Here is a 223,816-nt window from a genome sequence, read left to right on the forward strand (position 1 = left end):
GTCGCTCCGATTCTTCTGGTGACACTGCGATTCATCCAAGGTCTCGCCTGCGGTGGCCAGTGGGGCGGAATCGTCCTTCTCCTCACCGAATCCGCGAGTCCCAAGAAGCGCGGATTCTCAGGCACTTTCGGTCAGATGGGTGTCTCGTTCGGTGTAGTGCTGGGCAACCTGGTCTTCCTCGTCGCGACCGCGACCATTTCCAATGATGCATTCCTGAGCTGGGGTTGGCGAGTTCCGTTCTTCGCCAGCGCGCTGCTCTTCCCTGTGGTTCTGTACATCCAGACGAAGGTCGAGGACACGCCGGAATTCCTCGAGTTGCAGGAAGACGCCAAGAAGAACCAAAAGGACGTCGTCGTTCAGGCTCCACTGGCGCAGGCGCTCAAGGATCACTGGCGCAAGATTCTGCTCGGTTGCGGACTTCTGGCCGCCACCAATGCACTGTTCTACATCAGCATCGCCGGCGTGCTCAGCTACGGCACAACCGAACTGGGGTTGAAGCGGAACTCACTGCTCATCATCTCGCTCCTGAGTGCGTTGCTGACAGTCGGTGTGGTGCTGTGGTCCGGGAAGATGTCCGACAAGATCGGTCGTCGTCCGATGATCCTGATCGGCGCCGCGGCGATCGTGGTCTGGGCATTCCCGTACTTCTGGTTGATCAACACCAAGTCCCTGCCGCTGTTCTTCATCGCGGTGACAGTCGGCAGCGTGTTCCAGTCGATGACCTACGGGCCGATCGCTGCGTACATGGGTGAGCTGTTCGCGCCCAACGTGCGTTACTCGGCAGCATCGTTGGCGTACCAGCTGGCGGCGATCACGGTCAGCGGTGGTACTCCGTTCATCATGACGGCACTCATCGCGAAGACCGGGACCACTACATGGGTTGCCGTGTTCGTAGCCCTCATGGGTCTGGTGACCTTCTTCAGTGCCTGGGTGCTGAAAGAGACCAACCCGAAGGAAGTTCGGGACGATCCGAACGCAATTCCGGGCGCGCACCTGTACGCCAAGTAACTCTTTCGGTTTCGAGCAGACGCCCGCTATCGGTCACCGGTAGCGGGCGTCTGACGTATAACTGGAGCATGGCTGCAGCACGCACAGGCTCCGAAGATGCTTCGTCGACAGTGTCACGGGAACTCCCCTCCACTCAGCGTGGTTTGCGTACGCGGCGAGCGTTGATCGATGCGGCCCGCACCGTTTTCGAACGGTCCGGCTATCTGGACTCGCGGCTGATCGACATCACTGTGGAGGCGCAGTGCTCGGCCGGTACCTTCTACACCTACTTCGCGAGCAAAGAAGAGATCTTCGCGGCAGTGATGGAGTTGGCACGCGAAGACATGATGCATCCGGGTATGCCGCACACTCCGAAAGGCGCGGATCCTGCTGAGGTCATCGCGGCGAGTAACCGCGCGTACCTCGAGGCGTACCGACGGAACGCGAAGCTGATGGGACTGCTCGAGCAGGTGGCAAGCATCGATCCGGAGTTCCGGGTTCTCCGCCTCGAGCGTGCTGACGCGTTTGTTCGACGCAACGCGCGCAGTATCGAGAAGCTGCAGAAAGCCGGACTGGCGGACGCGAATCTGGATCCGCTACTGACGTCTCGGGCACTCTCCGGGATGATCAGTCGACTTGCGTTCGGGTACTTCGTATCCCGCGGCGGCGAGGACGGCGCCGCCGGAGTGACCTTCGACGGTCTGCTCGATACCGTCAACCGGTTGTGGATCAACACTTTGCAATTCTCGCTACGCCAAAATTGATGTTGACGCCGGGTTCATGTTTGGTGTCTGATGGAGCAATGACACCCACGCGTACGGCAGTGCTCGTCGATTTCGGTGGAGTTCTCACCTCCAGTGTGCTGCGGGCCTTCGAAGATTTCGGGGCCTCGCTTGGGGGCGACCCACGACTTCCGTTGACCCTGCTCTCCCGCGACGACGTCTCGAAGAAACTGCTCTCCGATCACGAATCCGGAAAGATCGACCAGGAGGCCTTCGAAGCAGGATTCGGGGAACGGCTACGAGCGCACGGCGCCGTCGTGGACAGCGAAGGATTGGTCGACCGTATGCAGGCCGGGCTTGTCCGAGACGAAGAGATGGTGCGACTGATTGCGGACGTCCGAGCGGCGGGTCACCCTGTTGCGCTCGTGTCCAATGCTTTCGGGCGTGATTGCTACGCGGGTTTTGTGCTCGAGGACCTCGCCGACGAAGTGGTGATCTCCTCGGAAGTAGGGATTCGTAAGCCCTCTCGTCAGATCTACACCATCGCGTGCGAGCGGCTGGGTGTAGCGCCCGAAGGCGCCGTGATGATCGACGACCTGCAACAGAACCTCGACGGCGCGGCACGATTGGGGATCGCCGGCATTCTCCACACCGATGCGGAAAGCACTCGCAGTCAGTTGGAATCGACGTTCGGACTACTGCCCATGCAGTGAAACTGTAGGTTCTCGGTAACACTCGAATACTGCTGGAACACTTTTGGAGGAATGAATGATTGCTGTCATCGCGGATATCACCGTCAAAGACGGAAGCGGCGAACAGTTCGAAGCCGTAGTCGCCGAACTTGCCGAGAAGGTGCGCACGGAAGAGCCCGGAACGGTTCTGTATCAACTGATCCGCTCGAAGACGGATACGAATTCGTACAAGTTCATGGAGCTGTATCAAGACAGTGCTGCGATCAAGGCCCATGGATCGTCCGAGCATTTCCAGGCCGCGGGAAAGGCGATGGCGCCCTTCCTCGCAGGCGCCCCGCAGATCGAGTACTTCGACGCACTCTGAGCGTATGGACAGGGCACTCTGAGCGCATGGACAGGTGAACCCCGGCGAAATCTCGCCGGGGTTCACCTGTGTTTTCAGTTCTGCTTCTGGGCGAGGAGTTCGGTGCGGTCGATCGATCGCTTGAGGATCTTTCCCGTCGAACCCTTCGGGAGCGCGTCGATGAACTGGACCACCCGCGGAATCTTGTAGGCGGACAGACGTTCCCGAGCCCACGAGGTGACGTCATCTGCTTCGAGGTCGGAGCCTGGGCGCACGGCCACCACCGCCGCAACCTCCTCGCCGTAGTAGTCGTCGGGTATACCGATCACCGCGGCCTCGATGATGTCGGGGTGCTGGTAGAGCACCTCTTCGACCTCGCCTGGATAGACGTTGTATCCACCGCGGATGATGAGGTCCTTGACGCGGTCGACGATGCGAAGGTCACCGTCGGCGTCGGTCTCGCCGAGGTCTCCGGTGCGGAACCATCCGTCGTCGGACAGGACGGCGGCCGTGTCGGCCGGGCGCTTCCAGTAGCCCTTCATGACCGTCGGTCCTTTGATGAATACCTCGCCCACTGTGCCTGCCTGGCAGACATTTCCGTCGTGATCACGGACCTCGACCTCGGTGCGCGGTACGGCGCGGCCGGTGTATCCGATCTTTGCGACGCGGTCGATGCTGTTGAAAGTTCCGAATGCGCTCGTCTCGGTCAGGCCGTAGCCCTCGAGGATTGTGCAGTTGAACCGTGCTTCGAAGGCGCGAGCGACTTCACCGGGAAGTGATGCGCCACCGGAGATTGCGATCCGCAGTTGTTCGAAGTCGGAGCTGTCCACGTCGGCTGCGGCGTGCAGCATGGCATTCCACATGGTGGGGACGCCCGCCATGATGGTGAGCTTGTCCCGACGCACCAGATCGAGCATGGCGGCCGGGTCGAACCGGGCGAGCAGGGACAGTGATCCGCCGCCGGTGAAGGTTGCCATCATGACCGAACCCTGGCCGAAGATGTGAAAGAGCGGCAGTCCGGTACCGGTGCGGTCCGAGGGATTTCCGCGGCTGCTCTCGGCGCCGATCTCACCGGCAGACAACAGATTCCCGACTGTCAGCTGAGCGCCCTTCGGACGTCCGGTGGTACCGGAGGTGTAGAGAATCGCCGTGGTGTCCGCTGTGTCGCGGTCGACCACCGTTGCCGGTGGATGGTCGGCCTTCGCCGATTCTTCGGTGAGCGTCCACACCGGGACGCCGCGCGCACTCCCTGCATCCTGAACTGCGGGACCGAGCTGGTGCCAGGCGATCGCCAGCGAAATCTCGGCGTCGTCCAGTACGTACTCGACTTCGGGTTGCGCCGACATCGTGTTGATGGGCACCACGACACAACCTGCAGCCTGAATCCCCATGTACGCCACGATGAATTCAGGCACCGACGGCGCCGCGAGCAGAACCCGGTCGCCGATGCTCAACCCTTCGTCGCGAATGCGGCCGGCAAACGCCAGAGACGCGTCGTGGAGCTGTCGGTATGTCCAATGATTATCCGTGCCGCGAATTGCAATATTTTCCGGAGTGGCTTCCGCGTGACGGGTCACCGGGTCGAGAACGCTAACCATGGTTCTGCCTTTCGGGAGGAATCGACCGATTGTGTGTCCTGGGTCTCACCAGAGCGTACACTTGAATCCGGCGTCAACATCGAGTCTGCTGGGATTGTCCCGAAAATGATGTTGATCGGAAGGATGAGGAGCGCACCGTGCTCGACGACGAATCGCGAATTGCCGCCTTACCGGTGGCTCCGCCCGCGCTGCTCCGGGATCGACCGACCACCGAGCGGGGGACACGCACGCGTGCGGCATTGGTTGCTGCTGCCCGTAAGGTTTTCGAGCGCAGTGGCTATCTCGATGCACGTTTGATCGACATCGCAAAAGAAGCCGGTTGCGCGACGGGATCGTTCTACACGTACTTCGCGAACAAGGAAGAGGTGTTCGCCGCCGTCCTCGAGGTCGCGCGAGACGACATGATGCACCCGGGCATGGGACGCGTTGCGAGCGCGGACGATCCGTACGCCGTGCTCGAGGCAAGTAATCGAGCGTATCTGGCCGCGTATCAACGCAATGCGAAGTTGATGGGGCTCATGGAGCAGGTAGCTCACATCGACCCGGAGTTCCGGAAGTTCCGCAGCGAGCGTGCCAATGCGTTCATACGCCGTAATGCCCGCGGGATTGCAGATCTGCAGTCCCGCGGCATCGCGGACACGACGCTGGATCCGATGACGGCGTCGATTGCTCTGTCCGGCATGGTGAGTCGACTCGCCTACAGTCTGTTCACCCTTCGTGAGGGTGAGGTGGACGGGCGTTCACCGGAGTTCGATCAGATTGTCGCCACTGTGACCGATCTGTGGGCGAACGCTCTGAAGTTCCCCGACCGTCTCTGACGAGGTGGGCCGCCCCGGCTGCATCGATGTTCGAGCGGCCGGGCGTCCCAGTCTCGGTTCAGCTCTTTTCGGTTCAGCTCTTTTCGACGACGCGAGCGACGGATTCGGCGACCACGACGGGCTTGTCGGAACCCTCGCGCTCGACCACCTGGCTCATCTTCACTTGGATTCCGCCGGGCAACTGCTCCGCGGACACGACGGTTGCGCGCATGCGGACCCGGGATCCCACGGGAACGGGAGCGGGGAAGCGAACCTTGTCGTAGCCGTAATTGAGGCTGTGGGCGAAGCCGTCGAAGTGGATGAGTTGGTAGGAGAACTGGGGTCCCAGTGAGAGGCTGAAGAGTCCGTGCGCGATCGTGCTGCCGAGCGGGCTCGATGCGGCTCGTTCCGGGTCGACATGAATCCACTGATGATCGTTTGTGGCTTCGGCGAACGCGTTGATGCGCTCCTGGGTGATGTCGTACCACTCCGTCGGGCCAAGTTCCTGGCCGATGAGCTTCTCGAGCTCGGCGAAGGTGGACGGGCGGACGGGCAATTGGTTTTCAGTCATCGTTATCCCTTTACTCGCAGTTCAGGAGGACGGAACGGGCCGTTCGGGTGACCGTCGCGATTCGACGGTTGAAACTGACGCCGGATTCAACTATACATGAGGGGAGACGTGGATCACTGTCAGCGCGTAGGTATGACGCAAGCGAGAGGAATCGCTCATGAAGGTTGCCCAGAAGGTAGCAATTGTCACCGGTGGCGGCGGGGGAATCGGCGGTGCACTGGCCGAGCGACTGGCTGCCGAGGGTGCTCGCGTCGTAGTGGCTGACCTGGACGGGGCAGCAGCTTCGGCAGTAGCAGAGGCGATCAACGCGGAGCGTCCCGGAGCGGCCGTGTCTGCCGGTGGCGACGTCTCCGACGAGACGGTCATTGCGGGCCTGATCGCGCAGGCGGAAAAGGAATTCGGCCCGGTCGACCTCTACTTCGCCAATGCCGGCGTTACCGGTGGCATGGGCCTCGACATCAGTGAAGACGTCTGGGACACGACGATCGACGTCAACGTTCGCGCCCACATTCGCGCTGCCAGGCTCCTCGTCCCCGGCTGGACGGAGCGCGGGGAGGGCTACTTCATCAGCACGGCCTCTGCGGCCGGCTTGCTCAGTCAGGTCGGGTCCGCCGCGTACTCGGTGACCAAACATGCCGCGGTCGCGTTTGCCGAGTGGCTCTCGATCACCTACGGAGATCAGGGTGTTCGCGTCAGTTGCCTGTGCCCGATGGGCGTCAACACCAAGCTTCTCTACGAAGGTGAGAATTCCGGCGATCCGGTCGGCAAGGCCGCAACCGGAGCCGTGCTTGCGGCAGGCAATGTTCTCGAGCCTGCCGAATGCGCCGAAATCGTTCTTGCGGCAGTGGATGCCGAAGAGTTTCTCATCCTTCCGCACAAGAACGTGCTGGACATGTACCGGCAGAAGGGCGCCGACTACGACCGTTGGCTGCGCGGGATGCGCCGGTACCAGGCGTCGCTCCTCGCGGGAACACGATGACCGAGGAACTCGTCCTCTCCGAGCAGAGAGGAGCGGTGCTGGTTCTGACATTCAATCGGCCCCGCGTTCTCAACGCGTGGACCAACGAGCTCGAAGATCAGTACTACGACTTTCTGGCCGTGGCAGACGAAGATCCCAGTGTCCGAGCAATTGTTGTCACCGGCTCCGGCCGAGGATTCTGCTCGGGGGCTGACCTCGGCAATTTGAAGAACGTCGGCGAAGTCTCCGAAAGTGATCTTGTCCGGCCGCGAGACCGTCATTTCCCGACCACCATCCGCAAGCCGCTGATCGCCGCCGTCAACGGCGTCGCTGCCGGGCTCGGAATGGTCGAGGCTCTGTACTGCGACGTTCGTTTCGGTTCGAGCGCAACACGATTCACTACCGCGTTCGCGCGTCGAGGCCTGATTGCGGAGTACGGCATCTCCTGGATGTTGCCCCGCTTGGTCGGGCACAGTCGAGCAGTCGATCTTCTGCTTTCCAGCCGGATGGTGGACGCCGACGAGGCGTACCGCATCGGTCTGATCGACCACCTGGTCACCGGCGGTGACGTTCTGGATGCGGCGATTGCTTACGCCGAGGACATCGCGGCGAACTGCTCGCCGACGTCCCTCTCCGTCATCAAATCTCAGATGAGTGCCGACGCGCACTCGACCTTCACTGATTCCGCCAGGCATGCGGAATCGCTGATGCTGAACGCATTTCACGGCCCGGATGTCGTCGAGGGTGTCAACAGCCATCTCGAACATCGAGCCCCCAATTTTCCTTCCCTCTCTGTCAGGAGTTCACATGTCAGTGTTTGAGTTCTCGGATCGCACCAAGAAGTACCAGGCCGAACTGCTCGATTTCATGGACAAGCACGTTTACCCGGCCGAAGCGGTCTACGAAGAGCAGATGCGTGAGTCCGGTAACCCGCACTTTCAGCCGCCGATCATCGACGACTTGAAGAAGGAAGCCAAGGCCCGCGGGCTGTGGAACCTCTTCCATCCCCATCCCGAATGGGGCCCCGGCCTGACCAACCTGGAATACGCACCGCTCGCGGAGATCATGGGCCGCAGCCACCTGGCCTCCGAGGCCACCAACTGCGCCGCTCCGGACACGGGAAACATGGAGGTGCTCACGCTCTTCGGCACCGACGAGCACAAGGAGAAGTACCTCAAGCCGCTTCTCGAAGGCGAAATTCGTTCCGCTTTCGCGATGACCGAGCCCGAGGTTGCCAGCTCCGACGCCACCAACATCCAGCTCCGTATGGACCGTGACGGCGACGAGTACGTGCTGAACGGCCGTAAGTGGTTCGCTTCCAACGCCTTGCACCAGAACTGCAAGGTTCTGATCGTCATGGGTAAGACCGACTTCAATGCCGCCACCCACCGTCAGCAGTCGATGATGGTCGTGCCGATCGATGCTCCCGGCGTCACGATCCTGCGCAACCTGCCGGTTTTCGGCTACCAGGACCGCGAAGGACACGGCGAGATCACTTTCGAGGACGTGCGCGTCCCGGCCAAGGACATTCTCGCCGGTGAGGGTGAAGGATTCGCGATCAGCCAGGCCCGCCTCGGCCCCGGCCGCATCCACCACTGCATGCGTGCAATCGGAATGGCCGAGCGCGCACTGGAACTGATGTGCAAGCGCGCATCCACCCGCATCACCTTCGGGAAGCCCGTCAGTGACAACGCGAATATCCAGGACTGGATCGCCGAGGCTCGTATCGACATCGAGATGGTTCGACTCCTCACGCTCAAGGCCGCACACATGATGGACACGGTGGGCAACAAGGAAGCGCGCACCGAGATCGCAGCCATCAAGGTTGCGGCACCGAACATCGCGCTCAAGATCATCGACCGCGCCATCCAGGTTCACGGCGGTGGCGGCGTCACCGACGACTTCCCGCTCGCGATGGCTTACGCCCACATGCGCACCCTTCGCCTGGCCGACGGCCCGGACGAGGTGCACAAGCGCGCCATCGCCAAGCAGGAACTGCGCAAGTACCGCGAAGTCAAGGCGAACTGACATGGCAGGACTGGATCTCACAGGTAAGACGGCAATCGTCACAGGCGCATCGCGGGGCATCGGCCTCGCGACCGCGCAGGCGATTGCGGCGGCGGGCGGAAACGTCGTACTGACTTCGCGCTCACAGGAATCCGCAGATGCGGCTGCCGCGCAGGTGAACGGCAACGCGATCGGCGTCGGCGCTCACGCGACGGACGAGGATGCTGCACGCAAGTGCGTCGAGCAGACGATCGAGCGTTTCGGCAGTCTCGACATCTTGGTGAACAACGCGGGCACCAACCCGTCGTTCGGGCCGATCATCAACCAGGATCACTCGCGCTTCGCCAAGACTTTCGACGTCAACGTGTGGGCTCCAGTCCTGTGGACCGGCCTCGCAGCGCGGGCCTGGATGGGCGAGCACGGTGGTTCCGTGGTCAACACCGCTTCGATCGGCGGCATGGCGTTCGAGGCGGGAATCGGTACGTACAACGCGTCGAAGGCTGCTCTGATCCACATCACCAAGCAGTTGGCGCTCGAGTTGTCACCGAAGATTCGTGTCAATGCCGTTGCGCCGGGAGTGGTGAGAACCAAACTCGCCGAAGCTCTGTGGAAAGAACACGAAGAAGCGGTGTCCGCGTCGACTGCTCTCGGACGCATCGGTGAACCCGAGGACGTGGCCGCTGCCATTGCCTTCCTGGTTTCGGATGCAGCCCAGTGGATCACCGGTGAGATCATGACCATCGACGGTGGCCAGTTGTTGGGTGACGCACTCCCGTTCCGGCAGGGAGCGTCCGTCGGTGGCTAGCGTCGGAGTAGTGGGACTCGATACCGAAGCGGTCACCGGGTGGATCGCAGGCCTGGGGATCGACTTTTCCGGGCCGTTGTCCTTCGATCGAATCGGCTTGGGGCAGTCGAATCTCACGTACCTGGTTCGCGATCAGGACGGCAATCGCTGGGTGCTACGACGCCCACCGCTGGGGCATCTGCTGGCCTCGGCTCACGACGTGGCGCGTGAGGCTCGAATCCTGAGCGCTCTCGAATCCACCGACGTGCCTTCGCCGAGAGTATTCGGGTTGACCGAGGATCCTGCCGTCACCGAAGTTCCGCTGCTCCTCATGGAATTCGTGGACGGCGAAGTGGTGGACCGAATGCCTCTTGCGGAGGCGTTGTCGGATGATCGTCGCCGGGCAATCGGAATCTCGCTCGCTCAGACGCTGGCGAAGATACACGCCGTCGACCTCGAGCAGGCCGGTCTCGACGACCTGGCGAGCCACAAGCCCTACGCTGCACGGCAGTTGAAGCGTTGGGGAGGTCAATGGGAACAGTCGAAGACGCGGGAATGCCCTGATCTCGACGATCTCACCCGACGCCTGATTGCAGCCCAGCCGGATCACACTGAAACCACGTTGGTGCACGGCGACTTTCACCTACGCAATGTGATCACCTCAGCGAGCAACGGCGAAGTTGTCGCGGCCCTCGACTGGGAACTGTGCACACTCGGTGATCCGTTGGCGGACGTCGGAAGCTTGTTGGCGTACTGGCCGGCGGCTGGTGAGAATACCGGCGGCGATTTCCCGGCGTCGGCACTCCCGGGATTCCCCTCGCGAGAGGAGATCTCCCGGATCTATCTCGAGGCCACCGGACGGGATCCTGCTGCGCTGAAGTTCTGGCACACGTTGGGACTGTGGAAGATTGCCGTGATCGCCGAGGGCGTGATGCGTCGCGCCCGCGACGAACCGCAGAATGCCGCCGAGAGCGGAACTCCCACCGTGGAACGTATTGACGCCTTGGTCGCCAAAGCCAGGGAAATTGCAGATCAGGCCGGGATCTGACGAGATCGTCCGGTGTCCGTCGAATCACGAAAGTATGGAGGGCCAGTGAGCCAGGAACGTAGAACCGCAATTGTCACGGGTGCCGCACGCGGAATCGGTGCGGCAGTAGCGAAGCGACTGTCGGAAGACGGTTTTGCCGTCGCCGTGCTCGACCTCGACGAAGCGGCGTGTGCCGGAACCGTCGACGCGATCAAGGCCGCCGGCGGCCAGGCGCTGGCCGTCGGCGCTGACGTCTCCGACGAGGATTCGGTTGCTGCAGCAGTGGATCGTGTGGCCGCAGAACTGGGTGCACCCACCGTACTGATCAACAATGCCGGCATCACTCGCGACAACCTTCTGTTCAAGATGAGCGTTGCCGAGTGGGATTCGGTGATGAACGTCCACCTGCGCGGAGCGTTCCTCATGTCGCGTGCGGTGCAGAAGTACATGGTGGAAGCGAAGTTCGGCCGCATCGTGAACCTCTCGAGCACGTCGGCTCTCGGCAACCGCGGACAGGTCAACTACTCCGCAGCCAAGGCCGGCATGCAGGGATTCACCAAGACATTGGCCTTCGAGCTGGGCAAGTTCGGCGTCACCGCCAACGCCATTGCACCCGGATTCATCGAAACCGAGATGACCGCCGCAACGGCAGAGCGCATGGGCGTCGGCTTCGACGACTTCAAGACCGCTGCCGCTTCGCAGATCCCGGTCAACCGTGTCGGTCAGCCCGAGGACATCGCGCACACCGCGTCGTTCTTCGTCAGCGAAGGCGCGGGCTTCGTTTCCGGTCAGGTCGTCTACGTCGCCGGTGGACCGAAGGACTGACCGTCCGCTCACCGCTCGAACCGAAGGAATGGGCATGGCTTTCGACGAAGAGGCAGTATCGCGTGATCTCACCGAAAAGGTGAACACGCTTCTCGCGGAGAACGATCCGAACAGCGTGTCGGTATCGGATTTCCTCGGCGCACGATTCGACGCCGGACTGGCGTGGGTTCATTTCCCCGAAGGTCATGGGGGACTCGGTGTACCGCAGAGCTTTCAGCGTCAGGTGAACGCTCAGCTGGAGGCCGCCGGTGCACCGGGCCCGGCCACCGGCAAGAACGGGATCGGACTGGGCATGGCGGCACCGACCATCGCTGCCTTCGGCACCGAGGAGCAGAAGCAGAAGTTCCTGCGCCCGTTGTGGACTGCGGAGACGGTCTACTGCCAGCTGTTCAGTGAACCGGGCGCAGGTTCGGACCTCGCGGCCGTCGCTACCCGCGCCGTCCGCGACGGCGACGACTGGATAGTCAACGGGCAGAAGGTATGGACGTCGGGCGCGCAGAATGCGCAGCTGGCGATTCTCGTGGCCAGGACCGATCCGTCACGTTCCAAGCATGCGGGTCTGAGCTACTTCATCTGCGACATGACCGATCCGGGCGTCGATGTCCGGCCGCTGCGTCAGATCACCGGCGAGGCCGAATTCAACGAGGTATTCCTCACGGACGTCAGGATTCCGGACGCCAATCGCCTCGGAGCCGAAGGCCAGGGGTGGAAGGTTGCGACCACCACCCTGAACAACGAGCGTGTTGCCATCGGTTCGGGCGCACCGCGTGAGGGAGGCATGATCGGAAAGGTCGCTCAGGCCTGGCGTGACGAGCCCGAGCTGCGTAATCCGGCGATGCACGACGAGTTGATGCGGCTCTGGACCGAATCCGAAGTTGCGCGTCTGACCGGTGAGCGACTGCGCCAGCAGCTCGCCGCCGGCCAGCCCGGCCCCGAAGGCTCGGGAATGAAGCTCGCGTTTGCCGGTTTGGCTCAGCAGATTTCGGGTTTCGACCTCGAGCTGCACGGCGAAGCCGGTCTGCGCTACGACGACTGGACGCTGCGTCGACCGGATTCCGTCGACTTCACCGGGCGTGAACCCGGATACCGGTACCTGCGAGCCAAGGGCAATTCGATCGAGGGCGGAACGTCGGAGATCCTGCGCAACGTCATCGCAGAACGTGTACTCGGGTTGCCGCCCGAGCATCGCGTCGACAAGGACATCGCCTGGAAGGACCTACCCCGATGAGCGCCGATCTGTTGTACTCCGAGACCGAACAAGATCTGCGAGCCAGCGTCAGACGACTGCTGAGCGAGCGTGCCGGTGCCGACACCGTGGTCACGGCGTACGACGACGTGTCCGCCGACTTCACCGGGCTGTGGAAGTCGCTGGCGTCGGAACTCGGTTTGGCGGGACTGCTGGTACCCGAAGAACTGGGCGGGGCAGGTGCGTCGACGCGTGAGGCGGCGGTCGTGATGGAGGAGATCGGACGTGCGGTCGCTCCCGTTCCGTTCTTCACCAGCGCTGTGCTGGCGACCACGGCGTTGCTGAAGGCCGGCGAGACCGAGGTGCTCGGTCAATTGGCGGCGGGGGATTCGACGGCTGCTCTGATCGTCCCGTTGTCCACTGCACCAGGAACTTTCACACCCACTGTCAAGGCAACGGCGAGTGGACTCGTCGGCAGCGTCACGACGGTTGCCGGCGTCGCCGAGTCCGATGTTCTTGTTGTTCCGGTTGCCGGTGAGAGCGGTCTGGAGCTGCACACCGTTCGGATCGCCGACGCCACCGTCACGCCGGTTCTGTCCCTGGACATGACGCGCCGATTGGCGGACGTCGAGTTCTCGGGGTCGTCGTCGGTCCGTGTCGACAGCGGCAACGCGGCGCAAGCGGTTGAGGAAGCGTTGCTCTGCGGAAGCGCACTGCTGGCGTCCGAACAGTTCGCTGTAGCTCAGTGGTGCCTCGAAACGACTCTCGCGTATGTGAAGGAGCGCAAGCAGTTCGGCCGGGCGATCGGTTCGTACCAGGCGATCAAGCACCGCCTCGCCGATCTCTGGCTCGAAGTCAGCTCTTCGGGAGCGGCAGCACGATATGCGGCGGACACCTATGCACGCGGCGACGTCGATGCGGCGATCGCAGCGACGGTGGCCCAGGCATTCTGCAGCGGCGTCGCGGTTCATGCTGCGGAGGAGTGCGTCCAACTTCATGGTGGTATCGGAATGACGTGGGAGTATCCGGCGCACCTGTACCTCAAACGGGCGAAGAGCGATCAGCTGTCGCTGGGAACCGCGTATCAGCATCGGGGACGCCTCGCCGAGTTGGTCGACCTCCCGATCTCGTCCTGAAACTCACCCACTATCTGTCTGGAGAATTGCTGTGAAGGCTTGGCGCGTCAACGAACTCGGTCAACCCCGCGATGTGCTCGCGTTGGAGGAGACCGCGGATCCCACCCCGAATGCGACGGAGATGTTGGTCAAGGTGCTGGCGGCTCCGGCCAACTTCCCCGACGTCCTCATGTGCCGGGGTGAGTACCAGATCAAGCCGCCGCTGCCCTTCACACCCGGTGTCGAACTGTGTGGTGAAGTGGTCTCGGTCGGTGAATCGGTGACCAAATTCGCAGTGGGGGACCGGGTGATCGGTAATCCGAGTCTGCCGTCCGGCGGATTCGCCGAGTACTCGGTACTGGATCAGAACAACACGTTCCCGGCGCCGTCGGCTCTCGACGACGCGGAAGCATCCGCTCTGAGCATCGGCTATCAGACAGCGTGGTTCGCTCTGCATCGCCGCACCCAACTGCTCGAGGGTGAGACGTTGTTGGTCCACGCTGCTGCGGGTGGTGTCGGTAGTGCGGCAGTGCAACTCGGCAAGGCGGCAGGCGCCAAGGTGATCGGTGTCGTCGGCGGCCCGGACAAGGCCGAGTACGCGCGCAAGCTCGGCGCAGACCTCGTCGTAGACCGTCACAGTGAGGACTTCGTGGCAGCGGTCAAGGAGTTCACCGGCGGCAAGGGCGCCGACGTGGTCTTCGATCCGGTCGGCGGCGACGCATACGCGAAGTCCACCAAGTGCATCGCCTTCGAGGGACGGATCGTCATCATCGGCTTCGCCGGTGGCACGATCCCGCAGCCGGCACTCAATCACGCTCTCATCAAGAACTATTCGATCATCGGACTGCACTGGGGGCTGTACAAGGCCTACAACCAGCAGGCCATCGACGACTGCCACGTCGAGCTCACCAGGCTCGCCGATGCCGGCTTCGTCAAACCACTGATCAGTGAGCGGTTGTCGTTGACGGACGTTGCCGACGGTATCGGTCGCCTCGGCGACGGCACCACGGTCGGTCGCGTCGTGTTCCAGCCCTGATTCTTGCTGTGCGCCTTTATTAACCCCCGGCGGTTAATAAAGGCGCACAGCACTTCGTGTTCGACGAAAGGATTCCCCGATGAGGCAAGCTGTCATCGTTTCCACCGCCCGTACCCCGATCGGTAAGGCGTACCGCGGCGCGTTCAACAACACTCAGGCTCAAGAGCTTGCTGCACATGCCATTTCGAATGCAGTTCAGCGCGCGGGCCTCGAAGGCGGCGAGGTCGAGGACGTCATCCTCGGCGCCGCGCTGCAGCAGGGCTCTTCCGGCGGCAACGTCGCGCGGCAAGCGGTACTGCGGGCCGGGCTTCCGGACTCGGTTTCCGGAATGACGATCGACCGTCAGTGCTCGTCCGGTCTCATGGCCATCGCAACCGCAGCCAAGCAGATCGTGGACGACGGAATGCAGATCGCGGTCGGCGGCGGAGTCGAATCGATCTCGTTGGTCCAGAACGATCACATGAACAACTTCCGCGCGGCTGATCCGTGGCTGAAGGAAAACATGCCGTCGATCTACATGCCGATGCTGCACACGGCCGAGATCGTCGCCGAGCGCTACGGAGTCACCCGCGAGCAGCAGGACGAGTTCGCGCTCGTCTCCCAGCAGCGGACCGCAGCGGCCCAGGACGCAGGTCGGTTCGATCTCGAGATCGTCCCGCTGCCCTCGATCAAGCAAGTGCAGGACAAAGAGACGGGTGAGATCCGCAGCGAGTCCGTGACGCTGACCCGCGACGAAGGCAACCGCGCTTCCACCACGTTGGAAGGGCTGTCGAGTCTGCGACCGGTTCTGGCCGACGGGACTGTCAGTGCTCATTCGTCCATTACTGCGGGCAACTCGTCTCAGCTCTCCGACGGCGCTTCGGCATCGGTACTGATGGAGGCAGGCGAGGCGGAACGCCGCGGGTTGGCTCCTCTCGGTATCTACCGTGGCATGGCTGTCGCGGGTTGCGCTCCCGACGAGATGGGCATCGGACCGGTGTTCGCGATTCCGCGTCTGCTGGATCTTCACGGCCTGAAGGTCGACGACATCGATCTCTGGGAACTCAACGAGGCCTTCGCCTCTCAGGCCCTGTACTGCCGCGACAAGCTCGGGATCGATCCCGAGAAGTACAACGTCGACGGTGGCGGTATCTCTGTCGGCCATCCGTACGGAATGACGGGGGCTCGTCTGGTCGGCCATGCTCTTCTTGAAGGAAAACGGCGCGGAGCCAAGCTTGTGGTGGTGACCATGTGCATCGGCGGCGGTATGGGTGCTGCCGGGCTTTTCGAGGTCGCATGAGCTTGATCGAGGGACTGTTCGACGTCAGTGGCAAGACCGTTGTGGTCACCGGTGGATCACGCGGCATCGGATACATGATCGCTCGCGGGTTTGTCGAAGGCGGAGCGACGGTCGTCATTTCGGCCCGAAAAGCCGAAGCCTGTGACGAAGCCGCGCGAGAGCTTTCGGAGTTCGGCACCTGCATCTCGCATCCGGCCGATCTGTCCACGGACGAGGGGATCGAGAGCCTCGTTGCGAAGGTCGCCGAGATTTCGCCGACGCTCGACGTACTGGTCAACAACGCCGGTGCCACGTGGGGAGCTCCCGTCGACGATTTTCCGGCCGCCGGCTTCGACAAGATTTTCGACATCAATGTCAAGGCAATCTTCCTCTTGACGCAGAAGCTGTTGCCGCAGTTGCGTTCTGCCGCCACGGCGGAAGATCCCGCGCGCGTGATCAATATCGGATCGATCGACGGACTCGTGGTGTCGGGTTCGGAGAACTTCTCGTACGGAGCCAGTAAGGCTGCGGTGCACATGTTGACGCGCAAGCTCGCGGCAACGCTTGCGGGGGAACAGATCACGGTCAATGCCATTGCGCCGGGCCCGTTCCCGTCGAAGATGATGGCATTCCTCCTCGAGGACGAACAGAGTGCAAAGGCTGTGGCGGACTCGGTCCCGTTGGGCCGGGTCGGAACTCCCCAGGATGCCGCAGGTCTTGCCATCTTCCTGGCTTCACGTGCCGGGGCTTATCTGACCGGCGCGGTGATTCCACTCGACGGCGGTGCGAGCGGAGCGCGCTGACCTACTGACCGATCTCCTCTGTCCCAAAAGGCCTGAAAGTCTGAACTACTATGACTTTCAGGCCTTTTCGTCCCTTTGTCTGATTGGGTTGTCTGTGACTGCAGTTGCTAGATTGTCCGAGGTTCGGGGGGAACGACGACGACAACACCAACAATCCCGGCCTTGGGGGAGTCATGTTTCGCGCGGGGAGATCGTTGGGGGTGTTCGGGGTAGTTGCTGCTCTGGCAGCTGCTGCCGTCACGGTGGTGGCTTCGCCGGCGATGGCTGCGCCGGGATGCGTCGGAGTCAGTGGCGTCGGTAGTAGCGGTGGTCCGGCCAATGCGGCACCGTGGCTCAACGGCAACACCGGAGGGTTGCCAGGTCTGTCCGGTCGTACTGCCGCGATCGAAAAGGTCACCGGGACATACAGTCCAAACAAGACCGTTGATCGCTTCAATGTCCTGGGTACCGACCTGGGCATCATGTGGGACAACGGTGCGGGGCAGATTCTGACCGCTTTCGGCGATACCACCGGGCTCAGTCGTAACCCCGGCTGCGACGGTTTGGTGGGCGAGTGGCGAAGCAATGTACTCTTCCGCAGCTCGGATCGGGTACTGGCCGACGGTATGCGCATCGACAGTGCGCCGATGGACGGCACAGCTCAGGCGCGTGAGATCATTTCCGGTCTGAAGATTCCGGGTGTCGAGGCCTCCAGCATCCCCACGAGCGGCATCGCAGTGAACGGTGTGCAGTATCTGAGCTACATGTCGGTGCGCAACTGGGGCGAGGCCGGGCAGTGGAGTACAAACTACTCACAGATTGCTACCTCCTCGGACAACGGCGAGACGTGGACCACTCGTCCGGAAACTCTGCGCCCCAACATCGGTGGGGTTCTTCCCGCGGGTGTCGCCCCCGTCGCCGGTAGCGAGAACTTCCAGATGAGCTCGATGGTGAAGGACGGCGGGTTCGTCTACAACTACGGAACCCCCGCGGGACGATCCGGCGAGGTTCGACTTTCTCGCGTGCCCGAGGGGGCGATCCTCGATCTTTCCGCCTACGAGTACTGGAACGGAAACGGCTGGATCCTTGCCGATCCCGCTGCGGCCGTACCCGTCATGGACGGCCGCATCGGTGAGGTCTCCGTTCAGTACAACGAGTTCCTCGGCAAGTTCGTGGCGATGTACGCCGACGCGTTCAGTTCGATCGTGATGCGAACCGCTCCCAGTCCGGTCGGTCCGTGGACGGCACCGGAGACACTGGTCAATCTGGTCGAGGTTCCCGGTATCTACGCCGCATACATCCACCCGTGGTCCAGTGGTTCGGATCTGTACTTCCTTGCCACCACGTGGGCCGACTACAACGTCATGTTGATGCGTACGACGCTCGTTCGCTGATCCGGCTCACGCTTGCGTTTGCTGGAGGTACACGATCTCCTCGGTGATCGGCGCGTCGTCATCGGCGTCGGTCGGCGGTTCTTGTCGGCGGCGCCACCAGATGGTGAACAGGACGGCTCCGATCACCAAGGCAGCCAGAGCGATTACCGCCACCCAGAATTTCGGGCCGTAGTATCCGACAAGGACCATGCGCATGGCGTTGCGCGCCCACGTGAGTGGCATCAGAGCGTGCAGCCACTGCAGAACCGTCGGCATCTGTTCGATGGGGTATACCGCGCCGAAGGCGAAGATCTGAATCATCAAGGCGCCCAGAGCGATGAAGGTTCCGTTGACGGCACCGAACACAACGGTGAAGAGCCTGCCCGAGCTGACCGCGGCGGCACCCACCAGGATCATCACTGCGATCATCGCCAGAACACTAGGTGGTTCGACGTTTGCCACGGTCAGTGACACCACCGACAACACGAGCGCCGCGACCAAGGTGACCAGGGCGGGAATGCGGTAGCGGCGCAGCCCCTCACGTACCACGCTGGTGTGCGAGTTCAGTGAACGTCCGCGTCGTGGACGGACGACGAACCACGTGAGAATTCCGCACAGGAACAGTGCCACCGAGATCACGGCAGGGACGGCTCCCGGTCCGAAACCGGCTGCGGGATAGTTGTTCCGCGCGTCGACGGCAACCGGGGACGAGAGCAGATTGGCCGTGGTGGCGCGCTCGTCGTCCGAGAACTGCGGCACCTGGGCGGCACCGTCGGACAAACCGGTGGCGAGTTCCGCGCTACCCGCGTCGAGCTCGCCGACGCCGGCCGATAGCTGCCCGAGACCGTCACGGAGCGCAATACTTCCAGTGTCCAACTGCCCCAGCCCGGTGGAGAGTTCCTGTGCACCGGTAGCGAGTTGGCCTGCACCGTCGGACAGTTGGCCCAGGCCGGTGTTGAGTTCACCTGCACCGGCCGCGGCGGCAAGGAGCCCACCACGGTAGTCGCTGCTCGGATCAGTGAGCTGCCGCGAGATTTCCCGCGCGCCGTCGCGAAGCTGGCCGAGCTGACCGATCACGTCGTCGTCCGACGGTTGTGCGGTCAGGGAAGCCCGCAGTCCACCCAGGGCTTCGACGAGCCCGGCGGAGACCGGATCGGCCGAGTTTCGAAGCATCGACGTGAGGGCGTCGATCTGACCGACGACGGCGTCCGAGGACCCCGCGAGGTCGAGTACCGGGGTGGTGACCATGTCGACCACTTCGCTGATCTGACGGGCGCCTGCGCCGAGTTCGTCGGTGCCCCCGACCAACTGGTTGAGTCCGCTGCTCAGCTCGCCCGAGCCTGCAGCAGCTTCGTTCGCTCCAGCAGCCAGCTCGCCGGCTCCGGCGGCCAGCTCCTTGCCGCCTTGATTTGCTTCGCCCATGCCGGTGGCGAGTTCCTTGCTTCCGGCGTAGAGCTCGTTGGTTCCGGCAAGCGCTTCGGAGGATCCGTCGGACAGCTGTTGCGCTCCTGCTGCTGCTTCACCGAATCCTGTTCCGAGTTCACCCAACCCGACCAGCACCTGGTCGATGGACTGTTCGCCGATCGACTCGGAGACCGCCGAGCGCACCTGAGCGATGATGCTTTCACCGACCGGGCCGGCGACCAGACTGTTGTAATCGTTGTACAAGACGTCGAGTTCGGCCTTGCGGCCCGAACCCGATGCGGCACTGGCCACATCCGCGCTGAAAGTCTTCGGAATGACGACAGAGAAGTAATAGGTGCCGTCGTTGACGCCGTCGGCGGCTTCTTGTTCCGAGACGACCTTCCATGCAACGTCTCCGCTCTCGACGAGCGCGGCAACAACTTCATCGCCGGCTTGCAGACGTATTCCGTCGAGTTCTGTGCCGGCATCGGCGTTGACGATGGCGACGGGCAAGCGGTTGACCGTGTCGCCCGGATCCCACAGTGCCCACATGTAGAACGCCGCAATCGACAGCGGTGCGATGACGAGGACAGCGAGAACTGTCCGGATGATGTGCGTGCGTCGCGTCGTGGCCGCGTTGTCGACTACGGGTTGTGGCGCCATGTGGAGCTCTCTTCTCGTGGACCGAAGCAGGTGTGGCACGAAAGGAAGCCACCAAAACTGCTGGACATACGTCCAGCTCGGTCACGATACAAAGCTAACGGCCATCCTGTGACCGTTTTCGAAGAATTGGGCGTTATCGGCCGCCGTGCTCTGCCTCGATCTTTGCCCACTCCCACCCTCGGAAGTTGGCCAGACGAAGTTCCTCTGCTTCGTCGAAGGTGTACCACTCGGTGCTCGGCGCATCAGGGAGAGTGCCGCGCAAGTATTCGCCCAGGTAGTGAAGTGGGCCTTCCCAGCCGGTTCCGACGCCGTAGCAGCCGGTGTCCGGGTCGTTGCGGAAGACATCGGCTACGGAGGCGTGCTCCAACTCGAGCCAGGTGGCGTCGGGGCCGTCGGCAGTCAGCCGGATCTCGACCTGATCGCTGTATCCACGATCGCCGGGCGGTGTCCACTGCAGTCGCAGCAGGTGTGGGGCGTCGCAGGCCAGGATCTCGCCACTTGCCTGGCCTTCGAAGGCGTAAGAGCCGCCCACCTGGAAGTTTCCGCTCACCGGGAGGAAGAAGCGGTTGATGCGGTCAGGGGTCGTGATGGCGTCCCAGACGTCGTCGACCGACGCGTTGTAGCGGCGCTTGAGTACGGCAGTTCGAGCCGAACCTTCTGCGATGTCGCGGTTACCCATGCTCCGCTCCACCGCAGTGAGGCTGGTGTCCTGGTTCGCGATCTCGGTCATTGTGAGTCTCCTTCGTCGGAAGAATTCGATTGTGAAGATCTGCTCCGCTTCGAGCCGCGTCGTTTCCCGCGTGCGAGTTCTGTGGCCAATGCGTCGAGAGGGCCGCTCCAGAACTGCCGGAATCCGTCGAGCCATTGGTCCACTTCTTGCAATGGCGCGGGCTCGACGGCGTAGAGACGCCTGGTGCCTTCACTGCGGACGGTGGCGAATCCGTTTTCTCGGAGTACTCGCAGGTGTCCGGACGCGGTCGGTTGCGAGATTCCGAACTCCGCTGCCACGACTTCGGCGATCTGACCCGCCGAGCGCTCGCCGCCGGACAGGAGTTCCATGATTCGTCGCCGCACTGGGTCTCCGAGAACGTCGAATGCATGCACCCGTCATTTATATCGGCAATGACCAATATAGGCAAGCGCCGAAACTTGTACCCGGACTCGGTCAGTCCGAGAGCGCGAACTCGTCGGCGTCGAAAAGTTCGCCGATCAGCCCGCCGAGATGGCGTCGATGTTCGGCTGACAGCGTCGCTGCCGCCTCGGCATCGTGGTCTGCGCACAGCTTGATCAGCCTGTTGTGATGATCGACGGAGTCCTGGCTCCCGAGGAGGCTCGAGAACTTGCGGTAGTAGATGCGGTGAATTTGTGGGTGAACTTGGTGGATCAGCTTCTTCAACAGCGGATTCGCCGCAGCATCGATGATGACGCTGTGTAGGCGATCGTCAGCGGTCAGGGCTCGGCCTATGTCGTTTCGCTTGACGGCGGCAGCGAAGTCCTTGTTGGCCGAACGCATCGCCCCGATCATCTCGTCGGTGAGATTCGGTACTGCGGTGACGACGGCCAGTTGGTCGAGAGCTTCGATGACTGCGAGTGTTGCTTCGACGTCGCCGCGGTCGAGGGTTGTGATGCGTGTGTACGCACCGGGTTTCGCTTCCACGAGTCCGGTGTCGACAAGCCTGGCCAGTGCTTCGCGGACCGGAGTTCTGCTCAAGCCCAGATACTCGGCGAGCTCGCTGTCCTTGATCTTCGATCCCGGTGCCAGTTCACCGGTGACGATCGCTTCGCGAATGCGTTCGAGAGCGATGTCGCTCATTCGTGCTCGCTCAACCGGTTTACCGCCACGCAACATACTGGATATCGTACTCTGCAGCCTCCCTGCTGCAGGTCAGCCCGAAACGACCATCGAAGGGTGTCTCCGGGCATCCGCAACCCGCCGGAGCAGAGCGCGGGCGAGAATTGTTGCCGGATCGATGATCTGACAGGTTGTGGCGTCGGCGGGCAGTCCGAGCGGAATCTCGGTGCACCCGGCCACGACGACCTGCGCGCCCGATTCGACGAGAAGATCAGCGGCCCTGACGAGCTTGTCGGTGGTCTCGTCTCCGACGTTGCCGCTCTTGATTGCTCGGATCGCCGGCATCACCAGTTCGTCCTGGATCGCAGGTCCGGGCACCAGGACGTCGATCGAGTATTCCGACAGCCATTGTTGATACAACCCGGTGCGGACCGTCCCCGTGGTGGCCAATAGTCCGACGGATGTGACGGCGGGTGAGAGCGTCCGGATGTGCCGAGCGACTTCGTCGATCATGTGGACGACGGGAAGTCCCAGTTGGGACGAGATGGCGGGCAGGAAGGCGTGGGCGGTATTGCATGGGATGGCGAGCGTCGTCGCGCCCGACTCTCGGAGAACGCGCGCACCGCGGATCAGCCAGGGAGTGGGGTCAGGGCCGTTCTCGGTGAGTGCCAATGTCCGGTCGGGAACGGTGGGATCGGCCCAGATGACAACTTTGGGGTGCTCCTGATCCGTCGAACCTGGTGTCAGCGCAACGAGTTTGGAGTAAAAGTCGGCAGTAGCGGCGGGCCCCATGCCTCCGAGTATTCCGATGACGGGGTCGCTCGTGGCCATTCTCATGTGACAAGTACACCCTTCTGGAATCCAATATATTGGATTCTACGTCTTGGTGATCAGAGTGCGGGAAACGGCAAGTAGTTGTCAAGCGTGGCGCCGCCGCGACCGGCAGCAGAAAGGGCCATAGGCTTACAGGCATCGGGAGCGAAAGGACCGCGAGCATGCATTTTCTGGAGCTACGACACGCGCAGTGTGAACCCCCAGCGGCGTATTCGCCTGTCCTGGAGAGCTACGGAGACGTGCAGACTGTTCTTCTGGGCACCGACCCGCTTCCTGCCGATCGACGGTTCGATGCCGTGATCGTGATGGGCGGGCCGATGGGCGTCGGCGATCAGGGCGAGGTCGAGTGGTTGGCATCCGAGATCGAATACATTCGCGATCTGGTCGAGAGCGACGTCCCGGTGTGGGGAGTGTGTCTGGGTTCGCAGTTGCTCGCCGCGGCGCTGGGTGCTCGCGTCTACACGGGCGCTGTGCCTGAAGTCGGAGTTGAGGAGATCACCTTGACTGTCGAGGGCCGGCAAGATCCCGTGTGGGGAGATCTGCCCTCCACATTTCCTGCAATGCAATGGCATTCGGATACCTTCGACATTCCGAACGGCGCGGTGCGGCTCGCTGGTTCAGCCAAGTATCCGAATCAACTCTTCCGATACAAGCAGAGTTACGCCGTTCAGTTTCACCTCGAAGCGTCCTCCGCGGTGGCGCGCGAGTGGATGGAACTGGCCGAGTACCGCGATTCGCTGCATGCTTCGCTGGGAGCGGACGGTCCGCGCATCTTCATGCAGCAGTTGAGTGCAGCCGAGTCGCAGGGACTCGAGATTGCCGCAGCCGTGATGGAGAAATGGTTGAAATCCATCTCCACCGAATAAGCCCGTTTTGTCCTGATTGACCGATTTACCTGTTACCTTGTGTTCTCGTGGGTGGATGAACCGATCCGGTCGAGCAACACACCTCGTAGAGTCCGGATCTCCCCCGCGAAAGGGGAGCGATGCGCCGGATGCGGAAGATATCGACAGCAGCAGTGACGTGTGTACTCGCGTCGACCGCGGTCTTGGGGGCGACCCAGGCCAATGCATCCCCGTGGGATTGCAATGTCACCGGGAGCTTGGATCAATCAGGTGGGCCGACCAATCCGATTCCCTGGCTCAACGGCACGGATGGCAAACTGCCGGAATTGCAAGGCCGCACCTCGGCGGTCGAGTACATCACGGGCGCGCTGAGCCCCAACCAAACCGTCGAGCGGTTCAACGTTCTCGGCACGGATCTGGGCATCATGTGGGACAACGGCGCAGGTCAGGTCCTGACAGCTTTCGGTGACACCGTCGGTATCGGATCTGACCCTCTGTGCTCCGGGGTGGTCGGCGACTGGCGCAGCAACGTCCTGTTCCGTAGCTCGGACGGAAATCTGTCCGACGGCATGAACATCGACTCCTCACCGACCGACCGACCGAATCACTCGCGCGAGATCATCGGAAGTCTGAAAGTCACCGGCGTCGAAACCAGCAGCATTCCGACGACGGGTATCTCCGTGGGCGGCGTTCAGTACGTCAACTACATGTCGATACGTTCGTGGGGAGGGTCGGGCGAGTGGGTCACCAACTTCTCGCAGATCGCGTCCTCGCACGACAACGGTGAGACCTGGCAGATCGAACCGGCCTCGTCCCGGCCCAATCTGCCGTTGACAGGTAACGACAACTTCCAGATGGGGTCCTTCGTCAAAGACGGTGGTTACGTCTACAACTTCGGCACCCCCGCCGGACGCTTTGGCGAGGGGCGTCTCTCGCGAGTCAAGGAAGCCTCCATCGCGGACGTCGCGGCGTACGAATACTGGGACGGAAAGGCATGGGTCCCCAACAATCCTGCTGCCGCTGCAGTAGTTCTCGACGGGGATGTCAGCGAACTGTCGGTGCAGTACAACAACTATCTCGGAAAGTTCGTCGCGATGTACTCCAACGAGTGGGGAGCGCTGGTGCTGCGGACGGCCTCGGACCTGACCGGCCCGTGGAGCGCACCGGACGTCGTGATCGACACCGACGCGGTTCCGGGACTCTACGGCGCGTACATGCACCCCTGGTCGCAGGGGCAGGACCTCTACTTTCTCGCCACCACGTGGTCCGACTACAACGTGATGCTCATGAAGACCACGCTGCACCAGTGAACCGGATGGTTATCGTTGAACGGTGAGCACCACCGACAATGCGCTACTGATCACCGCCCTTCGAGACGTGTTGGTGGGACCACTTCCCGAAATCGGCCGACGATTTTCGACGTTGATCGCGGACATGGCGCCGCACACTTCCCTGGTGATCTTCACCCGTGAATGCACCGGTAGGCCGCGCAAGGTCGCTGGGGATCCAGCCGTCGTCGATCGTGTGACCATCGCCGAACTCGACCGTATCCGTACGGATCTCACTGTCGGACAGATATTTCGGGGAAAATGCGCTATCGCCGGCCGGGATCGTGAAGTGCTTGCGATGCTTGATCGAACCGATACGCTTCTCGTTTTGACACCGCACCCCGTACCGGTGAAGACAGCATCCCTCGAATTGATCCAGGCACTGTTCGCAGTGACTTCAACCGGAATTCAGCTCCAGGTCCGGAACGCGAGCCCGGCATATCTCGCCGAGTCGCGGGCAGCGTCGTCCGAGCGTGCACGCACCGTGGCAGAGATGACGGAGGTGCATGCGGCCACCCTCGAGACGATGCTGGCGACGCTGCGCTCGGCGGATCTCGATGACACACGTGCGCGAACCTCGGCCAGGGAGACTGCGGCCTCGGCTCTGATCGGCCTGCGTTCGGCCGTCGACGTGCACCGCGAGTTGGCCGAAGAGTCGACCACCACCGCTTTTGCGCGGATGCGTGGGGAATTGCGTTCGCTGCTCAAGCATCGGGAAATCGCGTTGGAGTTGGTGGAGCCACCCGTCGACGGGCGTGGGTTACCCGGTGAAGTGGCGCACGGCGCCCGCGCGGTCGTCCGCGGCGCGGTCTTGGCCTTGTCGGATCAGCAGACGCTCTCGCGAATCCGGGTGGCCTGGACCCTCGACGCGGCTTCGCTCTCGATCGACATCCGCGACGACGGTGGTGGTGAAGCCGACGTGATCGACGTGGAACGCCAATTACGTTCGAGGGTAGAGACTTTGGGTGGAACCGTCGAATCCGAGTCGACGCCCGGGTGGGGGAACCGGATCAGCGCAACCATCCCGCTCGACGCGCCCGTCGCCCTACCGAACCGCGACGTCCTGACGGAACTGGCTCCGCGGGAGTTCGAGGTACTCGAGCATCTGGTGGCCGGACGGCGCAACAAGGCAATCTCGGAGCGACTCGGCGTCAGTGAGAGCACAGTCAAGTTTCATGTTGCCGGGGTCCTGCGAAAATTGGGCGTCGAGAGTCGGGGTGCGGCGGCCGCCGCGGGCGCGGAGGCCGGCGTGAAGCCTGCACCCTAGTCCTTTCGGCCAGGTCGGTCAGTCAGTTCGACCAGGGTTGCGGGCACCTGCTTCGGGCTAACCTTTCAACGAGTGCACATATCGCAATGTGAAAACACGGCGCCATGTGACGACACGTCCTCAATCGCACGAAGCCAGGAGCAAAGCCATGCCACAGCAGGTACGCGGCGTCATCGCCCGATCCAAGGGTGCCCCCGTCGAAATCGTCCCCATCACGATTCCCGATCCCGGCGCCAACGAGGTAGTGGTCGCCATTGCAGCGTGCGGTGTGTGCCACACCGACCTGACCTACCGCGACGGCGGAATCAACGACGAGTACCCGTTCCTGCTCGGGCACGAGGCGTCGGGCATCGTCGAGAGCGTCGGCCCCGGTGTCACTCACGTCGAGGTGGGCGACTTCGTCGTGCTCAACTGGCGTGCAGTATGCGGGCAGTGTCGTGCGTGTAAGCGTGGCCGCCCGCAGTACTGCTTCGACACGTTCAACGCCGAGCAGAAGATGACGCTCGAAGACGGCACCGAACTGACGCCGGCACTCGGCATCGGCGCATTCGCAGACAAGACGCTGGTTCACGAAGGCCAGTGCACCAAGGTCGACGCCTCGGCCGATCCGGCTGTCGTCGGACTGCTCGGTTGCGGCGTCATGGCCGGCATGGGTGCCGCGATGAACACCGGCAACGTCGGACGCGGTGATTCGGTGGCTGTGATCGGGTGTGGCGGCGTCGGCGACGCAGCGATCATGGGTTCACGCCTGGCCGGTGCCAATACCATCATCGCCATCGACCGGGATCCACGAAAGCTGGAGTGGGCCACGGAACTTGGTGCCACGCACACGATCAATGCGACCGAGGTCGACGACGTCGTCGAAGCGGTCCAGGAGCTGACCGGAGGTTTCGGCGCCGACGTGGTTGTCGACGCAGTCGGCCGTCCCGAGACCTGGAAGCAGGCGTTCTACGCCCGCGACCTCGCGGGAACCGTAGTGCTGGTGGGAGTTCCGACGCCGGACATGAAGCTGGAAATGCCTCTGGTGGACTTCTTCTCGCGCGGCGGAGCCCTCAAGTCGTCGTGGTACGGCGACTGCCTGCCCGAGCGTGACTTCCCCGTTCTGGTCGACCTGTACCAGCAGGGGCGTCTGCCGCTCGAGAAGTTCGTCAGCGAGCGCATCAAGCTCGACGAGGTCGAGAAGGCCTTCGAGACGATGCACCGCGGCGAGGTCCTTCGTTCGGTGGTGGTCCTGTGACATTGCGTGTCGATCGCGTCGTCACCTCGGGCACGTTCAGCCTCGACGGCGGAACATGGGACGTCGACAACAACATCTGGCTGATCGGTGACGACAACGAAGTGGTGATCGTCGACGCAGCGCACACCGCGCAGCCGATCATCGACGCTGTCGGTGGACGCAAGGTGATCGGAATCGTCTGCACCCACGGTCACAACGATCACGTCACGGTTGCGCCGGAGCTGGCCGAGAAGCTCGACGCTCCGATCTACCTGAACCCGGCCGACGATGTCCTCTGGGAGATGACTCACCCCGGGGTGAAGCATCTGAGCTTGGAAGATGATCAGCGTATTGCTGTGGCGGGTACGGACATTCTGGCCATCCACACACCGGGCCATTCCCCGGGGTCGACCTGCCTCTACCTGCCCGAGGCGGGGGAACTGTTCAGCGGCGACACCTTGTTCTCCGGTGGACCCGGCGCAACGGGGCGGTCGTACTCCGACTTCCCGACCATCATCGGGTCCATTCGCGACAAGCTGTTCGCGCTCCCCGCCGAGACCAAGGTTCACACCGGTCACGGCGACGGCACGACGATCGGTACCGAGGCGCCGCATCTCGAAGAATGGATCCGCGCCGGATCCTGATGTGATCAGAAGCGAAGTGGGGACGCCGGTACCGGCGTCCCCACTTTTGTCACAACGCTGATGCCCAACCGGCGGTGTCGTTCTCACCCGGGATCGCCATCAGGCCGTGCCACAGTTCGAGGATCTCGAACCATTCTGTCTCGGATCGGCTGAGGGGACGGACGGATTCGTAGCCGGCGCGCAGGCTCTGCCGTACCGCGATCGGTGTCGGTCGCCAATCGGTGAACAGGGTGCCCAGATAGACGCTTGCCTTGGCCAGGTCGCTCACCCGGTGGTCGATCACCACGTCGTCGAAGTCGAGTACTCCGGTGGTCCGAGAGTTTCGAGTCAAGATGTTGGCTGCACGGAAGTCGTTGTGTACCAGTTGTGTTTGGTCATCGAGCTCGGACGCACGCGCCAGGAGGCCCACGAGCCTACGCGTTGCCTCAGGCGCGAACCCGCGGTCGAAATTCTCGAGCCAACCACCGATGCGCTCCTTCAACCCGGTGCTGCGCGACGAGAAAACCGATCCGTCGACATGGGTGGCGCCGAGCGTTCGGTGTATTTCTGCCAGACATGCTCCTGCCGAACGGACCGCCGCGCGGTCTTGCACGTCCAACCAATCTCCCGCCAACTCCGGCAGTACGGTGAATGACACTGCGCACGAAGGCCCTTCCAGTGTTTCCCGGTCCAGCAGTGTTTCCCGGTCCAATCCGTTCAGGGAAGTGATTGGCGACGGAACGGGCGCACCCTGCCCGGCGAGTGCGCTCAGCAGTCGCGTCGACGCCTCCAGGTTCGCGAAGCGCTCTGTGGCGCGCGACCACTTCACCACCAGCCCACCGCGGTCGCTCGCAACCCACACGATCGCGTTCTGGTCACTGATCGCCATTCGCGAGCATTCGAGGGCCGTCAATCCCCAAGTCTGCTCGAGTACCGCCGAGACCCAATGGGTGGCTGCGCGGAAGCTGTTGAATCCGAATCGCTGCTTCAATGCGGCTTCCGGCTCCACCGATTCCCAGAGCATGGACAACCCGAGTGGCAACATGCTGTTCGACTCTAGTGGGGAGAAGTTCGAATCGAGGTGCCGATCTCGGAAGCACTCGAAGACGCCTTGGCGACAGCTGCAGTTCAGCCGCCTTGACTCAGTTCGCTGAAGATCAGGTTGGTCTGGGTATTGGCGATGGCCGGATCGTTGAGGTGCGCGCTGACGAAATCGCGAAGCCGAGTGGGGGATTCACACGACACGTGTACCAGGAGATCACGGTCCCCACTCATCAGGAACACTCGCTGAACGGAATCCAATCCGCTCAGGTGCTCGGCAATTTCCGTCATCCGGCTCCTGGCGTGGGAGTGAATCAGAATCGACACCATCGCCGAGATCTCGAGGCCGAGTAGCTCGAGGTCTATGTCTGCGTGAAACCCCTTGATGACGCCCGATTCGCGTAGCGCACGCATCCGCGCCAGAGCGGTCGACGGCGCTATCCCGACCTTCTCGGCGAGTGCATTGTTGGGGATGCGTGCATCCCGGACGAGTTCGCGGAGAATCGCTGTATCGACGTCGTCGAGCCGAACATGATTCGGCCGAGCTGCGGCAGCTGCCCGTTCGATCGCATTTATCATCCGATTTCTCCCTGCCGTCGCGAAAATATTCAGCATCTATTGACCGCGCCCGTCGATGATCCTAGCTTTTGCCAAACACATCGAATTATCAAACGGTCGAGATCGACACAGTCGACTGTTGCGACGAAGGGGTCTGGATGCTTCCGAGGATCGGCCGACACGCGGGCGACGGACACACGGGCGACTGGAGGGCGCGGTTGATCGACATCAGCCCGCCGATCTCCGAATCGACGCCCGTGTGGCCAGGCGATACCGCCTTCACCCGCGCTGTCACGTCCGACCTCGGCGGCAGTGACGCCGTCACCATCAACCGAATCACCACCACTCCGCATATCGGTGCTCACGCCGATGCGCCGGCGCACACTCGCATCGACGGCGCGACCATTGGTTCCGTTCCCCTCGATCCCTATCTCGGCGAAGCACTGGTGGTCGACATGACGGGGGTCGACGGTGCCGCCTGCATCAGGCCCGTCGAAGAGACGGTGGAGCGACTCGGCGGACATCTGCCGCAGCGGCTGATTCTGAGGACGTACCCGAAGTACCCGCGCGAGTGGGACAACGACTTCGCCGGTGTATCTCCGGAGCTGACCCACTGGTTCGCCGACCGCGGTGGAGTTCTGATCGGAATCGACGGCGCCTCGTTCGATCCGATGGACAGCAAGACCATGGACGGGCACCACGCGGCAAGCGATCGTAGCGTCGCGATCCTCGAAGGACTTTGCCTCGACGACGTCGACGAAGGCTACTACGAGTTGATCGCACTGCCGCTGAAGTTCCTCGACCTCGATGCCAGCCCGGTACGGGCCGTGCTCCGGACTCTGCCTTCATCACCCTCAACGCCGACACATGCAGGAGAAGAATCGTCATGACATCGACAACCACACTTTCGTTGGAAGACTGCGTCAAGGCCGACGCAGTGGATCCCCTGAGGGAGTTCCGCCGCGAGTTCGCGATTCCGGAGGGCGTTCTCTACTTCGACGGAAACTCGCTCGGCGCGCATCCCATTGCCGCGCAGGAATGCGCCGCGAGAGTGATCGGCGACGAGTGGGGCAACGGCTTGGTTCGCAGTTGGAACGAGGCTGGATGGTTCGACCTCCCGGTCCGCCTCGGTGACAAACTTGCCCCGTTGCTGGGAGCAGGTGAAGGCGAAGTGGTAGTAACGGATTCGACGTCGATCAACCTGTTCAAGGCATTGGCCTCCGCGCTGTCCATCGCGGCTGCACAGGATCCCAGCCGGAAGGTGATCGTCTCCGAGCGAGACAATTTCCCCACTGACCTCTACATTGCGGAGGGCATCATCTCGCTGCTCGATCAGGGATACGAACTACGCCTGATCGACCAACCGGGCGACGTCACCGAAGCAGTAGGACCGGACACCGCCGTAGTGATGTTGTCGCACGTCAACTACCGCACCGGAAACCTGTATGCGATGACGGAAGTCACTGCAGCAGTGCAGGAACGTGGCGCCCTCATAATCTGGGATCTCGCACACTCGGCCGGCGCCGTCACTGTCGATCTGAGCGGAGCCGACGCCGACTTCGCGGTCGGGTGTACGTACAAGTACCTCAACGGTGGTCCGGGTTCGCCTGCATTCATCTGGGTCAACCGTCGCCATCAGAACACCGGAATCCAGCCGCTGTCCGGGTGGTGGGGGCACGCGCGACCGTTCGCGATGGAGTCGGCCTACGAACCCGGCGCAGGAATACGGCGCTTTCTGAGTGGTACTCAGCCCATCACGTCGTTGTCTCTCGTCGAATGTGGTCTTGACGTCGCGCTCAAAGCTGACATGGCCGACATCCGCAGCAAGTCGCTCGCGCTGGCCGATCTCTTCATCAGCCTCGTCGAGGAGCGTTGCGCTGCTTACGGTTTGGAGTTGATCACGCCGCGCGAGCACGAGCGTCGTGGCTCGCACGTGAGTTTTGTTCATCCCGAGGGCTATTCGATCATGAAGGCTCTCATCGCGCGGGGCGTCATCGGCGACTACCGCGAACCCGGAGTGCTGAGGTTCGGTATCACTCCGCTCTATCTCGGATACGCCGACGTGTGGAACGCCGTCGACGTGTTGCGAGACATCCTCGAGAACAAGTCCTGGGATCGCCCCGAATTCCGCGAGCGCGACGCAGTCACCTGATTCTTCTTCCAAGTTTCCGCGGACCGGGAGGTACCGCCTTTCGCAAGGAGCTTTCATGAGTGATTTCAAAAACATTCAGCAGCGAGAATCAGGTCTCAAACGCGAACTCGGCCCCAAGCAGATGAGCATGATCGCGCTCGGCGGTGCAATCGGCACCGGACTCTTCCTCGGCAGTAAGTTCGCCATCGGATTTGCCGGCCCGAGCGTCATCATCAGTTACGCGATCGGCGGGTTGATCGCCCTGCTGCTGATGGGTGCCCTCGCCGAAATGACCGTCGCACATGCGACATCAGGTTCGTTCGGTGCGTACGCAGAGTTCTACGTCGGACCGTTGATCGGCTTCCTCGTTCGCTATCTCTACTGGTCATGCATCGTCCTCGCGGTCGGTACCGAGGTCACCGCAATCGGTGAATACATGCAGTTCTGGTTCGCCGACGTACCGTCGTGGCTGTGGATCGTGTTGTTCTCCGGAGTGCTGATCGGCGTGAACATGTTCAACGTCAAGGCCTTCGGAACGATGGAGTACTGGTTCTCGACGATCAAGGTCTTCGCGATCGTGGCATTCATCGTGATGGCAGCGTACGTCGTGTTCGGTAGCGGGAACCCGGACTACGGATTTCACAATTACACGGCCGGTGGCGGATTCTTCCCGAATGGTTTGTCCGGCATGTGGTTTGCCGTGATCGTATCGATCTTCAGCTACTTGAGCATCGAGATGATCGCCATTGCAGCCGGTGAGGCGGAAAACCCCGCGGTGGCGGTGAAGAAGGCATTCCGTGTGACGATCGTCCGACTGTTCGTCTTCTACATCGCAACGCTTGCCTTGATTCTGGCAATCGCTCCGATGGACAAGATATTGAGCGGCGGAAGCCCTTTCGTCACGGTGATGCAGGTCGTGAAGATTCCGGGCGCAGACAGCGTGCTGAACTTCGTGGTGATCATCGCCGCGCTGTCCGCGATGAACAGTCAGCTGTACGTGTCTTCGCGAATGATGTTCTCGCTCTCCCGTGCTGGTGACGCGCCGGCCATTCTCGGCAAGGTCAGGGCCAACGGCTCACCGGTCAATGCCTTGCTGCTGTCGACGTCGGGTATCGCCGTCGCAACAATCGTCTACGTTCTCTTTCCCGAGCAGGCATTCACCTTGATGATCTCGCTGTCGATGTTCGGGGCAATGGCGACGTGGCTGCTGATCTTCGTGACGCACTGGTTCTTTCGCAAGCGGATGGCAAGCGAAGGACGAACCCTCTCGTTCACGATTCCGTTCTTCCCGGTGGGGACGATACTGGGTGGTGTCCTCATGGTCGCGATCCTCGTCACGACATTGTGGGTCGAGGATTTCAAGATGACCTTGGTGTTCGGGGTGCCGTTTGTTCTTGCCGTGATCGGCATCTACTACTTCACCCGATCACGTCGGGCGCAGAGTCGAGCGGTAACGGCTGAACAGGTTCAGGACGAGATCACCGGCACGGTGGTCAAGCGGTTTCCCTGACTTACATTGGCAATCACAGGGTTTCGTTGAAAAACTCCATAGTGCGGGTCCAGGCGAGGGCAGCAGAATCCGGGGCGTAGTGGCTGGCCGAAGTGTCGTTGTTGAACGCGTGGCCGGCGTCGGCATAGCGGTACACCCGGGCGAGATCGGACGCGGTTGCGCGCAATTGCTCGACGCTCTCCGGCGGGATACTCGGATCGAGGTCGCCGTAGTGACCGAGCCACGGGACCTGCAGTTGCGCTGCAAGTTCGGTGCCTGCGGCAATCCCATCCCATCGGGCTTCTGCAACGCCGCCACCGTAGTACGTGACAGCGGAATCGACGAGGGGTACGGCGGCACACCACAGGGATGCGGTGCCGCCCATGCAGAATCCGAGGGAGCCGACTTTGTCTGCTCCCTCGGATCGGCTGTAGTCGACGGCGGCACGTACGTCGTGGCCGATGCTTGTGCCGTCGAGTGCCATGAGCGCATCCTTCGCGGACGGGAAGTCGGTGAAGGAGGTCTGTGCGCCGCGGTGGTAGAGATGCGGGGCGACGGCAAGGTAGCCGGCATCGGCGAGGCGTTCGAGGATGCTCTCGATGTGTTGGTTCACGCCCCACGCTTCTTGGAGAACTACTACCGCATGTCTCGGTTCACTCGGCGAATCCGGTCGGCTGACGGTCAGCGGTACATCACGTGTGGTCGTCGTGAAAGTTCCCATGTCCCGACTGTATGCGAGCCCAGCCTGTAGGTGCACGGTCGAACTAGACTCGTCAAATGTTGAGTTCCGCCGTTCCGCCGATCAGCTTGGGCAGTTGGCCGACGCCCGTCGAACCTCTGGCGCGTTGCGCGCAGGCACTCGGATTGGGGCCGGAAGATCTGTGGATCAAACGTGACGACGTCACCGGCCTGGGCGGCGGCGGCAACAAGATCCGAAAGCTGCAGTACACCTGCGCTCAGGCTTTGGCCGTCGGCGCGACGACTCTGATCACTACCGGTGCACCGCAAAGCAATCACGCTCGCTTGACTGCGTCGGCAGCAGCCCGTTTGGGATTGCGTTGTGTGCTGGTGCTCGGTGGTGCCGAGCCGGAATCCGCGCAGGGAAATCTCGTTCTGGATGCACTCGCGGGCGCTGAGATCGTCTGGGCCGGTGGGGACACGGCATCCGCGCTCGACGCCGCGGTGCAGGCCGTCGCGGACTCGGGCGGTGTACCTTTTGTCATTCCCTTCGGTGGTACCAGCGCGGTGGCTGCGCAGGGATACGTGGACTGCGCACGCGAGATCGAACAGCAACTCGCCGGCGTCGATCGCGTCGTGGTTGCACTCGGATCGGGTGGAACGATGGCAGGCCTTGTCGCGCATCTGGGCGTCGACAGAGTTGTGGGCGTCGACGTCGGGGCTGTTGCCGACCCGGTGTCGACTGTCGCTGGGTTGTTGGACGAGATGCCTGGTCCGACCGCGCGAGCCGCAGATCTTCAGATCCTGCGAAACCAAGTTGGACAAGGATATTCGACGCTCACGGAAGCATCAGCCGGCGCGATCCGATGTTTGGCTCGTACTGAGGGCATCTTCCTCGACCCGACGTACACCGGCCGAGCCTTTGCGGGATTGATCCAACTCGTGAAGGACGAAGCCATCACGGCGGGATCAAAAACGGTCTTCCTGCACACCGGTGGGTTGCCTGGCCTGTTCGGACATCCCGAACTGTCGACGCTGCGGTGAGCGAGCAGATCGACTACCCGCTCAGCAGTCCGCTCGACGAACTGTCCGAGTGGCAACGCGTCGTTCGACCGCTGCGCGTCAGTGCCGACGGGTACTTGCGGTTGGCGACCAATCGGCTGGCCGTCGATTCCGACTACACCTGGGAGATGCACCGCCACAGCGATCACGAATTGCTGTGGGCGATCGACGGTGTTCTCGAGGTCCGTACTCCGGAGACTGTGTACACGGTGCCGAGCGGAGTCAGTCTGTGGATCCCGTCCTTTGTTCCCCACGAGGTGACAGCGCGCAGCGGCACAGAATTGTCGTGCACGTGGTTGGTGGCATCCGATGTGACCGGGTTGGATCGTGTGGTGGCCTTGTCCACCCCTCCGCTGCTCGAACAAGTACTCGATCACCTCACCCGAGACGACTTGACCGACGCGGCTCGTCGACGAGCCGAGGCGTTTGCCATCGACCTCGTCGAACCCGTTCCGCGACTGATTTTCGATGTGCCGCTGCCGACGACGCCGTGGCTTCGGCAGATCGCAGATCAGTTGGTTGCCAGCCCGGCCGACACCCGATCGGTCGAGGAGTGGGCCACCGACGCGAAGGTCAGTACGAGGACTCTCACACGACGGTTTCCGGCCGAAACCGGATTGACCTTCTCGGAATGGCGTATGCGACTGCGGGCTCATCATGCGATGCAACTTCTGGCACTCGGTCGAAGCATCTCGTTTGTGGCGCGGAAGACGGGTTTTCGTTCCGAAAGCGCGTTCGGTGCGGCTTTTCGTCGAACGATGGGCGTGACGCCGGGGGAGTTTGCAAGCCTGATCGATCATCCGCGCGCGCCAATGACCGATTGGCTACAGGACTAGTCCGAACAGCGACTCTAAGTGCCTCGATCGGACTTGTGCCGTGCCGCAGAATGAACTTAGGGTTGGCTAAACAATCACCCTGTAGGAGTTCTGCGTGCGCGCAATTCGATCATTTTCTTTCGGTTCCAGAGTCATCGCAGCGGCGGCGGTTGCCGTCGTAGGTGCGATGGTGGTGACCGGCTGTTCCTCGTCGTCGGCCGACTCCGAGCAGACGGACGTCCGGACCGTCGCGTCGGCGTACGGGGACATCGAGGTGCCGGTTTCACCTGAGCGCGTCGTCGCCGCGTCGTACGACACTCCTTGGCAGCTCATGTCTCTCGGAGTGAAACCGGCTGCTGTGCAGGACTACGGCAAGTGGATCAGTGAATTCACGCCGGAGCAGCAGGCCTTCGTCGACGGGCTCCCGACCATCGGGCCTTTCGGGGAAATGAACTTCGAAGCGATCGCTGCGGCGGATCCCGACATCATTGTCGGCGACGCCGACGAGGTGGACCAAGCGGCGTTCGACCGTCTGTCCGGCATTGCACCCACCGTCATCGTCAAGGGAGAGAGCCGAGGCGACTGGAAGAAGATCACCACCGAGCTTGCTGAGGCAATTGGCAAAACCGACGTGCTCGAGTCGACGCGGACTGCTTACGAAGAGAATCTCGAACGTGTCCGTGGCGAGTACGCCGACGTGATCGCGACCAACAAGTGGATTCACATTTCACTCGGAGACGCGCCCGGCGCTTTCTCGGTTCAGCAGCCCACCGGTGCGATCGGCAATTTGGTGGTCAACGAACTCGGATTGGCGTACGGGCCCGGTGTTCCGACCAATTACACCGATGCCGGATACGCGTCCTATCCGATGGAGCAGTTGGCCGACATCCTGAACGGCGTGACGGTCGTGCTGTATCCGCTGAACGCGGACGGGTCGACCAGTGCGGCGGTTCAGGCGGTCCTCGACGACAACCTCTTCACGAGGCTGCCGGCGGCGCAGGCCGGGCACGTCTTCGGATTGCAGTCGAGCGTCACAGACTTCGTGACCGCGAACGGTTGGCTGAACGAAGTGAAAACGAAGGTGTTTGCAACGCTCTGACGCTTGCTCACCTTTTCACTGCGTGCCCGCAACTGACCAGTTGAGGGCGCGCAGTCTTTTTGGTCGCCACTACGAGCGGAAATCCTGTCCTCTGCTTATGATTTCTGTCACTGCCGGTTACCGTTACTTCGACGAGGGCGACGCGGTTCGACCTTGCCCTGGCAGGGATCATCGATCCTCGGCGACGTGCGGAGGTGGTCGCCATCCCCGCAGATCCGTGGGGTATTTTGTCCGTATCTACTGTCGGGGTGAGCAGTGATGTGCGGGGGAGTTTTTGGTGAGTACAAGCGCTCGTGCCGTCTTTCGAGCAGGGCGCTCTGGATTTCGGGACCATACCCGTCCGGACATTAGTTCTGGTTTGCTGAGCGTGAACGGTGCGTGGGGCGAATCGTTCGAGGGGACGAAAGGCGAGATCGGCGAATGACAGCGACTTCCGACGCACGGCGTACCGAATCGAACGCTGTCCAGAACACCGACTCGCCGTCCGGCGAAAATCCGCGCTGGCGCGACCGCAAGAGGTACCTGTGGCCGCTCGGATTGCTGATTCCACTCAGCCCGTTCCTCTCCTGGATTCTCGTCGACAACCTTCGTCTCGGATTGTTCTGGGCGACCGGCGCGTGGCTACTGGTCATCGTCATCCCGATCATCGACATGCTGGCCGGTGAAGACGGCGAAAGTCCGCCGGACGATGCGATCCCACGACTGCAGAAGGACCGCTACTACCGCTGGTGCACTTACGCGTTCCTCCCCTTGCAATACGCCGGTCTGGTCTTCGCCTGCTGGTGCTGGATCAACGCTCCGATGGGAATCGCGGAGAAGATCGCGATGTCGTTCACGGTGGGCGTCGTCGCCGGCGTCGGTATCAACGCGGCCCACGAGCTCGGCCACAAGAGCGAGAAGATCGAACAGTGGCTCGCGAAAGTGGCGCTTGCGCAATCTCTCTACGGGCACTTCTACGTGGAACATAATTTCGGCCACCATGTGCGTGTAGCGACTCCGCAGGACCCGGCCAGCTCGCGGTTCGGTGAGAGCTTCTGGAGGTTCTTGCCACGAAGTGTGTTCGGCGGCCTGCGTTCTGCCTGGCGGATCGAGAGCGCTCGACTCCAGCGGAAAGGCAAACGAACCTGGAGCTTCGAGAACAATATTCTCAACGCTTGGGCGATGAGCGTTGTCCTTTTCGCGACGCTGATCGGTATCTTCGGTTGGGAGGTCGCGCCCTGGCTCCTGCTGCAGGCAGTTGCCGGATTCACCTTCCTCGAAGCCGCGAACTACCTCGAGCATTACGGCCTGCTGCGTGGCAAGCGTGCCGACGGCTCGTACGTTCGCTGCAGCCCCGCTGACAGTTGGAACAGCGATCACGTCGTGAGCAATCTGTTTCTCTACCAACTGCAGCGGCACAGCGATCACCACGCCAACCCGAAGCTGCGGTACCAAAGTCTGCGTAGCGCGGCCGAAGCGCCGCAACTTCCGGCCGGCTACGCAGTGATGATCGTGATCGCGTGGATTCCACCGCTGTGGCGCCGGGTGATGGATCAGAGATTGTTGGACTACTACGACGGCGACACAGAACGAATCAACGTCGGCTGATCCGCATCCCTCTCTGAACTGTTCGGAGTTGTCGTCTCAGCGACCGTCGTCCCACACGGTGTTGCCGCTTGCAGTCGTCGACGGGTAGTCCTGGACGGCGTCCCAATGCTCGACGATTTTGCCGTTCTCGTCGAATCGGAAGATGTCCATCGAGCCGCTGCCGGCCGTTCCCTCACCGGACGAAGCGAAGGTCTGAACAAAGACGAAGTCGCCCTCGGCTACCGTCCGTGGAAACTTGGTGGCCTTGTCTTCGGTAACGGGTTCGATCCCGGCCAGTGCGGTGACAAATGCGTCCTTGCCGTCAGCGAACGAGGGGTTGTGCTGCGTGTAGGTCGGACCGACCAGCTGGTCGGCAGCCTCGGCGGCTTTGCCTTCGTTGAAGGCGAGCTGCAGGAACGTCAACGCGTTGGCCGTGTTGCGCTCCAAGACTTCTGACGACTTGGACGGCGACGAGGTGGGTCCGTCGAACATCGTGTTCGGATTCGCGGACGTTTCCGGCACGTCTTGAATGGCATCCCAGTGTTCGACGATCTTGCCGTTGTCGACGCGGAAGATGTCGAATACCGCCTGGCCGCGGTCGCCGGGTGCAGACGTGGTGTGGGACTGGAGGGCAACCAGATCGCCCTCGGCGAAAACGCGAGTGATCTCGGCATGCAATCCGGGTGTGGCCTCGACGTAACCGCCTATGCCGCTGACAAATCCGGCTGCCCCATCGGCGGCGGTGGGGTTGTGCTGGATGTAGACGTCGCCAAGGTACCGGTCGGCGGCTTGCTGAACCTGACGGCCGTTGAACGCCAGTTCGTAGAAGTCCGTGACGACGGTCTTGTTGGATTCGAGTTGATCGCCCTGTTCGGCAACAACGCTCGTGGACGTCGTAGAACTGCTGGGCGTTGCGGATTCCGCGTCGTTGGAGCACGCGGTGAGCAGGAGTGCGGCGGCAGCGGGAACAGTCATCCAGGCTGCGCGCCTACGAAGGTTGCTCATATTCAGTGTGCGACGGTGAAACGCTGGCGACGGTGGGCCGGAGTCTCGATCTCGTCGACAAAAGCGTGTGCGTAGTCTTCGCCCGCGATGGCGGAGTTGCCCTCGGCGTCCGTCAGGAGAATGTCGCCACCCAACTGGAACGATCCCTTCGGGGCGACGCCGGCATGGGCACCGAACGCAGCGGCCGGGCTCACGTAGAACCAGTCGACATTGCTGTCGGTCGCGCGGAGCGCATCGAGGACGTCGGCGTGAGCGAGTGCCTCACCCTTGTATGCGTCCGGGAAGTCGGGGGTGTCGACGACGCGTGGCCCACCCTCGGAGACCAACAGGCTGCCGGCGCCACCGACTACGGCAATGCGAGCACCGTTGCGTGCGGCGGCATCTGCGAGGGGAGTGACGGCGTCGAGCAGGCGCTTGCCGTCGATCTCGCGAGCGGGGATGGCAACGACAACGACGTCGTTGTCTGCCGTGATCTGCTCCACGATCGTGTTGTCGTGAACAGAACCCTGCACGACATTCGTGTCGGTTCCGGACTGCGCGCTGCGAGCGACGACGGTTACCTCGTGGCCGCGTGAAGCGGCTTCTTTCGCGATTGCGCTTCCTGCAAAACCGTTTCCACCGAATACTGCGATCTTCGACATGGGGTGTGCCTTTCCTTGATGTCGTCGTTGTGCTTGTAGTAGTAAATTTATTCACCCCGAGGTGCATTGTCTCGGTCAGATGCGGGCATTCCTTGGTGAAAAACAGACATCATGATGACGATGGGCCGACTGCTTCGGGTCGGCGTTGCGAACCGTAGGGTTGGTACATGACTCTCACCGCCGACAACAATGCAGGTCCAGTGGCAATCGAGCGCTCGGACGTCGAAGCTGCGCGGACTCGTATCGCGGGACTGGCGCGGCGTACTCCGATCTTTCGCACTGCGCTACCGACGCCACAGGGTGAGGTACCGGTTCTGTTCAAGCTCGAGTACCTCCAGCACGGCGGTTCCTTCAAAGTGCGCGGCAGTCTCAATGCAGTGGAACGAGCGGTCGCCGACGGCACCATGCCCGATGCCGGCGTGGTGATCGCGTCTGGCGGCAACGCTGCAATCGGGGCCGCGTGGGCAGCGCGGCGACGAGGACTCACCTGCACAGTGGTGGTGCCGGAGACAGCGCCTGATGCCAAGGTGAAGGCTCTCGGAGAGTTGGGTGCAACCGTTCACAAGGTAGGCGACCGGTATGCACTCGCTGCTGCCGCTGCGGCGGACATCGCACGCACCAGCGGTGCGCTCGAACTGCACGCCTACGACCTGCCCGACATCGTCAGTGGGGCCGGCACCATCGCTCTCGAGATCGAAGACGACGCATCCGGACCGATCACGTATTGCGTTGCAGTCGGCGGCGGCGGATTGGTCTCTGGAATCGTCGCGGCGGCTCGTCCCGAAGATCACGTGGTAGCCGTCGAGCCGACCGGGGCTGCCACCTTGCGCACCTCGCTCGATGCGGGGCGTCCGGTGGATATCGAAGTAAACAGTATCGCCGGAGACTCGTTGGGGGCTACACGAATTGGTGCCATCGCCTGGGAGACACTGCATGAGAGTTCGGTAGACAGTGTTGTGGTCGAAGATGATTCGATCCGGCAAGCGCGGGCATTCCTGTGGCGGGAGTTCCGGATTCTGGTGGAGTTGGGAACCGCAGCAGCATTGGCTCCGGTTCTGAACGGAACGGTGTCGCCGCCGTCCGACGGTGAACTGTGCGTGGTTCTATGCGGAGCCAACACACATCCGACCGACCTGTAATTCAGCGTATTTGTTTGCCTGCGTGTGAGAAAGTCGCAGGTGGGTACCTCTCGCAGTATGAGTACCAGCAGCATTATCTGGATAATTGTTGCCGTGGTCGTGGTGATAGCGATCGTGGCCGCACTCCTGTGGGTGGCGCGAAACAGGCGTGACGAGCGTCGTCACATCGAGGCAGAACAGATCCGCGAAGACGTCGCAGACAAGTCACTGCAAGTAGGCGAGCGCGAGGCGCGGGCAGAAGAGACAGCAGCCAAAGCGCGCATGGTGCAGGCAGAGGCCGACGCCAAAGCGGCGGAAGCGTCTGCGCTGCAACATCATGCAGCGCAGCATCGGAAAGAGGCGACGAGTTCTCGCGAGGAACTGAACCAGCAACGAGATCATGCAGACACGATCGACCCCAAGGTTCCCAACCCCGAAGAACCGCGGTCGACGCCGGATCAGAACCCTCGAAACCCTTGATCTCGAAACACTTGATGCAGGCGTTCGAGGGAACTGTCTGCCCGTATATGGTTCGACGATCATGATGAATAAAGAATCGTCACCGCACGACCAGAAGAGCGTTGCGTCCACGGCGGCTGACGTCGCACAGAACAATGTCTTCGAGCGCTTTGCCCGTGCCGGATTCGTCGTCAGCGGTGTGGTTCATCTGCTGATCGGATATATCGCGATCCGCCTTGCTCTCGGTGGATCCGGGTCTGCGGACCAATCGGGTGCGATGGCCGAGTTGGCAGGAAAGCCGGGGGGTGTCTTCGCTCTGTGGGTCGGCGTCGTTGCCTTCCTTGCCATGGCGTTGTGGAGATTGGCCGAAGCTGCGTTGGGAAGCTCGTCGTCGCCGTCCTCTGACGACAAGAAGAAAGAGTTCTTCAACCGTGCAAAGGCTCTGGGCATTTCGCTCGTCTATTTCGGTTTTGCGTTCACTGCATTCGGATTCGCCCGCGGTAGCGGGAAGTCCAGCAGCGGTCAGAGTGCGGGGATCACGGCGCGTTTGATGGAGAACACGCTTGGAACTATCGCATTGGTGATCGGCGGGATCGCGATCATCGCCGTTGGTGTGTACCACGTGTACAAGGGCGCGAGCCAGAACTTCCTCGATGATCTGAAAGGCACACCCAGCAACTTCGTGCGCCGACTCGGAACCGTCGGGTACGTCGCCAAGGGCTTGGCCATCGCTGCAGTCGGCATTCTGGTTCTTCTTGCGGTCAACAGTTCCGAACCCGGCAAGTCCTCCGGACTCGACGGAGCGTTCAAGACGCTGGGCGCGCAGCCGTACGGAGTGGCGCTGCTGATCCTTGCCGGATTGGGCATCATCACCTACGGGCTCTACTGCTTCGTGATGGCGCGCTCGACGAAGATGTAGCGCCTGTAGGCAAGTGGGCCTATCCGAATGACCCGGTCTGGAAGCCGACGTCGCTGCCCGACGAACTTCCCGTCGAGCTACCGAATATGGGTCGTCTCGGAACCAGATCATGCATCAGGTTCACGGCTGCAGGGTCGATCATCGCCGCATTTCCACCGTTCGCCAGAATCGTGATCGACCAGCCGCTGTCGGGAACCAGCAGGGTGATGCAGTTGGATCCCGAGCTGTCTCCGTTTTTCTTGGCGAACCGTTGTGGGAAGTTCGGCGTCGGGGGTTGGAGCTGCCACGCCATTCCCATTCCGAATGCAGGATTCTCCGGAGCTTGCGTGTCGATCTGCTCGAGCATCGAGGTCAGGACTGGTTTGAGCGGGTTGTTTCCGTAGCCGAGAGTTGTTGCAGCCCAAATCGACATGTCCTCGGCGGTGCTGACCAGCCCACCCCCTCCTGCGATCGCACCCGTGTTGTTCCACAGAGGCGCTCGTGTGCCGTCGAGGTGGTACGGAACGGCAAGGTCGGTTGCTTTGGTCTCGATCACGGTACCCATCATCCCGAGCGGGTCGGTGATTTCGCGGGCGACTGCCGCCGCGAATGGTGGCTTCTCTTGTCCCGGAATGATTTTGTCGGCCATGAATGTGCCGAGCAGTCCGAACCCGAAGTCCGAGTACAGCCAGTGGCTACCGGGGGCGAACTCCAAGGCGCCGGCGTCTTGGAGTCCTTTCCAGAGCATATTTCTGGTGTACTTCGCCTTCTCGTCCGTGCACGATCGTGTGGGATCGGCACACCCCGCCGAAAGATTGGGCGGGTCGTCGCTCAGGCCGGAACGGTGGGTGACCAGTTGGCGAAGCGTGATCTCCTCGCCGCCGATGCCTTTCGGCAGCGGGTTGCCATCCGAATACTTGCTCGCCAGGTCGTCCAATCCGACTTCTCCCCGAGCGATCAGTTTCGCCAGTAGTGCAGCGGTGAAGGTCTTGGTCTCCGAGGCGATCTCGAATTGCGTTCGTGGAGTGACTCTCACGCCGTTTTCGACGTCGGCCTGGCCGTAGTGGTACGTAGTGGCGACACTCGCCTTGCGGTTCTTCTCATCCGGTTTGACGATGGCGAAGGCAAGGCCGGGGACTCCGCTGTTCAGCAGTGTCTCTGCGACGCGTTGCACCGCTTGGGCTTCAGCAGGATCGCCGACCCGCGAACCTGGATTGGGTGCCGTGGGGCCGGCGGCGCCGGCGGTCGAGGAGGTCGCGAGGGTTATGACCGCGGTTGCCGCCAGCCCTGCAACGCTGATGAACTGTCGTCGTGACGTCCGGGCGGACCCTCGATCCTGGTTATCCATTGTTTGCACATTACAACCAAAGTCGACTGGTTTGACTGTTTTGTCGGAATTGCCAAGGTGTGGTCCTTAGGCGATGGTTTCGCTAAATCACGCCGCCGTTGACGTAGATGACCTGGCCATTGACCCAACGAGCTGGGCCGGCGAGAAATGCGACAGCCTCCGCGATGTCCATCGGTGTGCCGAGGCGTTCCAGGGGAGCCAGCTTGGACAGGTTCTCCACTGTAGCTTCGTCTTTCCCGTCGAGGAACAGATCGGTGGCCGTGGGGCCTGGGGCTACGGCGTTGACCGTGATATCGCGTCCCCGTAGCTCTTTCGCGAGAACCAGAGTGATCGCGTCGACAGCACCTTTGGTGGCGGCGTACGCGGCATAAGTCGGAAATGCCAGCTTCTTCACGGAGGTGGAGAAATTGATGATCGCACCACCGCGCCGGACACGTCTGGCTGCCTGCTGGTCGACCACGAAGGTCCCTCGGACGTTGGTCCGATGCATCCGATCGAAATCGTCGAAGTTCAGTTCTGCGACGGTGGAGAGGATCATGATTCCGGCTGCATGGACGACGACGTCGATGCCCCCGAACTCCTCCTCGACCGTATCGAACAGGGCCGCGACTTCACCTTCGTCGGCGACGTCCGCATGCACCGCTATGGCGCGACCGCCCGCAGCGACGATGGCGTCAGCTGTTTCCTGGGCGCGTTGAATGTTTCCTGAATAGTGCACGGCGACAGCCATTCCGTCGGCGGCGAGCTTCTCGGCAGTCGCTCGCCCGATGCCGCCGGAAGCGCCAGTGACGATGGCGATGCGGGTGGTGGTGTCAGTCATGATGTAACTCCTGAACTGGTTTCGGTTGCATCGGACAGCTTGCGAAGCCACTCTCGTAGTAGGCCGACTTCGTTGGCGGAGAGAGAAGTTGAATCTGCGGCGGCCAGTTGGGCGTCGAGAGTAGATGCAACTCTGTTGAGTGAGGTTTCCGGGTGGGCGCCGGATTCGTCGATGATGGACGCGAAGATTCCGTCGCGAACTCGCTGTGACAGCGTCGGATCGGGGTACTGTTCCGGCCTGACGACGAGCATCAGAGCGACGCCCGCATTGGCGGACATCACCATCTGCGTAGCCACGTCGACCGATACGGTCAGAACACCTGCCGCAGCGCATCGTTGGAGAACGGATCGAAGTAGCGCCTGAGCCTGCAGGGCGGTGTCGGCGCTCTGGGCGGAAGGTGAGTGCATCAAGCGGTAGTGAGCGGGATGCGCGAGCGCGAAGGCGGTGTGCGCATCCCAGCCGGCCCGTAGATCGGCAACGGGGTCATCGGAAGGTGTCGCAGCGCGTTTACCTTCGAGGTATTCGAAGAAGCCCGCCTCGACGACGGCTGCGAGCAGACCGTCCTTGTCGCCGAACTGACGGTAGAGCGCGGGGGCGCCGACGCCGGCCATCTCGCACACGGCGCGGGTGGATATGTCGCCGTTGGGGGAGGTGTTGAGCAGCTCGGTTGCCGCGGCCAGAATCTTTGCTCTCGAGCTCATAAAAACAACGCTAACACAACTATGTAATCGTTGCTATCGCCGGTTTGGTCGTGCGAACGAACTACAGACACAGGCGCCAGAACTTGATCAGATGAGTGAGCCGGTCCGGCCACGGTTCTGTGTGGAGTGACGGCTAGAGCCGTTCTGTTCTCACACTCTGAACGAAGGAATCCTGGTGATCGACTCGGAAACTACTGTTGCGCAAAATAATTCGCATTTCGGTTATCTGGGGTGGATTCTGCGGGTCATCAGTGTCGTGGCGTGCGTTGCGGTTGCAACGGTCGTTGTCTCGCTGACGCTCGGGCCGCCATTCGCGCGGGCCTGGGCACAGTGGGTTGCTCGTCATCTAGGTGGGGACTTCGAGACGGGAGTCGTTGTCGGATTTGTGACTGGGCTTCTAGGCGCCGCTGTGACTTTGTTTGCAGCGCTGATGAGTTCGTTGGCGTGGCGGCGTCGCGGTGGCCCGGCATTGTCGCTTGGTGTCGGTGCCATTGCCATGCTTGCCGTTATTCCCGGCGCAGTGAATTTGAGTATCGCGGTCGGTGCAGCAGGATCCGGTGTGAGGGCGGCGGGGAGGATCCTCGACGTCGACGGGCCGGCGTTTCGTGGAGCCTGGATAGCCGGATCTGTGGCGGGGCTGTTGCTGTATATGGCCGCGGCGCTGCTGTTAGGGAGGAGCCTTCGTTCGACGTTCGGGCCTGTCAGGCAGGTGGCGGCACCGCTCCCTGGGGTGGTCGGCTACACCGCCGATGGCCGACCCGTTTTTGCACAAGTGGGCTTCACATCGGACGGGATTCCGGTACTCGCAGATCAACTTGAAGCGCGTTATCCAGCGCGACCAGCGGTCGGCACGAATGCCTTGGCCATCGTCGCACTTGTACTTGGAATCTTCGGTGGAGTTCTTGCTATTCCAGTGGGCCATGTGTCGTTGAACCAGATTCGCCGTTCCGGCGAAAGTGGGCGAGGATTGGCAGTGGCCGGACTCGTTCTCGGTTATCTGTCGCTGGTCGTCGTCGTAGGTGTCGTATTCGTGGCTGTGTCCGCGGCCTATCGATAATTTGGGTCGCGCGTCAGAGTTGGGTGGGCTGGAGTGGCTCGATGTCGGAGGTGCGAGGTCCGAACAGGCCCATAGCCCGGGTGCGAATGGACGGTAGTGCTTCGTGGATGCTCCCGCCGAGGCGGTGGAGAGAGTTGAACGAGCGTGATTCCCAAACCGGAAACTCTCCGTCGGTGTCGCGTGATGCTGTGTCCCACAGGAGGGCGTCACCGTTTTCGCTCCATCCGAAAACCTGCAGCGAGTCGGGGAGTGACCAATCGCCGTCGGGTTCGATCATCCAATCGAACTCGTCATCCTGTCCTTCTCTGTAGACCGAATGAAGATGGGCGGTGAGGTTGCGGGCGCGCCCTTGCCAGCCGTCGGCAAATCCGGGAAGGACGGGCGGATAGATGAGCCAGAGTCCGAAGGTCCGCGCCCAACCTGCGTGCCTGATGAATGCGCGATATGAATCGGGGAAGCCCTGCCGGTCGGGAAATCGATAGGAATCCATAAGGGCAAAATCGATATGCGCGAGCGTCGGTCGGCCGTCTACCGTCAGCGCGTTGGTTCCCTGTGCAAACACACCCTCAACGCTAGCAATAGGGGATACCGTGCCGCCCTTTCCGGCTATCGAAGCACGCCGGAATGGGTCACCGAGGCGTTTGCTCGGTGACCTCCGGGTTCAGAGTCGCGTGGTGGAGCGGCGGGGTTTCCGGTCGGGGTCGATGCCCGGTGGTGGGATGAACCATGGCAGGTGATCGGTGCCCATTCGGATTTCCCATTTGCCGGTGAATCCGGGTTTTCGGTGCATCAGGGTGTGGTGGGTTCGGCAGAGCAGGACCAGGTTGTCCATGACGGTTGGTCCTCCTTTGGCCCAGTGTTTGATGTGGTGTGCGTCGGTCCAGGCGGGGACGCAGTCGCAGCCGGGGAAGGCGCAGCCTTTGTCGCGGGCGATCAGGGCGGTGCGTTGTGCCGCGGTGACAAGCCTTTTCAGTGGGGTGACGTCGAGTGGGGCGCCGTTTTCGTCGAGGAGGACGGCGCCGAGCATGCAGTCGCAGGCGATCATGCGGGTGCGGCCGACGCTCAGTGGTCCCATCCAGGGCATGTGGCCGACATCGAGATCGTGAAAGTCGAGATCGTGAAAGTCGAGATCGAGCATGCCGGGATCGTCGTCCTCGGAGGGGACAGGTGTTGAGCCATCACTCGTTGTGGCGCATTCATGGTGGTAGGCCAGGTCTTTGGCGTTGATGTGCACGTTCAGGTGGGGGCGTTGGCCGCCGTCGATGCCGGTGGCAGCGTTGTCGAGGTAGCGCCGGATGAGTTCTGCCATGGCGTCTGCGTTGCGTGTGGCGGCGGGTCGTTTGTCGGGTGTGCCGTCCTCGGCGGGGGTGGGCATGGAGAGGTTGGAGAGGGCGGAGAGAAGCATTTCGCCGGTCACTCCGTCGAAATCGCCTCGGACGGCGATTCTTCCGTTGAGGGTGGGGGAGATGCGCAGTTCGTTGCGGTCGGTGTCTTCGCTTGGTGGTGGGTCGTCGGATTCGAACATGTGCTCGAGGACGCTGATGGCGTAGCGCAGTTTGACGGTGGTTGCTTCGGTTCCGGATGCTGCGGCGAGGAGTGTGTCGCGGCAGTACGGTAGTGCGGCGTCGGGCATTGCCTTGGGTGGGGATTCGCAGAACGCCACGATCAGTGCTGCGTGCTCGAAAGTGAGGTCACCGGCATCGAATTGGTCTTCGATCTCGGGAAACGACCGTAGCGCTTTTCCCAGGGCTGCGATTCTTCTGCCGGTGGAGATCTGCAGCATGGTGTGGTTCGCGAGCCATTGTCCGGTGCCGCGGTAGCAGAGTACTTGTTCGTCCGCGTTCAACGTCAGGGTGTCGACGGCGGCCACTCGAATGGCTTCCAGGCGAAGGATTTCCGCTGACGCGGTGATGGCGATCTCGCGGACGTCGCTGGGGTGAAGCCGCCACAATCGTCCGCGCACACCCACGGCGGAGCTGTTGACCACGTCGGTGACAGCATCTTCGGTGATGTTGATCGTCATGAGAACCCCCCGTTCTACCTTCCATCATACTCGAACATACTTTCGAGTCAAGGGCTTTTTCGGGAAGGTGAGGTGGGCCCGGCCGTCGTGATTCTGTTGTTCGAGAACAGGTTCCGTCATTACTCGACTCGTTGGAGGAAGGGGTGAGGCCAGGCGCCGAGTGCGAGAACGGCGAGGATCGTCTGGACTAGTCCGGTGGTGAAGAAGATGCCCTGCAGCGGCGACCAGGCGAGAACGATGGCGATCTCGACGAAGATCCAGATCATCATGGTCAGGCCGGCGGCCGCGTGCAGGCCCCACGTCAGACGGAACCTGTTGTGCTGAGCGAAGAGCGCGGCGGCCTGGATGCCTCCGACGACAACGCCGAGGAGGATTCCGGGCCAGAAATATGAAGGGAAGACGGTTCCCTCGATCCACTCAGGAGGCAGGCCCATCCCGCCGCCGATCGTCAGGCCCGCCATTCCTACGAGCGCAGAGAGCAGGTTTAGCCACGCGATGGCGGACAGACCGATCCGGAGACCCCGTGGAGGGAGCGATGTGGACGTCATGCCTGACAACGATAGAGAGGGTCAGTCGAGCCCGTCCATGTTCCTGCGCGTTGCCGCGCTGGCAGCGTCGGCATCACCCGCGACGATGGCTTCCACTAGATCTCGGTGGGCAGCGGCTTCGTCGTCGATCGATTCGGGGTCTCGCGCCGCGACGTCGGCGATCACGTGGAGGGCCGAGTTGCGGAGCGTTTCGATGAATGAATCGAACACCATCGACAACACGCTGTTGTGCGCAGCATTCACCACGGCGCGATGTAGTTCCATGTCAGCGTCGACAAATTCTGTTGGTGTCGAAGCATTTTCACGGGCTTCGAGTGCTGCCTGTAACAGATCGACGTCGGCGGAAGTCCGGCGCATGGCAGCCAGGCGGCCCGCTTCCACTTCCAGAAGTCTGCGTACTTCGTAGACTTCGCGGCGGTCCGAGCGTTTGAGTTCTCGCTCGAGTTCCGTGACCGGTGTCGAGGACATGACGTAGGTGCCGGACCCTTGATGCGAGTAGAGCTGGCCCGACGCAATCAGTGCGCGAACGGCCTCTCTGCCGGTCGAACGCCCGACTCCGAGGAGTGTGCTCAGATCCTGTTCGTTCGGGATTTTGGTCCCGACCGGCCACTCGCCGTCGCCGATGAGGCGCGCAAGTTCGTCCGCGGCTTTCTGTACCAGCGACTGCTGCTTGATCTGGCGCACTGCCATGTGACTGCTCCTGACTGACTCGGTGAACCGCAATGGAGCGGCTCACCGAGTAATACTTCATGTCCTCCGATGAATCTTCAGACTACGGGGCCGTCTTATGGTTTATCGAAGGGCGATGACGTCCAGTTCGCGCTCCGTCTCGTCTTCCGGGTCGAGGCGTCGATCGCGCAACGTGAATGCGATGACGGCGCCGACGAACAGCACTGCAGTTGTCGCCCCGATCGCCATGCGCGGTCCGAAGTGATCTGCCAGGTAGCCGAACAGCGGAGATGCGATGCCTCCCACGGACATCGCGAGTCCGAGCGTCACCCCACTTGCTGTGCCGGGGCGATTCGGTAGGTAGTCCTGCGCCAATGTCACCTGTGGCGCGAAGGGCAGGAACATAGCAAATCCGAGACAGACGATTCCCAATTCGGCAACTGCAACGTTCGGAGCGGCAGCGAGCAGCGCCAGTGAAGGTACCGCAAGCAGGTAGCCGAGTCGGATGGATGCGCGTCGACCACGACGGTCCGCGAGGACTCCTCCCAGTAGCGTTCCGGCCGCTCCTGCCAATGTGAAGGAGGACAACACGATTGCAGCGCTCGAGGACGATCCGTTCAGTGCGTTGAGCACGAACGGTGAGACCAACGACAGTGTGGTCACGTACGGAATTGACCAACAGACCGTTACCAGCACGAGTCGTGTGAACGAGCGCCAATCGTCTGACACGGGACCGTTCGCTGCCAGTTGCGCACTCAACGACTGGGCTGACTCGGCCGCACCCGTGTTGGCCGATCGCGACTGGGCGACCATCCACCAAATAGCCGCCACCACTGCAGGAACTGCGAGTAGATAGCCGCCGGACAAACCGAGTGAGCCAACCACGAGCGTGACAAACGGTGGCGCCAGCGAGGCGCCCAACGTACCGCCCACGGAGAACACGCTCATGGCTTTCTGTGAATGACCTCCAGCCGCGCGTGCCAAATTTGTGGCGGGAGGATGGTATGCGGCGATGCCGATGCCGGCCACGGCAATTGCCAGCCAAGTGACGATGTAGGTGGTGCTCATCGCTGCCACGACAATGCCTGCTGCGGCCGTCACAAAACCTGTGGGTACCAGCCAGTTTCGGCTCTTTCGATCGACCAGCATGCCGAATGCAGGTTGCACGACACTGGATAGTCCGGTCGCGGCGAGCGTGATTCCGGCGACCGCGGAATAGGAATATCCGCGTTCGAGCATCATGAACGGCAACAGCGCAGGCACAGCCCCCTGGTACAGATCGTTCACGACGTGTGTGCCGGTGAGAAATGCAACTTGCCCCTTCTTCATCTCCTTGGGCATCCCTTCGTTCAGGTCTTCAAGTCCTCAGGTCCTCTGAGGACTTGAAAGCTATCACGAACCCGCGGGCGCACGGTTGCGTTGGAGACCTGGATCTCATTCGAGACGACTGACTAACTCTCAGCAGTCGCGGCGTTGCGGGCGGCGAGTTGCGCGAAAGCGTGGGTAAGTTCTGCCGGGCCGACGACATCGATGTCGGTGTCGAATCGGTTGAAGGAGGCTGCCAGCGCCATCCAAGACCATGATCCGGCTTCGAGACTGCACTGCTCGGGGCCAAGATCTTCGACGATGCCTTCCCCGACAAAGGGAAGAACATAACTGGCTGGTCGATGGAGAACGACCTTGCCGTGGCACGGCCAATTGTTGATATGTTCCGATCCTTTGAAGCGCGCGGACACGTATTCGCTGACGTCGCCGCCGGGGATTTCCTTCGGCGTGAACCGGGGACCGTTCGGGGTGCGTGGGGTGATGCGATCGGCGCGGAAGATTCGCCAGTCGTCTCGCGCGAGATCCCACGCGACGAGGTACCAGCGACGCTTGGAGGTCACCAGATGATGCGGCTCCACTCGGCGCGGGGGTGTTATTTCGCTGTTGTCGGTTGAGTGGTCGTTCGAGTAATCGAAGCGGAACACCTCGCGACCGCGGACTGCAGCGGAAATCGCTACGAGCACCTCAGGGGACACGGAGTCTGCGTCGCCGGAACCGGCCGAAATCGTGGTGAAACTGAGCGCGTCGAGGCGATGGCGCAGACGCGACGGCATCACTTGCCGCACAGTGGTCAACGCTCGAACCGCATCCTCTTCGATACCGACGCCGGTCAGCGTCGCCGCCTGCAGCGCAACTGCCAGTGCGATGACCTGATCGTCGTCGAACAGCAGGGGTGGCAGCTCGCTGCCGGCGTCGAGTCGGTATCCGCCGTCCGGGCCCATGGTCGCCGCAATGCGGTAACCCATCTCCCTGAGCCGGTCGATATCGCGGCGGACCGTGCGATGGCTGATGTCGAGCCGCTCGGCGAGTAGAGCGCCCGGCCAGTCGCGTCTCGTCTGCAAGAGGGACAGCAGATTCAAGAGTCGAGTGGTGGTCGCCATGCGGTGAGACTACGACGAGTCTAGGACGAAAACAGTCCTATACGGCTGTGAGAGTCGACGTTGTCAGGGAAAACCCGAGCGACGTTCGTACCAGGAGCAGACATGAGCATCAAGACAACGACCCACCTCAACTTCCGCGGAGACGCCCGCGCGGCTCTGGAGTTCTACCAGTCCGTCTTCGGTGGCCAGGTCACGATCGCAACCTACGGCGACTTCGGGATGCCCAAGGAGGTGCCCGGCGCTGAGAACGTCGTGTTCGGCCAGGTGGAGACAGAGGACGGCTTCTGTGTGATGGCATACGACATCCCTGGACAGTCGGGCGGCTCGGCCGGCAACGCAGGCTCGACACACCGCGAGAACGGCACCACGATCACCGACCAACCGTTCTTCGTCTCGGTTCGCGGTGAAACCCTCGAAGAGGTGCAGAACTACTGGGCCGAACTCTCTGCTGGTGCATCGATCATCGAGGGTCTTGCCGCCGCGGCGTGGAGCCCCGGTTTCGGCATGCTCACCGATGCGTTCGGGGTGACGTGGATCCTCGACGTCGCTGCCGGCGAAAACCCGGCCTAGCTACTCCCCGTGCTGCGGCGCGCGTTCCGAGTCACCGCGTCGCAGCACCTTCGTCATTGCGGCATCGAGTCCTGTGTCGCCGAGGCAGTCACAGTGCCTTTGTCGTGAACAGCAGGTCCCCGTGGATTTCGTGAGGCTCCGCATGGTCGGTCGCCACGAATACGAGTTTTTCCAGCACACGGCGAGAAGCGCCGTTCCAGTCACGGACCGTGGCCCACAGACGTCGATAGCCTGATGCCTGCGCCCATTGGATTACCGCCCATGAGGCCTCAGTCGCATATCCCTGACACCATGCCCTACGGAGAAATTCGAATGCCAGTTCAGGCTCTCCGTCAGGTCCGTGCTCAGTCTCGATCAGGCCGCAGTAGCCGATGACGTCATGGGATCCTTTACGCTCCACCGCCAGTAGACCGGGTTGGTGTGAGCGACTGCGAATCTGGTCCTCGATGTCTCCGATGGAGGGTCGACCATCGGAATCGATCCGACGATGCGGTGGGACACGAGGATCGCGCTCACCCCAGAGCTCCCGCAAGACAACGGCATCGGGCACACGGAACGGTCGCAGAAGCAGTCGGTCGGTCTCTAGCGAATTCTCCCGTTCGGACTGTGAAAGGGCGTCCATGTCATGGACTCTATCGGTGCGGATCACCTGCGGGCCGCGACGTACCAAATCGCGATGATCAACAAGGTTGCGGCCGAGGAGTATGCGAGGAAACCTCCCATATCGAGCCAGTTGGCCTCCCCGAACGGGCCCGGCTGTATCGGTGACGTCTCGACTGCGCGACTGCCTCGCCGTGAAAGGTGGATCCACCACACCACAGAGTTGCCGAGGCCCCATGTCAGCAGTAGCCATCGGAGTGCCCTGTCGGCAGAGGGACGGTCATAGCTGCTTTGGCGCATGATCGAGTGTCCACCCTCCGGTAGGAAAACCACGCGTTTTCGGTTATTGCAGATTCGGCGGTCGACATCGTGGACCTCGACCGTCACGGACCGAGGTCCGACCCCGGACACGACGAAGCCGCCGGACACCTGCAGGTGTCCAGCGGCTCCAACGCGTCGGTGCCCGTCTTGCGCCTCTCGGCAAGTGGCCACTCGAAGTGGCAATTCTGGGGTGGTACCCGGGGCAAAGAACCGAACACCGACACCATCTCCAACGAACCTCCACACGGAGTTATTCCATGCTGACTTGTGCCGCGGTCAATCGTGGTCCTGCTCATCGCTCAGCTCCAGCAGAGCTAGCGACAACGGCTTCGATTCTCTGAGGTGCGCGTCGTAGCACCTCGGGGATTGCCTGGGTATGAGATTCCCTGGTCAGTAGGCGAAGCACGAGAACGGCTCAGGCCCTCATCTCGGTGTGAGATGGGGGCCTGAGGTGAGGATCTGAATCAGCCGGTGACACCGGTCAATTCGTTCGGGGCGTGATCGAGGGTGGTCTCGGTCAGGATGCTGCCGTCCTCGAGGTCGACTGCGATCAGCTTCTTCGACGCTGGGTCGGTGACGTAAGCGGTGTGATCTTCTACGAAGAGCGCGGGCCTGGGCTCTTGCCATTTGGTGGGCTCGGTCCATGCGTCTATGACGGCGATCTTCTTGGTGACGACGCCGGTGTTCGGGTCGATGACGTGGATGGCGCCGTCGGTGCCGAGCACCAGTGCCTCTCCGTGTGGTCCGCGGCCGAGTGAGCGGAAGGTGTAGCTGGTGCCGAGGTCGACGAGCTTGAGTTCGGACGTCGTCGTGTTGGTCAGCGAGACCCGTTGCGGACGTTCGAGTTCGGCGTCCTTGTCGGTCTTGTAATCACCCAGCACGATGTCCGACTCCTCCGAGCCTGCCTGATTTCCGATGCGACCGTATGCATCCGGACTCTGGACCTTGGTGATCGCTCCGTTCTTGTACACGAGCAACCCGTCTTGGCAGCCCAGCACGATGGCTTCGCCGGTAGCGACTGCTTCGCCGTGGACACCGGGGCACTGTTCGTTGCGCAGGATTTCCTTGCGGTCGGCATCGAGGACAGCTATGCCGTTGCGGGACTCCGAATTTCCGATGGTCGTCAACAGACTGCCGTCGGCAAGTGCGACCGCGACGCCGTGATGGGGTTCCGGGGTGGTGTACGTCTCGACGCGAGGCTGACGTTTTGCCAACTGAACCGGGTCGAAGATCTCGACCAGTCCCGAGCCGTCGTTGAAGAGGACCGTCTTTCCGGCATGGCGTACGACGTGTCCGGGCTCGTTGGCTGCGAACTCGACCTCGGACATCGCGGGATCGGCTGTGTAGTAATGAGAATGATCACCGTGAGCCGAAGACCACGTGCCGGTGTCGAGCACCTTGAATGCTTCGCCGGCAGAGATCATGACGTGGCGACCGTCGCCGGCCGGGTTGAGTCGGGTGAAGCCGTCGATCTCGGTCTCGCCGACCACGTCGAGGGAAGTTGCATCCAGCACCAGGACGCCGCCGTCGTACGACACGGCGAGACGTGGTGTTGCCGAGGCCTGTTCGGTTGGTGCGGCCGACGTCGTGGTCGTGGTTTCGGACTGGGCGGAGTCCTTGTTGTCGGACGAGCAACCCGTAACGAGGGCGAGTGAGAGGCCTACTGATGTGGCAAGGGTGAGGCGCCGCGACATGCGGGTGTTGAGGTGCATGGGTATAGATCTACTGCTTAATGTAAATGATTGTCAAAGTCGAGTATGCGAATATTCGCATGTCAGGTGTAGTCGGCTCGTTCGAGCATGCGCGAGGCGATGACCCCGAAGACGAGTCCCCAGAAAGCGGCTCCGATATTGAGTAGTTCGATGTCGGAGATCGTCACGAGGAACGCGATCAAAGCGCCGAAGGTGAATTTCCCGCCGAATGCGGTCACGAAGGCTCCCTGTAAGGCCTTGAGCATGGCCAGACCACCCAGAGTGACGATGAATGCCGTCGGAGTTCCCAACATCATCGCGACGAAAGTCGGGGCGAACAGTCCGAAGACGACGGCGAGTAAGCCGCAGAAGATTCCGGCGGTGTATTGGCGTGTCCGCTCTCCCGACGCCGTGAGCAATGCGTTCGTCGGCCCGGTAAGGCACGTCGAGACACAACCCACCGCCGCGTTCACGAGAGAGAACACACCGCAGGCAACCGTTGCCGCCCCGATCGGCGGTTGATGACCCGCTGCGCGGAGGACTGCGATTCCTTGGCCGTTCTGGACGACGACGACTGTGATCGCCAGCGGTACAACCAGTTCGATCATGGCCTGCCAAGACCAGGTTGGCGTGGTCAGTATCGGATGCGCCAGCCACTCGTGCGCGTCGCCGGCGGAGTTGAATCTTCCGGCCGCGAGTATCACGACCACGCCGACGATCAACGCGCCGAGAACGGGCGGAACGAATCTTCCCAGCTTGGTGAACACGCTCAGAGCGACAAAGGTGGCGATCATCGGCAGAGCGATCACCGCGTCGTGGGCGGGCGCTTCGACCAAATCCGTTCCGAAATGAAGGAAAACGCCTGCCACCATTGCCATTACGATGGGCAAGGGTAATGCGGCCATGATCGGTGTGACCCACCCTGTCAATCCCAACATCAAGATCAGGGCGCCGGTCGCGAAGAACGCTCCGAGCACTTGCTCCCACGGCAGATGCTCCAACGACGCTCCGACGACAACGGTTCCGGGAATCGTCCAGAGGAAGGCCAGCGGCTGCCGGTACAGCCAGGAAGCCGTGATGGTGAGAATGCCGTTGACGAAGAAGGCACCGAAAAGCCAAGAGGCCAATTGGGCTTGACTCAGTCCACCCGCCAACCCCGCAGCGAGAATGACCGCCACCGGCCCGGTGGCCGAGAAGACGATGCCGATGATTCCGTTGGCAATGGACGTTCCGCCGAAGTCGCGCAAGACCCGCTTCGGGCCGTAGAGCGGTTGCGGGAGTGGCTCGGTGACGACGCGAACGGGCGCGGTCGTCGAAGTGTCCGGCATGTTCTCAGTTCTCCTGATGCGGATCCGAAAGCCCTCGGTCGCGGAACAAAGCCGCGAGTTCGCTCCGTGATCGCAGTCCGAGTTTCGCGTACGCGCGCGTGAGGTGATATTGAATGGTCTTGACGGAGAGGAACAATTCGCCGGCAGCTTCCTTGTTGGACTTGCCCGCTGCGACAAGGTCGGCGACGGCTCGTTCTTGCGGGGTCAGGTCGGTGATTCCCTTCTCCGTCCGCGAGAGGTTCAACCCGCCCGCGCGGAGTTCGCGCTCGCAGCGCTCGACGTAAGTAGCGGCGCCCAACGAGTGATACAGCTCGCGGGCGGCGCGGAGGACGACGTCGGCCTCCGCGCGTTTCCCGGCCCGGCGGAGAGTTTGGCCGTAGGCAAAATTGATTCGGGCTCGGTCGTAGGGGAGCGGCAGCGTCTCGATGCCGAGTAGTGCAGCATCGAAACTTTCTCTTGCCGAGTCGAGTTCGCCCCGTGCGCCGTGGATCCGGCCGCGAACGTAGCCGAGACGTGCCGCAGCTGAGCGGTGCTCCCGACGTCGTGCGGTCTGCTCGTGTGGTTGCAGAAAGGCGTCGGCATCATCAGCTCGCCCGACCATGACCAATGCATTGGCGTAGAGATCGACCCACGGCCAGAAGCCCGGCTCGTCGAGCCATTGTTGCGCCTTGCTCGAGGTGAGCGGAGCCAGCGCCACCAGAACTTCGGCGTAGTCGGCGGCGGCCTCGGCAACCTGGGCCCTGGCGAGAAGTGCAGGAACATACATGATTTCGTAGGCGTGAATGCCGGCGTACGCACGTCGCACATGGTCACGGGCCAGTTCCCAGTTGCCGCGCAGAGCGTGAATCTGTGCTCCCGACCAGTGGACCAACGGCCGGATGATCTCGATCTCGAACCGATCCACCTCGGCACCGGCGCCCTCGACGGTCGAGAGCGCTTCGTCCCAGGCGCCGAGAGCGAATTGAGTGCGGGCGAGCCAGGCCTGTGCCCACAGTGAGATTCTTGCCGAACCACTGGAAAACTCTGTGGACACCGCACTTTCGAGGTCGCGTCTGGCGGACTCCGGGTGGTCCAACGCAAGCTCGAGCCATCCGCGTCCCATCTGGAAGCGCTGTGCTTGGGCTCCGGGGCGGACACGATCGGAGAGTTCGGCGTATGCCGCGAGCGCATTCTCGGTTCTTCCGGTAGCACCGAGCCCGAGACCCTTGATCGCTTCGGACTCCACTGCTGCGGGATCAGAAGGGCCCACCAATTCGACTGCACGGTCAACCCACTCGACGAGCGCCGTGCCATCGAGCCGAGCCAGAGAATGCAGGACCATTCGTTGGGCGATCATCGCAGCGATGCCTGGCTCACGATCCACGCTGCAGCTGTCCCACGCTCTGGTCAGAAGATCGGCGGCCTCGGTCGGTCGCCCTCTATGGATGGCGAGGTAGCCGAGGACGGCGTCGCGGAGAGGCCCGCGCGAAATACTCTCGATCTCCGGCACGAAGACCATGGCGCGGGGGATGTCACCCGATCCGGTCAGCGCGTCGACTCCGCGGAGCAGTCGGTCCTCGTGTTCGGTTCGGGCCGTGGTGAGACGGCTTGCCGTGACCATGGCGTCGGCGACTTCCGACCACGCGCCGTCGGATGCTCGTAGTGATGCGTACGCAACGAGTTCGGCGGCGAGGTCCTCGTCATGTGTGGTGCTGGCAGCGGCAAGGTGGAAAAGCCGTTCACCTTCTCCCCAAGCGATCTCGGCTGCGCGTGTGTGCAGCAGATGCAAGTGCGCGGGTCCCAACGCCCCGCGCACTGCGGCCGTGACCATCGTGCTGCTCAGTGACACCTCGGTGCTGCCGTGCTGCTCGTGGACAGAAAGGAGGCCGCTGGCGAAGGCGCTGTCCAAGGCGCCGACCACGTCGTCGATTTCGGCTAGCTGAGCAAGATGCGACAACGTCGTGCTGCGCCCGACAACTGCTGCGGCTTCGATCAACGTTCGTGCTCCCGCCGAACACGTAGCGAGGGCGGCGGCGATCGATACTGCACGATGGCGAGGGACGGGCAAAGTTCGGTGCCATTGGGTCCAATAGGTAGGTGGCAGCTCGTCGAGAAGCGAGACGATGTCGAGTGTGTTGCCCGCGGTGAAGTCCTGAAGGGCAAGCGCGACGCCGGAGCTGAGGTCGATTCCGCTTCGCATGCGCGCGATGTCGATGATGACGGGTGCGTCGATCGGGCTGATGTGCAAACGCGTCGACCAGTGCAGGTCGAGAATCTGCCTGACATCCTCGCGCAGGAACGGCGTTTCCTCGGCGACGAGGACGAACAGCAGTGGTGCCGTTCGGCCTCGATGGAGGGCGGAGGTGATTGCCTGAAGCGAGCTGACATCGCTGTGATGGGCATCGTCGACGACGATCAGGGTCAGTTGCTCCGCTGCGTCGACGATCTCGTGTGCAACGGCGACCGGGTCCGAGTTGGAAACCGGACGTTCGAGTAGTTGTTCGATTACTCCGAAGGCAGTGTTCGATTCCCACTCCAGCCCACGAGCGCGGCGGAGCGTATGAGCGGAAGAGATTTCGGCGAACCGGTCGACGAGAGTGGACTTACCGCTACCGGCATCGCCTTCGACCAGCACGAGAGTCGGCACTCCTGTCTCTGCCGCGGCCAAGGCTCGGCCGAGAACGGCGAGCTCGCGTTCTCGGCCGAGCAACAGGTCACGAAGTGTCACCCGACTACCGTAACGCCGGGCTCACCACGGGTTTCCTTTTCGGCACGGTCTCCATCGGATCGAAGTGCAGTGGCACCCAGATCAGGTGCTTGCTTCGGCACGAAGAAGGTGACGATGGCGCCCAGCACCGCGATGCCGGCGAAGACGTAGAACGCCGATTCGGAACTGATTCCGGCGCTGATCAAACTTCCGCCGATCAGTGGCCCGAATATCCCGCCCAGACGTCCGAATCCGGCGCACCACGCGACACCTGCGGCCCGAGCGGCCGTCGAATAGTAGTTGGACACGAATCCGTAGATCAGAACCTGAGTACCGATGGTTCCGACACCCGCGATGGCAACGGAGGCGAGGAGTACGGGAAGCGGGAACCCGAATGTGAACAGGAGCAGGGCGAGTGCGGCCAGGCCGAAGGTGGTTGCGACAACCCGCTGTGGACCGGTTACGTCTGCGATCTTGGAGGCGAGAAGTCCACCGATGATGGCACCGCCGTTGAGTACCAACAGGAACGAGAGCGAACCCTTCGCGTTGTATCCCGCGTTTTCCATGATCTTGGGCAGCCAGGTGTTCAGTCCGTAGGTCAGGAGGAGGCCGGCGAAGCTCATGAGGCCGAGAAGCGCGGTGCCCCAGACATATTGTCTGCTCGCCAACGCTCGGAAGCCGACCTTCTCGGCTACGGCGTCGTTGGGTCGATCTGTACCGACAGGCAATGGAATTCCGGTTTTCGAGGAAATGGCGCGAGCTTCCTCGACACGTCCGCGAGCAATCAGCCACGCGGGAGACTCGGGCAGTTTGAACCAGGCGAGTGGGAACAGGAACACCAATGGCAGGGCGCCGATGAGGAACAGTCCACGCCATCCGATGGAATCACGGAGAACGATCGCCAGGACGGAAGCCATGACGCCACCGGCCGGGACACCGCTGTAGACGATGGCGTTGAACAGATTGCGGCGTCCCGGCGGCGCGAACTCGGCAATCATGGCTCCGGCGGTGGCGACAAGCCCACCGACACCGATGCCGGTGAAGAACCGCAGCAGACCGAAGGTGGTGATGCTGGTGGCGAACGCTGCCAGTGCCATTCCGACCGAGAACCAGATGATGTTGACCAGCATCATCTTTCGGCGACCGAAGTGATCGCCGATCGCTCCACACGTCAGTGCGCCGACCATCACTCCGACGAGTGCATACGAACCCAACGCGCCGGCCTGAGATGCGGTCAAGGTGCCGATATGGCTGGGGTCGTCCATGAGTACGGGCAGGATCGTGCCGTACACGACCAGGTCGTATCCGTCGAACAGAATGGCAATGGCGGCGATGGTGACCACCCACAACACTGACGAGCGATGGCGGGCACTGGCCCAGGAACCACGTTCGATCGAGGACATGGCGAATCTCCGTTCGAGAGATCAGGAATCGGGGGAGGCTGGATTCAGCCGAGGTCGCCACCGGCGACGGGCAGAACCGTTCCGGTGACATACGAAGCCTCTTCGGAGGCAAGGAAAGTGATAGCAGCAGCCTGTTCGTCCAGGGTGCCGTAACGCTTGAGTAGCGACGAGTCGACGGTCTGGTCGACGATCTGCTGGTACCAGGCTTTCTCCTCGTCGGTCTCGGCACCCGGCCCGCGTGCCACGACGCGTGGTGGCGCCTCGGTTCCGCCGGGAGCGGTTGCCACGACGCGTATTCCGTACTGCGCGACTTCCATCGCCAGTGCAGCGGTGATCGCGCTGACCCCGCCCTTGGCCGCCGCGTAAGGAACACGGTTGACACCGCGGGTGGCGACCGAGGAGACGTTGACGATGGTGCCGCTCGCCTGCTCGATCAGATGGGGCAGTACGGCGCGACACGTCCAGAGCGTGGGGAACAGTGATCGTGTGACCTCGGCTTGTATCTGCTGCGGCGTGTAGTGCTCGTAGGGTTTGGCCCAGATGGTCCCACCGACGTTGTTGACCAGGACGTCGATGCGTCCGAAGCGCTCCAATGCGGAGTCTATTGCATTCTGGGCGCCTTCGAACGTCTCGAGATCCGCGGTCACTGAATGGGAACGCTCCAGCGGTGTCGCGATGTCGTGAACCAGTTCAGCTCGATCCACAAGCGCGACGGAACCACCTTCTGCGGAAACTCTTTCGGCAACGCTGCGCCCGATCCCCTGAGCCGCTCCGGTGACGACCACGACCCGGTCGTCGAACCGGCCGGCGAAGAATCTCGTGCTCACGACGCCACACTTTCCCGAGCGTCAGTGATGGCGCGGTGCATCGTCGACTTGGCGTGTTCGCTGTGCTGGACGATCAGATCACGGGCCGCGGCGCGATCATTCTGCTCGAATGCACTCACGATACGTGAGTGATCCTCCGCGACATGTTCGTCCACCCAATCGGCGGTGCGGAGCACTCGGTTCATCAGTTGTGTGACCTCGAGACGGTGGTATGCCTGCAGCAGCACTTCGTTTCCGGTGCAGCGGAAGAGGAAGTCGTGGAACAGGGCATTGGTTTCGGTGAATGCCGCTGCGTCCGTGAAGTGATCGCGGTCGATGGAAGCAGCCGAGTTCTCCGCCAGAATGCGGTACTCCGTCAACTGTGCCGGAGTGAGGCGGCCGATCGTGAGTTCCATTGCTCCGAGTTCGAGGGCCATCCGAGCGTCGAACTGTGCGTCCGACTCCGTGACCGGCAGATGTTCTTCACCGATCTCGTACGTGCCGGCAGCTGATTCTTCGGCCGAGGCTGCCGGTGAATCAGCCGGTGCTGCCGCATTGTTGAACTTTTCGAAGTAGAAGTTCGTGGGTGTGATCGATACGTCCTTGAAGTGCAGACGTACGGCTTCGACCATCGGCGGCGGGCCGCACAGGTAGACGTCTACGTTGCCGTCGTCGAGGTGATCGGGCTCGATCAAGCCCGTGACATAGCCCTTGTTCGGTGCTGTGCTGTCGGGATCGGATACGCAGTAGTCGAAGGTGAACTGGGGTAGAGACTTCGCGTAGTCGTGCAGTTTGTCGAGTTCGACGAGATCGGTGTCGGAGCTGACGCCGTAGACCAGATGGACGGGCCGAGTGGAGCTTTCGGTGCGCATCTTCTCCAGTATGGAGAGCAGCGGGGCCAAGCCGGTTCCACCGGCAAGCAGTAGGGCTCTCCGTTGACCTGACCGGAGGAAGAAGCTACCCATCGGTCCGGTCAATTCGAGAGTGTCGCCTACCTGCGCACGCTGACTGAGATACTCGGACATCAGACCACCCGGGGTGATCTTGACCAGGAACGACGCCGACGCGACCTCAGGGCCGGAGCTGAACGAGTACGACCGCGTCGCTTCGGTTCCGGGAACGAGGATGTTCACGTACTGACCGGGGAGGAAGACCAGATCTGCGCGGTTGTCGACTGCGACGGTGAAACCCACCGTGGAATCCGAATGGCGAATGATCTCGGTGATGGTGGACGTGTACGAACCGGCAGTGGTCTTGGCGACCGCCGACGTGGTGGGAATCTGCAGCACGAGATCAGATTCCGGCACCATCTGGCACGGAAGGCAGTATCCCTGCTCGGCCTCGTCGTCCGTCAGGGCCTCCTCGATGTAGTCGCCGGCGTCGAAAGTACCTGACTCACAGAGTGATTTGCAGGTGCCACATGCTCCGTCGCGGCAGTCGAGCGGAATGTTGATTCGTGCGCGGTACGACGCGTCCGCGACGGTCTCGTCGGTGTTGCATTCGACGAAGCGGGTTATGCCGTCTTCGAAACTCAGGGCTACTTGAAAGGTCGGCGCAGCTTGAATGCTCATGGGAAACAGCTCGATTCGAAGGGAAGTCGTGTCAGAAGTGGTAGATGTCGACCACGTGATGGATGTAGTCGTTCTTGAGGACTACCTTCTTCTTCATGATCAACGGCTGCTCGCCCGCGAAGTCGATCGTGTAGTGCGAGGTGCCGAAGTAGGTATCGACTGTGTTGTAGCGGAAGTACAGCGTGAACCAATTGAAGCGGACGTCGACGACGAAGCCGCGTTCTTCGATCACTTCCACGTTGGTGATGTTGTGACCGGTGCGGGGCTCGGGAAGGCTTGTCGCGCTGGAACGGTCAGTCCTGATTCGGAACACGCGGTCCTCGATACCGCCGCGATTCGGGTAGTAGATCAGGGAGATCTCTGCGGCCGGGTCCGTGGTCAGCTCGCCGTCGTCCGCCCATGCGGGCATCCAGTACTCGGAATCGGGGTGGTAGCACTCGATCCACTTCTCGAACTCGCGATCGTCCAGATAGCGAGCCTCACGGTAGAGAAACTGCTGCACTGTTTCGAGGGCGACGGCATTGGTGGTGGTGACAGTCATGATGATGGTCCTCAGATGGTCCGGTTGGAAGCGGCTTGCTCGGCATCTACGGCCGCAAGCATGGCGTCGCGCCAGTACCCGTGCTGAATGGGATACAAGCCTTCGTCCTCGGTCTTGGCTCCGCTCGAGAGCACACGATTCATGCCGAGATCCTTCGCGACGTCGTTCGGACCGGGAATCTGGTGTGTGACGCCACGGCTGAGGTCGTTCCACGGGGCGCCGGCTGCCTGGTAGGTCTTCTGGCAGGAACGGAACTCTTCGAGATCGTCCGGAGTGGCCATACCGCTGGCATTGAAGAAGTCCTCGTACTGACGGATGCGGTTGCTGCGCGCTTCGGCGCTCTCTCCCTTGGGCGCGATGCAGTAGATGGTGACTTCGGTCTGGTCCACGGAGATCGGACGGAAGTGCCGGATCTGGCTGCTGAACTGATCCATGAGGTAGACGTTCGGATACAGGCAGAGGTTCCTCGACGCACCGACCATGAATTCGGCCTTCTTGGAACCGAACTGAGCCTCCAGTTCTGCTTTGCGTTCGAACAGGGGTCGGTCCTCGGGATTGCCCCACCACATCCAGAGCAGGAGGTGGCCGTAGTCGTAGGAGAAGTATCCACCGCCCTGCTTCCCCCAGGTGCCGGCGTCCATGGCTTTGGTCTCGTTGGACGATTCACCGGCGGTGCGGCGAGCGGTGGTAGCGGCGTAGTTCCAGTGCGTCGAAGACACGTGGTAGCCGTCGGCACCGTTCTCGGTCTGCAACTTCCAGTTGCCGTCGTAGGTGTAGGTGGATGCACCGCGCAGAACTTCGAGTCCGTCAGGTGACTGATCGACGATCATGTCGATGACCTTCGTGGTGTCACCGAGGTGCTCTTCGAGTGGCAGCACGTCGGGGTTGAGGCTGCCGAAGAGGAAGCCGCGATAGTTCTCGAACCGCGCCACCCTGGTCAGGTCGTGTGAGCCGTCTTTGTTGAACTGCTCCGGATAGCCACCGGTGCGAGCGTCCTTGGCCTTGAGGAGTTTTCCGCTGTTGTTGAAGGTCCAGCCGTGGAACGGGCAGGTGAAGGTGGTTCGGTTGTCGGTCTTACGGCGACAGAGCATCGCACCGCGGTGGCTGCATGCGTTGATCAGCGCACCCAATTCGCCGTCCTTGTTGCGGGTGATCACAATGGGCTGACGGCCCATGTAGGTGGTGAAGTAGTCGCCGACGTTCGGGATCTGGCTCTCGTGCGCGAGGTAGATCCAATTGCCTTCGAAGATGTGCGTCATCTCGAGTTCGAACAGTTGCTCGTCCGTGAAGACGCTGCGCCGCACCTGGTAGCGGCCGGTCTCCGGGTCCTCGACGAGCGCGTCGTCGAGGGCGGCGCGGATGTTCGCGAACTGGTCGGTGCCGCGGGCAGCATCCAACATATCCGTCATGGGTGTCCTCCAGATAAGAGTGGGCGCCTACCGAGAAAGCCGAGGGCTGTCGGACCAAATCGGTGGGACCCGCTTTCCGGACGGGGCTGCGTCCGGTACTGAATTCACCTTGACATCGTGTGTCTCGGGTCACACTAGGCAATTGCCTAGTCCTGACCAAGGGTGCAGTGTTCGTCGAATTCTGCTGATGGGCCATGCCTGCTGAAGACGACGACCAGGGCGGACTCGACATCGCGAGTCCGCCCTACCTGCCGCGTGAGCTACCGGTTCTTGAAGAACGAGACGTCGTCGTTGCCGATGAGGTCAGGGACCGTCCAGCCGTCGAGGTCGTATTCACTCAAGCACTGCTCGGCCAGTCCCTTCATGGAACTTGCGTGTCCACGATTCTGGGCTGCGAACAGCAGTTCGGCTTTGACGTTCTCGTGATTGCCGGAGTAGTTGCGCTCGTAGAGTTCGTGTCGGCCGCCGAACTCGGTCCCGATCGAATCCCACAGCGCCTTCATGACTTTCACGCGGTCGACGGCGGTGATGCCGTCGGAACCGCGAACGTACTTGTCGAGGTACGGACGCACGTCCGGGCTCTTGAAGTCGAGTGAACTCGAAGGCAGGTAGATCAAGCCCGACGCGACGTCCTGTTCGATGATCTCCTTGATCCGCGGGTACCCCTGGATCATGAACATTCGATAGGTGAGGCCGTACTCGAGCTTCGGGATCACCGAATCGCCGACCCACTGTTCGGGATCGCGTGCCATCGATTCGGTCAACGACCAGAAGAGGTTTCGCCACCCGATCACCTCACCGACACGGGTCTGGACTCCGCGGAAGCCGCCGGCGCCGGTGGCTTCGAGTGCCTTCATCAACAGTCCGGCGATGAAGTCGAGCTTGACGGCCAGGCGAGTGCAGCCCTGAAAGGTGAAGCGCGGCAGGAAGCCCGATTGAGGGAAGAATGCGTTGATCCGGTCGACGTCGCCGTACATGAAGACGTTTTCCCACGGAACCAACACCTTGTCGAAGACGAAGATGGTGTCGTTCTCGTCCATGCGACTCGACAGCGGATAATCGAACGGACTGCCCATCACCGCGGCATGTTCGGTGTACGAGGTGCGGCAGATCAGCTTCACACCCGGCGCGTCCATCGGTACCGTGCAGATCAGGGCGAACTGCTTCTTCTTGATCGGCAGACCGTAGTGAGCGATGAAGTTGTAGTTCGTGATCGCCGATCCGGTGGCGACCACTTTGGCGCCGCTGACGATCAAACCTGCGTCGGTTTCCTTCTCCACCTTCATGAAGACGTCACCGACCTCGTCCGGTGGAAGTTGGCGATCCACCGGGGGATTGATGATCGCGTGGTTCCAGTACAGAACTTTCTCCTGCGATTCGCGGTACCAGCGTTCGGCGTTGTCCTGGAACGGTGCGTACAACTCCTTGTTGGCGTGGAGGGTGCCCAGGAAACTCGCCTTGTAGTCGGGGGAACGGCCCATCCAGCCGTAGGTCATACGAGCCCACGTCGCGATGGCGTCGCGTTCCTTGAGCAGATCGGCCGACGACGTCGGAGTGCGGAAGAACGGCATGGTGACACCGCCGTTGCCCGTGTCCGTCGGAACGGTCAAGGCGTCCACGTGCTCGCCCGTATGCAGAGCGTCGTACAGCCTTGCGGTCATGCGGATCGGATTCCGGAACGCGGGGTGCGTCGTGACGTCCTTGACGCGATCACCGTGAAGCCAGATCTCGCGGCCGTCCTGCAGGCTCGAGATGTACTCGTCACCGGTCATCGGTCGGGTGGCGAAGTTCTTCGTGCGGTTGGCTTCGCAATCGGCGGCCGGATTGACCTGTGGCGCTCCGGAATCTGCGGGATCGACGCCGGTGGGAGGAATTTCGGTGGTCGTCATGGCAAAGCCTTTCAGATCGTTTGGGGTGCGGGCTGAAGATGAATCGGGGTGAACGAAGTGGTGGCGTCGAACCAGCCGCTGTGGGGGTCGTCCTGACTTCCGTTCCAGACTGTGGTCGACGAGGTAGCGCCTAGATCGTGAAAAGTGCTTCGGTAGAACAGAAGCGGATCCTTGCCACTCGACTGAGCGTCGACGATCTCGCCGATGAAGATGATGTGGTCACCGCCGTCGTACTCCCTCCACGGGACGCACGAGATGGTTGCTGCGGCGCCGTCGAGCAGGGGAGCGGTCGGTCCGTCGATCCACCTCGGCTCGGTGCGCTGCGGTCGGCCGGCAAAATGCATGGCCGTGTCCACTTGGTCGGAGGCAAGGATGTTGACCGCAAACGGCGCGTTGCCGAGGTAGCCGCACGCCTTGGACTTGCGAGTCATCGTGATCTGGCACAGCCGTGGTTCCAGGGAAATGGCCGTGAATGCGGTGACCGTGGCTCCGTGTGGTTGACCGTCGGCATTGGTACAGGTGATGACGGTGACGCCGCTCGCGAATTGACCGAAGATTCCTCGAAGCTGATTTTGTTCCATGACCGGACCTCCTTGTCGGATGGCGGTTGAGTGAGAGTGCCGCGAAGTGCGGGAGGGAAGTAGTGGGCGACTCGCGCCGGGAGTGAAGACGAACGTACGGCGGGCGCAGGCTTCGGTCGATCCGTACAGCGCGGTGGCTATCCGGATTGCGCACCCGATCGCGGCCCGTACCCGTTTTCTCTTGGAAGTGACCGGGGACACAGTGTTCAATGATGTTCAGCGCCCTTGCTCGGCAATGTGGCTGGTCACGGGTTTGGAAGGTGAAGAAGGACGATGGTCGACTCCATGATCGGTACTGCTCCCCGCGACTGGGACGAGGCGTGTCATGCGGTTTCGGACGCCTATTTTCCGCACACGCTGACGCCGTTGTCTCGGCATGCGGCCAGTGGAGTCGGGGTGTGCACCACCGAGTTGGGACCGCTGAGGATCGCTCATATTCGGTGGGGAGCTGACGTCGCCGTCGAATCCGATCATCCCGGTGCCTATGGGGTGAACATCCCGCTCTCGGGCGAGCTCGAGTCGGTGTTCGCGGGCTCGCACGTGCTCTCGACGCAGGGTGTTGCGACGGTATGTCCACCCGACATCACGACGAGAATTACGCGGTGGAGTGCGGACTGCGAGATCGTCGGAGTCCGGATGGACCGTCAGTACCTCGACCGTGAGATGGAAAAGGTTCTCGGTCGACCCGGAATGCACTTGCCTGATCAGGTGGATCTTCGGGGCGACGACGGAGCCAGATGGCTGAAATTTGTTCGCTCACTGTCGGATCAGATACTCGGCCCGGTCGGCGTGCTGCACAACGAACTGGTGGCAGGTCAGCTCTCCGGCGCCGTGGTCACGGCATTCGTCCTTGCCGCAATGCCCGAAAGCGAGGACGCGGTGCGACACGCCAGGCCGCGCATCGTCAAGCGGGTGCTCGACGAGATGCACGACGACCCGGCCCGCGTGTGGACCGCAGCCGAGATGGCGGAGGTGGCGGGCGTCAGCGTACGGAGATTGCAGGAGGGATTTCGGCAGTATGTGGGCCGGAGTCCGTCGGAATGCCTGCTCGACATCCGTCTCGAGCGGGTCCATGCAGATCTGGTGGATGCCGACGACTCGACGACGGTCACCGATGTCGCTGTGAGATGGGGTTTCACGCACACCGGACGGTTCGCGTCGTCCTTTCGGCGTAAGTACGGATTGCTGCCTTCCGAGGTGTTGAGGCGCTAGCTTCGGTACCCCATGTCCGCGCTGAGTTGGTTCGCCTTTTCGACGAGGAAAGGCGCGACGTCGGCGCGGAAAGCTTCCGGGGATGTTCGTCCGGCCGAGGTCGAACACGCTGTCACTCCGACGACGCTTCCACCGGCGTCGCGGACGGGAGCAGCGAGGGAAATCAGGCCGTCTTCCAGTTCTTCCGATGTGAGCGCGTATCCCTGCTCGCGCACCACCCGGAGGGCGGTATGGAATGCGCCTTCGTCGGTGATCGTGGTGGGTGTGAGGGCGTCGAACGCGGAGTTCGCGATGACGTTGTCGACGATTTCGGTTGGCGCCCAAGCTAGCAGGGCTCGACCCATGGAGGTGGCATATGCAGGCACTCTGGTGCCGACGCTGACGTTGATGCTCATGATCCGCCGGACGGGTACACGCGCGGCGTAGACCACGTCGACACCGTCGAGCACCCCGAGCGACGCCGACTCGTGGGTGTGTTCTGCGATCTCCAACAGACGAGGGAGCGCCGCCTCCGTCAAGGCATGTGATGCCGAGAAGTGCTGCCCGATGCTCAGAACGCGTGGGGTGAGCGACCACCGACTGTTGTTGCCGGTGACGTATCCGAGCTTCTGCAGCGTGAGGAGGATGCGCCGGACCGCTGGGCGGGAGAGACCCGTTTCGGCGGCAAGATCGGCGAGCGACGGGTTGGGGTTCTTCTCGTCGAAGGCCGTCAGCACAGCAAATCCACGCTCGATGCTCTGGATGTAATCGCGATCGTTCTCGCTCACGGAATGGCCTTTCATCTGCGGGTATGCCCGATCGGCGCCTTCGAAGGTTGACAAACCTTGTGACTGGGCGCACAGTACAAGCGTACGCACAGCGTAACAGATGTACGCAGAGCGTACAACCCAAACTTGGGGAGCCGACGCAGCCCAGCAGTACGGCACCCACCCGGTAACAGCCACATACGGCCCCGAGGAGGACCACATGACCACTTCCGAGAGCCCCACCGCAGTAGGTTCGGGTACTGCCGCCACCGACAAGTTCCTCCAGGAACGAGTCAGCGCGGACACCCCGCCCGAACGCGTCTCGGCCATCGCCAAGGACGTGCTCGAGGCACTCGCAGGCGTCATCGACAAGCACGGCATCACCTACCCCGAGTACCGCGTCCTCAAGCAGTGGCTCATCGACATCGGCCAGTTCGGCGAGTGGCCCCTGTGGCTGGACGTCTTCCTCGAGCACAACGTCGAGGAGGTTGCGTACCGCGGCCAGCACGGCACCAAGGGAAGCATCGAGGGCCCGTACTACGTTGCCGATGCCAAGACGTTGCCTGCTAAGTGTGAACTTCCGATGCGTGACAACGAGGTTGGATCGAAGCTGGTCTTCGAGGGCCAGGTTCGCGATCTCGACGGCAAGGGGTTGGGCGGTGCAACCGTCGAACTCTGGCACGCGGACGACGAAGGCTACTACTCCCATTTCGCGCCGCACATCCCCGACGGCAACCTCCGCGGAACGATCGTCGCCGACGACGAGGGACGCTTCGAGATCACCACGATTCAGCCTGCGCCGTATCAGATCCCGACCGACGGCCCCACCGGCTGGTTCATCGAGAAGGCCGGCTGGCACCCGTGGCGTCCGGCTCACCTGCACCTCATGGTGAAGGCTCCCGGTAAGCGCACCATCACCACCCAGCTCTATTTCAAGGATGGAGAGTGGATCGAGAACGACGTGGCAACGGCGACGAAGCCCGAACTGATTCTCGATCCGAAGCCAGGTGCCGACGGAACCAACCGGGTCACATACGACTTCGTGCTCGATCCGGCCTGATCCACAACTGCTCTGAAGAAAGTGATTTGATGACAGACCTGTCGATCGTCTCCATCGAGACGACCATCCTCGACGTTCCGCTGGTTCGCCCCCACAAGTTCGCCACCACGTCGATGACGGCGCAGCCGTTGTTGCTGGTCGCGATTCGCACCTCCGACGGGGTGATCGGATACGGCGAAGGAGTCGTTCCGGGCGGGCCGTGGTGGGGTGGCGAATCGGTGGAGACGATGCAGGTCATCATCGAGAAGTACATCGCTCCCGTGGTGGTCGGCAGGCGCGTGGATCACATCACCGCGATCATGGCCGACATCGAAAAAGTTGTTGCCAATGCACGATTCGCGAAGGCCGCCGTCGACGTGGCGTTGCACGACGCCTGGGCGCGTAGCCTGGGAGTCCCCGTGCACACGCTCCTCGGCGGGGCTTTCCGCGAGAGTGTCGACGTCACGTGGGCGCTGGGTGCTTCGCCGGCGGACGAGATCATCGAGGAAGCTCACGAAAAGCTCGAATCCCGGCTCAATTTCAGCTTCAAACTCAAGATGGGAGCACTCGATCCAGCAGTCGACGTTGCGCGCATCGTCAACATCGCGCAGGCGCTGGACGGCCACGCCGGAGTCCGTGTCGACGTCAACGCACGGTGGGATCGCTTCACTGCCCTGCGGTACTTGCCGCAACTCGCCGAGGGTGGAGTCGAACTGATCGAACAACCCACTCCGGCAGACCAAATCGAGGTCCTCGCCGAACTCAGTAGGCTTCTACCGATTCCGATCATGGCCGACGAGAGTGTGCAGACCCCACACGACGCTCTGGAAATCGCCCGCCGGAGCGCCGTCGATGTCATCGCCCTCAAGACCACCAAATGTGGTGGCCTCCAGCGCAGCCGCGACATCGTCGCGATTGCCAAGGCCGCCGGTATCGCGTGCCACGGTGCGACGTCCATCGAAGGCCCGATCGGCACGGCCGCTTCGTTGCACTTCGCGTGCGCCGAGCCCGGAATCAACTTCGGAACAGAGCTTTTCGGCCCACTGCTCTTCAGTGAAGAGTTGCTTCAGGAACCCCTGAAGTATTCCGAGGGTCAGTTGCACCTCCCCGCCGGACCTGGCCTGGGAGTCGAACTGAACATGGACGCCGTCAAGACCTGGACCAGGAACTAGAGGATAGAAGAACATGGCACTCTTTCACGTTCGGATGGACGTCGATATTCCGCGCGACCTGGATCCGGAAGTACGCGCCGATACCGTCGCAACGGAGAAGGCGTACTCGCAAGACCTTCAGCGACAGGGAAAGTGGGTGCATCTGTGGCGAATTGTGGGACAGTTCAGCAACATCAGCATCTTCGATGTCGAGTCGGCTGACGAACTCCATGAGATTCTCTGGAAACTGCCCCTGTTCCCGTACATGACCATCGAGGTCATGCCGTTGACGCAGCACGGATCTTCGATCAAGTAGCCCGCCATGTCTGCCGTGTCTGCCACGCCTCCGAGCCTGCCGGAATCTGTGCAGCAGTGGCACTGCGAGATGTCGGAGACCTTCGGTGGCCTGTGCCCCGAGAGTTTCGTCGATGCCGCGCCTGTCGGTACGGTCAGCGGCGTAAGTCTCGGGGACGTAGGCGCTTTCGACATCTCCGGTTCACCGCAGATACTGCGGCGGAGCGCACGCGCAGCAAAGCGACACGGTAGTGATCTGCTCAAGATCTGCACGGTCCGAACCGGGAGCGCGATACTGCGCCAATCGGACCGCGAGTTGACGGCCCCGCCCGGCGCGATGATTCTCTACGACGTCGAGCATTCGTACGCGCTGCGTTTCGACGGTCACTGGTCGTGCACCGTCATGACCCTACCGCGCAGTGCGGTGAGTCTGACCGAGCGAGAACTGAATTGCGCGCTCGAGCGCACCCACGACGGTCGGCGTGGGTCCGGTGCATTGCTGGAAAATTTCATCTCGGGCGCTGTTGCATCCCAGGTCGACGGCAGCGCAGCCGGGCTTCTCGGAGATGCTGGAGTCAATCTCGCTTCGGCAGTTCTGATGCAAGGATCTGCGCCCGCGACACCCGGACGTGCGACGCGAGAGGAGATCTTGCGATATGCGCTTCGGAATCTCGACTCACCAGACCTCTCGGTCGCGTCGATCGCCGGTGCGTTGCACCTGTCGCCGCGAACCGTTCAGCGTCACTTCGGTGACGGGGATCTGACCCTCAGTGCGCTGATTCGCCGCGAACGGTTGATCCGCGTACGCCGCGATCTCACCGACGTCTCACTGCGGGATCATTCGATCTCCATCCTGGCCGCACGATGGTGTTTCCATGACGCACCAGCGTTTTCGCGTGCGTTCAAAGCGGAATTCGGTGCGGCGCCGTCGGAAGTACGTAACTCGCCTGATCCGAACGCGCGCGAACGTCACTGATCTGTCGCATCCGAACAACAAACGTGTCCGATCACGACAACTGGGAGCCCGAATACCGGGGCAGAGTGTGTTTCAGATCGCTTTTTCAGGCTCGCGAAGAGCTCAGGTCCACGAACAGCGAGGACCGCAGCGAAAGCTACGAATCGAGGAACGCATGACGAATCTGCTCGCTCATCAGCAATGGCACGGAAAGATTTTCGACGGCCAATGGATCGACGGAGGCGGTGACACCGTCGAGTCGCTCGAACCGGCTACCGGCGAGGTGCTCGGTGTGATCGGCACGGCGACTGCTGCGGATATCGATCGAGCGGCACACATCGCGTCGGCCGCGCAGCCGGCGTGGGCGGCGACGATCGGGCAGGCTCGCGCTTCGGTGATCCGTAAGGCAGCGCAGATTTTGGAAGCCGAGCGAGCCGAGGTGGAGCGCTGGTTGATCCGTGAAGGTGGTTCCGTACCAGGGAAAGCCGCATTCGAAGTTGATCTTGTCATCTCCGAACTGTGGGAAGCCTCGGCACTGCCGACACAGCCGTTCGGGCACCTTCTGCCCGCCAGCCAAGAGGGGCGCACGAGCATCGGTCGCCGGGTGCCCCTGGGTGTGGTCGGCGTGATCAGCCCGTGGAATTTCCCGCTTCTCCTCGCCATGCGCGCTGTCGCCCCCGCCTTGGCGCTCGGAAATGGCGTCGTTCTCAAGCCGGATGTTCAAACCGCGATCAGCGGGGGTGCGGTCATCGCGGAATTGTTCACGTCCGCAGGTCTTCCCGAAGGCCTCCTGCATGTGCTCGCCGGTGACGCGGCACCTGGTCAGGCATTGTGCGAGAGCCCGAGCATCGCGATGGTGTCCTTCACGGGTTCGACCGCCGTCGGCCGTCAGGTCGGGGCAACTGCCGGTCGCACGCTCAAGCGTGTCTCGCTGGAACTGGGTGGGAACAATGCGCTGATCGTCCTCGACGACGCAGACCTGGATGCCGCGAGCTCGGCGGGCGCGTGGGGTTCGTTCCTGCATCAGGGGCAGGTCTGCATGACCGCAGGCCGCCACATCGTGTTGGAATCGGTCGCCGATCAGTACCTGGACCTGCTGGCCAAGCGCGCAGCGGTCCTGCCGGTCGGGGATCCCAATACGGGCGACTTCGCTCTCGGACCGCTCATCAACGCGCGGCAGATTGCGAACGTCGATCGAATCGTCCAGGGCACCAAGGCGGCCGGCGCCGAAATCCGCGCCGGTGGAACATACGAAGGGCTCTTCTATCAGCCGACCGTCCTGGCCGGAGTCACCTCGGACATGCCCGCGTTCCGTGAAGAAATCTTCGGGCCCGTGGCGCCCGTCGTGATCGTCAAGGACGAAGACGAGGCAGTCAGGACGGCCAATGACAGCGAATACGGTCTGGTTGCTGCCATTCAAACACGATCGGTTGAACGCGGCGAGCGGATCGCGGACCGACTGCGTACCGGCATCGTGCACATCAACGATCAGACTTTGAACAACGATGCCTATGCACCATTCGGTGGCACGGGTGCCTCCGGAAACGGCGCGAGATTCGGAACTCAAAGCAGTTGGGACGAATTCACCACCTGGCAGTGGCGAACCAGCCGGCCAGCAGCGCAGACCTTCCCCTTCTGAAGCCGAAAGGCACTCCGATGCACACCATCTCGGCTCACGATCTTCCCATCGTGTTGCAGGACGGCGAATTCGAACTGCGGATGCGAGAAGAAGGCGACATGATCGTCAACTTCGTCAAAATCCCTGCTGGTGCAGACTTCGCCGAACCGTTCGCACAATTGGAAGGCGGGCGCTGTCAATGTCCGCACTACGGATACGTCTTGAAAGGAAGGATCTACACAGATTCCGAAGCAGGTCGGCAAACCTACGATGCCGGCGACGTGTTCTACTGGGCACCCGGTCACGTTCCCGGAGCGATCGACGACTCGGAGTATGTCGACTTTGCTCCCAAGGCCGAATTCCTCGAACTGATCGACGGAGTGCGTAAGGCGATGGGCGGCTGAGCTGTTCGGCCGCCGCCGAGGTCAGCGTATTCCGTCGCGACGTAGTGCGACGGACACTGCGGCAGAGCGAGTATCGACACCGAGTTTGGCGTAGATGTGCCCGAGGTGTGTTTTCACCGTCGCTTCGCTGATGAAGAGTGCTTTACCCAGCTCGCGGTTGGTCATCCCCTCGGCGAGCAGGCTGAGCAGTTCGGACTCACGGGCGGTGAGCGCTTCCTGCGGGCGCTGCATCTGCTGGACGAGACGAGAGGCCACAGTGGGAGAGAGAACGCTGCGCCCGGCTACCGCGCCGCGCACCGCGCCGAAGATCTCGTCAGGAGTCGAGTCCTTGAGTAGGTAACCGATGGCACCGGCGTCCACGGCCCGCACGACGTCGGCGTCGGTGTCATACGTCGTGAAAACCAGTACGGGAACATCGACACCGTCGCTTCGCAGGCGTTTGATCGCTTCTGCACCGTGCATGCCGGTGCCCATGTCCAGATCCATCATCACCAGATCCGGTGAGGCCGACGGTATCGCCGTGGCCGCCTCCTCGCCGGACGATGCTTCGCCTACTACTTCGACGTCCGGCTGAGTGTTCAGCAGCGCTCTCAGCCCGGCTCGCACGACCAGATGATCGTCGACGAGGAACACGCGAATGGTGGTGGTCACCGGATCCTCCGTTCGAGAGGGAACTGGGCCGCGACGACGGTGCCGTCTCCCGGTGCACTTTCCACGGTGAACGATCCGCCGAGTTGTGCGATGCGACTTCGCATCGCACGCAGGCCGTATCCACCGTACCGAGAATGGTCGGCGAGCTTTCCCGGATCGAAGCCGACGCCGTCGTCGAAGATGTCTACGGAGATGGAGCTGTCGAGATACGTGATCGTCACGCCCGCCGTTTCGGCGCGAGCGTGGCGGGCGATGTTGGAGGCCGCGCTCGAGACCACTCGCACGACGGCATGAGCTACGTCCGAGGGCAAGATGACAACTTCACCGACGGTGCGGATCCGAACGGCCGGGACGAACTGGCGGGCGGCGGCCACGACCAAGGCGTCGAAGTCGCCCGTACCGCCCTTGGTCGGCGCCAGATCGTGGACGAGGTCGCGACTCTGCATCAAGCTCGTTCGGATGTTCTCTGCTGCGGCATCGACATCGGCTCGAGACGGCGAACCCGTTGTATTCCACGTTTGTTCGGCTGCCTCGAGCCGAAGAAGGGCGCTCGCCAGTCCCTGGGTAACGGTGTCGTGGATTTCGCGCGCGAGGCGCTCTCGCTCAGCGGCAACGCCGGCAGCGCGTTCGGTATCTGCCAATGCAGATTGAGCTTCTGCTACCTGACGCAGAAGCCGAAGGCGTTCTCGGGCATCTCGTTCCATCTGCCCGTACGCGGCCGCGACCAGTGCCGCGGTGCACAGCGGCCCGAGAAGTGTCACCAATTCGGCACGACCGGTGACCCGGTAGAACGCGATACCGGCGAGGACGCCCAGGATCCCGACGAGGGGGTAGGCGATCTTGCTCGGATACAGACGAATGCAAAGGAAGAGAACGGGAAACGCACACCACGCGAAACTCGGGGCAAGCCAGACCAGCGCTGCCCATGCGCTCAGTACCGGCCACATCCACAGCCGTTGGCGAACCACATCTCGCGAGGACACCGTGGCCATGACGGCGTAGAGCAGGGCGAGGACCACGGCCAGGACGAGTACCACCCCGAACCGACCGCTGGTCCCGTGGACTGTGACGTACCGAACTCCCGATGTAGACAGCAGTACGAAGAACGACGCGTGGATCGCATACGCCAACGGGCCGCGTAGGCCGCGTTCGGCGTCGGCGTTCATGGCTCCGTTACTCATCCCTCGAATGTTACGGAGGGCGCCAGGCCGTCGTATCAACCATTCGGATGATATCCGGGTAGCTGTAGGGGGCACGGTTCGTCACCCGAGCGCCCGATGTGCGCACCCGCACCCGGACGCGACGCTGTAGTGGACGGTTTCGAATCATTCGACTGAAAGTGTGCCCGATATGAACCACCGCATTTACACACGACTTCCCCGTACGCTCGCTGTCGCCGTTCCGGTTGTCGCAATCCTTGCCAGCGCCGCGTGCTCGACCACCGAAACACCGGTGGCGAACGCATCGAGCACGACGTCGATTTCTGCTACGCAGCAGCCTGCTGCGACCGGCGATTCGGCGATTGTCACTCAGAATCGACTCAGTGCCGACGCAGCAGTGAAGGCTGCTGGTGCGGCCCTGGCGAAATGCCGCGCCGACGGTCTCGGCTTCGTCACCGTCTCCGTCGTAGACCGTGCGGGAAATGTCATCGCCATGGTGCGCGGCGACAACGCAGCCCAGCACACGGTGGAAGCCTCACGCGAGAAGGCATACACCTCTGCAGCTTTCGGAGCCGACACCAGTGACCTCTCGCAGCGTACCAAAGGCGAAGGATCAACCATCGCCGACCTTCCCGGCACTCTCTTCCTTGCCGGTGGAGTCACATTGAAGGCTGGAGCCGGGTCGATCGCCGGTATCGGTGTCGGTGGCGCTCCAGACGGAATGCAGGACCAAGCGTGTGCTGCCGCAGGTCGTGATGCGATCGCTTCGTCACTCGGCTGAGTGAGCGCATTCAGCGTGCTTCGTGAATTGTGCTTTTCGCCACCTGGATTCGCTCGGCACGACAGTTGTCCGATTGTTGCGATGACCTCGACTTTGTAACACCGGAGCCCCCGGAAAGGGACAAACACGTCGACAGTGGAACCGACGATGCACTTACCGAAGCGAGTTTCTTGATGCGCAGTTTCGGGGAAAGACACAACCTTGCAGAGAATCAGATTCACGTTGCCCGAACGCAATACACGGCGGGTGCGGGTGCTCGTAGCGGCGTTGTTGTCGATATTCCTGCTCGGCGGTATGTTCGGTCCGACCGCTGCGAGTGCTACTCCGGCGCGCTCGGCGCCATGGGGTGGGTACGACGAGTTGTGGGTCCCGTCTTCGATGGGAAACATCAAGGTTCAGGTGCAGTGGGCCGCGCGCGGTGGCAACGCCGCGTTGTACCTGCTCGACGGTCTTCGCGCGCAAAACGACAGAAATGCTTGGAGTTTCGAAACGAACGCACTCGATCAGTACCGCAATGACAACATCACGTTGGTGATGCCGGTCGGCGGTGAGTCGAGTTTCTACACGGATTGGTACGCGCCGTCCAATTTCAACGCTCAGCCGATAACGTACAGGTGGGAAACGTTCCTCACCCGCGAGCTTCCGGACTTCCTTGCAGGGTATGGCGTTTCACCAACCAACAATGCGATCATCGGGTTGTCGATGGGCGGCAGTGCCGCGTTGAACCTGGCGGGGCATCATCGGGATCAGTTCAAGTTCGCCGGCTCGCTGTCCGGCTACATCAATATCTCGGGTCCGGGTATGCGTGAAGCGATCCGCGTAGCCATGTTCGACGCCGGCCGGTACAACGTCGATTCGATGTGGGGCCCGCCGTGGTCATCCGGATGGCTTCGCAACGACCCATTCGTCAACGCGGAATCGCTTCGCGGACTGTCGATGTACATTTCGTCGTCCAACGGCATCCCGGGACCGTACGATCATCCCTCTGCGCCGATCGATTACTTCCACACGGCGACGGGTATGGGGCTCGAGGCGCTCTCGTGGGTGCACGCGCGTGCATTCGAAATTCGCCTGAAATCCTTGGGAATCCCAGCGACGTACAGCTTTCCGCCCGCCGGAATTCACTCGTGGCCGTATTGGTCTGCTGAATTGTGGATGGCCAGAGGACAAATCCTCGACACCATGAACGCCTGGTGAAGCTGTAGTGAGGATCTCTCCGGACTTGCTCTCGATCGAAAGTCCGGAGAGAACTCGCTCAGAAGGCGATGATTCCACGGAGGTTGCGACCGGCATGCATGTCGGCGAAACCGTCGTTGATCTGGTCGAGGGTGTACCGGTTGGTGATCAGTCCTTCGAGTTCGAGCTTGCCGCTGGTGTAGAGATCGATCATCCAGGGAATGTCGGCGGTGGGATTGGATGCACCGAACAGGGATCCCTGAATTCTCTTCTGGTACAGCGTGAGTTCCATCAGGCTCACGGGAATTCCGACGTCCGTCATCTTCCCGAGGCCGGTGACCACGCAGGTTCCTGCCTTGCGGATCGACGAGAATGCCTGCGCGACATGTTCTTCGGTGGTCACGCCGACGGTGACGATGGCCGAATCCGCGCCCTGGCCGTTGGTGAACGAGCGCGCTATGTCGGTGGCTTCCTCCATGGTGGCCACGGCGTGGGTGGCGCCCAACTTCAATGCACTGTCGCGCTTGAACGCAACCGGATCCACCGCGATCACGTGGGCGGCGCCGGCATGCGAGGCGCCCTGCACCGCGTTGATTCCGATTCCGCCGACGCCCATGACGATGACAGTCTGCCCGGGATACACCTGAGCGGAGTTGACCGCGGCGCCCCAACCGGTTCCGACCCCGCAGCCGAGCAGACACAAAGCGTCGAGTGGCAGGTGCTTGTCGACTTTCACAGCCGAGAGAGTGCTGACCGTGGTGTATTCACTGAAGGTGGACAGGCCGCAGGTTTGTGCGACGGGCTGACCGTCGAGAGACATTCTGTAACTCGAGGTTTCGCCGGGTCTGCTGCCAGTCATGATGGCGGCGCCGTTGTCGCAGAGGTTCTGGATTCCGCTTGCACACCAACGGCAACGGCCGCAGGCGGCGAGGAACGAGAACACGACATGATCGCCCTCGGACCATCCTTCCGTGTTCGGCCCGACCTCGACGACGATTCCGGCGCCTTCGTGTCCGCCGCAGATGGGGTAGCGGCCGACTCCGTGGTCGCCGCTGGCGATGTGATCGTCCGAGTGGCACAGGCCTGAGGCGACCATTTTGACAGTGAGTTCGCCGCTGCGGGGTGAATCGAGTTCGAGATCGACCACCTCGTATGTGCCTGGTGCTTGGCGAATGACGGCTCCACGAGTGCGCAAGGTATCTCCTGAGGTAAGAGTTGTTCTTCGGCTTCCTCAGTTGTCTACTCGAGAGTTCAGGACGGGCTCGAGGCCTATCTCACTGATCGGACGTTTCGTATCTTTCAGACTCGTCCGGGGTGCGTCCCAAGATGGCGAGTTGCAGTTCGGTGAGCAGTCGCGTATCCGGCTCGTCCAACGAAATGCCCATGATCTGTTCAGCGCGCCGAATGCGGTAGCGCAGCGTGTTCGGATGTACTTTCAGAGACGAGGCGGCCTTCTTCACATCCCCGAAAGCTGTCAGGTAGGCCGTGAGCGTGAACTGCATGTCAGAGGTGTTCTTGTCGTCGTAGGAGACGAGTCTGTCGATACGAGGGTCCCGCAATCGCTCGTGATCAGCAACGAGGTCGAGTATCTCGCCCAGCAACACCGCGGTGCGTGACGCCGCGAGTGTGGTGACCTTCGAGGTTTCGTGATCATCGGTGGTATCGAGCACGCGGTCCACTTCTCGACGCGCCTCGGGTACGCCGTGCAATCGCGCGATCGGGACCGCGACGGCGGCGCGCACGCTGATGCCCGCACGGGCCTCGACTACTCCCACGGTGTCGTAAGCCCAGTCGCTGATCGCGACCTCGTGTTCGGCCTGAGGAAACAGCACGTAGATCCGGTTGTCGATGATCGTTGTGACCGCGTCGCTGCGGAATGCGCTGGCGCGCAGGCGCAAGGCGTTGGTGATTCGATCGAGATTCGATCCGGGCGCGAGTGATGTCGCAAATCCGATGACCGCAGACGGTCCGTCGGTGTTGATGCCGAAGGAGCCGGCCAGCGAGTGCATGTCGACTCCGCCGGAGCGAACGCCGAACAGCCTTTGCAATTGGGCATTCTCGCGGCTGGAGGCGTCCAAGGTTCGCATGAGAATGCGTGCGGCGACTGCCGCTGCACCCCGCAATACCGCTTGGGCGTCGTCGGAAAGAGGTTCAGAGGCGCGCTGCACCCAGATGCTGCCGAGATTGTGTTGGTGTGCAACAGAACCCGTCGGCGCTGACAGATCCGGGCGGGTGATGCTCACAGCCAACCTGTGCGCGGCTCCGATGCTCGGCTCGGAGGGCAGACTGATGACCTCGTCCGATCGCCTGAGATGCTCGAACACGCCTCTGCGCTCTATCCATTCGGTGTATTCGATCGGCCACTCCCGGCCCAGTATGGAGAGCTGACGGAGTTCGTCTTCACCTTCGTGAGCAGCTGAATATGCGATGACATGGAGTGCCGTGTCGTCGATCGTCACGAGTCCGCCGGTCAATTCGGCGATCGTCTCCGAGAGCGCGAACAGATCCGAATCGCCACCGGCCACAGCTCCTGAGACGGCCCGCGAACGGTACATGCTCTGTGTCAGAAGTCGTTGTACGAGTGAATAGACGTGTCCGGAACTAGCCTGCGGATGTACCGCGGCCACTGCGATTCCGATGTTGCGTGCGGCGGTGAGAAGCGTCGTCGCCTCGCGCGCATTCTTGACGAGCAAGAGCTTCGGACGACGCCTCGCCGGCCTGCCTTCGAACTTTCGCAACCACTGCGTCAACGTCGATTCGGGAACCCCCACGGGGAGGTAGATGTCGGAGATCGCACCACGGCTGTCGGTGCCGTCGATATCGGAGGACTCGACGAGGGCGATCGAACGGATTTCGACATCGAGTCCGTCCGGGCTTTCCAGAAGCTCGATCACGGACTTGTCCGTGGAATGCATGAGGGCGCCGAGGGTGGTGCCGACACTCGGCCCGTTATTCCTCGGACCTGTCGCCGCTTGCGGGAGGGCTACAGAAAGTGGCTGCACATTTGCTCCTCGGCCAGTGGGTCATTACAGGCTAACCCCGACAGACGAAATGCAGAATAAGGAAATAGGGGACAAATTTATTCGTCAGGCATGGTGATGCCGAGTTCCTGCACCTTTTCGGCGACTGCCTCTGGAAAAACGTTCTTGAACAGATAAAGGTCTTGTCCGATCACCCAACCAGGTGCCAACGCCGTCGCATATCGCTCGAAGTATCCGAGTTGTTTACCGAAAAGAACCAATTCCTCGGGACTCGCAACGCCCCACTGCTTGCCCAACTGAATCAGTGCCATGATCAATTCACTGAGCTTGAGTTCACCCAGGTCACGGCCGAGAATCGGGGCCAGGGCCGTTGCGACCTGCATACCGAGCTGATCGTCGTCGACCTCGTAGTCGGTTGCATATCCCAAGGATCGAATTCCGCGGGCGACACGGGCGAAATCACCGTCGATGAGGGTGGCTCGGAACATGTCGGAAAGGATGGATCTCCAGGTCTCGGGAAGGACGCCGACGATGCCGAAGTCGAGCATCGCTATCCGGCCGTCGTCGAGGACCCACAAATTTCCCGCGTGGACATCTCCGTGGAACGGACCGTGAACGATGACTGATTCGAGCCAGACCTTCACTCCGCGCCGGATCAGCATGCGGGCTTCGTCGATGCCGTCCGGACCGGCGACGAACCGATCCAGTGGAACGCCGCGCATGCGTTCCATACAGATGACTCGGGGGCCGCAGTAGTCCCAGTACACCTCCGGTGTCGTGACTCCTTTGTTGTCACCGAATGCGCTGATGTTGTTCCGGAATGTGGTTTGCCGGTCGGCCTCGACCGCGCTGTTCAACTCCGTCATCGTTGCGTTGTGCAGATCGCGAATGATGGCGGTGGCATTGGCAATTCGAAGGAACTCGACAAACTTCTCGAGGATGTTCGCGCCCCAGTACGCCGCCCTCAGGTCGATCAGCATCCGCGCATAGATGTCCGGACGCTGGATCTTGATGACGGCCTCGCGGCCATCGTGCAGAACGCACGCGTGTACCTGCGCTACCGACGCGGCCGCGAGAGGTACGTCGTCGAATTTCGCGAACAGGTCGTCTACGGAGTATCCGAGGTCTTCGTGCACGACGCTTCTGGCCTGCTCGGCAGGAAATGACGGAACGTCGTCGAGGCAACGTAGGCATGCATTGGCGACGGGGGCGGGGAACAGGCCTGACGACGACGCGACCAGTTGCCCGAGCTTGACGAAGGTGGGACCCAGCGCGATGAAGCCGTCGACCATTCCGTCGGAGGCGGCGTCAGCCCACGTGCGTCCACGCTTGCGGAAAGGCCACACGATCAGTGCCAGCATGATCGACGTCGACAACACGACGGCGATGATCGCGGAACGCCACAACTGGGCGAGGCCGAAGCGTTCGAGGTCCGGCATGTGGACTTCGAGGGCAGTGGCGGGCACTCCTGACGAGTACGGCCCGACAGGTCGCGTTGGATCCAGCACAGCTCTCCCTCGTTCAACGAGCGCATCCAGCATTTTGCCGTGAGATCACTTACGCGACCCCTTCCGTTAGTCAGTATGCCAAGTCACACATAACTGCCGGAACCGCCTACGCGTTCAGCCTACGATCGGTGAATGCGTGAGCACCTGATCCCGATCGGCGAGGTTGCAAAATCGTTCGGAATTGCGGCGTCGACCTTGCGTTATTACGAGGACGAAGGACTGCTGTCCGCGCGGTCGCGAACTGGCGGTAAACGCTGGTACGGGCAGCGTGAGCTGCGCCGGCTGGCATTGATCCGGATGTACACCGAGACGGGAATGTCCTTGGAACAGGTGCGGTCCTTCATCGAAACCGACACCACGTCCGACCAGTTCTCGACGGTTCTCGCAGATCAAGTGTCGACACTCGAGGCACAGATCGCCGCTGCTACGCGAGCGAAGCTGATCCTCGAGCATCACCTGACGTGTCGGCAAGAGCGTCCGATGCAGTGCCCGTGGTTGCTCGAGCAGCTCGACATTCGTGTCGAAGCGGCGCTTGACTTCAAGTTCACTTGAACCTTCATAGTTAGGGCGCACTTACCGCCTTATCCGGAGGTTGACCATGTCGGCACGACGATGGCTGCCGCTCATCGCCGCATGCATCGGAACTTTCCTGTTACTGACGTACGCCACGATCACAACGATCGCGGTGCCGGCCATCGCAGTCGGTTTGGACGGCAGTACGGGCGCGATGTCATGGGTCGTCGACGCCTACACGCTGGCTCTTGCCGCGCTTCTTGTGGGCATGGGCGCACTCGGCGATGCGTGGGGACGCAAACGCCTCTACATCTGCGGACTGGTCGTGTTCCTGGTTGCAACGGCCGTGTGCGCGATTGCTCCGGACGTCACGGTTCTGGTCGTTGCTCGCGGCGCGCAAGGAATTGCCGGTGCGGCGATGTTCGCGACACTCCTGCCTCTGCTCGGCGACGCATATTCGGGCCGCGATCGGCACGTGGCATTTGCCGCGTGGGGTGCCGTCGCTGGATTGGCGGCGGGAATCGGCAATGTTGCAGGAGGGCTGCTGACGCAGTTCTTCGACTGGCGTGCGGTCTTCTATTCCGGAATCCCCGTGGCCGCAGTGGCGCTCGCAATGGCTGTGTTCTGTTTCGCCGACAGTGAGCGCGGCGACGACAACATCGACTGGGCCGGAATCGTTTTGTTCACCCTCGCTGCCGTTGCCGCGGTTCTCGGCGTGACGTGGGGCGGCGACATCGGGTGGGCTTCGTCGTCGACAGCTCTTGCCTTCCTGATCGCAATCGGTGCGCTGACGGCGTTTGTGTTCTGGCAGCGTCGAGGCAGCAGTCCGATGCTCGATCCGGCATTGTTCCGATCCCTGAAATTCGACGGCGTCCTCGTCGCTGCTTTCGGGTACTACCTCGCGGCCTACGGCCCGCTCGTAGTCCTTTCACTGTGGCTGCAGAACGGGCTGGAACTGTCGGCATCGGCGGCCGCACTCGTGCTCTCGATTCAACCGCTCGCTTTTGTCTTCGTATCGGCCTTGTGTGGATCACGGCTTCAGCGCGTCGACCTTCGACTGTCGCTCGGATTCGGGACGATCCTTTGCGGAATCGGTTGCGTGGCCATGCTGTACGTTCTCGCCGAGCCGGTCTGGCCCGCACTGATCGCCGGGCTGATTCTGACCGGTGTCGGTTCGGCGATGGTGTCGCCGGTGCTGCCGGGTGCCGCGATGTCGGACGCCCCGGCAGAGCGCGCCGGGACGGCTTCGGCAACAGCCAACTCGTCGCGTCAATTCGGGCTTGCCGTCGGAATTGCGTTGTGCGGCTCGCTCTTCGTCGGTCCGGACGAGTTCGCCTTGCTGTGGCCGTTGGTCTTCTGTGCCGGCGTCGGAATGCTCACGGGTTTGGTGTCGATCCTTCTCTTTTCTCGTTCGTCAACTCCTGAAACAGTTCAACCAATCGCCGAAAGGGCACACACATGACCACGCTGTTCACTCCACGACCGCACCGGCGTATCGAGATGGACTGGAATCGCCGCAGGTTCCTCGGCGCTGCAGCAGGATTGGCTGCTGCGCTGGCAGCGGCCGGTTGCTCGCGTTCGGACGCAGACGCCGGGGGCGAAGGCGACGCAGGCTGGTCCTTCACCGATGATCGCGACAATCTGATCGAATTGGATTCACCACCAAGGACATTTGTCACCTACACCGGTATCGCGGGTGCTCTGTGGGATTACGGACTGGTGCCTGTCGGAGTTTTCGGGGCACTGACACGATCGCCGGGATCAACGGACACCAGCATCTCCGGCAATTTGGATTTCGCGAAGACCGACATGGTCGGGCAGCTCTGGGGACAAGTGGAACTCGAGAAGATCGCTTCGCTGGAGCCGGACGTCGTCATAGTCCCTCAGCTGCGTGGTTCGGCACTACTCGACGAGGCGAACTTGGATGCGGTGAAAGGCTTGTCGACAGTACTGTTCGTGGAAACGGCAGCAGGAACCATCGACCGAACCGTGCAAGAGATCGTGGAACTCGCCGTGGAACTCGGGGCGGACCAGGATATGGAGGCTCAGCGAAAAGACTACGACGCTGCGCGTGCACGGATCTCCGAAGTTGCTTCTTCGCTGAATAATTCACAGGTTTTGTTCGCGTCCGCAGATCCGGACACGATTCGTGTCAGTCGTTCGGGATTCCCGATCCTTGCAGATCTGGCGGGATTGGGCCTTGCCGTCGTCGATCCGGCCGCGGGATCGTCGGTCTACGTCGAGAAACTGGCTTGGGAGATGGCGGACCACTATCCGGCCGACATGATCTTCCTCGACGATCGCCCGTCCAGTTTGCAACTGGATACGCTCGGAACCAATCCTGCGTGGTCCAACTTGCCCGCGGTGAAGGCGGGGAAGATCGGGACCTGGAATCCGGAACCCGTGCTCAGTTATGCCGGGATCGCCCGTACGTACAACGATCTGGCTGACCAGCTGCTGGCATTCTCACATTCCTGACCGCCGCGTCGTCTACGACGTATGGACCTCTTCACCGCTCTGTCTGCTCGTGTTGAATCCCTCGATTGGCCTGCGCTGATCGAGGGAATCGACTCCAGTGGGTGTGCCCAGACGACGCCGATACTCGACGAGTCGGAATGTCGCGAAATTGCTTCCTGGTACTCGGAGGTCGACCGGTTCCGGAGCACCGTCGACATGGCTCGATACCGTTTCGGCCAAGGGGAGTACCGGTACTTCGGTGATCCCGTACCGGAGCCGATCACGGCTATGCGATCCGCCTTCTACCGACACCTCCTGCCCGTGGCGCGGGAGTGGGCGTTCAAGCTGGGCGAGGGTGCACCGTGGCCGGATTCTTTCGAAGAATGGATCGATCAGTGTCACGACGCCGGTCAGAATCGCCCTACCCCGATCCTTCTGTCCTACGGACCTGGTGACTGGAATGCATTGCATCGGGACTTGTACGGAGAGTTGGTGTTTCCCTTGCAAGTCGTGATCGGGCTCGACAGACCTCGCATCGACCACGTCGGCGGCGAGTTCTTGCTCGTGGAACAGCGGCCGCGCGCCCAGTCGAAAGGGACGGTGACAGTTCTCGGGCAAGGTCACGCTTTGATCTTCACCACGCGGGATCGACCGGTGCAGAGTTCTCGTGGGTGGTCGAGAGCCCCTGTGCGACATGGTGTCAGCGTGGTGCACTCGGGTACGCGTAGAACATTGGGATTGGTGCTTCACGATGCCGAGTAAGACGTACATTCTCCGCGACGCTCGCAACAAACCCTACGAGAGTTCGACGCCCGGTGTGCTTGGCGGGCACCGGAAAACGAAGATCTACGGGCGACTCGACTGTCGAGGGGCCGCGCAGGCAATCGCGCGTGGCGGGTATGTCGCCAGTCGGGTGTTCTTCGCGGACGAGCCGACCGCGATTGCGGCCGGCTATCGCCCCTGTGCCGTCTGCATGCCAGAAGGTTACGCAGCCTGGAAGGCAGTTGCTACGCGCCGAAGCGGTCGCGGTACTCCTTCGGAATGAGCGGCTTGTCGCCGCGGACCTTCAGCTGCTGGACAGCCCAGGTATTGCCGTCCGGGTCGGCGAATCCGAAGAAGGTGCCCCCGTCACGCTCGTCGAAGACGGTGACCTCACTGGCATCGACGCCGCGGTCGATGAGCTCCTGGCGAGCCGCTGCAGCGTCGGCCACGACCAACTGCAATCCCTTCAACGAACCAGGGGCCATCTCGGTTTGCGACGGCAGGTTGCCGATGACGATCGAGCAGCCCGAACCACGCGGAGTGAGCTGGGCGACCGTCATGTGTTCGTTGACGGTGTGGTGGTCGAGATCGAAACCGACCTTGTCACGGTAGAACTCGATGGAACGGTCGAGGTCACTGACGGGAACGATGACTACTTCGAGGGTCCAGTCCATGAAACTGCCTTTCGCTGAGGAGGTTCGGGCAAACAGGTGGTCAGAGTTGCGCGACGATCTTGTCCAGGCGCTCGTAACCTTCGGTGACGCCGAGCTCCATATTGCTCTCGATCATTCCGTCTCGCGCTTCGAGGCTCGGATATACGGAATGGCCGGAGAGGCGGGTGCGTCCGTTGCCCAGATCCTCGAACGTGATCGATTCGATGCTGACGACGTCGGGAAATCCCTCGTATTCGAAGGTCTGGATGGCAAAGTCGTTCTCGCGAACGACGTGAAATACACCGTTGAACCGGAACTTTTCGCCCTCGGGGTTGCGATGGACGTACTTGTATCGACCGCCGCTCACGAACTCGTATTCGTCGATCTCCATCTCGTATCCGTTGGGGCCGAGCCACTGCTTGACCAGATCGGGATTCGAATGAGCTGCGAAGACGGCACTGACGGGTGCGTCGAATTCGCGGGTGATGTCGATGTACGGCACGCCCTCAGGAGCCGTGATGGTGACGGGATTGGTGGTAGCCATGGCTAAGTCTCCTTCTGTGTGGTGCTGAGTAGGTGATCGAGCTTGCGGAACTGTTGTTCGTGGATCAGTCGATAGCGGTCGATCCAGGCGGTCAAAGCCTCGAGAGTTGCGGCGTTGAGGTGTACCGGCCGCCTCTGGGCTTCGCGGCTGCGAGTGACCAAACCCGCGGCTTCGAGTACCTGAATATGTTTGGAGATGGCCTGTTTCGTGATCTCGAATGGCTCGGCCAACTCGTTGACCGTTTGGGGGCCGGTGCTCAGGCGGGCGATGATCCGCCGTCGTACCGGGTCGGCAAGTGCCATGAACGCTTTGTCGAGACGCTCGTCTGCCCCTGGATCCACGATCACTTGTCAACCATCTCCTTTATCAACCAACCTGTTGATTACGGTACGAGCCCATGCCGAGGGTGTCAATGCTTCGAAACCGATTAGCGTGGAAACCATGAACGCTCTGATTCCTCGGCCACGATTGGAAGTGGCGCCGGGGGCGATCCTCGTTCCGGATTGGCTCAGCGTCGAACAGCAACGCTTCTTGGTGGCCGAGTGCCGACGGTGGGCGACCGCACCCGTACCGATGCGCTCCGCTGTTGTCCCTGGTGGGCACAAGATGTCGGTGCAAACAGTCTGTCTCGGTTGGCATTGGCAGCCGTACAAGTACACGCGCACCGCCGACGACGTGAACGGTGCGCCTGTCGCAGCGGTGCCTGACTGGCTCGTCGACCTCGGCCGGGCCGCAGTTGCCGCTGCCTATGATGATCCGACTGCGGGGGAGCGGTACACGCCGGACACCGCGCTGATCAATTTCTACGACGAGGGCGCTCGGATGGGCATGCACCAGGACAAGGACGAGCGCTGCGACGCTCCCGTCGTCTCACTGAGTGTCGGGCAGAGTTGTGTCTTTCGATTCGGGAATTCCGAGAACCGGAACAAGCCGTACACCGATGTCGAACTCCATTCGGGTGATCTCTTCGTCTTCGGTGGAGAGTCTCGGTTCGCATATCACGGAGTGCCGAAAGTTATTGCGGGAAGTGCAAGTCCCGACATAGGTCTGCCGTCCGGACGGTTGAACATCACGCTGCGCGATACCGGAATGTCGTGACTGTCTCACCCCTGCTGTGCCACTGGTGCAGCAGGGTCGAAGTCTGCGCTCGAAGGTCCGTCCCCGACCATCTCGATCAACTCGGTCGACGGTGGAGTTGGCAGCGTGCGCCAGCGCTCTCGTTCGAGGTTGTGGGGTTGTGTCTCGTTCATGCCCTCATTATCGACTTCCGGCTCCGATCCACCAGTCGGGGATGGGCCGGGTGCAATTCGGTAGGCCGTTGAGCGCCCCGCTCTCTCGTCGACATCCTCGGACCTCAGCACGTCGACGACAGTTCGGGTCGCGGCACGGGTCTGGGGAGGTTGGTGGGTGGATTCGAGGCGACCGTGGTTCGCTTATCCCAGTGTCTTGTTGCGGCCGGCGAGGGAGCCGAAGACGAGTTGCACGGCCAGCAGCACCAGCAACGCGATCAGCGGAGTCGTCCAGGAATCGACGGCGTCGTGCAGTGCACCGAAAACGAGGGGACCGGTGGCGGCCAGAAGGTATCCGACGGACTGTGCCATACCCGAGAGTGCCGCTGCTTGACCGTGATTGACAGTGCGTATTGCGAAGAAGGACAAGGCAATGACAATCGATCCGCCGATGCCGATGCCGAGGAATGCATTCCACAGCAGGGCCCAGGAGGGGAGGAGGAGTTGGCCGAGAACTGCCACTGCGGCGACCGACACCAGCCCGAGGACGGCTCCTCTCTGATCCTTGGGCAGTTTGTGCAGGAGCACTGCTGTGAGGAGGCTGCCGACGATCGAGAATATTTGCATGATGCCTTGATGCAGTCCGGCTGTAGCCGCGGTAGTGCCGTGTGATTCTTCAATGGTGGGCCACCATGTCAGAACGGTGTAGAAGAAGAGAGATTGGACGCCCATGAATATTGTGATCTGCCACCCGAGTGCTGAGCGCCAGGGGGAGCGATGGCCGCCTGGATGGGGATCCAAAGCCGCAGCGTGATCGTGTTTCGGAAGCGTGCGTCGGCGAAGTTGGGGAAGGAACACCCCAAATCCTATGAGAGCCATAGCAGCCCAGATTCCGAATGCGATCCGCCAACCGTGATCGGTGAGACCGGCGATCGGCACGGCAAGTCCGGATGCGGTTGCGGCGACGGCTGCAGAGACCGCCGAGAAGATGCCGGTCAAACGGCCGGCTTCGGTCGGGAAGTCTCGTTTGAGGAGCGCCGGCAGTAGAACGTTCATTGTTGCGATGGTCATGCCGAGCGATACGGTACCGATCCACAGCGCAGGCATCCACGGAACAGAGCGGATCACGATCGCTAAGGCGAGCATGCCGAGTGCTGCTGCGAGTGTCCGTTCCATTCCCCACCGAGCTGCGATGACCGGGGCAACGGGGGAGAACACTGCGAAGCACAGCAGTGGAAGGCTGATCAGCGCTGATGCTGTTGTCGACGAGATATCGAGATCGGTGCGTACCTCACCGAGTAGCGGGCCGACGACTGTGATTGAGGCTCGAAGATTGGCTGCGATGAGAAGAATGCCAGCGATAACGAGTCCTCGGCGCATTATCGGTATCGCGCTCGGGGCAGACGCCACGTTTTCGGTGTCGGAGATGACGTTAGCCATGGGTGTGCCCTTCTGAGATTGTCTGTGCGCTGAACCTCTTGTGTGTCAGCTACTTCGGCATGTTTTGCAGAAAGAGGGATCGGCTGTGGTCCATCAGTCGGACCACTGCGGCGGCTGCGCCGTCCGGATCGCGGTCACGGATGGCCGCAAGCAGCTGCCGGTGTGGGTCGTCGTCGGTCCAAGGTCCGATGAACAGCTGTCGAGTCTCCTTGTCGGACTTACCTTGTGGGATGCTCATGGTGTCAGAGCGATCGAGACTGCGGTAGATGTCCGTGATCAGTTGGTTCCCGCTCGCTGCGAACATCTCCAGGTGGAAGTCGAGGTCGTACTCGACGGATTTGGCGACGTCGGGCTCAGCGTCTCGGCCATCCAAAGCCCGAGTCATTCGGTCGATGTCTTCGGGCAGGGCTCGTTCGGCAGCGAGTCGGGCGGCGTAGAGCTCCAAAGCTTCACGGGCTTCGAAGATTTCGAGCACGTTCTCCGCCGCTGCACGTCTTTGAAGTGCAATTTCGAGTTCTGAGCTCGCGCAGACGTAGGTTCCGTCTCCCGGGCGTGCTTCGAGGAGGCCGGCATGGACGAGGCCACGAATGGCCTCCCGGACTGTATTGCGGCTCGCGCCGGTCATTTCGACAAGTTGATGCTCGCCGGGGATCTTCTCCCCTAATTCCCAGTTGCCAGAAGTGATCTGGGACCGCAGTTGTTCCGCGATCTGCACTGAAAGTGGGATGTTGCGTGCGGTGGGTGCGATACGGGAATCCGGCATGAGTCAAATGTAGGACATTTGGCGATTTGTGGATAGGTTTACCTTTGTGATCTAGGGCACTCGGGTTCGGATCGGCCTGGGCGGGTACCGCCCTTCTGCATGTCTGCGTGCACGTGAGTGCTCCTGCCGACCGCGCACGGGGCAGTTGACTCGACTCGGAGGGCAACTGCGATCGATTCCTCGCGGAACCTCATACCTAGCAGGCCCTCACGTGCGGGTCATTGCTGCGATTCCAGCGTCCACGCGGGCTGGTCGGTCACTTCCGGGCCGTCGTGCAGCACCCAAACACACGGCTCGGAGATGTAGGTGGCAGCATCGGTGAACCAGTATGTTTCGTCGGGTGCCCAGCCCGCGATGACGCTCGCCGTGTCGGTATCGACCTCGATCGCGGTTCCTGCTGCCGCGAGGTATCCCGTCACGGTAAGGTGCACTCCCTCAAATCTTTCCGCGACTTGCACCCAGTCGGGGATGACCCACCTGCCTGATCGGCCGGTAGTCCGGTACCAAACCTGCCGCGTTTCTGCGGTGACCTCGAGCGGGAACCGTCTGCACAGCTCCGACCAGGCTTGCGCGCTGTCGATCTCGTAGATGCGTGCGCCAGTCGGTGGCCGCAATGCTCGCACGACGACCCGTTCCCATCCCATGCTGTCTTCGACGAACCACAAGCCCGCCGGAGTCCCGTCGAACAGCGCCCTCGTCGAACCCTTAGTGGGTGGATTCGACCACCAATAACCTGACCAGTTCGCCGCGGGATCCACCGGGCGGTCACGTTCAGCTCTCGCTTCAGATTCCAGGGTGCTCGTGCGCCACTCGCTGAGGAGTTGTTGCGCAGCAGGCACTTCGTCTGTGTCCGGAGATTCCTCACCTCTGCTCATAATCGACCATTGGTCGGATGAGGCGAGCGAGGTTGACCACCACCGCGCGCATTCGGAGCCGGCGATGTGCTCGGCGACGCGTCGAAGCTCATCGCGCATAACTTCGGTGGCGACGAGGACGTCTTCTCCGTCGGGATCCTGCCAGTAACGCGCCGCATCGACCGCTTCTGCGAGGGCGGAGCGTAGATCGACGGCGGTGACGTCGGGGAGCGATATTTCCGTGAGGCTGCGCGCCACGTCCTCCGCGGTGACTATGGTCTGCCGGGCCTCTTCGGCGCCCGGGCCGAACAACACTCGGGAGGTTCCTTGTCCGACGTCGAGGTGATACGCCGCCCGGTGAGCGCTGATGCGGAACATGTCGTCGCCTGACTCGGGACGCAGGGCGAGTTCGGCGTCGATCGCATACGCGAGCAGCATCCGGCGCCCGCGCGGGCCCGACAGCAAAATATCCGCAGTGAGCATCTGTTCTCCCGTTTTCTGGTTCAGATGACGGTAGTCGAGGTCAGCGAGATGGAGAGCCTTCTCCCGTGATGTCAGAGCTCCTGGCCGTTTCGTCGCGCACGACATGATCGCCACACACTGCATTCGGTGGCGAAGGCGGACGGAAGGGAGCCCCAGGCTGCTGCCAGTTGCGTGAACGCCGCTTCTTCGGTGTGCGCGATCACTGCCGTCTTTGTGCAGCCGTGGTTTTCGTCGATCAGAGCTCTCTCTGTTCGCCTGTAGTGACTGCGAAATAGGTCCTATTGATTGCTGAGGCTGAACAATAGGGAGGGCTGAAAAGGTTGGGAGACAGGTATTTTGGCGAGAGTGATCCGTGTGCCATCAGTACAGTCTCGACCGGAACCAGTGATCGAGGCTGATCATGTCGATCTGGTGCATGTCGAGACTCAGCTGGGCAGCAGCTTTCACCGCGTCGGCGCGGGGGATAGAGTTCTGGGGCAGAGTCCAGTTGGTCTCCCGTGCATGTTGCTCGAGAAGGCCGATGACTGTCCGCGGGACAGGCTCGTTGACGTGAAGTGTTGAGCCGTAGCGAAATTGCTGTTCTATCGACAACTCGTAGATGGATCGGGCGAGTAGGTCTACGTCGACTACCGACAGGACAGCGCTACCGCCGTCGATGATCGAGTCGAGGCGAGAGACAATTCGCGTCAGTGTCGGAAGAAACCATCTGTCGCCGGGTCCGTACACGAGATGCGGCCGGACGACCAGGCCTCCGGCGTCGCGCACGAACTTCTCGGCGAGAGCGCGCGTGCGACTGGCAGGTGAGAAGGGGCTGAGAGGTGCGCCGTTGACCGGCAAGTCTCGAAACGGTCCCGGCCCGTACACGGCCGCGGTACTGACGTAGAGCAAGCGTTCGACGCCGACGTCGGCGGCCATCGACGCAACGTTCTGTACGCCGTGTTGGTTGACGTGAACGCACTGTTGTTCGTCGTCGCCCACGTACGACACGCAACAGATGACGGTCGACGCCTGACTCATTGCAAGTCGTAGAGAAGCACTTTCGTTGATGTCGCCGATCACGGTGGCGATTCCTTCACGGCCGAACTGTTTGGCTGCGGTGGCCGTGCGAACGAAACCGATTGCAGCGTTTCCGTCGCGGGAAACCAGCTGTTTCATCACTGCGGAGCCGATGAAACCAGTGGCCCCGAGTACCAGAGTCGTCACGGTGTGTCCGTGTCGAGAGCGTTGCTGCGAGCTCTTTCGACGTATCGTTGAGATTCATTCCGTCGGCAACGAGAGCTGGGTAGATCATGCAGGAGCGTGCTGTCCTGACGCGCCAGGCCGTCATTTTGGGTGCTGCGAAGAGCTTCGAGAAGTTCGGGTACTCCGCCAGTTTGGGCACGATCTTGCAGCACGGGGGTGTGTCGAAGGGGGCGATGTATTTTCATTTCGCGTCCAAGGAGGAGCTTGCGCACGCGGTCATCGCAGCGCAGCACGGTATGGCGATGGAGGGTACCCGGCGGGTTGCTGCGCACTCCGACATCGCGGTCGAAACCCTGGTGCTCGTTTCGCAGGAGATGGCTCGGCAGCTTGTGACCGAGCCCATCGCGCGAGGTGGCATGCGGTTGACGATGGAGATCGGCAGTATTCAAGGCCCCATCGAACAGCCGTACCTCGATTGGATCGAGGCTATCAAGCAGGTGGCAACCCAAGCGGCCGAAGCCGGCGATATCGTCCCGGGCACCGATATAGACGCGTTGGCTCGATTTGTGGTGGGGTCGTTCACCGGAGTGCAGATTCTCTCGGAAATGCTGACGGGCAGAACCGATCTGTACGAGCGGTTGAGTCAGATGTGGAACCTGGTGCTGCCAACGATCGTCCGCGAGGACAAGTTGGCGCACGTCATGCAACTGGCGGCGCTTGCACCGAGAGAGTGGGAAGCACCGAGCGCTTGACGTGGTAGACGCGACGAGAAGAACGTGTTCGTTCCCTCTCATGATTGGTCCGCAACTGTAATTTCGAGTTCCGCGGTGGTTTCCAGTTCTTGAGTGAACCGAACTCGGTGCACATGGCCCGACGCGTCAAGGGGGATCGTTGACACCTCGCACGGCGTTTCCCATTCAGTGAACCTCGGAAAGACCGCCGAGAGTGAGGCGATCTTTGTTGCTGGGTTGCCGATGTGAAATCGGAGCGCTTGTCGGGCGGCCTCGAAAAGTATCATTCCTGGGATGTGGTCGACGGGGTGGTCGAAAAGGGAGTGGTTGCGTGGATCGGGAGCGCAGAACATCGCGTGCCGAGCAGGATCAGTGCTGATGAGCACATCTCCATCGGTTAGGCGTCCGACTCGCTCCGATCCGACCACCGCGGCTCCGGAAGGAAGGATGCGCCGGCTCGGGCGGTGGTCTTCTCGTCCTTGCCGAATTCGACGGTATCCCTCGGGGCTGACTCCTCGCGCAACAGCGTTGCATCTGGCGACGTGCCGGTTGCCCTCGCTGAGGATCCCCGACACTTCGACCCCCGAAACCGCTCCGTCGCGATGAGTGAGGTTGTCCACTGTCATCGAGAAACTCAACGGCTCCGCGACTGATTGCACGTCGAGCGCGTCCAGCATCTCGAAGCTGAACGTTTCCATGAGGAACTTGTAGTGCAGTGGAATCTCGTATCGGGTGTGGCACAGAAGCACCACTGCCTGTCGAAATGCTTCTGCCACCCCGAGCGGATCGTGTTGCTCGCTCGATACGTCGAATATCCGGTGCGAGACCGGGAGTTGCACAGCAACCTGGTACGCCGAGTCCGATTCGATCCGGTAGTCCGTCAAGAAAACCTCGGCAACAGCATGTCTGTGGACAAGATGCCGCGGCACTGTGCGTGTGTATTCCATTGATTGAATGCACCTTTCGATGTTCACTCGTGTCTTCGGTGTCGTGTAGGACCTAATATTCGACGTCCGGGCGCGTCATCGAATCGTCAAAATTGACGATCTTTTCGAAGGTCGAGTTCGATCAGGGGCGGCACCCCATCTCGGCGAGTGTGTCTGGGGCACTTCCTGCTAGAAGCGTCCGATCCGAAGTTCCAGTGGGTGTCTGCGTGCGTCGTGACCAGAGCGGCGGAGCATCGCGCATGCCTCCAGCTGGGAATGCACCCCCAGTTTTTGCAGGATGCTTCGGATGTGGGCGCGAACCGTGGTCGGTGCGATGTGGGCGGTTCGAGCAATCGAGTCGACATTCGAGCCTCCGTAGAGAAGGCCCACGATCTCGAACTCGCGATCGGTGAGACTGCTGATTCGTGCGAATTCTTCGGTGCGCAACCGGATGCGTTGTACGAGCGAGGACTTGTCGTGTGCAGACCGAGCGGAGTTGGGGTTGATCGCGGCCTGCAGCTCATCGAGCAGGGATGTGAATGGCAGTTGAGAGTTGAGCACGGCGTGGGCGCCCGCTGCGAGCCCCCGAATCATGGAGTTGCCGCTACTGAGATCGCCGACCAGGACCGATCCCTCGAGCGCGGAGAGCTCCTTCACCTGCCAATCGACGCCCCCGAGTGGTAGGAGAACGAGCGCTCTACCGTGATCGCTGGTGTGATGCCTTAACAGGCTCATGTCTGCGGTTTGTGGCTCGGAATAAGCCCTGGCGCTGATTCCGGCAGCGATTGCATTGGCGAACCCTCGATCGCCTTGAGTGGTGTACACGGTGACTGTGCTGGAGAGTGTCATAGCGACTACATCTCCGGTGGAGGTCCACTCCGCCCGCTCTCTTCGCTGCGAAACCAAAACCGTTGCTTTCAGCGTGGTTTCGTCAGCAGGTTAGCTATCGCAGTGACCTTTCCGCTGATGCGCACGAAGGTTACGGCGATATCGCAGTTGCCCGTCCTCCCATGGAAACTCGCGCGTTCGACACCTGATCGTGGACCTTCGAATTATGCTAGGGCGCTGAATATTTGGGCGATGAGTATCCCGCGTAGACGAGCCATTAGGCGTTCCGTCGACGACGTGAACGACTCCCCAATGGCTCGAGGCATTCAGGCGTCTCGATCGAGTTTCCGCGAGGCCGGTGCGTCGCACCTCAATGTTCCGTACGCGGCCGGGTCGAGATATTGACTGTTACCGTCAGTTGCACATACCCTGTTCATTGGCGCTGACCTTAGGGAACCCGGCCTGAACCGGCCGATCGTTCTCGGTCACTGCCGACGCCAGAAGTAGCTTCGCGACGACCGACGAAACGAGTTTCCTCATGACACAGCATGTCGACGTACTGATCATCGGCGCTGGCTTGTCCGGAATCGGCGCGGCTTGCCACCTCATTCGTGAGCAGACCGGAAGCACTTACGCGATCCTCGAACGCCGCGAGAACATCGGTGGCACCTGGGACCTGTTCAAGTATCCCGGCATCCGTTCGGATTCCGACATGCTCACCTTCGGATTCGGTTTCCGTCCGTGGATCGGAACCAAAGTGCTCGCAGACGGCGCCAGTATCCGTGACTACGTCGAGGAAACCGCCAAGGAATACGGCGTCACCGACCACATCAACTTCGGCCGCAAGGTCGTGGCAATGGACTTCGATCGCGCGACTGCACAGTGGTCCGTGACCGTCCTGGTCGAGGCGACGGGGGAGACCGAGACGTGGACCGCGAACGTCCTCGTCGGCGCCTGTGGTTACTACAACTACGACAAGGGATACCGCCCCGCCTTCCCCGGTGAGGACGACTTCCGCGGTCAGATCGTGCACCCGCAGCACTGGCCGGAGGATCTCGATTACACCGGAAAGAAGGTAGTGGTCATCGGTTCCGGTGCCACCGCGATCACCCTGATCCCGTCGATGGCCCCCACCGCCGGTCACGTCACCATGCTGCAGCGCTCGCCCACGTGGATCCAGGCGCTGCCGTCCGAGGACCCTGTTGCCAAGGGTCTCAAGCTTGCGCGCGTTCCCGACCAGATCGCTTACAAGATCGGTCGAGCCCGCAATATCGCACTGCAACGCGCCAGCTTTCAGCTCTCACGCACCAATCCGAAGCTGGCGAAGAAGCTGTTCCTCACCCAGATCCGCTTGCAACTCGGCAAGAACGTGGACCTGCGTCACTTCACCCCCAACTACAACCCGTGGGATCAGCGCCTGTGCGTGGTTCCCAACGGGGACCTGTTCAAGGTGCTCAAGAGCGGCAAGGCCGACATCGTCACCGACCGTATCGCCACGTTCACCGAGAAGGGCATCGTGACCGAGTCGGGCCGCGAAATCGAGGCCGACGTCATCGTCACGGCGACCGGCTTGAACGTACAGATCCTGGGCGGGGCGACCATGAGCATCGACGGCGAGCCCGTCAAGCTCAACGAGACGGTCGCCTACAAGAGCGTGCTCTACTCCGACATTCCGAACTTCCTGATGATCCTCGGCTACACCAACGCATCCTGGACGCTCAAGGCCGACCTGGCCGCGTCCTATCTGTGTCGCGTACTCAAGATCATGCGTAAGCGCGACTACACGACTTTCGAGGTTCACGCCGAACCTGAGGACTTCGCGGAAGAATCTCTCATGGGCGGAGCCCTGACCTCGGGCTACATCCAGCGCGGCGACGGAGAAATGCCGCGTCAGGGTGCCCGCGGCGCGTGGAAAGTGGTCAACAATTACTACCGCGACCGCAAGCTGATGCACGACGCCGAGATCGAAGACGGTGTGCTGCAGTTCAGCAAGGTCGATATTGCTGTCGTGCCTGATAGCAAGGTCGCCAGCGCATAGTCGGCTCCACCGGGGGATGGACCGGTCGTACCAGTGGGGACGTCGGAGAATGTGCTGGAGATGTTGCGTCGACGTACCCGCGTCACGGGGTTTGCGATCGGTGAGTTCGCTTCCGTAATCGTCGGTTGTGCACCACCACGGGAAGAACATAGGTAGCGACCATGATCACGGCGAGCAGTCCGAGATAGAGATATGGCCAGGTCCATCCCGCTGCTCGTATGGCCAGCAACGATCCGCCCATGATCAAGGGCATCCCGGCCCCGGCGAGCAGGTCGACGTCACGGGGCGAGACGGGTGGGGTTCCGAGCAGAGGTACGCGGCTGCACGAGTTTTCTCTGATCGTGCGCATCACTGACATGCAGTAGAGGGCGGCGCCGGCGATCGCGATCGCCGCGCCAAGTGCAACTTCGACGACGCCGGTTCTCGCGGACATCAATGCGTAGGCAAACACACCCACCGTTCCCAAAGTGACCGGTGCCGACTTCCAGATCGGCGTCGACTTATGGGTGTCGGCGGGAACACTGACCGGGCGCATCGGTTCGAGAGGCTCCATCAGCTCAGCGTGCCATGCGCCGCTCGGGAAACAAACTGCCTGTGCCGTTTCTGGCAGACTCCGACTGCCTGGCCTGGATGTCGGGACCCCTCACTACGATTCTCATCGTGACCGATTACGACGATCTCGACATGTTCGGTGGCCTCGACGCCTCCTCCCTGCCGCTCCGCCAGCAGCAGATTCTGATGACCATCCGGGATCTCGTGGCTGCCAACGGGTGCACGCCGAGCACACGGCAGATCGGAGACGCGGTTGGTCTGCGCTCGACGTCGACGGTGTCCAAGCACCTCAAGAGTCTCGAAGAGAAGGGCTTCCTCCGTAGGGGAGCGGCCATGGCTCGGCAGTTGGACGTGCGGCCGTTCCTCGTAGGCGCGAAGGAACGGTCGTCGTCGAACACCGTGACGGTTCCGGTCGTCGGTGACATCGCGGCCGGCGCGCCGATCCTCGCGGAGGAGCACGCCGACGAGGTGCTTGCGCTTCCTCGCGAGCTCGTCGGCTCCGGCACGGTGTTCGGACTTCGGGTGCGTGGTGAGTCGATGGTCGACGCAGCGATCTGTGACGGTGACGTCGTCGTGGTGCGCCGCCAGGACGAAGCTCATTCCGGTGAGATCGTCGCCGCGATGATCGACGGCGAGGCCACGGTGAAGGTGCTCCGGCGTCGCGACGGTCACGTGTACCTCGAGCCTCGCAATCCCGCATACAGCGTCATCGACGGCGATCGCGCGGTCATCCTGGGCAAAGTTGTTTCCGTGATGCGCCGTATCTGAGAGGTGTCCGGTCTCAACGACGTTTGGCGCGGGGACCGCCGTATTCCTCATCGGTGACTTTGTCGCCCCATGTAGTTTCGGTGCCTCCGTCGCCGGGTCCTTCCCACAGTGCGAGGTGGCTCATGAAACGGTCGGGTGCCGCGCCGTGCCAGTGTTCCTCTCCCGCTGGGGTGTAGACGGTCTCACCCGGGTGGACTTCGACGATCTCGCCGCCGCGAGCTTGAACCAGCGCGGTACCGGAGACGATGTGGAGGGTCTGTCCGACTGCATGGGAGTGCCAGTCGGTTCGCGCGCACGGTGCAAAGCGAACCATGTTGGCGCGCATCCTCGACGGCTCCTGGCCGGCGTAGATGACGTCCCACCAGACGTCGCCGGTGAACCAGTCGCTGGGTGCTTTGCTGGTGGGCTGGGGCTTCAAGATTTCCATGAGGTCTCCTCGGAATCGAAAGGGGCGGTTCAGTTCTGCGTCAGCGGAACAAGTCGAATGGTGTTGGGTGCGGCGGCGCGGCCGGTGACGGAGCCGACGATCTGCGGGCCGTAGCGGTCGTACTTGGTGTGATAGGCGGAGTCGATCGACGAGTGGGCATCCGGTGCGGCGGACTCGAACGCCACGTCCCGCTCGATTCCTCCTGCTCGGATTCGGCCCGTTCCACTTGCCGTTGCTCGGACGAACCACGGGTTGTCGGTTCCGTAGGCCGAGCGAACGTACAGTTGGTTGTCGGTACGGACAACCCAAATCGTGACGTACGGCCTTGCGGTTCCGTCTCGGCGGTACGAGGAGACCTGCAACTCCTCGGCGTCGCCGATCTTGGTCAGTTCAGCCTCGGTCCACGAGTGCGACATCTCGGCTTCCTTTCTCCTGGTCGAATTGCTTTGCGGTACTTCGCGTTCTCGTAGCCGGGACGATCAGTGCGAGGACGATGACGAGACAAGCGGCGAGCAGGGCGGTGCCTGCGGTGAGAGCCGTTGATACGTGATCGGTGAGTGCCGTTGTAGCGTCGTCGGCAGAGGATCCGGCGCCCGCGGAGACTGCGACGAGGATGCCGAGTCCGAGAGCACTGCCCAGTTGATGTGCAGTGTTGACCAATCCTGATGCGGCACCGGCATCCTCGGCCTGTACCCCGGAGATGCCGGCAGAAGTCAGTGGGGCGAAAGCCAACCCCTGTCCGGCGCCGATCAAGATTATCGGAAGTGCTATCGCAGTGAGGTACGTGCTGCCGGGATGGACCAGACTGAGCCACGCCATCCCGGCTAGGGTGACGGCAATGCCAACCGACAGAATTGCGGAATTTCCGAATCGCGGTGTCAGTCGCGGAATAAGCATCGCCACAGCAAAATTGACGATCGTCATCGGGAAGAAGGCGATGCCTGCTTGGAACGCGCTGAAGCCCATGACGCCTTGGAGTAGCTGAGTCGTGAAGTAGAAGAATCCGATCATGGCACCCAGATAGAGCATTCGGGCGGCGTACGCCCCGGATCGCTCCCGGCTACGGAACAACCTCAGTGGCATGATCGGCTGCTCCGCTCTCGCTTCGTTGAGGAAGAGCAAGGTCAGTAGTATCGCCCCGGCCGCCAGTGTCGCAACGGTGATCGGTGAGGTCCACCCCGCTTCGGCCGAGTTGACGGTGCCGAAGACGAGCGCGGTCATCCCGAGTGTGGCGAGAACAGCGCCGGCCACATCGAAACGTCCGGAGTTGGGCTCGGTTTCCGGAATGAACCGGGGAGCGAGAGCGATCATCGCGATACCGATCGGAACGTTGATGAAAAAGCCTGCGCGCCAAGACACCCAGTCGGCAAGGGCGCCGCCGATCACGAGTCCGAGGCTGGCGCCTATTCCCGCAGCAGCGCCGTACCAGGCAACAGCGCGCGTTCGCTCCGGGCCGGGCGGGAAACTGGCGGTCAGCAGTGACAGCGACGCCGGGGCGACCACTGCTGCTCCGACGCCTTGGAGAGCGCGCGCTGCGATGAGCCACCAACCGTTCGGAGCGACCCCGACGAGAAACGACGCAATCGCGAAAATCGCGAGACCGGCCACGAATACGCGACGACGGCCGAAGATGTCCCCGAGACGAGCACCCAGCAGGAGAAGCCCGCCGAACACCAGGGTGTAGGCGTCCTGGACCCAGGACAGCCCGGTTGCCGAGTAACCCATGCTGCTTTGGATGCTGGGTAGCCCGGTGAAGATGATCGAATTGTCGAGCAGGATCATGAAATAGCTGATCAGAATGATCGCCAGGATCGCGGTGGGATTGATGCGACCGGCAACAGGACGGGTGGCAATGTGGGTCACGCGCATCTTCTTCGCAAGTGGTGGACTTTCGCAAGTGGTGGACTACGGGCGGACGAGGACCTTCAACGATTCACGGGAGTCCATGGCTCGGTAGCCTTCCGCTACGTCGTCGAGTCCGACGGTGTGGTCGAAGACCTTGCCCGGCTCGATCTTTCCATCGAGCACATCCGGCATCAGCTCTTCGATGTACGCGCGCACCGGGGCCGGTCCACCGGTGAGTGTGATGTTGGGTCCGAAGAGTGTCCCGAATCCGATTGGAGCTTCTTCGTATTGGGGTACTCCGACTCGGCTGATGACGCCGCCCGGTCGGACAACTCCGAGCGACTGCTCGTAGGCAGGCATGTGACCTACCGCTTCGAGGACGACATGAGTGCCGTCGCCTCCGGTCAGTTCGCGGACTTTCTCGATGCCCTCGTCTCCACGTTCGGCAACCACGTCGGTGGCTCCGAACTCGAGACCGAGATCCGTGCGGGTCTTGTGGCGCCCCATGAGGATGATGCGCTCGGCGCCGAGGCGTTTGGCGGAGAGCACTGCCATCAGCCCCACGGCTCCATCGCCGATGACCGTGACCGTCGTGCGTTGGTTGACGCCACCCTTGACCGCCGCGTGATAGCCGGTGCCGAAGACGTCGGAGAGTGTGAGCAGTGACGGTAGGAGTTCGGAATCCTCACCGACCGGCGCCTTGACCAGGGTGCCGTCTGCCAACGGCACTCGGATGGCCTCTGCCTGACCGCCTCCGATCCCGTTTCCGGCCCAGAATCCACCGTGTCGGCAAGACGTCTGCAAGCCTTCGCGGCAGAAGTCGCACGTCCCGTCGGACCAGGCGAAGGGGGCGATGACGAAGTCGCCCTTCTTCAACGTGGACACCTCGCGACCGGTCTCTTCCACCACTCCGACAAATTCGTGGCCCATCGGGGAGCCACCGGGCGTGGCCGGCATGTTGTGGTAAGGGTGCAGGTCAGAGCCGCAAACGCACGCCCTGACGACCCGCACGATCGCGTCCGTCGGCTGCTGCAGTGCCGGATCGGGCACGGTCTCGACTCGAACGTCTCCGGCGCCGTACATGATGGTTGCTCGCATGGTGTCCCCTCTTGCTTCTGGTGTCGCGTGCTTCGAAGTCGACGTTTCGGCGTGGACCGGTCGACTGCAATCAGTCAACGCCACGCCTCGCGGGCGCGGGAGTGTCTGTTGTTCCAGGTAACGGCAGTACCTCCCTCGGTCTTCTCCGCTCGAGTAACGTGAACTGCATGGACAACCGAGCCGAGATCCGCGAATTCCTCAGCTCCCGTCGTGCTCGCATCACACCCGAGCAGGCAGGGCTGCCGGCCTACGGCGGAAACCGTCGCGTCAAGGGGTTGCGCCGTGAGGAAGTCGCTCTGCTCGCCGGTGTGAGCATCGACTACTACGTGCGCATGGAACGCGGAAATCTGGCGGGAGCGTCGGACTCGGTGCTCGAAAGCCTTTCCCGAGCACTGCAACTCGACGAAGCCGAAACTGCCCACTTGTACGACCTCGCGAAGGCGGCCAGTGCAGGCGCACCGAGTAGAAAGCGGCCCGCCCCCAAGGGCGTGAGCCCGGCGATTCAGCAGATACTCGACGCCATCACCGACGCACCGGCGTGGGTACGTAATGCCAGGCACGACATGCTGGCGGCCAATCGTATGGCGCGCGCGTTGTATTCGCCGGTGTTGGCCGATCCACGTAGGCCGGCGAACAACGCCCGGTTCGTGTACCTGGACCCGGCATCGCAGGACTTCTTCGTGGATTGGGAGCGCGCGGCAGACGACATCGCCGCGATGCTCCGCTCGGAAGCGGGGCGCAATCCCCATGACAAGGCGCTGACCGAGCTCATCGGTGAACTTGCCACTCGCAGTGAGGTATTCCGCACCCGGTGGGCGAAACACAATGTGCGCTTTCATCGGACGGGATTCAAGAAGGTTCGTCACCCCGTCGTCGGAGACCTGGAGCTGAACTTCGAGGCGATGGAACTGCCGTCCAATCCCGGGCTGACACTGCTGGTCTACACCGCGGCGCCCGGGACGCCCACGGCTGACGCACTCAAACTCTTGGCGAGTTGGGCGGCAACCCAGGATCAGCTGGATCCGGCGAACGACAGCGAAGCGGCGCTCTGAATTCGATCGGCAGGTAGTCGTGCCGATTCAGCTTAGATGCGTTACTGCCCAAGCTACCTGGTCTCCACCTCGTCGTTTCGCCCGATACATCGCGTTGTCAGCATCGGCAAGAATCCGATCGATGGTTCCCGAAGCGTCCGGGATTGTCGAGGACAGCCACACGCTGGCTCCGACGCTCACGGAAATCGACTGCCGGCCGGCGGGCCGCGATATCGAATTGTGAATGTCCACCACGGTTTGTTCGATGCGACGTGGCTCCACGGGCATGAGAATCACGAACTCGTCGCCGCCAGTCCGCGCCACCAGCCCGACCTCTCCGACCACCGAGTTCAGGCGCCGGCCGACTGTCACCAGCATCCGATCGCCTTCCGCGTGACCCAGTTTGTCGTTGACGCTCTTGAACGAATCGACATCGATCACCACCGCAAGGACTACGTGTCCTTGGAGTTCGCCGACACCGAACAACTGTTGCCAGACATTGTGCAGCCCACGTCGATTCAGGGCAGCGGTGAGTGGATCACGCCAAGAGTGTCGTGCGTCGTCGGTCAAATACAGGACGAGGAAATGCACGGTCATCGAGGCTGAAGCGATAACACACCCGATGACGAATCCAGTGGACACCGACAGCGAAGAGTCGGTATCCGGATCGGTTACAGCTCGAATTGTCAGTAGCGCAACGACGAACAGCGCACCGGTGATCTGTGCGGTGACTATTCGAGGGCTGTGGAATACCGACGAATAGTTCGCGACGACCACGAACAGAACGGTGCCGGTCAATGCCAGGAAGCTCGAATGGATTCCGGCGAGAAGTATCAAGGACAAGCAGATATTGGTGAGCGAAACGAAACGAACGGATTGATGGTGACTCGGCCAAGACCGACCGAGTGACCAGCGAATCATGCAGTAGAGCGCGATCATGCATGCTGCGCCCGCCGCGAGCCGTTCAGGGAGCTCGGTTGCGCCACCCTTCACGAATTGAGCCAGTACGGCGAGTGCCACGAACACAGCACACCAAAAGGTGACGACCACCCTGGCTGTCCCCAACATCGATCGAGCAGCCAGGAACCTCGGGAACCATTCGCCGTCGTACGCAAGAGACCACCAGCGACTCAACAGTCCCGTTGTTTGACGAATGTTCTGCCCCAACCCCGCAGCGCCACTGACTCCCATGAAACCCCCTCCGAGATCTTGCGAAAATTCCCGGAAGATTCTTCGTCAAGATTTGATCCCCGAACAAGGTACCCGATAGTTGAACGATGGATTGCCGTCTCGTGGGGTGTGGGCTGCTCTAGGGTGTGATCGGTGTGGTCAGGATCTTTCTGAGTGCCGGAAGGTCCAGGGTTGCAGCAAGATCTGCAATAGTGACCCCCGACAGTGATGCGCGCCAGGCTTTTTCGGCGTCGGCCATGACCTTGGCGATTCCGCAGGCGGAACGGCACTGTTCCGGTGGGGCGGCGAGGATTCCTTGCTGTCGAATCTCCGTGCACCGGAACGCAGGTTCGGTGCCGTCAACGGCCTGTACGACGTCGAGAACGGTGATCTTCTCGGGAGCCCGGGTGAGAACGTACCCGCCGTCTCGGCCCTCGGTCGGATTGACCAGACCGGCGTGCGCGAGCGCTCGCAGATGCTTCGCCAGGTATGTCTTCGACACCCCGTGAAGTTCGGCGAGTCTGGCTGTGGGTACCGGCCCTTCGGACTGGCTCAGAACCACGCAGCAGTGGAGTGACCACTCCACGCCTCCGGAAAGCTTCATGATTGGACTCTATCGATGCCGCGGAAAGCGGTGCGGGCCGGACGTCGCTCGAGTTGTCGACGTCAGGCCTTCTCGGCAAGCCACGCGTCGTATGTTGTCGGCGCGATCCATGCATCTGCACCGGGTGTCGGGGTCAGTGCCGAGTTGTCGAGTTTCGCGCCGAAGTAGCCGGCTTCGGGATCGGAGATAACCGAACGCTTGTCGCCGGTGACGAGGAACAAGCGCCGGACCAGTTCGTCGATGCCCAGCGGTTCGGGTCCGGCAATCTCGACCGTGCCGTTTTGCGGCGCGCCGATCACTACCTCGGCGACGTGGGACACGACGTCTCTAGACGCGATGGGTTGCAGATGTCCCGGCGTTGCGTGGACGGCGCCGTCGGTGGTTCCCGCGTCGGCGATTCCGGCGACGAACTCGAAGAATTGGGTCGATCGGACGATCGTGTAGGGGGTCGGGCCCGCTTTGACCAGGTCTTCCTGGGCGACCTTGGCTCGCATGTACCCGGAATCGGGCAGTCGATCGGCACCCACGATGGACAGTATGACGTGGTGCCCGACGCCTGCCTTCTCTTCCGCGGCGAGGATGTGGCCGGTTCCGTCGCGGAAGAAGGCCAAGACGTCGTCGTCCGACCACGACGGGGAATTGGTCAGATCCACGACGACGTCGGCACCCTCGACTGCCTCGGCGATACCTGCGCCGGTGGTGATGTCGATCCCGTCGCCGCGACCGAGCGCCTTCACGTCGTGCCCGGCGTCAGCGAGCTTGGCGGCGACCTGGCTTCCGATGAGTCCGCTTCCGAAAATGACGATCTTCATGTTTTCTCCTTTACTTGGATAAGTCGTGTCCAAGTATACTCGGACACTACTTATCCAAGTCAAGGGTTGCCCGGTCAGTCGAAGAGTTCGGCGGCCAGTGCTTCGTAGGTCGCGATCGGATCACCTTCGGCGGGAAGTGCTTGGATCGCAACGTGATCGGCACCCGCCGCGACATGCTCCCGAAGTCGATCCGCGATGGACTTCGCGGTACCCCGCGCAACCAGGGCGTCGATGACGCGATCGTTCCCCTCGTTGGCCAACTCTTCGGGCGCAAAACCGAGGCGCTCGAGATTGCTCGTGTAGTTGCGCAGATACAGATACGGGTTGGCGACGGCGGGGCGACCGATTGCTCTGGCCTTCTCCGGATCGGTTTCCAGGACAACCTTGTGCTCGGGGGCCAGGATCTTCGAAGGGCCGAGGATTTCGCGAGCTTCGGCCGTGTGTTCGGGGGTGGTCAGGTACGGATGCGCGCCGGCGGCGCGAGCGGCGGACAGTTTCAACACCTTCGGCCCCAGTGCGGCGAGGACGCGCCGCGATTCCGGGACCTGGGCCGCGTCGAGTTCGTCGAGGTACGACACGAGTGAGGCGTACGGCTTGGTGTAGTCGCCGGTCGCCTCCGGATGTCCGACGCCTACGCCGAGCAGGAATCGCCCCGGGTGCGCGGCTTCGAGTCGGTGATAGGACTCCGCCACCTCAGCCGCAGGTGAGGACCAGATGTTGACGATTCCGGTTGCCACGGTGATGTGCTCGGTCGCGTCGAGAAGTTTCTCGGCGATCCGTAGATCGGCGCGTGGGGAGCCGCCGATCCAGATGGTGCCGAAACCGAGTTTCTCGATCGCAGTTCCCAGCTCGGGCGGCAAACCAGCCGCTCCTCGCCAGATTCCGTAGGTGCCCAGGTCAGGTGTTTTCGTAGTCTCCGTCACAGCGGGTGCAACTCGGCTGCTGCCGGGATCTATTCCTTCCGTCGTCATTTGCCCGGCGCGCGGTAGTCGGTCGGTCGCTTGACTGCCTCGTCGATCTGCTCCGGCGTGAGCAGTGTGATCGACTCCGAGCGTGCTGCACCTGCCGCAGCCGTGCGAATGCTCAATGCGGCTGCCGCGACGTCGTCCGGCAGGTTGCCGATCACGAACATGTCGTGACCGCCCAGTGCGAAGTGGCAGGATTCGACAGTGCCACCGATGCTTTCGACCATTCGCGTTATCGCGTCGCGCCGCGCAGTGCCTCCCTCCTGCTGCAGACCGGCGGCGCCGGAGGGTGAGTACGTCACTTGCCAGAGGTATTTCGGCATTTCCACTCCTAGCTCGGGATGGGTACTTCGATCGTGTACCCGTAGGGCGCTCGGTGGCAATGGGTAGGGGACAATCACGGCATGGTTGGAACTCCGGTGATCGTGACTATCGTGTCCGTGTGTGTAGGTTTTGTGATCTTCATTCTCGCTGCCAGTGGTGCACGCGGAAAGTGGGACCGTCGCCTCGTGATCGCGTTGTTCATCGGTGCGGTGGTGTGCCTGACCGTCGTACCGGTATCCGTCGCGCTCAGCGCCGGAGTTTGAAACACGGAGTGCCAAAACGCTCGAGTGCCGCTTAGTCTGAATCGATGGCAGATATTCGGGTAGGTATCTCCGGGTGGACGTATCCCGCGTGGCGCGGAGATTTCTATCCGAAAGGTCTTGCTCACCGCAAAGAATTGTCTTATGCCGCAGAGAGATTGACGTCGATCGAGATCAACGGCTCGTTCTACGCGCTGCAGAAGCCGGAAAGCTACACCAAATGGCGCAGCGAAACTCCCGAAGATTTCGTGTTCGCGATCAAGGGCGGCCGGTACATCACACACATGAAACGGCTGCTCGACGCCCGTGACGGACTCGCCAACTTCTTTGCCGCCGGAACGCTCGCCCTCGGCCCCAAGCTCGGGCCGATTCTGTGGCAACTACCTCCGACGCTGCAGTTCGAATCGCAGCGATTGGCCGACTTCTTCGACGGTCTTCCCCGTACCACTCAGGCTGCAGCCGATCTGGCAGCACAGCACGACGACAAACTCACCGAAGACCGAGTGTTCGCCCAGACCGAGAGGGACGTGCCGATTCGCTACGCGGTGGAAGCGCGGCACGCCAGCTTCGAGACCGACGAAGCCGTGGACCTGATGCGCGAGCACTCCATCGGTTTTGTCGTCGCAGACACAGCCGGCAGGTATCCCCGCATCACCACTCCTACTGCCGATTTTGTCTATGTGCGGATGCACGGGGACAAGGAACTGTATGCGAGTGGGTACACCGACGAAGCTCTGGACAAGTGGTCCAAGCGCTTTCGGGATTGGATGGACGAGGGCCTCGACGTGTACGTCTACTTCGACAACGACATGAAAGGCTTTGCGCCGCACAACGCAATGTCCTTGTTGGAGCGGCTGCGCTGACGGATCGCCTGGCCTGTCGGTGGGATGTGGAAGGCTTCCGCATGAACACGAGGACCGAGGAGATACCACGATGACGCCAGAACAGCGGACGCCAGAACAGAGCTGGCCGACGCATTGGCCGAAGGTCGCCCGTGACATCGCCGATGCCACGGCCGACGCACTCGCCGCGGTGCGAGCGGCAAATCGTGACGGACTACTCGTGGCTGTCGAGGAACTGCGCGGGCTCTCGTTCGAGCAGGTCAGCTCGGTTCACGCGGCGATCGTGCGCGAATTGCTCGAGGACACGCATCCGGACGGCTTGTCCAGCGAGGACGTGCAGGATGCGCTCACCGCCTGCGCCAAGTCCACGATCGTGTGGCTGCCGGATCTGGACGTGCAGGCGCTCGCTGCGGTCTACACCGGGGCGCTCGGGATTTCGGATCTGGAAGACGATTCGTTCCGCATCGGGCACGGCGCGTACCTGCGTTCGGCGGTTCTGGTCATCGGGAGTTTGTCGACCGGAGTGAAGAAAGCTCAGAGCGCGTACATTATTCGTGCAATCGACGAAATCGCACGTGCTCAGACCATCGAGATGCCCTGAGCGTCAGTTCGTAAATCGAATTAGGCTGAGGTCATGTCCAAGATCGCCAGCGCAGATCGTGTGTCGTTTGCCGAACTCCTCGAGTTCATCAGGCCGCGCCATCGGGCCACGTTCGTCACGGTGAAGAGATCCGGCGAGCTGCAGATCTCTCCGGTGACGTGCGGGGTCGACGACGAGGGTCGGATCGTCATCTCCACGTACCCGGAACGGGCCAAGGCCGCGAATGTCCGCCGCACCCCGGCGGTGTCTCTGTGTATCCACTCCGACGAGTGGAATGGCCCGTACGTCCAGGTGAACGGAACCGCGGAGTTGATCGACCTCCCGGACTCGGTGGAACCGTTGGTCGACTACTACCGATCCATCGCCGGTGATCATCCGGACTGGGACGAGTACCGCGAAGCCATGCGCAAGCAGGGTAAGAGCCTGATCCGCGTCACCGTCGACTCCTGGGGTCCGATCGCAACAGGCGGGTTTCCGCCCGGACGCTGACGCTATCGAGTAGGCGGCGAGAGTTCGACTACATGCGCGTCTTTGGCGGCCAGCGGCTCTTTGCAGTGCGCGCACACAACTTGGGCGTGCAGGATCTCACCGCAACGGTGTTCGACGACGGTTGGCGGTGGACCCGTCGTCGCAAAGGCGTCCCCCCATTCCATGAGCGCCATCAGAATGGGATAGAGCGCCTTCCCTGATTCGGTGGCGACGTATTCGTAGCGCGGTGGATGGTCTTCGTAGCGTCGCTTCGTGAGGACGTCGGCGTCGACAAGGGTGCGTAGACGCGCGGCGAGGATGTCGCGGCTCGCACCCGTGCCCGCGGCGATCTCGTCGAACCGTCGTTGCCCGAGGGCGATTTCTCTGAGCACCAACAGTGACCACTTCTCGCCGACGACCTCCAAGGCGTTGGCGATGGAGCAGTTGCGTCCTTTTGTCGCCGTCATCTCTGGGCCCCTGTTAGTTGGAAATGTTAGTTGGGAATTCCAACTTAGCACTTGACGGCATGTATTCGAGGGCGGAAGGTAGGTCGAGAAATCCAACGGAGCAGATGAGGGGTCGTCATGACGGAATTGAATCTCGAGGCAGCAAGCGGATTTGTCAGCGCTGCCGGATTGCAACTGGACGAGATGTCCGGCACGAAGGTTGTCGGGCACATCGATCTGTCCGAGGAGCATCACACGCCGTGGGGCGTAGTCCACGGCGGTGTCTACACGACCGCCGTCGAGTCCGCCGCGAGCATCGGGGCCAGCACTGCAGTGGCGGACCGTGGCGAATTTGCCGTCGGAGTGCACAACGGAACGGATTTCCTGCGGGCGCGTACGGGTGGGCGCGTGGACGTCGTGGCTGTGCCGATACAGCAGGGACGCGTTCAGCAGTTGTGGTCGGTGGTCATCACCGATCCGGAATCGGGGAAAGAGGTGGCGCGCGGTCAGGTGCGCTTGCAGAACGTGCCGCTGCCGAAGTAGGTCAGTCCCAGATCCCCGAGTCGATGTTGAGTGAGATGCGTTTGAGCAGTGCCGTCAGTTGGGCACGTTCGTCCTCGTCGAGTCCGGTGAGTACTTGACGGTCTCGCTCGACGCGTCGGGGAAACTCTGCCTCGACCAATGCGCGACCGGCATCGGTGAGTTGAAGCAGAACCACCCGCCCGTCGTGTTCGAAACGTTGACGCTCGACAAAGCCCAGCTTGGCCAGGCGGTCTGCGTGTTTTGTGGTGGCGGCGCCGCTGACCATCGTGACGGCGGTGACCTCGCTCGCCCGCAGGGGACGGTCACTGCGAGCGAGTGCGCTCATCACGTCGAATTCGGCTCGAGAGACCCCGCTGGACGCCAGCGCCCGGTCGAGCTGGTGAAGAGACTGCGCGTTGATGCGGGCGATCCGGCCCATCACTTCGACGGGAGCAGTGTCGAACTCGGGGTAGGCGCGCTTCCATTCGCGACGGACTTTGTCGATGAAGTCGTCTTCGGATCTGTTCGCCGCGCCCATGGCCCCATCTTAGCGACAGATTTCACATTACTTCACAAGTAATTTACTAGTGAAATAAATGTATGCTGGGTGGGTGCCTCGAACCGAAACCGCAGCCAGGACGCCCAGCCGTCTCACTCATTCGAGTGAGGCCATTGCACATACCGTCTCCGGGGCGACGTGGCGAGCGGCTTTTCGTATCGGATCCGCGGACGCGACCATCGCCCCGGCGATCAGAGTCGGACTCGCCACCGCCGTAGTCCTCGTGGTCGGCGGACTGCTCGGGCATCGGGAATTGGCCGGCTTCGCGGCCTTGGGTGCGCTGTGTGCCGCGTTCGGCAGGTACGAGCCGTATCCACGGTTGGCCGGCAAGCTGGCAATGGTGGGTGCTGCACTGGTGGTTTCGATTGCCTTCGGCGGCGCCATGGGTGTCGCGGGCGTTCCGATGTGGTTGCAGATCGGCATTCTCTCTTTGCTTGCGGGTGCGTCGTACTGCTTCATGTCGGGCTTCCGGATCACCGGACCAGGGCCCGTCATCCTCGTCTTCGCGGCGACCGGTGCAGCCGGATATGCCTCCAGCGTTGATGATTTGGCGCGGTTGGTCACTGCCGGTGCGCTCGGAGTTCTGGTCGGTTGGGCGGCCGCGATGCTCCCAGCGCTCGTACTGCCGATGGGACCTGCCCGCCTGGCAGTTGCCCGTGCAGTTTCTGCGGTGGGGCGTCTCGAACAGTCCGGCGCAGACGGAGTGGAACCGGCGCTCGGATCGATTGCCAACGCCCGCTTGGTTATTGCGTCGAGTGGCCGGATCAAGTCGACCGTCGATCACGGACGCGAACTGGTGGCGGTGCTCGACGAAGCAGAAGCGGCAGTTCAGGAGTGGCAGTTGCACGGCGACGCCACCCTGATTCGCAACATTGCTCGGCACGAGAAGGAGCTTCGGAAGCTCAAGCGTTCCAGCATGATCGAACACGATCTCGCACCGGCAAAGAACCTGGCCGCGCCCGAAGGCTATTTTCTCGAAGGATTGAATCGGCTGTATTCGCGCCCGGTGCGGATGAATGCTCTCCGCATCGTGGCAGCGTCGGCTCTGGCCGGTTGGCTCGCGGCGGGAGCCGGGTTGGAGCATCCGCTCTGGGCGTCGATGGGTGCCATCGCCGCGATGCAGGGGCTGAACTACAAGCAGACCGTCCAGCGTGGGATTCAGCGGTTGGTGGGAAATGTCGGTGGCGCCGTCGTCGCTGCTGCTCTCATCGCATTGACGCTCGGCTACTGGCAAGCGGTTGCCGTGGTCGTGATTCTGCAGACTGCTGCTGAGCTGCTCGTGATCAAGAACTATGCACTGACATCACTGGCCGTCACCCCGATGGCACTGCTCCTCATCGGTTTCAGTGCTCCGATCGGGACCGAAGCGGCAGTGGCTCGCGTCGCGGACACTCTCATCGGCGTGGTGATCGGAGTTGTCGTCGCCGCTGTGACGATCAGTCGATCGGATCGCCACCACGTCACCGTGTAACCGGTTCTGCCGTGTTTCCGGTTCTGCTGTGTTTCCAGTACTGCTGTGTTTCCGGTACTGCGTAGGCTCCTGCAGGTGGAGGACAGCACGCCGGTCGACGGCCGGAAACTGCGTTACCAGCATCGCCGTGCCGAATTGCTCGAGCAGGTAACCGCGTACGTCACGGCGAACGGCGTCGGTGAACTGTCCATGCGGCCATTGGCCAAGGATCTGGGGATCAGTCATGCGACACTCATCCATCATTTCGGTTCGAAGGAACAACTGCTCACTGAAGTAGTTGCCACCCTGCGAGACAGCTCTTCTCTCGACATCTCTTCCGGGACCGACATCGTCGAGATGTTGACGAGTTACTGGAATGGGCGCACATCAGCGGAATCGTTGCCGAACTTTCGCTTGATGTTCGAGATCTACGGACAGGCGTTGTTGCATCCGGAGCGGTATCGCGAGTTTCTCGACCATGTGGTGGGGGACTGGTTGGGTGGTTTGGCGGAAGCTGCGCTCGCACACGGATGTCCACCCGATCGCGCTGATCGCTACGCGACGATCGTGTTGGCGCAGATTCGCGGGTTGACGCTCGATCTGGTGACCACCGGTGACCGCGTCAGAATCGACGCGGCGTTCGCCGAATTCGCGGCCGCGATGGGCGCTCTGGCCAGCTCCTGGAAGGCGATCTGACGCTCCGAATGCCGTGACGCTTCAGGCGATCTGCTCGAACAGGGACACGATGATCCCTTCAGGCCCCCGGACGTAGGCCATGCGCACGCTGTTCTCGTACTCGCCGATCCCGCCGATGAGTCCGTAACCGTCCGCAGCCACCGCGTCGACCGCAACCTGGAGATCGCCCACCTCGAAAGACACGTTGCGTATCCCGATCTCGTTGGCCATCGGAGCAGGCGATCCGGGTACGTGCTCGGGCGTGACGAAGGACGAGAGCTCGAGCCGTGATCCTTCGCCCGGCGGGCGCAGCATGGCGATTTCGCACTTGGCTCCAGGGATACCGCAGACGGTTTCCACGAACTCACCCTCCACGGATCCGGTGCCCTCCACCTCGAGACCCAGACCGACGAAGAATGCCGTCGCTGATTCGAGGTCCGCGACGGTGATGCCGATGTGGTCGAAACGCTGTACGTGTGCCATGGACACATCCTCCTACTGTTTTTTCGTGCGGTTCGATGCTAGGTCGGAGTTGGGGCCGGAATCTCGACATATACCTTTCACGAAGCTGCAAGATTTTGCTTGACCGATCGGTTAAACAAAATCTACGATAACGTCCAACGAGGTCGCCCACCGCACGAACCGGAGTCGTCAGACGTGAAATTCCAGTCGAAGTCGTTTGCCCGCATATCCATCGCAGCCCTCTGTGCTGCAACGATCGGCTCCGCCGTTGCTGCGCCCATCGCGTCCGCGCAGGCACCGAGCGCGTCGCAAGCCACCGGCACTGTGGTGTCGAGTGAGCCGCTACCGAAAGATCTGTGGATTCCGGGTACCGCCGACGCCAAGCGATTCACGTACTGGACCATCGGTTCCAACGGCGGGCCTGCGCTGAGCAGTGGCGCGTACTACGTCCCGGCCGGTCCGGCACCGGAAGGTGGTTGGCCCGTCATTGCGTGGGCGCACGGCACCACGGGACTCGACGATTCCTGTGCCCCTTCGCTGGTCGGGCCTGGCCTGCCCGAGCGCGACTACCCCTACCTGGGGCGTTGGCTCTCCGAGGGCTACGCCGTAGTCGCCACCGACTACGTCGGTCTGGGTACACCAGGGCTGATGCCGTACCTCGACGGAAAGGTGGAGGCGCACAGCGTAGTCGACTCGGTCAAGGCGGCACGGGTCATCGACTCCTCGATCTCGAATCGTTGGGCAGTGGTCGGGCAGTCGCAGGGCGGCGGTGCGGCCATCACGACGGCCCGCTACGCAACCGAGTATGGAGGGGATTCGCTCGACTACCGCGGTGGCGTGGGTACCGGAGTGCCGGCCAACATCGAGTTGACCCTCCTGCCTGCCGGTCCGGGCTTCCCTCCCATCGCCCTCGGCGGCGGGTTGACGTCGTACGCGCTCTACATCCTCGCGGGCTTGCGGGAAGCGCACCCCGAGATCGACTTGAATTCCTACCTGAACGACTTGGGAAGGGAAAAGGTCGACTCGGCCGAAAAGCTCTGCGCCGCAGACCTGGACGAGGCATCCAAGGATCTGGTCCTCGGTGACATCTTCTCCCGCCCGCTCAGTCAGATCCCGAACTTCCAGGGTCTGCTGAACGATTACATGGGTGTACCGACCAGTGGATACGATCGCCCCATCTTCATCGGCCAGGGCTTGCTCGACGTGGATGTCCCTGCACCGTCTGCGCTTTCGCTGGTTGCAGCGTTGGTGGCCAACGGTGAACCGGTCACGTTCAAGACATACAACACCGACCACAGCGGCGCTTTGGTCGAATCACAGGCTGACACGATTCCGTTCGTCGCGAACCTGTTCCGTTAGACATATCGAGAATCCAACTCATCCGAGGGGCGCTGTCGCACAACTGCGACAGCGACCCTCGGTCATTTCTGTGACTCCTTGATTGCGTTCAGCCGCGCCTCGAGGCCGTCGAGGACACGGTCGAGTGTGTAGCGATAGTGTTCTGCCCGTGTTGCTTCCGCAGCATCCGGTGGACCGGCGAACTTCCCGATCAGTGTCTCCATCGATGAACGAGGATCTGAGGGTCCGTCGTTACTCAGTCGTTCCAGCATCGCGCTGTGATCGGGTGAAGGCTGTCCGCTGGGAATGCGCCTGGCGTCGTTCATGGCGATCAGTGTGATTGTCGAGGTGAAGGCGACGGTGTAAGCCTGAGCGGCTTCTTCCCCGAACCCGGCGTCGATCAGCGATGCCAATCCGGCCTCCATGAGTTCCCGGCTGCGCTGGGTGGCAACTCCGTTCATCAGCAGCCACTGTGCCGCGCCTGGACACTCGATCAAGGCCTCTCGCATCTGCAAGAGCAGATGCGTCAGCCATTGACGCCAATCTTCCTGTGCGGATGGCACGTTCACGGCCGACACCGCACTGTCGACCACCGCAGCCGAGAGTGCGTCCCGATCTCCGACGAGTCGATAGACGACGGAGAACGACGTATCGAGTTCGCCGAGCAGCTGCCGCAGCGACCAGCCCTCGACTCCGTGCTCGCGACTGAGCCCGAACGCCACGGTCACCACTGCGTCCGCAGTGATCCCGGTGTTGTAACTCCGGCGGCGCTCCGATGTCGCGGCGGACTTCTTGTCAGGTGATGGCGCAGTCATGGTCCGACCGAGCTTAGCGGCGTCGGATCGGTGTGCGTAGTCGACGCAAGCGATTGACGGATGAACTTAGGTGAGGTTTACTTGCCAAATCCGAGCAGTGCTCGGATTTATGCGAACCCCCCGATTTTTCGAAGCTGAAGGACACCATGAAGTTGAAAACGCGACCCGGTTACCTATCGAGGCTGGGTGCTTCGCTACTGGTCAGTGTCGTTGCCCTGACTGCGGCCGCCTGTAGCTCGAGTGAGGCGGGACCGACGACGGAACCTGCCGAGGGAACGCGTGTTGTGTCCCACGAATTCGGTGAGACGTCGGTTCCGGGCGACCTCGGGCGAATTGTTTCCCTCGACGAATACGCCGCACTCGGTCTCCTTGCCGTCGGCATCACCCCTGACGTGGTCTTCACGTCGTGGGGATCGGAGATCGGCCAGGACATCTTGGCGTCAGCGGGTACCGAGGTGGTCACGGTGCCGCCGCTCGGTGCACCCCCGATCGAGCAGGTACTCGCACAGGATCCCGGACTGGTCATCTTCACGTCGATGGGCGATCGGAGCTACTACGACTCCCTTGCGTCGACCGTCCCCACAGTGCCGGTCCCGGCCGTCACCACTCCGTGGCGTGAGAATCTTGCCTTCTTCGGACGCGCTTTTGATCGTCAGTCGGTTGCCGACAAGCTGACTGTCGCTTTGGAGGGCAAGATCGCTGACGTCTCTGCTCGGTCCGGTGGTGAAGCGAACACCGTGTCGGTGCTGATGAGCAGTTCTGGAATCCTTGCCACCACCACCGAGCAGGCGCCGCCGTCCTTGTTGTTGGCGGAGAGCGGCTTCGGGCGTCCGGAATCCCAGCGATCGAATGCCGCTGGAGGACTGCCGTATGCGCCCCTGTCCGACGAGGCGATCCCGGCGCAGGATGCTCGGATCGTGGCCGTGTTCGACGAGGGCGTGTACGAGTTCGGCAAGGTTGCCGGTGTTCCCGGGTTCTCGAGTCTTTCAGCGGTGCAGGAGAACCGAGTGGCCAAGGTCAACGGAGACATGTGGCTCGCCACTCATCCCTTCGCCACTTTCTGGATGATCGAGGACATGGATGCCATGGCTGCCGGCAATCTGACCGGCACCGGAACCGAAGCTGTTGCCGCGACGCGCTATCAGGAATTCACGGCGCTGACGGCATGAGTTCGAGTGCGTTGAGTCGGCGCCTGGCTCTGCGATGGGGAGCGGTGACGCTCGGCTCTGCGGCTGTGGGTTCTGCGGCTTTGGGTTCTGTGGCATTGAGTGCGTGCAGCCGTGGCTCGGCGAACGAATCCAGTTCTGAGATTTCACCGTTCGACGACGAAGTTCGTGCTGCCGAACAGGCGAGATTTCATAGCGGGCGCACAGTCGAACGGAATCTGACAGCTGCACCGGCTCGGGTGAGTCTGGGCGCCAGAGAGGTCGACACATGGTCGTACGGTGCGGAAGCAGTTGGCCCGGAGCTTCGAATCTCCAAGGGAGACCGGCTCAACGTTCTTTTGCAGAACGACCTTCCGACGGAGACCTCGGTGCACTGGCACGGCATTGCGATCCGCAACGACATGGACGGCGTCCCGCCGGTCACCCAGGAACGAATCCAACCAGGTGCCGAGTTCACCTACGACTTCGTGGCCCCGGATCACGGAACATATTGGTACCACTCCCATTCAGGATTGCAGGCCGATCGAGGGTTATTCGGTGCACTCGTGGTCGAGGACCCGAACGACCGGACCGGAGCCGACGAGGACGTCGTCATCGTGATCGACGACTGGCTCGACGGGCTGGGAACAACCCCGGATGCAGTGCTTCGCGCATTGTCACCGGACGTGCAGGGAGGACACCACGGGCACGGCGGAGCTCCACCGGAAGTCGATGATGCAGAGATTGATTCTGCCGCAGAACTTCTCGCCAGCGGTCACGGCAATTCCGAGGCGCTCGGTGGAATGGCAACGCACATCACGTATCCACTGCACCTGATCAACGGACGGCCTGTGGAAGATCCCTTCGTCGTCAGTGCGACGGCCGGAACTCGGCTTCGATTGCGGGTGATCAATGCCGGGGCGGAGACTCCGTACCGTTTCTCGGTCGCCGGGCACGAGATGACCGTTGTCAGTGCTGACGGGCAGGACGTTGCCTACACAGCCGGAGACGAGATTCTGATCGCACCCGCGCAGCGATACGACGTATTGGTGACGGTGCAGTCCGGCTCGTGGCCCATCGCCGCGAAGGTGGAAGGGAAGTCAGGTGGCGTCGCGTGCCTGCTTCGGACGCCGGATTCGGTAGCGGTCGTCGACCTGACTTCGCCTGCAGTGCTGTCAGGTTCCGGCGGTCGGCTCGTTCTGGAATCGGAGCTTCGCCCGTCAGGAGCGCTGGAGCAGAGGGCACCGGATCGTGCGTATTCGGTGGATCTCATTCAGGCCGGCGATCGATACCTCTGGGGAATGGCGGGCGCCGATGCCGGTCGGTTGAGAATGAAGCAGGGCGAGCGAATACGAATCGTCATGAACAACGACACCGACATGTGGCACCCGATGCACACCCATGGGCACACGTTCTCGGTTCCCTCCTACGGCGGGCTTCGCCGAGACACTGTGATCGTACTTCCGCGTACACAAATGGCGATCGACTTCGACGCCGACAATCCAGGACGGTGGATGTTTCACTGTCACAACGCGTACCACTTCGAGGCCGGGATGACTGCCGACCTCCACTACGTTCGATGAGGAGAGCAGAATGTCAGTTCGCACCGGATTGACCACATTGATCGCTGTTGCAGTGGTATTCACACTGACGTCGTGCGGCAACGATTCGACGGGATCTACCGAGCAAGCGCCGGTCGAGATCTCGGTGAAAAACCTTGCGTACACACCGAACTCCGTCACCGTGCACACAGGACAGACCGTCACGTGGATTTTCGAGGACCAGGGAATGCCGCACGATGTCGTGTTCGCCGAGTTGGGGATCAAGAGCGATCTCCAAGGAAGCGGAACCTACAGTCAGACCTTCGACAAAGCCGGAACGTTCACCTACACGTGCACACCACATCCGAACATGACCGGCACGATCATCGTCGAAGAGTGAGTGCGGCAATGAAAGTGAACGAGGCCGCAGCCCCGGAAGACTCGCCTGGACTCGTCGACCGCGACGCTTTGGGCAGGATGATCGCGCCGGTGAGAAATCAACTCCTCCTAGGGGCGGGTCTGTCGGCACTGTCGGTGCCGTTGCGATTCCTGCCCTACGTTGCGGTGGTCGAGATCGCGCGGGTGCTCCTGACCGACTCGTCGTTGAACCTGGTCTGGCTGTGGGCCGCAATCGGTGCAGCGGGCACAATTCTCGGTTTTGTCGTCTACAACGCAGCGCTGACCGTGTGCCACACCGCCGACGCGCATTTCAAATACTCGATCCGCTCGCGTATCGCTCGGCATCTGTCCCGAGTTCCTCTGGGGTGGTTTGCAAATGGTGGCACCGGTGAAGTGAAGCAGGCGATGACGGACGACGTGAAGCGGATGCATCTTCTCGTCGCTCACCTTCCCGCCGACGTGGTGCCCGCGATCTTGTCGCCGATAGTGGCCCTGATCTATCTGGTGGCGATGGACTGGAAGTTCAGCCTGGTCCTGGTCGGCTACATCGGAGTGTGTCTCGCTCTCGCCGCGCCGTCGATGCGCAGAGCCTATCGAACGAACGTCGACTCCTGGAATCTTGCAATGTCGACATTGACCTCTGCGACAGTAGAACTGGGCGACGGTATCGAGGTTGTCAAGACGTACGGGAGTGGGAGTCGCGCATTCGCGCGCTACTCGAGCGCTGTCGATTCGATGGTTGCGGTGTGCGTGCGATGGATGTCGGGGATGGGAAGGCCGGTGGTCGCGATGTCGATCCTCCTCTCACCGGCGGTACTCATCGTGGTCATCACGGCGACGGGAACTGCAATGTTGTCCGGGGGTTGGATTACCCCGGTAGCTCTTGTTGCCTTTCTGGTCGTCGGAATCGGTGTTCCGTCATCGGTTCTGCACATGGGAACGATGGCCAACCTCTACCGCGAAGGCCAACTGGGAGCGACTCACGTCGAGAGCATCCTCGGCGAACCAGAGCTGGCCGAACCTCAGGATGCAGTGCCTGCTCGCAGCACTTTGGTCGAATTCGACAGCGTCGGCTTCGAATACACCACTGGGCAGCGCGTCCTCGAGAACATCTCCTTCGAGATGCAACCGGGCACCGTGACCGCGATCGTTGGCCCCTCCGGCTCCGGAAAGACCACTTTGGCGCGTCTACTTCCGCGGTTCTGGGACGTCACGGACGGGTCTATTCGACTGGGCGGAAGCGATTTACGAGATCAGTCCAGTCGCGAAGTCTTGAGATCAATGGCCATCGTCTTCCAAGATGTTGTGCTCCTGCGGGACAGCGTGCGCGAGAATATTCGGCTCGGTCGACCGGATGCAACGGATCTGGAAGTGGAGACAGCGGCGAGGCGGGCGCAGATTCACGACGTGATCATGCGACTGCCGGACGGGTACGACACCGAGATCGGTGGTGGTTCGGGCGGTGAGCTGTCGGGTGGGGAGAAGCAACGCCTGACGATCGCCCGCGCCATCCTTCAGAACCCGCCGATCGTCATCCTGGACGAGGCGACTTCGCAGGCCGATCCCCACAGTGAATCGGCCGTTCAACGCGCACTGGGTGAGATCAGTGCGGACGGCGGCACCCTGATGGTGATCGCTCATCGACTGCACACCGTCCGATATGCAGATCAGATACTCGTTCTCGACGCCGGACGGATCGTGGAAAAGGGTACGCACGAACAGTTGTCGGCGCTCGGCGGAACCTACGCGCGGATGTGGGCGCTCCAGAACCCCCTCGTCGAAGACATATCTCCGCGAAAGGCGCTGCAATGATTCGAGACCTGGACGAAATCCTCGGGCGCGACAATGGGATGCGAGGTCAGATAGCAGGTTTCACGCTCGCCGGGATACTCGAGGGTATCGTCTTTGCACTGATGATTCCGATCCTGAAAGCGGTGGTTCGCGGCGATTACGACGCCGCAGTGCCGTGGGTTGTCACGGCTGCTCTCGTGGCGGTGGCCTGTGGCACCGTACGGTGGATCGCCGAGAATCGGGCGTACCGCATCGGAATCGATGGTTTTGCCGGTGGAATCATGCATCGCCTCGGTGAGCACTTGGTGCAGGTTCCGCTCGGGTGGTTCAGCAAGGCAAATCGTGGAGCGTTCACTCGCCTGGTCACCGAGGGCACGGCAATCTTGATGAGCATCCCGGGAATGATCATCGCGCAACTCGTCACCGTCACGGTGACTCCAGCGACAGTGGCGATCGCTGTCTTGTTTGTGGACTGGCGACTGTCTCTCGCGATGGTCGTCTTCGTTCCACTGGGGATTCGGGCTTACCGCAACGTGCAGCGGGCGGTTGTTCCCGAATACGAGGCGATCGGCAAGAGCGAATCCGAGTTGGCATCGCGCGTCGTCGAATATGCACAGGCGCAGCAAGTTCTACGTTCGGCCGGTAAGAGTGGCGAAGGCTGGACCCGGTTGGACGAAGCTCTTGTGTCCAACCGGGACGCACACCTGCAGGAAATCGGATCGGTCGACAAGTATCTGCTGCGCTTCATGATCGTCGTTCAGGTTGCCTTTCTCACCGTCCTGGTTCTGGCGGCACTGCTGGTCACCACCGGGTCCATCGACACAGCAAGCGTGATCGTTGTTCTCGTGTTGGCCGTGAGGTTCGTGGAGCCGATGCAAATGCTCGCAGGATTCGGTGAAGGTATCTCACTGGCCCGGGTGTCGCTCGGATCTGTCCGAGAGATGATCGATGTACCGGTGCTGGCGGAACCTGAGGTGCCGAAAGAGCCTACGTCGTATAATATTCGGTTCGATTCGGTCTCCTTCGGCTACGGCCCGGATCGCGTGATTCGGAACGTGAGTCTCGAATTCCCGGACTGCTCGGTCACTGCTCTGGTCGGTCCTTCCGGTTCCGGAAAGACAACTCTGGTTCGGCTGATCTCCAGATTCTGGGACGTAGACGAAGGTGCGGTATCCATCGGGGGAGCCGATGTTCGCGACATCGGAACGAGAGCATTGATGTCTCGGATATCGACTGTCTCACAGCAGGTTTACCTGTTCGACGGAACCATCCTGGAGAACGTTCGGTTGGCGAGACCGGATGCCACCGAGTCGGAGGTCCGTCAAGCAGTGGTGGATTCCAGGCTAGGCGAAGTGATCGACCGTTTGCCGAGCGGTGAGGAGACCAGGGTAGGTGAAGGCGGATCACTGCTGTCCGGCGGTGAACGTCAGCGGGTCTCGATTGCGCGGGCATTCCTCAAGGACACTCCGATAGTTCTACTCGATGAAGCGACTTCAGCCCTCGACGGAGAGAACGAAGTCGCCATCACCGAGGCAATTCACCGATTGGCCCGTGGTCGAACGGTGGTGATCATCGCTCATCGCCTGTCGACTATTGAGGGAGCAGATCGCATCGTCTACCTCGAAGACGGTGGGGTGGAGGAGGTCGGTTCCCACGAAGACCTGATCGCGCGAGGTGGAAAGTACTCGGATCTGTGGGCCGAGCGCAGTGGCGCGGAGGGATGGAGGATCGACCGAGCGCTCGAGCCATGAGCAAACCGTGTGGTTTGATCGACGAATGGACGAAGCTGCTGCAGATCCAGTGAAACCGCCGCGCAAGCGCCGGTGGCCTCGTTGGGTCGCAGGCATTGCGGTGCTCGGAGCAGTTGTCTACGCGGGCTCGATCGTGTGGATTTCCGTGGCGTCGGCCGGCCACACGTCGGACGCCGCCGATGCTCCCGATGCTCCGGTCGTGATCGTGCTGGGCGCGCAGATCAAGGACGGCAAGCCGATGGCTTTCCTGAAGGGGCGGCTGGACGCAGCAGTCGAACTGGTGGAAGCGGGAAAGGCTAAAGCGGTCCTGGTCTCCGGCGACGCGAACGGCGGCTCGGGTGACGAGATCGCCGCGATGACGAACTACCTGGTGGAGCAGGGAATAGATGAGCGTCGCATCGTGGGGGATCCGTACGGCCTCGACACCTATGACACCTGCTTCCGGGCCATACATACGTATGGGGTGACCAAGGCGTTGATCGTCACTCAGGGGTATCACGTGCCACGCGCCGTGGCATTGTGCCGAGACGTCGGCATCGACGCAGACGGGGTGAACAGCGATTGCGGGTGCGCAACTCCGACGCTGATCAAGAACGCCGCCCGGGAGTGGGTTCTTGCCAAGCCCAAGGCAGCGCTGGACATGCTGTGGAGCCGGGACGCAAAGGTGACGTCGCCGTCGGAGGACTCGGTCCAGGTGGCGCTGTCGATTCCCTGACGCGGTGTGAGTGAGCACAGTTCGTGTCGAGCGAACACACGCTCCGGGGAGTCGGAGCGTGTGTTCACTCGAGGTACAGGGTGCTAGCTCGACAGTCAGATCAGTGCTGCGGCGGCAAATGCTCCCAACGCGATCAATGCCGCGCCGGTAACGCTCTGCACGCGACGGTCCACGACGCACATGATCGAGAGGAATCCCGGCATCGAGCCACCGCGCTTGGTGTGCACGATTGCCGCGAGGCTGGGCATGCAGCGGCCAAGGGATACGACCGTGAACAGCGCCGCCCCGAGAGCCGGTGAACCCGAAGCCATGACGCCGAGTGCCAGGAGGTAGTACGCACTCGAGCGGATGAAGATCAGAAATCCCGGACCGATGATCGCGCCGAAGATCAGCGAGACCTTCCAGGGCGCCATCGTGCGGCGCAGATGGCGCGGAAGCTGTTGGCGCCGCATCGGAGTCGGCATGCTCACCGCACCCAACTCGTGCAGCCCGTATGCAACCGCGACGACGGCCCAGACGCCCAGCGCCCAGCCGATCGGCACGTACCCGGACATCGCCGCACCGAGAGCGCCGATCAATGCCCCGGTGACGGCTCCCGTCGTGACCGAACCCAGAGCGTGCCAGCCGAGTCGGCGGACGGGAGTCGAGGATCCCTTCCGATCGACTTGCTTCGGCGCGGCAACAACTCCGGCGACGGACATTCCGCAGGTCGACCAGTTCGCGGCCAGCGACGTAACCAGTCCGGCGCCGATAACAGCTGTGGTCAAAGCTGTTGTCGCAGATGGCGTGGCCACGAGTGCGAGGCCGGCACCCGCAGCGGCGCCCGCCGCGACGAGGCTGACACGGGTCGCGGTGCCGACCGAGCCTTGAAGGGTCGGCCGGATGTCAGGGACGTCGGTCTGCAGTGGGCCGTGTGAGAGAACAGTAGTCATCAGATCCTCCGAAGTGTTTGTGGTTCAGGAAAAGTGTCGAGCCGAAGTCGCAGCGAAAAGTGATGAGCCAGAGTTCACAGCACTGTGATGACTCCGATCATGTACGGGTGCACGGAGCACGAATATTCGTAGACTCCGACGCTCTCGAACGTGTGCCGGAACGTTCCGTCTCCGGTGATACCGCTGTCGAACAGGCCGGGTGATTCCACGAGATGCAGGAGTCCACCGTCGTCGAAGCGCCACTCGACGGTGCCGCCGTGTTCCACGGTGACGTCCATCGGGCTGAACTGAACATTGCTGATCTCGACCACCACATCGGGGACGGGATCTTCTGTGCCGCAAGCTGGAACACACGTCGCCGCGACAGCCAGGCCGAAGCCGACGATCCACCTCCTCACTATTGAACGATCACGGTGCCCACCATCATCGGGTGGGGCGTGCAGTGGTAGGTGAAGGTTCCGGCGTCGTCGAACGTGTACGAGAAGGTTCCCTCGGTGAGCAACTCGCTCTTCAGTTTCCCGTCGAGATCACCGTTGCCGACCACGTCGTGGGGGAGTCCGCTGTCGTCGAACTTCCATTCGACGGTCTGTCCCTTCTCGATGGTGACCGATGCCGGTGTGTACGCCATGTTCTTCACCTCGATCACGACTGCAGGTTCGTCCGACGACGCACCGGCATCACTACTGCAGGCGGTGAGGCTCAGGGCAGCGCACGCGGCCAGGAAAGCGGGAACGAGTTTCTTCATGAGGTGTTCTCTCCATTCTTCGACTTGTCAGCGGACGTAACGCAGATTTGCCGTCATGCCGGCCTCGAAGTGGTAGGCGTTGTGGCAGTGGAACATCCACTCGCCGGGATTGTCGGCGTCGAACTCGATGGCAAGCTCGGTGCCGGGTAGGACGTTGACGGTGTCGCGGCGAAGTCCGCCGTAATCCGGTACCGCAAACGTGTGGCCGTGGGTGTGCATCGGGTGCCACATCGTGGACGCGTTCTTCATCGTGATCCGGACCCGTTCGCCCTGTTTCATGACGAGCTTGCCTGCATCGGCCCCCGCCATTCCCCAGACGTACCGATCGCCGGCCTGGATCAACTCGATGCGGTAGTCGCGATCAGGCGATTTCGTCTCGAGCCGTGCGGATTCCGTGGGCCGGAGTTCGCTTTCGGTGACCAGTCGGCCGGCCAGTTCCGAGAGGTTTCCGCCCACATCCGGGTTCGCCAGCGCCAACGCGTCGGTGCTGCGTAGGACGGTCGACGCATAACCATCTCGGCCCTCGACCTTCGCCACCACCGGCCATGTTCCCGACTTCACCGTCACCAGCACGTCGTAGCGCTGCGCCATTCCGACGATGATGGTGTCGGCAGGAGTTGGTTCCACGTCGTAGCCATCGGTAGCGACAATTGTCATCTCGTGACCGGCCACAGCAAACCGGTACGGAGTTTCGGCGGCTGCGTTGATGATTCGCAGTCGCAGGGTCGAACCGGGCGCTGCAGTCACGACAGCAGGATCATTGGGTGGCCGCCCGTTGATCAAGTGCAGTGGATACGCGATGTGTTGAGTCATCCCGCCGAGTGGTTCGGAAGAACCGTGTCCGCCGCTCACCAACTGTTGCGCGACGGACATGTCGGCTTCCGAGTGTTCCGCCGGAGTTGTTGCCCCACCGCCGTGTCCGCCGTGCCCGCCCGAAATTGCCGGGTTCAGGGCCATCAGGACGGAATCCGGGGTGGTACCCAATCCGTCGAGCCAGTCGTCGAGCACCAGAACGGCATCGGCGTCGGCCCCGGTGATGTCGTTCGGATCCTCGACGATCATGGCGCCGAAGAGCCCCCGATCGGCTTGTAATCCGCTGTGCGAGTGGTACCAGTACGTTCCCGGATCCGTTGCGATGAAGTTGTACTCGAAACTCGAACCGGCGCCGATGGGGGCCTGCGTGGTGGGTGCCGCGCCGTCCATGTCGTTGCGGACTCGAATTCCGTGCCAGTGCAGTGTTGTTTCGGCGTCGAGGCCGTTCTGGACGCTGACGTTCACCCGGTCACCGGACTTCAGGCGAAGTTCCGGAGCCACCGCAGCGCCTCCGTACGTCCACGTGTTCACGAGGCGTCCGCCAAGATCTACCGTCGAGAATCCGGCGGCAAGGGCAAACGCAGCGGTGGTCCCGTTCCAGGCTCGCGCCGATTCTGCGGCGGCAACTTCGGGGTCGGTGGGCAGGATGTAGTCGAGATCGGTCGTCGGCGTCGGAGATGCTGCAGTGGAACTGCATCCGGCAATCGTCCCCATTGCGCCGAGCCCGAGTGCTCCGGCGCTGAGTGCTCCCAAACTCAGGAAGCGGCGCCGGCCCATCACCACACCGGATCCGGGACGACTCATCGGAGTACTTCTGGTGTGATCAACCCGCTGACATCCCCGACGTTGCCCGAGACATCGACGGAACTGACCTGCTCGCCGGTGCTCGCGTTGTAACCCACGATCTTCTGCGGAGCGGAGCCTTCGACCTCAGGTCCCGAACCGAGCACGTAGAACGTGGCGCCGTCGACGGAAAAGGTCATGCTCTTGATGTCTGTCAAGCCGAGGTCTGCAAGCGTCAAGCTCTTCACCGGGGCGAAGGTCGTTGCATCGGACAAGTCGATCTTGACCAGTGAGCCTCCCCGAGCAGAGTCCGGATGAATAGCCGTGTCCGTGTACGCGATTGCGAGCCGGGTTGCGTCGGCGTTGATGACGTTCTCCGAGAATCGACCGGAGTCCTGCCCGGCGTTTCCGATCGGCTTGACACCTTCCTGAGGCAGTCCGTTGGAGAAGTCGAAGACGTACACATCGCCGTTCTCACTGACCAGCAAGGCTTTTTGTGCTTCCGAGGCCCACGTGACCTTGCGGGTGGAGACAAAATCCTCGGGTAGGACCTTGCTTCGGGCGGTTTCCTTCGGAACTCCGTCGTCACCGATCGTGACGTGCAGCAGTTCCCGGGTGTCCTCGCAGACGCTGTACAGTTCGTGATCGACCATCCACGTGAACGGACCGCAGCCGACTATCTGGAGTGCACCGGTCGCTTCCTTCTTCTCGAGGTCGACCACCCTGATGCCGTACAAACCGTCGTCCCACGTGACGAAGAACTTACCGTCGGAGGTCACGGCGTTCGAGCCGGGACGGGAATGTACGCGTGCGACGTCCGGAAGCATGACCTCGGCTGGTTCCAGCAGGTTTCCGGAGTAAGTGCTGACCGTGAAATCTGCTGCGCCGCGGGAACCTCGGGGGCGCCACACCTCGGCAGCGAGTACCGCAGGATCCTCGGCGGAATCCCCGACGAATCCGTGAATGACCGGATCCCAGATACCCGGGCCGACGGTGATCCGGCTCTCGGCCACACCGGTTTTCGGATCGATGACGTTGACGCTGAGCTCGAGTTGGCCGAATCCACCTTCGACGCCCAGCAAGCGGTCAGCTGCGATCGGGGTGATCGAACCGACGTGCAACGGCTCGGGAATGGTGTCGCCGATTTCCTGGTCGTCGTGACCGAGGGAGATCCCCTCGCCCGGAGCAGTAAACGGAACTGTCGGATAGGTGACATCGCCTGCGCTGGAGGGTTCGTCGTTGTCGGACGAACTGCAACCGGCCAGCGCGAGTACGACGGTGAGTGGGATGACGGCAACGGCGGGGCGCGCCAGTTTTCGGGTTCGCGAACTGCTCATGATCCGGCACCGACCTTGGGGCGCTCGGCCGGTCGAGTCTGGCAGTCCTCACCGATGATGGGCGCCATCGTGCAGGTGTATGCCTGAGACTCGTCGGAGACACACCAGATGATTTCCTGGTCGTAGCTTCCGGAGACCGGGTTGTACATCACGGCCTGCATGTCCGGTTCGCCGCAGAATGCGTTGGAACACGAAGGTGCACCGCAGCAGTCGTAGTAAGCGATCAGATAGGTCTTGCCGGTATCAGGGTTGGTGCAGCATCCGACCCAGAACTCTGCGCCGGGCTTGCTGCCGGGGGCGCAGGTGGTGACACCGCCGCCGTTGCATGCGGCACAGGACGTTCCGTCCATGTTGCACCAGCGCCAGTACTCGCACTCGGCCGGATCTTTACCGTCGTAGACAGGGACAAGAGGTTCGGGGCCAGGTGCCGGCGCAGGAACCTCGGGCTCTTGGGCGAAGGCACTACGTGTCACAGGAAGTGTGCTGATCAGTGCCACTCCTGACACACCCATGGTCCACTTGCCGATCCGGCTGATCATGGACCGCCGCGAAACGCGTTCGGAGAGTTTGCGTCCGGTTCGACTGGTGAGAGAACCGCCCTGGCCCGCCATCCATTCGGCCTGGGCCTGAACTGTCGCCTCGTCGACGGGATATCGATTCTCCGTCATGTTGTGCTGCGGGAATTCATTGTCGTCCAACGATTTTCTCCTGATTCGTGAAGAGGATCGAACTGTGCAGGAAGATCAGGCCGCGCTGCCGGATTTCGCCTGGGCATGAAGGTGCTGGAGTGAGGGGGTGCCGGATTCGAGCGCATTGAGCAGGCTTTCCACCTGAGCCATGTGATTGCACAGGCCCTTTCCTCGGATCTTGCCGTGCTCGTCGAGAATCACGCCGTACGGAGTGGTGCCCACTTGGTACGCGATACCGACGTCTCGAGCGTCGATGTAACTGAGCTCGGAACCGATCCCGCTACCGGCCAGGAACTCGCGATGCTCTTCGGTTGTTCCGTCGGAGATGATGATCACGTCGAGATCCGATTCGGCTCGGGCCATTGCCCTTACGCCGGGAAGAAGGCTCTTGCACGTCGAGCAACTCGGTGCTGTGAACAGCAGGAGTTGAGGTTTGTCGCGGTGACCACCGACTCCGACGGTCCGTCCTTCCTGATCGATGAGACCGGCAAACGACGGGCCGGCCTGTTCGACCTTGGGGCCGGTATCCATCATCCGGGCACCGAGAGGTCCGAGACGTACTTGTACGCGGCCGATTTCACGAGCCAGAGCAAGAACCATCAAGAACAGTACGGCTACGGCGATCACCAGGATCACTGTCGCGACAAGGAGGAAAGTGGTCATCGTGGTAGTCCTGCCTTCGAGTTTTCAGTGGTGGGGATGTAAGTTCACGAGCCGTACCGGGACGCGGTTTCGGCGGTTCGGAGGCGGATGGAGGCGCTCGACAGATAGTCGTCGACTGGGCGTCGTCCGAGGTGGACCACCGAACGAATCTGTGCGAGAGCAACTCCAGCCAGGACGAGGAGGAATCCGAAGGTCGCCGCCACGACCTGGACGCCGATCTCAGCCTGTCCGGCGGTGACCGACAGTGCCACAGCGAGCACCGCGAGTGTTCCGGCGCGAACGGCGTGGAACCATCCGATACGCGGAATCTCGCCGACTCCGAATGCAAAACATCCGCAGTCCAGATCGCGTCGCCCACGCAGGAGGTTGATCGTGAGGCCCGTGAAGAACGACGCGAACATGACGGCAGCAACCAAGGCGGCGAGGCGATGGGCCACGCCGAGAACCAGGAGGATGCCAACGACGGTTTCCGCGACGGGAAGGATGCGAGCGATCGGTACTTCGAGTCGCACCGGCAACACTTTGTATCCGCGCACCGAACGAAGGACCCCGTCGTGGTCGTTCAGCTTGGGAATGCCGGCGAGCAGGAGAACAAATCCGATGATCGCCGAAGTGGTGGCGCTGACCAAGTGCATGCTTCCTCCGTTCTTCTCGGGTAGTGCCGGTGGTGTGTGGGACACATCCTGTACGGGCGATGCTGCGAACCCGCGTCGACCGCGCTACGCCTGGACGAGGTGCAACTGAGAGAGCAGTTGTCGTGTGAGAATCGGAGAACTCGCAGGTCAAGGTGCTCCCGGAGGGGCCGGATACCGTCGGCCGCCCTTGATCCGGCATGACGCTGGGTGGGAAACAGAGTCGGATTCTCACTTGAAAGTTCTGTGCGCGCCATCGTGGAAACTGCGCGGAAACATAAGCGGACTAACTTGACCGAATTCTGACAATTCGCTCGTAGGTTCGGGCCTGGACGCGACGGACGGTGACACATGGCCGTGAGTGCGGCACTGCGTGCGGCGATCACGCGAGCGCAGAATGCGGATCAACACAGTGAGCCCGTGTTCTCCCCGCTCCGTGGTCTCGGACGAGGACGTCTGACCCCGATCGACCTGTTGGGGCAATCACTTTCCACGATCGCTCCGGCAACGGGAATGGTGTTCATCGCCCTGTGGATGATCACCTACAGTCCCGGCTACGTCGGGTTGGCTGCGATTGCTGCGACAACTTCGGCGGTGTTTCTCGTTGCGTTCTGCATCACTCAGTTCACGCGGAGACTGGCAGCAGCAGGATCGTTGTACAGCTTCGTCTTCCAAGGCTCCGGTATCCGGGCGACACTGACGGCGGGTGCCGCACTGGTACTCGGGTATCTCGGAATCTCGGTTTCGGTTTTCTCGCAGGCAGTTCCGAGTCTGCTCGATACCATCGCCATTGTCGGCCCCGACGTGCGAGGGCCTGCCGCGACGGTGATCACGACGGTGGCGATTGCCCTGGCCGTCGCGTGGATTGCAGTGCGAGGCGTCCGGTTCGCCACCCGAGCGATCCTGGTCGTCGAAGCGTGCTCGTTGATTCTCATCGTCGTGGTCATGCTGGCGACGCACAGTGACACGACAACTGCTGTTGCCCTGCCGAATCCGTCGCTGAGTGCAGTTCCGTTTCTCGCGATGCTGACGGTGCTCAGCATGGCGGGCTTCGAAAGCTCGGCCTTCTTCGGCCCGGAAGCGAAACGACCACTCATCAGCGTCACACGCACGGTTCTCATTTCGCCGATCATCTGCGGGGTCCTCTTCGTTTTTGCGGCCTGGGCGGCGATGACCGGCCACGGCGCAACGATCGTCGGAGCGTACTTCGAAGGAACGGCATCCGGAGCCAGCGCGGAAGTGGTTCTGGCAGTCAAGATCGGAATGACGTGTTCCTGGTTCGCATCCACTCTCGGTTGTGCGCAGGCGGGTTCGCGGTTGTTGTACTCGATGGGGATCGAACGGGTACTGCCTGCGCCGCTCGCTCGCGTACACAGACGGTTCCGCACCCCGTACGTTGCGGTACTTGCGTTCGTCGCGGTAAGTGCGGCGGGCGTATTCATCTATTCGGATACGGTTCGCGACGATTCGGGATCCTTCGACGGCGTGGTGGAGACCGCGTTGGTCTGCGCTTACACGCTGGTGGCCTTTGCTTCGTGGAAGTTCTTGCGCCGAATCGGGGAACATACGTCGCTGACCCGGATATGCACCCTGTCCGTGAGTACCGCCGGTGCTGGTCTACTGGTCTACATCGTTCTCGACGGTGCGGTTCACGGGATGTGGGCACTGCCGATCGCTGCTCTTGCTGTTGCGGTGTCGGGGACAGTGTGGAGTGCATTGCTCCGTAGAGCCAGACCTGAAAGCCTTCTGATGGTTGGCGCTTTCGACAGCGTCGAGACGGCGGACCTGTTGCCCGGTGCTGGCACTCTGCTGATCGACGGTGACGGGCGAAGGCGACTCGTTCCGGATCGTGGGACCGCCGAGGGTGACTCGCCGGAGCATGGGCGGTGACCGCGGACCGTGCAACCGCTGGTCCACGATCAGGCAAACAGATCGGCGAAGAGACCCACTTCAGTGGACAACAACCGCGTGCGGTTCAGAAGGCGCTGGGGATGCTCGAGGCGGTGGCTCATCTGGGACCGGGAACAACCGCGAAGGAGATCGCCACTTTTGCAGGCGTTCCATCGGCCACGGCGTACCGGATGCTGAATCTGCTGGTGGCGGAGGGCTTTCTCGTGCGGGTGCCGGATCTGTCAGGGTTCGCGTTGGGACGTCGGACTGCCGAGCTCTCGCATGCGGCGTCGTCGAGTGGTCCGGCGCCGACGCTGCACGAGCGCGTCGAGGACATGCGGACACACACGAGGTTCGGATTGCACGTCGCGTCATTCGCCGGTGGGCGCTTGCGGTTCGTCGACAAGGATCCGGACCACGAGATCATTGGAATAGCGGCACTGGCCAAGAACCTTCACGCGAATGCGCTGGGGAAGGTTCTGTTGGCGCACGACGAGCGGTTGCTTTCGGGTTTAGAACTTCGCCGGGTCACGGAGTTCACCCTCGGTGATTTCGATGCGTTGTATGAGCAGTTGAGGTCTGTTCGCCTGCAGGGTTTTGCATTCGAGAACCAGGAATGCCGCCTGGGTCGATCCGCGGTGGCAGTACCGGTTCGAGATCACGCAGACCAGGTGGCAGGCGGGTTGTGTGTTCAGGGAGCGAGCGGGCGAGTGACGGACGAGGATCGAGAGTTGGTCGGTTTCCTACTCGATTGTGCGCGTCAGCTCACCGGATTGCTCTGACGTCACACGCGCAGGCTCAGGGGGAGCCCGGCGGTCATCAGGACCACGGACTCCGATTCACTGGCGATTCGGCTGTTCACCAGACCGAGTAGATCGCGGAACAGCCTCCCGGACTTCGTGTCCGGGACGACGCCGCTTCCCACTTCGTTCGTGACGGCGACAATCGGAACCGGACAGGCGGTCCAGGCGTCGGCCAACCGGTCGATATCTGCGTGGACGGCGCTGAGATCTTTTGTCGCCCACGCCTGGTGTCGATCCAGACGTGCGGTCAACCACGTGCCTAGGCAATCGAGCAGGACCGGTGTTGTTGCGGCTGCGAGAATCTCGGTCACTTCGGAGGTCTCTACCGTCGTCCACGTCGACGGCCTCCGCGCGCGATGCGACGCAATTCGTTCGATCCAGTCGGGATCGTCGTCCTGCGGATCCCCGGTGGCGATGTACGTGACGTTCCGGTAGCCGGCAAGCAGGCCCTCCGCGTAAGTGGACTTGCCCGAGCGGGCGCCACCGGTGACCAGAGTTCGATGGCTCTGTCCTACCCCGATCTCGAGCACAGTTCCATCCGGAACCGCTCGCGCCCCGGACGTTCGAAGTTCCTCCGCGAGTTCGTTTTCGACCGGGTTGTGGTGCCCGAGGTGTACGGCGACCACATCGGTTCGATCGGTGATCGCGTCGCAGTTGCGTAGTCGGCTCACCGTCTCCGCGAAACTCGGCAGATCATGGTGCCCGGTGCCGTGGTCAGTTTTGTAGCCGAAGGTCTCTTCGAGAAACACGGCGTCGAAACGCGCGTCGGCAAGTGCGTCGACAGTTGATTCGGGCAAAGGCCCGGTGTCGGTGGCCCAGAAGATTCGGGTTCCGGATGCGTCGGTGATGTCGTAGAGAAGGGTGGGTACTTCGTGCGCGGCCTCGAGTGCGCGAACACGATAGGTGCCCAACATGATCGACTGGTCGGTCTCGAGCGGTGTGAAGGTCACCGGATCGTCCGGGCCTACCCAGTCTCGGCAGAGATCGAGCGCGTCGGGTGGTCCGAGAACCTGTAGTGGTTCGGTGCGCGAGGCCCAGGACCGGAACAGCAATGCCATCGGGCCGAGGTGATCGGGATGAGAATGCGTCAACAGGATGTGTTCGACGTGTGCCAGCGTGCGACCGAATCGCGACGCGGCACGCGGTACTTCGGGTCCACAGTCCAACAGGATTCTGTTGTCCACCAGGGCGGCAGTGTGCCCGCGGATGGTTTCACTCGACAGGGCGGCCAGGCAGGAAGGGCAGGTACAGAACGGGTTCGGCCAACCGTCGGCAGCACCGGTGCCGAGCATCACCAATTCCATCAGCGGGTGCCTTCCTGCCGAATCGGAACAACTATGGGACCGCTGGGCCGGTCCAGGATTTCGACCCGAGCGCCGTACACGCGGCCGAGGAGGTCTGCCTCCAGCACCGCTGAGGGAGTGCCGTCGGCAACGACGCTGCCCTTGTCCAGCAGCACGATTCGTCGACCGTACTGACCCGCGAGAGTGAGGTCGTGCATCGCGGCGATGACCGTGATGTTGTCGGCTTCACGCAGTTCCTCCACCAAGTCGAGAACCTGCTGCTGGTGGCCGATGTCGAGGGCACTGGTGGGTTCGTCCAGGAGCAGTACCTGCGGTTCTTGAGCCAATGCCCGAGCCAGGACCACGCGCTGCAATTCGCCACCGGAAAGTTCGGTGGCTCGTCGATCTGCGAACTCGGTGAGGTCGAGCCTCTCGATCACCGAAGAGATCACCGAACGATCTGTGGCGGTTTCGGTTCCGAAGCGTCGTAGATACGGTGTACGGCCGAGCGCAACCAGTTCGGCAACCGTCGTGCCCTCGGGTACCACCGGGCGCTGAGGCATCAGCGCGACGACGGCGGACATGGCCTTGCGGCTCGAACTGCGTGGGTTGAGTCCCCCGACGGTGAGTTCACCGGTGGACGGAATCAATCCAGCGAGGGCATGCATCAAGGTCGTCTTGCCGGCGCCGTTCGGCCCGACCACGGCAACCCAATCGCCGGGTGTCACATCGAGATCGATGCCGTCGACGACGTCTTTGCCGCCGAGGTTGATTCGGAGGTCGCGGCATCGCACTGCGGTGTCGGTCATGCGGAAACTCGACTGCGGCGCAGAACCAGAAGGAAGAACGGAGCGCCGATCATCGCGGTCACAACTCCGATGGGGAGTTCGGCCGGTGCCATGACCGTGCGGGCGGCAACGTCGGTGAGGACGAGAAACGCCGCTCCGAGCATGAGTGACAGGGGGAGAAGCAGTCGATGAGACGGGCCGACGACCAGTCGAACCGCATGGGGAACAACGATTCCGACAAAGCCGATGAGTCCACTTGCACTCACGACCGCGGCCGTTCCCAGAGTTGCGGCGAGCACCAGCACCAGGCGTGATCTGGCCGGGTCGACGCCGAGGCTGGCGGCTTCGACGTCACCGACGGCCATCACGTCGAGTACGCGCCGGTGTACCAGGATGACGGCTGAGGCCAGCGCAACGTACGGCAGGACAACGAGAACTTCCGACCAACCGTCGGTGGACAGTCCGCCGAGTAGCCAGGAATAGACCTCGCGCAGTGAATCGTCGAACCGCTGCTGAACAAAAGTCTGCGCTGCATTCGTGAACGCTGCGACTGCGACACCGGCGAGGATGATGACTACCGCGTTCTGCGGCCCGCCAATGCTTCGGCCGAGCGAATAAGTTGCGAACACTGCCAGCACACCACCGACGAAGGCGGCCATGGGAATTCCGAACATGCCCAGCGCTCCACCCGAAACGATGGCGAGGGTTGCGCCCAGTCCGGCTCCGCTGGAAACTCCGAGGAGATACGGATCTGCCAAGGGATTTCGAAACACGCCCTGGTAGGCGGCGCCGGCTACGGCCAACATTGCTCCGACCAACGCGCCCAGGACTACTCGCGGAAGCCGGATCTGCCAGAGAATCGCCTGCTGTGTTGCGGTGAGGCCGGAATCTATATGGATGCCGGGTATTCCGTCCAGAAGTTCGAGAATGGTCCGATCAGGCGTCAAACCGGCCGGCCCCACCAGAACACCGATCAGCAAGGCGGCGCACAGAATCAGCGCGGCGCCGAGCAGAACGGCGGTCCGATGTTGGGAGATACCGGCTTTGATCATCGAGTGCTCAGGCCGCGGGAACTTGGGCAACGATGGCCGCGACGGCCTTCACCTGATCGGCGACACGAGGTCCCCAGCGGCTGGAGAGGTCTTCGTCGAGCACATGGATCTGGTTGCCGGTAACCGCTTTCATGCCGCTCCACCCGGGTCGAGCGGCGACGGATTCTGCTGTCACTCCACAGCATTGGGAGTCTGCGAGAAAGATGAGATCGGGATTGGCCTGTACCACGAATTCGGCGGACAACTGCGGATAGTCACCCTGCCCCGCGGCGTCGGCGATGCTCTTCATTCCGAACAGCGAGTAGATCTGCCCGACGAAGCTCGAACTCGTGACGGTGTAGAGCGAGGAGTCGAGTTCGTGGAAGTACGTCAGCGGCTGTTGGCGCGCAGGAACACTGGCGACAGCGGCGTCGATGTCCGAGCGCATGGTGTCGACAACTTCGGTGCCCTTGTCCTCGTGGCCGGTGGCCTTCGCGACGCGCTCGATTTGGGCGTAGACGTCGTCGATGCTCGTCGCTGCCGGTAGTAGGAGGGTCGGCACCTTCGCCTTTTGCAGTCCGGAGACAAGATCGTTCATGTCATCCGATGCGATCACCAGATCCGGTGCGTAGCCGAGGATGGCTTCGACGTTCGGTTGAAAGCCCGAGAGATCGGTGACCGGGATACCGGCCGGGTAGTCGGACTGATTGTCGACGGCCTTCACCTGATCGCCCGCGCCGACGGCCCACAGGGTCTCGGTGGCGCTGGGACTGAGTGACACGATCGACTGCGGACGTGACTCGATGGTGATGTCCGTGCCGGAATCCGTGGGACCGGAAACAACAGTCACCGGGAACGAGCCGTCCGAGGCGGCTGTGGTTGCGGGTGCATCGGACGTCGAGCTACTGCAGGCACCGGCAAGCAGTGCGGTGCTCACCGTCAGTGCTGCAAGTACAGATCTGAATCTACGTGTCGGCCGAGTACTCACAGCCACCCCTCCGCTAGTGGTGAAGGGTCGCGAGCAGCGCGGCCGCGAGGCGAAGCGCCACGAGCGGTCCTTCGTCCGAGAACCATCGTGTCGCCACGAGGCCGGTGACCTGACTCGTTCGCCTCGAGTAGTGACGGGCGAATTCACAGTTGCGTCGACAGTGCCGGGGTTTCACCGAACTTCACACGAGCAGCGTGGCACCCCGGTGAACCGGGGCATCTGCACTTTACAGGGGTCGTCTGGCTTGACCCGGGAGGTCAAGGCAGGGTAAATATCTATTCCACTAATGAACTAGTGAAAGGGTTCGGATGATCGACTTCCGTATCGACCGCCGATCCGGCATTCCCACTTACGTGCAATTGGTCCTTCAGGTGAAGCAGGCGCTCAGGCTCGGTGATCTCCAAGTCGGGGATCGGCTGCCCACAGCCAAGGACGTCGTGGGAGCGCTCGCGATCAACCCGAACACAGTCCTGAAGGCCTACAAGGAACTCGAGCGCGACGGGCTTGTTGCCCCGAGGCCCGGATTGGGCACGTTCGTCGTGAAGTCCCTGGCCAAGCCCGGTATGGCGGAAAGCTCTGCGCTGCGGCGCGAGTTGGCCCGCTGGGTGGCAGATGCCGTGGCTGCTGGACTCGAGCGCACGGACATCGAAGCACTGGTGAGTTTGGAACTCGAGAAGACGTTCATCGAAACAGATCCGTCCGGAAAGCAGGGGGAGACATCATGACTGAGCAAGAATCGGCGCTCACGATGCAGGACGTGGACAAGCGCTTCGGTAAGAAGAAGGTGCTCGACGCCTGCACCTTCGAGGTCGCAACAGGAAGCATCACTGCCCTGGTCGGGGTGAACGGAGCGGGCAAGTCCACACTGATGTCCTTGGCGGTCGGGTTGACGATGCCTGACCATGGTTCGATCTCCGTCCTGGGCAGCACGCCGGATCAGGACGGCATCTGTCCAGGCCTGTCGTACCTCGCTCAGCACAAGCCGCTGTATCCCAAATTCACTGTTGCAGAACTTCTTCGATTCGGCGCATATACCAACGACGAGTGGGATGCGAAGTACGCTCTGGATCTGGTGGAGCGCGCTGGAATTGCTCTAGATGCGAAGGCGAAAGCCCTGTCGCCAGGTCAACGAACCAGGGTTGCACTGGCTTTGGCACTCGGGCGCAGGCCGCAGTTGCTTCTACTCGACGAGCCTCTGGCAGATCTCGATCCGGTGGCACGGCGGTCTGTCGCGACCACTCTGCTCGAAGACGTTGCCGAGTACGGCACCACGGTTCTGTTGTCTTCACACATCGTCTCCGAATTGGCAGACGTATCGGATCGACTTCTTCTGCTGGGCGGCGGAAACGCGAGATTGTCCGGTCCGTTGGATGAATTGATCTCTGCCCATTACGTATTGATCGGGGACGGCGATCCTTCGGACGTGGTCGGCGCCGGTGCGGTCATTCATACCGACAAGGGGATGCGGTCGAATTCTCACGTGGTGGAGGGAATCCGTCCGAGCCCTCGGGCCGGCTGGGTGATCGACGACGCAACTCTCGACGACGTGGTGCTCGGGCACCTGAGCGCAGAAACGATGGTGGCGGCATGATCTGGGTTACGTGGCGGCACCACCGGACATCGCTCGTTGTGTCGCTTGGATTCATCGCAGCTTTGGCTATGGCAGCGATAGTCGGCGGGATCGGAACTCGAAGTAGCTTGGGTACAGAGGGCCGAGGAACGTACTTCGGGTGTGTCGGGGTCGGATGGGACTGCTGGGCGGATACCGCCGTTACCGGCGTGAACACGATCGCCGCCGCCTTACCGGTACTACTCGGGGCGCTGGTGGGCGCGACGGTATTCTCCCGCGACATCGATCAGCAAACACATGTTCTCGGTCTGACGCAGTCGGTGAGTCGAGCACGATGGTTCTGGATGCGAGTCGTTGTTGTCTTTCTTCCGCTCACTGCCGCAGCCGCGATCCTCGGTTTCATTCTCGAAGCCGCTCGGGTTGGATTCGAGAGTTGGAGTTATGTGGTCAACGTCGGACCCGTTCAGTCGTACGGAATGAGTTCGATGCTCTTCCCTCTGTTCAATTCCAGCGGAATCGTCTTGGGTGCATACACTTTCATGGCGTTGGTCGCCGGAGCTGCGGTATCACTGCTGGTGCGATCACCCATCGCCGCGGTGGCCGTCACCTTGGTCGCCGTCGCAGGTTTGATGGTGGGATTTCAGAATCTGGCACGGCCGCACTATGCCGAGCCGACTGTGCTGACGCAAGGTATCGACCACGACACCTTCTACGCAACTTACGTCATGGACTCCTCGATGGCGTGGGTGATACGGAGTGGATACACCGACGCCAACGGGAAGCCGGTCGAGATCGACTATCAGGCGTGCACTACCGATACAGCCGGCAATGAATACGATCAGCGATCCGACGAGAGTGACGTGGATTTCTATGTTCGCCAGAAAGCCTTCTTGGCCCAACTCGACGCCGAATATCGTGCGTGTGTGCTCGCGCAGGGAGTGGACCACTACGAAACCTGGTACCACTCGGTCGACCAGGTCAGACGATTCCAATTCACGGAAGCTGCACTCGTCCTGATCCTTTCGGGATTGCTCCTCCTGCCTGCGCTCTGGGGTCTACGACGCCTCAAGCCGTGACTCAGCGGGCGACCGGCGCGACCGTCAGCTGGTTGATGTTCGCGCCGGTCATCGAGCAACCCTTGGTGGGATAGGCAAGGAAGACCGAGTCGTAGCTGTTGGGCGGGTAAACCCTCAGTCCCGCAACGTCGGTCACGCCGCACTGATCTGCCGGGTAGTTCTCGACGTTCGTGGCGCGCACCAAAGACGTTGCGGCAGAGCCAGGGGCAAGGGAGACGAGTGAACCGGATCCGGAGCGGCCGGCTGCAGCACCCACTTCGCTTCCGGACGCTCCCGTGACATACGAGACGCCGGGGAAACCGTCGAGCGTGCACGTGCGGCCGCCCGTGTTGGTGAAGACCACCGGAAGCTCCACAGAACCGGCGGCGCCACTCGACTCGCCGAGGGTGACGTTCAGTTCCCCGATCGCGCAGCCTTCGGGATTGGGTGCCGTCGAGGTTGTGGTTTGGGTGTGATCGGTATGGGTCGTCGAAGGTGAAGCGGTGCCGGTCTGGGTCGTCGGCGCAGAGGCGGTCGTCGTTGAGGCGGGTGCCGGTGAACTCTCGGCCGTTCCCGTTTCATCCGAGCCGCAACCGCTGAGAAGGGCGAGAGCAGCAAGTGGAGCCGCCAACAAGCCGACGTTGCGCATGCGGTTCGAATTCATCGCTCTGTACTCCTCAGGCTGGTCGACAACTGTTTCCGAACATCCGTGTCCGGTATATCCGAGTTTGAAGCCGGATGTGCAGAAACGAATCAGGCTCGCCGGTGATCAGGACCTACTTCCCGGATGGATTGCCGTTGCGGATCTAGCATGAGAAATGACCTGTCCGGATCGCGACCACCGGGAGTAGCGCATGTTCACCTTCACCAGCGACGACGGAGTGGTCATTCATGTCCACGAATGGCCCACCGAGCAGGAACCTCGAGGGGTTGTTCAACTCGCGCACGGTATGGGTGAGCACGCAAAACGCTACGCACACGTTGCCGAAGCCCTGAATGCTCGCGGTTTCCACGTCTACGCGGCGGACCACCGCGGCCACGGTGAGAGCATGCACGCCGGCCCAGGCAACATCGGCGACGACGGCTGGAACCGCTTGGTTGCAGACATGGTGACCCTCACGGGCATCATCCGCGACAAACACCCCGGCCTGCCCGTCGTACTGCTCAGCCACAGCCTCGGTTCGTTCGCTTCGCAGCAGTACATCCTCGATCATTCGCACCTGATCGACGCCGTCGCACTGTCGGGGACCACCGCGGTCGATCAACTGATCGAGAGCCTCGTCAACGACGGCCCGGACGTCCTCGCCCAGTTCAATGCGGAATTCGAACCGGCCCGTACTCCGCACGACTGGCTCAGCCGTGACGAAGCGCAGGTGGATTTGTACATCAACGATCCGCTGTGCGGTTTCAGCCTGGACGACGCCGGCATGGGTGGACTTATCGCAGCGGGACCGAGGTTCGTCGACGTCGAGGGCGTGCGACAAGACCTTCCGATCCTGGTCTTCGTCGGCACCTCGGATCCTCTCAACGCCGCACTGAGCCGTACCGACGTCGCAGTCGAACGGTACAACTCGGCGGGGATCGAAGACGTCACCTACTACACCTATCCGGGTGCCAGACACGAGATCTTCAACGAGACCAACCGCGACGACGTCATCAACGATCTGACGACGTGGATGGACCGCGTACTCGAAGCATGACCGCCTCACCGGAAAGGGGAACACGATGTCCACAGTTCCGGCCGCACGACCCGATCCAGACCCGCGAGATGTCAAGCGCTGGAGACGATACCTCGCCGACGAACAAGCCGAGGCCGCCGTCTACCGAGACCTCGCGAGTAGGCGCAGCGGCGAGGAGCGCGAAATCCTTCTCGCACTGGCCGACGCGGAGGGGCGACACGAGGCGCACTGGCGAGCGCTACTCGGCGATCACGTCGGCAAACCACTTCGCGGCGATATCCGCACTCGGATACTGGGCTTTCTGGCCAGGCGCTTCGGCTCCGTCTTCGTGCTCGCTCTTGCGCAGCGCGCGGAGACGCGATCCCCGTATCCCAACGACGCCGACGCGACTGCATCGATGGGCGCGGACGAGAAGATCCACGAAGAAGTGGTGCGGGCCTTGGCCACTCGGGGTCGGAACAGACTTTCGGGGACGTTTCGTGCCGCCGTCTTCGGAGCCAACGACGGCCTCGTCAGCAATCTCGCTCTTGTACTCGGCATCAGCGGTAGCGGCGTCTCCAACCAGATCGTTCTGATCACCGGCATGGCCGGGCTTCTGGCCGGCGCCCTGTCGATGGGTGCCGGCGAGTACGTTTCAGTCCGCTCTCAGCGAGAGTTGTTGGAAGCGTCCAATCCTGGTCCCGCGGCCAGCGAAGCTGTCGGCCTGCTCGACGTCGACGCGAACGAATTGGCCCTGGTCTACCGGGCCCGCGGTATGTCCGCCGAGGAAGCGGACCAGCGCGCCGCCGAGGTCCTCGCGAACAGCACCTTCGGCGCCGCGGACGTTGTCGACGACCATGAAGCCGTCGGAACCGGGTTGGGCGCAGCGGCGGCAAGTTTCTGCTTCTTCGCCTCGGGCGCAATCATTCCGGTGCTGCCGTATCTGTTCGGCCTGGAAGGCATGACGGCTCTGATCGTCGCATCTGTTCTCGTGGGGATCGCGTTGCTGACGACGGGCGTTGTGGTCGGGTTGCTCTCGGGCGGGCCGCCATTCAAGCGGGCGCTACGCCAACTTGCGATCGGCTACGGCGCTGCCGGCGCGACGTATCTGCTCGGCATGTTGTTCGGGACTTCGCTCTGAGCGTCGGCTTACGCGCGTAGGGCGGGATCGCGGTGAGCCGGATCGATCCGAACCGGAATCTGGCACACCACGGCCTCGGTGTGTTTGCGCAGTGCATGAGCGATCTCATCGGTCCGTTGGCTCGGGAGGAACCGGTGCCATCTGGTCGCCGGGTCGATGGTGGCGACGACAACAAAGGTCTCTCGGTGGGGGAAGTGTGTGCGGATGTATCGGGCGAGGGTGTTCCCCACGGAATTCTCGGTGTCCTCGATGACGATCAAACGCGAATTCGGGTGTCGGGCTTGCCATCGGCGTGTGAAGTCCGTCGTCGATTCGTGGGCCAGGCAGACTCGAATTGCGATGGGCTGTGACGACATCGCCGTTGCCGCGGCCATCGCGCGGGTGGAGAGCGACGTAATTTCGGACACGGGTACTAGGACCGCTGGTTTGTATCCGATAGACAGAGAATCGTTCTCACCCTGAACGGTTAACCGAGTACCGATATGTGTGTACGCACCGCGGATGCGTTCCATGCCGAGGACGAGCGCAGGGAGCGCGAGAGCGATCAACCAGGCGCCCTCGGTGAACTTCATGGCGGTAGTCACCACTGCTGCGATCGAAGTTAACGCAGCCCCGAAACCGTTGAGCGCTAGGCGCCACTTCCAGCCCGGCGTCTGTTCGGCGAGCCAGTGGCGCACCATGCCGAACTGCGCGAGCGTGAATCCGATGAACACACCGATGGCGAACAGCGGCACCAAGGTGTTCATGTTCCCGCCGGATCCGATGAGCAGGAGAGCACCGACGCAACCGAGCGACAAGACGCCGTAAGTGAAGACGTCGCGCGTCGACTTCCGGCTGAAGCGATGCGGGAGCACGTTGTCGTCGGCGAGGATTCGCATCAGGTTCGGAAGTCCGCCGTACGAGGTATTCGCGGCCAACGCCAACAGAATCACGGTGGAGAATTGGACGACGTAGTAGCCCACACCATTTCCGAGGGCAGCGGAAGTGAGTTGCGACAGGACCGTTGTTCCAGGGACTGGGGCCAGTGAGAACTTCTCGATCAACACGGCAAGGCCGATCAACATGGTGCCCAACAGGATTCCCAGAGCTACTTCGGCACGCTGAGCGCTACGCACGCGAGGCTTCTTGAAACTGGGTACCGCGTTGGCGATGGCTTCGACACCGGTCAATGCGGCGCAACCACTCGAAAATGCCTTGAGCAGAAGGAGAATGCCGATCGTGTGTGCGTTGTCGACGACGAAGGGAGCCGTTGCGGCAGCAGGGTTTTCCCGAAGTAGTCCGGCACCGATCACCGTGAAGATGCTGACGACAAAAACCACGGTGGGCAACATGAATACCCGCGCGGAATCTGCGATGCCCCGCAGATTCAGTGCCGTGATGCCGCCGAGTATCGCCAGTGCGATCCAGACCGTGTAGGGAAGAAGCGCAGGGAAGGCGGAGGTCAGAGCCGCGACACCGGCTGCGATCGATACCGCGACGTTGAGGGTGTAGTCGACGATCAACGATGCGGCGGCGGTCAGGCTTGCGCGAGGACTCAGATGCTTCTTTGCGACGGCGTAGGCGCCACCGCCTTCGGGAAATGCGGCGATCACTTGGCGGTACGACGCCACCAGGACCACAAGCAGCACTGCGATGGCGATTGTCACCGGCACGGTGAAGCCGATCCCTGCGCCGCCGGCGAGGGCCAACACCAACACGATGGCTTCTGGCCCGTACGACACCGAGGCCATCGCGTCGAGCGAAAGCCCTGCCAGTCCGGTTGCGACGGAGAGCTTCTGATTCTCTGGCCCACGGGCCGGGCGGGTCGTCGACGATATGACTCCACGGTGTCCGAGTATCACTGCATGTCTCACCGAGTCAGTATCGTCATTTCCCGTAGCTCTGAGACTGATCTTGACGATGCTTTGACGCGATGGCCCGCAAATCTGTACGGGTTCACAACGGGGGTTCGAGTCGCGGGAAGCCTTGTGACAGCTGATCAATCCAGCGAGCGCGCTTGGCGAGAATATCGCGGTTCCGAGACTCCGATTGGGCGGCGACGTGCGAAAGTAGGTCGCGAAGTCGGCCCAGAACGAGTGGCGAGTTCGATGCCGAGGCTATGACGTCGTCCAGTCCGGTTCTGACGAAGCTCGTGAAGTCGGGCAGTGGAATCACCACACGCAGATCACCACGCTCGTCGACGGCCCGGATCGAATCTGCGCGTACGGAGGTCACCAGAGAGAGGAGGTCCTCGATCTCGTCGAGAGCCTGCACGGCCGTCGCAGGATCGTTGATAGCGGGTGAGAGCGCTCTGAGCGCGATGTCAGCCAACAACCGAATCGCGAGTAGGGGGTCCTGGGTGAAGGTCCGCTCACTCCCACTGACCAAGGCGTCAAGGATCGTGTTGGCGGGCATGGGTCCGCCGTAGACGTCGGCGAGCGGCAATCCGTCTCGCAGCGTGCTACCCGGCGACACTCGGAGGACCACCATGGATCGGCAGTTCCGAGCGTTCTGCAGCAGATCTTCGACGAGGATCTGCTGCAGAACGGCCGGCGGTCGATGCCACTCGATTGTCGTGATCACCGGAAGTGTTGGTAGAGGAGGCAACTCCAGATCGGTGGTGGGGTACACGGCGGCGAAGACTGCTCGGCCACGACTCGAGATCGTGGTCAGTACAGGAGCCAACTGGATGGCCGAGAATGCGCGCAGCTGGAGCAGCCTGATCAGCGTCAGCGTGGCCAAGAGCGCCAGCACTGCGAGACTTGGCACGACCACGGACACATCTGTTTCGTTGCTGATGGCGAGCGCCGCCGTGATGTCGAAAACCGACTGGCCTATCGCGAAGGCAAACGTCCGCCACACGATGGGGTCGTCGCGGAACAACAACAAGCGAGGGGTGAAGGTGGTCGCGGCCCATTGGACGACGAGGAACAGCAGCGAGAAGATCACTGCCACTACACCCAATAGCCCCAGTCCGAGGGCAACGAGCATCTCGCTGACCTGACGGGCGGGAATCATCGGGCCGCTCCGGACGTACGGCATCCCCAGTCCGGCAGCCAGTCCCACGACGACGCACAGGATCTGGGTCAGGCCGGCACGTACACGGCGCCGGGGGACGAGGAAGGCATGCCCGATCGGGGTGGGAGCGAAACGTCCGGGCTGATCCACACTTCAAGCCTCCACGCTGCGGCAATGGTGCGCCTTCACCCGAAACGGATGATGTCGACGTCGTCGTGATCCTGAAACGCTTGAAAGAGCCATGTGAGAGACAGAAGGCGAGACGTCATGACGGATCCGACAGACCAGAGCCGCGCCGTACTACCGATTCCGGATCGACAACATCTTGGTCTGGTGACGTACGACGCGAAGGATCCGGACACCGAGTTTCCGCCGATCACTCCGCTACTACCGCCGGCCGGCGCACCCAATGTTCTGGTGGTCCTGTTGGACGACGTGGGATATGGCGCGAGCAGTGCCTTCGGAGGACCAGCGGACACACCGACTGCTGAGCGATTGCAAAGTAATGGGCTCACGTACACGCGGTTTCACACGACGGCACTGTGTGCTCCGACCCGCGCCGCTCTTCTGAGCGGGCGCAACCATCATTCGGTCGGCATGGGATCGATCACCGAAACCGCTACCTCGGCTCCTGGTCTTTCCGGGCTGCGGCCGAATACCAAAGCCGCACTGCCGATGACGTTGAAACTCAACGGATACTCGACGGCGCAGTTCGGCAAGTGTCACGAGGTTCCGCCGTGGCAAACATCCCCGGTGGGACCGTTCACGTCGTGGCCGACGGGAGAAGGCGGATTCGAGCATTTCTACGGATTCATCGGCGGGGAGAACAACCAGTATTACCCGGCGCTGTACGAGGGCGTCGCGCCTGTCGAGCCGGACAAGACACCGGAGGAGGGTTACCACCTCACTGAGGACCTTGCCGATCACGCGATCGACTGGGTTCGGATGCAGAAGTCATTGGCTCCGGACAAGCCGTTCTTCGTCTACTTTGCACCCGGCGCTACCCATGCGCCGCACCATGTTCCGATGGAGTGGGCCGACAAGTACGAGGGCCGGTTCGCAGGAGGTTGGGACGCTCAACGCGAATCAATTCTCGAGCAGCAGAAACAGCGGGGGGTCGTTCCCGCGGATGCGGTCCTCACCCCGCGTCCCGAGGCCATCCCGGCGTGGGAGGACATGAGTGAGGAGATGAAGCCCGTCCTCGAACGCCAAATGGAAGTCTATGCAGGATTTCTCGAACACACCGATTTCCATGTCGGCCGGCTTGTCGATGCGATCGAAGAACTCGGAGCTCTCGACAACACCCTCGTGTACTACATCATCGGAGACAACGGAGCGTCCGCAGAGGGGACGATCAACGGCGCTTTCAACGAGATGGCCAACTTCAACGGACTCGCCGCCATCGAGACGCCCGAGTTCATGGCGGAAGTGAAAGACAAATTCGGTACCAAGGACGCATACAACCACTATTCCGTGGGGTGGGCGTGGGCAATGTGTACGCCGTATCAGTGGACGAAACAGGTTGCGTCACACTGGGGTGGCACCCGTAACGGGACGATCGTGCACTGGCCTGCAGGGATTCGGACCAGGGGGAGACGCGGTCGCAGTTCACCCACGTCATCGACGTTGCACCGACGATCCTCGAAGTCGCGAAACTACCGGAACCGACCTTTGTCAACGGCGTCCAGCAATCACCCATCGAGGGGACCAGCATGGTCTACACCTTCGACGACGCCGAAGTCGCCGAACGTCACGATCTGCAGTACTTCGAGATGGCCGGCAACCGTGGAATCTATTACAAGGGTTGGAGTGCGGTCACCAGGCACAGCACTCCGTGGCTTTTCGCGGAGGCACTCCCCGCTCTCGACGACGACGTGTGGGAGCTCTACGACGGGTCTCAGGATTGGACGCAGTCCAAAGATTTGGCGGCCGAGTTGCCGGAGAAACTCGCTGCACTGCAGCGCTTGTGGTTGATCGAAGCAGTCAAGTACAACGTGCTTCCGATCGACGACCGAAGATTCGAGAGGTTCAACCCTCACATCGCGGGGCGTCCGCAGTTGGTGTCCGGGAATCGACAGGTTCTGTTTCCCGGAATGAAACGGCTGAGCGAGCACAGCGTGCTGAGTATCAAGAACCGATCATTCAGTGTCACAGCAGCAGTCGACGTCGCGGATGGCATTACTGCCAACGGTGTGATGATCGCGCAGGGAGGCAGATTTGGTGGCTGGGCACTTTACGCGCGGGAAGGCCGCGCCAAATTCGTCTACAACCTATTGGGCATGACCGAGTTCGTCATCGGTTCCGACGTTGACATTCCGGCAGGATCACACCAGATCAGAGCTGAGTTCACCTACGACGGAGGTGGTCTCGCGAGAGGCGGTGGGGTCACGATCTATCACGACGGTCGCGAAGTGGGCTCAGGTCGCGTCGAGCAGACGCAACCGATGGTCTTCTCCGCGGACGAGACCACCGACATCGGGGATGACTACGGCATGCCTGTCAGTGTTGATTACAGTGGCGCAACCACATTCAACGCACGTATCGACGTCGTGCAGATCGATGTCGGTGACGACGACCATACCCACCTCATCGATCCGGAGGAGGTGGCGCGAGTGGCGGTGTCCAGACAGTGATTCCACAGGCAAGAGCAGCAGTCACAATCTCCTGAGGGAGGGTCGCAATGCCGACCGTCATCCGTACTGTTCACGATCTGGTCCGCCACGCGCGCGGGCCGACGCACCATCACCACCATCAATCCGTGCACGAGGCGCGGCGAATGCGTGCCCACCACATTCTGGTCACGCATTCGCTCGCCTGATTTCGGGGCTACAGGTCGCGCGCCAATGCTCGTCCGGCTGCGCGGCCCGAGAAGATGCAGCCGCCGAGGAAGGTCCCCTCGAGTGCGCTGTAACCGTGGACTCCGCCGCCGCCGAAGCCCGCGACTTCACCGGCTGCGTACAGGCCGTCGAAGACACTGCCGTCGGCCTTGATGACCTGCGAATCCAGGTTGGTTTCCAAGCCGCCGAGAGTCTTGCGTGTGAGCAGGTGCAACCGGACCGCGATCAGTGGGCCGTTCTTGGGGTCCAGGATCTTGTGCGGTGCAACGACGCGCACGATCTTGTCTGCCAACAGATTACGGGCACCGTGGATGGCGGTGACCTGGAAGTCCTTGCTGTACTTGTTGTCGACTTCGCGGTCGCGGGCGATCATCTCGCGTTCGATGTCCTCGTAGTCGAGGAGCGGTTCGTCGGTGAGGGCGTTCATGCCGTCGACCAGATCACGAAGGTTGTTGCGCACCACGAAGTCCGCGCCCTTCTGCTTGAACGCCTCGACCGGTCCCGGCGCGCCTTTCTTGATTCGTTCGAGGAGGAGCTTGAAGTCGCGGTTGGTGAAGTCAGGGTTCTGTTCCGATCCCGAGAGTGCGAACTCCTTCTCGATGATCTTCTGGTCGAGGATGAACCACGTGTACTCGTGGCCGCTGTCGAGGATGTACTTGAAAGTTCCCATCGTGTCGAAGCCGGGGAAGTTGGGGACCGGCAGACGCTTGCCGGTGGCGTCGAACCACATCGAGGACGGTCCGGGGATGATTCGGATTCCGTGGTTGGGCCAGATGGGATTCCAGTTCTGGATGCCTTCGGTGTAGTGCCACATGCGGTCGCGGTTCACGATGTTTCCGCCTGCGGATTCGGTGATTTCGAGCATGCGTCCGTCGACGTGTGCAGGTACTCCCGTCAGCATGTGCTTCGGCGCCTTGCCGAGTCGCTCGGGCCAGTTCTTCTTCACCAGTTCGTAGTTGCCGCCGATTCCACCGGAGGTGACCACGACGGCCTGTGCGGCGAACTCGAATTCGCCGATGGGGGTGCGCGAGCTCTTCACGCCGCGCAGATCACTGGAAGGTTCGAGGACGGTTCCGCGTACACCAGTGACCGCACCGTCGGTCACCACCAACTGATCCACCTGGTGGCGGTGCTTGAACGTGACCAGTCCGCGCTTCTGGGCAGCAATCACCTTGGTCAGAAAGACATCGACCACGCCGGGGCCGGTTCCCCAGGTGAGGTGGAAGCGCGGCACCGAATTGCCGTGTCCAAGAGCCATTCCGCGGCCGCGTTCGGCCCAGCCGACATTCGGCATCAGGCGAAGCCCCAGATCGTGCAGGTACTGACGCTTGTCGCCCGCTGCGAACTCGACGTACGCCTTGGCCCACTGACGCGGCCAGTGATCTTCGCGCTCACGGTCGAATCCGGCTGTGCCCATCCAGTCCTGCATTGCCAACTCGAGGGAGTCCTTAATGCCGAGTCGGCGTTGCTCGGGGCTGTTCACGAGGAAGAGTCCGCCGAGAGACCAAAATGCCTGCGCGCCGAGGTTGGCAGCGTTCTCCTGTTCCACGACAAGGACTTTGCGGCCCGCGCGCGTCAGTTCGTAGGTGGCGACCAGTCCCGCCAGCCCTGCCCCGACAACGATGACGTCAGCTTGTTCGCTCACGACAACTCCTCTTCCGATTGGTTGTTCTGGATTATTTCGCTGTAGGACAGCAGAATTCGAGTGAAGATATCGCGGCGCAGTGCAAAGGCGGCGTTGGTGTCGGTATCGACGAGGCACTGCACGCTGGTGCCGTCGTGCACTGCAACCAATGCCCGTCCCAACGCCGTCGGGTCGCCGACGATTGTTCGCCCGACATCGCTGAGTGCGGACTCCACAATGGGCAACAGGGTGCGAAGGATCGCGTCTTCACGGTCGGCAAGGGCTTTGCGAAGTGCCGGGTTACGGAGCGCGTGGGCTGTGAATTCCGCGTTGATCCGGTACCACTGCGGGTCGACCGGAACCACCGCCACGATCCGGGCGACAGCGGCATGGATGTCGACGATGTTACCGGCGGTGATCGACTCCGTCGCCAGCCGTAGATCGGCGAGCATTGATGCAGATCGCTGCTCCCACATCGCGAAGAACAATTCGTCGAGTGAATCGAAGTTGGAGTAGAACGCGCCTCGGGAGTATCCGGCGCGTTCGCAGATCTGCTCGACCGTGGCGTGCCCGAACCCGGATTCGGAGAAGACATCTGCAGCCGCGTCGAGCAGACGCTGCCGGGTCTGACCACGGCGTTTGGTGACACGCTTGGCCGGCGAGTTGTCCGTTCCAGTCGTCATCGGCGCCTCCGTCAGGGTGGGACCCCAAACGATACACCGATGTATCCGATGCGCAGGCGTATCTCGATCTGTTCTTTTTCGCAGGTATTTCTATGCATATCTAGTAAATGTGCAAGAGAGGTGAATATTCAGATGTGATCGCTATAGATGCAGATCACGCTTCCTGATCGCCGCAGTGGCGACGACGCTGATCGCCGAGGTGGCCACCAGATATCCACAGGCCAGCCACGGTGAACCGCCGGTGGCGCCGATCAGTGCAGTAAGGATCAGAGGTGTGACGCCGGAGGCGTAGATACCAGAGAACTGATAGACGACCGACAACCCGGTGTACCGGATTTCTGTGGGGTAGAGGCTCGCATACAGCGTTCCCTGGGCGCCGTAGAACAAGGCATGAATCACTCCGAAGACCACGACCATCGCGACTCCGAAGAGCAGGAGATTCTCGGTACCGAACAGTGCGAAGGCGGGGAAGATCGCGAGGCCGTACGCGGCGATGCCCACGATGTAGACCCGTTGCGGGCCGAACCGATCAGCGAGTGAACCGGAAAACGGCAGCAAGATCGCCATCACTACTGCGGCCACGGTGACCACAAGAAGTACCGGAACCTTTTCGAAATGCAGAGTCTTGGTTGCATACGTGATTGCAAAGACGCCCCAGGTGTTGAACGCGGCGCCCTCGCCCCAGCGAGACAGCATGCCCAGTACGGTGTTTCGCGCGACTCTTCCTTGAAAGACTTCCCTGAGCGGGGCGGATGAGCGCTGTTCGAGGTCGCGAACGGCCTGAAATGCCGGCGTCTCGTCGACCTTCAAACGGACCACCAACCCCACGATCACGAGTACCAAGCTCAGAACAAAGGCTATGCGCCAGCCGAAACGGAGAAACTGTTCGTCGTCGAAGACCGTTTGAAGTAGTGCGAACATTCCTGTGCCCAAAGCCAAGCCGAGAGCCAGTCCGATCTGCGGGATGCTGCCGAACAGCCCGCGCTTCTTCTCCGGACTGTGTTCGACCGCCAGAAGAACGGCTCCGGCCCACTCACCACCGAGAGCAAATCCCTGCAGGATACGAAGCAGCAGAAGCAGAATCGGTGCAACGACCCCGATTTGAGCTGCGGTCGGAAGGACACCCATGAGCGCCGTCGCGATACCCATGATGAACATCGTGAGGGCAAGCGTTTTCTTGCGCCCGATGCGATCGCCGATGTGACCGAACACCACTCCGCCGATGGGGCGAACGAGAAAGCCGACCGCGAAGGTCGCAAAAGAAAGCATGGTCCCGACAAAGGAACTCTGGTTGGGGAAGAACAGTTGGTTGAAGACGAGGCTCGCGGCCGTCGCGTAGAGGAAGAAGTCGTACCACTCGACCGTCGTGCCGAGCAGGCTCGCGGCGACGACGGTTCTCAGTCTGGATCGCCGCTCGTCGTCGGTCTCGTTCGAGAACGGTGAATTGTGCTCGACTTCGGCAAACGTGGTCATCGGAGCCCCCGGGTCGCGGTGCAAATTCACGAAGGTATCGCCGGAGCCGAAAGTGGGCACCCGTAGCGATCAGGGTGATTTCAACCCTGTTCTTCGAGGTGGACTGTGGTTGTAATGACAGAAGAGTTCTGCCTGTTCGTCGACGAAAGGAATCACCGTGTCACTGCGCTTCCACTGGTTCTTGCCTACTTACGGTGATTCCCGGAATCTGATGGCGGGTGGGCACGGCAGCTCGATGTCCGGTGATCGTCCGGCGACGCTGAAATACCTCAATCAGATCGGCGCGGCCGCCGAGACGAACGGCTTCGAAGCTGTCCTCACGCCGACCGGCGCGTGGTGCGAAGACGCATGGCTGACGACGGCGATGATGCTCGAGACCACCGAGACACTCAAGTTTCTGGTTGCTCTGCGCCCGGGATTGCTCAGCCCCACGCTTGCCGCTCAGATGGCCGCAACCTTCCAATGGCAGTCGGGCGGTCGTCTGCTGCTCAACGTCGTGACCGGCGGGGAGGACCACGAGCAGCGCACGTTCGGTGACTTCCTCGACAAGAACCAACGGTACGCACGATGCGGCGAGTTCCTAGACGTGATCCGCCAGTTGTGGTCCGGTAACGGTCCGGTTGATTTCTCCGGCGAGTACGTCAACGTGGAAAAGGCTATGCTGCAGCGTATTCCGGACCCGGTACCGCCCATCTTCTTCGGTGGATCGTCGCCGGCGGCCGGAACCGTCGCATCGCGTTACGCGGATACGTATCTCACCTGGGGTGAGACGCCGTCCGCTGTTGCCGCCAAGATCGCCTGGATTCGCGACCTCGCGGAAGTTCAAGGTCGTCACCTCGACTACGGAATCCGTCTGCATGTCATCAGCCGGGACACCTCGGAACAGGCATGGGCAGAAGCGGATCGGCTGCTCAGTGCGCTCGATCCGGCGACCGTCGAGCAGGCTCAGGCGAGTCTTGCGCGATCCGGCTCCGAAGGTCAGCGTCGGATGCTCGAATTGCACGGCGGCGGTTCGGCTTACAAGGAGGGCGTCGGAGCGAGGTCGCTGGAGATTGCGCCGAACCTGTGGACCGGCGTCGGATTGGTGCGAGGGGGTGCAGGCACCGCATTGGTCGGTTCGCACCAAGAAGTGGCTGATCGGATTGCCGAGTACGCGGCGATCGGTCTGGATCACTTCGTATTGTCGGGCTATCCCCATCTCGAAGAGGCGTATCAGTTCGGTGAGGGCGTGCGTCCGATCCTCGAAAAGCGTGGATTGGTAGCACCGCACGGTTCGGTCGGCGGACCGGTGCGAACGCCCTTCGTCTCCAGTGGGAACTGAGTCGAACAGCGAGCTCTTCGAGAAGGGGACGTTTGTCCCGATCTTTCGGGCACGGCCTCCCTCCGGGACTATTCACGCAATTCGGTCAGTAGATCCGTTCTAGGCTGCGCACTGTTGCCGAACTCAAGGCGCAGTACGAAAGGATCCTCGATGAAGCTGGGCACGAGTGGAGTACGTCGCGTCGTGGGAACCGTGGCAGTCGCCGCTGCAACCGCGGCAGGCGTCGCGATGGTCAATCCTGCAACTGCGTCGGCCGAGGTGGTCCCGCCGGTCGTCTCGTACAAGGTGACCGGAAACGATCTGGCACTGACGATCACGAACAACAACACGGGCATTGCCCCGTTGTGCCAGGCGTTTGTCGTCAACGCCGCGGATTCTGCTGCCGTGCTTGATGATCCGCTCAAGCTGCTCGATCCGAACCTTGTGGTGTACCCCAAGATCACCGACCCGTCCTCACTGTTCGCCGTCGGTAAGGGGCAGACGGTCACCAACACCGTGACCGATGTTCCGGACGGAACCTACGCCGTGCTCGGTGCGTGCTCCGATCTTCTCGATCTGGAGACGTTGGGTAAGCCTGTTCCTGGCGTGCCGAGCCTCGTTGTCATCGGTGGACCGTTCAGCGGCATCAATACCGGAAGCCTGAGCGACCTGTTCGGCAGCGGCAGCCTCGAAGGACTTTTCGGGTAGCTCACCGTCTGTCTCCCCAATTTTCCGACTGAGCGGTCTATTCTTCAGGCATCTGGTGATCTGACCGACTTGCCTGGAGGTTCGGAAATGCGAAGTCGTGGATTCAAACGCGTTCTCGGAAGCATTGTCGCGGCGTCGGCCGCCGTCGTGGGACTTGTTGTCATGACTCCGGCGACGGCGTCGGCAGCACCGGCGATTCTCCCGCCTCCGGTGTCGGTGAGCGCAGCGGACAATGCGATCACCTTCACCATCACCAATCCGAACCCGCGGTTCAGCTTCATCAACTGCACAGTGGCGATCCTCAACGCCAGGGATGTCCCCGACGTGATCCGCGATCCGGCAAAGCTGCTCCAGCCCGGCGTGTTGGTGTATCCGACCGTCAGCAACATCCTCGATCTGTTTGCCGTTTCGCCTGGGCAGACGATCACGCGGACCGTCGGGAATCTGCCGGCCGGGGTGTACGCCGTTGCGGGAGCGTGCGTTCGACTGCTCGATCCGACCAACCCCACTATCGCGATTCCGCAGGCCGTTGTGGTCGGCGGCTGGTTCGAGGGCGCCGGAACCGGAAGTCTCTCAGGTTCTTTGCAGGACCTGGGATACAACACGGTCCAGGACTTGATCGACGCGTGGAATCGGATCAGCTCGGGAAGCAGCGGCGGCAGTTTCCAGTTCGAGTACCAAGGTGGCTCGGATTTCGAGGTAGTGGGTCCTACGTCGTAGTCGGTCCGGCTCACTTGCGCGCGCGGTGGCGTCGCACCGCGTCGCGATTTGCACACGTGGGGGAGCAGTACCGCTGATTGCCGTTGCGTGAGGTGTCCGCGTAGATGTTGGTGCACTCGTCCAGGGTGCACCGACCTAATCTGTGCATTCCGCGGCCGACGAGGTGCAGCGCCGTGCCTACCGAGAAGAGTGCCTTGAGGACCTCGGCGAGCGACTGTTGGGGATCGCGGTAGTGCAGATGCCACCCGTCGTTGGCGTGGTTGGTCATTCGCGGATACGCCGACGCTTGCTCGAGCATGACGTTCACCAACTCGGCGCGGGCAGCCTCCTCCGTGACGTCGACGATTTTCGACCACTCGATCAGAAGGTCGAGGGTCTCGTCGAGGTCCTTCTCGGCGATGGGGAAATCGAGAATGATGCCTGCGTCGACGCAGCGTTCGACGAGTTCGGCCAAGGTCTCGGGATTTCGATTGGCCAGGTCGGCGGCCAGCGTCACCGCATATTCGCCGTAAGGGTTGAGATGCACAATGCCATTACATCATGCTCGTCGTATGAAGAAAACAGATTTCGCGCCGATAAGTTGCATCCACCGCTGGGAGATCGAATCTCGGCATCGGACCAGCGAGGGGACGGTCACCTACCTGCGCTGCCATTGCGGGTCGTGGCAGACCTTGCTCGCCGAATGGGTGTCGGGCGGTGCGAGCTCGGCCGTCGCTGCGCCGATCAAGGTCAGGTCCAGGTAATGGTCAGCTAATCGCTCCGTTTTGCCTCGGGTGACATGGAACGTGTTCTAGATTCAGGGTTGTATGCCTCGGTATCGCGGCGCAGACTCTGAAAGGGAAGACGATGCAGTTCAACCTCGCTGATGTATTCGAAACCGTCGCCAGCTCGGTGCCTGATCGCGTCGCCTTGACTTACGAGGGAGAGAACTTCTCCTACGCTGAGCTGGACGCGGAAGCCAACCGAACGGCCAACCTGCTCGCGCAAGCCGGCATCTCGCGCGGCGATCATGTAGCCCTGTTCCTGAAGAACAGCGTCGAACATGTCACGTCGATCCTCGGGTTGATCAAGATCCGTGCGGTCCCGATCAACGTGAACTACCGGTACACGCCCGCCGAGCTCGAGTACATCTTCACCAACTCCGACTCGGTCGCAGTGGTCGTGGAACTCCTCGAGCATCAGCGTGTCCTTGCTTCCCTTTTCGGTGCATGCCCGAAGGTGAAGACGGTGATCGTGATCGGCGAGGTCGAGGCCGAACTGGTCGCTGCCGCGAAAGCGCATGAAGTGTCGGTGGTTTCCTTCGACGACGCTCGCGAGATGTCACCGGTAGGGGAGTTCGATTCTCGTTCGGGCGACGACGTGTACCTGCTCTACACCGGCGGGACGACCGGATACCCGAAGGGTGTCATGTGGCGTCACGACGACTTCTTCCGTAAGCCGCTCTCCGGCGGAAATCCGTACGGCGAGGAAGCTCGACAGGACCTCGCCGAGATAGCCAGCGCTGCAAAGGAATTTCCGGAACTCTCGTTCCTCATTGCCGCCCCCCTCATGCACGGCGCAGCGTTGTATTCGCTGTTCACCTTCCTCACCCTCGGTGCCCGCGTGGTTCTACGACGAGAATTCGTTGCGGAGAAGGTCGTCGAAGCGATCGAGAAGGATTCGGTACAGGTGATCCTGATCGTCGGTGACGGCATGGGACTGCCGTTGGTCGACGAGATGGAACGACGCAAAGACGAGGTCGATTTCAGCAGTCTCTTCTCGATCACGTCAGGTGGTGCGATCTGGTCCACCAGCGTTCGAGACCGCATGCTGGCGGTGAAGCCGGACCTGCTGTTGCGGGACAACTTCGGAGCCTCGGAGTCCGGTAATGACGGCGCCTTCTCCATCGATGAGGCGGGAAATCTGCGAATGCCGCCCTCGCCGAACATGATCCTGGTCGACGAGCGGCTCGAAGAGATCCCCGCCGGCTCCGACGACGTGGGCTACATCGCGCGTATCGGAAACGTCCCGCTCGGGTACTACAAGGACGAAGAGAAGACCGCCCGCACGTTCCCGACCCGCGCTGACGGCACCCGTCTTTCGGTGCTCGGCGACATGGGCAAGGTTGAAGCGGACGGCACGATTGTCTTCCTAGGCCGCGGCTCACAGTGCATTAACACCGGCGGCGAGAAGGTTTTCGCCGAAGAGGTCGAGGCTGCCCTTCACGCGCATCCGGCGATCTCCGACGCGCTTGTCGTCCCCGCACCCGACGCGCGCATGGGGCAGCAGGTTGCCGCGGTGATCGCGACCTATCCCGAGTCCGACGAGCTGACTCTCGAAGCGGTTCAGGAACATTGCCGTAAGACGTTGGCCGGTTACAAGGTGCCGCGCACGATCGTGCTGGTCGATGAAGTCAAGAGGACCCCGGCCGGTAAGGCGGACTACCGCTGGGCGACGACACTGGCGTCGTCCTAGCAGTGTGGAGTGGGTGGCGACAACCTTTCACACGGATTTCACCACGACATAAGAGACATACCGGAAAGATGGCGCAGAGTAAGTCGTTCGCGCCTTGCGTCGTCACTCCACGAAAGGGTCTCAGCTCATGCTCATCATCGGAATACTCCTGTTCGGGATCGTCATCGGAGCGGGAGCCCAGCTGATTCTGGGGAAAACGACCGCACGAGTGGACTGGACCTTCGCGTTCATCGCGGGAATCGGTGGTTCGCTGGTTGGCGGATTGCTCGTGAGTTTGATTGCAGGCGACGGATTATCATTGCGCCCGAGCGGCATCCTCGGGTCCCTTGCCGGCGCTGTCATCATCACCGCGGGGTGGCAGTGGTACCGCGGGAGGAACGCAACTACAACTACGCGTCCGTCTGATCGCTGATTTCCACAGTTCCGTCAGGGGACGGAGAGCGTCGACATATGACCGAACTACTCGATGAAGTCCTCACCGCACATGGCGGAGTCGAACGTTGGCAGTCTGTTTCAGCGATCACGGCACGGGGACGTTTGGGCGGTCTGCTGCCTCAGCGCTTCCCCGGCAACAAGCTGGCGAAGTTCACGGTCGAGGTTGAAGTCGCCGAGCAACGCACTGTCCTCCAAGACTTTCCGCGTGTCGGCGAGTGCGCTGTGTTCGACAAGGGCGTCGTGCGGATCGAAACTCGTGACGGCGAAGAACTCGGGAGTCGAACCGACCCACGTCCAGAGTTTTTCGGGTTGAGTGGCGTCCGGCGCAACCTCCACTGGGACGCGCTCGACACCGCTTACTTTGCCGGCTACGCCTTTTGGAACTATCTGAACGCACCGCTACTGCTCGCCCGCGACGACATCACTGTCACCGAAGCCGAACCTTGGCAGGAATCCGGGCAGCAATGGCGACGACTACAAGCAACGTTCGCGCCGGCGATCGATACCCATTGCCGGCAGCAGACCTTCTATGTCGACAACGGTGGCCTCATCCGCCGTCACGACTTCGTCGCCGAACCGGTAGGCAGCTGGGCGAAAGCTGCTCTCTACTGCGACCAGCATCGCGAGTTCGACGGTCTCACCTTTCCCACTCGACGGCGCGTTCTCCCGCGGGGCCCAGGCAGTCGCGTTCTCTCGCGGCCGACCCTCCTGGCGCTCGACTTCGACGACATCGAGATCAAGCGATGAAAATCAGTTCTCGGTTACCTGTTGTCGAGTGTGAACAAACGGAACACGGTCCGCATGCACAGAACGACGCCGACGAAGCCCAGTACCGCACTCGCGAGTGCATAGCCCGACAGCTGAGGTGTGAGTTGTGGTCCGCCAGGTACGAACAGCAGGATCGCCGCGACGATCAGCGCGGTCACTCCCGCCGCCATACCCAGGGCGTTGTTCGCCGACCGTCGTAGCCATCGCCTGTCGTCGGGGTGTGCAACCGAGCGAGTGCGAAGTGTGAAGCTTCCCGACGCGATCGAGGTCGCGATCTGATCGAGCTGACCAGGCAGGCGCCGGACCACCGCGGTTGTGACCGCCGTCGTCGACAGGATTGCCTGCGCGGCTGCAGTCGGGCTGGCGACATGGGTCAACAGTCGGGGTACTTCGGCCCGAACAGCAGCGACGAGGTCGATCTGCGGATCCAGGAGCCGCAGGGCGCGCTCCAAGGACGCGAGCGAACGGAAAGCGGCGGCGACGTCTCCCGGCACTCCGATTCGGTGTTCGCGAAGCACAGTGAACATTCGCGCGAACGATGCCATGGAAACATTGGGTTGGACACTGAGCAGGGTGATCTCTCGGCCCACCTGGTGACGTAGTGCTCCGCGATCAACTTCGGGCGGCACGTCGAATGCCATCAGCATCGCGTCGACTGTCGCCACCGGATCACCTGCGAGGGCAGCGTTGAGGAGCACGGCGAACAAGATCCGTGTCTCGCCGTCCATAACCCCTACTGCGCCGAAGTCGAGGAGCCCGACCCGGCCGTCATCGAGGATCATGATGTTGCCGGGGTGCAGGTCCGCGTGAAACACGCCGTGGACAAAGATCCCGTCGAGCAACGACGCAAGAAGTTCGTTGGCGATGCTGCTGCGGGTGTCGCGGTCGAGGCCGGTGAGCGCCGACTCACCGTCGGAGAGCGGTGTGCCGTGAAGACGTTCCATCACGAGCACCCGTCCGCTACTGAGGTTGGGGTAGATGTGCGGAACGACGATATCCGGGCGGTTCGACATGGTGGAAGCAATCGCGCCGGTATTCGCTGCTTCGGTGCGGTAGTCGAGTTCCTCGAGCAGTGACGTGACGAGGCCCCCGGCGAGTCGGTGAACGCCGATATCGCGTGCCCAGGGAAAACGGGTCTCCGCGCGGGATGACACGCGAAGGAAGATATCGCAATCCACGCTCACTTGTGCGCTCGCCTCGGGGCGTTGAACCTTCACCACAACGTCGACGCCTTCAACGGTGCGCGCGGAATGTACCTGTGCGACAGAGGCGGCGGCGAACGGCTCCACATCGAACCATGCGAACACCGACTCTGGTGCGTCGCCGAGTTCCGATGCCAGTAGCTTCGCAATGCGGACTGGATCAGCCGGTCGTGCCGAACTTTGCAGAGACGAGAGAGTGCGAGCCAACTCGGGTGGTATGAGGTCGTCTCGCGTGCCGAGGATCTGTCCCAACTTGACGAAAGTGACACCGCACCGGTTGATTACTTCCACCAGCGCGTCCCCGAACTGAGGCGCTGATGGCCCAGCACGGAGAGCGGGCCCGCCTCCCGCTCGCACGACGATGCCCATGATCTGGACGTATCGCTTGGTTCGGCGCCACGATTTTCGGCTGCGCTGCAATGCTTCTGGCGGTCCGGGGATAGATCCTGTTGGAAGGACAACTTCGAGGAAAACCAATGCGGCCAGGCATGCTGCGAACACCCAGAGCGCGACAACTCCGAAGAATATGAGCGCTGTTCCTACGCTCACCAGAAGTTGATCGTCCTGGCTGGCAATTCCTGCAAGCGTTGCGACGTATCCCGACAGTGGAACCCCCACCGAGAGTGCTATCACCGCGACCGCAAGGGTTCGCGGCCATCCGACTCTCGTCCCCAGCGTTCGTCGCATCACGCCCGCCAGTGCTGCTGCAAGAAATGGCGTCGTGACGATCCAGACCATCAAGTCCATTGCGATAGCGTAGGGGTTCGCAATCTGCGATACATCCAGGAAAACCCCGAGCACACCCCGACTGCCGGGTAACAAGCCCGACAGTGCCCAAGCGTCGAACATGCTTGGGCACTTCGGTGTTCATTCGCTCCGATGTCGACTCGTCCTGATCGACCGTCCAAAACTGCGTTCACTGACCATCCGCGAGGCCGAACTGCGCATCATGCTCGTCAGCGATGTCCCGGCCACCTTTCGCGAGGAGCAGTACAGCCGAAGAACAGGCTGCGATGGACGCCGAGCAGAAGTGAGACCGAGTGGACTCCTTTAAAGAATGGGGCCGCCGGTGAACAGGTTGACGAGACTCACCGCGAAGAACTGGACGATCGCTATGGCGGTGGCAAACGGGTCGCCCGCATGCGTAGCTTGGTTGACCCATTCGTTGAATGCGTTGATCGAACCCATTGTGATTCCTCCTGAGTAGTGATGGCGTGACTGATTGAAACTGGTGGTGCGACACTCGACACGAGGGACGTCAGTACGGACCCAGCGCAGTTGGGCATATGAGGCCACGAAAGGTCAGTGACGAGCGCCGACAGTACGCTGCGGTTGCGGCCCTCTGTGTTTCGAATGTAGTTCCCCGACTTAGGAATACCGTGAAGGACGGGCGGATTCGGTTACGAGTGTCCCGCGACAGACGACATCGTCAATATTATGATGTCGGCAACAAGCGCGACGACGGCACCAATCGGATTCTGGACAATCCACGAAATTACTTCAGTCATGTTCTCGGTCCTTCCTTAGCGTAAGACGCGTGATCGAATACTCGACCAGCTATTGCAGTACCCGGCCCCGTTCGGCGAATTAAGCCTTTGCCGAAAATGATTGGCGCAAACAGATAGATCGCACATCGGGGCGTTGAATCAACTCGCCCAATCGTTGCACCTCTATGCTCGGGGTTCGATTCGTTACCAACATCTTTCGGAGAAGGGGTGATCAGTCCCATCAGCGATCGGTACCCCGCGTGCGAAACCCTTTTCCGTAAACACCTGCCCAGCAACGTCGTAACGTCAGAAGTGGCAGTTGGCGAGGCCGACCGTCTTCTCGAGATCGTGGCGAGTTTTGCTGGGCAGATGTGACACTACCTCGCGGTCTCGCCGGATCAGTCTTCCTTTCGGACATCGATGGCTGTTCTTCGTGTGGTTGTTACACAATCGACGGAATCGCTGTTGGGGGTGGCGATGCGCAGCTATTTCCTCTGCGAATCTTCAGGAATTGCCTGCGACACCCGTGGATACGGATCCTCGATCTCCACCGAGCGCAATTCCGTGTGCCGACAAACATCGCAGTGCTTCCGACCGGATCGATGCACCCAGAACCAATCGCCGTCACGCACAAAGGGCCAGACGGTTCTGGGAAAGACCCAAGCGCTCCTGCAGTTCCCGGCGATCTGTTGCGCCAGTTCGAGTTCACACTTGATCTAACTGGTCGACGCATAGTGGTGTACCGGTAGCCAAAAGAGTCTCGCCGGTCGGTTAGTGTTGACGGTGAGATACGACGCGGAGGTGGCTGTGAGAATCTGGAACTGGTTGATGCTCAAAATTTCAGCAATCGGTGGGTCGCCGAAGTTTCGGAAGATAGTCGACAGTCCGATTTGGGCGGGCGCCAATGACCGCAAGCTCTGACTGAGCGGGCGGCAGATTCTCCAATTTGCAATTGCCGACCTGCGACTGCGAGCACGCTCACGGCCTGCTGCGACAGGAACGCGACTGTCGACCTGAATTTATCCGCACTCGATATGGGAGGGCTTGTGGGAGTCTGGGGTCCGGGAAACTTTGACAGTGACACCGTCGCGGATGGGTTGGGGGCCCTGACCGGTCGAATCGTGGACGACATCACTGCCGAGTTCGAAGACGATTCGAGTCTGGAGCCGGATGAATGGGGCGGGGAGATGGTGCCGGCGTGGCTCGAGATCCTCACCGATATTGCCCAGACGAAACGAGTCGGTGTGACGTTTCCGTCCACGCGAGTGCTGATCGACTGGCGCGATCGATATCTGCGCGTGTGGGATGGCTACATTGACGAACTCGAACCGGACGAGGATCACAAGGTCGCTCGACGTGCAGTGCTCGTCCATACCTTCGAACAGGCTGTCTCCCTCGCAGCCGAGCGCGAACAGGCATAAACCTGGTGCGGCCGCGCTACTGACCATAGATCCGTCAGTTCCCCGGTGGAACGACGGTGAACGTGAACCCTCCGGAAGTCATTGCGTTGGCTTCTTCGAACATCGAACAGAGAGCTTCGGCGGCGTCGGTCGCCAATGCTCGGGCAGCGCTGGGGGTTCGACCTCGGGCAGTCACCGCGAGCCCAGGTACGTCCGCATCTGTGATCGTCAATCGGACTCGTGGTCGGAAGCACTGCCACCGAGTATCTGCGCGAGGAGATGGTCTTCGTCCACCACAGACCTCCCGCTACGACCAAAATGGCGGCGGCAACGGCCACCATTACCTGACCGCGGCGGTCGGAGAGGAATGTTCTCATCTGTCAGTTGTACCGCCTTGGCCGGCTGATTGACCGGCTTCATCACTACCTTGTCGGCGGCTGGTCCGCGAGATCACGTCCGCTTCGCGTCGTCATGATTGCGGACGAACTTCATGAGTCGGGGAATTACCCGATCAGGTATGTGTCCCAGGATTCCGTGGCCGGTTCCGGCATAAATCTCCACTTCGGCTTCAGGGACGAGATCAGCTAACCTCGCGGCCACCTGCTCGGGGCTGGAGACCACCGTCTCAGCGCCGGAGATTACGAGCATGGGGACCGAGATCGACTGCACTTCTGCATCTTTGAGCATTCGTGCCCACCCGACACCGGGCCGGTAGTTCAATGCCTCTGTAACCAAAGCGAACTCGCGATCGCCGATGACGTACCCGGGGGACAGCCAATCGTTGAGCTTGCGAATATTTTTGTCGGTGCGGCGCATACCGGCGCGGATCATCTTCAGCAGCACACGCCACGAGGGCTTGTCGAAGACTCCACCCGGTTCGATTAGGGTCACACTCGCCAGTCGTTCAGGGGCGTGAAGTGCTACGAGAACGGCGTGCCACGCACCATGCGAGTAGCCGACCAGGTGGACGCGATCGACCCCGAGTTCGTTCAATACCTCGCCCACCCAGGTGGCGAAGTCGGATTCCCCGGTCAATGGAGCGGTCTGCACACTGCGGCCTGCAGTACCGATCGTGTCCAGCGCATAAACGACTCGGTCTCGGCACAGGTCCTCGATGACGATGTGCCATTGCAGACAATTGGCGCCGACTGCGTGCAGCAGGACGATCGGCGTCTCCGTGCCGGTCCCCGACCTACGGACATGGGTGGTTCCGAACGATGTCGGCACGTCGAGTTGTGTCGACGGAACCGGCCAGGTGCCCTCCAGTTCTCGGTAGATGCTCTCGTACGCCTGCTTTGATGCCTCGTTCTTGAATCGTCCGATCTTCGGCATGAGCCTCCCTCTCGCTGCTTTCAATTTTGATGGTATGACCGTATCACTAATGCGGTACGTGCGTATCATTAACGGGTCAAAGTCATCCATATCGAAAGGGGAAGGACAGCCTCATGCCGCGACTGGTCGACCATGAAGTGAGGCAACGGGAGATCACCGATGCGGTGCGGCGAGTGATTGTCGACGGTGGGCTCGCGGCGGTGACATTTCAGTCCGTTGCTGCCGAGGCAGGGATTTCGGTGCGACTCGTGCAGTACTACTTCGGCACGAAGCGGGAATTCCTTCTCGCGACGCATCAAGCTGTGCGTCAGGATGCGGGTGCTCGCTTGATGCAGGAGTTGTCTGTTCTTGGCGCGGAAGCGACACCCCGCGAGGTTATTTCAGCGTTCCTTGTTGGCATGCTCCCGCTCGATCGACAACGTCGGGAGGAAGCGATTGTTCTCGGCGCCTTCCACGCTGCCGCACTGACCGGACAAGGAATCGCCGCCGAGGAAACCCTCACTGCGCCAAGAGAGTTGACAGCGCTCATTTCCGTCCAGCTTCAACGAGTGACCAATCGGGACGCGGTTGCGCCGTCAATGGATCCCGACCTCGACGCCGAGCTCATTCTGGCGGCTGTCGCCGGGCTCGCCCAGGGGATGCTTCCCGGCTACGGCACAGCAGAATTGGCGGTGCAGTTGGTTGAGCGTCTCCTCGATCGCATTCTCGGGCCGACGAGACCTCAGGCCACGAATCAACCCGAAGTCGGCCGCCGTTAGTATTCCGGGATGTCTCCTGTGAACCCAGCGCTCGCCGGCCGGGTGTTTCCCTCGTCTTCGTACCTTGTCGGGCGCGAGAAGATTCGCGAGTTCGCTCTGGCGGTGCGTTCGAGCAATCCCTTGCATCATGATGTCGGTGTCGCCAGGGAGGCCGGGTTCGTCGATGTCATCGCACCGACAACGTTCACAACCGTTGTCCAGCAACGAGCGATCATGGCACTGCTGCGCACGCCGGATACCGGGCTCGATCCGACTCGTGTGGTCCATACTTCCGAGAAGATCGAGCATCAGCGTCCGATAGTCGCCGGCGATGACCTGTCTACGACACTGACGATTACAGGGGTGACAGTGCGTGCAGGCAGTGCGATCCTGTCGACAGTTTCCGAGATCCACGACGTGACCGACGCTTTGGTAGCAACGGTCACCTCGACGCTGCTGGCGCGAGGAGAAGGCGCATGACCGTACCCGTCGTGCCGGTTTTCGAAAACCTCGTCCTCGGTGACATCGTCGCGAAGGTTGATCTGGTCCTCACTCGTGATGACCTAGTTCGCTACGCCGGTGCCTCCGGCGACATGAACCCGATCCATTTCAACGACGCAATCGCTACCGCGGCTGGGCTACCGGGAGTTCTGGCTCACGGAATGCTCACTGCCGGAATTGCTTTGAAGGCCATCGTCGACTGGGTTGGCGATCCGAGTGGTGTGTTCTCGTACGAAACTCGCTTTACTCGACCCGTCGTAGTCGATGCCGTCGATGGTGCTGATCTCTCCATCACTGCGAAGATCGCGCGGATCGACGCCACGATGCGGACAACGCGGATCGATGTCACAGTCACGCACAAGGGCCAGACGGTTCTGGGAAAGACCCAGGCGCACCTTCAGTTCCCGGGCGCCTGACAGGATTGCGGGCTGTCACTGGTCACATCGGGACCTACGCATCCGGGCGGGAGATCAACTGCATTGTGGCGCAGCACTACCGGAAAGACACCAACAGCTCGTCCGACGCTTGCATCGGTGCGTATCCGTCGGCGATGACGCGCCGACAGCCGTCGAGTTCGACGGTGAGTAATTGTTCCTCGTTCGTGGGACGGTCCACGTAGATCGTCGACGCCACCTCGGTGGCCACCGCGTCACAGTCGGGAGCGGGTGGAAGTCCGTCGAAGGTTTCCGTCGTAGACGATGTGCCTACGAATTCGGTGGAGGAGAATCGGCAGAAAACGCTGCCCGCCGACAGCGATGTCAGCGCCGTTGTACCTGTCGTGGCTGCTCGGTAGGTCGGCCTGCAATGCGACAGTTCGTAGATCTGATCGTCGGACAACGCTATTCGGTGTTCGGTACTGCCGACCGGTGTCAGTTCCTTGATGGCGGCCAGGCCACCGGGTTTCGGCAGTCCACACGAATCGGAGGGATACCCCGGCCGAGTTGCTCGGCCTCGATCGTCGACCAACCAGAATTGGTCCAGGACAGCCAGGCTGTAGTTGTCACCGCAGCCTTCGGGGAACCAAGTCTTGTGCGCGGACGAGCGGTTCAGCATTTCCACCGCCCGACTGAAATCGCCCTCCCAACGATGAGCAGAGAAGCTGACGGTTCGGTCGGCTGCCACGTTGTCGCTGACAAACGGGTCGCACGTGACTGCGGCGACGGGTACGAAATCGTCTGGAACCGTCGCCGTTGATGTCGTCTGGAGCGGGCCGATCGGATACGGGGTCGCGCACCCCAGCGTCTCGGCGTCGACTATTACGGCAACTGGTCGATCGGGGATGGTCACATGCCAAAGGCCGGCAACAGCGAGGATGACGATCACGACTGCGAACCAACGCCAGAGCATGAGCACACCGTATCGGTCCCGATGTGCGCCGAGGCTTAGTCCTCCGTTTACCGCCGAAGTCCTCGCATCCAAATTGAGTGGATCCACGTTGCGGCTCGCAGATATGGTCCACTGGTGACGCATCCGAATGGTCGAAACGACAGTCCGATCCTGGTGATTGGTGCCGGCGTCGTCGGCGCGTCGATCGCGTATCACCTGGCGCGCGTTGGTCTCCGAGTCACGGTGCTGGAGCACGGCTCGGTGGCCGGAGGGGTGACCGGCAACTCCTTTGCCTGGGTCGGCCTCTCGAAGAGCGCCGCAGAAACTTACTCAGATCCGTTCCGGCAAGGCGCCGCAGTCGAATTCGACCGCCTGGAGCGCGAACTCGTCGAGCCATTCGGTTTGCGCCGCAGAGGCGCGATCACCTGGGAAGAGACGGATGCGGAGACCCGAGCGTTCATAGATGCTCATCGAGCACTCGGCCATCCCGTCGACCTCATCGGTAAAGAGGAGATCCTTGCTCGTGAGCCGGGATTGCGGACGGCCCCCTCGGTCGCAGCGTACGCGCCTGATGACGGTGGCGTTGACCCGGTTGCGTTCGCTCGATCGCTCCTGCGAGGTGCCGAAGAGTACGGTGCCACAGTGTATTCCGATGTCAGTGTGCTCGGGGTGCTCGCGGAGGGCATGAGAGTGTGCGGAGTAATGACTGCCGACGGTCCCGTCTACGGATCGGCCACCGTGCTCGCTGCGGGTACCGCGATTCCTGGACTCGCGGCGTCGGCGGGAGTGGACGTCGAGGTCGACGCCTCCCCGTGTTGCCTCATCAGATTCTCGACGCCCCACCCATTGGTGAACGGAATACTCTCCTCTCCGGATTTCGAGATCCGGCAATTGGACGACACGACACTGATTGCGGCTGAAGATGTTCCGGTCGGGTTCTCCGGAGATGTTCGTGAGCTTGCGGGGCCGACGCTGAACGCGATCCGCAGTCAGCTCGAGGACGGTGACCAAGTGGAACTGATCGAGGCGGTAGTCGCTGACCGTCCCATCCCGCGTGGTGGCCGCCCGCTGCTGGGCTTCGCCGAAGGCGTGTCGGGGCTCTATCTGGCCGCGACGCATCCGGCGATCATTCTGGCCGGAGCAATTGGAGCCCACGTGGCCGGGGACTTCGCCCGAGCGGCAGAACTCTAGCTTGCCGCGAAGGTCTGAGTATCGGCATGATTCTGTGATGACAAAGTCCTTTGCGGCGAGTAGCCAAATGGTTGATTTTTGCTGACCGCCTCGCCAGGATTTAGAAAACCCAAAAGAGGGATGCCGTGACATCCTGATCGAAGTGGATTCGATCGCGCCGGGCGATCCGTCCGCGATGACGCTGGGGGGTAAGCAGGATCAGCAAACTCGGAACCACGGTCCTGCCCTCGGGGGACGTATCGAAGCCGCCCGTGGGGTTCGCACTTTCGCAGCGAATGCACTTACATACTGACGGGATCCCGCGAATACTTTCTAGTTGGCAAGGTCGGGCTGTATACGCTGTTTGGGTCGCGCAAATGATTGGAGGTGGAATCTGCGTGCTGCTTGCCGTCTAGCTTCCAAAGCTTCCGGTGTTAATGCTTCCTGTCCCATTTTTTCTAATTGTTATTGTCTTGGTCGAATAAGCGGTATCTGTGCCGTCCTCCAGAGATGTACACCCTACCGCAATCACAAATTTTCCTGGTAACGGAAATTCAATCTCCATGGTTGATTCATTCGAATTGGTGAAAATGAACTGAGGATCCGGTGTCGTCAACGCCTGATCGTTGAAGGATTCTGCCTTCTCGGAAGAATCTAAATCGGCCTCGCTGTACCTGGCGCCGTCCCATGCAACCATTGCGCAGGGAAGATTTTCTGGGATCTCTAAAATTCTTGCAGTCACGGTGGAGCCGGATTCTTTGATTTCAATGGTCGGCCCGGCAGCTCTGGCCGATGAGGCGAAGAAGATGCATATGTATGTAGCCAGTGCAACCGAAGCGAGCCCGACGCCCCGCCCCAAGTTTCTTCTAATAGACATCATGGTTTACCTCAATCTGGTTTGTGAGTGCGGGAATCAATCGAATCGATTGTCGATAGCTTGGCGCAAGATGGAACTGCCGGCGTAAGAAGTAAGGTGTAGATTTACCTGTCTGTATAGATCGACTCCTGCAACGACGGACCAGAAAGCGGAACAAGCTTTACTGAGTAATGCAGTGCACCACCAGGGAGGTTTGACGGTGTTCAAGTGAGGTGCGCAGACTATGTCTCCGTCAACGCAAACATTTACCGCGTTAATGTCGAGCGGTGCCAGGGGGACGAATTTGGTTCCACTCATCGGAGGAAATGTAAAGCCGATTCCTTTGGAGTTTGCTCTGGCATTTCCGACCGGTATCGTGCGGTCGTTGGAGTGCCGGTCACCGTTACCGATGAGAATATTGGCAGAGAAAAAGACAGGATGGTTCTTGTTTGGCTCTTGGAGGACTCGATTGATAACCATTGCTCCTTGGGAATATCCGATGAGAACTAGTTGCTTTCCTTTGCATCCGGGCCACGTTTCAAAAGTGTTAATTGATTTCCGGATATCGCTAACACCCTGGGCTAGTCCATCGAAATAGTAACTTTTCCCCGTTAGTGTGAGGGCCAACGATTGGACTTCTTGAGCAGGATACGTGACGGGTATTGCGGCAATGGAGGTGTTGCGCTTGGCTAACTTGTCGGTAAGATATTGATAGGCGGAATAGGCGACACTACCCAAGCCGCCGAACTGCCCATCCGACGGGTCTCCTGACCCTCTTGCTCCTATAAGTACATAGTCTGCCGAAGAACATGCTTGTTGAACCGTTAGCTGCACGGGTTTTGGTGTAACGGCACGTGCGGTCGGTGCTGTAATTAACGAACCGAAGAATATTGCGGTTAAAGTTAGTAAAACAGTTAATTGTCGCGAGTGGAATGAGTTTGCCTGCACGGTCCGCCTCAGTAGAAGCATTTCAGTTTCCCTTGGTCTATTTACATTTCCAACTGTCGGTCATGGTAGGACCATCTGGGGCAATCATCAACGGAATTCTGCAGATTCATCCGAACAGATGACACCTCTTCGCCACAAGCAGAAGGCGCCATGCGGGAATTCCGGATCACGCACCCTCGTTTCTGAGAAGTTCGTAGGGCTTCGAAGCGACCTATGGGGAGTGCTTCAGTTCCCGGCACCCGTATTTGAAACGTGTCCGTGCTTACTGGTTTGACGCGCAAGAATGAATGGCATCAGTTCTTGAGTGATTGCAGGAGTAAGTTTGCTGTTCTTAAGATCTGCCGCTGAAGGTACGCCACCGGTTTCGTCGTACGCGTACAGGGAAACAAGACTAGGAGCGCTGGCCCTCATGTAGCCCGGCCCTGGTTTGGTTCCGGTCGAGGGAGAGCTCGACGAGGTAGCGCCGATATTGCGGTTCCTAGTTCTCTCTAGGACACGCGCTAGAGAGCGGGATATTCGTCTACTCGGCTTGTACCGTCGATGGGCATGGACCCCGTGCGCAATCCGTATGCCCCCGGTGCCGGTCAACGCCCGCCGGAACTCGCCGGGCGCGACAAGCAGATCGACGCCTTCGACGTCGTTCTCGAGCGAATTGCGCGTGGCCGCCCGGAACGAAGTGTTGTCCTCACCGGATTGCGTGGCGTCGGCAAGACCGTCCTGCTCAATCAGTTGCGTTCGGCCGCGATCTCCCGAAGCTGGGGGACAGGCAAGATCGAGGCGCGCCCCGATCAGGATTTACGACGCCCACTCTCGTCGGCGCTGCACATGGCAGTCCGAGAGATCGCGGTCTCCCATCGCGATCCGGAGCGGGTCGAGCAGTTCCTCGGAGTCCTCAAATCGTTTGCCCTACGCGCCACTGCGGACAAGGGAATGCGCGAGCGCTGGCAGCCAGGTATCGACGCACCCGCGATCAAAGGTCGCGCGGACAGCGGCGACATCGAGATCGACCTCGTCGAGTTGCTGCTCGACGCGTCGTCGCTGGCCAGGGATGTCGGCGTCGGGATCGCCATCTTCATCGACGAGATGCAGGACCTCGGTGCCGCGGATGTCTCGGCGATCTGCGGGGCCTGCCACGAGTTGAGTCAGGACGCGGCACCGCTGATCGTCGTCGGTGCAGGGCTTCCGCATCTGCCTGCTGTGCTGTCGGCGTCGAAAAGCTACTCGGAGCGCCTGTTCAGCTACCACCGGATCGATCGCCTCGAGCGTGAAGCTGCAGATCAGGCACTGATCGCACCTGCCGAGCGTGAGGACGTCGAGTTCACCGAATCCGCGCTCGACGCTCTGTACGAAGCGGCTGACGGGTACCCGTACTTCGTTCAGGCCTACGGAAAAGCCACGTGGGATGTGGCGGCGTCGAGTCCTATCACGGCAGAAGACGTGCGCGTCGGCGCGCCGACGGCTGAGGAAGAACTCGCTGTCGGTTTCTTCGGATCGCGATACGAGCGAGCAACGCCCGCGGAGCGTGAGTACATGCGCGCCATGGCCGATCTCGCCGGTGACGACGGACCCGTCGCAACCGCGAAGATCGCCGTCGAGTTGGGGCGCAAACCGGCTTCCCTGTCGCCGGCACGCGATGGACTGATCAAGAAGGGACTGATCTATTCGGCAGAACGTGGATCCATCGGATTCACGGTCCCGCACTTCGGCCGATACCTGCGCGGACAAGCGGAGTGAACGCGCTCGAAACCGCGTGGGATCGGGTGGCGGCGCTCAGTCCCAATCCGCCGGCCTGGGTGGTTCAACTGGCCGCGTTGATCGCCGTGATCATCGTTCTCGAACCGCACCTGTGGCGGATCGCCCGCAACGTCGTCACCATCGCACACGAGGGCGCTCATCTGATCGTCGCAGTCCTGGTCGGTCGACGGTTGAAAGGTCTTCGCCTGCATTCGGATACGTCGGGTGTTGCTATTTCGTCGGGCAAACCGACCGGCTTCGGCGTCATTCTGATGACGTTCGCGGGTTACGTCGGTCCGTCGATTCTCGGACTCGGCGCGGCCGGGTTGTTGGGCGCGCAGCGCGCGGTCTCGGTGCTGTGGATCGGCGTATTCGTCATCGCGGTGATGATGGTCCTGATCCGAAACCTCTACGGAGTCTTCTCACTTGCCGTGGTGGGAGCCGTGTTGTTCGGGCTCGTCTGGTGGGGGACCCAGGAGCAGCAAGTGGCCGCAGCGTACTTCCTGACGCTCTTCCTCCTCTTTGCCGGACCACGCCCGGTCGTGGAACTTCAACGGCAGCGAATGCGACGAGGCGGGGCACCGGACTCGGACGCCGACCAATTGGCCAGGCTCTCACCGATACCCGCGATCGTCTGGGTCGGGTTGTTCCTGCTCGTGAACGTCGCGGTGCTCGTGCTCGGCGGATGGTGGATTCTGCGCCCGGTGGGTGGCTGACCGGATTGATCCGTTGTCCCGTCAGGACAACGGACCAACGATTGTTGATGCTCTGCGGACGTAGTCATCGCATGAAGGCGCTCATATCGTGGAAGTCGACGAGTGGTCGTGCCGGGACTTCCCGCGGCCACACCCGCAACGACGAAGACCGTCGACGATGACAAGGATTCGTTTTGGACGACAAGAACTTCCGCGGACGAACCGCGATCATGTCCGGGGGAAGCCGTGGCATCGGACTTGCCATCGCCCGTGCGATAGCGCGCCGCGGCGGAAATATCGTGTTGCTCGCCAAGACCGATACGCCGGATCCCAGGCTGCCCGGAACTATCCACACGGCTGTGGACGAGTTGAACGAGCTCGAGGGTCATGCCGTTCCGGTCGTCGGCGACGTGAGGAACGACGACGACATCGCGCGGGCCGTGGCTGCAGCGGTAGAGCACTTCGGTGGCATCGACATCGTGGTCAACAACGCGAGCGTCCTCGACATCTCGAAAACCGAAGATCTCGCGATGAAGCGATTCGATCTGATGCAGCAGGTCAATGTCCGTGGTACCTTCGCGCTCACCCGCGCGTGCCTTCCGTACCTTCGGGTTTCGGCCAATGCGCACGTGTTGACGCTGTCGCCGCCGCTCAACTTTTCGCCGCACTGGTTGGGTGCTCATCCGGGCTACATGTTGGCCAAATACGGAATGACATTGGCGGCCTTGGGTATCGCCGCAGAGTATTCAGGTGCACCGATTTCGAGTAATTGCCTGTGGCCGGAGACCATGATCGCCACGGCCGCTGTCGGAAACCTGCTCGGGGGAGACGACAGTATCGAGCACTCGCGTTCACCCGAGATCATGGCCGATGCGGCTGTCGAGATTCTCGGGCGTCCCGCCGGCACGGATACCGGTCGTACAGTGCTCGACGTCGAGATCTTGCGCGAGGCGGGGATCTCGGATTTCTCGCAGTACGGCGGTCAGTCACCGTTGGCGATCGACATCTTCGTCGACGCTCCAATTCCGTGATCTCGGGCGATCTACAGGTATCTAGCCAAATCGCTAGATACCTGTAGATCTTCCTCACGCCACTTCGTGCTCGCCGCCCGGGGCAACCTTCTGAAGTCCGCGATATGCGTCGCTGGCACTTTGGCGACCACCGATGACGGCCTCGACCTCCGCGGCAATCGGCATGTCGACGCCGTATTCACGGGCCAGATCCATGACAGTGGGGGCGGTCTTGACGCCCTCGGCGACCTGACCGAGCTTGGCGACCGCCTCCTCGACGGTCAATCCCTGCGCCAGAGCTTCGCCGACGCGACGGTTCCGAGAAGTCGGAGCCATGCAGGTGGCAATCAGATCGCCGACGCCCGTCAAGCCGGCAAAGGTGCGTGGGTTGGCGCCCATCGCTTCACCGAGTCGGGTCATCTCGGCGAGACCACGTGCGAGCACCATCGCACGAGTGTTGTCACCGACTCCCAGACCGTCGGCCATGCCCGAGGCGATGGCAACGATGTTCTTGAGGATGCCGCCGAGTTCGCAGCCGAGCACGTCGGTGTTGCGGTAGACGCGGAAGACCGACGACGCGAACAGGGGTTGCAGCGCGGCGGCGACGCGATCGTCCTGGGTGGCCACGACCGATGCCGCGGCCATGCCGTCGACGATCTCCTTGGCGATGTTGGGGCCCGCGAGCAATCCGACGGGATGGCCGGGCAGGCACTCGGCGATCACTTCGGTGGGACGCTGCCGGGTGCCGGGCTCGAGGCCCTTGGACAGTGACAACACCGGGACCCACGCCCGAACCTCGTTGGCGATCTCGGCGAGGGTGGAGCGAACGGCGTGCGATGGCACCCCGCACACGAGTACGTCCGCTTCTCGGGCGGCTTCGACCAGATCCGAGGTTGCCTTGAGCCCCTTGGGAAGTTTGCGCTCACCAAGGTATTTGGAGTTGGTCCGTTGCGAATTGATCTCGTCGGCTGCTTCGGAATTGCGTGCCCACAACAGGGTCGGGGTGTTGCGGGCAGCGAGGCCGGCCACCGTGGTTCCCCACGATCCGGCACCGAGGACGACGACGCGTACCGGGCGGGCCATCAGAGTGCGCTGTTCTGGGTAGCGAGTGCTGTCATGGCGCCAAGCGTTCCACTTGCGGCGCAGTTGCGGGCCAATTCCGCCGAGTCTGTGGCTCGACTTACAGATGAGGCGGCGGTTCGGGGCTTTCGCGCATTGTTTCGACCGCTTCTGCGGATTCCGCGACGATCGAGCGCATGGCGGCTTCCGCGGCGTCGGCGTCCCCGGCCTGAATAGCAGATGCGACCACTCCGTGCAGGTGAATCGCTTCGGGGTCGGCCTCGTGGGGCATCAACGAGTGGCGGGTGCGGCCTTCGAGTATCTCGACGACGATCTGCGACATCGCCCGCAGCATCGGGTTACCGGAGGCGGCGAGCAGGGTGCGGTGGAAGTCGGAGTCATGGCCGAGATAGGCGCCGGTATCGGCAGCGCGAGAGGTAGCTGACATGCCGATGACGGCTGCAGTGAGAGCGCCGCACTGCTCAGGTGTGGCGCGAGTTGCGGCGAGTCGCGCAGCCAGAGGTTCGATGCCGGAACGGAGTTCGCTGAGGATAGACAGCTGCTCGAACCGATCAGGACCGGCCAGTTGCCAGCGGATGACATTGGGGTCGAGCGAGTTCCAGTGTTCGGAGCCCAGGATGGTGATTCCGACGCGTCGACGAACCGAGGCAAGTCCGAGGGATTCGAGAACGCGGACAACTTCGCGGATGACGGTTCGCGACACGTCGTAGCGCGTTGCCACCTCGTCGGCGGAGATCGTGGTACCCGGAGCGAGCACACCACCGACTATGTCTTGGCCGAGCTGTTCCAGCATCGAGTCGTGTAACTGCTGAAACGGGACAGAAGGCATACGTAGATCGTCCCATGCGTATGGAGTAAGCCCGGTGGAAGCCGAATAAATACTACAAATTAGTGTCTGCTCTTGAAATTGTAGGTTAATTAAGGAACAGTGACCTCAATCACTCATCGGACTGGGAGTCCCTATGAACACCACAGCATTGCTGGCGGCCGAGGTCGTCCCCGCTGGTAGCGACGCACGATTGATCATCGCTGCAGTCGCCGGCGTCGCGGTTATCATCGCGCTGATCACCTGGCTCGACCTGCACCCCTTCCTCGCACTGTCCATCGGTGCGGTTGGTGTCGGTCTGGCGGCCGGCCTCGGATCGGCCGAGTCGGTCGCGGCGTTCGCCACCGGCTTCGGGTCGACCATGGGAAGCGTCGGAATCCTGATCGGTTTCGGCGCGATGTTCGGCAAACTCCTCGCCGATTCCGGCGGTGCCGACCGAGTGGTCGACACGCTGGTCGGCCGCTCCAGCACCAAGGCGCTTCCGTGGACCATGGCTCTGGTCGGCGCAGTGATCGGTCTGCCGATGTTCTTCGAAATCGGTCTCGTCCTGTTGATGCCGGTCATCATCCTCGTCGCGCGGCGTTCCGGCTTGTCCCTGATGCGCATCGCGATCCCCACCCTCGCCGGCCTCTCGGCCATGCACGGGTTGGTTCCCCCGCACCCCGGGCCGCTGGTTGCAGTCTCGGCTTTGAACGCAAACCTCGGCCTCACCCTCGCACTCGGTGTCCTCGTCGCGATCCCCACTGTTGTTCTCGCCGGACCGGTCTTCAGTAAGTACGCCGCACGGTGGGTCGACGTGAAGGTCCCGGATCTTTTTGTCACAGGCGAAGATCGAGGCGAGGAAGAGAAGAAGCAGCGTCCCTCGTTCGCGGCTACTCTCGCAGCGATCCTCCTCCCGGTTGTTCTCATGCTGGGCAAAGCATTTGCAGACGTGATCGCACCCGATTCCGAGGCACTCCCCAAGTCCGTCCTCGACTTCCTCGGAACACCCGTTGTGGCTTTGGGTCTCGCGGTTCTGGTCGGTATGGTGCTGCTGGGTCGCGGCGGCGGAATGGACCGCAAGGCCATCTCGAAGTCACTCGAGAGTTCCCTACCTCCCATCGCAGGCATCTTGTTGATCGTCGGCGCCGGTGGCGGTTTCAAACAGGTCCTGATCGACACCGGTATCGCCGGAGTGATCGCCGACGCGATCAAGGGCAGCAGCCTTCCCGTGCTGTTCCTGGCCTGGCTGGTGGCGGTATTGATCCGCGTCGCAACGGGTTCGGCGACGGTGGCAACGGTGACGGCGTCGGGCATCCTTGCTCCGGTTGCGGCCGATCTCTCGTCCGCACATGTCTCGCTGATGGTCTTGGCGATCGGCGCAGGCTCGCTCTTCCTCTCGCACGTCAACGACGCCGGATTCTGGTTGGTGAAGGAGTATCTGGGCGTCAGCGTGGTACAGAACCTCAAGACCTGGACCGTGATGGAATGCATCATCTCGGTATCGGGCCTGGCCGGAGTGCTCGTGTTGAGCGCATTCATCTAGGTAGGCGAGCACATGAACAGCGAAGCGGCACAGCAGAAGCAGTACCCCGTGCTCGTCCTGATGGGTGTCTCGGGTTCGGGAAAGTCGACGGTCGGCGGCATGCTCGCCGGAGCGATGGGCTGGGACCTTCAAGAAGGCGACGATCTGCACCCGCAGGCGAACATCGACAAGATGGCGACCGGGCATCCGCTGAACGACGAAGACCGCTGGCCCTGGCTCGACAAGATCGCCGTCTGGATCAAGAGCCATACCGACGCCGGTCAGCCGGGCATCGTTACGTGTTCGGCACTCAAGCGCAGCTACCGCGACGTGCTTCGCGGTGAGCACGTCGTGTTCGTGCACCTCGCCGGTTCGCGGGATCAGATCGGCCAGCGATTGACCGCTCGCCTCGATCACTACATGCCCGCCTCGCTGCTCGACTCCCAGATCTCGACACTCGAGGCCGTCGACCCGGACGAACAGGCCATCGTCGTCGACGTGGGCGGGAGTCCCGCCAAGATCGCGGAGGAGATCCTGCGACGGGTGGAGACATTCGAATACTGAGCAAGCCCGGCGTGTAGGCACCCGCGGTTCGGGTTACGGTGCTTGGGTGACTGCTGCTGCGCAGACGGACTGAACCGTGACCGACTTCGACTTCCACAGCGTCTGGACGCTTCCTGCCTCTGCTGACCGCGTCTACGAGGTTCTCGCGGATGCCGAACGGTATTCGCAGTGGTGGCCTCAGATACGCCGAGTCGGGACGATCGACGAGCATTCAGGCTCCATGTCCATCCGCAGCGCTGTCCCTCTGACGCTGCTGGTCTTCGGGGCACGCGAGGTGGAAGACTCAGTTGACCGCTTTCTGAAAGTGCGTCTCACCGGCGCAATGACCGGGTGGAGTAGCTGGGCGGTGCGCCCCGCTGGATCTGGTTGCACAGCCGAATTTCGGCAACAGGTAGCGGTGTCCGGAGCGCTTGGTCTGGCCGCGAAGGTCGCGAAGCCGCTGTTCGAGTGGAATCATGAAGCGATGATGCGTGGAGGGCACCGCGGACTGTGCGCATATCTCTCCCGGCCGTGATCGCGACCAGAACTTGCACACGCTCGAGCAATTGATCCATACCCGTCGTGTCATTTTGACGCAGCGTCAGTTATCGTTCACATCAGCAGCCGACAAGTATGTGTAACTCAAATGCACAAAACGGCTTGACCTGGGAGGACGCTATGCGGACGCGAGATTCGACGGTATGGCATTGGAACGTGAGTCCGCGAGCGCGGGTCATCTTCTGCCTGACCAGGACGTTCGTGAAGCCGATGTTCACCCTCTGGCCGACCACCGAACGTGGTATCCGCCAACTCGAGCGACTCGACGCGATGGCGGACAAACTGCCGAAGCCGAAGAACCTCGATATCGAGCCTTTCACGCTGGGTGGTGTGCCCAGCGAGAAGGTGCAGCATCCACGCAAAGCGCAGGGCGAGTTGGCCGGCGCCACGATCCTCTACTTCCATGGAGGGGGATTCGTCTTCTGCGGTCTGGCAACGCACCGGGCACTGTGCGGTTTGCTCTCTGCGAAGGCCGGAGTACCGGTGATCTCCGTGCGCTACCGCCAGCTGCCGGAAGGTTCCATCGGCACCTCGGTCAAGGACGCAATGGCCGCGTACACCGCGTTGCTCGAGACAGCCGAAGACCCGAACAAGATTGTGGTTGCCGGTGACTCGGCGGGCGGATACCTGGCCATGAAGGTCGCCGAAATTGCCGCACTGCGCGGAATCACGCGGCCCGCTGCCGTGGTGGGATATTCCCCTCTTCTCAACGTGAACCTCGAGGACCATGATCCCGATTTCATGAAACGTGATGCCTACCTACCGATGTCACAGGTGGAAAAGCTCAAGGACCGGTGGCTCGAGGGTCCGGACGAGATTCCCGGTGCGCAGTCGCCGATCAACGCCGACGCCAGTCTGATTCCGCCGTCGTTCCTGGTGTCCGCCGAATACGAACTGATGCGTCCCGACGTCGAGATCATGACCGAAAACTTGATCAAGGCAGGACAAGCCGTCGAAACGCACATCTGGAGTGGGCAGATCCATGCTTTCCCGGTGATCGGGAAAGCTCTTCGGGAGGGGAAGGCGATCGTCGATCTCACGATCAAGTTCCTCGAGCGAACGATGGCCTCGCAGAACCAGATCAGCGCCTGACGCTTTTCAGCCGATCGATGTGAGTGTTGCGTAGTCGTCGTTGTCGAGAACGCCGTCGACGACTGCGCGAACTTCCGAGGCGTGCAACGTGATCGAACCGCCGTGATTGTCGAGGAAGGCTGTGTCTGCGGCATCTCGGCCGGTCGAGATGCGCACAAGATTGCTGCGCGGCGCCAATTGCGTTGCATCGACCACGCGCCAGACGTGGTCGATATTGGCTTCGACTACGGCGTGAAAATCCATCGGATCGCAGCCCGGCGCGTAGACGGCCACCAGTCGAGCGGGAATCCCCACGGCGCGCAGCAGTGAGATGGTCAGGTGCGAGTAGTCGCGGCACACTCCGGCGCCGGCGAGCAAGGTGTCGACCGCACTGTCGGTGCCGCGACTGGTGCCGGGAACATAACTCAAATGTGTACTCACCCAGCGAGTGACTTCGAGGAGGAGTTCGGCCGGGGGAGTGGCGAGATCGAATTGCCCGGCGACAAAACCGAAGAACTTGTCGGCCTCGGCATACCGGCTGGGGCGCAGATATTTCGACACGTCGTAGTCGCTGACCGACGCCGGTTCTGCGCGGCCGATGACGGTTGCGTCGTAGCTGACGATCAGTTTGCCTGGGGCACAGTCGAGTAGGTGAATCCGGGTACCGTGTTCGGCGGTGATCTCGCGGGGTTCGAGCGGATTGCCGTCATGGACGAACGACATCGTTTCCAGCAGTTCGACACCCGGCGCGCGCGTCACCGCGATCTTGAACTCCAGGTTGGTCGCCTCGTCGATCTCGATGTCGAGCAGGGCGGCGACTGTACGTTTCATCGGGCCATCTTTACACCGAATACGGACACCCACCACCTGGGAGGATTGTGACGTGCGATCAGGCTTCGGGGTAGTCGACGTCGACGCCGCTGCTGAGGTCGCTGCACTCCACCAACTCGACCCCGTTCTTGCGTAGGTAGGTGTTGGCGCCGCCGTCCCCGGTGAGTGACTTTGCAAGCGTCGGCCAGTGGTCGCGTCCGATCAGGACGGGATGGCCGGGACGGCCGTGAAAGACAGCTCTTCGCAGTATGTTTCGTGATGGGGAGCTGTGACCCACGATCCGCGTCACGGTGTCGGCGTTGAGGTCCGGGACGTCGACCAGAGAGATCGCTGCCGCATCTGCGTCGTCGATTCGCATGGCGGCCTCGAGTCCGCAGCGCAGTGACGCGCTCATTCCGTGTTGCCAATCCGATATCACCACAATGACATCGGTGGTGGGCAGTAGTTCGAGGGCGTCCTCTGCCTGCGCGCCGAGGACCACGATGACCGGTGAGAGGCCTGCGGACTGCAGTGTCGTCACCCCGTGGTGGAGCCAAGACTGACCCTCGGCGTTTGTGACGAGCGCTTTGGGCTTGCCCATGCGGGATCCGACCCCGGCCGCCAGCAGGATCCCGCACGTAGACATGACTATGCTCCGGTGACCCGCGGACGCAGCCACTCGATCAGATCGTTCAGAACTTCTTCCTGCTCAGGCTCGTTGAAGATCTCGTGGTACAGGCCGTCGTACACCTTCAAGGTCACATCCGAAGAGCCGGCCAGATCTGCGACGAGCTTGCTGCCGGCCGGGTCCGTCAAACGGTCGTCCGAGCCGTGTTGAAGCAGTACGGGAATGGTGAGCGAGGGCAGGCGCGCCGGGAAGCCTTCCGCGGCGGTGATCATGCCGCGCGCGATGCCGGCGGGAACCTTGCCGTGGTGAACCAGCGGGTCGGCGTTGTACTTGTCGACGACCTTCTGATCACGCGATACGGCAGCAGCTTCCAGGTTCTCGACGGGCACGTCCGGGAGGTATTTGCCGACGATCTTGCCCAGCTGCATCACGATCTTCGGAGTGCCGGTTGCGATGATCACCGCAGGTCCGGACAGGGCGAGGGCTTTGAGATCGGCCTGATGGTCGAGGGCGTAGGAAAGGGCGATCGCGCCGCCCATGCTGTGCCCGAGCAGGAACTTGTCCTTGCCGGGATGTGCCGCCGTCACGATCGAGAACAACGTGTGGACGTCGTCGGTGAAGTCGGAGAATTCCTTGAGGTGAACGCGCTTGCCGCCAGAGCGTCCGTGCCCGCGATGGTCGGGTGCGTACACGATGAGCCCGAGTTCCCCGAGCCGCGCAGCAACATGGTCGTAGCGCCTCGCGTGTTCGCCGAGTCCGTGGCACAGGACGAGAACCCCGGTGGGTTCGCGGTCCGGTGTCCACACGTCGTAGACGATCTTGGTACCGGCGACTCCGGTGAACGACGACTCTTCGTGCTGCATTGTTGCGCCCTCTCTGCGACCGGTTCCGGTACGCGGATTCTCACATGCTATTCGCCCGGTGGGCAGAGCGCGGGTGTTCAGGGTGTGAGGTCGTCGAGGAGACTTCGACACTTGTTTGTTACGGCTGGTTACATTAACTTAGGGGCGTGACCGGACAAACCGTTGATCGTTCCGACCCTGTTCCCGCCACCCGCTCGCGCCGATTGTGGCGACCCGCGGTTCGGGCTTTGCTGGACGGCGCGCTACCGCTGATCGACAAGCGAATGGCGGAATCGGTACGCCCGTTCGATCGGCCCGAGATGCTGCGTCCGCACCTGGCTTCGCGGAAGTTTGCGTGGACGCACTACGGGATCTTCGTTCCCCGGCTGCCAGGGCCTTTCCGTTACCTCAACACCATGACGTTGATCGGTGCAACCGGGACGGTGGTGTTCGACAACGACTATCTCGCTGCACCCGACGCGCGAAACACCGCAACCGTGCTGAGTTCCACCGCAGCGCCGGGCCATCACTTCTACCGGGCGTACGACGCTGCCGATGAGTGTGCGTTCGAAGAAGATGGTTCGCGAATCGCCTTCGGTGACAACCTGATCATCGAGAACAGCTATCCGAACTTCCGTGTCACCGGGCGATACGACTCATTCGACGTCGATCTCGAGATCGTGGCAACGGACCAAGCGTCGTGGTTCGTGCGTAATCCCGTCTACGACCACGTCAGTCTGCTGGCACAGTGCTCCGGAACAATTGCGAGTCCGGATGGACCGGTGAGTATTTCGGCTCCGTGCACCGTCGAGTACGCGCGGTGCATGACACCGCAATCGTTGACTCGCCGCGCGCTTCCCGAGTCGTGGAAGCTCCCGGCCGACTTTTTCACCTACCAGATCGTTCAACTGGACGACCGGCATCAGTTGTTGCTCACCGATGTTCGAGCGTCAGGGGTTACGGCGTGCAAGCTCGCCTACATTCGGACTGTCGACGGTAGTGCGAAGGTCTTCGACGACGTCGAGTTCGACGTGCTCGAGTACGCCGACGCATTGCACGTCGACCCACAGGGTCGCGAGATGCGTGTGCCGCGCGTACAGCGTTGGCAGGTACGCGATCACGGCAGGACGGTCGTGGAGTTCGAGGCCGAGATCGAGTCGGAGTGGCGCTACGGTCACGGCAAGGGATACGTCGGCGCGTATACCTACCGGGGAAGCTTCGACGGTGCGTCGATCAACGGCACCGGTTACATCGAATGGGTGGACTGCGAAGTGTAAGGCCCCTAGGGTGTATCGGTGCCTTTCGTAGACCCCGCCGCGCTGACGATTCGTCCGCAGAAGATCCTTGTCGCGGGGACTTCCGGTGCCGGAAAGACGACTCTCGCCGGTCGAATCGGGCGGCTTCTCGAGATCGAACACACTGAGCTGGACTCGCTGTTCCACGGGCCCGGCTGGATTCCGCTCGACAGTTTCGAAACCGAAGTACGACGCTTTTCCAGCGAGCCGGCCTGGGTGACCGAGTGGCAGTACGGTGCGGTGCGTCGACTTCTGGCCGAGCGTGCGGACCTGATGCTGTGGTTGGATCTGCCTCGGCGGACGGTGATGCGCCAGGTGATCACACGAACCGTGCGTCGGCGATTGCAGCGAGAGGTGTTGTGGAATCGCAACATGGAGCCTCCACTGCACACCATTCTGTTCGATCCGGATCACGTGGTGCGCTGGGCCTGGCGAACCGACGGACGCAACGCCGAGCGAATGGCCACGGTTCTTGTCGATGTGCCGTCGTTGCCGATAGTTCGGCTGCGCAGTCGAGAAGAGATCGAGGCTGTGCTCGAAGTCCTCAGCCGTCTGCCCTCAGATCGTTTGAGCTAGGCGAAATCCCAGGTCGTCGATTGCAAACGTCGGATGGCTTCGCCTCCTTACGGTAGCGCCGCAACCGCGCTCGCTTTCGGCCCAACTGCCGCCGCGAAAGATCCGGTACGTGCCGTAGACCTCGGGGTCGTAGAGATCCCAGCACCATTCCCAGACATTGCCGATCATGTCGTACAGGCCCCAGTTGTTGGGTGCCTTCGTTCCGACGGGACGAGCCCTACCCTCTGAATTGTCGCTGTACCAAGCAATCTCGTCGATCTCGCCGTAGCGGTAGCCGGAGGTGCCGGCCTTGCATGCGTACTGCCACTCGGCCTCGGTGGCGAGCCGGTAGCCAGTTGCGCCCCGGTCCCACTGCGGAGAATCGGTGTCGACGTCTCGATATGCGGGTGTCAGACCGTCCGCGACCGAAAGTGCGTTGCAGGTTGCGATGGCGTCCTTCCATGAAAGGTTGACCGCTGGTTTGCTCGAATCGTCCGACGAATCTCCGTGAAGCAGCGCCCTGGTGGTGAGATGGCGTGCGAGGCGGAAGGATTCGACTTTCGAGGTCCACGCAGTACCTTTGCGGTCGTCCCGAAGGTGCACCTCGCCGGCAGGGATCTCGATCATCAACTCCGCTGCTCCGGTCATTCGTTCATCATCGCAGAGGTTGTCGCTCACCCGGGGAGACGCTCGAACGCTGCTTGTGGATCAAGGCCGGTGCGCATACGCCATGCGGTCAGCGCAAGCCCGAGGCAGACCACCTGTGCCGGATCGTCGAGGGAAACACCCATCAGCTTCTCGATACGCGTGAGCCGTGCATAAAGCGACTGACGCCGAATGCCGAGGAAATCCGCGGTTCTCGCCTTGCCGCCCCGATGTGCGAGGTACGCGTCGAGCGTTCGGACGAGATCGGCGGAATGTGCTGTGTCGTATGCGATCAGCGAACCGAGTTGCTCGGTTACGAACATGGACAGCGAAGCGGGTGTCGTTCCGGCGGCGAGCAGTCGTTGGACGCCGACGTCCCTCGCGAGGATCACTCCGGTCCGGGTGCCGAAGCGCCGCGCGATCTGGACGACTTCGCGAGCTTGCGCGACCGCAGCCCCGACGCCCGACAGGTCCGCGACCGGCGTCGCCACTCCGAGCGTGCGTACCGCGGAACCGCCCGGCCCGCGGCGTAGCAGCTCGTCGGCTTCGGTGAACGCAGTCCGCACTCGAGCGGGGGATGCGGACGCCCACCCGTGCGCGAGCACGATGACGTGATTGGCCGCAGTCCCGACGACACAGGAGCCGAGCACGGCCCGCACGGCGTCGCGTACTTGGTCAGCGAGCTCTCGAACCGGGGTTTGCCGATCGATGTCGACAGCGGCGACGAGGACGTGGTGCCCCTCCGACAACGGCGTCCACCCGGCCGCTGTCAGTCGCTCGGACAAGTCGCCGTGCGATGTGAGCACACCGCCCACCACGTCGGTGATCACCGATTGGGCGAGTGACTGTCTTGGGCCGAGATCGCCGTGACGGCCGAGTTCCAGAGCTACCGCGACGGCGGCGCAGTTTGCGACGGCGGTTCGGCGTGTGGTTGCCGGCCCGCACAGGACAAGTCGACCGAGTGAGTTCGTCGGGCCGCGTACGTCGTGGATAGTGCGTTCGGTCTCGGATCGCTCTGCGCCGGTTGTGCTGCGCTCGACGGTTCTGCCATCCGCGTCGAGCAGATCGACGCCGCACCCCGCGAGTCGTGACACCTTGTCGAGCAGCGCAGTCATGCCCTGGCCTGCAACCACGAGACTCAGAAGTTCTTGCCAGACAGGCTCGCCCGCTTGCGCCGAACCGAGAGTGCGGCGGAGCATGAGGTCGTGAAAGTCTTCGACCATCCGCTCGAAGGGCACTACTGCGTGCAGGGCCAAGAACGCGAGTCCCCGTCGGCGCGAAGCTTCGACGAGTTCGGGAGGGGCCGTGAGGAACGAGCGCCCGACTTCCATCGCGAGTGCGACGCATCCCGCGTCCGCCAATTGGTCGATGTAGGCGGTGAGCTGCTCGGGAGATCGCCCGTGCAGACCGAGGCCCGTGGTCAGAAGGACCTCACCTCCGGACAGCAGCCCACCCATTTCGTACACCTCGGACGAATGGACCCAGCGGACCACCGCGGTATCGACGTCGCCCGCGAGCACCTCGATTGCAGCGGCCTTGAACGAGGGCATCGCAAGAACTTGTCGCAGAGTCGGGAGCATTTCTATATCGTCCGCCGAGGGGGCACTTCGTCATAGAGCTAGTTCTGCCGAACTGACAGGTTGTCCCTTGTCGGGCTGTTACCACCGTGGTCGGATTGTGACACGAGCCACAATCGACGATTTTGGTCAGACTCCAGGAGCGCACATGAATCATCCGGCACACACCGATGAGTATTTTCTCGGACTTGCGATCGAACAGGCGAAGATCGGTTGGGAGGAGGGCGGCGTGCCGATCGGCGCGGCGCTGATTCACCGGGGCGAGGTTCTCGCAGTCGGACGTAACCGTCGGGTCCAGATGAACAGCGCCATCCGTCATGGCGAGACCGACTGCATCGAGCGCGCCGGACGACTGCCGGCCTCGGTGTATCGCGAGTGTGTCCTCTACACGACTTTGTCGCCGTGCTTCATGTGCGCCGGAACGGCTCGCCTGTACGAGATCCCTCGAATCGTGGTCGGCGAAAATCGTTCCTTCGAGGCATCGGAGGAATGGTTGCGCAGCAGCGGAATTCAGGTCGACGTCGTCGACGACGCGGAGTGTGTGGCACTGATGGACCGCATGCTGGCCGAGCGCCCGAGCCTGTGGCTCGAAGACATCGGCGAAGTTGTATGAGCAGCGCCGTCGAACCTGCCACGGTCGCAGGCGATTCGGAGAGCCCAGGCCACCCGGTCGATCCAGACTATCCCGTCACTCCGGTTCCGCTTCATGCACGAAAGCCGTTCTTCTCGCTCGCAGTCGTGTTGTTGGGGTTCACCATCTTCACGCCGACGATGTTGGCCGGAGCAGCGCTCGGTACCGCGTTCTCGTTCTGGAAACTGATGGTGGTGATCGCCGCCGGATCCGCCATCTTGGGGGTCTACGTCGCCATGATGGGGTTCGTCGGAGCCCGAACCGGGCTGACAACAGTTGTGATGGCGCGCTACAGTTTCGGCACTCGCGGGGCCAAGCTCGCTTCGATCCTGCTGGGCGGTACCCAGATCGGCTGGTACGGAGTCATCATCGGCACGATCGGCGATCTCACCGCGCAGGCATTGGGCTGGGATTCCTATCTCGCGCGGGCGTCGGTGATGATCGCGGCGAGCATCTTGATGTGCATCACCGCCTGCTACGGCTACCGCGGAATGTATTGGGTCTCGCTCGTCTCGACGCCCTTGATCCTGGCGTTGGCCTGCTGGGTCGTATTCCGGTCCCTCGAGGAAGTCGGTGGGTTCTCCGGCCTGGTCTCGGTTCAACCGCAGACGACCATGACGATCGCGCTCGCAATCACCACTGTGGTCGGCACGTTTGTATCGGCGGGAACGCAAGCGCCCAACTGGACCAGGTTTGCCCGTTCCGGATCACAAGCGGTGTGGGCCTGCGTTATCGGGTTCCTCCTCGGAAACGGATTGATGATCCTGTTCGGTGCCATCGGAGCTATCACGTTCCACGAAGGTGATTTCGTGCTGATTCTCTACAACCTCGGGCTTGTCGGCTGGGGCCTGGTCTTGCTGTTCGGGAACCTCTGGAAGAGCAACGCCGACACCGCATACGCCTTCGGGGTGGCCGGCGCCGAATTGTTCAGAAAGCCCCGCAAGACCCCGTTCGTCATCGGTGGGTGTGTGATCGGCACGGCGCTCGCTCTGACCGGTGTGCACAACCATCTTGTCGACTATCTGAGCCTGCTCGGAACGTTCATCCCGCCATTGGGCGGTGTGATCATCGCGGACTTCCTGTGCCGCTGGCGGCGCGGCATTCCCGAGGGTTACACCCCGCAGCCGGTCCACTGGCGAAACCTCGCCGTCTATGCCGTCGCAGCGTTCCTCGCTTGGCTTTCCGGTGAGTTCGAGGTGGGAATCCCGCCGCTGATCGGAATCGTGGCAGCAATTGCTCTGACGATGTTCCTGCACAGGGTGTTTGGCAACAGCTCGGCAGATCGGGAGGTCTCGACCTCCACCGTCTGAATCGTGCGTCAGGCACCAGCGAGCCCCCGGTGGTTTCGACCCCGCCGGGGGCTCGCGTAAATGATGGAAAGGGCAGTCGATTCCGTTTCAACCGTCAGCGCAGAACAGGCAGGTACGGTGCCTCGATTCCCTGCTCTTCGAACGCAGTCAGCGCCGAGCGTGCAAATGCGCGCTGGACTGCCCATTGGCGCCCAGGCTTGACCTGCGCCGTCACTCGAATGGTAATTGCCTCGGCAGTAACCGAATTGACTCCCAGCATCTCCGGCTTGTCGATCATGTCCGCCCTGATCGGTTCGGACTCTGCCGCCTCGAGGACAGCTCGCGTCGCCACCTCGCACGCTTTGTGCACGTTCGCATTGTGGGCGATGGGGAGATCGAGAACTGCAGTGGCGTAACCCTGACTCATGTTGCCCACTCGCAGGATTTCGCCATTGCGGCAGTACCACAAGGTGCCGTTGGCATCTCGAATCGTGGTGACACGCAGGCCCACTGTTTCGACGGTGCCGACCGCGTCGCCGAGATCGACGACGTCGCCGACACCGTACTGATCTTCCAGCAACATGAAGATGCCGGAGAGGAAGTCACGCACCAGGTTTTGTGCACCGAAACCGATGGCAAGACCGATGACGCCGGCGGATGCGATGAACGGCGCGACGTTGATCCCGAGGATGCCGAGGATCTGCAGCACACACCAGACGAGGATGACGATGGACACCGTCGATTTGAGTACCGAACCGATGGTCCGGGCTCGCTGCGATCGGCGCTCGTTCACCTTGGCGTTCGGAGACTTGCGAGGCTTCGACATTCGATCGATCCCGCGGTGCAGTGCGAAGCGCAGAACGACTGCGAGCGCCACGTAGATCGCGATCTCGACGGGTCGGTGAATCAACCAGTCTCGGTTGGTATCGGTCAGTTCCCATGCTTGTATTTCGGAAATCATCTCCATGCAGTCTACGGATTCGGGCCGATCCGGGCATCGGTGCAGGGCAGACGGTCCAAAGCCAAACAGGCAGCTAGGCTTACGTCATGGCTGCGTTCACTGGCATACCCGTTGCTGCACTCGATTTCTACGAAGACCTGGAAGCCGACAACAGCAAGACCTGGTGGGCAGCGCACAAGGAGACGTACGACGAAGTGGTTCGTCGTCCGATGGCGTCGTTGACCGCAGCGTTGGAGGACGAATTCGGCACGGCCAAGCTCTTTCGGCCATATCGAGACGTTCGATTCTCGAAGGACAAGATTCCGTACAAGACACATCAGGGCGCGTTCGTCGGTCTCGCCGAGAGCTGTGGCTACTACGTGCAGATCGACGCGGCAGGGTTGATGGTGGCCGGCGGTTTCTACGCCAGCAGTTCGGAGACTATCGCGCGTTATCGTGCGGCCGTCGACGACGACGTTCGAGGCCCGGAGCTCGAGAAGATCCTGGCCTCCGTCGAGAAGGCCGGATTCACGATCGGCGGCGACAAGCTCAAGACGGCGCCTCGCGGATACACGGTCGATCACCCGCGGATCGAATTGCTGCGTCACAAGTCGCTGACCGCTGGGCGTACTTACCCGAGCCCGCCGTGGTTGGACAGCGCCAGGACGTTGAAGGAAGTTCGCGCGGCGTGGCGCGCACTGACACCTTTGGTCGAGTGGTCGGGGCAGGTGCTCGGACCGAACTGACCGTCCGACAAAAAGTGTGACGCAGCCGTAGGAGAGTTCACCTCGAGTTCATCGAAACTCGAGACGCCTGGGGCTACCGTGGTGTGTGTAACTCAAAGTTTCGGCACCGCTTCGAGTCGCAGCGCCGCAGTTCGAAGCCATTTTCTCTCGATCGACATCGTGAACAACCCGTGTCAGTGGAGACCATCATGGCTATGTTTCTTGCTCTCGTCCTGATCATCTCGGTTCTCGGAATCGTCGGCACCTACCTCGCGTTCAGCGCGGTCTACTTCGTCGAGATGCGCAAGCTCGACAAGTAGGGCGGCTCGATTTGGCCTGATTCGACTATTTCTGGGCCGATCGCGACGACCCTCCCTGCGTACGCTGTTAGGGCATCCTTATCCGCTCGCAACAGTGGATGATTCATTTCTTTTGGAGGTTCGACACGCATGCCCGCTCAATCCACGCTCTTGCTTCCCGAGGGCTACTCCGACAACCGCCTCGTTTCGGACCTCACACGTCGGCAGTTCGGCTTCGGTGCCGGGATCGCCGGGCTGGGCGCGTTCCTGGCGGCCTGCGGTGACAGCGGGAGCAGTTCGGGTGAAACCGAAATGCGTTCTGTGACGACACCTCTCGGAACGTACGACATTCCTGTCAATCCGAAGAGGGTTGTCGCGATCGACTCGCGGCTCGATCTGGAACCTGCTGTAGCTCTGGAACTTCCGCTCGTCGGCTACACGTACGCCCAGGCGACACCGTGGGTGCCTATCGATTCGTCGGTACCGTTCCTGTCGGAGATCCCCAACCGCGAGCAGATCTTGGCGCTCGAGCCCGACCTGATCGTGTGCCTGAACTACGAGAGCGAGTGGTGGCCGGTGGCCGAGATGTCCACCATCGCACCGGTTCTGACGACAGAGTTCACCGACGACTGGCGCACAAACCTCTCGCGGTTGTCGGGCTGGCTCGGTCGAACGGCCACACTCGATCGATTGACGCTCGACTACGACAATCTGATTTCCGACATCCGCAGTCGTCATGCCGAGAAGATTGCGTCCAAGACCGTCGCCAGTGTCTCGTTCATGCCGGACACGAACACGCTGTACGTCACGAGCATCCGTACCTCCGAGAAGGGCGACAAGCCCAGCGACATGACGCTCGGCGACATCGGTGGCAAAACCGCCACCTCGGAGGGGCTCGATCCCGAGGGCGGCGTCAGCCTCGAAGGCCTCGACGTGCTGGCCGGCGTCGACGGCTTCATGATCACCGAGAACGAGGACAGTGCGGCGTACCAGGCATTGGTGGCGAGCAAGCTGTGGCAGCGACTCCCGGCAGTGCGGGCGGGCAACGTCACCAGTCTGGGTGGCTCTACGTTCTACGGTTCGATCTACACGATTTCGTACGTGGCACAGGGTTGGGATGCCCTGTACAACAAGATCAGCTGAAGCCTCTGCCGACCGGACCGATGAGTTTAGGTAACGCGGGCGGTCTAATCAGGTAGGCATTGACCAGACCTGAGGAGATCGACGTGCAAACAGAGCAATCCCCAGCGGTAGTGCAATCCCGCGACGGTACGACCATCGCATACGAACGCTCCGGTGCCGGACCAGCAGTGGTCCTGGTCGCCGGAGCGTTCTGCGACCGCGGTTGGTTCGATTCCCTGGCTGCAGAGTTGGCGGCGGACTTCACGGTGTACTCGTACGACAGGCGCGGACGCGGGGACAGCGGTGACAGTCGCGCGTTCTCGATCGACGCCGAGGTGGAGGACTTGCGGGCGGTCGTCGCTGCCACCGGTGAAACACCGCTCGTTTACGGATTGTCGTCGGGTGCCGCGCTGGCTTTGGAGGCCGCTGCGCAGGCCGTTCCGATGCGTAAGCTCGCCGTCTACGAGGCGCCGTACATGGACGACGACCAGCGTGACGAGACTGCCCAAAGTGACCTGGAGCGATTGATTGCGGGCGGCGACAGGGAAGGTGCTGTGACGCGTTTTCTGGATCTGACCGGTGCATCCGCGGAGATGGTCGACGAGATCAAGCGGAGTGCCGATTGGCCCGACATGTGCGCCATCGCGCACACCTTGCCTTACGACGTCGCTGTGTGTGATCACGGCTGTCAGTCGCTCGACTGGCTTGCCTCCATTACCGTCCCCACGTTGGTCATGTACGGCGGTGACAGTGGTCAATGGGCACCTGACTCGGCGACGAGAATCGCTGCAAAAGTCTTGGGGACAAAGACTTTGGAGATCCCCGGTCAGGGCCACGGCGTCGCCGACGACGCTATTGTCCCGGCTCTGCGTGAATTCTTTTCCGGCTGAGCACTGGGCGGCGAAGACGATCGTCAACCTAGGGTTGACGTTTTCGATTGCGTCAACCTATGGTTGACGCATGAGCAAACCAGTGGAAATGACCAACAAGGTTCGACTCGACGACCTCATCGACGCGATCAAGAAGGTGCACACCGACGCGCTCGACCAACTTTCCGACGCCGTGATTGCCGCTGATCATCTCGGTGAAGTTGCAGATCACCTGATCGGCCACTTCGTCGACCAGGCGCGTAGGTCGGGAGCGTCGTGGACGGAGATCGGCGCGAGCATGGGTGTCTCGAAGCAGGCTGCGCAGAAGCGTTTTGTTCCCAAGGCGCCGAGTGATCAGAAGCCGATGGATCCGAACGAAGGGTTCAACCGGTTCACTCCCCGGGCGAAGAACGTCGTCATGGCCTCGCAGAACGAAGCCCGCGCCGCCGGTAACGCAGAGATCCGGCCGGAGCACCTGCTCCTGGGGCTCGTCGAGGAGCCTGCCGGGTTGGCTGCGAAGGCGATAGTGGCGCAGGGGGTGGAGCTCGGATCCGTCCGAGCTGCAGTGGCCGGTGTACTACCGGCTCCGACTTCCGAACTACCAGAACTCATTCCGTACGACGCTCGTGCGCGCAAGGTCCTGGAACTGACGTTCCGTGAGGCTCTTCGCCTGGGCCACAACTACATCGGAACCGAGCACATCCTGCTCGCACTGCTCGAACTCGAAGACGGATCAGGTGTTCTGGCTGATCTCGGAATCTCGAAGTCGGTGGCGGAGTCGAACATCGTTGGAGCGTTGGCCGTCATTCAGGATCAGTGATTCAGAGGTGAATCCGATGCAGAAGAGGGCCGCACCCTTGCGGGTGCGGCCCTCTTCTTGTGTCACTGATTAGACAGCGCGCACATTGGTGGCCTGAGGACCCTTCTGGCCCTGGCCAACCTCGAACTCCACACGCTGGTTCTCGTCGAGCGACTTGTAGCCGTTGCCCGAGATTTCAGAGTAATGAACGAACACGTCCGGTGTTCCGTCGTCGGGAGCGATGAAACCAAAGCCCTTTTCGCCGTTGAACCACTTCACGATGCCCTGTGCCATACCGATACTCCCTACAAACTCGATCCGGGCCCTCACATCGAAGTCCCGATCTCGATGTGTCTATCCTCCCATGCCGCGCAAGTCGAACGGTGGGCGACGTGCAGAAGCGAGTTTGTCAGGGGCCGACAAGGAGGAGGGATACCGATCTTCAGCACTTGTCTGATCAATCCGTCGACGGCGTGGACTCGTGGCTCGCATGCCAGCCTGCGGGGCTAGACCAGCGAGAAGCTGCCCAGCTGTGTTCTCGCGCTCGGATCGCTCGAAGTCGACAACGTAGGGCCCCACGGGAGCTGAGGGTGGGCTAACCTCTCATTCGCTGTGCCCTCGGCGCGCGCAGCAGACGCCGAGAAGGAGAGTGCACACGTGTACGGAACGATTCGCGAATCACCGACGACCGCTGAACTTGTGGACCAGCTCAGTCGCCGTGGGTTCTTCGGCGTCGGCGCGGCGGCAGCGGCCGCCATCCTTGCGGGGTGTTCGACTACATCAGATGCTTCTGATGCCGGCGAACAACGTGAGGTGATCAATGCGCTCGGAACCACCACGATCTCGGGAAAGCCGGAAAGGATCGTTGTTGCCAGCGACTTCACGGATCTGGAATTCCTGCTCTCGCTCGGCGTTCACCCAGTCGCCTACGGCAACACAGGATCGTGGGACCGCGGTTCACTGCCTTGGCAGAGCACCGCGGGAATAGCCGACCTCGAAAGCTTCGGCACCACAGGCGAAATCAACCCGGAAATCATCGCGCGCTACTCGCCGGACCTCATCATCGGAATGAAGACTTATCTCGAACCTGCAGCCGAGAGGCTCAGCCAGATCGCTCCGGTCATCGCGCTGGACTGGACCACCTCGTGGCGTGACGGCGTCGCCACGGTCGGGCAGGCCGCATTTGTCGACGAGGCTGCTGCTGCAGCGATCGCCCGGACCGACGCTCTGATCTCCGACACCGCAGCTTCCCTGAACGGCTTGGGTGGCAAGACGATCATGATCGGCTCGATGTACGGCGATCAGTTGTATGTGCAGGGGGATGCCAGTGCGCCCGGGGTTCTGCTGCGCGAACTCGGACTCGACTATCGCGGATACAACGCCGAGCAGATGACTGCGCTGTCGATGGAGCAGGCGGAGGTACTCGCACCCGCAGACATTTTGCTCAGCCTCGCTTCTGATCAGGAAGCGACGACGAGGTTGGAGAACTTCGCAGTTTTCCAGAACCTCCCCGCGGTGAAGGCGCGAGCCTATGCGCCGGTCGAACTTCTGCTCTCGAATGCCTTTGTCGACAATTTCGGTCCACTGAGCGCGCCGTACGCCTTGCCGCATCTCGCCGAGGTCTTGACCGGGCTTGCGGCGGGCCAGGGAAAACAACTCCCCTGACCTCGCTTCCGAGCGTACGGACCCTGCGTCGGCCTAGCATCGAAACATGGTGGACATAGATCTGACGGGCCGCGCCGCAGTAGTCGGCGGATCACAACCGCTGCGAGCGATACTCGAAACCCCCACTACCCCCGGCCCGTGGCCGGGGGTAGTGATGATTCACGAGGCCTTCGGGCTCGAGGAGGTGATGCAGCGGCAAGCCAAGCGGCTGGCCGCTGCGGGATTCCTGACGCTCGCTGTCGACCTCTACAGCGCGGGCGGGGCGAAGCGGTGCCTAGTGCCCACCATGACGTCGATGCTTCGAGGACACGGCAAGGCGTTCACCGACATCGAAGTCGCTCGCAGTTGGCTGGTGGAATCCCCGGACTGCACCGGAAAGATCGGTGTCATCGGATTCTGCATGGGCGGCGGCTTCGCGATGGTCAGCGCCGGAGATTTCGACGCTGCCTCGGTCAATTACGGTCAGCTTCCACGCAAACTCGATGAGGCCGTGGTGGATGCGTGCCCGATCGTCGGGAGTTTCGGAGGCAAGGACTTTTCGCTCCGGGGTGCTGCAGCGAAGCTGGAGACGGCGCTCAGCAATGCCGGTATCGAGAACGACGTCAAGGAGTACCCCACCGCCGGCCACGCGTTCCTCAACGACGCGGAGGCCGGACCCAAGGTGCTTCGTCCTTTGGAGCGCATTCTCGGAATCGGTCCCGATCCTGTTGCAGCGCAGGATGCCTGGAAGCGAATCGACTCGTTCTTCGAGCGCCACCTGGCGTGATCAGCGACTGGTTCTCTCGCCGCCGTTGACTGCCAATACCTGACCAGTGATCTGCCGGGCACCCGGTGAGGCCAAGAAATGGACGGCTGATGCGATGTCGTCCGGGGTTCCGGCGCGCTTGGTGCTGGTGGATTCGATCAGCATCGCGCGACGCTCGTCCGTCAGAAAGTCCCGGAAGAACTCGGTGTCGGCGATGTAACCGGGGGAGACGATGTTCGCGGTGATGCCTTCTGGGCCCAGTTCGGCGGCCAGATCGATATTCCACGTGGCAACTGCTGCTTTGGCAGCGCCGTACGCTCCAGCTCCCTTGTCGGCGGCAATCGATCCGATGGTGATGACGGCACCGCCACTGGGGATTCGATCTCGAACTGCTGCTGTGGTCAACACTGCCGAGATCAGATTGGAGTCCAGATTGGCCCGCCACCCGGCGGCCAGGGATTCCAGATCTGACGGCGCTTCGCGATCGAAGTCCGTGTTGCCGCCGGCGCAGTGCACCACGACGTCGATGGTTCCCGGAAGTGAATCCTGCAGCCGCTTCAGGTCTTTCGGGTCGGAGTTGTCACAAGTCAAGGCGTGAACATTATCGCCCAACTCCTCCGCGGTCTTTTCGAGTGGTTCCGTGCGTCGGCCGGTGACAAAAACGGTGTCTCCGTCTCGGGCGAACGCCGCTGCAACTGCGCGTCCGATCCCTGTTCCGCCGCCGGTTACCAGAACTGTGCGTGTCATGCCTACCTCCGTGAGCTACGTTTAGACCTATACGAAGAACGTATCATTTAGAGCTAAACGAGGTGTGCAGTGGTGGGCGACTACAACCCGGACGACGCGGTGGACGCGGTCGCGTTGGCGTGGCTTCGCGAAAGGCCGGGCACGCCCGTGGAGGGTATCGGCATCGTCACCAGGCTGTGGATGTGCGCCAAGCTGCTCGGTGAGGATCGCCGACGGGTACTCGCCTCGGCCGGTGCGGACACAGCCACGCTGGACCTACTCAGTGTCCTGCGGCGATCCGGCGAGCCGTATCAGTTGACGACTCGCCAGATCACCGAGCAGACCGGAGTCACGGCCGGTGCGATCTCGCAGCGACTCGCGCGCGCGCAGAACGCGGGTCTGGTGGAGAGGTCCTCCGCCGCGCAAGGGTCACGAATAGTGCTCGTGACCCTCACTGCCGCCGGTCACGAGCTGGTGGAGCAATTGGTGGACCGAGTTCTCGGCCGTGAAGCCGAACTGACGTCGATTCTCACCGAGCAGCAGCAGGCCGAACTCACCGAACTGCTGCGTGTCTTTCTCGACGGCCTACGCGGCGAACTCGGTGACTCCGGCGTCGCGCACGTCGGGGCTTGATCAGGACAGGCGCTCGAAGACCGCAGCCAGGCCCTGCCCGCCGCCGATGCACATCGTCTCGAGGCCGTAACGCGCTTCGCGACGGTCCATCTCGCGCAACAGGGTGGCCAGGATTCGTCCACCCGTGGCTCCGACCGGATGTCCGAGGGAGATGCCGGAGCCGTTGGGGTTGATGCGTGGGTCGTCGGCCTCGAGATTCCAACTCTGCAGGACTGCAAGGGCTTGTGCCGCAAAGGCTTCGTTGAGTTCGATGACGTCCATGTCCGCCAGGGACAGCCCGAGGCGGCCGAGTGCCTTCTCCGACGCCGGTACGGGGCCGATGCCCATGGTGCGCGGCGGAACGCCCGCAACGCTCCAACTCGCGAGGCGTGCGAGCGGTCGCAGTCCGAGGGTACGAGCTTTGTCGGCGGTGGTGACGATCGCCAGTGCTGCGCCGTCGTTCTGACCGCTGGCATTACCTGCAGTCACGGTGGAGTCGGGGTCGATCTTTGCGCGCATGGGACGAAGGCGCGCAAGCGATTCCATCGAGGTGTCGGCGCGTGGATGCTCGTCGGTGTCGACGAGCAGGGCCTCGCCCTTGCGCTGCGGAACGGATACCGGAACGATTTCTTCGGCGAAGACGCCGTTCTTCTGTGCTGCGACTGCACGCTGATGGGACTGAACCGCGAGTGCATCTTGATCCTCGCGGCTGATGGAGAACTCGGCGCGCAGGTTCTCTGCCGTTTCGATCATTCCGCCGGGAACCGGGAAGTCACGTCCGCCGGCTGTGACGCGGGCGCGCGCGAGACGATCGCTGAGCGCAACTCCTTCACCCTTGACGCCCCAACGCATTCCGGTTGCGTAGAACTCGGCCTGGCTCATCGACTCGGCACCGCCCGCGAGGACCAGGTCACTGCCACCGGACTGAACCTGCATGACGGCCTGGATGACTGCCTGTAATCCCGACCCGCACCGGCGATCCACCTGCATGCCGGGAACATCGATGCCCAGACCCGCGTTGAGCGCCGCGATGCGTCCGATCGCCGGAGCCTCACCGTTCGGCGAAGCCTGGCCGAGAATGACGTCGTCGATCTCCGCGCCGGAAATGCCGGTACGCGTGACGAGTTCGGTGATCAGCGTCGAGGCGAGATCTTCCGGGGCTACGTCACGGAAGACACCGCCGAAGCGGCCGACAGGGGTACGGAGCGGTTCACAGATGACAACGTCAGGCATTGGTTCTTCCTTGGGTCTGCTCGGTCAGCGGGTGGCAGCCGAGTGATTGTTGGACGACTGAGTACGTCCGAGATCGACGGAGATGGCGTCCGCAGTGGCGACTGCGGCCGGAACCAGTTCACCGCGAACAGCTTCGGCGCTGTAGCGGGCGGCTTGGGTGGAGATGTTGACGGCAGCGACCACGTCACCGGTCGCGTCCCGGATGGGTGCGGCGAGCGAGCGCAGACCCTCTTCGAGTTCCTGATCGACAATCGCGAACCCGTCGGCGCGAATCTTCTCGAGTTCGGCACGCAGTCCGTCGGCGGTGGAGATGGTCTTGCCGGTCAGGCGGGCGAAGGACACTCGGGCGAGGTAGGCGTCCAGTGCGTCGTCGGGTAGGCCCGCGAGCAGGACCCTGCCCATGGACGTCGCATAGGCGGGAAAGCGCGTGCCGATGGTGATGGACACCGTCATGATGCGGCTGACCGGAACACGAGCCACGTAGACGACGTCGTCACCGTCGAGGATCGACACGGACGTGGATTCACGGACCTTGGCGGACAAAGCTTCCAGATGCGGCCCGGCAATCTCGGGGAGAGACAGACTGGACAGGTAGCTGTAGCCGAGTTCGAGGACGCGAGGCGTCAACCAGAACACCGAACCGTCAGTACGTACGTATTCGAGTTCGACGAGCGTGAGTAGGAAGCGGCGAGCAGTCGCACGCGTGAGATCGGTGTGCCGGGCAACCTCGCTGAGGGTGCGACGCGGGTGCTCACCGTCGAAAGCCTTGATGACGGAAAGCCCACGGGCCAGCGACTGCACGTAGTCCGGGGACGGTCCCGGCGCCTGCTCGCTGCTGTTCTCACTCATGTTGTCTCGTTCTCCTCAGGTTCGGCCGAGAGGTCCGCGAGTGCTTGCTTTCCCAGCGCAAAAGCCAAGTTGCTGTTCGGCACACCCGCATAGACCGCGGTATGGAGAAATACTTCCACGAGTTCGTCGGGATCGATCCCGGCACGCAGCGCAGCGCGAATGTGCATGTCGAGTTCGTGTTCGTTGCCGACGGCAGTGAGGATCGCGAGAGTGAGGAGCCTGCGGGTGTGGTGATCGAGGCCGGGGCGCGACCAGATGTCACCCCACGCCGTGCGAGTGATGAAGTCCTGGAAAGGGGCGGTGAACTCGGTGGCACCGGCAATGGAACGGTCGACGTGGGCGTCGCCGAGCACCTGGCGTCGTACGGTCATGCCGGCCGACACCGCGGCGCTACGTTGGGCGAGCGCAGATGTGTGCGAGGCAATATGCGTTGCAAGTAGTTTGGTGACGCGCCCGGCTTGTTCGACGTTGGCCAGGTGTGCGCCCGGATCGACCACGTGCAGTACCGCATCGGCGATGCCGTCGGCGATCGCACCCAACGTCGACGGAGGCGTCGCCGGATCCTGCTCGCCCGCGACGAGGAGCGTCGGAGCGACGATGCGGGCCAGGTCGTTGCGGCCGTCCCACGTCGAAAGCGCCTCGCAGCAGGCGGCATAGCCCTCGTCAGGTGTGGCTTCGACCATCGCGACGTGACGGGCGACAAGCTCCGGATCGTTCTCGGCCAGTCCCGGCGTGAACCAGCGTCCGACGACGGCGGCCGCGATGGATGCAATACCGTCCGCACGGACAGCCCGAGCACGATCGATCCACGGTTGAGCCGGGGCGAACTGCGAGGACGTGCACATCAATGTCAACGTCTCGACGCGAGTGGGGTGGTGCGCGGCGATCCATTGGCTGACAGCGCCGCCGAGGGAGAGCCCGACGAGATGTACGGACTCGAGTTCGAGCGAATCGAGGAGAGCGATGACATCGCCGGCGAGATCGGCAATTGAGTAGGGGCCCGTAGGCACCGGTGACTTGCCGTGGCCGCGATGGTCGACGGCGATGACGCGGTAGCGATTCGACAGCGCGTGAATCTGCGGCTGCCACATGGACAGATCGGATCCGAGTGAACCCAGGAGAACCACTGCCGGGGCATCGAGATTGCCGGTCTGTTGAAAGTTGAGCGCGACGCTCATCGAGATCCTCCTGTGGGGCGTTCGGCGAGGGCGCGGTCGACCAGATCGGTGGCGTGGCCCAGATAGTGTGCGGGGTCGAGTAGTTCGGCGATCTCGGTTTCGCTCAGGTGCTCTGCGATGGCGGGATCACGATCCAATCTGGTTCCGGAAGTGGCTGCCGCGGTGACGATGTCGCGCGCTCGATCAGTGTGTGCGGACAGGGCCTTGGTGACACGCTCGGCGAGAATCAGGCCACCGGTGATGTCGAGATTGCGAGCCATCGACTCGGTGTGTACTTGCAGGCCGGTGAGGCTCACGGAAAGCTGGTGCGCCGCTCCGCCGGCCAGACGCAGGAGATCGGTGACGGTTTCCCACTCGGCGTGCCAGGGGCCTGCAGCGCGAGCGAATTCGTGATCCATGTTCGACAGGGCTGTGGCCACCAGCGCGGGAGCACGTCGCGCTGCCGCGCGGGCGGTGATCGCGGCAACCGGATTCTGCTTGTGCGGCATGGCCGAAGAGCCGCCCGGAGCGCTCTCGGCGACCTCGGACAGTTCGGTGGACGCCATGACGGAGATGTCGGTGGCGGGCTTGGAAACGGCGCCGGCGACGATACCGAGTGTGGTCGCGAGTTCTGCGATGGTCACGCGGTCGGTGTGCCACGGAGTGACCTGCCTGGCCAGACCGAGTTCGTCGGCCAGCGCGTCGGCGATCCTGAGCCCGTCGGGATACAACGCAGCGAGTGTTCCTGCGGCTCCGCCGAACTGAACCGGCAACGTGGACAGCACGATCTCGAGGCGAATCGCTGCGGCGTCGAGTGCCGTGAACCAACTCGATGCCAGAAGGCCGAAAGTGGTCGGAAGTGCTTGCTGGCCCAGAGTTCTCGCGACCATCGGAGTGGAGCGATGGAGGCGGGCGAGGTGGGCGGCGGAATCGGCGGCGCGCGTCAGGTCGGCCAGAACCACCGCGCCCGCGCGTCGCGTCAACAGCATCAGCGCACAGTCCATGATGTCCTGGCTGGTGGCTCCCGGATGCACCACGGAGGCAGGCACACCTTCCTGTCCCACCCTTTCGCGAAGCGTCTTCACCAGCGGAATGACGGGATTTCCACCGGCTGCCGACGCCCGGCCGAGCGCCACGATGTCCAGACCACCCGGTTGTGAGAGTTCGGCCGCAGCAGCAGCCACCGCGGCGCAATGTTCCCCGTCCGCCAATCCGACGGTGGCCATCGCACAACTCAGTGCGGCCTCCACGTCGAGCAACGCGGTGACCCACGCCTGGTCGGACAGGTGTTCCGCTACTCGGGTGGCCCCGAACACCGGATCGAACAGTGCGCCGCGAGTGGGCATGTGTACTCCTCTTACAGTTCGAAGAAGGGCGTCTCGACGCCGTTCGCGTCCTCGTCCTGAACATAGACCGTCCAGGAGTACCCACCGTCGACCTTGGTTGCAACCAGCTTCGCGCGTTCGGTTTCGGTCAGTGAGGACAGCACCGGATCTGTTGCGTGTGCGTCGGCGTCTTCGGGGAAGTACAAGCGGGTGACCAGGCGGTCGAGCATGCCGCGAGCGAAGACCGACACGTTCACGTGTGGGGCCTCGTCCGCATCCGTTTCAGTGGGCTGCGCACCGGGCTTGACAGTGTGGACCAATGCAGTGCCCGTGGGATCCGCTGCGCTGCGGGCGAATCCGCGAAAACCAGCCGGAGTGAGCTCCACTGCGCCACGGGGATCGTCCGGATGGTTGAAGCGTCCGAGCGTATCGGCCTGCCATGTTTCGATCATCGCGTCCGCGACGGGTGTACGGGCGCCGTCGATCACCTTGATGGCCAGCGTGATTCGTCCGGGGGTATCGCTCGGGGCAGCGTCGGGGCCGTCCGTCCAGGGGAGGCCGATGTGCCAGTACGGCCCGACGGTCTGAGAGGGCGTGACCCCGAAGGGGGCAGTGGTGAAGTCGCCGGGGACGACCGGATAAGTGGGTGCGGGCTTCGCGGTGTGATCAGTCATCGTGGTCTTCCTCGTTCTCGAATACGGAGGCGTTACGGCCGCGCAGGACGATGTCGAAGCGGAACCCGAGAGCCCAGTTGGGGACTGTGGCGTCGTAGTCGAAGACGCTGACCATGCGGTGACGTGCTGCTTCGGGTACTGCGTTGTAGATCGGGTCCTGGAAGAACATCGGATCGTCGGGGAAGTACATCTGCGTCACGAGGCGCTGCGTGAATGCCGTGCCGAACAGCGAGAAATGGATGTGTGCCGGTCGCCAGGCGTTGTCGTGGTTCATCCACGGGTAGGCGCCCGGCTTGATCGTGGTGAAGCTGTAGTGGCCGTTCGCGTCGGTGACGCAGCGACCCAGGCCGTTGAAGAACGGATCCAGCGGTGCGGGCCAGTTGTCGCCGGTGTGGCGGTAGCGTCCACCGGCGTTGGCCTGCCACACCTCGAGCAGTGTGTGGGGGACGGGTTTTCCGTCGCCGTCGAGTACGCGGCCGTGAACGACGATGCGCTGTCCCTGTGCTTCGCCGCCGTTGGCAATGGTCAGGTCGTTTTCGCCGGCGCCGACGCGATCCTCGCCGAATACCGGCCCGGTGAGCTCCGTGAGCCGCTGGGGGAGCAGCTTCAGCGGCTGCTTCGGGTGGCGAAGGGAAGTCGTCTTGTAGTCCGCGAAATCGGCCGGGGCGTTGACGCCAGTCGGCCGCTGGTACCTCGGCGGGAGATGCAGCATAGGGAACCTCGTCGTTCGGTTACGTGAAGTTGTTCGCAATGTGTACATGTGTTGCGCTCTGCGAACAGAATAGTTCGTAGATGTGACCCAGGCAATGCCGGGGGCGAGAAATGTTCGTTATGCGGACAGGGGTTCACAATACGTACGGGTCGCGCTACTGTGATCGACATGATGGACAAAGTCATTCCCACTGCTGCCGAGGCCGTCGCCGACGTGCCGGACGGCGTCACGATCGCTGTCGGAGGTTTCGGGCTCGTCGGAGTGCCGGAAATCCTCATCGATGCGCTCCTCGAGCAGGGCGCGACATCACTCGAAACGGTGAGCAACAACTGCGGCACCGACGGGTTCGGGCTCGGAGTGCTTCTGGAGAAGGGGCGTATCCGTCGTACTGTCAGCTCGTACGTCGGCTCCAACAAGGAGTTCGCGCGTCAGTACCTTTCCGGTGAGCTGGAAGTCGAACTCACGCCGCAGGGCACGCTCGCCGAGCGCATGCGCGCCGGGGGAGCGGGCATCCCCGCGTTCTTCACCCCGGCCGGCGTCGGCACCCAGGTCGCCGACGGCGGCCTGCCACTGCGTTACGACGGCAGCGGCGGCATCGCAGTTGCCAGTCCGCCCAAGGAAACTCGTGACTTCGACGGCGTCACCTATGTGATGGAGCGCGGCATCGTCGCCGACTATGCACTGGTCCATGCCTGGAAAGGTGACCGGCATGGCAACCTCGTCTACCGCGCGAGTACCCAGAACTTCAATCCGGCTGCAGCAACGTCGGGGCGCATCACCATTGCGCAGGTCGAGCACCTCGTAGAGCCGGGTGAGCTCGACCCCGCCGAGATCCACACGCCGGGCATTCACGTTCAGCGTGTTGTCCACGTCGGCCCCGTGACGGTCGGCATCGAGAATCGGACGGTACGAGCATGACTTCTGTACCACCCACCAAACTCACCCGCGAAGAGATGGCGGCCCGCGTCGCGCGCGAACTCGAGGACGGGCAGTACGTGAACCTCGGCATCGGTATGCCGACGCTGGTTCCGAACTACCTCCCGACCGATATCACCGTTGTATTGCACTCGGAGAACGGCGTTCTGGGCGTGGGGCCGTACCCGACCGAGGACGAACTCGATCCCGAGCTGATCAATGCGGGCAAGGAGACCATCACCGTTCTCCCCGGTGCGTCGTTCTTCGACTCCTCAGCGTCGTTCGGCATGATCCGCGGCGGCCAGGTCGACGTTGCCGTGCTCGGTGCCATGCAGGTCAGTGCCACCGGAGACCTCGCGAACTGGATGATCCCCGGCCACATGGTCAAAGGCATGGGCGGCGCGATGGATCTGGTCCACGGCGCAAAGCGCGTCATCGTGATGATGGAGCACGTCTCGAAGAAGGGTGAGCACAAGATCGTCGAGAAGTGCTCGCTTCCGCTGACCGGTAAGGGCTGCGTCCAGCGAATCATCACCGACATGGCCGTGATCGACGTGACTGACGACGGTCTCCGCCTGGTGGAGACGGCGCCGGGCATCAGCGTCGAGGACGTGGTTGCTGCTACCGGAGCGAAACTGATTCTTTGACAGTCTGTTTCATCTGATGGCTCAGCCGCCGGGTCGTGACTTCCATCCGACCTGGCGGCTGTTTTACGCCCTGACGTCGCTCAGCTCGCTCTCGACCGGAATCCAGAGCTCGAACCGTGCGACGGTGAAATCGTCGTTGTATTCGGTACGCATGATCTCGGGACCAGGTACGGAGCGAAAAGGGTTGGCAGGGAACCATTCCGTGTAGATATCTCGCCACAAATACTGCACAGATTCGATTTCCGACCCGTCGGCGGTGAAGACGGCCCACGTGTGTGCGTCGACCGTCAGCACATCGAAACCCGTGGGTGAAGGTTTGCCGGTGACCACTCCCAGGTAGTAATCCAGTTCTGTGCCTTCGGTTCTGGGATGCGCCAAATTGTCGACGACACTGACGATTCCCGCCGGGTCCTGATCGGAGAGCTCGCGCAACCCTCGCAACGCAACCTTGTCCACGGAGCGGGTGAAATCTTCGATCGCAGAATTGGGACCTTCGTGAACCAATGGAACCCGGGTCTTGAACCCGACTACCGTCAGGGCAGGTTTGTCCACAAGCATGTAGTCCATCGGTGTGGCTCCTTCCAGTGTCACGTGAATGACAAGTTTCTGTTGGGATTTGAGAACGGCGGGAGCGCGTGTGACCGCGCCGGGGCTCACGCCGTGAAATGCGGTGAACGCTCGTGTGAAGGCTTCCGCGGACGAGTAGCCGTACTTCACGGCGGTCTCCAACACTCCTGATCTGCTGACGGACAACTCGGCACCAGCCAGGGTGAGTCGACGTCGACGGATGTATTCGGATACGGGAATGCCGGCCAGGGCCGAGAACATCCTCCGAAAGTGATACTCCGAGGTGGTTGCCAGCCTTGCCATCTCGGCTGTCTCGATCTCGCCGCTCAGATTGCTTTCGATGTAGTCGAGCGCGCGGTTCAGTCCGTCGATCATCGTGTCTTCCTGTTCACGGGTTTCACGCTACGCAGATCGCTTGGGCCGTACCCGACTATCCGTGCCCGAAAAAGTAGGGCAGGAAATGCATCTGGACAACTCAGTTAATCATCATTATCTTGAATCGAACATCGATGGCTGACCAGGAGGCACAGTGAGCACCCGTTTTCCGCAGGCTGAATTGACCGAGGTGCCCGAGGACATCGCCGCCAAGATTCTCGAGATCCAGGAGAAGTCGGGGTTCGTGCCCAACGTCTTCCTGATGTTCGCTCGGCGCCCAGCCGAGTTCCGGGCATTCTTCGCATACCACGACGCGATCATGCTCAAGGAAGATTCCGCACTCACCAAGGGTGATCGAGAAATGATCGTCACCACGATCTCTGCGGCCAACAAATGTACGTACTGCGTTGTCGCGCACGGCGCAATTCTGCGTATCTACGAGAAGAAGCCGCTGGTTGCCGACCAGGTTGCGGTCAACTATCGCACCGCAGAAATCTCCGATCGTCAGCGCGCGATGCTCGACTTCGCCACCAAGGTGAACTCCGCCTCGCACGAAATCGCCGACGCCGACTTCGACGCCCTTCGTGTGCACGGCTTCGGCGACGAGGACGCGTGGGACATCGCCGCGATCACTGCATTCTTCGGGCTCAGCAATCGCATGGCGAGTTTCTCCGGCATGCTGCCCAATCCGGAGTTCTACCTGATGGGGCGCGTTCCGCGGTCCTGATTCCTGCGGGTAGAGCAGCAGCTCTCAATTTTTCGGACCGACCGGTCGTAACGTCTGGAAGTCAGCCGACGAAGTAAAGGCTGTCCACGCCGGAATTGCCGTCTTCGTAAAGAAGGCCGAAAGGTTGAGCGCTATGTCGGAGAAGTCCATCGCCCATTCTCGGAGGGTCCGCTCTGCGGCCGCCGGTGCCGTACTAGCTCTCGGATTGGCGGTGGGCGGCACGGGAATTGCATCGGCAGAGCCGGAAACCGTGTGTACCCCGAGCGCTGATCCGCTGGTGACCTGTGCCGAGGAAGAGGCAGCTGCCACCACCGACGCCGACGCGGCGACGAGCACCGAGACCACGCCGGAGAAGGTTGAAGCCGGGGTCGCGGGCACGGGAAGTGCCGAAACCGCTGGTACGGACGCTGCAGCACTGGCGGAAGCCGAAGCAAAAGCCAAGGCAGCTGCCGACGCGGCAGCGAAGGCCGCCGAAGCAGCCGCGACGGCAGGGGTCGACTCGTCCGCAGCGACAGACACTTCGGTGAAGGCGACCGAGGCAATGACCCAGGCGAGCGTCGAGGCAACCAAGGCGGCGGTCGAATCGACCAAGGCCAAGGCGGAGGCCGGGGCCGCGGAACAGTCTGCCAAGGAAGCCGAAGAGGCAGCCAAGGTTGCGGAGTCCGCGGCGGCCGATGCGAAAGAGGTAGCAAAAACAGCTCAGGCAGAAGCCGACGCGGCTGCAGCCAAGGCTGCTGAACTCGAGGAGGCTGCGAAGGCCGCCGGTTCGGGGCCCAAGACCGAAGAGGCAGCAAAGGCGCGCGCCGAGGCTAATGCTCTGCAGGCCAAGGCCGATGAGGCGAAGGCTGCCGCGGATGCAAACGCCAAACTGGTAGCGGACAAGAACAAGGAAGCCGAGGAAGCCTTCAAGAACTGGGATTTCGCGAAGGCAGCCGTCGCTAAGGCTCAGGCGTTGGCCGCAGCTTGGAATGCCAAGCAGCTCGCGATCACCGTCAAGGAAACTCAGAAGGTGGCCACCGCCGCCGAAACCACCGCCAAGGCAGCCGAGTCCGCAGCCGCCACCGAGGTAGAAGCTGCCACCGCCGCCCGTAAGGCCGCAGATGAAGCGGCAGCTACCGCAGCTTCCGCACAGAAGGACGCTGCCGCTGCACAGAAGGCCGCGGAGACGGCGCAGGCCGAGGCCGATGCTGCAGGGGAGGCGGCCACCGACAAGCGAGCAATCGCCGACGAAAAGGCTGCCGAAGCCGCCAAGAAGGCCGAAGCTGCCGAAGCAGCGAGTAAGAAGGCGCAGGATCTCTACCTGGCCGCCGAAGACGCGAAGGCGGCGGCCGACGCCGCAGCAGCAAAGGCCAAGGAAGCTCAGGCCGCCGCAGCTGCCGCAAAGGCTGAAGCGGATGCAGCGCAGAAGATCGTCGACGAGCTCAAGGCAAAGGGCGAGAAGGAGATCGACAACGGAACAGGCGTCGGCGGTGAGGTGATCATCGGTGAGCACACCGACGACGGCTCCGGAGTCACGAAGGTCGACGAGACCACCGCTGTAGTGAACAAGACCGGCGTCAAGCTGGTCGGCTACTACAACAACAAGGGAGCCTTCGACGTCGTCGACTACTACGTCACCGACGCCGACGGCGATCCGGCACTCGCTGGAAGCCTGCCCCCGGTCGATCTTGCTCTCGGCGACACCGCAAGCAGCAGCACCAGCGGTAGCAGCAACTCCAACCTGCCGGCTGTATTGATCGGCGTCGGAGTCGTCGGCGCTGCCGCCGCAGCAGCTACGACGGTGGTTGTTCGTCGCAAGCGTCATGACGGCCCGGGCAACACGTCTGCGTAGCGCCGGCCTCTCGGCGGTAGCGATCCTCGCCCTCCTCGCATCCGGATGTTCGGGCGAGAACGCAGGATCGCTACCAGACCGCTCGCCGGTGCAGTCGCATATCGCGGCTGCACCGGCTTCGGTGACCGTCGATCCGGCAGAACCCGAGCGGATCGAGTTGAGGTCTGCGTCCGGGGTCACGTACCTGAGCAGTCCGTTGCACTCGGAGAAGCTGATGCGCGGCGGCGAGAGTGGGCAGCAACTGAATCCTGTCGACGAACTGCCGGTGTGGTGGGGTGAAAGCGGAATGCCGGGAACATCGACCACACAAACAGTTGTCGTGGTCGGCCACAACTACACCACTCGCGAAGCACCGTTCCGGGCGCTCCGGGTAGTGGAGCCGGGCGATCGAATTCTCCTGGGTACACCGAACGGCGCACTCGAGTACGACGTCGAAACAGTCGGGCCGCTGCACAAAGGTTCGCTGCTGGGCGCTCACGAGTTGCGCGAATCGGTTCCGGGACGGCTGATCCTCGCCAATTGTGATGTCGTCGAAGGAGAGTCGACCGACGACAATTACGTCGTCATCGCCCAGCTGGCAGCGCACTGAATCCGTGGCAGTGCAAGAATAGGTACATGGATTCCCTCGGACTTCTCTCGGAACTGGTAGCTCTCGACACGGTCTCGGGGGAGGCCGCTCCTCAACGGCGGGCGATGGATTCGATTGTCTCGTTGGTTCTCTCACGTGCGCCACAGGCGAAGGTGGAGTCAGACCTGACCGGCAATCATCCCTGGGCCTTGATCACCAACGAAGCTGCACCCTCGGCAGCCAGACTCCTGTTCGCCTGCCACGTGGACACGGTGCCGGTGGGCACTGTCTCCGACTGGGAGTTCGATCCGTATGCCGCACAGGTCGACGGCGAATTGTTCCTCGGCAGAGGGACATCGGATATGAAGGCCGGCCTTGTTGCCGCTACTGCCGCGGTTGTCGACGCTTTCGAACGTGGAGTCCCGGTCGCGCTGTTGCTGACGAGCGACGAGGAAATCGGATCGCTCGGGGCTGTTCGTTCGGCCGACGCCGTTGCGAATCTCGAGGTCGGGGCCGTCATCGTTCCCGAGGCGACCGGCAATCGCATCAACCTGGGGCACCGCGGCGCACTGTGGCTCGAAGTGTCCGTCAAAGGAAAAGCCGCGCACGGGAGTACGCCGCAGCGAGGAACTAACGCCGTCCTCAAACTGCTTGACGTCGTCGACCGAGCCCGGCGTGAGCTTCCGCTGTCGTCCGACGCGTTTCTGGGTGCCGAAACCTGGAACCTCGGCTTGGTCGGCGGGGGTTCGGCTCCGAACATCGTGCCGGACAGTGCACGTGCGGTGATCGATCACCGCACGGTGGGAGACGGCGCCGACCTGCTCGCGTGGTGGCGAGCCCAACCAGAAGTCGACTCGGTGGAGACGTCGATTCATCTGGGAGGTGTGCGTACCGACGCGTCGGATCCGTGGTTGGCTACCTTGCCTATCCCTGTTGCAACCGAACCGGTTTCGTACTTCACCGACGCTTCGGTACTGGCCGCCGCCGCCCCTGGTGCTCCCGTCGTGATCTGGGGCCCTGGCACTCCCTCGCTGATGCATGCGGCCAACGAAAGCGTCAAGGTCTCCGAACTGGACGATGCGATCGCTGCTTACGGTGCGGTTGCCGCCGCTTGGCCGACGGTGGACTGACGGACAATCAGTTCAGGAGCAAGCGCGATGTGGGCTGTCGACTCGGAAGAGTTGTTCATCGCCTGATCCAGAAGTCGCACAGCTTCTTCCGCGATTCTTTCCTGCGGCTGGCCGACGGTGGTCAACGGCGGGTTGCACAATTCAGAGAACGGGATGTTGTCGAAACCGGTGACCAGAACGTCGCCGGGAACGTCGATGCCCAATGCGTGACAGGTCTGCAACACGCCGAGTGCGATCAAGTCGTCGGCGCAGACCAGGGCGTCGGGGCGAGTTTTGCCGGTCAGGATGATGTTGGATGCCGTGCGCCCCCACTCGATCGAGTACTCGCCGAGTTGTGTCCACTCGTCACGAGTTTCGATGCCCATTCGATCCGCGTGGCGGAAGAAGCCGGCCCGGCGAAGTTCTGTTGACGAATTGGTCAGCTCGGAACTGATGAAGGCGGCTGATTGCGCGCCACGCTCCGACAGATGCTCCATCACCAGGGATTGAGCGGCGTCGTCGTCGACGCCGACCCAGTCCGTCTGGGTATCCATTGCAAACCGGTCCAGTTGAACGACCGGAAGCGTTGCGGCGCTGGCTCGGACGGCTTCGGCACTCAGTTCGCCGTGGCACGGGCTGATGATGATTCCGTCCACTTGCCGGGAGACGAGCGACTTGAGCCGCTGCGCTTCCACGTCGGGATCGGAACGAGAATCGCACAGGAACAGTTGTAGGCCGCGCCGAGCGAGGACGTGTTCGACGTTGACCACCAGCGAAGTGAAGAAGGGGTTCGCGATACTCGGAACCACCATTCCGACAGTGTCCGTCCGATTACGACGCAGTGAGCTGGCGATGATGTTTCCCGAGTATCCGAGAGAGTCCGCGGCTCGTTTGATCGTCGCTGCAAGCTCGTCCGAGACAGGGCGGGATCCGGACAGTGCCCGCGACACGGTGGCAGTCGAGACCCCCGCCAGTTCCGCGACATCGCGAATGGTCGCCTTGCGCATGCGTCCCCCGTTTTCTGCTCGATTCGGGTCCGAGGTTATCGAACCGCACGGTCCAGTGTCCCGCATGTAACGCGATTGAGGCAATCGTTTACAAATTCGAATTGTGAAATCCTTGACACAACCCGGTGTTGATCACATAACCTGCTAATTCATCAAGGCAATCGATTACATCGTGTGCAGATCTTGTGCATGGACATACAGCGCAAATCTTGCGCATGGAATGGGGTAGCTGAAGTGACCGCATCACCGCTCGGAGTCTTTCCGCCCAAGCCCTCGGCGCTGGCAGAGATGTTCACCGGCACGCCATCTCTCATCGGGGCCATTCACCTCCCGGCCCTGCCGGGCAGCCCGCACTACACCGGGCAGCCGGTTTCGGAAATTGCTCGCTTCGCCGTCGAGGAAGCACACGCGTATGTCGACAACGGTTTCGACGGGGTAATCGTCGAAAATCACTGGGACATACCGTTCCTCAAGCCCGGCGAACACGGATACGAAACCGCCGCCAGCATGGGAGTCATCACGGCAGCGGTGGTCGGCGAGTTCGGCAAGGCCGTCGGCGTCAGCATCCTGTCCAACGCCGGCGAGTGCGGAGTGGCCGCAGCGTGGGCGGCAGGCGCGAGTTTTGTGCGCGTCAATCAGTGGGCCAATGCCTACATTGCCAATGAGGGCTTCATCGAGGGTCAGGCCGCCAAGACGACGCGCTTCCGCCATCGCATCGGCGCCGACCCGGTCCGGATCTTCGCTGACGTGCACGTCAAACACGGTGCGCATGCCATTGTCGCGGACCGCACTGTCGCGGAACAGACCGAAGACGCCGAGTTCTTCGACGCAGATGTTCTGATCGCGACGGGTTCGCGCACCGGTGACGCCGCTTCGGTCGACGAGGTTTCCGTGATCCGAGACAACACCGTTCTTCCGGTGATCATCGGCTCCGGCATCACGGCTGCCAATGTCGCAGCGCTGATGAAGGAATGCGACGGCGCGATAGTTGCATCCTCGGTGAAGGACAATGGACGCTGGTGGGGACGGGTCGCAGGCGAGAAGGTCCGCGAACTGTCCCGGGCCGCAGGAAAGTAACCATGATTGTCTTTTGTGGATACGCCAACAACGATGTGACGGTACATGTCCCACACGTACCGGTACTCGGTGAGCGCGTTCAGGCAACGGCCATCAGTCAGATCGACGGTGGAATGAATGCAAATGCTGCGGTATCCGCGGCCAGAATGGGCGCGCAAGTGATCTTTGCCGGTGCCGTGGGCCCGGACGCGCGGTCCACCGAGTTTCTCGAATCCCTCGAGGCAGATGGCGTCGACACCAGTTGGTCGCCGCGAGATGCGTTCCTGTCGACGGCAGTTGTTCTCATCGCGCAGGACGGCGATCGCTCCATCATCAGCCAGGACGACCCGAATGATGCCGAACGCATCGGAGTTGTCGTCACCCGATTGGCCGCTGCCGGCGGTGGACGACTGTTCCTCGACGGATACCGTGCGGTCTTCCTCCCGGATGAATTACCGGGAAGCGTAAGTCTGGTAATCGATCTGGACGGTTGTGAAAACAAAGCCGCGGCACTGCGCGCGTTCGCTCTGGCCGACCACGTCGTCGTAGGGCGTGCCCTGTGGGAAGGCGAGTTCGGGATCGGTTTCGACCAGTGGCAGACTCTGGCCGCCGAGCACCACACCCACCTGCTGGTGACCGACGGCTCGCGAGGTTGGACACTGGCCACACCGGACGGCGAGGTGACGAGCGAACCGGCAGTAGTGGTCGACGTCGTCGATGCCGTCGGGGCCGGTGATTGCTTCGGCGGTACGTACATCGCTTTTGTCGACGCCGGGCGCTCACCGGTGGACGCCGCACGACTCGCCGGGGCATCGGCTGCATTGGCTTGCGCCACCGCAGGCCCCCGCGGATGCCCCACCCGAGATGAATTGGACAGCTTCACAGCAACATTGACCCCTCACACCCTTTTGGAGACTCGATGATGAAACGTGCATTGCCTCTGGCGCTGGGAGCTGCAGTCGCGCTCACGCTCACCGCTTGTGACTCGGCTTCGTCGAGTGACTCGAAGGACGCATCGGGGGGCTCGTCCATCCCGCAGCCGACCCGGGTCGCCGAAAGCTGTGACGGGACGAACGGCAAGCTCAAGGTCGGTCTGGTGACCATCAACCTCCAGGCGCTGTACTTCAACCAGATCAACAATGCCGCGAAGAACGTCGCGGACAAGGCAGGCGTCGACCTGCAGATCATCAGCGGCAACGACGATTCCGTCGCGCAGGCCAACGCCTTCGACAATCTGATCGCCGCCGGAGTCGACGCGATCATCGTCGATGCAATCGACACGGACGGAATCAAGCCGTCGGTGGTCAAGGCCAAGAACGCGGGCATCCCCGTCGTCGCGGTGGACGCGACCATCGACGATCCGGCACTGTCGACTCAGGTCGGTACGGCCAACGCCGAGGGCGGTGCCAAGATCGGAAACACCTTGGCCGACGTCGCGAACAACACCGGAACGGTCGGTATCGTCGGCGCGCTCAACAGCACTGTCCAGTTGGAGCGGCAGAAGGGCTTCACGGAGACCGTGACCGGCCGCGGAATGACCGTCGGCACCGTCGTGGACGGACGTAACATTCAGGAGAACGCACAGACCGCAGCGGAGAACCTGCTGACCGGCGGTGGCGACATGAAGTACGTCTACGCAACCGGTGAGCCGGCACTGATCGGTCTCGTCGCGGCGGTCAACAGTCAGAAGGCGCAGGATCGCATCGAAGCAGTCGGTTGGGATCTTTCGGATCAGGCGGTAGGCGGACTCAAAGCCGGTTGGCTTAAAGGCGTGGTCCAGCAGAACACCTTCGAATTCGGCCATGAGGCAATGAATTCGGCAATCGACCTGGCTTGCGGACGCGGCGCTCCGGCAAACATCCCGGTTCCCACCCAGATCGTGACCCCGGAGAACGTGGCCGACTACATGTACTACTTGGAGAAGTAATCATGGCACCTCCACTGATCGAACTCTCGGGCATCACCAAGTCGTACGGACCGGTGAAGTCCCTTCAAGGAGTGGACCTTCGGCTGGCGAAGGGTGAAGTACTCGGAGTGGTCGGCGACAACGGCGCCGGTAAGTCCACTCTGATGAAGATTCTCGCCGGTGCGGTTCAGCACGACGGCGGCGAAATGCGCGTCAACGGTGAACCAGTGCGCTTTTCGACGCCTCTCGACGCCCAGCAGAAAAAGATCGGAATCGTCTACCAGGATCTGGCTCTGTGCGACACGCTGGATGTCGCCAGCAACCTGTTCCTCGGCAGAGAACCGCGAAAAGGCCCCTTCCTCGACCGGCATGCCATGCACGAGAAGGCGGCTCACATTCTTGCCGACCTGCATGTCAAGGTGAAGTCGACCTACCAGGAGATCGGGCAACTGTCCGGCGGACAGCGGCAAACCGTCGCGATCGCCCGCGCAGTCTCCTTCCGCCCAGACGTACTGATCCTCGACGAGCCCACCGCAGCGCTTGCCGTCGCCGAGGTCGAGTCGGTGCTCAAGCTGATCACGGACGTCGCAGCGGCCGGCGTGGGCGTCATTCTCGTGACACACCGCCTGCAGGACCTGTTCCGCGTGTGTGACCGAATCACGGTCATGTACGAGGGGCAGAGTGTCGACGACGTTCCGATCGGCGACCTCAACATCGAGTCCCTCGTCGGACTCATCACTCGAACTCCGGTGCCGCAACGGACATCGGCAGCAACACAGGGAGCCACGGCATGACCACTCTCGAGAAGACCCAGGCGCCGATCGAGCGCAAGCTCGCCGCGAAACCCTCCTTGTGGGACAGCGTCAACAAGCCCACCCTCGCGATGCTGGCGGTGACAGTTGCTGTCGCAGCCGTCTTCTCGGCGACCACGTCGTCGTTCCTGACATTCACGAACCTGTCGAACCTGGCAACCCAGATCGCTCCGGTTCTGATCATCGCGGTGGCGATGACTTTCGTGATCACGGCAGGTCAGATCGACCTGTCCGTCGGTGCGATCGTCGCGTTCGTCGCGGCGATGAGTGCCGAGCTTATCCAGGCCGGCGTCGATTCGTCCCTGGTCTTCGTCGCCGCCCCGGTGATGGGTGCGGCCTGGGGCCTGGTCAACGGATGGCTCGCTGCCTATCAGGGTATTCCGCCGTTCATCGTGACTCTGGCGACGATGTCCGTCATTCGCGGTATCGCGCTGTATCGGACCGAAGGATTCTCCGTTCCGGTTCCTGCCGACACTTACTTCGCGAAGCTCGGAACTGCTGAGTTCCTCGGGTTCTCCGCCAGCGCCTGGATTGCTCTCGTCGTCGTGGTCATCGGAGCAATTGCGCTCAACCGCATGCGCTTCGGGCGCTATGTCACCGGTATCGGCTCCAACGTCGAATCCGTGCGACGGTCCGGCGTCAACACGCGTCGTGTGCTCATGATGACGCTCGTCTTCACCGGCTTGGCTGCCGGTATCGCGGGACTGCTGATCGCGGCTCGACTGGGCTCGGGTTCGGCCAACTCCGCAACGGGATTCGAGCTCACCGTGATCACCGCGGTGGTTCTCGGTGGCACCAATCTCTTCGGCGGTCGCGGCACCGTGATCGGTACCGTCATCGGCGCCGTCCTGACCGGAATCATCGCCAACGGATTGACCCTGCTCGGCGTGAGCCCGTTCCTGACGCCGATCATCACCGGTGTCGTTCTGCTACTGGCCATCTGGATCAACATGCGCGGACACACGCTGAGCGCGCTGTGGCGACACCTGCAGTCCGCACCGTCGGGGCCCGCACGCTCATGAGCAAGGTTCGTACTGTCACGGGAACTGTGGACAGCTCGGAACTCGGACTGGTTCTCCCACACGAACATCTGCACAACGACGTCACCGGTGCGTACACCGAGGCCCCGGATCCGGTTGTGGCACAGCGGTTGGCCGGTCCGGTACGCGCCGAGGATGCCTGGCTTCTTCACGACAATCCGTACTACAGTCTCGACAATTGTCGAGTCGACGACGGATCGGCCGTGGTGGAAGACCTTGCGGACTTCGCCCGCCTCGGTGGTCGGACGATCGTCGATCTGACACCGCCGGGACTGGGCCGGGCACCGGAGAAGCTGGCGGAGTTCTCGCGAAAGTCAGACGTGCGAGTGATCATGGGTTCAGGGTGGTACCTCGAGACGACCCATCCGGTCGAGGTCCACGAACTCGGTGTCGACGATCTGGCAGGTTCGCTCGTCGAGGAGTTCGATCCGGCAAAGGAATTGGCTCCTGGCGTGATCGGGGAGATCGGAGTCTCCCCGCTCTTCACTCAGAACGAGGCGAAAGCGTTGCGGGCGGCATGCATCGCCCAGCGCGAGGTGGACGTGCCCCTGTTCGTCCACCTTCCGGGCTGGCAGCGCGTGGGACATCACGTCGTCGACATCGTGGTCGACGAGATGGGCGTCGATCCGCAAGCAGTGGTCCTGTGCCACATGGACCCGTCCGGACACGACGCCGACTACCAACGATCGCTCGCCGACCGCGGTGTCTTTCTCGAGTTCGACATGATCGGGATGCCTTTCGATTTCCCCGGCGAGGGTCTTTCTCCGCATCCGGCGGAAACAGCCACTGCGGTAGCCGGATTGGTCACCTCCGGTCACGCATCACAGCTCCTGCTCAGTCACGACCTCTTCCTCAAATCAATGCTCAGAAAGCACGGCGGAAACGGATTCTCCTACGTACCACTCGCCTTCGCCGCCCGATTGGTGCGCGCAGGCGTAGATCCCCAGCAAGTGTCCGCATTGATGCGAGACAACCCGAGGTCGCTCTTCGAGCAGGCCGCGAAAGGAAACAGAAGCAGTCATGGGTAAACGAGTACTGATCGCCGGCGAGAGCTGGATGACGACGTCGACGCACGTCAAGGGCGTCGACGAGTTCAGTGTCCATTCCTACGTCGAGGGAGTCGGCCCGCTTCGGGATGCGCTCACCTCACGTGGCCACGACGTGACACACATGCCCGCACACCTGGTGCCGACGCAGTTCCCCGGTACCGCAGAAGCACTGTCGCAGTTCGACGTCGTCGTTCTCTCCGACATCGGAGCGAACTCGCTGCAGCTGGCTCCCGGCGTGTTCGACCAGTTCCGCGCCGGCGAGGATCGCCTTGTCGCGCTTCGTGACTGGGTGAACGCCGGCGGCTCACTGATGATGATCGGTGGTTACCTCTCGTTCTCCGGGTTCCAGGCGCGAGCAGCTTTCCGCCAGACCGCGATCGCCGAGGTACTGCCCGTGACGATGCTGGCCGAAGACGATCGCGTCGAGACACCGGCTGGGATCGTTCCCACCGTCGTCGATGCTGCTCACCCGGCTCTCGGTGGTGCCGGCGATTCCTGGCCGGCGCTCCTGGGATACAACCGCGTCGTCGCGAAGGACGGTGCCGTGGTTCCCGCCACCATCAACGGCGATCCGCTTGTCGCTGCCGGTGAATACGGCGCCGGACGGTCGATCGTCTTCACCTCGGACTGCTCGCCGCACTGGGCTCCGCCGGAGTTCTGTGAGCAGTGGCCCGGATACACCGACCTGTTCGACGGCTTGATCAGTTGGGTCGCCGGCGAATGAGTCGCTCCTCAGACCTGCTCGCGCGGCAGCAGAGTAATCTCGCTGCCGCGCGGGCGGTTCCATTCATCGAGGACACCATCGGCGGGACGTTGAGTGATGAGGGATTCCGCCGGTACCTCGTGATCGAAGAGGCATTTGTACTGACGGCCGTCAAGGTGTTGGGGTTGGTGGTCGCCGAATCCCCGACGCTCGACGACGCGCTCGACCACGTGACGTCGATGTCGAACCTGGTGGGCGAGCAGCGCGAGTATTTCGCGCACTTGCGTTCCCGCTTCCCGTACGAGGGTGACGCAGCGGCGCTGGTCGAGGAGTCGGCCGTGCTGTCCACGCACGCCTTGGCCCTCGCTCGCGAAGAGGGCAGGGCGGCGGCGCTGGTGGGCATGTACGCCGCGGAAACCCTGTATCTGTCGTGGTGCCGGGAGGCGGCGGCAGTGAAGGTAGATCGCGAACCAGCGTTGCAGGACTGGGTGGACATGCATGTCGCTCCGCCGTTCGTGTCCCAGGTGGCAGTGCTGGCGTGCGAAGTGGACGCCATGCCGAAGTCCGTGAGCGACGAGGACCTGGATCGGTGGTTCTCGGGCATGCTGGCCGCAGAGATCGATTTTCACAACGTGGCGGTGTGAGGTACTGCTGTGCGCCTTTATTAACCCCCGGCGGTTAATAAAGGCGCACAGCAAAAGGCCCGTAGGTCGCTTTCGCAACCTACGGGCCTCTTCTTTGTAGCGGGGACAGGATTTGAACCTGCGACCTCTGGGTTATGAGCCCAGCGAGCTACCGAGCTGCTCCACCCCGCGTCGGTGTGAAACCAACAGTACACGACTTCTGGAGGCGCAATTACCACCCCCTGTCACCGGCTGGAGTGCGCGCTTTCCGAGTAGTAACCGCGGATGTGTCCGACTATGCGCTGACGTGCGAGTTCGCCGTCACCCGCGTTGACCGCATCCACCAATCCTCGGTGTTCGTCACGCAGTCGCCTGCAGGTGCTCGGCCAGGTGTCGATCTGGACGCCCGCGAGAACGTAGGCCTCGATGGACTCGCGCAGGCCGGTCATCATGGCTGCGATCACCTGATTGCCCGCCGCGTCGGCGAGCGCCACGTGGAACTGTGCGTCGAGTAGCAAGAATTCCTCGGCCGAGAGAGCTGCGTCCTCCATCGAGTCGAGCAGTTCGACGGCCGCGCGGAGGTCGGGTGTCGGGGTCCGCGATGCCAGGGACTGCATCACCTCGGATTCGAGAACGAGTCGTGTCTTCACCACATCCGAGACCGGAAAGCCTTGTGCTGCAACCTGCATCCGCATCAGCATGGTCATACCGCCGGTCGGTTTGGCCACGATCATCGCGCCGGACGTCGGGCCGGAGCCAGTCTGCGCCTTGAGGAGGCCGAGTGCTTCCATGACCCGCAACGCTTCTCGGACCGATGACCGTCCGACGCCCAACTCTGCTGCCAGAATTCTCTCTCCCGGCAGGCGCTGGCCAGGAGACACCTCGCCTGAAACGAGCCGACGTTCGAGGTGGCTCAGTACTTGTTCCCACGCTCGCGGGCTCGGCTCGGTCGGCATGAGGCAAGAGCATAACCGGGTGGACGCCGTTTATGGGGTGGCCTGTCCGGGGATGTATTACTGTGGTCAGACCACACCGACAGATTGCGGGGAACCACATGCGAGTAGCGCTGTTCGCCACCTGCATCGGGGACACGATGTTTCCCGACGCCGTCAAGGCCACCGCCCTCCTGCTCACCCGTCTCGGGCACGACGTCGTGTTTCCGTCCGGGCAGACCTGCTGCGGGCAGATGCACGTCAATACCGGCTATCAGCCGGGCGCACTACCGCTGGTCGCGAACTACGCCGACACCTTCGGTGATGCGTCGATCGACGCGGTTGTCGCACCATCGGGGTCGTGCGTCGGTTCGGTCCGTCATCAACACGAGATCGTCGCCGAGCGCTACGGCACCGCGTCGCTGTGTGGACAGGTGCAGACCGTGAAGGCAAAGACGTACGAGCTTTCCGAATTCCTCGTGGACGTTCTCGGGGTCACCGATGTGGGCGCGTACTTCCCGCACCGGGTCACCTATCACCCGACCTGTCACTCACTGCGCATGTTGAGGGTGGGGGACAAGCCACTTCAGTTGCTGCGCAACGTCCGCGACATCGATCTGGTCGAACTCCCCGAAGCAGATTCCTGCTGTGGATTCGGCGGCACCTTCGCCATCAAGAATGCGGAGACTTCGACGGCCATGCTGGCGGACAAGATTCGCCACGTTGCGGACACCGGCGCCGAATTCTGCAGCGCCGGAGACTCGTCGTGCCTCATGCATATCGGCGGCGGTATGTCGCGACTGCAGATGGGCGCCAAGACCATTCACCTCGCGGAGATTCTGGCGTCGGTGGAAAGCCGGGTGCACGCATGAGCGCTGTGACGCTGGGTCTGCCCAGCTTCCCGCCGAGGTCGCCCGAGGGTGCAGGGTTCCTGCGAGGTACTGAGAAATTCCCCGTCGCAGCACATCACGAGCTGGCCAACGCGCAACTGCGACGCAATATCGGCAAGGCGACGCACACCATCCGTGCCAAGCGCATCAACGTGACTGGAGAGCTTCCCGATTGGGAAGACCTGCGTGATGCGGGTTCGGCGATCAAGGCCGACGTCATGGCGCGGTTGCCGGAACTGCTCGAACAGTTCGAAGCTGCAGTCATCGCGCGCGGTGGGCAGGTGCATTGGGCGGCGGATGCCAACGAGGCCAACGCCATTGTGACCGAACTTGTCAAAGCCACCGGCTCCGACGAGGTCATCAAGGTCAAGTCGATGGCCACGCAGGAGATCGGTCTCAACGAGCATCTCGAAGCCCACGGAATCACCGCCTACGAGACCGATCTCGCGGAATTGATCGTCCAGCTCGGCCATGACAAACCGTCGCACATCCTGGTTCCCGCGATCCATCGCAACAGGTCCGAGATTCGGGAGATATTCCTTCGCGAGATGCCAGATGTCGATCCGAACCTCGGGGAGAACCCGGCCGAACTTGCCGCAGCTGCACGAAAGTTCTTACGCCACAAGTTCATGACGACGCCGGTCGCCGTCTCCGGCGCCAATTTCGGCATCGCGGACACGGGCACTCTGACCGTCGTGGAGTCGGAGGGCAACGGGCGAATGTGCCTGACGCTGCCGAAAACACTGATCACCGTGATGGGCATCGAGAAGATTCTGCCGACGTATCAGGATCTGGAGGTCTTCCTGCAACTGCTGCCGCGGTCCTCGACGGGCGAGCGGATGAACCCGTACACCTCCATGTGGACCGGCGTCACGCCCGACGACGGTCCACAGGAGTTCCACCTGGTCCTCCTCGACAACGGTCGGACTGCCGCGCTTGCCGACAAGATCGGGAGGGAAGCCCTGAGCTGCATACGGTGCTCGGCGTGTCTGAACGTGTGCCCGGTCTACGAGCGCACCGGCGGTCACGCCTACGGATCGACCTATCCGGGACCGATCGGCGCGGTGCTGACTCCGCAGCTCGCGGGCATGCATGGCAAAGACGATCCCAACTCGACGCTTCCCTTTGCCTCGAGTCTGTGCGGTGCGTGCTTCGACGCCTGCCCGGTCAAGATCGACATACCCTCGCTGCTCGTCGAATTGCGTCACCAAAAGGTCGAGCAATCCGGTGTCACAGCAGAGTCTTTGGCGATGAAAGCCGCCTCTCTGGCGATGTCGACCGAGGGCCGGTGGACGTTGGCTCAGAAAGCTGCCGGGCTCGGACGCGTCGTGGCCGGCAGGAAAGGGAAGATCTCTACGTTGCCACCTCCATTGAACGGTTGGACAGCTGCCAGAGACATTCCCGCACCTCCCAAGCAGACCTTCCGATCCTGGTGGGACTCCGACGAAGGCCGCGCGGCATTGGACGAGGCTCGTCGTGACGGGAAGGCGGACAGATGAATTCACGTGAAGTGGTGCTCGGACGCATTCGTGATGCCATCACCTTGGCGCCCGCCCGCGAAGGCGAGATACCGCGAAACTACCGGACTGGCAGAACCATGTCCGACGGGGAACTCATCGATTTGTTCGTCGACCGTCTGGTGGACTACAAGGCGCACGTTCACCATTGCGCTGCAACAGAAGTCGCCGAGGCCGTCGCCGGAATACTGAGAGAGCGCGGACTACACACTCTGGGGATCCCCGCCGGCCTCGACCGATCATGGGTAGCCGGATTCGACGGAACGCTGGTGGTGGACAGCCCGGACGTACCGGCTCCTGAACTCGAGAACCTCGACGCCGTTGTCACCGGCTCGAAGGTATCGTGCGCCGAAACCGGCACCATCTTCCTCGACGCCGGTCCATCACAGGGACGCCGTGCGTTGACACTGGTACCGGACACACACATCTGCGTCGTGTATCGCAGCAGTGTGGAAGTGGGAGTGCCGGAGGCGATTGCGAAGCTGACACCGGAGCGCCCCACCACCATGATCAGCGGCCCGTCGGCGACCTCCGACATCGAACTCGAGCGCGTCGAAGGTGTCCATGGTCCGAGGAATCTTCACGTCGTCATCGTCGACGGTTGATTCCCGTCGAGCGGGAACTCGGAGGCAGCGGGCCACATCAGCGTCTAACGTCCCGGCCATGACACAACTGTTGGCAGGCAAGGTCGTTTTCATCACCGGTGCAGCGCGGGGTCAGGGACGCAATCACGCGATTCGACTCGCGCAGGAAGGTGCAGACGTCATCGCTGTCGACGTGTGCGCGTCGGTGTCCGAAGACGTGGGTTACGCGGCCGCGACTGAAGCCGACCTCGAAGAAACGGCTCGTCTCGTGCGCGCGGAGGGGCGCGAGATCGTCACCGCTGTAGCGGACGTCCGTGACCTCGAGGCGCTGCGGGCGGCGGTGGCGTCGGGCGTCGACAAGTTCGGTCGCCTCGACGTCGTGATTGCCAATGCGGGCATCGCTACGTGGAACCGTTTCTGGGAGATGCCTGAAGAACAGTGGTCGACGCTGGTGGACATCAATCTCAATGGTGTCTGGCGCACGATGACAGCTGCGGTTCCTGCAATGATCGAAGCCGGCAACGGTGGTTCCATCGTGATTGTGAGCAGTGCTGCCGGCGTCGCCGAAGCGCCCGGCTGCGCGCACTACTCGGCGGCCAAGCACGGCCTCGTGGGTTTGGCTCGTACTGCTGCAACGGAATTGGGAAGCTTCGACATTCGAGTCAACAGCATCCACCCTGGCGCGGTGGAGACCGAGATGGGCAACGATCCCAACGTCGGTAAGGTACTCACTACTCATCCGGAGTACATGAACTCGTACAAGTGGCCGCTCACGTCCGTCCCGCGCACCACCGTCGAGGACATCTCCAACGCCGTCGTCTACCTCGCGACGGACCTCTCCCGCGCGGTCACCGGGACGAAGATCGTCATCGACATGGGTCAGACGATGGCGTAGTTGCGCTCAGAGGAGATTGAACTGCGCGACCTCGATGGTGTTCTCGACTGCCTCCGAGAGTGTGCGAATACGTTCGTCGGCGCCTGGCGCGGTCAAAATCGCCAGGCGATCGGCGTCACCCATTGGAATGCTCCTGGCGAGGGCATACAGCCGAGAACCCAGCGGATCCAAGGGATCCGGTGGGACGGGCATTCGCGGAGTCTGTTCGCCGGCCCGAAGTGCGAGCTTTCCCAGCATTCCGTACATGAACTCGATGCGCTCGAGGAGCGAGTCGTATTCGTAAGCAGTGACTGGTGTTCCGTTGTTCTCGTCAGGCCACAATTCGACCTCGGCAAGTGGGTAGGGATCGTCTGGCAGCCATCGATTGACCCGGATGCGGTCTTCGGTCCGGCAATACAACTGATACCGCCCGGCACCCATGGCGACATGAGACTCGATCCGAGCCAGAGTGCCGACGTCGTGACGTGATTCGCCGCCACCGACCTCGTGGCCACGAGCGATGAGCACTACTCCGAACAGTGGGCCGTCGGCAGCTTCGAGAACGTTCTCGACCAGTGCGCGATACCGAGGTTCGAAGATGTTCAGGGGCAACACCTCACCCGGTAGCAAAGCGGAGCCGAGCGGAAACATGGGGAAGATGGGCATCAGGGGATTCTCAACCTCGGAATCGGAGGGGCGGGGAAATCGCCGGGGCGATCGATTTCGGCGAGCAGGTGTTCGGACCACGTCAGTAGACCGGGGATATCGAGGCCGTGCGGACTCTCGACCTCGTAGTGCCTGATGCGGTCGTGACCCTGGCCGAGGAGTGAGACGGCGCCGGTGTTGTTGCCCCGAAGCAGATGGGTGAGCCCGACGGCCAACTGAGCCAGTCCCTGCCACAGGTCACGTTCCTCGGGCGGCGCGCTTTTCCACGTTCCTTCGAGAATCTCGTGTGCGTGGAAAGGCATGCCGTGGTCGAGGAGGCGCTGCGCCTCGGTGATCGACTCGTCTGGTGGCAGGCGTACATCGTCCGGAATGCGCGGGACACCGCCCGCTGCGTCGCGTGGCAGTGGACGTCCGAGTCCGTCACGGGGCCGCGAATTGAGGGGTTTCCCAGCGGCGTCCCGGTCGCGTTCGGTCATACACTCAGCCTAACGGCAGCGCCTCGGCCGAACTCGCCAAAAGTTTTTTCGAGTCGCCTGTCGATTCCGGGGAGAACCGTTCGTCGTCATGTTGTAAGGCAAGAAAGCCGCAAGAAAAACAACAGACCAAGGAGTCAGTCATGAAGTACATGTTGCTCATCTACACCGCACCCGGCGGAGACACCGAACCCCAGTGCACGTTCGAGGACTGGCAGCAATACGACAAGGAAATGAAGGACGCCGGCATCTGGGTGTCCGGCGATGCTCTCGCCGACCTGACCACCACGACGACGGTTCGAGTCTCGCAGTCCGGGGAAAAGACCGTCACTGACGGACCCTTCGCTGAAACCCGTGAGATCCTCGGCGGCTACGACGTCATCGACGTCCCTGATCTGGATGCGGCGCTGGCCTGGGCCGCGCGGTGCCCCGGCGCGCGCGACGGCGGCAGCGTCGAGGTGCGTCCACTGGCCGGGTTCGGGGACTGATTCGCCGTGGACGAGCAGGCCGAGAACTCCATCGAGTCAGTGTTCCGGGAGGAACGCGGACGACTCTTGGCCTCGCTCGTCCGCCGCTTCGGTGATCTGGATCTGGCCGAGGAAGTCACCTCCGAAGCCGTCGAGGCCGCGTTGGTGCACTGGCCCGTGGACGGAGTGCCGGCTAAACCCGGCGCCTGGCTGCTGACCACGGCGCGTCGTAAAGCCGTCGACAGGCTTCGTCGTGATCAGGCCTATGCGGCGCGATTGGCGGTGATGCAGGTGGACGCCGATCGTGCCGACCCGGCGCCGCCCACAGTCGACGGAGAACTTCCCGACGAGCGGTTGCAGCTGTTCTTCACCTGCTCGCACCCAGCGCTGGCCGAGGACGACCGAATCGCACTCACCTTGCGTTGCCTCGGCGGGTTGACGACGCCCGAAGTCGCTCGGGCCTTCCTCGTTCCTTCGGCGACGATGGCGCAGCGGATCGTGCGCGCGAAGAAGAAAATCCGTCAGGCTCGGATTCCCTTCCGCACTCCCAGCGCCGAAGAACTCCCGGAACGTTTGCCCGGTGTTCTGCAGGTGATCTACTCGGTGTTCACCGAGGGGTACGCAGCGAGTTCGGGTCCGGATCTGCAACGCGTAGACCTGGCGGTGGAGGCGATCAGGCTGGCGAGGATCTTGCGCGCATTGCTTCCCGATGAGCGCGAGATCGCCGGGTTGCTTGCATTGATGCTTCTCGTCCACGCGCGTCGGGATGCCCGTACCGACGCCGCCGGCGGGATCGTGCTCCTCGAAGACCAGGATCGCGGGTGTTGGGACCAGCCGATGATCGAGGAAGGCAGCGACCTCGTCGTAGTCGCGTTGACCGGGGGAGCGCCGGGGCCGTACGGGGTGCAGGCCGCCATCGCCGCATTGCATGACGAGGC

At 62.0% G+C, this 223,816-nt stretch carries 233 protein-coding genes, 1 tRNA gene and 1 pseudogene (2 of these 235 running past the window's edge); 125 read left to right on the forward strand and 110 right to left on the reverse strand.

Going from position 1 to position 223,816, the window contains the following annotated elements; all coding sequences use genetic code 11:
- The 4 genes from ABIE52_RS25015 to ABIE52_RS25030 form a co-directional block, all read left to right on the forward strand.
- Positions 1-1,008: the 3' portion of an MFS transporter gene (locus ABIE52_RS25015; protein WP_058038323.1), read on the forward strand. 384 nt of this gene lie to the left of the window's left edge; 1,008 of the gene's 1,392 nt are visible here — the last part of the coding sequence; its start codon lies off the left edge, out of view; the stop codon is at positions 1,006-1,008.
- Between the two features lie 68 nt (positions 1,009-1,076).
- Positions 1,077-1,751 carry a TetR/AcrR family transcriptional regulator gene (locus ABIE52_RS25020; protein WP_003943027.1) on the forward strand — a complete coding sequence of 225 codons (675 nt, stop codon included), beginning with the start codon at positions 1,077-1,079 and terminating at the stop codon, positions 1,749-1,751.
- Between the two features lie 38 nt (positions 1,752-1,789).
- The gene (locus ABIE52_RS25025; protein WP_042446307.1) at positions 1,790-2,422 is read left to right on the forward strand and encodes an HAD family hydrolase; all 633 of its coding nucleotides are present in this window, start codon (positions 1,790-1,792) and stop codon (positions 2,420-2,422) included.
- 55 nt (positions 2,423-2,477) lie between these two features.
- Positions 2,478-2,765, forward strand: coding sequence for a putative quinol monooxygenase (locus tag ABIE52_RS25030; RefSeq protein WP_007730819.1), 288 nt, complete (start codon positions 2,478-2,480; stop codon positions 2,763-2,765).
- 74 nt (positions 2,766-2,839) lie between these two features.
- Here the strand turns inward: ABIE52_RS25030 and ABIE52_RS25035 are convergent, their stop codons facing one another.
- Entirely contained in the window at positions 2,840-4,342 is a 1,503-nt protein-coding gene (locus ABIE52_RS25035; RefSeq protein WP_007730820.1) for a class I adenylate-forming enzyme family protein, read from the reverse strand.
- A 137-nt stretch (positions 4,343-4,479) separates the two neighbouring features.
- On the opposite strand from ABIE52_RS25035, the gene ABIE52_RS25040 reads away from it, so the two are divergent.
- Positions 4,480-5,160 (forward strand): TetR/AcrR family transcriptional regulator, encoded by a 681-nt coding sequence (locus ABIE52_RS25040; protein WP_007730821.1) that lies wholly within the window; start codon positions 4,480-4,482, stop codon positions 5,158-5,160.
- A 73-nt stretch (positions 5,161-5,233) separates the two neighbouring features.
- Here ABIE52_RS25040 and ABIE52_RS25045 read toward each other — a convergent pair whose 3' ends face one another.
- Positions 5,234-5,710, reverse strand: coding sequence for a MaoC family dehydratase (locus ABIE52_RS25045; RefSeq protein ID WP_003942878.1), 477 nt, complete (start codon positions 5,708-5,710; stop codon positions 5,234-5,236).
- A 157-nt stretch (positions 5,711-5,867) separates the two neighbouring features.
- Here ABIE52_RS25045 and ABIE52_RS25050 point away from each other — a divergent pair, with 157 nt between their 5' ends.
- The 12 genes from ABIE52_RS25050 to ABIE52_RS25105 all read left to right on the forward strand — a co-directional run bounded on the left by ABIE52_RS25050 (position 5,868) and on the right by ABIE52_RS25105 (position 18,082).
- A complete protein-coding gene (locus ABIE52_RS25050) occupies positions 5,868-6,689 on the forward strand; it encodes an SDR family oxidoreductase (RefSeq protein WP_003942864.1) in 822 nt (273 codons plus the stop codon).
- A complete protein-coding gene (locus ABIE52_RS25055; protein WP_050656976.1) occupies positions 6,686-7,489 on the forward strand; it encodes an enoyl-CoA hydratase-related protein in 804 nt (267 codons plus the stop codon). The genes ABIE52_RS25050 and ABIE52_RS25055 overlap by 4 nt, the downstream gene beginning before the upstream one ends.
- Positions 7,476-8,696: an acyl-CoA dehydrogenase family protein gene (locus ABIE52_RS25060; RefSeq protein ID WP_019745701.1), complete on the forward strand. Its 1,221-nt coding sequence runs from the start codon at positions 7,476-7,478 to the stop codon at positions 8,694-8,696. The genes ABIE52_RS25055 and ABIE52_RS25060 overlap by 14 nt, the downstream gene beginning before the upstream one ends.
- Before the next feature lies 1 nt (position 8,697).
- A complete protein-coding gene (locus tag ABIE52_RS25065; protein WP_007730827.1) occupies positions 8,698-9,480 on the forward strand; it encodes an SDR family oxidoreductase in 783 nt (260 codons plus the stop codon).
- On the forward strand, positions 9,473-10,507 hold the full coding sequence (locus tag ABIE52_RS25070) for a phosphotransferase family protein (protein ID WP_192712776.1): 1,035 nt from the start codon (positions 9,473-9,475) through the stop codon (positions 10,505-10,507). The genes ABIE52_RS25065 and ABIE52_RS25070 overlap by 8 nt, the downstream gene beginning before the upstream one ends.
- Positions 10,508-10,552: 45 nt before the next feature.
- Positions 10,553-11,311 (forward strand): 3-oxoacyl-ACP reductase FabG, encoded by a 759-nt coding sequence (fabG, locus tag ABIE52_RS25075; protein WP_007730831.1) that lies wholly within the window; start codon positions 10,553-10,555, stop codon positions 11,309-11,311.
- A gap of 34 nt (positions 11,312-11,345) precedes the next feature.
- On the forward strand, positions 11,346-12,539 hold the full coding sequence (locus ABIE52_RS25080) for an acyl-CoA dehydrogenase family protein (protein ID WP_003943047.1): 1,194 nt from the start codon (positions 11,346-11,348) through the stop codon (positions 12,537-12,539).
- A complete protein-coding gene (locus ABIE52_RS25085) occupies positions 12,536-13,633 on the forward strand; it encodes an acyl-CoA dehydrogenase family protein (RefSeq protein ID WP_192712777.1) in 1,098 nt (365 codons plus the stop codon). Before ABIE52_RS25080 ends, ABIE52_RS25085 begins: the two co-directional genes overlap by 4 nt.
- A gap of 31 nt (positions 13,634-13,664) precedes the next feature.
- Positions 13,665-14,648, forward strand: coding sequence for an NADPH:quinone oxidoreductase family protein (locus ABIE52_RS25090; RefSeq protein WP_042446288.1), 984 nt, complete (start codon positions 13,665-13,667; stop codon positions 14,646-14,648).
- A gap of 79 nt (positions 14,649-14,727) precedes the next feature.
- Positions 14,728-15,927 (forward strand): acetyl-CoA C-acyltransferase, encoded by a 1,200-nt coding sequence (locus ABIE52_RS25095; RefSeq protein ID WP_192712778.1) that lies wholly within the window; start codon positions 14,728-14,730, stop codon positions 15,925-15,927.
- On the forward strand, positions 15,924-16,709 hold the full coding sequence (locus ABIE52_RS25100) for a RhlG family 3-oxoacyl-ACP reductase (protein WP_003942909.1): 786 nt from the start codon (positions 15,924-15,926) through the stop codon (positions 16,707-16,709). The genes ABIE52_RS25095 and ABIE52_RS25100 overlap by 4 nt, the downstream gene beginning before the upstream one ends.
- 173 nt (positions 16,710-16,882) lie before the next feature.
- A complete protein-coding gene (locus tag ABIE52_RS25105) occupies positions 16,883-18,082 on the forward strand; it encodes a glycoside hydrolase family 183 protein (RefSeq protein ID WP_192712779.1) in 1,200 nt (399 codons plus the stop codon).
- A 6-nt stretch (positions 18,083-18,088) separates the two neighbouring features.
- Here ABIE52_RS25105 and ABIE52_RS25110 read toward each other — a convergent pair whose 3' ends face one another.
- The 5 genes from ABIE52_RS25110 to cuyB all read right to left on the reverse strand — a co-directional run bounded on the left by ABIE52_RS25110 (position 18,089) and on the right by cuyB (position 22,757).
- Entirely contained in the window at positions 18,089-20,128 is a 2,040-nt protein-coding gene (locus ABIE52_RS25110; protein WP_192712780.1) for a YhgE/Pip family protein, read from the reverse strand.
- A 133-nt stretch (positions 20,129-20,261) separates the two neighbouring features.
- Positions 20,262-20,858 (reverse strand): SRPBCC domain-containing protein, encoded by a 597-nt coding sequence (locus ABIE52_RS25115; protein ID WP_003942993.1) that lies wholly within the window; start codon positions 20,856-20,858, stop codon positions 20,262-20,264.
- Entirely contained in the window at positions 20,855-21,232 is a 378-nt protein-coding gene (locus ABIE52_RS25120) for an ArsR/SmtB family transcription factor (protein ID WP_003942971.1), read from the reverse strand. Before ABIE52_RS25120 ends, ABIE52_RS25115 begins: the two co-directional genes overlap by 4 nt.
- 61 nt (positions 21,233-21,293) lie before the next feature.
- On the reverse strand, positions 21,294-21,977 hold the full coding sequence (locus ABIE52_RS25125) for a GntR family transcriptional regulator (protein WP_003942830.1): 684 nt from the start codon (positions 21,975-21,977) through the stop codon (positions 21,294-21,296).
- Positions 21,978-22,013: 36 nt separating this feature from the next.
- Positions 22,014-22,757, reverse strand: coding sequence for a cysteate racemase (cuyB, locus tag ABIE52_RS25130; protein WP_047269426.1), 744 nt, complete (start codon positions 22,755-22,757; stop codon positions 22,014-22,016).
- Positions 22,758-22,915: 158 nt separating this feature from the next.
- Here cuyB and ABIE52_RS25135 point away from each other — a divergent pair, with 158 nt between their 5' ends.
- From ABIE52_RS25135 to ABIE52_RS25155, 5 genes are all read left to right on the forward strand, one after another.
- A complete protein-coding gene (locus ABIE52_RS25135; RefSeq protein ID WP_235867756.1) occupies positions 22,916-23,620 on the forward strand; it encodes a type 1 glutamine amidotransferase in 705 nt (234 codons plus the stop codon).
- Positions 23,621-23,739: 119 nt separating this feature from the next.
- On the forward strand, positions 23,740-24,909 hold the full coding sequence (locus ABIE52_RS25140; RefSeq protein WP_047269428.1) for a glycoside hydrolase family 183 protein: 1,170 nt from the start codon (positions 23,740-23,742) through the stop codon (positions 24,907-24,909).
- A gap of 22 nt (positions 24,910-24,931) precedes the next feature.
- Positions 24,932-26,194, forward strand: a complete 1,263-nt coding sequence (locus ABIE52_RS25145) for a helix-turn-helix transcriptional regulator (RefSeq protein ID WP_047269429.1) — start codon at positions 24,932-24,934, stop codon at positions 26,192-26,194.
- Positions 26,195-26,342: 148 nt separating this feature from the next.
- Positions 26,343-27,431, forward strand: a complete 1,089-nt coding sequence (locus tag ABIE52_RS25150; RefSeq protein ID WP_007730860.1) for an S-(hydroxymethyl)mycothiol dehydrogenase — start codon at positions 26,343-26,345, stop codon at positions 27,429-27,431.
- Complete coding sequence (locus ABIE52_RS25155; protein WP_007730862.1) at positions 27,428-28,054, forward strand: MBL fold metallo-hydrolase; 627 nt, start codon at positions 27,428-27,430, stop codon at positions 28,052-28,054. Before ABIE52_RS25150 ends, ABIE52_RS25155 begins: the two co-directional genes overlap by 4 nt.
- A 49-nt stretch (positions 28,055-28,103) precedes the next feature.
- Here ABIE52_RS25155 and ABIE52_RS25160 read toward each other — a convergent pair whose 3' ends face one another.
- Both ABIE52_RS25160 and ABIE52_RS25165 read right to left on the reverse strand, forming a co-directional pair.
- Positions 28,104-29,078, reverse strand: coding sequence for a phosphotransferase enzyme family protein (locus ABIE52_RS25160; RefSeq protein WP_116057771.1), 975 nt, complete (start codon positions 29,076-29,078; stop codon positions 28,104-28,106).
- Between the two features lie 83 nt (positions 29,079-29,161).
- Positions 29,162-29,653 carry an Lrp/AsnC family transcriptional regulator gene (locus ABIE52_RS25165; protein WP_007730865.1) on the reverse strand — a complete coding sequence of 164 codons (492 nt, stop codon included), beginning with the start codon at positions 29,651-29,653 and terminating at the stop codon, positions 29,162-29,164.
- 137 nt (positions 29,654-29,790) lie between these two features.
- Here ABIE52_RS25165 and kynB point away from each other — a divergent pair, with 137 nt between their 5' ends.
- The 3 genes from kynB to ABIE52_RS25180 are packed head-to-tail and all read left to right on the forward strand — an operon-like array spanning position 29,791 to position 33,273.
- Complete coding sequence (gene kynB / locus ABIE52_RS25170; protein WP_116057772.1) at positions 29,791-30,522, forward strand: arylformamidase; 732 nt, start codon at positions 29,791-29,793, stop codon at positions 30,520-30,522.
- Positions 30,519-31,784 (forward strand): kynureninase, encoded by a 1,266-nt coding sequence (gene kynU / locus ABIE52_RS25175; protein WP_192712781.1) that lies wholly within the window; start codon positions 30,519-30,521, stop codon positions 31,782-31,784. Before kynB ends, kynU begins: the two co-directional genes overlap by 4 nt.
- Positions 31,785-31,839: 55 nt before the next feature.
- Positions 31,840-33,273 (forward strand): amino acid permease, encoded by a 1,434-nt coding sequence (locus ABIE52_RS25180; RefSeq protein WP_192712782.1) that lies wholly within the window; start codon positions 31,840-31,842, stop codon positions 33,271-33,273.
- A 13-nt stretch (positions 33,274-33,286) separates the two neighbouring features.
- On the opposite strand, the gene ABIE52_RS25185 is transcribed toward ABIE52_RS25180, so the two are convergent.
- Entirely contained in the window at positions 33,287-33,973 is a 687-nt protein-coding gene (locus tag ABIE52_RS25185) for a dienelactone hydrolase family protein (protein WP_192712783.1), read from the reverse strand.
- A gap of 56 nt (positions 33,974-34,029) precedes the next feature.
- Here ABIE52_RS25185 and ABIE52_RS25190 point away from each other — a divergent pair, with 56 nt between their 5' ends.
- The 4 genes from ABIE52_RS25190 to ABIE52_RS25205 all read left to right on the forward strand — a co-directional run bounded on the left by ABIE52_RS25190 (position 34,030) and on the right by ABIE52_RS25205 (position 38,493).
- On the forward strand, positions 34,030-34,974 hold the full coding sequence (locus tag ABIE52_RS25190; protein WP_054187490.1) for a D-cysteine desulfhydrase family protein: 945 nt from the start codon (positions 34,030-34,032) through the stop codon (positions 34,972-34,974).
- A complete protein-coding gene (locus ABIE52_RS25195; protein WP_050655982.1) occupies positions 34,971-35,828 on the forward strand; it encodes a helix-turn-helix transcriptional regulator in 858 nt (285 codons plus the stop codon). Before ABIE52_RS25190 ends, ABIE52_RS25195 begins: the two co-directional genes overlap by 4 nt.
- A gap of 94 nt (positions 35,829-35,922) precedes the next feature.
- Positions 35,923-36,906, forward strand: coding sequence for an ABC transporter substrate-binding protein (locus ABIE52_RS25200; protein WP_030536016.1), 984 nt, complete (start codon positions 35,923-35,925; stop codon positions 36,904-36,906).
- A gap of 420 nt (positions 36,907-37,326) precedes the next feature.
- Complete coding sequence (locus ABIE52_RS25205) at positions 37,327-38,493, forward strand: alkane 1-monooxygenase (RefSeq protein ID WP_007730881.1); 1,167 nt, start codon at positions 37,327-37,329, stop codon at positions 38,491-38,493.
- A gap of 36 nt (positions 38,494-38,529) precedes the next feature.
- Here ABIE52_RS25205 and ABIE52_RS25210 read toward each other — a convergent pair whose 3' ends face one another.
- Entirely contained in the window at positions 38,530-39,447 is a 918-nt protein-coding gene (locus ABIE52_RS25210) for a nuclear transport factor 2 family protein (RefSeq protein WP_225320166.1), read from the reverse strand.
- A gap of 32 nt (positions 39,448-39,479) precedes the next feature.
- Positions 39,480-40,118 carry an NAD(P)-dependent oxidoreductase gene (locus ABIE52_RS25215; RefSeq protein ID WP_030536013.1) on the reverse strand — a complete coding sequence of 213 codons (639 nt, stop codon included), beginning with the start codon at positions 40,116-40,118 and terminating at the stop codon, positions 39,480-39,482.
- Between the two features lie 167 nt (positions 40,119-40,285).
- Here ABIE52_RS25215 and ABIE52_RS25220 point away from each other — a divergent pair, with 167 nt between their 5' ends.
- The 3 genes from ABIE52_RS25220 (at position 40,286) to ABIE52_RS25230 (ending at position 42,614) form a co-directional block, all read left to right on the forward strand.
- Positions 40,286-41,257 (forward strand): serine/threonine dehydratase, encoded by a 972-nt coding sequence (locus ABIE52_RS25220; RefSeq protein WP_042446253.1) that lies wholly within the window; start codon positions 40,286-40,288, stop codon positions 41,255-41,257.
- Between the two features lie 57 nt (positions 41,258-41,314).
- Positions 41,315-41,716 carry a hypothetical protein gene (locus ABIE52_RS25225; protein WP_020971062.1) on the forward strand — a complete coding sequence of 134 codons (402 nt, stop codon included), beginning with the start codon at positions 41,315-41,317 and terminating at the stop codon, positions 41,714-41,716.
- A 61-nt stretch (positions 41,717-41,777) separates the two neighbouring features.
- Positions 41,778-42,614, forward strand: coding sequence for a DUF1206 domain-containing protein (locus ABIE52_RS25230; RefSeq protein WP_003943056.1), 837 nt, complete (start codon positions 41,778-41,780; stop codon positions 42,612-42,614).
- Between the two features lie 19 nt (positions 42,615-42,633).
- Here ABIE52_RS25230 and ABIE52_RS25235 read toward each other — a convergent pair whose 3' ends face one another.
- The 3 genes from ABIE52_RS25235 to ABIE52_RS25245 all read right to left on the reverse strand — a co-directional run bounded on the left by ABIE52_RS25235 (position 42,634) and on the right by ABIE52_RS25245 (position 45,462).
- Positions 42,634-43,941: a serine hydrolase domain-containing protein gene (locus ABIE52_RS25235; RefSeq protein WP_192712784.1), complete on the reverse strand. Its 1,308-nt coding sequence runs from the start codon at positions 43,939-43,941 to the stop codon at positions 42,634-42,636.
- An 82-nt stretch (positions 43,942-44,023) separates the two neighbouring features.
- Positions 44,024-44,761, reverse strand: coding sequence for an SDR family oxidoreductase (locus ABIE52_RS25240; protein ID WP_151098352.1), 738 nt, complete (start codon positions 44,759-44,761; stop codon positions 44,024-44,026).
- A complete protein-coding gene (locus tag ABIE52_RS25245; protein ID WP_050655986.1) occupies positions 44,758-45,462 on the reverse strand; it encodes a TetR/AcrR family transcriptional regulator in 705 nt (234 codons plus the stop codon). The genes ABIE52_RS25240 and ABIE52_RS25245 overlap by 4 nt, the downstream gene beginning before the upstream one ends.
- 175 nt (positions 45,463-45,637) lie before the next feature.
- Here ABIE52_RS25245 and ABIE52_RS25250 point away from each other — a divergent pair, with 175 nt between their 5' ends.
- Positions 45,638-46,519, forward strand: coding sequence for a DUF4190 domain-containing protein (locus ABIE52_RS25250; protein WP_047269436.1), 882 nt, complete (start codon positions 45,638-45,640; stop codon positions 46,517-46,519).
- A gap of 13 nt (positions 46,520-46,532) precedes the next feature.
- On the opposite strand, the gene ABIE52_RS25255 is transcribed toward ABIE52_RS25250, so the two are convergent.
- The 6 genes from ABIE52_RS25255 to ABIE52_RS25280 all read right to left on the reverse strand — a co-directional run bounded on the left by ABIE52_RS25255 (position 46,533) and on the right by ABIE52_RS25280 (position 52,185).
- The gene (locus tag ABIE52_RS25255; RefSeq protein WP_228401412.1) at positions 46,533-47,081 is read right to left on the reverse strand and encodes an SMI1/KNR4 family protein; all 549 of its coding nucleotides are present in this window, start codon (positions 47,079-47,081) and stop codon (positions 46,533-46,535) included.
- A gap of 99 nt (positions 47,082-47,180) precedes the next feature.
- A complete protein-coding gene (locus ABIE52_RS25260) occupies positions 47,181-48,542 on the reverse strand; it encodes an HNH endonuclease signature motif containing protein (RefSeq protein WP_354541555.1) in 1,362 nt (453 codons plus the stop codon).
- A gap of 119 nt (positions 48,543-48,661) precedes the next feature.
- Positions 48,662-49,090, reverse strand: coding sequence for a hypothetical protein (locus tag ABIE52_RS25265; RefSeq protein ID WP_228401410.1), 429 nt, complete (start codon positions 49,088-49,090; stop codon positions 48,662-48,664).
- 21 nt (positions 49,091-49,111) lie between these two features.
- Entirely contained in the window at positions 49,112-49,780 is a 669-nt protein-coding gene (locus ABIE52_RS25270) for a FadR/GntR family transcriptional regulator (RefSeq protein ID WP_192712151.1), read from the reverse strand.
- 102 nt (positions 49,781-49,882) lie between these two features.
- Entirely contained in the window at positions 49,883-51,088 is a 1,206-nt protein-coding gene (locus ABIE52_RS25275; RefSeq protein WP_051649716.1) for an MFS transporter, read from the reverse strand.
- A 122-nt stretch (positions 51,089-51,210) separates the two neighbouring features.
- Positions 51,211-52,185 (reverse strand): helix-turn-helix transcriptional regulator, encoded by a 975-nt coding sequence (locus tag ABIE52_RS25280; RefSeq protein WP_192712152.1) that lies wholly within the window; start codon positions 52,183-52,185, stop codon positions 51,211-51,213.
- 102 nt (positions 52,186-52,287) lie between these two features.
- Here ABIE52_RS25280 and ABIE52_RS25285 point away from each other — a divergent pair, with 102 nt between their 5' ends.
- Positions 52,288-52,755 carry a VOC family protein gene (locus ABIE52_RS25285; RefSeq protein WP_030536456.1) on the forward strand — a complete coding sequence of 156 codons (468 nt, stop codon included), beginning with the start codon at positions 52,288-52,290 and terminating at the stop codon, positions 52,753-52,755.
- Between the two features lie 88 nt (positions 52,756-52,843).
- Here ABIE52_RS25285 and ABIE52_RS25290 read toward each other — a convergent pair whose 3' ends face one another.
- From ABIE52_RS25290 to ABIE52_RS25340, 11 genes are all read right to left on the reverse strand, one after another.
- Positions 52,844-53,377 carry a GNAT family N-acetyltransferase gene (locus tag ABIE52_RS25290; protein ID WP_007729791.1) on the reverse strand — a complete coding sequence of 178 codons (534 nt, stop codon included), beginning with the start codon at positions 53,375-53,377 and terminating at the stop codon, positions 52,844-52,846.
- A gap of 763 nt (positions 53,378-54,140) precedes the next feature.
- Positions 54,141-55,388, reverse strand: a complete 1,248-nt coding sequence (gene aztD, locus ABIE52_RS25295) for a zinc metallochaperone AztD (protein ID WP_192712153.1) — start codon at positions 55,386-55,388, stop codon at positions 54,141-54,143.
- 62 nt (positions 55,389-55,450) lie between these two features.
- Entirely contained in the window at positions 55,451-56,695 is a 1,245-nt protein-coding gene (locus tag ABIE52_RS25300) for a benzoate/H(+) symporter BenE family transporter (RefSeq protein ID WP_192712154.1), read from the reverse strand.
- A gap of 4 nt (positions 56,696-56,699) precedes the next feature.
- Positions 56,700-59,402 carry a helix-turn-helix transcriptional regulator gene (locus ABIE52_RS25305; protein ID WP_058038299.1) on the reverse strand — a complete coding sequence of 901 codons (2,703 nt, stop codon included), beginning with the start codon at positions 59,400-59,402 and terminating at the stop codon, positions 56,700-56,702.
- Positions 59,399-60,784 carry an MFS transporter gene (locus tag ABIE52_RS25310; RefSeq protein WP_007729781.1) on the reverse strand — a complete coding sequence of 462 codons (1,386 nt, stop codon included), beginning with the start codon at positions 60,782-60,784 and terminating at the stop codon, positions 59,399-59,401. The genes ABIE52_RS25305 and ABIE52_RS25310 overlap by 4 nt, the downstream gene beginning before the upstream one ends.
- A 44-nt stretch (positions 60,785-60,828) precedes the next feature.
- Positions 60,829-61,611, reverse strand: coding sequence for a 1,6-dihydroxycyclohexa-2,4-diene-1-carboxylate dehydrogenase (locus ABIE52_RS25315; RefSeq protein WP_050656063.1), 783 nt, complete (start codon positions 61,609-61,611; stop codon positions 60,829-60,831).
- Positions 61,608-63,161, reverse strand: coding sequence for a benzoate 1,2-dioxygenase electron transfer component BenC (gene benC, locus ABIE52_RS25320; protein ID WP_054188472.1), 1,554 nt, complete (start codon positions 63,159-63,161; stop codon positions 61,608-61,610). Before benC ends, ABIE52_RS25315 begins: the two co-directional genes overlap by 4 nt.
- A 31-nt stretch (positions 63,162-63,192) precedes the next feature.
- Positions 63,193-63,702, reverse strand: a complete 510-nt coding sequence (gene benB / locus ABIE52_RS25325; protein WP_065351507.1) for a benzoate 1,2-dioxygenase small subunit — start codon at positions 63,700-63,702, stop codon at positions 63,193-63,195.
- 11 nt (positions 63,703-63,713) lie between these two features.
- Positions 63,714-65,111, reverse strand: coding sequence for a benzoate 1,2-dioxygenase large subunit (benA, locus tag ABIE52_RS25330; RefSeq protein WP_042447174.1), 1,398 nt, complete (start codon positions 65,109-65,111; stop codon positions 63,714-63,716).
- Positions 65,112-65,371: 260 nt separating this feature from the next.
- Positions 65,372-67,000, reverse strand: a complete 1,629-nt coding sequence (locus ABIE52_RS25335) for a 4-hydroxyphenylacetate 3-hydroxylase family protein (RefSeq protein ID WP_003939685.1) — start codon at positions 66,998-67,000, stop codon at positions 65,372-65,374.
- A gap of 11 nt (positions 67,001-67,011) precedes the next feature.
- Entirely contained in the window at positions 67,012-67,581 is a 570-nt protein-coding gene (locus tag ABIE52_RS25340; protein ID WP_007729773.1) for a flavin reductase family protein, read from the reverse strand.
- 273 nt (positions 67,582-67,854) lie between these two features.
- On the opposite strand from ABIE52_RS25340, the gene ABIE52_RS25345 reads away from it, so the two are divergent.
- Positions 67,855-68,793 carry an AraC family transcriptional regulator gene (locus tag ABIE52_RS25345; RefSeq protein ID WP_007729772.1) on the forward strand — a complete coding sequence of 313 codons (939 nt, stop codon included), beginning with the start codon at positions 67,855-67,857 and terminating at the stop codon, positions 68,791-68,793.
- Here the strand turns inward: ABIE52_RS25345 and ABIE52_RS25350 are convergent.
- Entirely contained in the window at positions 68,790-69,560 is a 771-nt protein-coding gene (locus ABIE52_RS25350; protein ID WP_192712155.1) for an IclR family transcriptional regulator, read from the reverse strand. The two genes, ABIE52_RS25345 and ABIE52_RS25350, sit on opposite strands and share 4 nt — an antisense overlap.
- Before the next feature lie 199 nt (positions 69,561-69,759).
- On the opposite strand from ABIE52_RS25350, the gene catA reads away from it, so the two are divergent.
- The 6 genes from catA to ABIE52_RS25380 all read left to right on the forward strand — a co-directional run bounded on the left by catA (position 69,760) and on the right by ABIE52_RS25380 (position 75,000).
- Positions 69,760-70,599, forward strand: coding sequence for a catechol 1,2-dioxygenase (gene catA, locus ABIE52_RS25355; RefSeq protein ID WP_003940427.1), 840 nt, complete (start codon positions 69,760-69,762; stop codon positions 70,597-70,599).
- Between the two features lie 29 nt (positions 70,600-70,628).
- Positions 70,629-71,750, forward strand: coding sequence for a muconate/chloromuconate family cycloisomerase (locus ABIE52_RS25360; RefSeq protein WP_192712156.1), 1,122 nt, complete (start codon positions 70,629-70,631; stop codon positions 71,748-71,750).
- Positions 71,751-71,763: 13 nt separating this feature from the next.
- Positions 71,764-72,045: a muconolactone Delta-isomerase gene (catC, locus tag ABIE52_RS25365; RefSeq protein WP_007729770.1), complete on the forward strand. Its 282-nt coding sequence runs from the start codon at positions 71,764-71,766 to the stop codon at positions 72,043-72,045.
- A 6-nt stretch (positions 72,046-72,051) separates the two neighbouring features.
- Positions 72,052-72,999, forward strand: a complete 948-nt coding sequence (locus tag ABIE52_RS25370; protein ID WP_192712157.1) for a helix-turn-helix domain-containing protein — start codon at positions 72,052-72,054, stop codon at positions 72,997-72,999.
- 154 nt (positions 73,000-73,153) lie between these two features.
- Positions 73,154-74,617, forward strand: coding sequence for a benzaldehyde dehydrogenase (locus ABIE52_RS25375; RefSeq protein ID WP_192712158.1), 1,464 nt, complete (start codon positions 73,154-73,156; stop codon positions 74,615-74,617).
- A 17-nt stretch (positions 74,618-74,634) separates the two neighbouring features.
- Positions 74,635-75,000, forward strand: coding sequence for a cupin domain-containing protein (locus tag ABIE52_RS25380; RefSeq protein ID WP_003939951.1), 366 nt, complete (start codon positions 74,635-74,637; stop codon positions 74,998-75,000).
- A gap of 21 nt (positions 75,001-75,021) precedes the next feature.
- Here ABIE52_RS25380 and ABIE52_RS25385 read toward each other — a convergent pair whose 3' ends face one another.
- Both ABIE52_RS25385 and ABIE52_RS25390 read right to left on the reverse strand, forming a co-directional pair.
- Positions 75,022-75,651: a response regulator gene (locus ABIE52_RS25385; RefSeq protein WP_007729766.1), complete on the reverse strand. Its 630-nt coding sequence runs from the start codon at positions 75,649-75,651 to the stop codon at positions 75,022-75,024.
- A complete protein-coding gene (locus tag ABIE52_RS25390) occupies positions 75,648-76,817 on the reverse strand; it encodes a sensor histidine kinase (protein ID WP_192712349.1) in 1,170 nt (389 codons plus the stop codon). Before ABIE52_RS25390 ends, ABIE52_RS25385 begins: the two co-directional genes overlap by 4 nt.
- Positions 76,818-77,001: 184 nt before the next feature.
- Between ABIE52_RS25390 and ABIE52_RS25395 the strand changes: the two genes are divergently transcribed.
- Both ABIE52_RS25395 and ABIE52_RS25400 read left to right on the forward strand, forming a co-directional pair.
- Positions 77,002-77,592, forward strand: coding sequence for a GlcG/HbpS family heme-binding protein (locus ABIE52_RS25395; RefSeq protein ID WP_058226663.1), 591 nt, complete (start codon positions 77,002-77,004; stop codon positions 77,590-77,592).
- A gap of 246 nt (positions 77,593-77,838) precedes the next feature.
- Complete coding sequence (locus tag ABIE52_RS25400; protein WP_003940156.1) at positions 77,839-78,789, forward strand: alpha/beta hydrolase; 951 nt, start codon at positions 77,839-77,841, stop codon at positions 78,787-78,789.
- 58 nt (positions 78,790-78,847) lie between these two features.
- Here the strand turns inward: ABIE52_RS25400 and ABIE52_RS25405 are convergent, their stop codons facing one another.
- The 3 genes from ABIE52_RS25405 to ABIE52_RS25415 form a co-directional block, all read right to left on the reverse strand.
- Positions 78,848-79,963 carry an NDMA-dependent alcohol dehydrogenase gene (locus ABIE52_RS25405; protein ID WP_192712159.1) on the reverse strand — a complete coding sequence of 372 codons (1,116 nt, stop codon included), beginning with the start codon at positions 79,961-79,963 and terminating at the stop codon, positions 78,848-78,850.
- 79 nt (positions 79,964-80,042) lie between these two features.
- The gene (locus ABIE52_RS25410; RefSeq protein ID WP_354541556.1) at positions 80,043-81,770 is read right to left on the reverse strand and encodes a PucR family transcriptional regulator; all 1,728 of its coding nucleotides are present in this window, start codon (positions 81,768-81,770) and stop codon (positions 80,043-80,045) included.
- 77 nt (positions 81,771-81,847) lie between these two features.
- Entirely contained in the window at positions 81,848-83,257 is a 1,410-nt protein-coding gene (locus ABIE52_RS25415) for an ABC1 kinase family protein (protein ID WP_019745620.1), read from the reverse strand.
- A 132-nt stretch (positions 83,258-83,389) separates the two neighbouring features.
- Between ABIE52_RS25415 and ABIE52_RS25420 the strand changes: the two genes are divergently transcribed.
- From ABIE52_RS25420 to ABIE52_RS25440, 5 genes are read left to right on the forward strand one after another with little or no spacing between them, the layout of a single operon-like run.
- Entirely contained in the window at positions 83,390-83,809 is a 420-nt protein-coding gene (locus ABIE52_RS25420) for a MerR family transcriptional regulator (RefSeq protein ID WP_021345761.1), read from the forward strand.
- A gap of 46 nt (positions 83,810-83,855) precedes the next feature.
- Entirely contained in the window at positions 83,856-85,232 is a 1,377-nt protein-coding gene (locus ABIE52_RS25425; protein WP_058038287.1) for an MFS transporter, read from the forward strand.
- Positions 85,229-86,248, forward strand: a complete 1,020-nt coding sequence (locus ABIE52_RS25430) for an ABC transporter substrate-binding protein (protein WP_047271909.1) — start codon at positions 85,229-85,231, stop codon at positions 86,246-86,248. The genes ABIE52_RS25425 and ABIE52_RS25430 overlap by 4 nt, the downstream gene beginning before the upstream one ends.
- 21 nt (positions 86,249-86,269) lie before the next feature.
- Complete coding sequence (locus ABIE52_RS25435) at positions 86,270-86,989, forward strand: 2OG-Fe(II) oxygenase (protein WP_007729749.1); 720 nt, start codon at positions 86,270-86,272, stop codon at positions 86,987-86,989.
- Positions 86,979-87,272, forward strand: a complete 294-nt coding sequence (locus ABIE52_RS25440; RefSeq protein WP_007729748.1) for an Ada metal-binding domain-containing protein — start codon at positions 86,979-86,981, stop codon at positions 87,270-87,272. Before ABIE52_RS25435 ends, ABIE52_RS25440 begins: the two co-directional genes overlap by 11 nt.
- On the opposite strand, the gene ABIE52_RS25445 is transcribed toward ABIE52_RS25440, so the two are convergent.
- Genes ABIE52_RS25445 through ABIE52_RS25455 form a run of 3 tightly spaced genes read right to left on the reverse strand, consistent with a single transcriptional unit; the run spans position 87,235 to position 88,533 of the window.
- On the reverse strand, positions 87,235-87,663 hold the full coding sequence (locus ABIE52_RS25445) for a VOC family protein (protein WP_003940449.1): 429 nt from the start codon (positions 87,661-87,663) through the stop codon (positions 87,235-87,237). The two genes, ABIE52_RS25440 and ABIE52_RS25445, sit on opposite strands and share 38 nt — an antisense overlap.
- A 40-nt stretch (positions 87,664-87,703) precedes the next feature.
- Positions 87,704-88,186: an SRPBCC family protein gene (locus tag ABIE52_RS25450; protein WP_192712160.1), complete on the reverse strand. Its 483-nt coding sequence runs from the start codon at positions 88,184-88,186 to the stop codon at positions 87,704-87,706.
- Between the two features lie 2 nt (positions 88,187-88,188).
- A complete protein-coding gene (locus ABIE52_RS25455; protein ID WP_003939956.1) occupies positions 88,189-88,533 on the reverse strand; it encodes an ArsR/SmtB family transcription factor in 345 nt (114 codons plus the stop codon).
- A 94-nt stretch (positions 88,534-88,627) separates the two neighbouring features.
- Between ABIE52_RS25455 and ABIE52_RS25460 the strand changes: the two genes are divergently transcribed.
- Entirely contained in the window at positions 88,628-89,284 is a 657-nt protein-coding gene (locus tag ABIE52_RS25460; RefSeq protein WP_037128920.1) for an alpha-ketoglutarate-dependent dioxygenase AlkB family protein, read from the forward strand.
- A gap of 5 nt (positions 89,285-89,289) precedes the next feature.
- On the opposite strand, the gene ABIE52_RS25465 is transcribed toward ABIE52_RS25460, so the two are convergent.
- The 5 genes from ABIE52_RS25465 to ABIE52_RS25485 all read right to left on the reverse strand — a co-directional run bounded on the left by ABIE52_RS25465 (position 89,290) and on the right by ABIE52_RS25485 (position 94,158).
- Complete coding sequence (locus ABIE52_RS25465) at positions 89,290-89,436, reverse strand: hypothetical protein (protein ID WP_020723613.1); 147 nt, start codon at positions 89,434-89,436, stop codon at positions 89,290-89,292.
- Positions 89,437-89,619: 183 nt separating this feature from the next.
- On the reverse strand, positions 89,620-90,855 hold the full coding sequence (locus ABIE52_RS25470; RefSeq protein ID WP_030536477.1) for a CynX/NimT family MFS transporter: 1,236 nt from the start codon (positions 90,853-90,855) through the stop codon (positions 89,620-89,622).
- A gap of 49 nt (positions 90,856-90,904) precedes the next feature.
- The gene (locus tag ABIE52_RS25475) at positions 90,905-91,618 is read right to left on the reverse strand and encodes a FadR/GntR family transcriptional regulator (protein ID WP_003940486.1); all 714 of its coding nucleotides are present in this window, start codon (positions 91,616-91,618) and stop codon (positions 90,905-90,907) included.
- A 218-nt stretch (positions 91,619-91,836) separates the two neighbouring features.
- On the reverse strand, positions 91,837-92,955 hold the full coding sequence (locus ABIE52_RS25480) for a hypothetical protein (RefSeq protein ID WP_192712161.1): 1,119 nt from the start codon (positions 92,953-92,955) through the stop codon (positions 91,837-91,839).
- A gap of 360 nt (positions 92,956-93,315) precedes the next feature.
- Complete coding sequence (locus ABIE52_RS25485; RefSeq protein ID WP_192712162.1) at positions 93,316-94,158, reverse strand: NAD-dependent epimerase/dehydratase family protein; 843 nt, start codon at positions 94,156-94,158, stop codon at positions 93,316-93,318.
- 86 nt (positions 94,159-94,244) lie between these two features.
- Here ABIE52_RS25485 and ABIE52_RS25490 point away from each other — a divergent pair, with 86 nt between their 5' ends.
- Positions 94,245-94,889: a ScbR family autoregulator-binding transcription factor gene (locus tag ABIE52_RS25490; RefSeq protein WP_003940238.1), complete on the forward strand. Its 645-nt coding sequence runs from the start codon at positions 94,245-94,247 to the stop codon at positions 94,887-94,889.
- Between the two features lie 38 nt (positions 94,890-94,927).
- Here the strand turns inward: ABIE52_RS25490 and ABIE52_RS25495 are convergent, their stop codons facing one another.
- Together ABIE52_RS25495 and ABIE52_RS25500 are read right to left on the reverse strand one after the other, a co-directional pair.
- A complete protein-coding gene (locus ABIE52_RS25495) occupies positions 94,928-95,815 on the reverse strand; it encodes a ScbA/BarX family gamma-butyrolactone biosynthesis protein (protein ID WP_021331802.1) in 888 nt (295 codons plus the stop codon).
- Positions 95,816-95,983: 168 nt separating this feature from the next.
- Positions 95,984-96,643, reverse strand: coding sequence for a helix-turn-helix transcriptional regulator (locus ABIE52_RS25500; protein WP_192712163.1), 660 nt, complete (start codon positions 96,641-96,643; stop codon positions 95,984-95,986).
- Between the two features lie 517 nt (positions 96,644-97,160).
- On the opposite strand from ABIE52_RS25500, the gene ABIE52_RS25505 reads away from it, so the two are divergent.
- A complete protein-coding gene (locus tag ABIE52_RS25505) occupies positions 97,161-98,660 on the forward strand; it encodes a flavin-containing monooxygenase (protein WP_003940522.1) in 1,500 nt (499 codons plus the stop codon).
- A gap of 82 nt (positions 98,661-98,742) precedes the next feature.
- Here ABIE52_RS25505 and ABIE52_RS25510 read toward each other — a convergent pair whose 3' ends face one another.
- Positions 98,743-99,213, reverse strand: coding sequence for a hypothetical protein (locus tag ABIE52_RS25510; protein ID WP_054781331.1), 471 nt, complete (start codon positions 99,211-99,213; stop codon positions 98,743-98,745).
- Positions 99,214-99,290: 77 nt separating this feature from the next.
- Between ABIE52_RS25510 and lexA the strand changes: the two genes are divergently transcribed.
- Positions 99,291-99,980, forward strand: coding sequence for a transcriptional repressor LexA (gene lexA / locus ABIE52_RS25515; protein WP_192712350.1), 690 nt, complete (start codon positions 99,291-99,293; stop codon positions 99,978-99,980).
- 13 nt (positions 99,981-99,993) lie between these two features.
- Here lexA and ABIE52_RS25520 read toward each other — a convergent pair whose 3' ends face one another.
- From ABIE52_RS25520 to ABIE52_RS25535, 4 genes are read right to left on the reverse strand one after another with little or no spacing between them, the layout of a single operon-like run.
- The gene (locus ABIE52_RS25520; RefSeq protein WP_007729736.1) at positions 99,994-100,407 is read right to left on the reverse strand and encodes a (R)-mandelonitrile lyase; all 414 of its coding nucleotides are present in this window, start codon (positions 100,405-100,407) and stop codon (positions 99,994-99,996) included.
- Between the two features lie 29 nt (positions 100,408-100,436).
- Positions 100,437-100,823, reverse strand: coding sequence for a DUF2255 family protein (locus ABIE52_RS25525; RefSeq protein ID WP_007729735.1), 387 nt, complete (start codon positions 100,821-100,823; stop codon positions 100,437-100,439).
- The gene (locus tag ABIE52_RS25530; RefSeq protein WP_192712164.1) at positions 100,798-102,270 is read right to left on the reverse strand and encodes an MFS transporter; all 1,473 of its coding nucleotides are present in this window, start codon (positions 102,268-102,270) and stop codon (positions 100,798-100,800) included. The genes ABIE52_RS25525 and ABIE52_RS25530 overlap by 26 nt, the downstream gene beginning before the upstream one ends.
- A 42-nt stretch (positions 102,271-102,312) precedes the next feature.
- Positions 102,313-103,350, reverse strand: coding sequence for a zinc-dependent alcohol dehydrogenase family protein (locus tag ABIE52_RS25535; RefSeq protein ID WP_030536486.1), 1,038 nt, complete (start codon positions 103,348-103,350; stop codon positions 102,313-102,315).
- A 167-nt stretch (positions 103,351-103,517) separates the two neighbouring features.
- Between ABIE52_RS25535 and ABIE52_RS25540 the strand changes: the two genes are divergently transcribed.
- Entirely contained in the window at positions 103,518-104,402 is an 885-nt protein-coding gene (locus tag ABIE52_RS25540) for a helix-turn-helix transcriptional regulator (RefSeq protein ID WP_007729733.1), read from the forward strand.
- A gap of 27 nt (positions 104,403-104,429) precedes the next feature.
- On the opposite strand, the gene ABIE52_RS25545 is transcribed toward ABIE52_RS25540, so the two are convergent.
- The 5 genes from ABIE52_RS25545 to ABIE52_RS25565 all read right to left on the reverse strand — a co-directional run bounded on the left by ABIE52_RS25545 (position 104,430) and on the right by ABIE52_RS25565 (position 108,255).
- Positions 104,430-105,572 (reverse strand): GGDEF domain-containing protein, encoded by a 1,143-nt coding sequence (locus ABIE52_RS25545; protein ID WP_007729732.1) that lies wholly within the window; start codon positions 105,570-105,572, stop codon positions 104,430-104,432.
- 118 nt (positions 105,573-105,690) lie between these two features.
- Positions 105,691-106,155 carry an RrF2 family transcriptional regulator gene (locus tag ABIE52_RS25550; protein ID WP_039973110.1) on the reverse strand — a complete coding sequence of 155 codons (465 nt, stop codon included), beginning with the start codon at positions 106,153-106,155 and terminating at the stop codon, positions 105,691-105,693.
- Positions 106,156-106,217: 62 nt separating this feature from the next.
- Positions 106,218-106,967: an SDR family oxidoreductase gene (locus ABIE52_RS25555; protein WP_007729730.1), complete on the reverse strand. Its 750-nt coding sequence runs from the start codon at positions 106,965-106,967 to the stop codon at positions 106,218-106,220.
- Between the two features lie 74 nt (positions 106,968-107,041).
- Entirely contained in the window at positions 107,042-107,890 is an 849-nt protein-coding gene (locus tag ABIE52_RS25560) for an LLM class F420-dependent oxidoreductase (RefSeq protein ID WP_030536489.1), read from the reverse strand.
- Between the two features lie 44 nt (positions 107,891-107,934).
- Positions 107,935-108,255, reverse strand: coding sequence for a GYD domain-containing protein (locus ABIE52_RS25565; RefSeq protein WP_007729728.1), 321 nt, complete (start codon positions 108,253-108,255; stop codon positions 107,935-107,937).
- 81 nt (positions 108,256-108,336) lie between these two features.
- On the opposite strand from ABIE52_RS25565, the gene ABIE52_RS25570 reads away from it, so the two are divergent.
- The 4 genes from ABIE52_RS25570 to ABIE52_RS25585 all read left to right on the forward strand — a co-directional run bounded on the left by ABIE52_RS25570 (position 108,337) and on the right by ABIE52_RS25585 (position 110,448).
- Positions 108,337-108,519, forward strand: a complete 183-nt coding sequence (locus ABIE52_RS25570) for a hypothetical protein (protein ID WP_192712165.1) — start codon at positions 108,337-108,339, stop codon at positions 108,517-108,519.
- A 44-nt stretch (positions 108,520-108,563) separates the two neighbouring features.
- Positions 108,564-109,379, forward strand: a complete 816-nt coding sequence (locus tag ABIE52_RS25575) for a DUF72 domain-containing protein (RefSeq protein ID WP_030536491.1) — start codon at positions 108,564-108,566, stop codon at positions 109,377-109,379.
- Between the two features lie 70 nt (positions 109,380-109,449).
- The gene (locus ABIE52_RS25580) at positions 109,450-109,959 is read left to right on the forward strand and encodes a hypothetical protein (protein WP_003940463.1); all 510 of its coding nucleotides are present in this window, start codon (positions 109,450-109,452) and stop codon (positions 109,957-109,959) included.
- 33 nt (positions 109,960-109,992) lie between these two features.
- Positions 109,993-110,448 carry a PPOX class F420-dependent oxidoreductase gene (locus ABIE52_RS25585; RefSeq protein ID WP_050656047.1) on the forward strand — a complete coding sequence of 152 codons (456 nt, stop codon included), beginning with the start codon at positions 109,993-109,995 and terminating at the stop codon, positions 110,446-110,448.
- A 2-nt stretch (positions 110,449-110,450) separates the two neighbouring features.
- Here ABIE52_RS25585 and ABIE52_RS25590 read toward each other — a convergent pair whose 3' ends face one another.
- Complete coding sequence (locus ABIE52_RS25590; protein WP_075834550.1) at positions 110,451-110,894, reverse strand: winged helix-turn-helix transcriptional regulator; 444 nt, start codon at positions 110,892-110,894, stop codon at positions 110,451-110,453.
- A gap of 117 nt (positions 110,895-111,011) precedes the next feature.
- Here ABIE52_RS25590 and ABIE52_RS25595 point away from each other — a divergent pair, with 117 nt between their 5' ends.
- On the forward strand, positions 111,012-111,416 hold the full coding sequence (locus ABIE52_RS25595; RefSeq protein ID WP_192712166.1) for a PaaI family thioesterase: 405 nt from the start codon (positions 111,012-111,014) through the stop codon (positions 111,414-111,416).
- A 1-nt stretch (position 111,417) separates the two neighbouring features.
- On the opposite strand, the gene ABIE52_RS25600 is transcribed toward ABIE52_RS25595, so the two are convergent.
- Positions 111,418-111,933 (reverse strand): MarR family winged helix-turn-helix transcriptional regulator, encoded by a 516-nt coding sequence (locus ABIE52_RS25600; protein WP_003940222.1) that lies wholly within the window; start codon positions 111,931-111,933, stop codon positions 111,418-111,420.
- 58 nt (positions 111,934-111,991) lie between these two features.
- Between ABIE52_RS25600 and ABIE52_RS25605 the strand changes: the two genes are divergently transcribed.
- Together ABIE52_RS25605 and ABIE52_RS25610 are read left to right on the forward strand one after the other, a co-directional pair.
- Positions 111,992-113,425, forward strand: a complete 1,434-nt coding sequence (locus tag ABIE52_RS25605) for an FUSC family protein (protein WP_192712167.1) — start codon at positions 111,992-111,994, stop codon at positions 113,423-113,425.
- Between the two features lie 75 nt (positions 113,426-113,500).
- A complete protein-coding gene (locus tag ABIE52_RS25610; protein WP_030536496.1) occupies positions 113,501-114,100 on the forward strand; it encodes a TetR/AcrR family transcriptional regulator in 600 nt (199 codons plus the stop codon).
- Between the two features lie 21 nt (positions 114,101-114,121).
- Here the strand turns inward: ABIE52_RS25610 and ABIE52_RS25615 are convergent, their stop codons facing one another.
- Positions 114,122-114,562 carry a VOC family protein gene (locus ABIE52_RS25615; RefSeq protein WP_007729713.1) on the reverse strand — a complete coding sequence of 147 codons (441 nt, stop codon included), beginning with the start codon at positions 114,560-114,562 and terminating at the stop codon, positions 114,122-114,124.
- A 174-nt stretch (positions 114,563-114,736) separates the two neighbouring features.
- Between ABIE52_RS25615 and ABIE52_RS25620 the strand changes: the two genes are divergently transcribed.
- Positions 114,737-115,900 carry an alpha/beta hydrolase family protein gene (locus tag ABIE52_RS25620; RefSeq protein ID WP_007729711.1) on the forward strand — a complete coding sequence of 388 codons (1,164 nt, stop codon included), beginning with the start codon at positions 114,737-114,739 and terminating at the stop codon, positions 115,898-115,900.
- Positions 115,901-115,962: 62 nt separating this feature from the next.
- Here ABIE52_RS25620 and ABIE52_RS25625 read toward each other — a convergent pair whose 3' ends face one another.
- Entirely contained in the window at positions 115,963-116,694 is a 732-nt protein-coding gene (locus tag ABIE52_RS25625; RefSeq protein WP_192712168.1) for a TetR/AcrR family transcriptional regulator, read from the reverse strand.
- Between the two features lie 284 nt (positions 116,695-116,978).
- Here ABIE52_RS25625 and ABIE52_RS25630 point away from each other — a divergent pair, with 284 nt between their 5' ends.
- From ABIE52_RS25630 to ABIE52_RS25655, 6 genes are read left to right on the forward strand one after another with little or no spacing between them, the layout of a single operon-like run.
- Positions 116,979-117,863, forward strand: a complete 885-nt coding sequence (locus ABIE52_RS25630) for an ABC transporter substrate-binding protein (protein ID WP_232319092.1) — start codon at positions 116,979-116,981, stop codon at positions 117,861-117,863.
- Positions 117,860-119,422 carry a multicopper oxidase family protein gene (locus ABIE52_RS25635; RefSeq protein ID WP_050656041.1) on the forward strand — a complete coding sequence of 521 codons (1,563 nt, stop codon included), beginning with the start codon at positions 117,860-117,862 and terminating at the stop codon, positions 119,420-119,422. The genes ABIE52_RS25630 and ABIE52_RS25635 overlap by 4 nt, the downstream gene beginning before the upstream one ends.
- Before the next feature lie 10 nt (positions 119,423-119,432).
- Positions 119,433-119,780, forward strand: a complete 348-nt coding sequence (locus tag ABIE52_RS25640; RefSeq protein ID WP_050656040.1) for a cupredoxin domain-containing protein — start codon at positions 119,433-119,435, stop codon at positions 119,778-119,780.
- A complete protein-coding gene (locus ABIE52_RS25645; RefSeq protein ID WP_228232269.1) occupies positions 119,777-121,591 on the forward strand; it encodes an ABC transporter ATP-binding protein in 1,815 nt (604 codons plus the stop codon). The genes ABIE52_RS25640 and ABIE52_RS25645 overlap by 4 nt, the downstream gene beginning before the upstream one ends.
- Positions 121,588-123,321: an ABC transporter ATP-binding protein gene (locus tag ABIE52_RS25650; protein ID WP_192712169.1), complete on the forward strand. Its 1,734-nt coding sequence runs from the start codon at positions 121,588-121,590 to the stop codon at positions 123,319-123,321. Before ABIE52_RS25645 ends, ABIE52_RS25650 begins: the two co-directional genes overlap by 4 nt.
- 25 nt (positions 123,322-123,346) lie before the next feature.
- The gene (locus ABIE52_RS25655; protein WP_019745580.1) at positions 123,347-124,036 is read left to right on the forward strand and encodes a SanA/YdcF family protein; all 690 of its coding nucleotides are present in this window, start codon (positions 123,347-123,349) and stop codon (positions 124,034-124,036) included.
- Between the two features lie 95 nt (positions 124,037-124,131).
- Here the strand turns inward: ABIE52_RS25655 and ABIE52_RS25660 are convergent, their stop codons facing one another.
- From ABIE52_RS25660 to ABIE52_RS25695, 8 genes are all read right to left on the reverse strand, one after another.
- Positions 124,132-124,968 (reverse strand): hypothetical protein, encoded by an 837-nt coding sequence (locus ABIE52_RS25660; protein WP_007729702.1) that lies wholly within the window; start codon positions 124,966-124,968, stop codon positions 124,132-124,134.
- A 74-nt stretch (positions 124,969-125,042) separates the two neighbouring features.
- On the reverse strand, positions 125,043-125,366 hold the full coding sequence (locus ABIE52_RS25665; RefSeq protein ID WP_039973108.1) for a cupredoxin domain-containing protein: 324 nt from the start codon (positions 125,364-125,366) through the stop codon (positions 125,043-125,045).
- Positions 125,366-125,713 carry a plastocyanin/azurin family copper-binding protein gene (locus ABIE52_RS25670; RefSeq protein WP_003940240.1) on the reverse strand — a complete coding sequence of 116 codons (348 nt, stop codon included), beginning with the start codon at positions 125,711-125,713 and terminating at the stop codon, positions 125,366-125,368. The genes ABIE52_RS25665 and ABIE52_RS25670 overlap by 1 nt, the downstream gene beginning before the upstream one ends.
- Positions 125,714-125,740: 27 nt before the next feature.
- Positions 125,741-127,330: a multicopper oxidase family protein gene (locus tag ABIE52_RS25675; RefSeq protein WP_192712170.1), complete on the reverse strand. Its 1,590-nt coding sequence runs from the start codon at positions 127,328-127,330 to the stop codon at positions 125,741-125,743.
- The gene (locus tag ABIE52_RS25680) at positions 127,327-128,646 is read right to left on the reverse strand and encodes a hypothetical protein (RefSeq protein WP_042447108.1); all 1,320 of its coding nucleotides are present in this window, start codon (positions 128,644-128,646) and stop codon (positions 127,327-127,329) included. Before ABIE52_RS25680 ends, ABIE52_RS25675 begins: the two co-directional genes overlap by 4 nt.
- Complete coding sequence (locus ABIE52_RS25685) at positions 128,643-129,314, reverse strand: methylamine dehydrogenase light chain (protein WP_029256402.1); 672 nt, start codon at positions 129,312-129,314, stop codon at positions 128,643-128,645. The genes ABIE52_RS25680 and ABIE52_RS25685 overlap by 4 nt, the downstream gene beginning before the upstream one ends.
- Positions 129,315-129,389: 75 nt before the next feature.
- The gene (locus tag ABIE52_RS25690) at positions 129,390-129,998 is read right to left on the reverse strand and encodes a redoxin domain-containing protein (protein WP_007729693.1); all 609 of its coding nucleotides are present in this window, start codon (positions 129,996-129,998) and stop codon (positions 129,390-129,392) included.
- A 44-nt stretch (positions 129,999-130,042) separates the two neighbouring features.
- Entirely contained in the window at positions 130,043-130,633 is a 591-nt protein-coding gene (locus ABIE52_RS25695) for a MauE/DoxX family redox-associated membrane protein (protein ID WP_042447222.1), read from the reverse strand.
- A gap of 348 nt (positions 130,634-130,981) precedes the next feature.
- Here ABIE52_RS25695 and ABIE52_RS25700 point away from each other — a divergent pair, with 348 nt between their 5' ends.
- On the forward strand, positions 130,982-132,520 hold the full coding sequence (locus ABIE52_RS25700) for an APC family permease (RefSeq protein ID WP_042447105.1): 1,539 nt from the start codon (positions 130,982-130,984) through the stop codon (positions 132,518-132,520).
- Positions 132,517-133,302, forward strand: coding sequence for an IclR family transcriptional regulator (locus tag ABIE52_RS25705; RefSeq protein WP_019745572.1), 786 nt, complete (start codon positions 132,517-132,519; stop codon positions 133,300-133,302). Before ABIE52_RS25700 ends, ABIE52_RS25705 begins: the two co-directional genes overlap by 4 nt.
- 2 nt (positions 133,303-133,304) lie before the next feature.
- Here ABIE52_RS25705 and cobU read toward each other — a convergent pair whose 3' ends face one another.
- Genes cobU through ABIE52_RS25725 form a run of 4 tightly spaced genes read right to left on the reverse strand, consistent with a single transcriptional unit; the run spans position 133,305 to position 137,413 of the window.
- Positions 133,305-134,627 carry a bifunctional adenosylcobinamide kinase/adenosylcobinamide-phosphate guanylyltransferase gene (cobU, locus tag ABIE52_RS25710; protein WP_042447101.1) on the reverse strand — a complete coding sequence of 441 codons (1,323 nt, stop codon included), beginning with the start codon at positions 134,625-134,627 and terminating at the stop codon, positions 133,305-133,307.
- Positions 134,627-135,415 (reverse strand): ABC transporter ATP-binding protein, encoded by a 789-nt coding sequence (locus ABIE52_RS25715; RefSeq protein WP_192712171.1) that lies wholly within the window; start codon positions 135,413-135,415, stop codon positions 134,627-134,629. The genes cobU and ABIE52_RS25715 overlap by 1 nt, the downstream gene beginning before the upstream one ends.
- Positions 135,412-136,446 (reverse strand): FecCD family ABC transporter permease, encoded by a 1,035-nt coding sequence (locus ABIE52_RS25720; RefSeq protein ID WP_042447095.1) that lies wholly within the window; start codon positions 136,444-136,446, stop codon positions 135,412-135,414. The genes ABIE52_RS25715 and ABIE52_RS25720 overlap by 4 nt, the downstream gene beginning before the upstream one ends.
- Positions 136,447-136,453: 7 nt before the next feature.
- On the reverse strand, positions 136,454-137,413 hold the full coding sequence (locus ABIE52_RS25725; protein WP_020970983.1) for an ABC transporter substrate-binding protein: 960 nt from the start codon (positions 137,411-137,413) through the stop codon (positions 136,454-136,456).
- Positions 137,414-137,721: 308 nt separating this feature from the next.
- Between ABIE52_RS25725 and ABIE52_RS25730 the strand changes: the two genes are divergently transcribed.
- From ABIE52_RS25730 to ABIE52_RS25740, 3 genes are read left to right on the forward strand one after another with little or no spacing between them, the layout of a single operon-like run.
- A complete protein-coding gene (locus ABIE52_RS25730; protein WP_003939899.1) occupies positions 137,722-138,138 on the forward strand; it encodes a GntR family transcriptional regulator in 417 nt (138 codons plus the stop codon).
- A gap of 23 nt (positions 138,139-138,161) precedes the next feature.
- A complete protein-coding gene (locus ABIE52_RS25735; RefSeq protein WP_443713826.1) occupies positions 138,162-139,004 on the forward strand; it encodes an ABC transporter ATP-binding protein in 843 nt (280 codons plus the stop codon).
- Positions 139,001-140,059: an ABC-2 membrane transporter-related protein gene (locus ABIE52_RS25740; RefSeq protein ID WP_042447087.1), complete on the forward strand. Its 1,059-nt coding sequence runs from the start codon at positions 139,001-139,003 to the stop codon at positions 140,057-140,059. The genes ABIE52_RS25735 and ABIE52_RS25740 overlap by 4 nt, the downstream gene beginning before the upstream one ends.
- Position 140,060: 1 nt before the next feature.
- Here the strand turns inward: ABIE52_RS25740 and ABIE52_RS25745 are convergent, their stop codons facing one another.
- A complete protein-coding gene (locus ABIE52_RS25745; protein ID WP_042447085.1) occupies positions 140,061-140,702 on the reverse strand; it encodes a DUF4232 domain-containing protein in 642 nt (213 codons plus the stop codon).
- 190 nt (positions 140,703-140,892) lie between these two features.
- Between ABIE52_RS25745 and ABIE52_RS25750 the strand changes: the two genes are divergently transcribed.
- Together ABIE52_RS25750 and ABIE52_RS25755 are read left to right on the forward strand one after the other, a co-directional pair.
- Positions 140,893-141,738, forward strand: coding sequence for an alpha/beta hydrolase (locus tag ABIE52_RS25750; RefSeq protein ID WP_003939910.1), 846 nt, complete (start codon positions 140,893-140,895; stop codon positions 141,736-141,738).
- 25 nt (positions 141,739-141,763) lie between these two features.
- Positions 141,764-142,837 (forward strand): VIT1/CCC1 transporter family protein, encoded by a 1,074-nt coding sequence (locus ABIE52_RS25755; RefSeq protein ID WP_007729922.1) that lies wholly within the window; start codon positions 141,764-141,766, stop codon positions 142,835-142,837.
- Between the two features lie 8 nt (positions 142,838-142,845).
- Here ABIE52_RS25755 and ABIE52_RS25760 read toward each other — a convergent pair whose 3' ends face one another.
- Positions 142,846-144,678, reverse strand: coding sequence for an APC family permease (locus ABIE52_RS25760; RefSeq protein WP_064443661.1), 1,833 nt, complete (start codon positions 144,676-144,678; stop codon positions 142,846-142,848).
- A gap of 94 nt (positions 144,679-144,772) precedes the next feature.
- On the reverse strand, positions 144,773-145,984 hold the full coding sequence (locus ABIE52_RS25765) for a DUF2254 family protein (RefSeq protein WP_064443662.1): 1,212 nt from the start codon (positions 145,982-145,984) through the stop codon (positions 144,773-144,775).
- A 117-nt stretch (positions 145,985-146,101) separates the two neighbouring features.
- Here ABIE52_RS25765 and ABIE52_RS25770 point away from each other — a divergent pair.
- Both ABIE52_RS25770 and ABIE52_RS25775 read left to right on the forward strand, forming a co-directional pair.
- A pseudogene (locus ABIE52_RS25770) lies at positions 146,102-148,467 on the forward strand (arylsulfatase).
- A gap of 47 nt (positions 148,468-148,514) precedes the next feature.
- The gene (locus ABIE52_RS25775) at positions 148,515-148,652 is read left to right on the forward strand and encodes a hypothetical protein (RefSeq protein ID WP_153211511.1); all 138 of its coding nucleotides are present in this window, start codon (positions 148,515-148,517) and stop codon (positions 148,650-148,652) included.
- A gap of 8 nt (positions 148,653-148,660) precedes the next feature.
- Here the strand turns inward: ABIE52_RS25775 and ABIE52_RS25780 are convergent, their stop codons facing one another.
- The 3 genes from ABIE52_RS25780 to ABIE52_RS25790 form a co-directional block, all read right to left on the reverse strand.
- Complete coding sequence (locus ABIE52_RS25780) at positions 148,661-150,316, reverse strand: FAD-binding dehydrogenase (RefSeq protein WP_019745556.1); 1,656 nt, start codon at positions 150,314-150,316, stop codon at positions 148,661-148,663.
- A complete protein-coding gene (locus ABIE52_RS25785; RefSeq protein ID WP_042924910.1) occupies positions 150,313-150,978 on the reverse strand; it encodes a TetR/AcrR family transcriptional regulator in 666 nt (221 codons plus the stop codon). The genes ABIE52_RS25780 and ABIE52_RS25785 overlap by 4 nt, the downstream gene beginning before the upstream one ends.
- A 141-nt stretch (positions 150,979-151,119) precedes the next feature.
- Positions 151,120-152,451, reverse strand: a complete 1,332-nt coding sequence (locus tag ABIE52_RS25790; protein ID WP_064444197.1) for an MFS transporter — start codon at positions 152,449-152,451, stop codon at positions 151,120-151,122.
- 157 nt (positions 152,452-152,608) lie between these two features.
- On the opposite strand from ABIE52_RS25790, the gene ABIE52_RS25795 reads away from it, so the two are divergent.
- From ABIE52_RS25795 to ABIE52_RS25805, 3 genes are all read left to right on the forward strand, one after another.
- Entirely contained in the window at positions 152,609-153,772 is a 1,164-nt protein-coding gene (locus ABIE52_RS25795; protein ID WP_058226639.1) for an LLM class flavin-dependent oxidoreductase, read from the forward strand.
- A gap of 150 nt (positions 153,773-153,922) precedes the next feature.
- Positions 153,923-154,459, forward strand: coding sequence for a hypothetical protein (locus tag ABIE52_RS25800; RefSeq protein ID WP_007729952.1), 537 nt, complete (start codon positions 153,923-153,925; stop codon positions 154,457-154,459).
- 87 nt (positions 154,460-154,546) lie between these two features.
- Positions 154,547-155,179 carry a hypothetical protein gene (locus ABIE52_RS25805; protein ID WP_064443663.1) on the forward strand — a complete coding sequence of 211 codons (633 nt, stop codon included), beginning with the start codon at positions 154,547-154,549 and terminating at the stop codon, positions 155,177-155,179.
- Positions 155,180-155,189: 10 nt separating this feature from the next.
- Here ABIE52_RS25805 and ABIE52_RS25810 read toward each other — a convergent pair whose 3' ends face one another.
- On the reverse strand, positions 155,190-155,705 hold the full coding sequence (locus tag ABIE52_RS25810) for a CGNR zinc finger domain-containing protein (RefSeq protein ID WP_003940315.1): 516 nt from the start codon (positions 155,703-155,705) through the stop codon (positions 155,190-155,192).
- A gap of 320 nt (positions 155,706-156,025) precedes the next feature.
- Here ABIE52_RS25810 and ABIE52_RS25815 point away from each other — a divergent pair, with 320 nt between their 5' ends.
- The 3 genes from ABIE52_RS25815 to ABIE52_RS25825 all read left to right on the forward strand — a co-directional run bounded on the left by ABIE52_RS25815 (position 156,026) and on the right by ABIE52_RS25825 (position 158,815).
- The gene (locus ABIE52_RS25815; protein ID WP_064443664.1) at positions 156,026-157,633 is read left to right on the forward strand and encodes an AMP-binding protein; all 1,608 of its coding nucleotides are present in this window, start codon (positions 156,026-156,028) and stop codon (positions 157,631-157,633) included.
- Positions 157,634-157,760: 127 nt separating this feature from the next.
- Entirely contained in the window at positions 157,761-158,045 is a 285-nt protein-coding gene (locus ABIE52_RS25820; RefSeq protein ID WP_003939785.1) for a hypothetical protein, read from the forward strand.
- A 38-nt stretch (positions 158,046-158,083) separates the two neighbouring features.
- Positions 158,084-158,815, forward strand: coding sequence for a hypothetical protein (locus ABIE52_RS25825; RefSeq protein ID WP_064443665.1), 732 nt, complete (start codon positions 158,084-158,086; stop codon positions 158,813-158,815).
- A 14-nt stretch (positions 158,816-158,829) separates the two neighbouring features.
- Here ABIE52_RS25825 and ABIE52_RS25830 read toward each other — a convergent pair whose 3' ends face one another.
- Both ABIE52_RS25830 and ABIE52_RS25835 read right to left on the reverse strand, forming a co-directional pair.
- Positions 158,830-160,785 (reverse strand): ABC1 kinase family protein, encoded by a 1,956-nt coding sequence (locus tag ABIE52_RS25830; RefSeq protein WP_354541557.1) that lies wholly within the window; start codon positions 160,783-160,785, stop codon positions 158,830-158,832.
- A 303-nt stretch (positions 160,786-161,088) separates the two neighbouring features.
- On the reverse strand, positions 161,089-161,226 hold the full coding sequence (locus ABIE52_RS25835; protein ID WP_156423131.1) for a hypothetical protein: 138 nt from the start codon (positions 161,224-161,226) through the stop codon (positions 161,089-161,091).
- 1,420 nt (positions 161,227-162,646) lie between these two features.
- On the opposite strand from ABIE52_RS25835, the gene ABIE52_RS25840 reads away from it, so the two are divergent.
- Positions 162,647-162,946 (forward strand): DUF4259 domain-containing protein, encoded by a 300-nt coding sequence (locus ABIE52_RS25840; protein ID WP_230793263.1) that lies wholly within the window; start codon positions 162,647-162,649, stop codon positions 162,944-162,946.
- Between the two features lie 34 nt (positions 162,947-162,980).
- Here the strand turns inward: ABIE52_RS25840 and ABIE52_RS25845 are convergent, their stop codons facing one another.
- On the reverse strand, positions 162,981-163,157 hold the full coding sequence (locus ABIE52_RS25845; RefSeq protein WP_172827042.1) for a hypothetical protein: 177 nt from the start codon (positions 163,155-163,157) through the stop codon (positions 162,981-162,983).
- A 218-nt stretch (positions 163,158-163,375) separates the two neighbouring features.
- Complete coding sequence (locus ABIE52_RS25850) at positions 163,376-164,257, reverse strand: alpha/beta fold hydrolase (protein ID WP_042447046.1); 882 nt, start codon at positions 164,255-164,257, stop codon at positions 163,376-163,378.
- Between the two features lie 113 nt (positions 164,258-164,370).
- Here ABIE52_RS25850 and ABIE52_RS25855 point away from each other — a divergent pair, with 113 nt between their 5' ends.
- Genes ABIE52_RS25855 through ABIE52_RS25865 form a run of 3 tightly spaced genes read left to right on the forward strand, consistent with a single transcriptional unit; the run spans position 164,371 to position 165,911 of the window.
- A complete protein-coding gene (locus ABIE52_RS25855; RefSeq protein ID WP_042447043.1) occupies positions 164,371-165,015 on the forward strand; it encodes a TetR/AcrR family transcriptional regulator in 645 nt (214 codons plus the stop codon).
- A gap of 9 nt (positions 165,016-165,024) precedes the next feature.
- Positions 165,025-165,474: an FAS1-like dehydratase domain-containing protein gene (locus ABIE52_RS25860; RefSeq protein WP_019745537.1), complete on the forward strand. Its 450-nt coding sequence runs from the start codon at positions 165,025-165,027 to the stop codon at positions 165,472-165,474.
- Complete coding sequence (locus tag ABIE52_RS25865) at positions 165,471-165,911, forward strand: MaoC/PaaZ C-terminal domain-containing protein (protein WP_003940034.1); 441 nt, start codon at positions 165,471-165,473, stop codon at positions 165,909-165,911. Before ABIE52_RS25860 ends, ABIE52_RS25865 begins: the two co-directional genes overlap by 4 nt.
- A gap of 76 nt (positions 165,912-165,987) precedes the next feature.
- Here ABIE52_RS25865 and ABIE52_RS25870 read toward each other — a convergent pair whose 3' ends face one another.
- Complete coding sequence (locus ABIE52_RS25870; RefSeq protein ID WP_042447040.1) at positions 165,988-166,842, reverse strand: hypothetical protein; 855 nt, start codon at positions 166,840-166,842, stop codon at positions 165,988-165,990.
- Between the two features lie 114 nt (positions 166,843-166,956).
- Here ABIE52_RS25870 and ABIE52_RS25875 point away from each other — a divergent pair, with 114 nt between their 5' ends.
- The gene (locus ABIE52_RS25875) at positions 166,957-168,012 is read left to right on the forward strand and encodes an NAD(P)/FAD-dependent oxidoreductase (RefSeq protein WP_042447037.1); all 1,056 of its coding nucleotides are present in this window, start codon (positions 166,957-166,959) and stop codon (positions 168,010-168,012) included.
- Between the two features lie 391 nt (positions 168,013-168,403).
- Here the strand turns inward: ABIE52_RS25875 and ABIE52_RS25880 are convergent, their stop codons facing one another.
- A complete protein-coding gene (locus ABIE52_RS25880; RefSeq protein WP_178377319.1) occupies positions 168,404-168,868 on the reverse strand; it encodes a hypothetical protein in 465 nt (154 codons plus the stop codon).
- A 36-nt stretch (positions 168,869-168,904) separates the two neighbouring features.
- The gene (locus ABIE52_RS25885) at positions 168,905-169,795 is read right to left on the reverse strand and encodes a cutinase family protein (protein ID WP_192712173.1); all 891 of its coding nucleotides are present in this window, start codon (positions 169,793-169,795) and stop codon (positions 168,905-168,907) included.
- A gap of 546 nt (positions 169,796-170,341) precedes the next feature.
- On the opposite strand from ABIE52_RS25885, the gene ABIE52_RS25890 reads away from it, so the two are divergent.
- The 3 genes from ABIE52_RS25890 to ABIE52_RS25900 all read left to right on the forward strand — a co-directional run bounded on the left by ABIE52_RS25890 (position 170,342) and on the right by ABIE52_RS25900 (position 173,255).
- Positions 170,342-171,529, forward strand: coding sequence for an ATP-binding protein (locus tag ABIE52_RS25890; RefSeq protein ID WP_007729973.1), 1,188 nt, complete (start codon positions 170,342-170,344; stop codon positions 171,527-171,529).
- Positions 171,526-172,245: a M50 family metallopeptidase gene (locus ABIE52_RS25895; RefSeq protein WP_003940327.1), complete on the forward strand. Its 720-nt coding sequence runs from the start codon at positions 171,526-171,528 to the stop codon at positions 172,243-172,245. The genes ABIE52_RS25890 and ABIE52_RS25895 overlap by 4 nt, the downstream gene beginning before the upstream one ends.
- 173 nt (positions 172,246-172,418) lie before the next feature.
- A complete protein-coding gene (locus ABIE52_RS25900) occupies positions 172,419-173,255 on the forward strand; it encodes an SDR family oxidoreductase (protein WP_047272023.1) in 837 nt (278 codons plus the stop codon).
- Between the two features lie 54 nt (positions 173,256-173,309).
- On the opposite strand, the gene ABIE52_RS25905 is transcribed toward ABIE52_RS25900, so the two are convergent.
- Positions 173,310-174,317, reverse strand: a complete 1,008-nt coding sequence (locus ABIE52_RS25905) for an NAD(P)H-dependent glycerol-3-phosphate dehydrogenase (protein WP_003940093.1) — start codon at positions 174,315-174,317, stop codon at positions 173,310-173,312.
- A 97-nt stretch (positions 174,318-174,414) separates the two neighbouring features.
- Complete coding sequence (locus ABIE52_RS25910; protein WP_030536531.1) at positions 174,415-175,143, reverse strand: FadR/GntR family transcriptional regulator; 729 nt, start codon at positions 175,141-175,143, stop codon at positions 174,415-174,417.
- A gap of 133 nt (positions 175,144-175,276) precedes the next feature.
- Between ABIE52_RS25910 and ABIE52_RS25915 the strand changes: the two genes are divergently transcribed.
- From ABIE52_RS25915 to ABIE52_RS25930, 4 genes are all read left to right on the forward strand, one after another.
- Positions 175,277-176,665: a GntP family permease gene (locus tag ABIE52_RS25915; protein ID WP_003939838.1), complete on the forward strand. Its 1,389-nt coding sequence runs from the start codon at positions 175,277-175,279 to the stop codon at positions 176,663-176,665.
- 12 nt (positions 176,666-176,677) lie between these two features.
- A complete protein-coding gene (locus ABIE52_RS25920) occupies positions 176,678-177,208 on the forward strand; it encodes a gluconokinase (RefSeq protein ID WP_003940404.1) in 531 nt (176 codons plus the stop codon).
- A 76-nt stretch (positions 177,209-177,284) separates the two neighbouring features.
- Positions 177,285-177,722, forward strand: a complete 438-nt coding sequence (locus ABIE52_RS25925) for an SRPBCC family protein (RefSeq protein WP_192712174.1) — start codon at positions 177,285-177,287, stop codon at positions 177,720-177,722.
- Positions 177,723-177,865: 143 nt separating this feature from the next.
- Positions 177,866-178,837 (forward strand): alpha/beta hydrolase, encoded by a 972-nt coding sequence (locus tag ABIE52_RS25930; RefSeq protein WP_030536535.1) that lies wholly within the window; start codon positions 177,866-177,868, stop codon positions 178,835-178,837.
- A 6-nt stretch (positions 178,838-178,843) separates the two neighbouring features.
- Here the strand turns inward: ABIE52_RS25930 and ABIE52_RS25935 are convergent, their stop codons facing one another.
- From ABIE52_RS25935 to ABIE52_RS25945, 3 genes are read right to left on the reverse strand one after another with little or no spacing between them, the layout of a single operon-like run.
- Positions 178,844-179,647, reverse strand: coding sequence for a transglutaminase-like domain-containing protein (locus ABIE52_RS25935; RefSeq protein WP_030536536.1), 804 nt, complete (start codon positions 179,645-179,647; stop codon positions 178,844-178,846).
- Between the two features lie 58 nt (positions 179,648-179,705).
- Positions 179,706-180,272, reverse strand: a complete 567-nt coding sequence (locus ABIE52_RS25940; protein ID WP_050654563.1) for a nucleotidyltransferase family protein — start codon at positions 180,270-180,272, stop codon at positions 179,706-179,708.
- Positions 180,273-180,274: 2 nt separating this feature from the next.
- The gene (locus tag ABIE52_RS25945; protein WP_019745522.1) at positions 180,275-181,117 is read right to left on the reverse strand and encodes an alpha/beta hydrolase; all 843 of its coding nucleotides are present in this window, start codon (positions 181,115-181,117) and stop codon (positions 180,275-180,277) included.
- A 146-nt stretch (positions 181,118-181,263) separates the two neighbouring features.
- Between ABIE52_RS25945 and ABIE52_RS25950 the strand changes: the two genes are divergently transcribed.
- Both ABIE52_RS25950 and ABIE52_RS25955 read left to right on the forward strand, forming a co-directional pair.
- On the forward strand, positions 181,264-182,373 hold the full coding sequence (locus ABIE52_RS25950) for a DUF6670 family protein (RefSeq protein WP_192712175.1): 1,110 nt from the start codon (positions 181,264-181,266) through the stop codon (positions 182,371-182,373).
- 18 nt (positions 182,374-182,391) lie between these two features.
- Positions 182,392-182,967: a P-loop NTPase family protein gene (locus ABIE52_RS25955; RefSeq protein WP_058226628.1), complete on the forward strand. Its 576-nt coding sequence runs from the start codon at positions 182,392-182,394 to the stop codon at positions 182,965-182,967.
- On the opposite strand, the gene ABIE52_RS25960 is transcribed toward ABIE52_RS25955, so the two are convergent.
- Together ABIE52_RS25960 and ABIE52_RS25965 are read right to left on the reverse strand one after the other, a co-directional pair.
- Positions 182,950-183,594, reverse strand: a complete 645-nt coding sequence (locus tag ABIE52_RS25960) for a formylglycine-generating enzyme family protein (RefSeq protein ID WP_030536540.1) — start codon at positions 183,592-183,594, stop codon at positions 182,950-182,952. The genes ABIE52_RS25955 and ABIE52_RS25960 overlap by 18 nt on opposite strands.
- Before the next feature lie 26 nt (positions 183,595-183,620).
- The gene (locus ABIE52_RS25965; RefSeq protein ID WP_257237587.1) at positions 183,621-185,141 is read right to left on the reverse strand and encodes a PucR family transcriptional regulator; all 1,521 of its coding nucleotides are present in this window, start codon (positions 185,139-185,141) and stop codon (positions 183,621-183,623) included.
- 175 nt (positions 185,142-185,316) lie between these two features.
- Here ABIE52_RS25965 and ABIE52_RS25970 point away from each other — a divergent pair, with 175 nt between their 5' ends.
- Both ABIE52_RS25970 and codB read left to right on the forward strand, forming a co-directional pair.
- Positions 185,317-185,781 (forward strand): nucleoside deaminase, encoded by a 465-nt coding sequence (locus tag ABIE52_RS25970; RefSeq protein ID WP_003940577.1) that lies wholly within the window; start codon positions 185,317-185,319, stop codon positions 185,779-185,781.
- Positions 185,778-187,109, forward strand: a complete 1,332-nt coding sequence (gene codB / locus ABIE52_RS25975) for a cytosine permease (RefSeq protein ID WP_192712177.1) — start codon at positions 185,778-185,780, stop codon at positions 187,107-187,109. The genes ABIE52_RS25970 and codB overlap by 4 nt, the downstream gene beginning before the upstream one ends.
- Positions 187,110-187,203: 94 nt before the next feature.
- Here the strand turns inward: codB and ABIE52_RS25980 are convergent, their stop codons facing one another.
- On the reverse strand, positions 187,204-188,055 hold the full coding sequence (locus ABIE52_RS25980) for a mechanosensitive ion channel family protein (RefSeq protein WP_430459228.1): 852 nt from the start codon (positions 188,053-188,055) through the stop codon (positions 187,204-187,206).
- An 80-nt stretch (positions 188,056-188,135) separates the two neighbouring features.
- On the opposite strand from ABIE52_RS25980, the gene ABIE52_RS25985 reads away from it, so the two are divergent.
- The 4 genes from ABIE52_RS25985 to ABIE52_RS26000 all read left to right on the forward strand — a co-directional run bounded on the left by ABIE52_RS25985 (position 188,136) and on the right by ABIE52_RS26000 (position 191,863).
- Positions 188,136-188,774, forward strand: coding sequence for a DUF2461 domain-containing protein (locus ABIE52_RS25985; protein WP_054828147.1), 639 nt, complete (start codon positions 188,136-188,138; stop codon positions 188,772-188,774).
- 428 nt (positions 188,775-189,202) lie between these two features.
- Positions 189,203-190,195, forward strand: coding sequence for an ABC transporter substrate-binding protein (locus ABIE52_RS25990; RefSeq protein WP_192712178.1), 993 nt, complete (start codon positions 189,203-189,205; stop codon positions 190,193-190,195).
- 83 nt (positions 190,196-190,278) lie between these two features.
- Entirely contained in the window at positions 190,279-191,064 is a 786-nt protein-coding gene (locus ABIE52_RS25995; RefSeq protein WP_192712179.1) for an alpha/beta fold hydrolase, read from the forward strand.
- Between the two features lie 70 nt (positions 191,065-191,134).
- Positions 191,135-191,863 (forward strand): Clp protease N-terminal domain-containing protein, encoded by a 729-nt coding sequence (locus ABIE52_RS26000; RefSeq protein WP_081558480.1) that lies wholly within the window; start codon positions 191,135-191,137, stop codon positions 191,861-191,863.
- Between the two features lie 69 nt (positions 191,864-191,932).
- On the opposite strand, the gene ABIE52_RS26005 is transcribed toward ABIE52_RS26000, so the two are convergent.
- Positions 191,933-192,136: a cold-shock protein gene (locus ABIE52_RS26005; protein ID WP_003939930.1), complete on the reverse strand. Its 204-nt coding sequence runs from the start codon at positions 192,134-192,136 to the stop codon at positions 191,933-191,935.
- Positions 192,137-192,454: 318 nt separating this feature from the next.
- Between ABIE52_RS26005 and ABIE52_RS26010 the strand changes: the two genes are divergently transcribed.
- Both ABIE52_RS26010 and ABIE52_RS26015 read left to right on the forward strand, forming a co-directional pair.
- Complete coding sequence (locus ABIE52_RS26010) at positions 192,455-193,507, forward strand: ABC transporter substrate-binding protein (protein WP_261255126.1); 1,053 nt, start codon at positions 192,455-192,457, stop codon at positions 193,505-193,507.
- 46 nt (positions 193,508-193,553) lie between these two features.
- The gene (locus ABIE52_RS26015) at positions 193,554-194,273 is read left to right on the forward strand and encodes a dienelactone hydrolase family protein (protein WP_030536547.1); all 720 of its coding nucleotides are present in this window, start codon (positions 193,554-193,556) and stop codon (positions 194,271-194,273) included.
- On the opposite strand, the gene ABIE52_RS26020 is transcribed toward ABIE52_RS26015, so the two are convergent.
- Positions 194,274-194,999 carry an SDR family NAD(P)-dependent oxidoreductase gene (locus ABIE52_RS26020; protein WP_007730003.1) on the reverse strand — a complete coding sequence of 242 codons (726 nt, stop codon included), beginning with the start codon at positions 194,997-194,999 and terminating at the stop codon, positions 194,274-194,276. It lies immediately after the preceding gene.
- A 72-nt stretch (positions 195,000-195,071) separates the two neighbouring features.
- Between ABIE52_RS26020 and ABIE52_RS26025 the strand changes: the two genes are divergently transcribed.
- The gene (locus tag ABIE52_RS26025) at positions 195,072-195,611 is read left to right on the forward strand and encodes a MarR family winged helix-turn-helix transcriptional regulator (protein WP_261255124.1); all 540 of its coding nucleotides are present in this window, start codon (positions 195,072-195,074) and stop codon (positions 195,609-195,611) included.
- Here the strand turns inward: ABIE52_RS26025 and ABIE52_RS26030 are convergent, their stop codons facing one another.
- Genes ABIE52_RS26030 through pcaH form a run of 6 tightly spaced genes read right to left on the reverse strand, consistent with a single transcriptional unit; the run spans position 195,612 to position 201,540 of the window.
- Positions 195,612-196,823: an acetyl-CoA C-acetyltransferase gene (locus ABIE52_RS26030; RefSeq protein WP_007730007.1), complete on the reverse strand. Its 1,212-nt coding sequence runs from the start codon at positions 196,821-196,823 to the stop codon at positions 195,612-195,614.
- Positions 196,824-196,847: 24 nt separating this feature from the next.
- Positions 196,848-197,672: an IclR family transcriptional regulator domain-containing protein gene (locus ABIE52_RS26035; protein ID WP_007730008.1), complete on the reverse strand. Its 825-nt coding sequence runs from the start codon at positions 197,670-197,672 to the stop codon at positions 196,848-196,850.
- Entirely contained in the window at positions 197,669-198,850 is a 1,182-nt protein-coding gene (gene pcaDC, locus ABIE52_RS26040; protein WP_064114168.1) for a bifunctional 3-oxoadipate enol-lactonase/4-carboxymuconolactone decarboxylase PcaDC, read from the reverse strand. Before pcaDC ends, ABIE52_RS26035 begins: the two co-directional genes overlap by 4 nt.
- Positions 198,847-200,175, reverse strand: coding sequence for a 3-carboxy-cis,cis-muconate cycloisomerase (gene pcaB, locus ABIE52_RS26045; protein ID WP_192712181.1), 1,329 nt, complete (start codon positions 200,173-200,175; stop codon positions 198,847-198,849). The genes pcaDC and pcaB overlap by 4 nt, the downstream gene beginning before the upstream one ends.
- 11 nt (positions 200,176-200,186) lie before the next feature.
- Positions 200,187-200,828 (reverse strand): protocatechuate 3,4-dioxygenase subunit alpha, encoded by a 642-nt coding sequence (gene pcaG, locus ABIE52_RS26050; protein WP_192712182.1) that lies wholly within the window; start codon positions 200,826-200,828, stop codon positions 200,187-200,189.
- Entirely contained in the window at positions 200,821-201,540 is a 720-nt protein-coding gene (gene pcaH / locus ABIE52_RS26055; RefSeq protein ID WP_007730015.1) for a protocatechuate 3,4-dioxygenase subunit beta, read from the reverse strand. The genes pcaG and pcaH overlap by 8 nt, the downstream gene beginning before the upstream one ends.
- 171 nt (positions 201,541-201,711) lie before the next feature.
- On the opposite strand from pcaH, the gene ABIE52_RS26060 reads away from it, so the two are divergent.
- Positions 201,712-202,458 (forward strand): CoA transferase subunit A, encoded by a 747-nt coding sequence (locus tag ABIE52_RS26060; protein ID WP_030536554.1) that lies wholly within the window; start codon positions 201,712-201,714, stop codon positions 202,456-202,458.
- Positions 202,455-203,102 carry a CoA transferase subunit B gene (locus ABIE52_RS26065; protein ID WP_192712183.1) on the forward strand — a complete coding sequence of 216 codons (648 nt, stop codon included), beginning with the start codon at positions 202,455-202,457 and terminating at the stop codon, positions 203,100-203,102. The genes ABIE52_RS26060 and ABIE52_RS26065 overlap by 4 nt, the downstream gene beginning before the upstream one ends.
- Positions 203,103-203,165: 63 nt before the next feature.
- Here ABIE52_RS26065 and ABIE52_RS26070 read toward each other — a convergent pair whose 3' ends face one another.
- Positions 203,166-204,044, reverse strand: a complete 879-nt coding sequence (locus ABIE52_RS26070) for an AraC family transcriptional regulator (RefSeq protein WP_192712184.1) — start codon at positions 204,042-204,044, stop codon at positions 203,166-203,168.
- A 154-nt stretch (positions 204,045-204,198) separates the two neighbouring features.
- Between ABIE52_RS26070 and ABIE52_RS26075 the strand changes: the two genes are divergently transcribed.
- The 4 genes from ABIE52_RS26075 (at position 204,199) to ABIE52_RS26090 (ending at position 208,300) form a co-directional block, all read left to right on the forward strand.
- Positions 204,199-204,771 carry a peroxidase-related enzyme gene (locus tag ABIE52_RS26075; RefSeq protein WP_003940498.1) on the forward strand — a complete coding sequence of 191 codons (573 nt, stop codon included), beginning with the start codon at positions 204,199-204,201 and terminating at the stop codon, positions 204,769-204,771.
- Positions 204,772-204,904: 133 nt separating this feature from the next.
- The gene (locus tag ABIE52_RS26080) at positions 204,905-206,602 is read left to right on the forward strand and encodes a hypothetical protein (RefSeq protein WP_064443676.1); all 1,698 of its coding nucleotides are present in this window, start codon (positions 204,905-204,907) and stop codon (positions 206,600-206,602) included.
- Entirely contained in the window at positions 206,574-207,191 is a 618-nt protein-coding gene (locus ABIE52_RS26085; RefSeq protein ID WP_054828141.1) for a sortase domain-containing protein, read from the forward strand. Before ABIE52_RS26080 ends, ABIE52_RS26085 begins: the two co-directional genes overlap by 29 nt.
- 26 nt (positions 207,192-207,217) lie before the next feature.
- Positions 207,218-208,300 carry a M20/M25/M40 family metallo-hydrolase gene (locus ABIE52_RS26090; RefSeq protein WP_054828142.1) on the forward strand — a complete coding sequence of 361 codons (1,083 nt, stop codon included), beginning with the start codon at positions 207,218-207,220 and terminating at the stop codon, positions 208,298-208,300.
- On the opposite strand, the gene ABIE52_RS26095 is transcribed toward ABIE52_RS26090, so the two are convergent.
- Entirely contained in the window at positions 208,261-209,286 is a 1,026-nt protein-coding gene (locus ABIE52_RS26095) for a LacI family DNA-binding transcriptional regulator (RefSeq protein ID WP_042446970.1), read from the reverse strand. The two genes, ABIE52_RS26090 and ABIE52_RS26095, sit on opposite strands and share 40 nt — an antisense overlap.
- A 234-nt stretch (positions 209,287-209,520) precedes the next feature.
- On the opposite strand from ABIE52_RS26095, the gene ABIE52_RS26100 reads away from it, so the two are divergent.
- The 8 genes from ABIE52_RS26100 to ABIE52_RS26135 are packed head-to-tail and all read left to right on the forward strand — an operon-like array spanning position 209,521 to position 216,496.
- Entirely contained in the window at positions 209,521-210,363 is an 843-nt protein-coding gene (locus ABIE52_RS26100) for a BtpA/SgcQ family protein (protein WP_003940276.1), read from the forward strand.
- Between the two features lie 2 nt (positions 210,364-210,365).
- On the forward strand, positions 210,366-211,265 hold the full coding sequence (locus tag ABIE52_RS26105; protein ID WP_042924967.1) for a PfkB family carbohydrate kinase: 900 nt from the start codon (positions 210,366-210,368) through the stop codon (positions 211,263-211,265).
- Positions 211,262-212,269: a substrate-binding domain-containing protein gene (locus ABIE52_RS26110; RefSeq protein WP_019745494.1), complete on the forward strand. Its 1,008-nt coding sequence runs from the start codon at positions 211,262-211,264 to the stop codon at positions 212,267-212,269. The genes ABIE52_RS26105 and ABIE52_RS26110 overlap by 4 nt, the downstream gene beginning before the upstream one ends.
- A gap of 2 nt (positions 212,270-212,271) precedes the next feature.
- The gene (locus ABIE52_RS26115; protein ID WP_003939830.1) at positions 212,272-213,042 is read left to right on the forward strand and encodes an ATP-binding cassette domain-containing protein; all 771 of its coding nucleotides are present in this window, start codon (positions 212,272-212,274) and stop codon (positions 213,040-213,042) included.
- A complete protein-coding gene (locus ABIE52_RS26120; protein ID WP_003939698.1) occupies positions 213,039-214,082 on the forward strand; it encodes an ABC transporter permease in 1,044 nt (347 codons plus the stop codon). The genes ABIE52_RS26115 and ABIE52_RS26120 overlap by 4 nt, the downstream gene beginning before the upstream one ends.
- Positions 214,037-215,128: a phosphotriesterase family protein gene (locus tag ABIE52_RS26125; RefSeq protein WP_007730025.1), complete on the forward strand. Its 1,092-nt coding sequence runs from the start codon at positions 214,037-214,039 to the stop codon at positions 215,126-215,128. Before ABIE52_RS26120 ends, ABIE52_RS26125 begins: the two co-directional genes overlap by 46 nt.
- The gene (locus ABIE52_RS26130; RefSeq protein WP_003939869.1) at positions 215,121-215,873 is read left to right on the forward strand and encodes a glutamine amidotransferase; all 753 of its coding nucleotides are present in this window, start codon (positions 215,121-215,123) and stop codon (positions 215,871-215,873) included. Before ABIE52_RS26125 ends, ABIE52_RS26130 begins: the two co-directional genes overlap by 8 nt.
- A complete protein-coding gene (locus tag ABIE52_RS26135; protein ID WP_192712185.1) occupies positions 215,870-216,496 on the forward strand; it encodes a TenA family protein in 627 nt (208 codons plus the stop codon). Before ABIE52_RS26130 ends, ABIE52_RS26135 begins: the two co-directional genes overlap by 4 nt.
- 97 nt (positions 216,497-216,593) lie before the next feature.
- Here ABIE52_RS26135 and ABIE52_RS26140 read toward each other — a convergent pair.
- Both ABIE52_RS26140 and ABIE52_RS26145 read right to left on the reverse strand, forming a co-directional pair.
- Positions 216,594-216,667 (reverse strand) — tRNA-Met (locus tag ABIE52_RS26140).
- Positions 216,668-216,720: 53 nt separating this feature from the next.
- Positions 216,721-217,431 carry a FadR/GntR family transcriptional regulator gene (locus tag ABIE52_RS26145; RefSeq protein ID WP_058226614.1) on the reverse strand — a complete coding sequence of 237 codons (711 nt, stop codon included), beginning with the start codon at positions 217,429-217,431 and terminating at the stop codon, positions 216,721-216,723.
- A gap of 98 nt (positions 217,432-217,529) precedes the next feature.
- On the opposite strand from ABIE52_RS26145, the gene ABIE52_RS26150 reads away from it, so the two are divergent.
- Genes ABIE52_RS26150 through ABIE52_RS26165 form a run of 4 tightly spaced genes read left to right on the forward strand, consistent with a single transcriptional unit; the run spans position 217,530 to position 221,293 of the window.
- Positions 217,530-218,279, forward strand: coding sequence for a (Fe-S)-binding protein (locus ABIE52_RS26150; RefSeq protein WP_003940529.1), 750 nt, complete (start codon positions 217,530-217,532; stop codon positions 218,277-218,279).
- A complete protein-coding gene (locus ABIE52_RS26155; protein ID WP_003940584.1) occupies positions 218,276-219,796 on the forward strand; it encodes a LutB/LldF family L-lactate oxidation iron-sulfur protein in 1,521 nt (506 codons plus the stop codon). The genes ABIE52_RS26150 and ABIE52_RS26155 overlap by 4 nt, the downstream gene beginning before the upstream one ends.
- Positions 219,793-220,419 (forward strand): LutC/YkgG family protein, encoded by a 627-nt coding sequence (locus ABIE52_RS26160; protein ID WP_054828145.1) that lies wholly within the window; start codon positions 219,793-219,795, stop codon positions 220,417-220,419. The genes ABIE52_RS26155 and ABIE52_RS26160 overlap by 4 nt, the downstream gene beginning before the upstream one ends.
- Before the next feature lie 58 nt (positions 220,420-220,477).
- Positions 220,478-221,293 (forward strand): mycofactocin-coupled SDR family oxidoreductase, encoded by an 816-nt coding sequence (locus ABIE52_RS26165; RefSeq protein WP_042446953.1) that lies wholly within the window; start codon positions 220,478-220,480, stop codon positions 221,291-221,293.
- A gap of 6 nt (positions 221,294-221,299) precedes the next feature.
- Here ABIE52_RS26165 and ABIE52_RS26170 read toward each other — a convergent pair whose 3' ends face one another.
- Both ABIE52_RS26170 and ABIE52_RS26175 read right to left on the reverse strand, forming a co-directional pair.
- On the reverse strand, positions 221,300-221,938 hold the full coding sequence (locus ABIE52_RS26170) for an LON peptidase substrate-binding domain-containing protein (RefSeq protein WP_003940076.1): 639 nt from the start codon (positions 221,936-221,938) through the stop codon (positions 221,300-221,302).
- Positions 221,938-222,414: a DUF309 domain-containing protein gene (locus ABIE52_RS26175; RefSeq protein ID WP_003940372.1), complete on the reverse strand. Its 477-nt coding sequence runs from the start codon at positions 222,412-222,414 to the stop codon at positions 221,938-221,940. Before ABIE52_RS26175 ends, ABIE52_RS26170 begins: the two co-directional genes overlap by 1 nt.
- Before the next feature lie 140 nt (positions 222,415-222,554).
- Here ABIE52_RS26175 and ABIE52_RS26180 point away from each other — a divergent pair, with 140 nt between their 5' ends.
- Together ABIE52_RS26180 and ABIE52_RS26185 are read left to right on the forward strand one after the other, a co-directional pair.
- Entirely contained in the window at positions 222,555-222,899 is a 345-nt protein-coding gene (locus ABIE52_RS26180) for a YciI family protein (RefSeq protein ID WP_007730031.1), read from the forward strand.
- Between the two features lie 6 nt (positions 222,900-222,905).
- Positions 222,906-223,816, forward strand: the 5' portion of a protein-coding gene (locus tag ABIE52_RS26185) for an RNA polymerase sigma factor (protein WP_003940594.1). It continues 331 nt past the right edge of the window; 911 of the gene's 1,242 nt are visible here — the first part of the coding sequence; it begins with the start codon at positions 222,906-222,908; the stop codon falls past the right edge of the window.

It is taken from the genome of Rhodococcus sp. OAS809 (genome assembly GCF_040546695.1).
Taxonomy (GTDB): Bacteria; Actinomycetota; Actinomycetes; order Mycobacteriales; family Mycobacteriaceae; genus Rhodococcus_F; species Rhodococcus_F qingshengii.

Coding starts and splice junctions, on each gene's coding strand:
- ABIE52_RS25020 (WP_003943027.1), top strand. CDS start 1,077: ATGGCTGCAGCACGCACAGGCTCCGAAGATGCTTCGTCGACAGTGTCA.
- ABIE52_RS25025 (WP_042446307.1), top strand. CDS start 1,790: ATGACACCCACGCGTACGGCAGTGCTCGTCGATTTCGGTGGAGTTCTC.
- ABIE52_RS25030 (WP_007730819.1), top strand. CDS start 2,478: ATGATTGCTGTCATCGCGGATATCACCGTCAAAGACGGAAGCGGCGAA.
- ABIE52_RS25035 (WP_007730820.1), bottom strand. CDS start 4,342: ATGGTTAGCGTTCTCGACCCGGTGACCCGTCACGCGGAAGCCACTCCG.
- ABIE52_RS25045 (WP_003942878.1), bottom strand. CDS start 5,710: ATGACTGAAAACCAATTGCCCGTCCGCCCGTCCACCTTCGCCGAGCTC.
- ABIE52_RS25050 (WP_003942864.1), top strand. CDS start 5,868: ATGAAGGTTGCCCAGAAGGTAGCAATTGTCACCGGTGGCGGCGGGGGA.
- ABIE52_RS25055 (WP_050656976.1), top strand. CDS start 6,686: ATGACCGAGGAACTCGTCCTCTCCGAGCAGAGAGGAGCGGTGCTGGTT.
- ABIE52_RS25060 (WP_019745701.1), top strand. CDS start 7,476: ATGTCAGTGTTTGAGTTCTCGGATCGCACCAAGAAGTACCAGGCCGAA.
- ABIE52_RS25065 (WP_007730827.1), top strand. CDS start 8,698: ATGGCAGGACTGGATCTCACAGGTAAGACGGCAATCGTCACAGGCGCA.
- ABIE52_RS25080 (WP_003943047.1), top strand. CDS start 11,346: ATGGCTTTCGACGAAGAGGCAGTATCGCGTGATCTCACCGAAAAGGTG.
- ABIE52_RS25085 (WP_192712777.1), top strand. CDS start 12,536: ATGAGCGCCGATCTGTTGTACTCCGAGACCGAACAAGATCTGCGAGCC.
- ABIE52_RS25095 (WP_192712778.1), top strand. CDS start 14,728: ATGAGGCAAGCTGTCATCGTTTCCACCGCCCGTACCCCGATCGGTAAG.
- ABIE52_RS25100 (WP_003942909.1), top strand. CDS start 15,924: ATGAGCTTGATCGAGGGACTGTTCGACGTCAGTGGCAAGACCGTTGTG.
- ABIE52_RS25105 (WP_192712779.1), top strand. CDS start 16,883: ATGTTTCGCGCGGGGAGATCGTTGGGGGTGTTCGGGGTAGTTGCTGCT.
- ABIE52_RS25110 (WP_192712780.1), bottom strand. CDS start 20,128: ATGGCGCCACAACCCGTAGTCGACAACGCGGCCACGACGCGACGCACG.
- ABIE52_RS25115 (WP_003942993.1), bottom strand. CDS start 20,858: ATGACCGAGATCGCGAACCAGGACACCAGCCTCACTGCGGTGGAGCGG.
- ABIE52_RS25125 (WP_003942830.1), bottom strand. CDS start 21,977: ATGTTGCGTGGCGGTAAACCGGTTGAGCGAGCACGAATGAGCGACATC.
- cuyB (WP_047269426.1), bottom strand. CDS start 22,757: ATGAGAATGGCCACGAGCGACCCCGTCATCGGAATACTCGGAGGCATG.
- ABIE52_RS25135 (WP_235867756.1), top strand. CDS start 22,916: ATGCATTTTCTGGAGCTACGACACGCGCAGTGTGAACCCCCAGCGGCG.
- ABIE52_RS25140 (WP_047269428.1), top strand. CDS start 23,740: ATGCGCCGGATGCGGAAGATATCGACAGCAGCAGTGACGTGTGTACTC.
- ABIE52_RS25150 (WP_007730860.1), top strand. CDS start 26,343: ATGCCACAGCAGGTACGCGGCGTCATCGCCCGATCCAAGGGTGCCCCC.
- ABIE52_RS25160 (WP_116057771.1), bottom strand. CDS start 29,078: ATGTTGCCACTCGGGTTGTCCATGCTCTGGGAATCGGTGGAGCCGGAA.
- ABIE52_RS25165 (WP_007730865.1), bottom strand. CDS start 29,653: ATGATAAATGCGATCGAACGGGCAGCTGCCGCAGCTCGGCCGAATCAT.
- kynB (WP_116057772.1), top strand. CDS start 29,791: ATGCTTCCGAGGATCGGCCGACACGCGGGCGACGGACACACGGGCGAC.
- kynU (WP_192712781.1), top strand. CDS start 30,519: ATGACATCGACAACCACACTTTCGTTGGAAGACTGCGTCAAGGCCGAC.
- ABIE52_RS25180 (WP_192712782.1), top strand. CDS start 31,840: ATGAGTGATTTCAAAAACATTCAGCAGCGAGAATCAGGTCTCAAACGC.
- ABIE52_RS25185 (WP_192712783.1), bottom strand. CDS start 33,973: ATGGGAACTTTCACGACGACCACACGTGATGTACCGCTGACCGTCAGC.
- ABIE52_RS25190 (WP_054187490.1), top strand. CDS start 34,030: ATGTTGAGTTCCGCCGTTCCGCCGATCAGCTTGGGCAGTTGGCCGACG.
- ABIE52_RS25205 (WP_007730881.1), top strand. CDS start 37,327: ATGACAGCGACTTCCGACGCACGGCGTACCGAATCGAACGCTGTCCAG.
- ABIE52_RS25210 (WP_225320166.1), bottom strand. CDS start 39,447: ATGACTGTTCCCGCTGCCGCCGCACTCCTGCTCACCGCGTGCTCCAAC.
- ABIE52_RS25215 (WP_030536013.1), bottom strand. CDS start 40,118: ATGTCGAAGATCGCAGTATTCGGTGGAAACGGTTTTGCAGGAAGCGCA.
- ABIE52_RS25220 (WP_042446253.1), top strand. CDS start 40,286: ATGACTCTCACCGCCGACAACAATGCAGGTCCAGTGGCAATCGAGCGC.
- ABIE52_RS25225 (WP_020971062.1), top strand. CDS start 41,315: ATGAGTACCAGCAGCATTATCTGGATAATTGTTGCCGTGGTCGTGGTG.
- ABIE52_RS25230 (WP_003943056.1), top strand. CDS start 41,778: ATGATGAATAAAGAATCGTCACCGCACGACCAGAAGAGCGTTGCGTCC.
- ABIE52_RS25235 (WP_192712784.1), bottom strand. CDS start 43,941: ATGGATAACCAGGATCGAGGGTCCGCCCGGACGTCACGACGACAGTTC.
- ABIE52_RS25240 (WP_151098352.1), bottom strand. CDS start 44,761: ATGACTGACACCACCACCCGCATCGCCATCGTCACTGGCGCTTCCGGC.
- ABIE52_RS25245 (WP_050655986.1), bottom strand. CDS start 45,462: ATGAGCTCGAGAGCAAAGATTCTGGCCGCGGCAACCGAGCTGCTCAAC.
- ABIE52_RS25260 (WP_354541555.1), bottom strand. CDS start 48,542: ATGACGATCAACATCACCGAAGATGCTGTCACCGACGTGGTCAACAGC.
- ABIE52_RS25265 (WP_228401410.1), bottom strand. CDS start 49,090: ATGACGTCCACATCGCTCCCTCCACGGGGTCTCCGGATCGGTCTGTCC.
- ABIE52_RS25270 (WP_192712151.1), bottom strand. CDS start 49,780: ATGGCAGTGCGCCAGATCAAGCAGCAGTCGCTGGTACAGAAAGCCGCG.
- ABIE52_RS25275 (WP_051649716.1), bottom strand. CDS start 51,088: ATGAAGAAGGGGCAAGTTGCATTTCTCACCGGCACACACGTCGTGAAC.
- ABIE52_RS25280 (WP_192712152.1), bottom strand. CDS start 52,185: ATGGCGACCACCACTCGACTCTTGAATCTGCTGTCCCTCTTGCAGACG.
- ABIE52_RS25285 (WP_030536456.1), top strand. CDS start 52,288: ATGAGCATCAAGACAACGACCCACCTCAACTTCCGCGGAGACGCCCGC.
- ABIE52_RS25290 (WP_007729791.1), bottom strand. CDS start 53,377: ATGGACGCCCTTTCACAGTCCGAACGGGAGAATTCGCTAGAGACCGAC.
- aztD (WP_192712153.1), bottom strand. CDS start 55,388: ATGCACCTCAACACCCGCATGTCGCGGCGCCTCACCCTTGCCACATCA.
- ABIE52_RS25300 (WP_192712154.1), bottom strand. CDS start 56,695: ATGCCGGACACTTCGACGACCGCGCCCGTTCGCGTCGTCACCGAGCCA.
- ABIE52_RS25310 (WP_007729781.1), bottom strand. CDS start 60,784: ATGTCCTCGATCGAACGTGGTTCCTGGGCCAGTGCCCGCCATCGCTCG.
- benC (WP_054188472.1), bottom strand. CDS start 63,161: ATGAGCATTCAAGCTGCGCCGACCTTTCAAGTAGCCCTGAGTTTCGAA.
- benB (WP_065351507.1), bottom strand. CDS start 63,702: ATGACTGTCACCACCACCAATGCCGTCGCCCTCGAAACAGTGCAGCAG.
- benA (WP_042447174.1), bottom strand. CDS start 65,111: ATGACGGATATGTTGGATGCTGCCCGCGGCACCGACCAGTTCGCGAAC.
- ABIE52_RS25335 (WP_003939685.1), bottom strand. CDS start 67,000: ATGACGACCACCGAAATTCCTCCCACCGGCGTCGATCCCGCAGATTCC.
- ABIE52_RS25340 (WP_007729773.1), bottom strand. CDS start 67,581: ATGGAACAAAATCAGCTTCGAGGAATCTTCGGTCAATTCGCGAGCGGC.
- ABIE52_RS25345 (WP_007729772.1), top strand. CDS start 67,855: ATGGTCGACTCCATGATCGGTACTGCTCCCCGCGACTGGGACGAGGCG.
- catA (WP_003940427.1), top strand. CDS start 69,760: ATGACCACTTCCGAGAGCCCCACCGCAGTAGGTTCGGGTACTGCCGCC.
- ABIE52_RS25360 (WP_192712156.1), top strand. CDS start 70,629: ATGACAGACCTGTCGATCGTCTCCATCGAGACGACCATCCTCGACGTT.
- catC (WP_007729770.1), top strand. CDS start 71,764: ATGGCACTCTTTCACGTTCGGATGGACGTCGATATTCCGCGCGACCTG.
- ABIE52_RS25370 (WP_192712157.1), top strand. CDS start 72,052: ATGTCTGCCGTGTCTGCCACGCCTCCGAGCCTGCCGGAATCTGTGCAG.
- ABIE52_RS25375 (WP_192712158.1), top strand. CDS start 73,154: ATGACGAATCTGCTCGCTCATCAGCAATGGCACGGAAAGATTTTCGAC.
- ABIE52_RS25380 (WP_003939951.1), top strand. CDS start 74,635: ATGCACACCATCTCGGCTCACGATCTTCCCATCGTGTTGCAGGACGGC.
- ABIE52_RS25390 (WP_192712349.1), bottom strand. CDS start 76,817: ATGAACGCCGACGCCGAACGCGGCCTACGCGGCCCGTTGGCGTATGCG.
- ABIE52_RS25395 (WP_058226663.1), top strand. CDS start 77,002: ATGAACCACCGCATTTACACACGACTTCCCCGTACGCTCGCTGTCGCC.
- ABIE52_RS25420 (WP_021345761.1), top strand. CDS start 83,390: ATGCGTGAGCACCTGATCCCGATCGGCGAGGTTGCAAAATCGTTCGGA.
- ABIE52_RS25425 (WP_058038287.1), top strand. CDS start 83,856: ATGTCGGCACGACGATGGCTGCCGCTCATCGCCGCATGCATCGGAACT.
- ABIE52_RS25430 (WP_047271909.1), top strand. CDS start 85,229: ATGACCACGCTGTTCACTCCACGACCGCACCGGCGTATCGAGATGGAC.
- ABIE52_RS25435 (WP_007729749.1), top strand. CDS start 86,270: ATGGACCTCTTCACCGCTCTGTCTGCTCGTGTTGAATCCCTCGATTGG.
- ABIE52_RS25440 (WP_007729748.1), top strand. CDS start 86,979: ATGCCGAGTAAGACGTACATTCTCCGCGACGCTCGCAACAAACCCTAC.
- ABIE52_RS25445 (WP_003940449.1), bottom strand. CDS start 87,663: ATGGACTGGACCCTCGAAGTAGTCATCGTTCCCGTCAGTGACCTCGAC.
- ABIE52_RS25450 (WP_192712160.1), bottom strand. CDS start 88,186: ATGGCTACCACCAATCCCGTCACCATCACGGCTCCTGAGGGCGTGCCG.
- ABIE52_RS25460 (WP_037128920.1), top strand. CDS start 88,628: ATGAACGCTCTGATTCCTCGGCCACGATTGGAAGTGGCGCCGGGGGCG.
- ABIE52_RS25465 (WP_020723613.1), bottom strand. CDS start 89,436: ATGAACGAGACACAACCCCACAACCTCGAACGAGAGCGCTGGCGCACG.
- ABIE52_RS25470 (WP_030536477.1), bottom strand. CDS start 90,855: ATGGCTAACGTCATCTCCGACACCGAAAACGTGGCGTCTGCCCCGAGC.
- ABIE52_RS25475 (WP_003940486.1), bottom strand. CDS start 91,618: ATGCCGGATTCCCGTATCGCACCCACCGCACGCAACATCCCACTTTCA.
- ABIE52_RS25480 (WP_192712161.1), bottom strand. CDS start 92,955: ATGCTCACTGCGGATATTTTGCTGTCGGGCCCGCGCGGGCGCCGGATG.
- ABIE52_RS25490 (WP_003940238.1), top strand. CDS start 94,245: ATGCAGGAGCGTGCTGTCCTGACGCGCCAGGCCGTCATTTTGGGTGCT.
- ABIE52_RS25495 (WP_021331802.1), bottom strand. CDS start 95,815: ATGGAATACACACGCACAGTGCCGCGGCATCTTGTCCACAGACATGCT.
- ABIE52_RS25500 (WP_192712163.1), bottom strand. CDS start 96,643: ATGACACTCTCCAGCACAGTCACCGTGTACACCACTCAAGGCGATCGA.
- ABIE52_RS25505 (WP_003940522.1), top strand. CDS start 97,161: ATGACACAGCATGTCGACGTACTGATCATCGGCGCTGGCTTGTCCGGA.
- ABIE52_RS25510 (WP_054781331.1), bottom strand. CDS start 99,213: ATGGAGCCTCTCGAACCGATGCGCCCGGTCAGTGTTCCCGCCGACACC.
- lexA (WP_192712350.1), top strand. CDS start 99,291: ATGTCGGGACCCCTCACTACGATTCTCATCGTGACCGATTACGACGAT.
- ABIE52_RS25520 (WP_007729736.1), bottom strand. CDS start 100,407: ATGGAAATCTTGAAGCCCCAGCCCACCAGCAAAGCACCCAGCGACTGG.
- ABIE52_RS25525 (WP_007729735.1), bottom strand. CDS start 100,823: ATGTCGCACTCGTGGACCGAGGCTGAACTGACCAAGATCGGCGACGCC.
- ABIE52_RS25535 (WP_030536486.1), bottom strand. CDS start 103,350: ATGCGAGCAACCATCATGTACGGCGCCGGAGACGTTCGAGTCGAGACC.
- ABIE52_RS25540 (WP_007729733.1), top strand. CDS start 103,518: ATGGACAACCGAGCCGAGATCCGCGAATTCCTCAGCTCCCGTCGTGCT.
- ABIE52_RS25545 (WP_007729732.1), bottom strand. CDS start 105,572: ATGGGAGTCAGTGGCGCTGCGGGGTTGGGGCAGAACATTCGTCAAACA.
- ABIE52_RS25550 (WP_039973110.1), bottom strand. CDS start 106,155: ATGAAGCTTTCCGGAGGCGTGGAGTGGTCACTCCACTGCTGCGTGGTT.
- ABIE52_RS25555 (WP_007729730.1), bottom strand. CDS start 106,967: ATGAAGATCGTCATTTTCGGAAGCGGACTCATCGGAAGCCAGGTCGCC.
- ABIE52_RS25565 (WP_007729728.1), bottom strand. CDS start 108,255: ATGCCGAAATACCTCTGGCAAGTGACGTACTCACCCTCCGGCGCCGCC.
- ABIE52_RS25570 (WP_192712165.1), top strand. CDS start 108,337: ATGGTTGGAACTCCGGTGATCGTGACTATCGTGTCCGTGTGTGTAGGT.
- ABIE52_RS25575 (WP_030536491.1), top strand. CDS start 108,564: ATGGCAGATATTCGGGTAGGTATCTCCGGGTGGACGTATCCCGCGTGG.
- ABIE52_RS25580 (WP_003940463.1), top strand. CDS start 109,450: ATGACGCCAGAACAGCGGACGCCAGAACAGAGCTGGCCGACGCATTGG.
- ABIE52_RS25585 (WP_050656047.1), top strand. CDS start 109,993: ATGTCCAAGATCGCCAGCGCAGATCGTGTGTCGTTTGCCGAACTCCTC.
- ABIE52_RS25590 (WP_075834550.1), bottom strand. CDS start 110,894: ATGACGGCGACAAAAGGACGCAACTGCTCCATCGCCAACGCCTTGGAG.
- ABIE52_RS25595 (WP_192712166.1), top strand. CDS start 111,012: ATGACGGAATTGAATCTCGAGGCAGCAAGCGGATTTGTCAGCGCTGCC.
- ABIE52_RS25600 (WP_003940222.1), bottom strand. CDS start 111,933: ATGGGCGCGGCGAACAGATCCGAAGACGACTTCATCGACAAAGTCCGT.
- ABIE52_RS25605 (WP_192712167.1), top strand. CDS start 111,992: ATGTATGCTGGGTGGGTGCCTCGAACCGAAACCGCAGCCAGGACGCCC.
- ABIE52_RS25615 (WP_007729713.1), bottom strand. CDS start 114,562: ATGGCACACGTACAGCGTTTCGACCACATCGGCATCACCGTCGCGGAC.
- ABIE52_RS25625 (WP_192712168.1), bottom strand. CDS start 116,694: ATGACTGCGCCATCACCTGACAAGAAGTCCGCCGCGACATCGGAGCGC.
- ABIE52_RS25635 (WP_050656041.1), top strand. CDS start 117,860: ATGAGTTCGAGTGCGTTGAGTCGGCGCCTGGCTCTGCGATGGGGAGCG.
- ABIE52_RS25640 (WP_050656040.1), top strand. CDS start 119,433: ATGTCAGTTCGCACCGGATTGACCACATTGATCGCTGTTGCAGTGGTA.
- ABIE52_RS25650 (WP_192712169.1), top strand. CDS start 121,588: ATGATTCGAGACCTGGACGAAATCCTCGGGCGCGACAATGGGATGCGA.
- ABIE52_RS25655 (WP_019745580.1), top strand. CDS start 123,347: ATGGACGAAGCTGCTGCAGATCCAGTGAAACCGCCGCGCAAGCGCCGG.
- ABIE52_RS25660 (WP_007729702.1), bottom strand. CDS start 124,968: ATGACTACTGTTCTCTCACACGGCCCACTGCAGACCGACGTCCCTGAC.
- ABIE52_RS25670 (WP_003940240.1), bottom strand. CDS start 125,713: ATGAAGAAACTCGTTCCCGCTTTCCTGGCCGCGTGCGCTGCCCTGAGC.
- ABIE52_RS25675 (WP_192712170.1), bottom strand. CDS start 127,330: ATGAGTCGTCCCGGATCCGGTGTGGTGATGGGCCGGCGCCGCTTCCTG.
- ABIE52_RS25680 (WP_042447108.1), bottom strand. CDS start 128,646: ATGAGCAGTTCGCGAACCCGAAAACTGGCGCGCCCCGCCGTTGCCGTC.
- ABIE52_RS25685 (WP_029256402.1), bottom strand. CDS start 129,314: ATGACGGAGAATCGATATCCCGTCGACGAGGCGACAGTTCAGGCCCAG.
- ABIE52_RS25690 (WP_007729693.1), bottom strand. CDS start 129,998: ATGACCACTTTCCTCCTTGTCGCGACAGTGATCCTGGTGATCGCCGTA.
- ABIE52_RS25695 (WP_042447222.1), bottom strand. CDS start 130,633: ATGCACTTGGTCAGCGCCACCACTTCGGCGATCATCGGATTTGTTCTC.
- ABIE52_RS25700 (WP_042447105.1), top strand. CDS start 130,982: ATGGCCGTGAGTGCGGCACTGCGTGCGGCGATCACGCGAGCGCAGAAT.
- cobU (WP_042447101.1), bottom strand. CDS start 134,627: ATGGAATTGGTGATGCTCGGCACCGGTGCTGCCGACGGTTGGCCGAAC.
- ABIE52_RS25715 (WP_192712171.1), bottom strand. CDS start 135,415: ATGACCGACACCGCAGTGCGATGCCGCGACCTCCGAATCAACCTCGGC.
- ABIE52_RS25720 (WP_042447095.1), bottom strand. CDS start 136,446: ATGATCAAAGCCGGTATCTCCCAACATCGGACCGCCGTTCTGCTCGGC.
- ABIE52_RS25730 (WP_003939899.1), top strand. CDS start 137,722: ATGATCGACTTCCGTATCGACCGCCGATCCGGCATTCCCACTTACGTG.
- ABIE52_RS25735 (WP_443713826.1), top strand. CDS start 138,162: ATGCAGGACGTGGACAAGCGCTTCGGTAAGAAGAAGGTGCTCGACGCC.
- ABIE52_RS25740 (WP_042447087.1), top strand. CDS start 139,001: ATGATCTGGGTTACGTGGCGGCACCACCGGACATCGCTCGTTGTGTCG.
- ABIE52_RS25745 (WP_042447085.1), bottom strand. CDS start 140,702: ATGAATTCGAACCGCATGCGCAACGTCGGCTTGTTGGCGGCTCCACTT.
- ABIE52_RS25750 (WP_003939910.1), top strand. CDS start 140,893: ATGTTCACCTTCACCAGCGACGACGGAGTGGTCATTCATGTCCACGAA.
- ABIE52_RS25755 (WP_007729922.1), top strand. CDS start 141,764: ATGTCCACAGTTCCGGCCGCACGACCCGATCCAGACCCGCGAGATGTC.
- ABIE52_RS25775 (WP_153211511.1), top strand. CDS start 148,515: ATGCCGACCGTCATCCGTACTGTTCACGATCTGGTCCGCCACGCGCGC.
- ABIE52_RS25785 (WP_042924910.1), bottom strand. CDS start 150,978: ATGACGACTGGAACGGACAACTCGCCGGCCAAGCGTGTCACCAAACGC.
- ABIE52_RS25790 (WP_064444197.1), bottom strand. CDS start 152,451: ATGACCACGTTTGCCGAAGTCGAGCACAATTCACCGTTCTCGAACGAG.
- ABIE52_RS25800 (WP_007729952.1), top strand. CDS start 153,923: ATGAAGCTGGGCACGAGTGGAGTACGTCGCGTCGTGGGAACCGTGGCA.
- ABIE52_RS25805 (WP_064443663.1), top strand. CDS start 154,547: ATGCGAAGTCGTGGATTCAAACGCGTTCTCGGAAGCATTGTCGCGGCG.
- ABIE52_RS25815 (WP_064443664.1), top strand. CDS start 156,026: ATGCAGTTCAACCTCGCTGATGTATTCGAAACCGTCGCCAGCTCGGTG.
- ABIE52_RS25820 (WP_003939785.1), top strand. CDS start 157,761: ATGCTCATCATCGGAATACTCCTGTTCGGGATCGTCATCGGAGCGGGA.
- ABIE52_RS25825 (WP_064443665.1), top strand. CDS start 158,084: ATGACCGAACTACTCGATGAAGTCCTCACCGCACATGGCGGAGTCGAA.
- ABIE52_RS25830 (WP_354541557.1), bottom strand. CDS start 160,785: ATGGACTTGATGGTCTGGATCGTCACGACGCCATTTCTTGCAGCAGCA.
- ABIE52_RS25835 (WP_156423131.1), bottom strand. CDS start 161,226: ATGGGTTCGATCAACGCATTCAACGAATGGGTCAACCAAGCTACGCAT.
- ABIE52_RS25850 (WP_042447046.1), bottom strand. CDS start 164,257: ATGCCGAAGATCGGACGATTCAAGAACGAGGCATCAAAGCAGGCGTAC.
- ABIE52_RS25855 (WP_042447043.1), top strand. CDS start 164,371: ATGCCGCGACTGGTCGACCATGAAGTGAGGCAACGGGAGATCACCGAT.
- ABIE52_RS25860 (WP_019745537.1), top strand. CDS start 165,025: ATGTCTCCTGTGAACCCAGCGCTCGCCGGCCGGGTGTTTCCCTCGTCT.
- ABIE52_RS25865 (WP_003940034.1), top strand. CDS start 165,471: ATGACCGTACCCGTCGTGCCGGTTTTCGAAAACCTCGTCCTCGGTGAC.
- ABIE52_RS25870 (WP_042447040.1), bottom strand. CDS start 166,842: ATGCTCTGGCGTTGGTTCGCAGTCGTGATCGTCATCCTCGCTGTTGCC.
- ABIE52_RS25880 (WP_178377319.1), bottom strand. CDS start 168,868: ATGTCTATTAGAAGAAACTTGGGGCGGGGCGTCGGGCTCGCTTCGGTT.
- ABIE52_RS25890 (WP_007729973.1), top strand. CDS start 170,342: ATGGACCCCGTGCGCAATCCGTATGCCCCCGGTGCCGGTCAACGCCCG.
- ABIE52_RS25905 (WP_003940093.1), bottom strand. CDS start 174,317: ATGGCCCGCCCGGTACGCGTCGTCGTCCTCGGTGCCGGATCGTGGGGA.
- ABIE52_RS25910 (WP_030536531.1), bottom strand. CDS start 175,143: ATGCCTTCTGTCCCGTTTCAGCAGTTACACGACTCGATGCTGGAACAG.
- ABIE52_RS25915 (WP_003939838.1), top strand. CDS start 175,277: ATGAACACCACAGCATTGCTGGCGGCCGAGGTCGTCCCCGCTGGTAGC.
- ABIE52_RS25920 (WP_003940404.1), top strand. CDS start 176,678: ATGAACAGCGAAGCGGCACAGCAGAAGCAGTACCCCGTGCTCGTCCTG.
- ABIE52_RS25930 (WP_030536535.1), top strand. CDS start 177,866: ATGCGGACGCGAGATTCGACGGTATGGCATTGGAACGTGAGTCCGCGA.
- ABIE52_RS25935 (WP_030536536.1), bottom strand. CDS start 179,647: ATGAAACGTACAGTCGCCGCCCTGCTCGACATCGAGATCGACGAGGCG.
- ABIE52_RS25940 (WP_050654563.1), bottom strand. CDS start 180,272: ATGTCTACGTGCGGGATCCTGCTGGCGGCCGGGGTCGGATCCCGCATG.
- ABIE52_RS25945 (WP_019745522.1), bottom strand. CDS start 181,117: ATGCAGCACGAAGAGTCGTCGTTCACCGGAGTCGCCGGTACCAAGATC.
- ABIE52_RS25960 (WP_030536540.1), bottom strand. CDS start 183,594: ATGACCGGAGCAGCGGAGTTGATGATCGAGATCCCTGCCGGCGAGGTG.
- ABIE52_RS25965 (WP_257237587.1), bottom strand. CDS start 185,141: ATGCCCTCGTTCAAGGCCGCTGCAATCGAGGTGCTCGCGGGCGACGTC.
- ABIE52_RS25970 (WP_003940577.1), top strand. CDS start 185,317: ATGAATCATCCGGCACACACCGATGAGTATTTTCTCGGACTTGCGATC.
- codB (WP_192712177.1), top strand. CDS start 185,778: ATGAGCAGCGCCGTCGAACCTGCCACGGTCGCAGGCGATTCGGAGAGC.
- ABIE52_RS25980 (WP_430459228.1), bottom strand. CDS start 188,055: ATGGAGATGATTTCCGAAATACAAGCATGGGAACTGACCGATACCAAC.
- ABIE52_RS25985 (WP_054828147.1), top strand. CDS start 188,136: ATGGCTGCGTTCACTGGCATACCCGTTGCTGCACTCGATTTCTACGAA.
- ABIE52_RS25990 (WP_192712178.1), top strand. CDS start 189,203: ATGCCCGCTCAATCCACGCTCTTGCTTCCCGAGGGCTACTCCGACAAC.
- ABIE52_RS26000 (WP_081558480.1), top strand. CDS start 191,135: ATGAGCAAACCAGTGGAAATGACCAACAAGGTTCGACTCGACGACCTC.
- ABIE52_RS26005 (WP_003939930.1), bottom strand. CDS start 192,136: ATGGCACAGGGCATCGTGAAGTGGTTCAACGGCGAAAAGGGCTTTGGT.
- ABIE52_RS26015 (WP_030536547.1), top strand. CDS start 193,554: ATGGTGGACATAGATCTGACGGGCCGCGCCGCAGTAGTCGGCGGATCA.
- ABIE52_RS26020 (WP_007730003.1), bottom strand. CDS start 194,999: ATGACACGCACAGTTCTGGTAACCGGCGGCGGAACAGGGATCGGACGC.
- ABIE52_RS26030 (WP_007730007.1), bottom strand. CDS start 196,823: ATGCCTGACGTTGTCATCTGTGAACCGCTCCGTACCCCTGTCGGCCGC.
- ABIE52_RS26035 (WP_007730008.1), bottom strand. CDS start 197,672: ATGAGTGAGAACAGCAGCGAGCAGGCGCCGGGACCGTCCCCGGACTAC.
- pcaDC (WP_064114168.1), bottom strand. CDS start 198,850: ATGAGCGTCGCGCTCAACTTTCAACAGACCGGCAATCTCGATGCCCCG.
- pcaB (WP_192712181.1), bottom strand. CDS start 200,175: ATGCCCACTCGCGGCGCACTGTTCGATCCGGTGTTCGGGGCCACCCGA.
- pcaG (WP_192712182.1), bottom strand. CDS start 200,828: ATGACTGATCACACCGCGAAGCCCGCACCCACTTATCCGGTCGTCCCC.
- pcaH (WP_007730015.1), bottom strand. CDS start 201,540: ATGCTGCATCTCCCGCCGAGGTACCAGCGGCCGACTGGCGTCAACGCC.
- ABIE52_RS26060 (WP_030536554.1), top strand. CDS start 201,712: ATGGACAAAGTCATTCCCACTGCTGCCGAGGCCGTCGCCGACGTGCCG.
- ABIE52_RS26065 (WP_192712183.1), top strand. CDS start 202,455: ATGACTTCTGTACCACCCACCAAACTCACCCGCGAAGAGATGGCGGCC.
- ABIE52_RS26070 (WP_192712184.1), bottom strand. CDS start 204,044: ATGATCGACGGACTGAACCGCGCGCTCGACTACATCGAAAGCAATCTG.
- ABIE52_RS26080 (WP_064443676.1), top strand. CDS start 204,905: ATGTCGGAGAAGTCCATCGCCCATTCTCGGAGGGTCCGCTCTGCGGCC.
- ABIE52_RS26085 (WP_054828141.1), top strand. CDS start 206,574: ATGACGGCCCGGGCAACACGTCTGCGTAGCGCCGGCCTCTCGGCGGTA.
- ABIE52_RS26090 (WP_054828142.1), top strand. CDS start 207,218: ATGGATTCCCTCGGACTTCTCTCGGAACTGGTAGCTCTCGACACGGTC.
- ABIE52_RS26095 (WP_042446970.1), bottom strand. CDS start 209,286: ATGCGCAAGGCGACCATTCGCGATGTCGCGGAACTGGCGGGGGTCTCG.
- ABIE52_RS26105 (WP_042924967.1), top strand. CDS start 210,366: ATGATTGTCTTTTGTGGATACGCCAACAACGATGTGACGGTACATGTC.
- ABIE52_RS26110 (WP_019745494.1), top strand. CDS start 211,262: ATGATGAAACGTGCATTGCCTCTGGCGCTGGGAGCTGCAGTCGCGCTC.
- ABIE52_RS26115 (WP_003939830.1), top strand. CDS start 212,272: ATGGCACCTCCACTGATCGAACTCTCGGGCATCACCAAGTCGTACGGA.
- ABIE52_RS26120 (WP_003939698.1), top strand. CDS start 213,039: ATGACCACTCTCGAGAAGACCCAGGCGCCGATCGAGCGCAAGCTCGCC.
- ABIE52_RS26130 (WP_003939869.1), top strand. CDS start 215,121: ATGGGTAAACGAGTACTGATCGCCGGCGAGAGCTGGATGACGACGTCG.
- ABIE52_RS26135 (WP_192712185.1), top strand. CDS start 215,870: ATGAGTCGCTCCTCAGACCTGCTCGCGCGGCAGCAGAGTAATCTCGCT.
- ABIE52_RS26145 (WP_058226614.1), bottom strand. CDS start 217,431: ATGCCGACCGAGCCGAGCCCGCGAGCGTGGGAACAAGTACTGAGCCAC.
- ABIE52_RS26150 (WP_003940529.1), top strand. CDS start 217,530: ATGCGAGTAGCGCTGTTCGCCACCTGCATCGGGGACACGATGTTTCCC.
- ABIE52_RS26155 (WP_003940584.1), top strand. CDS start 218,276: ATGAGCGCTGTGACGCTGGGTCTGCCCAGCTTCCCGCCGAGGTCGCCC.
- ABIE52_RS26160 (WP_054828145.1), top strand. CDS start 219,793: ATGAATTCACGTGAAGTGGTGCTCGGACGCATTCGTGATGCCATCACC.
- ABIE52_RS26165 (WP_042446953.1), top strand. CDS start 220,478: ATGACACAACTGTTGGCAGGCAAGGTCGTTTTCATCACCGGTGCAGCG.
- ABIE52_RS26170 (WP_003940076.1), bottom strand. CDS start 221,938: ATGCCCATCTTCCCCATGTTTCCGCTCGGCTCCGCTTTGCTACCGGGT.
- ABIE52_RS26175 (WP_003940372.1), bottom strand. CDS start 222,414: ATGACCGAACGCGACCGGGACGCCGCTGGGAAACCCCTCAATTCGCGG.
- ABIE52_RS26180 (WP_007730031.1), top strand. CDS start 222,555: ATGAAGTACATGTTGCTCATCTACACCGCACCCGGCGGAGACACCGAA.